Below are 230,686 nucleotides of genomic sequence, written 5' to 3' on the forward strand. Positions count from 1 at the left end.
CTCACGCAATGCCACCCGCGTCAGGCCTCCCGGCACCAGGCGGGTTTCCTTGCCCGAGAGCACAAAGGGCCGCAGGTCGATATGCCGGGGCGCGATGCCGTTTTCGACAAAGGTCGGGCAGGTGGACAGGCTCAGGGTCGGTTGGGCGATATACGCATGGGGGCGGGCCTTGATGCGTTGGCGGAAATCTTCGATCTCGGCCGCCGTGGCCGCTGGGCCGACCAGCATGCCGTAGCCGCCGGAGCCCTGGGTTTCCTTGACCACCAGTTCGGCCAGGTTGGCCAGCACGTGGGACAGTTCATCGGGCTTGCGGCACTGGAAGGTCGGCACGTTTTGCAGGATCGGCTCTTCATCCAGGTAAAACTTGATCATCGCCGGCACATAGGGATAGATCGATTTGTCGTCCGCCACGCCGGTGCCGATGGCATTGGCCAGCACCACATTGCCGGCGCAGTAGGCCGCGACCAGCCCTGGCACGCCGAGCATCGATTCGGGATTGAACGCCTGCGGGTCGAGGAACGCGTCGTCGATACGCCGGTAGATCACGTCCACCGCCTTGGGCCCGTCGGTGGTGCGCATGAACACCTTGAGGTCGTGCACGAACAGGTCGGCGCCTTCCACCAGTTCCACGCCCATTTCCCGGGCCAGGAACGCATGTTCGAAGAACGCGCTGTTGAAGCGCCCGGGCGTCAGCACCACCACGTTGGGGTTGTCCAGGCGGCTGGCGCTTTTCAGGGTCTTGAGCAGCAGGTTGGGGTAGTGGTCCACCGGCGCGATGCGCTGCTTGGCGAACACTTCGGGGAACAGGCGCATCATCATCTTGCGGTCTTCGAGCATATAGCTCACGCCGCTGGGGGTGCGCAGGTTGTCTTCGAGCACATAGTAGGTACCGTCGCCGTCGCGTACCAGGTCCACCCCCGAGATGTGGGAATAAATATCGCGGTGCAGGTCCAGGCCGACCATGGCCTTCTGGTAACCCTCGTTGCCCAGCACCTGGTCGGCCGGAATGATCCCGGCCTTGATGATGCGCTGGTCGTGGTAGATGTCGGCGAGGAACATGTTCAGCGCATTGACCCGCTGGATACAGCCGCGCTCGATCACGCTCCACTCACTGGCGGGGATGCTGCGGGGGATGATGTCGAAGGGGATCAGGCGCTCGGTGTCCTGCTCGTCGCCATAGAGGGTGAAGGTGATTCCCGCGCGATGGAACAGCAAATCGGCTTCGCGGCGACGCTGGGCCAGCAATTCCGGCGGCGTGTTGGCCAGCCAGCGGGAGAAGTCCTGATAGTGCGCACGGCACACGCCGTTTGCGTCATTCATTTCATCGAAGAAAGATCGAGCCATTCCAGTACCTTGTCAGTGCCGAGGGACGCATGGGGTGGCACTGCCGCTTTAAAAAACGCATTTTTTATGAGCCCGTGGCTGATGGTGCCACCGGGCCTGGTCCTTACTTTCTTATGGGGTCGGCTCTGGGTCGGGGGGTAACGAATGTTCCTGTATTCGGGCAGATGAATGGATAAAGCAATGCGTGTGCCGGAATGGGCATCCCGCGCTGATTTCCCTTTGTGGTGAGCCCGCTCACCACAACAAGCTCGCTCGCCACAGAAAAAAGGCCGGCCATGACAAGGCTGCTCACCATAAGGGAGCGGCTTTCGCACCGTGATGGTGCAACAACAAACTTGAACTTCGCCACGGCCCGATTCTTCTAAGGGGTTTGAGCCCAGCAGGGAGCACGGATGTGCCCAGAATCATTTCACCCGACACCCCGGAAGCGAACCTGGCCGACCACAGCGAGCACAACGCCAAGATCTTCGGCTCGCCCAAGGACCGCCTGGACTTCTACCGTCGCGAAATCCAATACGAAACCACCATCCTCGCCAACCGCACCGATGCCTACCTGACGGCGCAGTCGTTCCTGGTGATTGCCTTTGTCTCCGGCATGGGCAACCTCAACCCCGAGTGGGGCAAGTTGTTCACCCTGGTGGTGCCGGTGTTCCTGACGCTGCTCGGCATACTCAGTTCCCTGAATGCCTGGCCGGGGATCCGCGCCGCGTACGAAATCATCGATCACTGGCACTACAAGCAGAGCGAACTGCTGCGCAGCGAGCCGGTGATGGGCATGGCCTACGATGAGTCGCCGCTGTTTTCCGAAATGGAGTCCTCCCATAAGGGCTATCGCAAGTCGCTGCTGTTCTCCATGCGTGCGCCGTGGCTGTTCATGGTGTTCTGGGTGTTGCTGGGGGCGTACGCGTTTTATATCCAGGTGGATAACCCGGGCTCTTAAGCAGTTGGAACTTCAGCGGCCGGCACGGGACCTTACCTTTACGCAGTCTGCGTTTTTCAAACGAGGTGAGCCATGAGCACAGACAAAGACCCCCAGACCAGCAACCGTAACGACCCGGCAATCGACGGCGGCGAACCGGCCCCAGGCACGGCGGCCGATGCACCGAAAGACCCGAAACCCGCCGCCGACCCCAAGGCCAAGGAAAACGACTACAGTCCAGACTTCAAGCCTGAGCGCGAGCCCAAGCCTGAAACCGATGCCGATATCGACACCCAGGGCGGTTAGAGGAGACGATCATGTCCAAAGAACTGGAAGAAGAACTCAACGATCCGGGCAATGAAGACCCGGGTTCCCTGATGGATGATGCAGAAGTACCGCTCAATGATCTGGATGACGCGGCGGATGTGGGCAATACCGAAAAGCCCGATTAATCCCGGCCCTGTAGCTGTCGAGCCCTGGCAAGGCAGCTGCGGGTATGAACAATGTCTCGGCCGTTGAAGCAAACGGTAACGACTGAAGCTGGAACACTCTCGTCAGCCAAGCACACACACCTCAGACAGCATCGCAGGAAGACAGCTGCGCGGCTGGGGAACATTTCCCTCACTCCCTACCGATCTTGGCCGATTATGACTTTTTCCACCACTACCGCCGCCGCCCGCCCCATAAACACTGCGCCGATAAGTGCCAATTCTTGGGAGGATTCCGAGGACACCTTTGTCATTAAAAATGCCAGGGAAAAATTCAACGAGAGCCTGGTGAAGGACTTGAACAGCGGCAAAATGCCGCCTGACGTCAACAACCTCCTCGAGGCCGTGCTGTCGCCAGGCCAGGCAGGCCTGCCCAACGTGCAAGTCAGGACCTTCGCCGTGGATGGTGTTCAAGCCAAGGACATCATATTCATTCAACGGGTACCGCTTGTACCTGATGGGCCTGACATCGTGCTTTATGTTCCGGAGAAAGACGGCAGTTCATACCAGTCTTTCAATACTGTCGAAGACATGAACGCCTGGTTGCAAACACGCGCTGACGACCCCAGGCTACTCAAGGCATTTACCCGGCACTTTGCGCGGGACAGCGCTCCCGAAAAACAAGCCCATGTCGCCGATACACTGATTCGATTCAGAAACCATGACATCAATGCCGTCGTCGGGCCTTATGCCAACGAAGGTGACGATATATTTGTCCGACTGGACAAGGGGCCGTCCGCACCGCCCGCTGCGGTCAACGGTTTGACAAGGCTTGAGGAAGAACAGATATCCCCCGAAGGGCGGGTGCTTTATTCAGGACTGCGACCGGATGGTACAAAAGTACTCTTTGAATATGACGCCTACGGAAACCTTCAAGGTGGAGATAAAAAGGGCAATTTCTATTTTGTTAAAAACGGCTTGAACAGCCCCAGGCCGCTGGTGCCGATGACGGAAAGTGCATTCAAGCAAACGGTTCGGAACGAAGCGCTCGACAATATCGGTGCAAACGATACGCGGGGGCTCTACGAAGAACTGTTGAGGCACCTTGAACATCCCTCCGCCGGCATCGCCGATGCCCTGCAGGCGTTCGGGGTGAATAAGAACGCCGCCGATGCCACAGAGCGGTACCTGGACAATCCCTTCAGCGCGCTGCTGGTTGATTTGAATACCCGCAACCAGATCGGCAAGGTATTCGGCGTTGACAAGCAAACCATGGACTCGGCATTGAAAGGGGTCGGCGATTTGGCGCAACGGTTCGTTCCTGTTTATGGACAGGCGAGGAGCTTGGGATCGTTACTTGCCAAAGCGATCAGGAATGAGCCTCTCAGTGTTCAGGAGACACGGGACCTTGCTGATAACCTGGCGTTGAAACCCGACAGCCCGGCATTAAAGAACCTGCCTGCAGCGCAGACGCCTGGCAAGCCCTCCGTCGCCATGCCGGTGCAAATGAACGCCCATTAATCTGCCCCCCGCTGGATCTCACCGCTCCAATAACAAGCGCTCCAGTGCTGTCGCGGGTAATGGCCGACTGAACAGATAGCCCTGGATCTGATCACAACCGGCCTCTTTCAAAAACGCCAGTTGCGCCTGGGTTTCCACGCCCTCGGCCACCACCCGCAGGCTCAGGCTGTGGGCCAGCTCGATAATGGTGCGGGTGATCGCGGCGTCCTGGGGGTTACTGGTGACCTCGCGGATAAACGCAATATCGATCTTCAGCGTGTCGATGGGAAAGCGTCGCAGGTAGGCCAGGCTGGAATAACCGGTGCCGAAGTCGTCGATGGAGATCTTCACGCCCATGGCGCGCAGGCGTTGCAGGCTGGCGATGGTGTGCTGGGTATTCTCCATCAGCGAGCCTTCGGTCAGTTCCACTTCCAGCCAATGGGGTTCGACGCCGGTCTCAGTGAGAATGCGCGCGATATCGGCAATCAGGTCGCCCTCGATCAACTGATGGCCGGAGACGTTCACCGACACCTCGACGGCGCCAATCGCGCTGCGCTGCCACATCGCAATCTGCTGGCATACGCTGCGGATCACCCAGCTTCCCACCTCCACGATCAAACCCAGGCTTTCCAGGACGGGCACGAACACCGCCGGCGATACCGCGCCGTAGCCTGGGCGCTCCCAACGCAGCAGTGCCTCCAGGGCGCAGATCTGCCCGTCGGCCAACGCGACTTTTGGCTGGTAGTGCAGGGTGAACTCATCGTGCTTCACGGCCTGGCGCAGGGCGTTTTCCAGGTCCTGGCGGGCCAGGTCGTGCACGTTCATGCGCGTGCTGTCACCGGCATGTTGGCGCAGTTGCTGTTCAAGCAACTGGCTATGGCGCTTGAGTTGATCGCCGTGGCTCTTGAGCCGCAGCAGGTTGCGCACCCGCAGCCACAGCTCGACCCGTTCCACCGGCTTGCTGATGAACTCTTCAGCACCGGTTTCCAGGCCACTGACCCGCGCACTCGACTCGCTGAGGGCCGACAGCATGATGATCGGAATGCTCGCCGTGGCTGCGTCGCCCTTGAGCTGGCTGGCCACTTCGTAGCCGTCCATGCCTGGCATCATGATGTCCAGCAGGATCAGGTCTGGTGGTTGCTTGGCCACCAGTTGCAAGGCTTCCTCGCCGCTGCCTGCACTCAGGGTCCGGTAGCCCTCGTGTTGCAACAGGGTTTCCAGCAGCTTGCGAACCTGGGGTTCGTCATCAACGATCAACAGCGTTGCGGGTTGGCTGGCCATGGAGAGGACTCATCTGAGGGGGGCGAGGGTTGTGTGTTGCAACAGCGTGTCGATCACCTGGTACAGCTCTTTGTAGCGCAGCGGCTTGCTGATGTAGGCATCGCAACCGGCCAGCCGGGTCTTTTCACGGTCTTCCTTCATGGCCATGGCGGTGAGGGCAATCACCGGGATATGGGCGGTGTGCGGGTCCTGCTTGAGCAGTGCGGTAGCGGCCAGGCCATCCATGCCAGGCAGCTGGATGTCCATCAGGATCAACGCCGGTTGGGCTTCGCGGGCCAGGGTCAGGCCGCTCTCGGCGTCGGCGGCCCACACCACCGTGTGGCCGGCGTTGACCAGCAGCAGCCGGGCCAGGCGCATATTGGCCTCGTTGTCTTCGACGATCAGGATATGGGCCATTCAGCCTCCGTGCCCCGGTGGAGTGGCAGCCACACCACAAAACGAGCGCCCAGGCCTTCACGGCTGGCCACCGCAACGCTGCCGCCATGCAGGTCGGTGAGTTGCTTGACCATCGCCAAGCCCAGGCCGGTGCCTTCGAATTTGCGCGCCAGGCTGCTGTCGATCTGGCTGAAGGCCTTGAACAGCTTGCCCATGTCGTCCTCGGCAATACCGATGCCGGTGTCGCTGACGCTCAATTCGAGGAACTGCTGGTGGGCGCTGGGTTGCAGGACAAACCCGTGCATCGGCCAATCGCCGGGCACTCGCCCGACCTGTTCGCGGGCCACCTGGCGCACCGCCAGGGTCACGGAACTGCCGTGCTCGCTGAACTTCACCGCATTGGCCAGCAGGTTGTAGATGATCTGCTTGGTCTTGCGCAGGTCCAGGGCCAGTGTGCCGAAGTCGCCCTGGCTTTCGAGCTTCAACTGGATGCGTTGCAGGGCGGCTTTTTCGCGCACGATCAACAGGCTGTTGGCGAGCAACCCCGCCAGTTCCACGGACTCCAGCTCCAGGTCCATCATCCCGGCTTCGACCTTGGACAGGTCGAGAATGTCGTTGATCAGCGACAACAAGTGCTGGCCGCTGGTAAAGATGTCGCCGATGTATTCGCGCTGGGTCTCACTCATGTCGCCCACCAGCCCGTCCTTCAACGCCTCGGAAAAACCGATCACCGCATTCAGCGGTGTGCGCAATTCGTGGGACATGGTGGCGAGGAATTCGGATTTCATATGGCTGGCATGTTCCAGCTCCAGGTTCTTTTCCTCCAGCGCGCGCTCAAAGCCTTTGCGCTCGGCTTCTTCCTGTTTGCGTGCGGTGTTGTCGGTACCGATCAACAGGTAACCGATGATGGTGTCATGACGGTTGCGCAGCGCCGTCACCGAGACCATGGCCGACAGGCGGCTGCCGTCCTTGCGGATATAGGTCAGCTCGTAAATATCCTCGATGCCACGGGAGGCCTTGAACACCAGGGCTTCGAAACCCGGCGTGATCGGCGTGTCCAGCTCCAGGCTGAGGGCGGCGGCGCGGGTGATCAGTTCGGCGGGGTCGGAGATATCGGCGGGGGTGATGCGGTTGAGGACATCCTCGGCGGCATAGCCGAGCATGCGTTCTGCGCCGACATTGAAGATCTGGATCACGCCCTTTTCATCGGTGGCGATGCTGGAGAAGTAGGCGCTGTTGAAGATTGCGTCTTGCAGGGCACCGGTTTTCAGCAGGGTCTTCTGGCGTTTGAATTCGACGATTTTTTCGGCCCGCGATTGGGCTTCAAGCGGTGGTCCAGTGACGGGTTTGTCCATGGCGGTGTTTTCCAGGCAGATCGGCCCGGCCGTGTCGATGACAGGGCCGCAGAGCATGCTCACAGAAAATCGCGTGGACGCGATGAGGAGGAGATGAGATCCCCGGACAATAGCAGATACCGCCCGCACTACGGTATGGATACCCTCAAACGGGTGTACGCCGACACAGGGCGGCGCGGCTTAGAGCACTCAGGTGCTGATGACTTGGTTATCGACATCTATCAATTAGTTAGTTGGGTGTTGCAATACGCAGGTTTAATTCGACGCCTTTTTGGCGAGCGCATGACCGCTAATAATCAGTTACTTTTGCGCGCTCCCGTAATAGAGCGAATTGATATGGCCAACTGTTATTTATGACAGTGTCAAAATTAATCTGCCGGGCGTAGTGTCGAGCCTATCCAGCTTAGTCTGTGTAGAGATTTTTACGCGCTGGCTTTCAAGCTGGCACTACGTTACTAAAGAGGTGATCATGGAAAATAACATGTTTACTTTCCCTTTGGAAAGCCTGGACTTGGATACAGAGTCATCATCCGCGAATTATTCCAGTACTCGATACTTTCGGATGATTATTCTGGAACTTTTTCACGGGGCAAATGTAATTGCTATCTCTGGTTTCGAGGCCAGAAGTGAAACTGGCGCAATCATCGACAAATCAACATGGTGCATACATGAGGTCACCAATCAAAATGCTTCGAATTTGGCGGAAAATGTCCTGGATGAAAACCCAGAAACTTTCTGGTCCACTGATAATTTACCTGAGTTGCGAGGTCACTACATTACTATCGATATGGGGCGCGAGCATACTATCGGCTCTATTTGTTATATTCCGGTGCAAAATACAATTCGAACAACTCACGGTCGAATAAAATCCTATGCATTGGCTTTTTATAATGATCACACAGGCTGGCGAACCGTTAAACATGGAAGTTTTAATCCCGGAAACGCGCCTCAAGATATCGTCTTAATTCAATATACGGATAGGCAGGACCTGTTTTTCATTTCCAGAAAGCATTCTCATGTCGAGGACATGATAGACAGAGGTTTTTCTGCTCCCAGAGCCGAGTTTGAACCAACAGGTCTCTACTGTTCAGCAACCGGCTCCTTCTATGTATATATAGAGAGGGATCTGCCGGGCAATATCGACATCGAGCTATTCATTGGAACAATGGGCCGTCAACCGACGCCGTCCCGGTACAAGTTAACAAAAGGGGCAAATATCATAACGCCGGGACGAGAGGGACTTCTGTATGTCTCAACGATCCATCCAGATCGAAAATTTCTAGTCCCTATCTCTTTCAGAAACGTCAGTCGCTCAGCTTATTATGTGCTCGGAAAAACCACTCGGGACGAATGGCGTCTCGCGCTCGCCACGTCGGCACATATTCCGGTCGCTCAGCTTTCAAGTGGAAAAGCCATCATCGCCATAACGGTAGCTAATGCCAGAAAGTATGAAGATGAAAATATTGATGAGCTCCTGAATAGTTATAATCGGATTATTTCCAGGGTCGACGAGGTGTGCGGGCTTAATCAGAGTGATAGCACAACCCTTCATTGGCCGACCCAGTCCTATTACCAACTTAACGAGAGCGATAGCGATGACGTATATATGTATGCCAGCTACTACCATATAGGATTTCATCGCGAAACGGCACATGCTTTCATCACGGTGGGGGGGTTAACAGGGTACAACGGTTGGGGGCCTTGGCATGAGATTGGGCACTGGTGCCAAATGCCTCTGTGGAACTGGATTGGCACTACGGAATCAACAAATAATGTGATAGCTGCGGCAATGGAGTCTTTGTTTGGAGTACAACCGACCTATATAGATAGGTACGGTGGAAGAGAGCAGGCGGAGAGGTGGCTGGAACGAGATGATAAAAAAATAGAAACGGCGGGCAATATGATTAACTTTGTCATGTTTAATAGGCTCACAGAACTATTTGGCACAGGATTTTATCCAATGCTCTATAGGGAATACAGAAGGGTTTTCAAGAATCCTGACTTCATCAGAGACACGACGACCTCAGACCTTCGGCGAGATATGTTCGCGTCCATTTCGTCAAAGTGCGCCGGTAAAAACCTGATTCGACACTTTGAGTATTGGGGGTTTGATCTGTCAGATCGTACAAAGCAGAGAATCGTCGACCTGAATTACCCCGAGCTTTAACCAAGTGGAAGGGGTTGAGTGCCATTCTCGCGCTCCATGGAGCCGACATGGGGCATGCCGCGATGCTGAGCATGGTGTGGACTGCTGGCGGTGAGTCGAAGGCATTGCCACGGCTGTAGAAACGCTCGAACAGCCGCTCACTCTGGCTTTCGTCGATGCCAGGCCCCTGATCGTCGACGCTCGGAACCCCATCCCCTTGCTGTTTTGCACAACCCCACGGTAATCATCCCATGCTCCGGGGAGAAGTTCGCGGCGTTGGTCACCAGGTTGGTCAGGGCGATGTTGATTGCGCCGGCATCGGTTGTGACGCGGTACTGGGCATCGTCGACATCGAACACCAGATCGAGGCCTTTGCTCAGCGGCCAGGGTGTCAGCTGAATAAGCGTTTCACGCACTGGTGGCGGTGGACCCCGACCTGGCCAAGCAACTCAAGCACTGGCATGAGTGGCCGGGCAGCGCCGGCTATTGGTTGATCGGCCTGCATGCTGCCGCGGGGCTGTTCCACCATTACTGGGTGCGTGACAACACCCTGGTGCGCATGCTGCCAAAACGTTAAAAATGCCGAAATTGCACTTTATGCGCTTGATGAAACGTTTCTTCTGGCGACAAACGGCCTGCGCAAGCGCTTGCGTAAGTAAATGTATCTGATTAGAGTCGGTGGCAATCGGCTCTGATCAAAGGGGGCTGAACGACAAAAATAATAAAACCAGGAGCTCATTGATGAGCCTTGAACCCTTGCTCGAGATGCAGGGCATCAGCAAAACCTTCAACGGTTTGCGCGTGCTCAAGAATGTCGGCCTGAAGGTCTACCCCGGCGAAATCCACGCCTTGATGGGGGAGAACGGCGCCGGCAAATCGACCCTGATGAAAATCCTCTCCGGCGCTTACCAGGCCGATCCCGGCGGTGAAATCCGCATGGCCGGCCAGGCCGTCGCCACCTTTACCCCCGCCACCGCCAAAGCCCTCGGCATCGCCGTGATCTACCAGGAATTGAGCCTGTGCCCGAACCTGAGCGTGGCCGAGAACATCTACCTGGGCCGCGAACTGCGCCGTGGCTGGACCATCGACCGCCAGGGCATGCAAGCCGGTTGCGTCGAAGTGCTGCAACGCCTGGGCGCCGAATTCACCCCGGCCACTAAGGTCAGCAGCCTGTCGATTGCCGAGCGTCAGCTGGTGGAAATTGCCCGGGCCTTGCACGCCCACGCCAGGATCCTGGTGATGGACGAACCGACCACGCCGCTGTCGTCCCGCGAGACCGACCGCCTGTTTGCGCTGATCAAGCAACTGCGCAGCCAGGGCCTGGCGATCATCTACATCAGTCATCGCATGGCCGAGATCTATGAACTGTCGGACCGTGTCTCGGTGCTGCGCGACGGCCAATACATCGGCGAACTGAGCCGCGACGCGCTGTCGGCCGAAGTCCTCGTGAAGATGATGGTGGGCCGCGATCTGTCCGGTTTCTACAAGAAGGAACACGCCGCCTACGACCCCGGCGCGGTGGTGATGCGTGTGCGTGATATGGCCGATGGCAAGCGCGTGCGTAATTGCAGTTTCGACCTGCATGCCGGTGAAGTGCTGGGTATCGCCGGGCTGGTGGGGGCAGGGCGCACCGAGTTGGCGCGGCTGATCTTCGCCGCCGATCCGCGCACCAGCGGCACCCTGGAAGTGGTGGGCAAGACCGTGACCCAACTGCGCAACCCGGCGGATGCGATTCGTGCCGGCGTGGTGTACCTCACCGAAGACCGCAAGGCCCAGGGCCTGTTCCTAGACATGAGCGTGGCCGACAACATCAACGTCTGCGCCTGTGTGCCGGATGCCCGCGCCGGTGGCGTGCTCGACCGTGGCCATGGCTTGAAACGTGCCAATGATGCAATCAAGTCACTGTCGATTCGCGTGGCGTCGGGCAAGGTCAATGTCGGCACGCTGTCCGGCGGCAACCAGCAGAAGGTCCTGCTGGCGCGGCTGCTGGAGGTCAAGCCCCACGTGCTGATCCTCGACGAACCCACACGCGGCGTGGACATCGGCTCCAAGTCCGAGATCTACCGCATCATCAATCAACTGGCGCAGGCCGGCGTGGGCATCGTGGTGATCTCCAGCGAGCTGCCGGAAATCATCGGCACCTGCGACCGGGTGCTGATCATGCGCGAAGGCCAGTTGGTGGCCGAAGTCGGCGGGGCCTCCGGCCACGTCATCTCCCAGGAACGTATTATTGACCTCGCCACCGGTGGCGATCAGGTGGTTGCCCATGGCTGATTCGATGATTGCAACAACAGGCAAGGCCGAACGTGCCCGCGAACTGATGCGCACCGTCGGCATGTTGCCGGTGTTGATTTTGCTGCTGGTGGGCTTCGCCCTGGCCAGCGAGAACTTCCTGACCATGCAGAACCTGTCGATCATCACCCAGCAGGCCTCGGTCAACGTGGTGCTGGCGGCGGGCATGACCTTTGTGATCCTAACCGCGGGGATCGACCTGTCGGTGGGGGCGATCCTGGCGGCGTCGGCCGTGGTGGCGTTGCAGGCGTCGATGTCGCCGCAGTTCGGCATGTTCGGGATTGCCGCCGGTATCGGCTTCGGCCTGCTGCTGGGCCTGGTCAACGGCGGGTTGATTGCCTTTATGCGCCTGCCGCCGTTTATCGTCACCCTTGGCGCACTCACCGCCATGCGCGGCCTGGCGCGTCTGCTGGCCGATGACAAGACCGTGTTCAACCCCGACCTGCCGTTTGCCTTTATCGGCAACGACTCGATCCTTGGCGTGCCGTGGCTGGTGGTGATCGCCGTGGCGGTGGTGGCGCTGTCGTGGTTCATCCTGCGCCGCACGGTGATGGGCGTGCAGATCTATTCGGTAGGCGGCAACCCCGAAGCGGCGCGACTCTCCGGGATCAAGGTGTGGAAGGTGCTGCTGTTCGTCTACGCCATGTCCGGCGCGTTGGCCGGGCTGGGTGCGGTGATGAGCGCCTCGCGCCTGTTCGCTGCCAATGGCCTGCAACTGGGGCAATCCTACGAGCTGGATGCGATTGCCGCCGTGATCCTCGGCGGTACCAGTTTTACCGGTGGCGTCGGCACCATCGGCGGCACGCTGATCGGCGCGCTGATCATCGCGGTACTCACCAACGGCCTGGTGCTGCTGGGGGTGTCGGACATCTGGCAGTACATCATCAAGGGCATCGTGATCATCGGCGCAGTCGCGCTGGATCGCTACCGCCAGTCCGGTGCACGGACCTGATTTCACTCATACAACAATCACAAGAGAGACCCGCATGAACCTTAAACGCATGTTTCCCGTCATTGCCTTGGCTGCCCTGATGTCCCAAGCCGCAGAGGCCCGCGAACTCAAGGCCCTGGGCATCAGCATGGGCTCGCTCGGCAACCCGTATTTCGTGACCCTGGCCGATGGCGCCACGGCCCGGGCCAAGGAGCTGAACCCCAACGTCAAGGTCACTTCGGTGTCGGCCGACTATGACCTGAGCAAGCAATTTTCGCAGATCGACAACTTTATCTCGTCCAAGGTCGACCTGATCCTGATCAACGCCGTCGACCCTTCGGCCATGGCCTCGGCGATCAAGAAAGCCCGCGATGCCGGCATCGTCGTGGTGGCGGTGGATGTGGACGCCAAGGGCGTGAATGCCACCGTGCAGACCGACAACGTCGAAGCCGGCAAGCTGGCCTGCCAATACCTGGTGGACAAGCTTGCCGGCAAGGGCAACGTGATTATCCAGAACGGCCCGCAAGTCACCGCCGTGACCGACCGCGTCAAAGGCTGTAAAGCCGCATTGGCCGGCGCGCCGGAGATCAAGGTGCTGTCCGACGACCAGGACGGCAAAGGCTCCCGCGAAGGCGGCCTGAACGTGATGCAGGGCTACCTCACGCGCTTCCCGAAAATCGACGGCCTGTTTGCGATCAACGACCCCCAGGCCATCGGCAGCGACCTGGCGGCCAAGCAGCTCAAGCGCAGCGGCATCATCATCACCTCGGTGGACGGCGCGCCGGATATCGAGAACGCGCTGAAGACCGATACCCAGATCCAGGCGTCAGCCAGCCAGGACCCATGGGCCATGGCGCAGACGGCGGTGAATGTCGGCAATGACCTGCTCAACGACAAGGCCCCGGCCGAAGCGGTGACCCTGCTCACGCCAAAACTGATCACCCGCGACAACGTCGGTACGTACAGTGGCTGGTCGAGTAAACATTGATAGCGTGAGAGGAACAGCGTCGTGGTGACCATGGATGACGTGGCAAGCAGGGCGGGGGTGTCGACGTCGACCGTGTCACACGTGTTGAACGGCACCCGCAAGGTCAGCCCGGCCACGGTGCTGGCGGTGCAGCGGGCGATCCAGGCGCTGGGGTATATCCCCAACACCCTGGCGCGCTCGCTGGCGCGGTCGAGTACCAACACGATCGGCGTGGCGATCTCGGCGCTGTCCAACCATTACTTCAGCGAGACGGTGCACGCGATTGAAACCGAGTGCGCCAAGCACGGCTACATGATGCTGTTTGTCGACACCCACGACGACCCGGAGCAGGAGCTGCGGGTCGTCATGGCGCTGCATCATCGGCGGGTCGACGGTATCGTGCTGGCGCCGTCGAACGGCTCGATGGCCCTGGAATACCTGCGCGCCAACGAGATTCCGGCGGTGCTGGTGGACCGCATGATGAGCGAGCAGTTTGACCAGGTCGGGGTGGAGAATGCCCAGGCCACCCAGGCCCTGATTGAGCACCTGATCGGTCACGGGCACCGCCGCATCGGCTTTATCGCCGGGCGCACGGGTTTCAGTACTACGGATGAGCGGGTAGCGGGTTACCGCGCGGCGTTGCACGCGGCGGGGCTGGCCTTCGATCCGCAGCTGCTGGTCAACGGTGGCTCCAACACCGAACCGGCGCGCCAGGCCACGGCGCAGTTGCTGGACCTGGCTTCGCCACCCACGGCGATCATGGCCGGCAATAACCTGATGACCCTCGGCGCGATGCACGCTCTGCGTGACGCGCAGCTTGAAGTGCCGAGACAAATGGCCCTGGTGGGCTTTGATGATTTTGACTGGGCGGATTTTTTCGTGCCGCGCCTGAGCCTGATCGCACAGCCGGTCAAGGCCCTTGGCGCCCGCGCGGTCGACCTGTTGCTGCAACGTATGGCGTCGCCTGACGCACCGCCCCAGAGCGTGCGCCTGGCGCCGACCCTGCAGTTACGTAACTCCTGTGGCTGTCCTTGATGGGAATAACACACGCATGAACAGTCCTGTTTCCCTGGGCATTGACCTGGGCACATCGGAACTCAAAGCCATCCTCATGGACGCCACGGGCGCGGTGCTGGCCCATGCCGGCGTGCGCTTGAGCGTGTCGCGCCGGCACAGCGGCTGGTCTGAACAGGCGCCGGAAGACTGGTGGCAAGCCTGCTTGCAGGCGTTGGCGCAACTGCGCGGACACGAGGCGTTTACCCGCGTGGCCTGTATCGGCCTGTCGGGGCAGATGCACGGCGCGGTGTTGCTGGGGGCGGACAACCGCGTGTTGTACCCGGCGATCCTGTGGGACGACTCCCGTGCCGTGGCCGAGGTCGAACAACTGGGTCCCGGCTTCGCCGACGTCACCGGCAGCCTGCCCATGGCCGGGCTGACCGCGCCGAAACTGCTGTGGCTGCAACGGCATGAGCCCGAGGTGTTCCAGGCGATTGACTGCGTGCTGTCACCCAAGGATTACCTGCGCTTGCGTTTGAGTGGCGAGCGCATCAGCGAGATGTCCGACGCGGCGGGTACGTTGTGGCTGGATGTGGCGCGGCGGGCATGGTTTACCCCTATGGTTCGCGCTACAGGCCTTACGCCCGGGCAATTGCCCAGGCTGGTGGAGGGTGGTGCGGCGAGCGCGTTGTTGACGGCCATGGGACTGGGCCTGTCAGTTGACGTGGTGATTGCCGGCGGTGGCGGTGACAACCCTGTGGCGGCAGTCGGCATCGGCGCGGTCAATGCCGGTGATGGCTTCATTACCCTTGGCACCAGCGCGGCCATTGTTGCGATCACCGATCACGCTGCAGGCAACCCGGCCAGTGCAGTGCACAGCTTCTGCCACGCGCTGCCCAACCGCTGGTACACCATGGGCGCCATGCTCGCCGGCGCCAGTTGCCTGCGCTGGGTCACACGGCTGACGGGTATGGCCGATGAGCAAGCGTTGCTGGAGCAGGTGCAGGTGCAATTGCCGATTGAGCAGCACGTGCCTTTGGAGACGCCGTTGTTCCTGCCGTACCTGGCCGGCGAACGCACACCCCACAACGATCCTTTGCTGCGCGGCGGCTTCATGAACCTGGGCCACGACTGCACACCGGCGATGCTCGGTTACGCGGTGATGGAAGGGGTGGGTTTCGGTTTGCTCGATGCGTTGCGCGCGGTGCAATCGACCGGCGCCGACGTTACCGCTTTGGCCCTGGTGGGCGGTGGTGCGCGCAGTGAGTACTGGGCGCAGCTGCTGGCGAATATCCTGCAGCGGGAAATCTTCACCTTGCAGGGCAGTGAATTGAGCGCGTGTATTGGCGCGGCAAAGCTCGGGTTTGTGGCGATGGGGCAGGGGGCTGAGTTACTCGCGGCGGGGATGCCGGTTAAAGCCCGGTACACACCTGACCTGATGCAGCAGCCGGTGTTGGCGGCGCGTTATCGCAAGTTTCAAAGTTTGCTGCCCGCCGCCAAGGCCCTTCACGACTAGGCTCCTGTTGTGCGTGGTGCTGTTGTGGTGAGCAGACCTGTTGTGGTGAGTGAGCTTGTTGTGGTGAACGGGCCTGTTGTGGTGAGCGGGCTTGTTGTGGTGAGCGGGCTTGCCCCGCGCTGGGCTGCGAAGCAGCCCCAATAAAGGCACCGCGTTTATCCAGGCATGGTGAGTGGTCAGGTTTAGGGGCCGCTTCGCGCCCCAGCGCGGGGCAAGCCCGCTCACCACAACAGCCCCGCTCACCACAACAGGCCTGCTTACTACAACAAGCCTGCCTGCCACAGGAAGCCTGCTTGCCCAAACAAGCCCGCTCACCACACCCGGCCCACTCTCCACAAGAATCGGTGTGTTGTTGTTCAGTCGTTGGTCAGCGGCGGCAAACGTCGCTTTACCGGGGTTTTCTTGACGATGGCGGTGTTGGTTTCGGCGTAGGCATTGATCCGATCCAGCAGGCTGTCGAGATGGTCCATGGTGCGCACATGCAGGCGTGCGATGAAGCAGTCTTCGCCGGTGACCTTGTCGCATTCGGTGAATTCGGGTATCGCCTGGATCTGCCGCTCCACCTCCTGCAATTTGCCGGGCAGGGGACGGATGCGCACGATGGCTTGCAGCAGGTAGCCGAAGTGCCTGGGGTCGATGTCGACGGTGTAGTGGGTCAGCACGCCACGTTCTTCCAGGCGGCGCAGGCGTTCGCCGACGCTGGGCGAGGACAGCCCGGTTTTGCCCGCCAGGGCCTTGAGGGACAACCGCGAGTCATCCGTCAAGGCGGCGATCAGTTGCTGGTCGATGGTGTCAATCATGGTGTTCGCCTAATAAGAAAAGGTGATTGCGGGATTCTGCCTTTTTTACCCACTGGAGCCGCTCACCAGCAGATTGCCATAATTGAGCCTCACTTGAGGAGCATCAATCATGGATTCATCCATCCGTCTCGGTTCGTGGGAAATGATCGCCGCCATGCTGATCTCGGGCACCATCGGCTGGTTTGTGCTGGTGTCCGGCGTGTCGGTGATCGAAGTGGTGTTCTGGCGCTGCGTGATCGGCGGCCTGACCCTGTTGCTGGTGTGCGCGCTGCTCGGCTACCTGCGCCTGGACCTGCTCAGTTGGGCCACGTTCGGCCTGGCGATGCTCAGTGGCGTGGCGATTGTCGGCAACTGGTTGCTGCTGTTCGAATCCTATTCCCGCGCGTCGATCGCCATCAGCACGGCGGTGTACAACGTGCAGCCGTTCATGTTGGTGATGCTGGCAGCGCTGTTCCTGGGCGAAAAGATCACCGTGCAGAAACTGGCGTGGTTGAGCGTGGCGTTCCTGGGAATGCTGGCGATCGTCACCGCCCATGGTAATCAGCCAACCGGCGACGATTATCTGGCGGGCATCGCCTTGGCGCTGGGCGCGGCATTGCTGTATGCGATTGCCGCACTGATCATCAAGCGTTTGAAGGACGTACCACCGCATTTGATGGCGTTGATCCAGGTGACCACCGGCGCAGTGTTACTGGCGCCCTTGGTGCCTTGGAACAGCTTGCCTGCCACCACCAACGCCTGGGCGGCATTGGTCACGCTCGGTGTGGTGCACACCGGCTTGATGTACGTGTTGCTCTATGGCGCGATCCAGAAACTGCCCACCGCCATCACCGGCGCACTGTCGTTTATCTACCCGATTGCGGCGATCTTCGTCGATTGGATTGCCTTCGGGCATCGCCTGGGCTGGCTGCAATGGCTGGGGGTGATGGCGATCCTGCTGGCGGCGGCGGGGTTGCAGCGGGGCTGGTGGTGGCCCCGCTCCCACAGGGTCAGTGCGTGCCCTGAAAGATGATATTTTCCGGGTTGAAATGCTCCACCACACTGCCCGGCTGCGGCAACCCAAGGATATGCCCCTTGATCTTGCCCACCACGTGCATCTCGCAGGGTTTGCAGTCGAACTTCAACGTCAGCACTTCATCGCCGTGAATCAACTGCATCGGCGCGACCTTGGTCTTCACCCCTGTCACCCCCTTGGCCTGTTTAGGGCAGAGGTTGAAGGAGAAACGCAGGCAGTGCTTGGTGATCATCACCGGCACTTCGCCTTTCTCTTCATGGGCTTCAAAGGCTGCGTCGATCAGCTTCACCCCGTGACGGTGGTAGAAGTCGCGGGCTTTCTGGTTGTAGACGTTGGCCAGGAACGACAGGTGCGCTTCCGGATACACCGGCGGCGGCGTGGTCTCGGCCTTGCGCCCGCCACGGGGGTGGGCGGCAACACGGGCGGCGGTCAGGGCTTCGATCACTTCGCGGCGCAATGCCTTGAGCTGCGAGTTGGGGATGAAGAATGCCTGCGGTGCATCCAGTTCGATGCGGGTGGCGTGATACTCGGTGGTACCGAGTTGGCCAAGCAGGTCGCGCAGGGTGTCCAGCGCCTGTTCCGGTTTGTTGGCCACGCCGAACGGGCCGGGCAGGGTGACGCTGGCGTGGATGCCTTCTTCGCTGGTGGCGGTGATTTCCAACTGTTCTTCGCGCAGACGTGCGACCCATGACAGGCCGATACGGCGTTCGGCCGAAGTCTTGAGCAACGCCTGCTGCCAGTTGTGGTCGAGGTTGCGGTTCAGCGGGTGGTTCGGGCGCAACTGATGCAGGCCGGCCGGCATTTCATTCGGCTCGACGCGATAGCGGTAGCGCTTCTCACCGTCTTCCTCGAACTCGCCCTTGGGCTCGGCGATGTTGGCGCGGAAGCCCACCACCTCGCGCTTGACCAGCACATTGAGGCCGTCGCCGTTGGACAGCGGCTCATGGGTGATCACTTGCAGGTCACGCTTGCCGGCTTTTTCCACCACACCCACCGGCAAACCGGTGAAGGTCGGGGTGTCGAAGGCGCCGATGTCGATCTTGCGGTCGCTGACAAAGTAGTCGGTGCTGCCACGGTGGAAGGTTTTTTCCGGGTCGGGCAGGAAGAAGTGCGCGGTACGGCCGCTGGACGCGCGGGCCAGGTCCGGACGGTCTTCGAGGATTTCGTCGAGGCGCTGGCGGTAATAGGCGGTAATGTTCTTCACATAACCCATGTCCTTGTAGCGGCCTTCGATCTTGAAGGAGCGCACGCCGGCTTCCACCAGCGCGCGCAGGTTGGCGCTCTGGTTGTTGTCTTTCATCGACAACAGGTGCTTTTCAAAGGCCACGACGCGGCCCTGGTCGTCTTTCAAGGTGTACGGCAGGCGGCAGGCCTGGGAGCAGTCCCCACGGTTGGCGCTGCGGCCATTTTGCGCGTGGGAGATATTGCACTGCCCGGAGAAGGCCACGCACAGGGCGCCGTGGATAAAGAACTCGATGGCGGCATCGGTCTCGTCGGCGATGGCGCGGATTTCCTGCAGGTTCAGCTCGCGGGCCAACACCAACTGCGAGAACCCGGCCTGGTCGAGGAACTTGGCGCGGCCCAGGGTGCGGATGTCGGTCTGGGTGCTGGCGTGCAGCTCGATGGGCGGAATATCCAGCTCCATCACGCCAAGGTCCTGCACGATCAACGCATCGACACCGGCGTCGTAGAGCTGATGGATCAGCTTGCGCGCGGCTTCGAGTTCGTTGTCATGCAAGATGGTGTTGATAGTCGTGAACACGCGGGCGTGGTAACGACGGGCGAATTCCACCAGTTGAGCGATATCGCTCACTTCGTTGCACGCGTTATGGCGCGCGCCGAAGCTGGGGCCGCCGATGTAGATGGCGTCGGCGCCATGCAGGATGGCCTCGCGCGCGATGGCGACATCGCGGGCAGGGCTGAGCAATTCCAGGTGATGCTTGGGCAAGGACATAGTTTTTTTAGTCAGGCTTGTCACGGTTGAGGCGCGCATTGTAGCTGTGAAATGCCTGACCGGCATTACTTCAGGCTTGAGCGGCCATCGCGGTGACTTCCACACGCATGCCGTCTACCGCCAGTGCAGCCACGCCAACCGCCGCGCGCACGGGCCAGGGCTTGGCAAAGAAGCGTTTGTAGACCTCATTGAAGGCGGCGCGGTCGGCCATATCGGTCAGATAAATGGTCAGGTGCATGACCCGGTCCATGGAGCTGCCGGCTTTTTCCAGCGCGACTTTCAGCGCTTGCAGGGTGCATTCGCTTTGCAGGGTGATATCGCCCAGTTCCAGGCTGCCGTCGGCGCGGGTCGGGATCTGGGTGGAGACCAGGATGCCGTTGAAACCGACAACGTCGGAGGAAATCGAGTCGGCATCCGGATCGGGGGTGTAGGACAGGTCGTGGTTGGCCATGGGCGCCTCTTGTTGGCAATAACGGAAAGGCGCCATGGTCCCCGAAAACAATCCCAGGGGCAAACCGCTGGCTTATACCCAGCGGCGGAACAACACGCTGGCATTTACGCCACCAAACCCGAAGCCGTTGGACAGCGCGTATTCAATCGCCATCGGCCGCGCATCACCGCGCACCATGTCCAGCCCCTCGGCCAGGTCATCCGGGTGTTCCAGGTTGAGGGTCACCGGTGCGACCTGATCGCGCAGGGCAAGTACGGTGAAGACCGCCTCGATCCCGCCTGCTGCCCCGAGCAAGTGGCCGGTGGCGGACTTGGTCGAGCTGATCGCCAGCTGGCCACCGACACCGAATACGGTCCTGATAGCTGCCAATTCGCCCTTGTCGCCCACCGGCGTCGAGGTGGCGTGGGCATTCAGGTACTGCACCGCGGACGCCTCGATCCCCGCCTGACGCAACGCCTGCGTCATCGCTCGGCGCGCGCCGTCACCGTCTTCCGGGCCGGCGGTCATATGGTACGCATCGGCACTGGTGCCGTAGCCCACCAATTCGGCAATAGGCCGGGCACCGCGTGCCAGGGCGTGTTGCAGTTCCTCGATGACCAGGATGCCGGCGCCTTCGCCCATCACAAAGCCGTCCCGAGCCTGATCGAACGGGCGCGAGGCGCGCTCGGGGGCGTCGTTGAAGGCGCTGGACAAGGCCCGTGCAGCGGCGAAGCCGCCCAGGCTGACCCGGTGGATCGCCGCTTCGGCGCCCCCGCACACTGCCACATCCACTTCGCCCGCACGGATCATCCGCGCGGCGTCGCCAATGGCCTGCACACCCGCGGCACAGGCCGTGACCGGCGCTCCCAGCGGGCCTTTCAAGCCATAGTTGATCGACACATGCCCGGCGGCCATGTTGCTCAGGAACGATGGGATGGTGAACGGCGACAAACGTCGCGGCCCCTTGCTGTCGGTGGTACGTACCGCCTCGGCGATGGCCGGAAAACCGCCGACGCCCGAGGCAATAATGGTGGCGGTGCGTTCCTGCTGCTGCGCGGTGTTCGGTGCCCAGCCGGCCTGCTTCAGGGCTTCGTCGGCCGCCGCCAGGGCGAACAGGATAAAACGGTCCATCTTGCGCTGCTCTTTTGCCGCCAGCAGGCGATCAGGATCGAACCCGGCTTCAGGGTCCTGCAGCACGCTCTGCACTTGGCCGCCGATGCTGATGGCCAGGTCGCCGATCAGTTCTTCAGGCAGGCGACGAATGCCCGACTGCCCGTTCAACAGGCGTTTCCAGGTTGACTCCACATCGGCGCCCAACGGTGTCAGCGCACCCATGCCTGTCACAACGATACGTTTACTCATGATCAATCGACTCCGGTTGCGTTGAGGGTCCAGACCTTATGGACGTCACTATCATGATGAAAGTAACATGGCGTCACACAACTGTGCACCGGCCCCAAGGAATCCTTATGCAACGCAAGTCCCTGACCCGCGACGAATGCCCCATCGCCCGCAGCCTCGACCGGGTAGGGGAGTGGTGGAGCATCCTGATCATGCGCGACGCGTTGCAGGGGCTGCGCCGCTTCGATGAGTTCTCGCGCAGCCTGGGCATCGCACCGAACATGCTCACGCGTCGCCTGACAGCGTTGGTGGAGGCGGGGATGCTGGAGCGCAGGGCCTACAGTGAGCGGCCGCCGCGTTATGAATATGTGCCGACCGCCAAGGGCGAGGATTTCCGCATGGTGCTGATGTCGCTGGTGGCGTGGGGTAACCGGCATTACGCCGAAGAAGGCACCAGTGTCGAGTTGGTCGAGCGGGACACGGGGCGGCCGGTGCAGCCGATGTTGGCGAGTGCAGAGGGACACATCGTAGCGTTGGAGGACTGTGTGTTGCAGGCCGGCCCGGCGGCCAGTACCGGTATGCGGGAGCGCTTGGCTTCGCTTGCCGCAAAGCCTTGAATCCTGCGGGCTCAAGCAATAATTTGACGCCAGAAAATAATCCTGCTGCGCCCCTTAAAGTCGCGTATTTCCCAGCCGATAGCGAGTCAAGACACAGGTTTTTCCGCACGGCTGAGGGCTCGTCATGTTCAATACAACACTCAAAACCGAACTGGCGGCCAGGACGGCCGAAGTCACCGAGTACAAAGGACTGATCAGCGCCCTGGAACGCTCCATGGCGGTCGTCGAATTCGACCTCAACGGCAAGGTCCTGCGTGCCAACGATAACTTCCTGAAAACCCTGGGCTACAGTCGCGACCAATTGGCGAGCAAATCCCACCGGGACTTTTGCTTGCCGGCGCTGACCAACAGCCCCGCCTACAGCCAGTTCTGGGGTGAGCTCAAGGCCGGTAAGTTCGTATCGGGCACCTTCAAGCGCGTGGATGCCCACGGCAAGACGGTCTGGTTGGAAGCCAGCTACAACCCGGTACTGGATGAGCGTGGCCAAGTGCTGAAAGTGGTCAAGTACGCCCTGGATGTCACCGCCAAAGTCGAACAGGAGGCGGCGACCCGCAGCAAACTGGCCGCAGTGGATCGGGCCATGGCAGTGATCGAGTTCGACTTGAACGGTCAGGTGCTGGACGCCAACGAGAACTTTCTGCACGTCATGGGCTATACGCTGGCCGAAATCAAAGGCAAGCACCACCGCCTGTTTTGCGAACCCAGCCTGATCAACAGCAGCGAGTACACCGACTTCTGGCGACGCTTGAACAACGGTGAATTTTTCACCGGGCAATTCAAACGTCTCGGCAAGCATGGCCGTGTCGCGTGGCTGGAGGCCAGTTACAACCCGGTCTACGACGGCGACGGCACGCTGATCAAGATCGTCAAGTTTGCCAGTGACATCACTGAACGCGTGGAAAAGTTCGAGGAAGACTCACGCGGCGCCTCCCGGGCCTACCATATTTCCTCCGAGACCGAGCGGTTTGCCGAACATGGCACCCAGGTAATCCATGAAACCGCCGCTGAAATGCGCCGGATCGCGGAGAACATCGGCGCGTCGGCGCGTCTGGTCGGGCAATTGGGCGAGCGCTCCGAGCAAATTACCGCCATCGTCAATACCATTCGAGGCATCGCCGACCAAACCAACCTGTTGGCCCTCAACGCGGCCATCGAGGCTGCCCGTGCGGGCGACCAAGGGCGTGGTTTTGCCGTGGTGGCCGATGAGGTCAGGCAGTTGGCGGGGCGTACCAGCCGCTCGACTGCGGAAATCGCCGAAATGATCGGCATGATCCTGTCGGAAACCCGCGACGCGGTGGCCAGCATGAGCTCCACCCAAGAGGGCGCGCAACGCGGCGTGAACCTGGCCGACCAGGCGGGTTCGGTGATTTTGCAGATCCGCACCAGCACCAGTGATGCGGTGCAGGCCGTGAGTATGTTTGCGTCGAAACTGGATGAGTCGGAAGTGATTCCAAAAACTGCCGTCGGCTGGGTAGGCTGATCGCGTCTTAGGCGTGGAGAGGGAGCCATTCCCTCTCCTGACAAGGCTCCCTTTACAGCAAGGTGAACGGGTAGTCGACGATCACCCGTAGCTCATTCAAGTCGCCATCGCGCTGGTCGGCGTTGGACGCCACGATGGCATCACGCACGCGCAACGACAGGTTTTTCGCCGGACCACTCTGGATCACGTATTTGGCCTCCACGTCCGTCTCGTGATGGGCGCCGTCGGCACCGTAATCGCCGGCATAGGCGCTGTTGACCGGGGTGTGGGTGCCGTTGATGTCCGAACCGTTGATATAGCGGCTCATGAAACTCAACCCCGGCACGCCATAACTGGCCATGTTCAAGTCATAACGAATCCCCCACGATTGCTCGCCTGGCCCGTTGAAGTCGCCCCACTGCACCGAGTTGGCCAGGAACACCGAGTCGCCGCCTTCACCTGCGCCGTTGTTGCCGGTGCCGATGTAGTCAAAGGGCGTGTCGCCGTGCACCTTCTGGAACGACAGCGTCAGCGTATGCGCCTGCAGGAACGAATAGGCCGCCGCCACCGAGTAGGTGGTGTTGTTGATCGCGCCGGCCTTGGCGGCGCCGGTGTCGAGGGTGCGGTACAGGTTGCCGTCCAGGGCCAGGGATTGGTCATGGGGCAGGGCGATGACGTAGTTGAGGTTGGTGTAGTACTGGCGCCAGATGTCTTCCAGTTCGCCGGCATACAGTGTCGCGCTCAGTGACGGGGTGAAGGTGTATTTGCCGCCGACAAAGCTCGCGCTGTTGGCCGCCACGTTGGCGTAGGTGGCGTAGATATCGTGGTCATGGTTGCTGGTCATGCCGCTGTTGGTGCTGGTGAAGTGCCCGGCTTCCAGGTCCAGTCCGCTGATTTCGCTGCTGGTGAGATCAAAGCCGGTGGCGGTCTGCGGCAGCAGGCGGGTGCCGCCGGTGGCGAAGACCGGCGCGGTGGGCTGCATGTCACCGAACTTCAACTGGGTCTTGGAAATTTTGAGTTTCACCGCAGCACCGACGGAACCGTAGGCATTCTCGGGATCGCCGTGCCGATCGGTCGGCAGGTCGCCGGTGCCGGCGTCCGCGTGGGTAGCGTCGAGTTTCAGCGCGCCGTAGGCGTAGGCATCCACGCCAAAGCCGAGGGTGCCCTGAGTGAAGCCCGAGGCGTAGTTGAGCATGGCGCCCTGGGCCCAGTCGCGGTTGTCGGCCTTGCCGCTCGCACGGTCGCGGTCGAAGTAATAGTTGCGCAACAAGCCGGTGACGCTGCTGCCGTCGATAAAACCCTTGGAGTCGGCCTGGTCCGTGACGGACTCGGCAAACGCCACGGGGCTGATACTGGCGCACACCGCCAGCGCCAACAGGCTCCACTGTTTAATCATGTTATTAACTTCCCCGGAATAATGAACGCGCACAGAAACGCCGCACTGTCTGGCAGGCGTACACGCTTGTATGGGCAGAGTTTTAAAGTGAGGCGTTACGGTTTCTTATTGTCTTCGACGGGTTTGCCGAAGCTGACTCCAGGCAGATTTTGCGCGGCCTGCAGGTGTGCCGGGGATGAAACTCGATTAATTAAACTTCACTATTTTTAATCGGCGGGAGGTGTAGCGTGGGCACTGTCTTAGCCGCTCTGCTTCGACAATACCCTTTGGTTGCCGCCGTAGTTGCTACGGCGGATTTTTTCCATGGGGAGTTTTTAAGTTGAACTAACAAGGGCGAGGGCGCTGGAGTAATTGGCCCCTTATTCCACGCAGTTATTACTCTTCCACGTCCATGAACTCCTTGGCCCACGCCACGTAACTTTCAGGCAGCGTGTAGGTATGGGTCAGCTCCGTCGCACTGAGGTTCGAGGTGCTGTGGGTCAGCTGGCGCTGGGCGCGGAGGCTGTCGTAAGTAGCCTTGATCGCCGCAAAGTACGCGCCATGGCCGGCAACCACCACGCGCACGCCCAAATCCGCCAAACGCTGGGCGTCGTTGAGCTTGGGGTTGCCGTAGGTCACCAGCATCAGCGGCACGGTGAGGTTTTCCGCGATCTTCTCCAGGTGCTCGAAGTCGCTGACACCCACCATGCAGATGCCGTCGGCACCGGCTTTCTGATAAGCCCGGGTGCGTTCGATCACCGCTTCGGTGGACAACACGCCGGCGTTGGTCCGGGCGATGATCGACAGTTCAGGATCGACACGGGCTTCCAGGGCGGCGCGGACCTTGCCGATGCCTTCCTGGATGGAAATCAGGTCGGTGGATTTGCGCCCGAATTGTGCAGGCAGCAGCGTGTCTTCAATCGTCAATGCCGCGACGCCGGCGCGCTCAAGCTCTTCGACGGTGCGCATCACGTTGAGTGCATTGCCGTAACCGTGGTCGGCATCGGCAATAAAAGGCAACTGGGCGACGCGGCCGATACGGGTAGCCTGCTCGACGAACTCACTCAGCGTGATCAAGGCAAAGTCGGGTGCTGCCAGTACCTGCAACGAGGCCACGGAGCCACCCAGGATACCGACCTCGAAGCCCAGGTCGGCGGCGATACGTGCCGACATAGGGTCGAACACGGACGCGGTTTCAACGCAGGTTGGCGTTGCAAACAGCTCACGAAAATTGCGGCGAAGCGCTGAGTGGGACTTTTTTGGCATGATCTTTCCTGGTTGGGGCCATTGTCGACTGACGATCAATGCCTATTCATAGTCGCAGCAGATTAACACGCCGCAAAAAATAGGATTATGACGTTTGAGCATGAGGTATGCGTGTAACACATACCCCCAGGCCATGGTGCAAGGCTCGGGTGGGCTGTTGACGAAAATCAGCTTTTTGCTGGCTCAGCTGATAAAGATCAACTAACCGCCGCTGTGCACGGCTCACTGGAGGCCAATTCACAGATTGAGATGGCCACGTGCCGAGGTGCCCTATATTGCAGAATCCGCGTTTACTATTGATTGCCCCTCCCACCATGAACTGGCCTAATGATTTTGGACACTTCAATCTGGCTCTATGAGGCGCTGAACGAAGCGCAGCATGAGGCATTCGCCGGTTTGGCGGAGCGCCAGGGGATTGCCGTCGAACAACGGTATTTTATCGAAGGGGGGCCACTGAGGAATATCAGGTCCTGTCCCCATTTTGCCTATAGAGATAGTTTTCAAGCAGGGTGACAACCTCAGTAATAAAGCGCTGATCCCCCAACAATTGTGGCCGATCAGCCGTCACGGTATGGATGATCGCATGCGCAGCGATGCCCATCAGATAGATCGAAAGATCCGGATCGGGAACATTCTTCATGAAAGGTCTCAGGACGTCTGAAAACTGTCGCTGCATATGATCTTTTTCATGCTCTTCCTGGCGAACGGTGCGGGGCAGCTCTTCATGAATCGCCTTATGAAGCGCAGGCGCGATGCGATGCTCCGCGACGATCATTTCCACGATCATTGTGAGCGCCTCTCGAAGAGACGGTTGTCCTGGCAAAACTTCCAACGCGTTAAGCAAATCGGTTCGCGTTGCAGCGGCATGACGTCGCTGTAACTCTGCGATAACCGCCTCTTTGTTCGGAAAAAACTGATAGAGCGAACCAATATTGACGCCCGCGCGCTCTGCAATTGCATTGGTCGTCAGGCCTTCCCAGCCGACCTTGGTCAAAATGTAAGTCGCCGCTTGGATAATCGCTTCGACAGTTGCGCGGGAGCGTGCCTGGGCCGGGATTTTACGGGGGGTTACGGTCGTTCGGCTTTTGTTCATGGGACGCTCCAGAACGCGAGTTTTTAAAATATAAGCTTTAACTTACGATTTGAGTTGAGGAAACACAACGTTCTTAACCAACCGAGAGCAACTCAATCATGAATACACATCACCCGGTACTTCCTTGGGACGGCTTTCAAGCAGCGAACCGTTTCCGCAGGGCCATTCGTAAATTCAACTCGACGACGATTCCCGAAGGTGACGTGTATGCATTGCTTGCTGAAGCTGCTTTTGCACCTTCCAGCGGGAACATGCAGCCGTACGAGCTGCATTGGATTCGAGAGCCGGCCTTGAAAGCTAAAGTCGCTGCGGCCTGCAATGGGCAGAAAGCGGCGGCGACAGCGGCAGACTTTGTTGTCGTAGTGGCCAGCCCCGCGATGGGCCTGCGAACCGCCAGAGCGCAACTCGCTCATGTAGAAAGCTCGACGACACTGGGCCCTGACTCGAAGGCTTACTATCGCAAGCAAGTAGGCATGTTCCAGAAAATCCTGGGCATTGGATCTTCGGCATTCTGGTCACCGCTGGTGTCTCTTGCCGCACTTATCCGTCCCACCTTATCGCTGATCCCTATTGGGCACACCGGCGGTCGTCAATGGGCAGCACGCAATGCGATCTTCGCTGCTCAAACAATCATGCTTGGCGCAGCAGCCAAAGGCATCGACTCCTGCCCGATGGAAGGGTTTTCCGCGTCGCAGGTCGCCAAACTTCTCGATCTCCCACGGGGTGCGGTGATTCCTCTTGTGATTGCCCTTGGGTATCGCGCGGATGATGCACGGATCGAAGAGAGGTGGCGCTACCCGATCTCCGACATTGTGGTTTCGCACTAGGGCTTATTGAGAGGCTGGCGAAGCTTTTCACTGTCGCCGTGAGTCAGCCCAAAAAACGCCGGGGTTGCTTTGACGGTAAAGAATAAGTTGCTGCCGCCCACGATGATCCGACTTGACTCTCGACGCGCCAGCTTAAGGCTTTGCGTCTGCCGTTAAGGTCTTAACGTGCTTTATTTTCGGTTATCTGAGATGACTTCAAAAATCAAACGTGACGCCAGTCGTGCCAAGCGTAACGGGCACGCGTGGGTGCGCTGCAGGCGGCTGGCGATGTATGCATTCGCTGCATCGCTGTTGGCATCTGGTGGTTGTTCGTTGCAGCCGGCCTATACCAAGCCGACCCTGGCCACGCCCTCCGGTTGGTCTGGGGCGTCGGCGCCCGAGGACAATCAGCCTTCACTGGCGGCAAAGCCCTGGTGGCGGAAGCTCGGTGATGATGCTGTCGACGAGTTGATCGATAAGGCGCTTGCTGATAACCCAACGTTGCTTCAAGCGCTTATGCGTATCGACGAAGCCCGTGGGACGCTGGGAGTGACTACCGCAGATACGCTGCCCACCATCGGTGCGAGTGCGAGCTTGACGCGGGAGCAAAGCCAGAACACGTCTCCTTTTTCTTCCAGCACCACTGTGCTTGGCACCTCGGCTTCGGTTGGGCCGAGCTTCAGCTGGGAGATTGATCTTTTCGGACGGGTTCGGGAGTCGGTTGAAGCTTCTCAGAACCGCCTTGATGCTCGCACGGCTGATGCCGCATCAACGCGACTGACCCTGGTAGCCGATATCGCGAACGATGTGCTGACTCTGCGTGCCTGCGAAAACAGTCGGCGTGTGCTGGTTGATGACATCGCTTCCCGGGAAAGAACCCTCGCCCTGACTCGACGACGTCTGCAAAGCGGCTTTGCCGCTGCGGTTGACGAAGCTCGCATACTCACGGGCCTTGCGACGTCCCGTACCAATCTGGCGACTCAGCAAGAACAGTGCGCTCGCCAGGTGAACGCTTTGGTGGCCCTCAGCGGCCAGAGTTCTAGCAGGGTTAAGACATTGGTAGGTGTTGCTCCGTCAACGCCTGATGCGGCGCCCGTGTTCATGCCACGAGCGCCGGCGGCGGTACCTGCAATGCCTGCAACGGTGTTGGTGCAACACCCGGATGTTATCTCGGCTGAGCGTGAAGTCGCCGCTGCCTGGGCAGATATCGCTGTTGCTCGCGCAAACCGCCTGCCGCGTATTGATCTGACGGCAGCATTGACCGGTCAATGGATCCGCGCCGCAGGCTCCAGTCTTGATTTCAACACGTGGTCCATTGGCCCCAGCCTGAGCGGCACGCTGTTCGATGGCGGTACAGGCGCTGCGAATGTGAAAGTCGCTGACGCTCGCTACAGGCGCGCAGTAACCAGTCTGCAAGGCACGTTGCGCACTACCGTTCAGGACGTGGAAAACGCTATTGCTGCTCAGGCATCGGCCGAATTACGGGGTGCATCGACCCGAGAAGGTGTGATCGCTGCTTGCACCACACTGCTGGCTTCCGATGCTCAGTGGAAGGTTGGCGCTGTCAGCCTGTTCGAACTCGAAGACAGTCGCCGCCAGTTCGCCTCGGCACAGGACGCGCAGATTTCTGCGCGTCGCGACCAGGCTCAGGCCTGGATATCCCTAGTCAAAGCCACCGGCGGAGCAATCGCCCTAATTCCGGACAACACAGCCCATGAATAACTTGTTTTTTTCTTCGGGCCGTCTCGGCCGCAGGTCAGTCAGTGTCGTTGCCCTATGCATTGGGGCGATGGTCGGCGGTGTCCTGTTCTTCACCGCTCACTCCAACGCCACGCTGGCACCCATGCAGCCTGCCGTCGCGATGGCTGTGACTACCACCACAGCAACGCTGGTGCAGTGGCCTGCAACGCTTGAGGCCAGCGGGGTTATTGCCCCATGGGAGGAGGCAATCATCGGTTCCCAGGTATCGGGCTTGAGATTGGCTGAAATGCTCGTGAACGTGGGGGACCGCGTTAAGCGCGGGCAATTGCTGGCGACTTTCGATGCCGACCTGTTGGGTGCCGACGAGTCACGGCTAAGGGCGTCCTGGCAACAGGCCGAAGCCAATAGCCAGCGCGCTTTGCAGCTCAAGGGTACTGGCGGCATGAGTGAGCAGGACGTTCTCCAGTATGTGACCCAGGCCGGTGTTGCGAAGGCATTGCTGCGAGGAACGCTTTTGCAAATACGGTACGCCAAAGTGATCGCCCCGGATGATGGCGTTATCAGCGCCCGTAGTGCAACGGTGGGTGCGGTGTATGGGACGGGACAAGAGCTATTTCGAATGATTCGCCAAAGTCGCCTGGAATGGCGTGGTGAACTGACAGCTGTGCAGCTATCCCAAGTCAAACCCGGCCAGCGTATCAGCCTGGTATTGCCTGACGGTACCTCAGCCGTAGCGGTAGCGCGCGAGCTGGCGCCCAGCCTGGATAGCCAGACCAGGCTCGGTATTGTCTATGCGGATATTGAACCCGGCAGCCTGGCAAGAGCTGGCATGTATCCAAGAGGGAGGGTCGTCGTCGCTGAAAGCTCCGCTCTGGTGGTACCGGCTGCAAGCGTAGTGATCCGCGATGGTCGCAGCTATGTGCCCAAACTGCTCGAGGGTGACCGCATCGGTATGCAGCCAGTGATCGTGGGGCGTCGACAAAACGCCGAGGTGGAAATCCTTTTAGGGCTTGGTGTTACAGACAAAGTCGTCGTGCAAGGCGCCGGCTTCTTGAACGACGGCGATCGGGTCCACGTTACCGCAGCGCCGGTTGCGGCCCAGGAGTGAATGATGAACTTTGCCACGTGGTCTATCCGTAATCCCATTCCGTCCATCCTGCTTTTTATCCTGCTTTCCTTGGCCGGGATCCTTGGCTTTCGTGCCTTGCCAATTGCCAACATGCCGGACATTGATCTCCCAACGGTCGTTATCGCTTTGACGCAACCTGGCGCTGCGCCAGCTCAAATGGAAACCGAGGTTGCACGTAAGGTCGAGAATTCCCTGGCGACGTTGTCAGGTATCAAACACATCAGCACCTCCATCGTCGACGGGCTGGTCACGATTAACGTTGAGTTCATCCTGGAAAAGAAACTCTCCGATGCCCTGATTGAAACCAAAGACGCAGTGGATAAAGTGCGTTCCGATCTGCCTGGCGACTTGGAGCAGCCCTCTATAAGTGCGGTGCGGGTGGGTGGTGATGAGGCGACCTTGCTCTACGCCGTGGCGTCTTCGCGAATGGACGAAGAGGCCCTGTCCTGGTTTGTGGATGACACCATTAACAAGACTATCCTGGGCGTGCCCGGTATCGGCAAGTTCGAGCGGGTCGGCGGTGTCCAGCGTCAAGTATTGGTAGAGGTGGATCCGGCAAGCTTGGCTGCCATGGGGGCAACAGCTGCGGATGTATCACGGGCGTTGAAAACGGTTGAGCAAGAGTCGTCTGGCGGAAGAGGGCAGGTGGGGGGCACTGAACAGGCGGTGCGCACCATTGCGACTGTGCGTACAGCTGCCGAACTGAACAGCCTGCCGGTGGTGCTGGAGAGTGGGCGACGCGTCAACCTGGACCAGGTCGCGGTGGTTAAGGATGGCTACGCGGACCGGACTCAGATCGCCACCCTGGACGGCAAACCCGTGGTCGGATTCAGGATATTCCGTGCCAAGGATTTCGATGAGACGCGAGTGGCGGCCGGTGTGGCCGACGCACTCAACAAGCTTCACGGCACCGATCCAAGCCTGAGTTTTACCAAGGTCTGCGGAACCGTCGACTATACGCGTGAGCAGTACGAAGGATCGATGCACATGCTCTACGAGGGCGCGCTACTGGCCGTGCTGGTGGTGTGGTGGTTCCTGCGCGACTGGCGTGCAACCTTGATTTCGGCTTCAGCCTTGCCCTTGTCTATCCTGCCAACGTTCCTGGTCATGAGCTGGCTTGGCTACTCGCTCAATACCCTGACCCTGCTCGCATTGGCAGTAATCGTGGGTATTTTGGTGGACGACGCTATTGTCGAGATTGAGAATATCGAGCGTCACAGTCGTATGGGCAAACCGATCAAACAGGCCGCCGGTGATGCTGTAACCGAAATTGCCTTGGCGGTTATGGCGACCACCATGACCCTTGTCGTGGTGTTTTTACCCACCGCCATGATGAGTGGCATACCGGGACTATTTTTCAAGCAGTTCGGCTGGACCGCGGTGGTGGCGGTCCTCTCCTCATTGCTGGTTGCCAGGGTGCTGACCCCAATGATGGCAGCCTATCTGCTCAAGACCCATAGCGGTCATGTTGAGGCCAAGGACGGCGTGCTGATGACACGCTACCTCAGCGCAGTGAAATGGTGTCTTACCCATAGGCGCCTCACGCTGTTGGGTACGGTCCTTATATTCGCTGCTTCGATCGCGGTTGTGCCACTGCTTGAGACAGGTCTGATGCCGGCCTCCGACAAGGGCTATAGCAATATCAATATTGAGTTGCCCCCTGGCAGCAGCTTGGAGGCGACCCGAGCGACGACGGGAGCGGTGAGTCGTGCAATCCAGCATATTCCCGGCATCGAGCATGTAATGACCAGCGTGGGGGTCGCCCAACCTGCCGGACGCGGGCAGACACAGGCGGCAGAATTACGCAGGGCGACCATGACGATGGTACTTTCTCCTCGCGGCACGCGCCCAGCCCAGGTTGAGATCGAAACTCAGGTACGCGTCGCGCTGCGCGATGTACCCGGAGCCCGCTTTTCAATCGGCTCGGGGGGGCTGGGGGAGAAACTCTCGCTGATTCTCTCCAGTGACGATAAAGCAGCGCTGAAAACTACAGCGCAGGCGCTGGAGCGGCAACTTCGCGATGTCCCGGGTCTTGCCAACATCACCTCCACGGCAAGCCTGGAGCGCCCCGAGATCATCGTACGCCCCGACGCTCAGCAGGCAGCGGAACGTGGTGTTACTACATCAACCATTGGTGAGACGGTTCGCATTGCAACCAATGGGGACTTTGACGCAAAAATGGCCAAGCTAAACCTGGACAATCGTCAGGTAGCGATTCAGGTGCGAATTCCAGATACCTCAAGACAGGACCTTGAAACGATAGCTAATCTTCGGGTTCGTGGTCGCGATGGCTTGATCCCCTTATCCAGTGTTGCCAGCCTGACGGTAGAGAGTGGCCCTACGCAGATTGACCGTTATGACCGCCGCAGGTACGCCACCGTCAGTGCAGACCTGGGGGGCATGCCGTTAGGGCAGGCGCTGACCCTGGCTAAAGCTTTACCCGAGATCCAGGCTATGCCCACCAGCGTCAAGCTGATCGAAACCGGCGATGCGGAAATCATGGCTGAGCTGATGGGTGGGTTCGGCATGGCCATTGTCATCGGGGTGTTCTGCGTGTACTGCGTGCTGGTGCTTCTTTTCCGTGACTTCTTTCAACCACTGACCATTCTCTTCGCCATCCCGCTTTCAGTGGGTGGGGCCTTTGTCGCACTGCTCGTGACCCGAGGCATGCTAAGCCTGCCGTCCATGATAGGTCTTGTGATGTTGATGGGCATTGTGACCAAAAACTCTATCCTCCTAGTAGAGTACGCCGTGATGGGCATTCACCAGCAACGCCTGTCCGTTTTCGATGCCTTGGTTAATGCATGTCACAAACGTGTCCGGCCCATTGTTATGACGACCTTGGCAATGATCGCGGGCATGCTGCCCATTGCACTGGGGCTGGGAGCGGATGCCAGCTTCCGTCAGCCTATGGCCATCGCGGTGATTGGTGGATTGGTAACGTCAACCGCTTTAAGTCTGCTGGTCGTGCCGGTCGCGTTCACGTATGTGGATGATCTGGAGCGCTTGTTACAGCGATGGTTTCTTCCTTGGTCCGATAGCGCCCAGGCCGTGGAGCGCTAAATACTGGTGACGAAGTCGGCGGTCATTCGTAGCCCCGGAGGGGGCTTCGGATGACGTCTGCTTAGCTTTCAACGTCAGGGCACGCCCGATCAAAAAATGCGGGGAAAGCGCACGTTGATGGTATTGGAGCAGGAGGGCGCACAATGCCGGATCGACTCAGCGCGGCTCGGTGTGATCGAGCCCCGCCTGCTCCTGATACCCTTTGCGCAGTTTCTCCGCGATCAGCTTTTGCGCTTCGCGCTCTGCCCGTTCGGGGCTGTCGAGGGACTTGATCAGGGTCTGGCCCTTGGTGCCGATACGGCCAAAGCTCACCACGACCTCTGCGTCTGTGACGCCGATACGCCAGAACTTGTTGGAGTTACCTTCCCCAAAGGTGAACTCGCGCATCGGAATCGCTGCTTCAGTGGCTGGCGGCGGCTCGACTTCAACCGCTGCAGGTTCCACTTCCGGTTCAGGCTCTGGCAGCGCGGGCACCTCATCATTCCTTAACAGCGCTTCAATACGATTCAGCACGTCCATTGGGTCCCGCAGCCAGTCATGACTGAGCACGTCGATGATCTTCCAGCCGAAACTGCGCAGCACGGTCGGGCGGAAGATATAACGCTCTCTCACGTCAGTCGCGTGCGTCGTATCGCCGTCCAGCAGCACGCCAAGGCTGAAGTGCTCACCGCTGGCGTCGCTGATCGCCAGGTCGCAGCGGAACTGCGAACGCCCGACATACTCCTGCACCGTATGCCCGCGTTTGCGCAACGCGACGGCGATGGCTCCGCGCAGGCTGTCCTTGGGCAGGCTGACGGCAAAGGATTGCTTGGCGCCTGGGTTGAGGTTGGCGAGGATACCCTGGGAGCGCAGCGCATCCCCACTGGCGCTGGCCTGGGCGAACTGCAGGAAAGCGCGCAGTGCCGCAGCACCGTCGTTGTGGGTGTTGGTGATGGCCTCTGCCTCAATGCTGGAAACGATCGCCATGCGCTTGCGCGCACGGCTGAAGATCACATTGAGGCGTTTTTCCCCTCCGCGCTGGTTGATCGGGCCAAAGTTCATCAGCATCTTGCCGTTCGGTCCGGGCGCGTAGCAGATACTCAGGATGATCACGTCGCGTTCATCACCCTGAACGTTCTCGAGGTTCTTGACGAACAGGCCATTGAACTGCCCGGCATCTTCACGCACATACTCGCGCTCAAGGCGAGTGGCAAAGGCCGAGTCACTGGCGGCCAAGTCCTCCAGGGCCTGCTCGATGGCGCCCTGTTGGGCTTCCGAAAAAGCCACGATCCCCAGGCTAAGGCCGGTCTCACGTTGCAGCAGCTCACGCACCAGGTTGGCGATATAACGCGCTTCGGCCAGGTTACTGCGGCTGAGGTAAACGCCATCGCTCATCTTCAAAAAGCTGATCGGGCTGTCGAGCAGTGTGTCGGCGCCCTGCATCACTGCCTGGGCGTCCGTGGAGTCCAGCGCCGCATGGGCAGGGGCAGGGCGTTCGATGCGACGGTCGGGGATGGTGATCAACCGCCCTTCGTAGAAGGCGGCGTTGGAGAAGCTGATCAGCGCTTCATGGCGGCTGCGGTAGTGCCAGGCAAGCAAGGTCGCCGGCAAATTACGCGCGGCCTGGCTCAGCAGGCTGTCGGCATCGAGGTTGATCGCAATCTGCTCGCCGTCTTCCATGGCAACCAGTTCGTTATCGTCCTGGTCGCCGGCGCTGGAGAAGAAGTTGGTGGGTGGCAATTGCATCTCGTCGCCCACCACGATCACCTGCTGCGCACGGCTCAAGGCCGGCACGGCTTCTTCGCTGGGGATCTGGCTGGCTTCGTCGAAAATCACCACGTCGAACAGGTCCGGCGTCAGTGGCAGCGTGTCGGACACCGACAGCGGGCTCATCAGCCAAATGGGCTTGAGGTCGTTGATCACCCGGCCACTGTCGCCACTCGCCATTTCGCGGATGGAGCGGTAACGCATGGTCTTGCCCAGCTCATGCTCCAGTTCGCGGCGGCCCTTGGCATAGGTTTTCTTGAACTCACGGGCCTGGGCATCCAGTTGGGTCACCGACATCGCCGACTGCTTCACATTTTCCAGAAAGCGCTGATGCAGCGTGGCACTGAGTACATGGGCGTTGTGCTTGAGCAGGTTGCTTTCAGCTTGGCTGACCTGACGGACTGCCAGGCTCAACGCCGGGCCGTCGAAGCGTGCCAGTTGCGGGTTGGCGCGATACAAACGGGTCAGGTTCTCCTGGGCAATCAATCCATCCAGCGCCGGTTGCGGCAGGGCGTGCTGTTGCATGGCCATCAGGCAGGCGGAATCGGCCTGGTACAGTTCATTGAGCAGAGGGAGGGTGTCGGGCAGTTCGTCGATTTCTTCACGCAGGTCGCGCAGGTATTCAGCCAGCACTCCCAAGCTTGGCGCCGGTTGGAATGCACAATGTTGCGCAACCAACTCGGCCAGGCGTGCCAATGGCTGGTGCAGGCTGGCTTCCTGACGCACGCTGGCCAAGGCGTTCGGATTTGCGCGCTGGCCTTCGACCCACTGGCGCAATAAGGGTGATGTGCTCAATTGCTGGAGCAGGGCTTGCAGGTGTTGCACGAACACATCGATATCCCGGACACCGTAGCGGCTTTGCAACCGCTGCTGCTCGGCCTGCAGCTCGGCGGTGGCGCGGTGTTCGCCGGCCAGGTTGTCGAGCACGCTGCGATAGCTTGGGCGGATCGCGTGCTGGCTGAAGTCATAGCGTCGTTGCAGTTCGCCACGTAGTCGCCACCAGGACGGTTTCAGCCAACGCAACAGCGAACCTTCCAGACGCTGCACCAGCTCCCGGGCGGCGTCAGTGTCCTGGGGGGCGAGTTTGTCGCGCCAAAAATAGTTGGCTTCACTGGCGTTGTGTTGCTGCACGGCCAGGGTCTGCAATGCCGCCTGTTCCGCATGCAGCGCCTGGGAGCCCGGTGAGCCGGGCTCCAGCAGGTCGAGGTGCGAGGCCAGATTGGCGCCGCTCAGTTGTTCGGCAGCCTGGGTCAGTACCCGCGCATCGTCCAGGCGGGTGTCATTGGAAAGCAGGCTCGACGATGCCTCCAGAAACTGCTCGACGCTGTCCATGAGCCCGCAGGCTTCATCCAGGAATGCCTTGAGTTGGCCATAGGCGTGTTCGTGGATAACCAGGCTTGCGCCGAGGCGGCTGAAGGGGTGACGCGCGAAACTGTCGAGGCCAAAGCGTTCGTTGATCGCCTGATACACGCGCCCCATCAGCTCACTATGTGCCTGCCAGTGACGCCATTCGGGCAACCGCTCCATAACTTCGGGTGGCAGTTTTGTTGCAACAGCCGGCAGGTCGATCAAATGACGCACCAACTCACGCACCGAGCAAGCCAGCGTCTCTGGAACGCCGGCCATAACCTGTTCAAAGCGCTCAATCAGGCCCAGTTGTTGGCTCAGGGTGCTCAGCGTGGCGCTGCGTCGTGCTTGGAGCTGGGGCGATTGGGCATCGCCGGCAATCCAGCGCTCATAACACTCGCGCAGGTTGCCAACGAAGGCTTTTTTGTCCGTCTGGGAATCGTGAATCAGGCAGCACAATTCGCCCAGTTCACTCTGTTGCAGACGGTGGAATACCACATCCAGTGCGGCGCGCTTTTCGCACACGAACAGGACCCGCAAGCCGCGCCCCGCATAGTCGGCGATCAAGTTGGTGATGGTCTGTGACTTACCGGTGCCGGGTGGCCCCTGAATGATGAAGTTGCGCCCGGTGCGGGCCAGTGCGACGGCAGCGTTCTGCGTAGCGTCGCCGGCCACTACGTTCCATTGTTCCGGCAGCGGGATCGGTTCCGGGGCCTGAACTTCGACCTCTCTCGGTTCGATGGAGAACATCCGGTCAAACGCTTCGTTTTGGGCCGGGTCGTCGATCAACTGCGCGTAGTCGCGTACCAGCGACATCTTGCGATAGTTGAAGTTGGCCAGTGTCACTTGGGTCAGGTCGATGTCCCATGCGTAGCGGTGCCCCTGGTTTTCGGGCATGGCGAAGGTGCTGTTTTCGGTGCTGCTGGCGACCATCTTCGGATGCTGGGTGCGCAGCGAGGGTTTGGCGCCGACCGCGAGGCGCAGCGGCAACTCGCTGGGCAGCACTTTTTGCTGGAACAGTTGCAGGCCCAGCGGGCGGTAATCTTCGCGATCGTAGCTGAAGTCCGGCTTCACCAACGGCATGGCCGAGCGCTGACGTGCGCGACGGCGCTGGAAGTGGTGCAGGTGCTGTACGGCCTTTTGGTGGATCAGTTCGATTTGCGGCTTGCTTTGCAGGCGCAGCTCAACGCCGGGCTCGGTCAGCTTGATCTGGCGCGCAATATCAGCGTGGATGTCTTCCAGAGAGGTCTTTTGCAGGTCGACGGTTTCCGGCAACTGGATATCGTAGAGCTGACGCAACTGATGGCGCAATACCGGGTTGAATTCAGCCTCGGTTTCATCGCACTGCAACATGAACTGATCGCGCACACCTTTCTTGCGGCTCAGTTCCACCGGCAGCCATAGCAGCGGGGTGACAATGCGTTCTTCCGGCGTGTCCTTGAGGTTGTGCCAGCGCATGAAGGCCACCACAAGGCGTAGGTTGCTGAAGCCGAACTCGGCGCGGTCGCGGCGGGTTTCCTGGATGATGCGTTCCAGGGACGCTTGCAGCCAGGTCTGGTCGTCAAAGCGTAGCCATTGCTGCAGGCCAACGGGCTTGCCGCTCAGTACCTGCTCGGAGAAACCGCCGAAGGTCGGCTGCCAGGTGCACAGTGCTTCGGGGCGGATGCTTTCAATACGCATCACCAGCGGTACGCTGGCGACAGTCAGGTTGACGTTGGCTTGGGTCGGCCGGAAGTACAGCAGACGATTGCGCCGCGACAGGTCGAATAGCCGGTTGCGCAGGTGTTCCAGCACGACGGTGCGCCGTGAAGCCGGCCCTTCGGCCTGGGCCAGCACACGCTCGACATCCAGGCTGGCCGGCTGCTCGCGCCAGGACTCCAGGCGCCGTACCAGCGAGCCGACATCCGTGGCACGCTCATGGCGGTTAAGCTCTGTCATCTCGACGATCAGATTGGCCAGCACCGGGTTGAGCCGGCCATTGAGCTGGAACAGGTTGCGCCGGTGCCGGGCAAACGTCTTGAGGTCGTTGATGTCGGCAAAGTCCAAGCCGCAGGCCAGGCACGCCAGCAACTGGCCGAGTTGGAAAATATCGGTGATTTCGTCGTGATGCCCGAGACGATGCTCCCAAGCGTGCAACTCTGTGAGGAACACCGGGTGGTCGATAGCCTGGTGCGGGTCTTCCTGGACTTGCAGGTCGGTAATGGCCACGCCACTTTCAGAATCCCGGACCAGGCGGACCTTGCCGACAATATTCAGCGCCGATTCCGGATTGGGCTGCACCTGCTTGATCGCGTCCAGCGCCAGGCGCGGCGTCACGCCCTCGGGGTTACGCAGTTGCAGGGAGCGCTCCGGCCCTTGTATTACATCGAGGTAACCGAGTTGGGCGACACGCCCCAGTTCATGCAGTTGCGCTACCTGGCGCAGCAGGGGCAGCGCCAGGAACAGCACATCATCGATGGGCACGGCGGCACCATCGTGGCTCTGCAGCAATTGAGTGAACGTGACGGTTGGGGTTATTGGGTCCATGTGTCGACCTCCGCTTTGAGCGCGCGAACGAGCGGGTCGAGCTCACGTTTTGGAAATTTGATATCGCGCTTGAGTACGCTGATAAAGTCGTCGGCGCTGCCGAGTTTCTTCGCGGTGCGGGCGGCATGCAGCAATGCTTCATCCCGCAGGTCGCGGTCGACCAGGCACAGGTCGAGCATGATGAAGTGCAGGTATTCGTGGATGCTCGCGTCGATACGTTCGGCGTTCAGCGTACCCAGGTCCAGGGGCACTTCATTGTCCTTCCAGTCGGGGAAGAAGCCACGCACTTGATTGAGTACAACCTCCGACTGCAACACGGCTGCGCCGATAAAGCTGGCGATAAAGCCGCGGGTGAGGGCGGTCAGCTCGACCTGGTCGGTCACATCCAGGCGATTGAGCGACAACGGCCCGCGTAGACGGCGGTGCAGCCACGCCTCTGTATCCGGGACCTGCCGCCACCAGCTGTCGACTGCTTGGGAACGTAGAAACGTCTCCGGATGCGACACGCCCTGGGACAACTGCGCATCCTTGTCATCCAGCTCGCGGGCCTGCTGCAGATAGTTGGCCGCGTCAACACTGACAAGCCCGGTGTGCACCTTGACCAGCGAGGTAATTGACGCCTCTGGCCCGCCGGCTACCAACGCAGCGCCCCGGTCGGCGTAGATTTCGGTGTGCAGGCTGTATAAGCGTGCGGTCTGCTCCAGGCTTGGCGGCGTATACGCATCGGCCATTGCGTGATTGAGAATGCGCTCGGCAGTGAGATAGTCACCGTCGTGCTCCGACCATAATCGGTAATGGGCCAGCTCGTGCCCCAGCAACGCCAGTAACTCCTGGGCATCGAGCCGCTCAAGAATCGGTCCGTAAAAAACCACATGCACTTCACCGGCCAGGTAATAAAGGCTCGCATTCATCGCGCCATCACCGGCCTGGTACAAAGTGGCGGGCGCCTGGATCTGCAACTGCTGCAAAGCCGTTTCACACGCCTGATAGGCCTGCGGGTGGGTCTCGGGGCTGAGCCGATAGGTGTCCCGCAGCAATTGCGCGCGCACATCCTGGGCGTGCTCCTGCTGGGCGCCCAGGGACGAAGCCCAACTCCACACGGCGGACTCACTGGTTTTCAGGTAATCGACCACCTGCTGGTGGTAAGGCAGTGGCGTCAGGTTGCTGATGTCCAGCGTGAGGGTACTCATCGTTCAAGCGTCCTTGAGGATACGGCTCCATAAACTGCGACTGAGCAGCAGAGACTTGGGCTGGCATCCCGGTATCAGTGATCGGCAATAAACGCGGAGCATACCTATGGGCTGGGAAAATTACTTGTGAATGTGCATACGTTAAACGCGCGATAGGGGGTTGGGCAGTTGCGATCATCTCGCTCCGCCTACCGGGCCGATTCAAGCGGCAGAAACGCCTCGGCAAAAATGACAGTCCCGGTTGAACGCCGTCCTGGTTAAATCTTGAATTGCCTCAACAGGCCTTCCAGGCGATGACCGATGGCGTACAGCTCATCGACCGTGTGTACGCCGCTTTGGGTCTGGTCTGCGACGTTTTCAATCGCGCGGGCTATCTGGTGGACGCTGCGATTGATGGCTTCGGCAACCGACGTCTGCTCTTGCGCGGCGCTGGCGATGTGCGCGTTCATGGTGTTGATGGTAACGATCAACTCGACCGCCTTGCCCAGCGATTGCCCGGCTTGTTCCGCGTGCAGGCTGGCGCCATGGCCTGCTGCACCGGAGTGGCTCATTGCAGTGACGACCTTGGTGGTGGCCTGGTCAAGGCGCTCGATCATCGCTTGAATTTCCTGGGTGCTGAGTTGCGTCCGGCTTGCCAGCGCGCGTACTTCGTCGGCAACCACGGCAAATCCACGACCTGCATCCCCGGCCCGGGCGGCTTCGATCGCGGCATTGAGTGCGAGAAGGTTGGTTTGCTCGGCGATCGAGCGGATCACATCCAGCACCGTGACAATGCCTGCTACATCGCCTTGCAGGTTTTTCAGCGAGGCGCCTCCCGCGGACAGGTCCTCGGTCAGGCTGCCCAACCGGGTGATGCTTTCATTGACGACCTGCCTGGCGTGCTGGGCCTGCACATCGGTTTCGCCTGCTGCCTCTGAAGCACTCTGGGCACTGTTGGCGACCTCTTGCGCCGCAGATGACATCTGATTGATTGCTGCAGCGACTTGATCGGTTTCCTGGCGTTGCCGTTCCATGACCTGATCGATGCATTTGCTCTGTTCGGCCACCTGGGTCACGGATATATTCAGTTCTCTGGCCATGCCGACGATCTGGCCGACCAGCCCATGAATCTTATCGGCGAAGGCATTGAACGACACGGCCACCTGGCCGAACTCGTCGCGGCTGATGGGTAAGCGCCGCGTCAGATCGCCTTCGCCCGCTGCGATTTCATCGAGGTGCTCGCGAATCCGCGACAGGGGACGCAGGCTGCTTTTAACCATTAACCCTGCGAGCACGCCGGTGATCCCGAGCGCAATCAAGGCAATGACGGTTATCCCGTAGACCAGGCTGCGCACACGCTGATGGATTTCCCCTCGTACTTGGGCAACCTGGCTTTCGATTCGGTCGAGATTGATCGCGGTGACCACGACCATGTCCCAGGCCGGCAGGTAAAAGCTGTAAGCCAGCTTGGGAACGACTTTATCCGTATTGATCAGGGCCCCCGAATAGTTGACGAAGTGGGTGTCGTTCTTCGCGGCGGCAACCATTTCCCGGTTCAGGTAAAGCCCGTTCCTGTCTTTGCGCTCACTCATGTTGGTGCCGACGCCTTCGCTGCTGTCACCACGAAACAGGCGCACGACCTGACTGTCGTAGCCGATAAAATAGCCGTCGTCCCCATACTTCATCCGGGACAGCCGCGCGATCGCCAGCGCACGCGTTGCGGTGTCCCCCGTCTCGGCCTGCGCATACAGCTCCGCTACCGAGGTTCGGGCAAGGTTGGCGTAGTCTTTCAAGCGTTCCCGGCTTTCATCCAGCAGGCGTTCCCGGGTCGCCGTGACTTCCTGCTCGGCGCTCGACAGCAAGGTGGTGCTCGTTGTCAGCGCCAGCACCGTGGACAACAGCACCACTGGGGCCAGCACCAGCATCAGTACTTTGTTTTTAAACAGCATGCGTGGGGTTCCTCACCTGAATCTGCAGGAAAGCGGCCGCAAGGGCCGCGATCGTCGACTTACCAAAGGGCGATGTCATAGGTGAGGTAGAGGCGATTGCTGTCGCGGCCGCGGGAGAACTCAGAACGGTAGACATAGTTGCGCATGCGCACGCCCAGCCCCTTGAACGTGCCGGCTTGCACAACGTAAGCCAGCTCGGTATCACGCTCCCATTCCTTGACTGTGGTGGTGGACTTGCCGTCATTGCCGCTCAGGTAGCGCGTTGAGAAGGTCAGGCCGGGCACGCCGACGGCGGCGAAGTTGTAGCCATAGTTGAGCATCCAGGTCTTCTCGTCCTCCTCAATGAATTTGCCGATGCCGGCATTACTGAACGAGTAGACGGTCGCGCCGCTGATGTAGGGTAATCCGGCATCACCGCGAAGGGCCTGGTAGCCGCCACCGAGGGTATGGCCTGCAATCACGTAGGACAACTGGCCGCTGAACATGTCATTGTCGATTTTGCCTGCATAGGCCGAGCCGCTATCAACGCTGTTGAAGTAGCGCAGGTCGCTGGTCAGCACGCCACCGGCCAGCGGCAGGTCGTGCTGGACACCGGCGAAGTTCTGTCGGTAGAAGTGCTCGAGTTCCCCGTAGAAATAACTCAAGCGCAGGTTTTTGCCCCATTTGTACTCAGCCCCGGCGTAGTTGAAATCTCCGGACTTTTCCCCGCTGTAGCCATCAGGCACGATCGGCACGCTGTTGGTGGAGTCGCGCAGTTTGAAACGGTCCAGATGCCCGCCGGTCACGGTCAGGTTCTCGATGTCGCTGCTGCTGACCTGGGTGCCCTGGTAGGTCTGGGGCAACAAGCGCGCATCGTTGTAAATCAGCACCGGCGTCTTGGGCAGCAAGGTGCCGTACTTGACCGTGGTTTTGGCGAACCTGGCTTTTGCCGTAGCGCCGGCGCTGGCAAACTCGCCGGCCGCCCGCCCGTCATCATGCACCGGCATGAGCCCGGTGCCGCTGCGCCCGCGCCCTGAATCGAGCTTTACCCCATAGAGCCCCAAGGCGTCCACGCCGAAGCCGAGGGTGCCCGCGGTAAATCCGGACTGATAGTCCAGCAGAAATCCCTGGGCCCACTCGGTGCGTTCGCTCTTTGCCGTTCTGGCGGCCCGCGCACTCAAGCCGTGCTCGTCGCGAAAGTTCTCGTTGAAATACACATTGCGCAGTTGCAGCTTGAGCTTGCTGTCATCAATAAAACCTTCGGCGTTGGCCGCTGCGACGGGTACCAGGCCTAACGCGCAAAACAAAGCTCGACGGGTATACATAGGGTTCATGGCAAATGACTCGTTGTTGTTATTTGGGGTACAGGTCGGCACGCGCCTCGTGAGTGAGGCGCGCTGGAAGGCAGCAGGGGTTATGGGTGGATCAGGTGAACAGGCTGATGGCCCCGGTCAACAAGGCCAGGGCGGTGACGACCAGGGAGGTCAGCACGGCCCATTTGACGGTGGCCTTCTGGAAGTCGCCGATATCGCGATCGACCATGCCCACCAGCAGCAGGGTCGAGGCCACCAGCGGACTCATGAGGTGAACGGGCTGGCCCAGGATCGAGGCGCGGGCGATTTCAACCGGATCGATGCCATAAGCGGCGGCGGCATTGGCCAGGATCGGCACCACGCCAAAATAGTAGGCGTCATTGGACAGTACAAAGGTCAGCGGCATGCTGGTGATCGCAACCACCAATGGAAACAGGTGGCCCCAGGATGGCGGGATCCAGTCGACAAGGGTCTGTGCCAGGGCATCCACCATCTTTGTACCGGAAAAGATCCCGGCAAAGATCCCGGCGGCAAATACCAGCAACACCACGGTCATGGCATTGCCCGAGTGCGCCAGGATGCGTTCTTTCTGAATGTCCAATTGCGGGTAGTTGATCATCAGCGCGAGCACGAAGCCGATCAGGAACAGGATCGCGGAATGCATCAGCCCCATCACCAGCGCCGCCATCACCGCGATCACCAGCACCAGATTGACATAGGCCAGCTTCGGACGTTTGTGGGGCGTGTCCTCGAGAATCGCGTCGATGTAGCAATCGCCGCCGCCGCTTTGCAGCTGCACGTTGCCGATACGCTTGCGCTCTGCGCGACCCAGTATAAAGGCCGTGAAGATCACCCACAGGGCACCGCCGATCATGGTCGGCAGCAACGGCACGAAGTACTCGCCGGCATCCAGGCCCAACGCGGCAATAGCCCGTGTCGCAGGGCCGCCCCAGGGCGTCATGCCACTCATGATGCTCAGCGACAGCATGGAGATGGTTGCCAGGATCATCGGGTTCATGCCGATGCGTTTATACAGCGGCAGCATTGCGGCGCAGGTGATCATGTAAGTCGTTGTGCCGTCGCCGTCGAGCGCTACCAGCAACGACAGCAGGGCCGTGCCTACGGCGATCTTCATCGGGTCGCCATTGACCCTCTTCAGGATTTTGCGGATCAGCGGGTCGAACAGGCCTGCGTCGATCATCAGGCCGAAGAACAGGATCGCAAACAGCAGCAACGCGGCAGACGGGGCGACCATTTTCAGGCCGTCGAGCATCATCTTGCCAGTGGTGCCGCCAAAGCCGCCGATCACCGCGAAGACGATGGGAACCACGGTGAGCGCGACGATGGGCGACAAGCGCTTCGTCATGATGAGATAGGTGAATACGACCACCATGGCCAAGCCAAGGAAAGCGAGCATAGGACGATTCTCTTGTTGTTATCGTAAAAATGGCTGACGCCGAGGCGCACGAGCCCTGACCCGCCGGGCGGCACAACGCGCCTGGCGGGGAGGGGGGGCAGTCAAGTCAGGGGGGAAGCGTTATCCGGTTGTCTCTAGACGCGTTTGGCGCCCTTCAGGTCGTCCCAGGCTTTTCCCGGTGCGGCAGAAGATTTTGCGTCGAGCATCCGGTTCAGCGTGTCGCGGTGGCAGGCATTTTCAGACATCGAAATCACCACCGTCGCTACGGCGTTACTGGCCAGGCTGGTCAGGGCGCGAGCTTCAGACATGAAGCGGTCAACGCCGATCAGCAATGCCAGGCCGGCCAATGGGATGTCGTGAATGACCGTCAGGGTCGAGGCCAGTGCCACGAACCCGCTGCCGGTAACCCCGGCGGCGCCTTTGGAGGACAGCAGCATGATCGCCAGCATGGTGATGATCTGCGTCAGGCTCAGATCAATGTTGCAGGCCTGGGCAATGAAAATCGCCGCCAACGACAGGTAGATGGCCGTGCCGTCCAGGTTGAACGAGTAGCCGGTGGGCAGCACCAGGCCGACGACGCCTTTTTTGCAACCCAGTGCCTCGAGTTTCTCCAGCATGCGCGGCATCACCGGTTCCGTGGAGGAGGTGCCGAGTACCACCAGGAACTCTTCCCGAAAGTAGCGCAGCAGCTTCCACAGGCTGAAGCCGTTGGCGCGGCAAATGCTGCCCAGTACCACGAAGACGAAAAAGCCGCAGGCGATGTACAAGGTCATGATCAACTTCGCCAGCGAACCCAGCGAGGTGATGCCGTACTGGCCGACAGTGAACGCCAAGGCCCCGAAAGCGCCGACCGGTGCAAAACGCATCAGGTAGGAAAAGATCTTGAAGACCATTTGCGAGGCGGATTCGAGCACGTCGAGTACCGGTTTGCCACGCTCGCCCAGCGACGACAAGGCAAAGCCGGACAACACCGCGATAAACAGCACCGGCAACACTTCACCTTTACTGAAGGCGCCGATAAACGTCTCGGGAATGATGTGCATGAAAAACTCCACCACCCCAAGCTTTGCGGCCGACTCCGTGTACTGGGCCAATCCTTTGGTGCTCAGCTGGCTGGGATCGATGTTCATGCCGACGCCCGGCTGGAACACGTACACCGCGACCAGGCCAATCACCAGGCTGATCACCGTGAGGACGAAGAACAACAGCATGGTTTTGCCCAGCAGGCGCCCGAGGGAGCGCTTGTCGCTCATCCCGGCGATGCCGGTGACGATGGTGCAGAACACCACGGGCGCAATCATCATCTTGATCAGTTTGATGAACGCGTCACCCAGGGGTTTGAGTGCAATGGCCTGCTGGGCCCAGAAATGCCCGACCACGATGCCGAGCGCCACGGCGCAGAGGATCTGGAAGTAGAGCGATTTAACAACTTTCATGGCATCACCCATTTTTAGAATTGTGCGGATGCAAAAATGCCAACGACTATCGGAATTTATCCGGCAAGGCGCTGCGAGTCAGTGGCGTAGACGTAGCCGGAGAAAAGCCTGCGGGCGGTGCGTACGACTGAGGCCTGAATTGTCTCACCGTTGACGCCGGTGTAGGACAATACGACATCAATTCCGCCGCTCGGGTGTTCGATCCGCACCGCTTCAAGGCGCGGCGTACTGATCCCGCCGAGCATCTGCGCAACGATGCTGCCTTCGATCACGCACGCAGTGGCCAAACCAATCGAGCCGGTAATGGCGAGCGCGCGGTGGCAGTTGTGCGGCATGAAGTAACGAACCTGGATCGTGCCCCCGGCTTTCGCGGGCGAAACCAGTACCGGCTTGGGAATCACTTTGTCGCTGACATCGCCCAGGCCCATGGCCAGGCCGGCCTGAAGCCGCAGTGTCTCGAGGCGCCGCAGGAATTCCTTATCGGCGTCCAGTTCCGCCGGGCTCTCATCGCCACGCTTGCCCAGTTGGCTGGCTTCGACAAGCACCATGGGCATCGCCATGTCGATACAGGTCACCGCAATGCCATCGATCACGTCCTGCGTGTTACCGGTGGGAAAGAGCTTGCCTGTCTTGCTGCCGGCTGCGTCGAGGAACGTCAGTTGCACCGGTGCGGCCGTACCGGGCACGCCATCAATGGCGGTATCGCCCTCGTAACTGACTTTGCCATCCGGCGTGTACACGTCGGAGTGAATAAAGGTGCCGGTGTTTAGATTGCGAATACGCACACGGGTGCGCTCCGGGGTGCCTTTGACCAGACCCTGCTCGACGGCGAACGGGCCCACCGCACACAGCATGTTGCCGCAGTTGGGGGCGCTGTCGACCCTGCGTTGTGAAACCATCACTTGAACGAACAAGTAATCAACGTCCGCATCCGGGTGCAGCGAAGGGCTGACAATCGCAACCTTGCTGGTTTGCGGGCTGCCACCGCCGATGCCGTCGATCTCCAGTTCATGACCGGAGCCCATCAGGTTAAGCAGCAGTTCGTCGCGGGCCTCAACGGCGGCGGGCAAATCCCAGTCAAGAAAAACCGGACCTTTCGAGGTGCCGCCGCGCATCAGCACACAGGGAATTCTTTGCATGATACTGACTCTTGTTGATCAATCGGTGTAATTGATGTTCTTGGAGCAAGAGTCTCAAGCTTTAAAAAATGTTTCAAATGCAAAGATTGAAGAGATTATTGCGTTTTGCGAATGATAAATTTACGCTGAGTTTCCTTTTGACGCCTTGTGCGGGTGAGATAAGACATGGAATATGAGCTGAATGACATTCGATCCTTCGTGAAAATCGCTGAACTTGGCAGTTTTCACGAAGCAGCCGATGCCTTGCACCTGTCTCAGCCGGCACTCAGTCGCCGAATTAAAAAACTGGAAGAGGGGTTGGGCACCTCGTTGCTGGATCGCACCACGCGCAAGGTCAGCCTCACGAGTGTCGGTCGTGACTTTCTTCCCAAGGCACGTCGGTTGCTGGATGACTTCGATGAGTCGATTCTCAATATCCGTGAACTGGCCGAACGCCAGATTGGCCGGGTAACCCTGGCGTGTATCCCTACTGCGGCTTTCTATTTCCTGCCGTCAGTCATTCGCCTGTATAACGAGCGCTACCCAAAAATCCGCATCCGCCTGCTGGACTTGAGTGCCAATGAGGGGCTTGAAGCGGTGCTGCGGGGAGAGGCCGACTTCGGGATCAACATGATGAGTGGGCAGCATCCGGACATTGAGTTCGTGCCCCTGGTCAGCGAGCCCTTTGTATTGGCGTGCCGGCGTGATCACGAGTTGGCTGGACGCAGTTCGGTCACCTGGTCCGAATTGAGCGATTACCGCCTGATCGGGGTAGGGCGCCTGAGCGGCAACCGCATGCTGCTCGATCACGCGTTGTCAGGCTTGAGTTGGCGGCCGCAATGGTTCTACGAGGTACAGCACCTCTCGACTTCGCTGGGCCTGGTGGAGGCCGGCCTGGGGGTTTCGGCGATGCCGAGCCTGGCCATGCCGGCTGAAGATCATCCAACCTTGGTCAGCGTCCCGTTGATCGAGCCGGTTGTGAACCGCTCCTTGGGCCTGGTCTATCGCCGGGGAGCATCGCTTTCGCCGGCGGCGGAGAAATTCGTCTCGATACTGCTTGAGCAATGGCCTCAATGAGCCATACGGCTGGTTTTTTTCTCAAACACGCCGCGGCTCGTCCTCGACAATCTTGCGCATCAGGCTCAGGTAGCGACTCGCTGCGAGCCCCAGGGGACGGTTCTTTACCCAGATGATATCGACCCATAGCCGCATCTGACTCGGCATGTTGTCAAACACCACCTCCGTCAATGCGCCCGAACTGATCAGAGGTTGTACCAACGGCTGTGGAAGATAAGCCCAGCCCAATCCTTGCTGGACCAGATCCAGCGTTGCCAGGTAATTGTCGCTGTGCCAAATCCGCCGTGACAGCACAACACGTGGATCAGAGTCTGTAGGCCCTCCAGTAGCCACGATGATCTGCCGAACGTTGACCAGTTGCTCTTCACTCAAGGGGCTTTTCTTGCCGGCGGCCGCAGGATGATCCGGAGCGGCAACGGCTACCAGCAATTGGCTCCCCGCTTCAAGAAACGTCTCCCGCTCGTCAAGCCCTGGTCGTTCAAATCCAAGGGCCAACTGCACACGCCCTTCATGGAGCATGCGCATCGCCTCCGGATGGGACGCGGAGCGAATCTCGATTTCAAGCGTGGGAAACTCCCGGGCGATAATGGACAGCGGACGATTCCATACGCCTGTCTGCAACTCCGGCGCCATCGCAAGGACCAAGCGCTCCTCCAACCCCTGATGAAGCTGGAGCGCATGGGCGTCGAGCAGGTTTAACTGGCTGGCGACCTGTCGAGCCTGGGGCTCCAGTGCTTTGGCGGCTGCCGTAGGAATGGCTTTGCGGGTTGATCGGTCAAAAAGCAATAAATCCAGTTCGGCTTCAAGCTGCGACACCGCCATGTTGATGGCCGAGGGGACCCGCCCCAATTTGCGTGCGGCGGCGGAAAAGGAGCCGCTGTCGACAACCGCAAGGAAAACTTTCAGTGACTCACTGGTGAACGCCATGGTGGTTGTCAGATTTTCTGATGATGATCGTCTTTTTTTATCAGGTTTATTAGCCTAATTTCCACTTCTATTCCAAATGAAGTCCGTGGGGAACACCATGTTAAATACTGATTTGAGGGGGCATGTGGCACTTGTCAGTGGTGCCGGCAGTGAAGCGGGTATTGGCATGGCGATCGCTCGCAGGCTAGGTACAGCGGGTGCGAGATTGATCATCACCGCCAGTAGCCGCCGCATCGAGGAACGCGTTAAAGAGCTGCTCGCAGAAGGGTTTGAAGTGGAGGGCAGGGCGGTTGACCTCACCGATGAACGTCAGGTGCGGGAATTCGGCCTCTGGGCGGTGTCGGTCTGGGGGCGGGTCGATATTCTGGTGAATAACGCCGGTATGGCCATGCAAGGCAGCCCTGAGGTTTTCTCGGAGTTGGCGAGTATGGAACTGCATGAGTGGAACCTTTCACTGGCCACAAACCTAACCACCGCTTTTCTTCTGACGCAGGCTGTTTTGCCCGCTATGAGGGCGCGAAGTTACGGGCGCATTGTCAATATCAGTTCCACCACGGGCACCCGCGGGAGCAACCCGGGCGAAGCCGCTTATAGCGCTGCCAAAGCCGCGATGGTGGGCATGAACATGGGACTGGCACTTGAAGTCGCCAAGCACGGGATTACTGTCAACAGCGTGGCGCCCGGATGGATCACCACGGGCTCAACCACGCCGGTTGAAGCAGAGGCGGGGCGCTTTACCCCGATCGGGCGGGCAGGCAGTCCCCACGAAGTGGCGGCGGCGGTTGCATTTCTGGCGTCTCCAGAATCCAGTTACATCACCGGTGAAGTTATCGTGGTCGATGGCGGTAATTGCCTGGTCGAGAATAAAGCCCCTCAATCCGGTTAATGACGTTTGAATGAACATCTGCGCGATATATCAAGGCTGTATATCAGCTGGCAATGTAAATAGTTAAAGCCAACACCCACGTTATAAGTTTGCGGAGCGATATTCACCCAATATTCGGGAGCTGTTGCTGCACCTGGAGAATGAGGGCGTGTGGCTTATCTATACGGCAACGAAGTTTAACTAAGGTGATACTTAACAAAGGGTTCTAATCATGTCGAACAGTGGAGTTGGTGAATCAGCGATTGCTGCCTTTGCCGCAGCCGAGCGTGCCCGTTTTATAGAAAACAACCCAATGTCAATGGCGCTGGCCAAGCGTGCCAAGGCGGCGCTGTTCAACGGTGTGCCCATGCACTGGATGAGCGATTGGTCGATGCCTTCGCCGCTTTTTGTCCAGCGTGCCAAAGGTGCCCGCTTCACCGATGTCGACGGTCATGACTACATAGACTTTTGCCTCGGCGACACCGGCACGATGTTTGGCCACTCACCTGATCCTATCGCCCGCGCCATAGCCGAGCAGGCGAACAATGGCTTGACCACGATGCTGCCCGGCGAAGACGCGGTGGTCTGCGCTGAGTTGCTGGCCCAGCGATTTGAGTTGCCTTATTGGCAAGTTACCGCCAACGCTACCGACGCCAATCGTTATGTGCTGCGCTGGGCGCGCGCTATCACCCAGCGCAATGTTCTACTGGTGTTCGACGGCTGTTATCACGGCACCGTGGATGACGTGATGGTCCGTTACCGAGAGGGCAAGACCGTGCACCGTTCGGGCCTGGTGGGACAAGCCTACGACTTGACCCAATACAGTCGATCCATTCCCTTCAATGATGTCGCTGCACTGGAGGCTGCTTTAGCTCAGGGCGACGTGTGCGCGCTGATGTGCGAGCCGGCGATGACCAATATCGGCATGGTCCTGCCCGATCCGGGGTTCATGCAACAGTGCCGCGAGCTGACGCGAAAATACGGCAGCCTGTTGGTCATTGATGAGACCCACACTATTTCTACCGGCATCGGTGGATGCACGCGCCAATGGGATTTGAAGCCCGACTTTTTCGTAGTGGGGAAACCCATCGCCGGTGGCGTGCCTTGCGCAGTCTTTGGCATGACCGAGCACGTTGCGTTGGCCATGCACGATGCGCAGAAAAGCATCAGCGAAGCGAGCGGCGGGCATGGCCACAGTGGCATGGGCACCACCTTGTCCGCCAACGCACTGGCGATGCGCTGCATGCGCGTCAGCCTCGAAGAGGTCATGACCGAGTCTGCGTACCAGCGCATGCTGCCCCTGGCCTCAAGACTGGCCCAGGGATTTCGAGCGTTGTTCAAGCGGCACCAACTGAACTGGTCGGTAACCGAGTTGGGGGCTCGTTGTGAGTTTCAATTCTGTGCCACCTCGCCCAGAACCGGCGCGCAAGCCGAGGCGGCTTTTCATGACAGCCTTCAAATGGCGCTGCATCTCTATCTGATCAATCGCGGGATCCTGATCACGCCTTTTCACAACATGACCCTGTGCTGTCCGCAAACAAGTGAAGGGGATGTCGACAGGCTGATCGGTGAGTTGGATAACGCGCTGACCGCGCTGCTTGCCTTACCTGGAGCGCGGGTTATCTGTTCATAAGTTCCATTGTTCTTGAATACTGTCCAGTCGCTTGAATGAGCGCCAAGAGGTGTGACATGCAATTTGCTGATAAAAAAGAGGCCGAAGTTTATCTGGCCGCCCACCCTGAAGTGCTGAGCATCGAGTTGTTCCTTCTCGACGCGAACGGTGTTCCGCGAGGCAAACTGCTGCATCGCGACGAACTGCTGGCGATCTACGCAAACGGTCGGCCGCTGCCAAGTTCCATTCTCGCCTTGACCGTGCAGGGTGAAGACGTCGAAGACACAGGCCTGGTCTGGGATGTCGCCGATGCCGATTGTTGGACATACCCCTTGGCGGGAAGCCTGACCCTGCAACCCTGGCGCACCAACCCCACCGGCCAGGTGCAGGTGAGCATGCACCCGACCCAAGGTATTCATGCCGCACCGGCAGACCCGCGACACGTACTGGTGCATGTCATTGACCGACTCAAAGCCGATGGTTTCCACCCGGTAATGGCCGTTGAGCTGGAGTTTTACTTGCTGGACCAGCAACGCGATGCCAACGGTCGGCCGCAGCCAGCGCAGCAGACCAACGGCATCCGTCCCCAGGCACCGCAGGTTTATGGCCTATACGAATTGGAGCAGCTGCAACCCTTTCTTGATGACCTCTACGCTGCGTGTGCGCTACAGGGCCTGCCAGTCAGGACGGCCATCTCCGAGTACGCTCCAGGCCAAGTCGAGTTGACCCTGGAACATCGTTTCGACGCACTCCAGGCTATTGATGAAGGCGTACGTTACAAACGCCTGGTAAAAGGTGTCGCCAACAAACATGGGCTACAAGCCTGCTTCATGGCCAAGCCGTTCAGTGACCAGGCCGGGAGTGGCATGCATTTGCACGTCAGCCTGGCCGACGAGGAGGGTAACAACCTGTATGCGAGCGAAGACCCACAGGGTACGCTCCTGTTGCGTCACTCGATTGGCGGGATGATGGCGACCTTGTTTGACTCGCTGGCGATATTTTGCCCCCATGCCAATTCATATCGCCGGTTCCAGGCCGGCAGTTACGCGCCACTGGCCAAAAGTTGGGGCGTCAACAATCGTACGGTGTCGTTCCGCGTGCCCGGCGGGTCAGCAATCAGTCGGCACATCGAACACCGCATTTGCGGGGCGGACGCCAACCCGTACCTTGCCGCTGCCGCATTACTCGCGGGGATTCACTACGGCATCACCCATCAAAGCGATCCCGGCCCGGCGATCGTGGGAAATGGCTATGAGCAGGCGACCGATTTTCTACCCACCGACTGGCTGACCGCGTTGCAGGCCTTGCAGGATTCAACCTGGGCACGCGAGGCGCTGGGCGCCGAATTCCTGAAGGTGTATCTGGCGATCAAATGGCGCGAGTTCCGTCAATTCAACGCTGAAGTCGGGGAGCAGGACTGGCGCTGGTACCTCACTCACGCATGACTGATGGGCGATAACCGATGCTCACCAGCGGTTGTCAGCGTGGATTTGGGACCCGTGAGCCAAAACAAGGGTAGAGTGTTCATCACTTTCTGTTCATAGGGCCTTCGCGCAGTCGCACCGAGCGGTTCCAGCGTCCGGACAGGGCAAAAAAACGGTATCTCAATTGTTAAGTGAAGAATGAATCGTCCGCTGTTTATTTCTCTGGATGGGCCCAAGGGCACCGGCAAAACCACGCTGTTGGAGGCCGTTACGAAAGCACTGAGGGCAGGCAACAAAAAGGTGATCCGGCTTTGCGAGAGAAAAAGCGATCCGTACCGGGAGGGAACAATGGCGCTTGTTAACCAGCTCGTCAGAAGTCCCTCCCGGGACTTGGAGCTGAGGGTGTGTGAACGCTTTGCTGACAGCCGTGCCTGGATTTCCCGGCAGGTGCTGGCTAAACAGCCACCAGGCAGCATCATCCTGATCGATCGCTGGTACCCGTCGGATGCCGCGTTTCGCCGGATAATTCCGTTTGCAGAGATCCTGCAGTTGAACATTGATCGAAACGTGCGAGTGCCAGACCTGCATGTCGGGATTGTCACCGCCCCTGAGATTTCATGGGCGAGGGCAGCGGCACGACGGCGTGGGCTGAGCAGCACGGTGATCCATAAGCTGGAAGAACATAGCGCGTGTACCCAGGCATTCGAGCGAGCGTTGGCAGATCACGGTTGGGTTTTGTGCCGTAATGAAGGCACGATCGAAGACGCAACAATGCAGGTGGTGTCCGCGATCTATAGAGTCCTTGCTTGCGCGTCCCCGGCAGTCATTCTACCGGCCCCGACCTCCATCGATTCCTTGTGCTATCCAGGCTTCTAATGCCTCGGCGCTCATAGGCTTGGCTATCAAATAACCCTGTGCTTCGGAACATCCCCACTGTATTAACAGGTCCAGGATTTCCTGATTTTCTACGCCTTCTGCAACCACCCGGTAGCCGAGCCCCTTAGCCAGTCCGATCAGGGTTTTAACCAGTTGCTTGTCATTTTGATTGCTGCCCAGCCCGCTGATCAGAGATTGGTCAAGCTTGACGGTATTGGCCGGGAGCTCCTTCAAATAAGCCCAGTTGCTGTAGCCGGTGCCAAAGTCATCAACAGCAACCTCTACGCCAAACTTACGGACACGCTCCAGTTGCCGGATGACTTCTTCAGGGTTGGTCATGAGCATGCTTTCGGTAAACTCAAGTTCAAAGCCAGCTGGGTCCAGGCCGTGCTGTTGAATCTCATGGATCATCGAGTCGACGAATTCGGCGCTTTCAAGATCGCTGACGGTAATGTTCATCGCTATCCGCAGGCGCACACCTTGCGCTTTCCAAATAACCGCTTGCTGGATGATTGCGTTGAGCACCCACAATCCAACAGAAGGTATGAGTGCGGTTTTTTCAGCCAAGGGTATGAATTCAGCAGGGCTGATGGGCCCCAGTAAAGGATGTGTCCAACGTAATAGTGCTTCTACTGAATGACACCGTCCTGAGGGCAGTTTGATTTTTGGCTGGTACACCAGGCTGAACTGTTTGTCGGCGCTGACCGCCTCCGGCAACGAACTCAACAACATGAACGCGCGTTGTTGAGCCGCATCAAAATGGGGTTCATAGCGCGACCATCCCAGCCTGCGGTCACGCGCCTCATCCGCAGCGCTGACCACCAGGCGAAGCCAGTCTTGCTGGAGCCCTGAGCTATGAATAGGCAGGACGCCAATCCCGACTTGCATGAGTATGGGGATGGCGTGGCATTCGACAGGCTTTTTGAAGTCCTTGAGGATGTTTTCACAAATGTGCTCGGCCGTTTGATCCTCCTCAAGGAGGAAACCAAACCGCGTCGGGCTAATTTTATAAAGTAGACACTGTGGCGGTAATAGTTTTTGTAGGCGCGCTTTGATTGCCAGGACCAAGTCTGTGGCAAAACTGTAACCCAGCGCCTTCACGATATCGTTGAGGAACTTTGGCGAGATGATGTCAACCGCATACGCTTGGCACGCGCTGTGGGTCTTTAGCGCTTGGCGTATATCCTCCTCAAACCGGAGTCGATTAAATAACCCTGTGGGTTGGTCGACGAAGTTTCGAGAGCGCATGCTGTGGATGTGCATCATCACCAGTTCAGCAAAACCGCTGAGCATCGCGCTATCACGCTCACTCATAGCGGCACGTGAGACTGTATCAATGATGCACAGGCTTCCCAGCGTAAAACCCTCTTCGGTAATCAGTGGGGTGCCTGTGTAATAACGAATATACGGAGGCCCCGTTACCAGGGAATTGTCTTTAAAACGGGGATCAAGCGTCGCGTCCAATACCTCCAGCGGGGCGTTATCCAGCATCGAGTAAGCGCAGAAGGACACTTCTCGTGGTGTCTGCGTCTCTTCAAGCCCTACGCGCGCCTTGAACCATTGCTGATGCTCATCGACGATCGAAATCAGCGCTATGGGGGCGTTGAAGTAAGCAGAAACCATCTCGACGATTTTATCGAAGACAGTATCGTACTCGCTGTCAGCTGGACAAAATTTCGCGACCTCTTTAAGCCGTTCAATTTCATTCGGCGGAATAGGAGCGCCTGCGCCCATGACAATCCTCGGAGTGGCTGTGTTTATGTGCACGGTATCAGACAGTGCCATCATTATGATGTTGTTTTTTCTATTCCTCTGATAGCTCAACGGTATGCAGGCAGACGGCCTCTCCTGCGTTGCCGGGAGAGGCGCGTGTTTGGACTCAGCACTGCGTAGTATTGCAGCAGCAGAGCGGCCGGTGATGCTCGGTTGATAATATGCATATGCTCTTTTAGTCGTTGATTCTTAATCGGCTTCACTTTCAACTGGCTTCTTTTTGACAGGTGAGAGTTGATGTCCGAGCGGTGTGATGTAGTGGTACTGGGATTGGGGGCCATGGGGGCCGCTACGGTGTATCAGTTGGCGAAGGCGGGTGCGAATGTTGTGGGTATCGACCGCCATCACCCACCTCACAACCTGGGCTCCAGCCATGGCGATACGCGTATTACCCGGCTTTCGGTGGGTGAGGGCGCGCAGTACGTTCCCATTGTGCGCAATTCCCACCGCATCTGGCGCGAGCTTGAGCAATTGTCCGGGGAGTCGCTGTTCGAACAGTCGGGTCTATTGGTTCTGACTTCAAGTCCCGAGTTTGACCCCAGCGATAAAACCGACTTCACATTGCGCACCATCGGCCTAGCACAGGCCTATGGCATCGAGCACGACGTTTTATCCGCCGACCGGATTCGCCAGCGCTTTCCACAATTTGCCAACGTACACGACACTGCCATCGGCTATTTCGAGCCAGGTGGAGGTTTTGTACGTCCTGAACGTTGCATTGATGTGCAGCTCAAATTGGCCGAGCAACACGGAGCAATCCTCTACAAAGGCGAAACCGTCACTGGGATTAGCTCGAATGAGCAGGGAGTCCATGTCACTACGAATCTGCGCACGCTCTTTGCAAACAAGCTTGTGATTAGCGCCGGCAACTGGAGCGGCGGTTTGCTGGGCGAGCCGTTTGACAGCCTGCTCAGCGTCTACCGGCAGAAGCTGTTCTGGTTCGGGCTGGAGGAGGGCGCCGAGTGGGTGGATCACTCACCGACGTTTATCCTCACTCACGGCCGTGGCGACGACAAAATCAACTACGGCTTTCCCGCATTACACGGCGAGGGCAGCCTGAAAATCGCCACCGCGCAATACCACACTACTTCGTTGCCGCAAACAATGGATCGTACGGTCTCGCCGGCGGAAGAGCGGGACATGTATGAGCACCAGGTGCGCGGCCGCATCGTCGGTGTGACCTCGAGCGTGGTCAAGTCTGCTGTCTGCGCCTACACCGTGACGCCGGATCGCCATTTCATTATCGATGAGCATCCGTCGTGGCAGCACACCTTGGTGGTGTCCGCCTGTTCCGGTCACGGCTTCAAACATTCCGCCGCGTTGGGCGAGGCGTTTGCACAGTGGTGCATACGCGGTTCGACCGACTTGGATCTCTCGTCTTTCTCCCTTAAACGCCTCGAGCGCTATCATGGACGTGAAGCCGGATTCACGGTGCCGAGTACGTAAGCGTTCCGGGAACACACTCATGAATCTTGATTCGCTGAGAAGTAAGTCAAGCATCAGCGTTCCCTCCGGCGATGAGTAATGCCGTCAGGTACGAATCCAGCACCTATGATAGCGATGGTGCACCGCAGTAGGCGACGAGAGCGGGAAGTGGCTGAGCCTGACACACGATTATACAAGTGGGCGATGTCATTTGTTCATAAGCAGCTCATGAGCCTGAAATTACTGGCTAACCTCTCTAAAAATTAACGCGCCTGTTCATCGATTGATGTTCATAGACCTAGTTTTCCCCGCCGTCCTTACCCTCATCGCCCAACCTCTGACGGTTCCAGTCCAGAGGGTGATTGATACTGATTTTTTAAAAACATGCTTTGGGATCTGGTTGGAAATAGAGTAGTCACTGTCACACAGGCGAGGGCAGGTACGTCCTCGTCGATCTCAGCAACATCGCCGATGCGGACTTAGTTGCACGTCTAGATAATTTCTGGCTTCACGGGGGGATGCATTCGCAATGCAGCTCCAGAGCCATTGAGTATGACGACCCTCTTGGCGCCTCCCCATCTTGGCGGACTGATGGAGGGGCGATGCAACACCTGGCCGCTTGATCTCGACCGTATAGGCTATCTTCAGCACGACTTGTACCCTGGCCGTCTATTCGTTCCAGCGCTCCCTGGCTTTCAACAAGCCGAACTCACTCCTCGCGACGGGCAGTTGGAGATCAAGGTGGACGAGCAAGTCGTAGCGGACCTTTGTTATTGGAACGCGGGTTGGGGAGGCGCGCGTCCGATGAAGTTCGGTGGTAACTGCGGTACGGCACTGACGTCTCGCGGCACGAGCTACCAGGAGGGGCCTGTCTTGCCAGAGGGAAGGTTACGCTCATTCTATCTTTGGCATAGAGTCTTAACCTACGACCAGACGTCATCGTTTGGGGATGGCGAGAGCACTGCGAACGCAGGGGCCGCGTCTAAAGATCACGCAAGCATCCCCTTGACTCTGAAAGGCCTGGAGCAAGCGGGTTCTATGCCCAGCCCGACCTGATAATCTCGTCTACGTTTACCCGCGCTAAAGCCACCGCTGATGCGACCATTACGCGCTTTCCGATGACAGCGATAGAGATTTGGCCAATCCATGAATTCACCTACTTGGCACCTAGCCGCTGTATCAATACCACCGGTGCTGACCGCAAAGCCTGGGTTGACGAGTATTGGGCGAAAGCAGATCCAACGTATGTGCACGGGGAGGGCGCAGAGTCCTTTGTGGACTTCATTCAGCGTGTGCAGGTGTTTCTAGATCGTCTTGCCTACGCGCCTGGTAACCAGGTTGCGGTTTTCTCGCACGGACAGTTCATGAGCGCCCTTGCCTGGCTGTTGGTGCGCCTGCCAACCTGCCTTAACAGCGAGATGATGCAGGATTGGCGTGCGTACGAAATTGAGAACCACATCGAGAACTGCTGGGGCTATTCGATCGCCGAGGCGCCTGATGGCACCGTGTCACTGGGCCATGTGCTCAACCCTCACGGTGTACCCTTTCGCGATGGCGAATTGTTGTCGGTATGCGGCACTATGCTCCTGTACGCCGGCAAGCTTCCCGTTGAGGCCGAAGGCTCTGAGTCGCCGGTGAGCGATCAGAAACCAGACCAACCCACATTTTTGTGATAGCAGGTACGCCAAAGCTCGGGGAACCAAGACTCCTCTCAATGCGCGTCCGAGTGTTCCCGTGACACCTGCAGAATCAATACAAAAACGCCGGAATTCAACATGTCCATAGAACTGGTTGCTTCATGGCTGCGCGCCGCTAAGCATGTCGTCATATTCACGGGTGCTGGAGCATCTGCAGAAAGTGGTATTCCCACTTTTCGCGATACTTTGACAGGCCTGTGGGAGCGATTTGATGCCTCAAAGCTGGCCACCGCTGAGGCATTTCGTGCTGACCCAAACCTCTGCTGGGGCTGGTATGAGTGGCGGCGTATGAAGGTTGTCCAGGCGAGCCCAAACCCGGCTCATTGCGCGATCGCACAACTGGCCGATCTCGTTCCCAAAGTCACGGTCATCACGCAGAACGTTGATGATCTTCACGAGCGAGCTGGGAGCCGTGACGTAATTCACCTGCATGGCAGCCTGCATAGACCCCGGTGCATTGACTGCTATACGCCGTACTCTCAGACGTTGCCATCTGTGGTTCTCCCCGAGGGGGGGGCCAGGATAGATCCACCAGTGTGTGACGTATGCGGTGGTTATGTCCGACCAGGTGTCGTCTGGTTTGGGGAAATGCTGCCAGAGGCCGCATGGGCGACGGCTATGGACGAGGCACAAGCGTGCGACATGTTTTTATCGGTAGGAACATCCGGCATGGTTTACCCGGCTGCTGAGTTGCCAATGCATGCGTTGAGGTACCGGGCAACGGTCGTGCACATCAATCCGCAGAGATTTGAGATAAGCCATGATGAGTATTTCCTACAAGGGCGGGCGTCTGAGGTGATGACAGATCTGCTGGCTAAGGCGTTCGGCGGTTTGCTGCTGCAGCCATGATTCACTTACAGGGCTCACGCCAAGGCTTACGTCGTAACGCACCGACGGGACGATCAGGTATTGCACCCCTATGAGGTGCCGGCAGCGCTACCAACTGAACAGTCGATGCCGTACAAGCCGCCACCGGCCTTACTGGGTCATCGTGTGTTCAATCTCCGCTTCCCTTATACTGGCCAAACGCTACATCTCCCGCCGTCTCGGTGAGCTTTGAAGTATTGATAGGAAGGAACCGATGCAAGACCTAGTGAAGCCAGAGTATGGGATCGAAGTACGTGAGGACGTAACAGTGGTTAAGCGAATTTTCCGCAGATCCCGAGCCGCCGATACGCTTAAGGATGAAGTTGAAGTAGCGCAGATCTTAGATACGGCAGTCGCCTTCCCAGATACACGCTCAAGCCGGGCGAAGCGGTGGAGCCCCTTGGAATCTATTGCAGTCCAGAATTTCAAGGCAGCTAAGAACGCGGTCATCCCGCTGGGGAAGGTAACCATTTTAGTCGGGCCAAACGGGTGCGGTAAATCATCCGTGCTCCAAGGCGTCCACTGGGCAGCACGCGCCGCGAGTTACATTCTGCCCAAAAATACGAAGGAAATGATTTCCTTCGAGCGGTTGGACTACATACCTTCAAGCGATCCGCTCTCGATGCTTCACAACGGTCAATTAAAGCCAGGCGCGATCTCGACACCTGTTGAAGTCGCATTCAACCATGTCAAGGCAGGGGAGGATGTGGTTCAGACTGTGGTGAAACTCCGGGCGGCGAGAAACAAGGCAGGGATCACTGTCCATATCGATGGTGGAAACGCGGTTACGCCATACAAGCAGCGCTATCAGTTTCTCACTACCTACATCCCCGGGCTTGCTGGCCTCTCAGAGAAAGAGACCATCCTGGCACAGCCATCGCTTCGCCGACAGGCCGCCAGCGGCGACGCCGGGGGTGTACTACGCAATATCCTGCTTAACCTCAAGGCACGCAAAGCAGACGAACCAGACGGTTTAGCTGGGGAAGAGCGTTTGAGGCAACTCAACCAGTTGCTCCAAAAAGTACATCCCTCCGTGTCCATCGATGTGTCATACAATGACCGGGAAGATTTCCACATCTCGGCCACGGTACAAATGGATGGGTACAAGAGGCCGCTTGAAACAGCCGCCACAGGCATCCTCCAGACCATCCAGATTTTCGCCTATCTCATATTTTTCGAGCCTAAGCTCATGTTGATTGATGAGCCCGACGCGCATCTTCATCCCAATCGGCAAGAGCGACTTATTGAAGCCTTGGAGCAAGCGGCGGACGAACATAACACTCAGATCATATTGTCCACGCACAGCCCGCATGTGGTTCGTGCCGCTAGCTCCTCAACGAAACTGGTCTGGATGAGTGGTGGTGAGGTCAAGACAGACGATGACGAAGCAATCCGTCGATTGCTCGGATGGGGGGGGTTGGATAAATCTGTTTTGTTTTTCATCGAGGATGAAGACGACAAGCCACTCCGGGCAATTCTCCGCCAGTGGCCGGAGCTTAGCCGACAGCTGTCGTTGTGCCGATGCTTCGGGATTGAAAACCTTCCAAAAGACAAACTACTTTCTGGCCTGCTGGTCGATGGAGAAATCGACGTAAGCGCTGTTATCCATCGAGATGGGGACTTCATGACATCTCAGGAAGCATCCAAATGGGCTGCAGCATTCAGCACCAGAGGGGTATATCCATGGACAACGGAAGGGTCGGACATCGAGGGATATTTTTGTTCAGCGGCATATTTGGCAGCGTTGTATAAAATTCCGGTTGAAGAAGCGGAGCGCTGGCGGGAGGCTGCGTCCAAGGCGGTTAGCGGGGCCAGAGATGCCTTTATCAAAAAACGTCTAGTAATCAACCGACTAATCTGGCCCAACGGTGGTTCACCGGAAGCCAATGATTTATGGACACAGCAAGCTGGGCCAAGTCCTGCCACAGTCAAGGGCAAAAAGCTGTTGGGACAGATCAAGGTTGTTGCGACCAAGAATGGCTATAACGCCAATCTGTTGAACACCTTCACCATTCCAGAGGGGTTTACGGTGGCGCCGGATCTCAAACAGATATTGGAGAAAGCGATAGCAAGGGTGTAACTGCGTCCCTGGCTGCAAAAAATCCTCGTGATGAGCAGTGACCTGCCTAACATTCACTCCTATCGTCAGGCCTGATCGTGAAATCGAGGGGCGAAGGATGAAAGTGGTGATTGAATTGAGAGATGCTGTCCCTCAAGAGGACTGAATGTGCCGTACCAGGAGAGTCCACTGATGCCGATCTATCTGGAGTTGGCCAATGACCGTACCCACTCAAGCTGACATCGTTGCCCAGTACGTAGCTGGCCAGCTGGCTGAGAGCATTTTTACCTCCCAATTTGGTTGCAAATTCTCTGAGTACGACGCCTTGTCACAGGCGCTTGTCGAGGCTCATCGAAGCCGCATGATCGATGTTCACAAAACGCTATGCACCTCGATTCCTCCAGAGTTGGCCGATCACGAGGTGCGGAGAGGCAGGCAGATTTGCGAGGAGGTTTTGCCCCAGCTCGACGCGAGCGCGGCCCGGTTGCTCTCAACGCTCAGCGCGCTGTACGGTACGGATTCATCAATCCCTTACGCGGCTACCGACGTACTGACTCGATGGTGCAAGAACGTACCTAGCAGAGCGTTGGAGTTGCTGGAATACAGCGTCGGCTTTCCAGAGCATGTTCTTTTCCATGCGCTTACCGTTTCCATCCAAACCGGACTGAAAGCGGATTACCACCATTTCGCTGAGGCCGCAATCAACCTTGTGCGCGAGGGGAGTGCACTGCAAAAGATCGCCGCGATTCAGGCACTTACTCATGCCCAGCCATCAACGGAGCCTGGTTGGAAAATCCTTTTTCAGGTGGCTAGAGACGCAGCTGTTAGACCTGCCTTAGACGAGCTTCGCGCTGCGATATTCCGTACCTCAGTCTCATGGGTCGCTTTCGTTTGTGAAGAGCAGAGGGAGGAGCTGACCCAACTGCTGCTTGAGATGAGCCGAGATCCAGAGCCACTCATCGCTCATCAGATTGCCTATGCGCTTGCATTCAGCCACCAGCACCTTTCGATGCACACCAAACGGCAACTGCTCGATGGTATTTCCCATCTGGAATTGAGCTCCAGTACGTTCAATCTGCTCGACATTGCGTTGCAGAATTCCTTGCAGTTGGGCGACGTCAGTCATGTGCAAGAGTTCGTTACCGAGCGGCTGTCGAGATCCGGGTGCGCTTTTGGTCATTTCAATATGGTCTTCCACGAGCTCTCCAAATCCACAAGTGGAGCCCTAGAGTTATGGCTGGTAAGTTGGTTAAGACGCGGAGACGCTGAGCTGCTCAAAGGCTTCGATCAATGGATATTTCCCGGGACGGAAGACCATCACTTCACGATCGATTTCACGCCCTATGGCATTAGGGATGTTGAGTATGGATTCATTGCCAAAAAAGCGATCCTGACGTTTTTTATCAAGCCAATTGCAGCGGTTACGGTGATTGTGTCATTGCTAAGGCACGCCCCATTGTCGGTGGTGCAAGAGCTAGAAGATCTGCTGTTTGATCCCATGCTCATCAACTACCCAAATCTGGCGAAAGAGACTCTCCATTCGATAGCCAATGATCCAGCGGATCCGGTAGCCACGAGGCTCTCTGGCCTACTGCAGAGAATCGAGACCTACACGGAGGGCGCTCGTAGTATTGGTCTTCTACCCGAAATGCGTCCATCTGAACGCGAGCAATTGATAGCGTGGCAACATCAAACCGATGCAATGGAAACCGCTGCAGAGGCGGTGAAAGACGAATCGTCGCTTGAGAGACTGTTCGCCCAGCGTGTGCTGCTATACGGCGCCGGTATGGCCTCTTGGACGTTGAGTCACCCGAACCCGTCAAATCCAGGGGAGGGCGTCCCAAAGCGATATGAGGCGCCGCTGACCGAGTTTTATCACCCTATGGAGCTCCCTCGCGAAGAGATACTGAACCCAGTCGGCATACACCACACTTTGATGCATTTTCATTTTGAGCGCCCTGATCCATGAAGCTCGTATTTCGACAGTATTTGGCGTCCCTGCGAGAGCGAAATGAACTGGATGTTGTGCTTCCTGACCTGCTCAGTGAGCTTGGCTACAACGTGATTTCTCGGCCTGGCCGAGGGACTCGACAGCACGGCGTGGATGTTATGGCGGTCGGCTTCGAGAAGGGGGAAGAAAAGGTCTACCTGTTTTCCGTTAAACAGGGCGATCTCGATCGTGCGGAATGGGATACTGGCGAACAAGGCCTGAGAGCGTCACTGAACGAAATACTGGAGATTTACATCCCGTCCCGTCTGGAGAGCCAGTACCAAACGCATAAGGTGGTCATCTGCCTTTGTTTTGGGGGCGAGATCAAAGAGGCCGTCAGAGACAACGTCAAGGGCTTTACCGACCGCAACTCGACCGAGCGGATATCATTCCAAGTTTGGAACGGGGATTTCCTGGCTGCGCTTCTCAGTGATGGGGTTTTGAAGCAGCAACTGGTCAAGAGAGAGCTGCGTACCAGCTTCCAAAAGGCAGTCGCCATGCTGGACGAGCCCGAAATCGCCAACAGGTATTTCAAGAACCTGGTAGAAGGCCTCAGAGAAGAGAACAGCGGCACAGCTCGCGGACGCTTGTCGTCGCTCAGACAGATGTGTATCTGCCTGTGGGTACTCTATGTATGGGCTCGTGATGCGAACAATCTGGAGGCGCCATACAAGGCTTGTGAGAATACGATTCTTCAAGCATGGCATCTGATCAGCCAGGATTTGACCGGCAACAGCAAGTTGGCAAAGGAAGCGCGAACGACACTCGAAGAACTCTTCAAATTGTATGGAGTAATTTGGGAAGATTTTTACGGGGAAAAGCTGCTTCCACACATCGCACATCGCGACGCAGTGGCGGCCTCTGTGGATGCGAGGTCTTCGGTGGACGTGAACCGAAAGCTCTTCGAGACAATGGGCCGAATAGCCCTTCGAGGCTTATGGATTATGTGGTCAGCGAACCCTAGGGACGATGTACCCAAGGTCAGTCGTTTTAGAGCTCCGAAGGGAGCGCTTGCTATCGCTAATGCTCTGAGGGCGTTGATTTCAAATAACCCGGCGCTGCTCACGCCGATCGCGGACGATCAATCGATTGACGTAGGGATCACGCTCCTCTTTCTCTCGATAGTGCAACCTTGGCAGCCGACAGCGATCGGCTATAGCGAAAATATCTTGAGCGCCTTCATCTTCACTTACCAGGCGCACGACAGGTATCCATCGATCCATGGCAGCTACCGGGAACTGGTGCGGCACCCTGCTGAGCGCACGGATGACTACCGGAAAGATCACACGAAAGGGTCAACCCTGATCCCGTTGGCAGCGCTATGGGCTTCTGCGGGTGGTGCGTCTGAGCGCACAAAGGTTTTTGCAAAGTTCGCAGAGGAAAAGCTGAAGCACTGTACTCATCAGATGTGGGTCGCTGGGAGCGATAGCGAATCCAAGGTCTACCTCGGCGAGAGCCGACATGGGCTAGGCCTGATCGATATCCCGGTGACCCAGGATGGTCATGCCGCTGTTGGGGCGCTGGAGCACGAATGTAGGCACGATGAGCACTTTAGAAATCTTTCTGCCATCAAGCTGCTTCATTGGCCGATCCTCGTACTTGCTTGCAGACACCACAGGTTGCCGCTACCGCCGCACCTGTGGCTACCAGCACTGAAGGAGGTCAGGCATGAGCACCACAACAAAGGGGGGTCATGAGGAAGACAGAGCAGGCAGCGGTGGTGCTGCCTGCAACGATGAGGTCAGGTTAACTGGTTACCTAAGCGAGCCTGCAGCCACCTCGTGGAACAGCGGCTTCCAGATGTGGGTCAGGTTGGCGTCCACCAGGGTGATACGTGCCTGTCCCCTGTGACCTAACCGATTTCCCAAGCGAGTCGCGAGCTCCAAACCGCCAGCGCCGCCTCCCACGATTACGATATGTTGAGTCATGATCTGCACCTAGATTTAACGATGGGCTTAGCATGCAGGACTGGGGCGCGCTGCTGAATCAGTGATCCCGCAAGGGGCACTTCGGTAATTACGAAGTCTGCTCGGGCGTCGGGGTAGGGGCAGTGTGTGAGATGCAATACAATGGTTAAACCGCGCAGCAGGAGCCTCAAGCTCCTTCTGAAACGTGCCCCTTAAAAGCCCTGCTGAATCAGTCTGGAGTGTGACTATGAGGGATAAATCCCATCCTTTCCCGTTCGATGCGCAGGCGGAACTGGTCATGAAGGCGTTCATGCAAGTCACGGGGGAAAAGCTCAGCAGGGCCCAACGAGAGGTGGGTGGGGGTGATGACGTCCAGCGATTCAATCATGGTGGGTCTTGGCAGTCGCATAACAGTTACGACCCCGATCGCGTCGACCAGATGCAGACGATCGCGCACCAGACTAGGCTGCGTTTCGAGGACATCCTCGAAGGTCGGCTCGACGTGATTGAGCGCACGGTCGATGAGATATCCAACAGCATGGCCGACAGCTTTGCCAAAGCGTTTTACCAAATGCTCTCCGACACCTGTGAGGAGCACGGTAATGTCGTCGATGCCTCGGCGGGTAGCTTGGCCGAACAGATGCTCAAGGCAATCGAGCAAGTCGAATACTCGGTCGATCGGGATGGCCAGGTGTCGCTTCCAGAGTTTCGCATGCACCCCAGCGTCGCAAAGCGTCTTCATTCCGATCCCTCGCTGCAAGACCCCGCATTGCTAGCGAGAATCGAAGAAGTCAAAAAGCTCAAGACTGCGAAGGCGTTGGCAGCGGAAGCCGCGCGAAAAGCTAAATTTCGTACTAGGGAGCAGTGATGGCCGCCAAGGTATTGTTGTGCATCGGTTGTGACGACTATCAATCTCCCTCGCTCCAACAGTTATCTGGAGCCGAGCGGGATGCGCTTTCGATTCAGACTGCCCTGTCGACAGGGCGATTGAGTCTGATCCAGCCAGAAGACGCGTACTTGCTGAACTCTCCGATCAGGAGTCAGTTAGAAGCGACACTGCTTGAGATACAGGACAGGTATCAGGAAATCGAGAGCTTCACGCTGTTTTTTGCTGGACACGGCGGAGTGGCAAACGACAGTTATTTTCTATGCCTCACGGACACCCGCCTTGATCGTCTGTCCACAACGGGTTTCGCTCTGAGCCGGCTTTTCGAGTATTTCAACGAGCTCAAAGCAGCGCATTGCAACGTCATTATCGACGCTTGTCAGGCTGGGGGCATGGTGTCGAGCCTCGGTATCCTGCTCAAGCCGGAAGTGGTCGGTAAGGCCAAGACATTCGGCGTCTCATTTTTTGTATCGTCGGCGGCAGATCAATACGCCCGCGAGACCAGCGAGGGCGGGTACGGAACACTCGCGCTGCTCAAAGTATTAAGAGGAGAGATCGACACCGGATCACGCGGCGCCATGCTTGATTTGCTGGACATTGGCCGACCTGCCGCCCACTACGTGTCAGAGCAGAGCAGTAGGGAACAGATGCCTTCAGTGTGGGGCGTCAATCTCTACGGCCACATGCCTCTGTATCGCAATCCTCATGCTTCAGAAAATCCAACGTCCTCATTGTTGGGTATTACCGGCATCTCGCCTGAATCCCCGGCGGGAGAGGCGATCAGCAGCCATTCAGCCGAACTGTATAAGCTGATGTTTGCACCGGAATATGAACTCACCCCTGAAAAGCTTTTCCCTGTGCTGTCCAGCTTCGTTGATCGCCTGGTAGATATACCCAACGCAGTTGGGGCGTTCATAGGCGGCATCTGGCAATCATTGGAGAAAGGAACGGGTCGGCACACAAACAGCTTTTCTCGCGTGGAACTGAGCGCCACATGCGCTGCTCTGCTACTTCAATCGTCCCAAAAAGACAGCGCCTCGCGCGATTGTATAAAGGGTCTCGCCTACGAGATCGTTTCAGAGGTCGAGTGCCTGCTATGGGAAATCGCAACTGGGCTTCGAGAGAACCCGTACTCGTTGTGCCGGCATGGTATTCCCGACCTGTTCTACCTCCCACAGCGGATCTCGCGGATATTGGGTTGGGCGGGGACTGCCATGCACCTAGCTTGTGAACTCGGACTTAATGATGCGAATCTCAAAGAAGCGCTGGAGCAGATCAGTAGCCCTCTGATTGAGCATTACGCCAGTGCTTGCGCAGGTATGAGCGAAGATGAGGCTCCGTACTGGCTGGCATTCCTCACAGCGATCAAGACTGATGAGCTCAACGGCCTTGGCGAACTGGTCGTCAGCACCTTGATCAACGCCCTGGTTGAGCATAAGGGGCGGCTTGCGCAGCGATCGCTGTCGGCAGAGGACGTGTTCGGCTATCTCAAGGCGCGCGCCGACAAAGATCCTGTTGAGTTAAAGCGCTTGAGCAGCTCGCCCTCAGAGACCTTGGCTCTCGTCTTGCTCATCAGTCGCCGTCACTCCCTTGAAGAAGAGCTGGATTACAACCTGGCAAGTCTTGATCACGCCCACCTCAACATATTTCTCCCGCAGAATTACCTGGAATTCAGCCAGCCAGTCGTTCGCAACGGTATCAATCACGTATTCCAGATTGGGCAAAAGGTGTGGACTGTGGCCGATGTGGCTCAGCGCTGGGATGAGGTGTGCAAGCCGCAGATCCTCCAGGATGCCTCTCTTCAAAATCCCGCGACGCGAATCGGTGCGCTCTGCGCATCCCTGATTTTCCCGGATCGAGTACCCTGGTTTCTACTCAGTGACCAATGACTTCGAGACTTTGAGGGCCCTTAGGCCTGGGATCGTTCAGGGGTAGCACTAACCATCCGCTCAAACCCCGAGATCCGGCCGTACGATGCTTCGTATGGCGTAAAGCTTCGCGCAAGCGTGAGCTGAAACTGTCGCTTCTGACTGGTCTGCGCGAGAGCGAGGGTCGGACTGTGTTTAGTCGCTCGTGAAGGCTCAATGATGGTCGGTCGTTGCCTCCAGCGGATGTTCTGGAAACTCCGGCGGGAGTATTAAGCTTGGCGCTTGGGCTTGTTTGGAGGCTAAATGACGATTAAAGCAGTGATTCTGGATGCGTTCGGGCCCATCCTTTCCAGCACGGCAGTGGCACCGCCTTATCGCCAGTTGTTCAAAGAGGGTCATCGCCAAGGGCGGCGTCCTAAATCAAATGATGCCCGGGCTGTGATGACGCTTGATTGCGGTATTGAAGGCGCAGCCGAGCATTTGGGTATTGATCTTTCTCAAGCTCGTCTGACCGAAATCCAGGCGCTCTTGGAGGCTGATCTTGCCAGCATAACTCCCTTTCCAGATGCGATCGCCGGCATTGAATTGCTCTAGAAACATAACGTAGCCATCGCTGTGTGCTCGGACCTCGCTCACCCATACGGCGAAGTGGTAAGCCGCCTGTTTCCGTACCTTGACGTTTACGCATACAGCTATCAGCTCGCCATGCTCAAACCTGAGCCCCAGATGTATCGGTGGGTATGTGATCAACTGGGCGTGGCGCCAGGCTGTGAATTCGGAACCGGGGACTCAGTGCATATGATCGGCGACTCGATTCGATGTGATCGTGATGGCCCACGTGCTGTGGGCATCATGGGGCATCACCTTGATCGCAAAGGAGGCGTGCGGATTACGGATCTGTCGCAATTCGCCAAGCTGATTGCCGATGCCAACCGCCATTGACTACCAGGGGCTCCCGATCTAAGCGGTACCTGGGGGCGCATGATCTGTGACGCGCTGAAGCCAGGTAGTCGATCTTATGAAGCAACCGTGTAGGGTGACCAGCTTGGCAAGGAGCGCGCCGACCAGAAGCTCCACGACATTTTCCCGCTTATCGTTTCGCTTCGGGTCAACGTCCATCTGCCAATCCTGCGGTCAAGAACAGATGTTCCCAGTCAAGCCATGGCCTTCGTCCAGAGAGGAAAGCGCAGCCCGTCCGCTTGATTGTCTGGCACGATAAAGCCAAGGCTATACCTTGCACGCGTGATGGCCACATAAAGCTTATTCTGGGCCGTTTCCGCCTTCTTGGGGAAGGGCTTCGCACCGCTCAATACGAAGTCGATTTGGCTGTCCGTGGGAAGGATCAGTGTACGATCAAAACCTAAGCCCTTGCTGGCTCCGAAGTTATAGCATCGGGCATAAGAAGGAATGAAGCTTCTTCCCGACGTCACGCTCCATCTCAGCACCATAGGGTCGTACCTTGTAACGTAATCGGTGACATCCGACTGCTTGACGATGAAAGCTCCCAGGTGGTGTATGAACGCTGGCGGGACATCAACAACAGCCGACTTGGTTGCCTTGTAGGCTCCCTTGTGCACTTCATCAGCGATATCGCAGATGGATTGCAGGCTTCGCCAATTTAGGACGAGGGCTTCCTCGGTAAAGCCCATGGCTTTGAATGCAGCAATTTTTTCGTCCGATGTCTGAGGTGCTTTATGACCGAACGTGGTCTCGTAGACTGTCTGACGAAAATCTCCGACGCAGGTGATTGGAGATTTCATGGCCTTGTTGAGGCCCTTCAACACGTCGTAATCCCATCCAACCAAATCCTGAACCTCGTCGAAGTAGACCTGGCTGTAGATTTCCCCGAGACGAAGTGCGGCAGCATGCTTGGTAGTTTTCATCAACCTAGCGGATAATTTCGCGAGAAACCCTGTGTGCGCCTTGGTGTGGCACTGCGTTAGGAAGTGGTTTGGATTGAAACTCTTGTCATCCAGCTGTTCTTTCCTGCCAGGCAAGGTAAACTTCGTCTTCGGCTTTAGATGAGGATTGCTGGCATTGAAAAAGAATGCCTCGATCCGTTTTTGATAATAGGCCTGTTGATAGGGCCTTATCATGTCTTCGAGGTAGAAAGTAAACAGTCCCTTCACCACGAATCGACTGCTGTGTTGGCCAAATTCAGTCAGGAACCGATGCCGCAGCTCTTGCTGATTACTGGTCGTGTAGGTGACCACTAGCACCTTCCCGCCGCGTCTGATCTCAGCGATTGCTTCGGTGATGATTTTATGGGTTTTGCCCGACCCCGCACCCGCCATGCACAGTACGTTAGGCAAAGTGAAGCACCTCATCCAAGAAAGTGGGGTATTTGAACGCCTCTATTGTTTCGAACAGCCTTATTGCAGAGTCGACCTTCTTTTTACCCTTGCCATCGCCGTCTGCGCTTTTGAACCACTTAATGATAAATTCCAACTTGGCGGCAAACGTAGGCTCGGCTTTCAGTAGGTTAAACGTCTGGGGAGAAAGTACGATTTTTGCAAATGCCAGTAATTCCTTCTCTGACGTGGAATTGACCGAAATCATGGCAGGCTCCAACGAGAACTCCTCATCAACCTTGGATGAGATCAGTTGGATGTTAGGATGCTTTTCATAGTCCTTACGCGCCGCGACGACGTTCTTCTCATAGTCACCATCGTTGTCACGCAAAACATTTACCCTTGTACCAATTTCCTTCCCGATTTCGATGAACGTTTTGAAGCCCACGCCGCGCACCACGATGATGTCGATGCCATCCTGCTCAGGTAGGCGGTCATGGTTCTTGTGTTTATAGATACGTTTGAGTACCAATTCATCAGATGGGCCTTCTACCAGCACTACCTTCTTGGAGAGGGCTACGCGTAAAGTATCGTAACCGGGGAGGCGTTTGAGCGTCTTGACGACATCCTTATCCAGAAGATGAAGGCGTTTGTACGAATCATGGAGCAGGCAAATCTTGTCGATGCTGAGTTTGTTAAGCACGTAGGAACTGTGGGTGGTCAAAAACAGTTGCTTGCCATCGCGCTGATCCTCAATATCCTGGACGAGTCGGCTCAACTCCACGTGCGACAGGTGATTCTCAGGCTCCTCCATCATCACCAGATCGATGTCTTTCGATTTATTGTGGAGGGCCAGTTTTATCTGCACCTTGCTCTGTTCGCCTTTACCAATCATGTGGAAAGGCACGGTATCCACTTCGAGCTGCAGTCCATTTTGGAGGGCGCCCGACGGCATGGTGTTCGCCGCGATCGTGAGCGTCTTGTCCGTGATCTTGTTGTCGGAGTCCAGATCTTTGTTAACCGTCTTTACTTCATCGGTTTCATTAAATTTTTGGAGGGTTTCACGATAGTTGAGGGTCAGTCGGTATTCTTCGTCCTTCTTAAGGGCGGTGCTCAGGACATTGGAAATGTACTGATTCTTCCCGAAGGTTGGATGGATACGCGTTGGATCAATGTAGAGCGCCCTGAACTGTTTGCTCATTGGCTTGATGACGTTCCAGGCGAAGTCCATCCACTCAAGCTTGTAAAACTCTACCGGGATGCTGGTCATCGGGGCGCCAGCGGCCATGTAGTCACTATAGGCGTCCGTAAAATCCGGGTCGAAGCTTGCAACGACCTGCACGCCCTGTGCATCTTTGTGTAGGCTGTTGTTGGTGCCTCGGTAATCAGGCACACCTTTCATATAAGCCTCGATTACGAGGACGGGTAGGTCGGCTGGCGTCTTCGGTGAGTTCAGAAAGGCCGCGACGACATCACTGTTAAACAGGTCAGGAGAAAATTCGTTGGCGAATGGTCGGCTGCGGTACTGGAAGTTTAAGACAATCTCCATGGCCTCCAAGATTGTGCTCTTTCCAGCGTTGTTGTCTCCGACAAAAATATTGACGTCATCATTGAAGTCAAACGTCTGATCTTTGAATTTTTTGAAATTTACGAGACGAAGCGATTCCACAAGCACTTTTTCAATTCCTTCTGAGTTGACGCCGGCAAAGTGGCGTAAGGCCATTCCTGCAGGAACGCTAACCCGAGGTTCGGAACTTGTCCAGTGCATGGGCGGAGGTAGCAGGGCTTGCGTGGTTCTGTCCGAAAAAAGCTGCTCCCCTGATTAACTGAATGAGCCCAACCTTCATCCAATTGATGCGCTGCCGCTTCACTATTGAATCGCCCTGCGTTTTGTAGATACCTCGCTTCCCTAAACTGAGGCCGAGTACGAGGAGCCCTGAGCAAGCCGTGTCTGGTTGAAAACACAACAGCGATAAAAGGGTGAATACGAGGGAACGTCTTATGAGAGTTCAGAGCAATACAGCAGAAAGGCAAAAGCCCGGTCGTTACCGGGCTTTGCAGATCCCTCAAGGGGAGGTAAAGCTGAAGTGCCTCAAGGGCTACAAGCCAAACTCTACGAGCGGTTGGCGCTCATGTCAACGCTCTGCGTCTGGGACAAACGTGTACCGTAATGTGCAGTCGTCAGAGCTGACGCAGTCCTGTCTAGCAATGTGGGCAGATTACCATGCCGTAATCTGTAGTCGATACGAAGACTACTCAGCCTGATTATCGGGTGTTTCTCAACGGTGCCATTACTGACTCTACGTCCAAACCGTTCATAAGGCAGTTGTGTGCTATTACTGACAGAGCCTCGAAAAGCTTGTCTCGCTGTATTGCCAACGCAGCGTTCTCCGCTTGAAGACTTGCAATACGCTCTTCGAGACTCCTGCGCCGGCGGGCACCATCCGGATCCCTCCCGCTTTCCCTCATTTGAACAACACGAGCGGCCTCAATTCTGTCTCCACGGTCACCTCCTAGCGTAGCTCGGCTTGTCAGGCCCAGCCGGCGCTGCACCTCCGGTCGGGAAATGGGAGCGAGCTCCACTCCAGAGCTAATCATCTGGGCGAGGAGAGCGTCTATTGCTTCGTCAAGAGTGCCACCCCTCAATGTCTGTCGTCGCGCCATAATTGCCCCTAGTCATCTGAAACCGAACTGTGTCGTTTGTCCGAGTCCGCAACCGTCATTGGACGCCCATTTGGAAACACGCGTTGCACACCTGCATTGGTGTCGCGTGCTAGGACCGATTTTAGATTATTGAGTTTGTCCTCTTGGTCCGCCAGCCATACATCGCTGCCTGCCTCTCCGGCGCCGGCATCGCGCATGATAGTAATTGCGGCCGTAAGATTTTCGGCTTGTTTCTCAAGGTTCGTCCGTTCCGATGGAGTGCCCATCAGATGGAGATGCGAGCAGCCATTCCAGCACTGAAGATGCTTAGGGCAGGGCGCTTGGGAGAAGTCGTGAATGCAACCTCCAAAGGGTGTCACGTGCAGCGCCGTTGCGTGTACCGTAAGGAATGCGTCTGCCGTGATCGTGCCTTTATCTGACAGCAGCGCATGGTAACTGTCGGTCAAAGCGCCCTGAATGCGCTTATCTCTTATGCCCGCATGTAGAAAGTCGATACGCTCGTGATGGCTATTGAAAGCCAAAAACTCTTGATGGGTAGCAGCGTCTTCTTCAATGCTTGTGTGTTGGTAATAGACATTCTGGTCGAGCCGTTTCCGCCCCAGGGCAAGCGCTTGTTGAACATTGCTCATGCCAGTCAGATGATAAATAGTATTTCGCCAGTGCCGCGGTTGATGACTAGTCAGCTTAATCGGTGTCCCATCAGCTTCCAATAATGAACGGCGCGAGAATATGGACGAGAATTGCGGATCCGCGCCGAGTGCCCGGTTGATGTCGGTCAGCATGACCCGTCGCGGTATGGCACGGAACACATTGGACTCTCTCCCACCTAAACGAAATTGTCCGTAGACAACGCGCGGATCGACAGCGGGCGGCCACGATCCGAGATGAACAAGTAGCGATACAGCAATTTCATCGGTTTGCCGTCACGCAAAGGGCGCCGGTCGCTCTGGATATAGCGCTCGTAGACCTCATACAGCTGTGCGGAGATACCCACGGTCCGCCCATGTGTTTTGAGCGCAGGCTCTTCAACGCGCGGATCGCGGGGATCATGTTCTCGATCATTGATGCTGACATAGGCGTGCTGAGACCCTTTGTTGATATCCGTGGAGTAGAGCTTCAGAAGCTCTCCGCGACGGATGCCGGTCTCCAAGAGCAATTCGATCATTAGCCAATTACGCAGCTGCAAACGTTCCGGGAACGGATTCTCCACAGCGCCAGGGCGAATCAGTGTGCGAACGATCTGTAGTTGCGTATCTGTCAGGCTGCGGTAACGAGTGCGATCGGGACGTGCATTGATGATATGGCTCTCAAAGCGCCGCTCAATGACGTCGGCAACATCGGCAAATACCACGTTGATGTCAGCCTGTGTGGCTGAATTCTGACGGGCGCGCGGGATGTAACGGGTGACGCACCAAGACAGGTATTTCTTCAGCAGGCGCATGTACTGATCACGTGTTCGTGAACTGATCTGCTGAAAAAGTACAGTGCCAGCTTTGCCGATTCGGGCGACCAGGTTGTCGGCTTGACGGCCGCTTTGGAGCCAGATGGCGTAGCCGTCCAGTAACGCCAGAATCGACTCAAAGTGGCAGGCCAAGATCGCCTCATCGATATCCAGATCTCGGCTTTTGGCATAGGCGTAGAAAGCCTGGATAGCGCGCAGGTGCGCCGCAGCCGTGTTGTAAGCGCGGTGCCTGAGTTTGAGTTGGACGTAGATGAACGGAATGAGTATGGGCAACGGCGTCGCATCACCAGCTTGTACAAGCAGCGGTAGTCGTTGACCTGAAGAGAACCTGCACTGAATCAGTTTCATCGACAGCCACCTCATTCAAGGAATCGTCATGAACACTATGGACATGGCCCGTTGAGAGAGTAGACGTCAAATACGAATTGGTCGATGTGAGCTTTATCAGTTAAGTGGAAAATCATATCCCTATGATCTGGTTGAGGTTTTTGCAGGGACGAAGACGTAGACCGGAAGAATGAATTCTTTTTTCCGCTCAAAGGCTGCAGCGCGTCTTTTTTCCGGTCAATGGCTTCACCACGAGTCTGCAAGGCCCCACAGTGAATGCGCGTCATCGACTGGTTTCGCTCACACCTCCACAACCCTTCCATCGCTGCTGTAAGCGGGGCTTCAGCACGTATCAAACTCGTCTTCTTGGCTGGCAAACACGCATCCCAAGCTTTAGTGGTAGATATGCGTATGCAGATGACCGTCTTTTGGAAGCTCGTCTTCACGGTCTGAATCTGATGAAGAGTTTTTTCGACCTCGAAGGTAAAACTGTCATCCTCTGAGAGCGCCGAAACAAGGCCCTACAGTAGTTAAGAAACTAAGATTCTTGCTTTCTGAGTTTATGAGTCCCTACTAGCTAGTGAGGTGCCAACGGCACGCCAGATAGGAAACCTTAATAAATGGCTCTAGAAGGCTAAATCGCTTCAGTCAATTCAATTCGACCATTGAAATCGTGCAAATATGCTTGGCACGAGCTCAGCTACTGTGCGTCAAGGCACCCGCAGAGTCTATTTCTTTGACGTTGGCAGGTAGAAATGTTTGTAAGCTTATAGCGAGTTCTAGCTCACTCGAAAATCCGAATTAGTTGTTTATTGGTGATTTTCAATTTATGCATAAATAGTCAGGCGTAGTGTAACTTATTGATTTTCAAGTGGTAAGGTTTTGCTGCGAAACTCAGCGGATATTTTCACGGCTTGAAGCAATATATTAGATATTCGAAGTGTCAACTTTCTGACTGGTGGCGGTATTAAAAATTAGTTGATGTGCTCGACATGGTGAGCTAGCGTGTTGCCAATGCGAAGTCACTAGGCCTCCTTTGAGAAAGCAATCAATGATCTCAGTGATTACTTAGAGTCTTGGCAGTTAAAGAGAGCAAGTGAATTAATCTGGCATCAGCTATGAGGCATCTATGAATTAATAAGGGCTACTCACATAACTTGCTGCCAAAATCTTCATGTCTCTAGTATGGTGAATGTTAATGGCGAAGGACTCTGGCACCTCAATTACAATTCACACATCACGACCAGTTAGGGCCAAGGTTCCTCCTTTAAGGATTCCAAGGCCTTGGAAGCCCGCCAATCCAACTGTGATGCGTGAGGCTGTGCCATATCAATCATTGAATGTAAGTGACGCTGAGCTGCGGCTCGCCCGGAAACGGGATGCCATTTTTCAGCAGCTAAAACAAAACATGATTGATCAGCCCAAGGCGATGGAACTTCTCGAACTTAAAAAGAGCCAGTTTTACAAGCTGTACAATAAATTCCTAGCGTCCGAAAGCTATCTTGAGCTGGCAAGGAAGAAGCGAGGAACCAAACCCGGACGCGAAACACTTACGGAAGGGCAGCGCGCCGCCTTGGAAATGGCGTATCAAGAATACTATCGAGGGCCGAGCGCGTCCTCGGCGAAGGTTTGGAAGGAATCGCAAGGTTTATGTCCTGACAATGAACGTACCCCCAGTAAGTATCAAGCTAGAAGGTTTGTGGCGGCTAAGCCGGAGAAAGAGAAGTACTATCGTAAACATGGCAAGGAAAAAGGTGATAACAAGTATCTTATTAAGTCTGGGAAAAAGGTTATGGAGCGGGTGCTTCAGCAAGTGCAAATGGATCACACCTCCGTAGATATTCTGCTTGTGGATGAATTTGATCCGAGCGTAATAGTTGGGCGTCCCTGGCTGACAATTTTAATGTGTTCCTTAACAAGGGTCATACTCGGACTGTATTTAAGCCTGCAGGCGCCTGGGTTGAGAACAGTTGCAAATGCTTTGAGTTTCGCAATTCTTGATAAGACGAAATCTTTGGGGCTATACGCTCCTGGCATTAATTCTTATCCCTTTCACGGCATCCCCTTTCAGATTTACACAGATAATGCTGCGGAGTTCACAAGTCCTCGCTTCATTGCAACATGCAAGCGCTGGGGGATGGACTGGGATCATCGCCCTGTTGACAAGAAATGGTACGGAGGACTGATAGAAAGAGTGATTGGCACCTTCATGACCTCGGTGCATTTTTTACCGGGCACCACTGGAAGTAATGTGATTCAGCGGCAGGGGCTAACTCCTGAGCACGATGCAAAATATAATGTAATTGAGTGCGCAAAGTTTTTACTGGACGAGGCAATACTTTATAACGGAACTGTTCGTCAGGAGCTCGGATGCACGCCACGTCAAGCGTGGGATCACTATGACTCTCTGGGACTGCTGGATCGAGATAGGGTCATCCGCCCTGAGGATCATGATCGTTTTCTGATTGATTTTCTCTCGCCTTCTTATGGTCACGTCATCCATCCCTACGGAATTAACTTTGCGGGAAGAAGATATGGTCGATACGAGCTTGAGCCCTACATTGGATATCGAGACGTTGAGATTAGGTATCAGCCATATGATCTCGGGTCGATATGGGTATTGATTGAAGGGCAGTTTGTGCATGTCGCGTGTAGTTTTACACGCGATAGGCTCTCTAACAACTGGGAGTCCTACAGCAATCACCGAGGGCTGTCTCGCGCTCGCCTTGTTGGCCACAACGCTCCAAGTGGAATGCTCGACGATGAGTATGCACTCGAAGCCCAAGAGCGCCAGCGACTCTTGGCGCAACAGGTAAAAGCTAAACCAAAACAGGCTCTGCCACTGCCTGATGACGCCGGTGCTAAAGACGTCACCGCGCAAGGAGAGCGGCTGCCTAACCCTCCTGCACCTCAGCCTGTAATCGGTACGCCACGTGTCATCACTAACAGCGGAGGTGTCGCAAATACCTTCGAGCCAAAAATCATTGTAGATAGGTTCAAGCTATGAATTCTCATCCTACTTTTGACTATTCCCACGTTCTGGAGGCGCATCGCCACAAGCTTGAGTTACCTGTGGAGGAGCGAATTAAGATTTGCAGACATGATTTTTGGATCGATAACCCGAAGTTTGCGCCAGTGTTTGAGTGTCTAAGTCACATGCTTTACACGGCTCACCAAATTCAGGCGTCTTGCATTTTTATTTATGGGAATGGGGGGGATGGCAAAACAGCCGCTTGGCATCACCTGAAATATCTCAGCTCCAATTCCGATAAAAAAATGGTCTTTATCGAATTAACTGAGAATACAAGTCGCTTTAAGCTGCATGATCGGCTTTGTCAGGCATTCGGAATTGATATTAGTCGCCGAAGTACTGCCGACAAAGAGGAGCTTATTTTAAAATATATCGCTGAGAATGGAATACGCGCAATCGTTATTGATGAGCTGAATGATGCGCTGCTGCAGCCTTACGCTCAAAAGCGGACGCTCCTTTCCTTAATGCGTAATCTTGCCGGTACGTTGAAGCTGTGTGTGATCGCGTTTGGGAATACTGAAGCATGCAGTATTCTCACGCTTGATCGAATCATAGACAGGCGCTTTGTGCAATATTATGTGAAGGACTGGGAAATGGGACAGGATTTCGTAGATTTTCTCGCGACCTATGAAGCGCATTTGCCCTTAAAAATAAAATCTAATATTTCATGTCCGGAGATCAACGCGCTGATCCTTTCTGAGTCGTACGGCATCATGGATAACGTTGTTAAAATCATGAAGTGCTTGGCAATGGAGGCAATCGATTCCGGCGCTGAGCGGATTAGTGTAGGGCAATTCCCCCGCCTTCGTGAAACCGCAATGAGATTTGGCTTCAATCTACACACTCCTAAGACTAAACGTGAAGATGTCCATGCAAAAGCATAAAATGACCCGGTGCCAGCAAGCCGTATATGAAACTATCATGAATAGTTTCGTTTCTGCTGACCCAGTGATTACTATTGTCAATGCATATCCAGGGGCGGGGCTTTCTACTTTGATGGAGAATATCTTGAGGGCCCATAGTAAATGTATTTTAAATTTGGCGGCGCGCCCCGCACTCACCGGCATGAATTTGCTGGAGACCTTCTACTATGAGCTTGGGTTGGGGGCAGAAGGAATATACCATGGTGCTCCCATCCCTTCATATGTCACCGAACTGGTTAGCATTCAGTCTATATCGGTGATTGCAATTGATGATCTCGACGATTTTGCTCTCACTGTTTCGATGAAAAAAACAACTGTTAGTCATTTGAGCAAAATGGCCGTGGCGCTACCTAGCATTAGCTTCTTGATGTCGCAAAGCCCGTTAAGGGGAAAGGCCGAATGTGTTATTCACCAGCGCGAAATTACAGGTAGTCAAAATCGTACTGAGAGCATTTTGCAAAGTTTCGAATGTAAGCAGCAATACATGGACTATTTCGAGGATTTCGTCGAGGATACTGGATTGAGTGCTGTTACGAACTCAGTGCTGTCCGATCTCTATGCGAGGACAGAGGGTAATCTCGCATCTACAATTTTGAATTTATGCCATCCGCTTTTAAGGGCGCAATGGTTCGTCGGGTCTTCTAAAGATGAGTAACCCTAATGAGCCGCTACCAAATGAGCTTTTTTCGTCTTGGTTACATCGGCAGGGCGCCATTCCAAGGATCGGAAAGCTCGCACTGAGGGAGGTAACAGATGTTTATCAGCGCTGTATGCAAGAGGGAGACTTCGATCCCGATTTTGATCCGGGGAGCGAGTTCACACGAACTTGCCTTGAACGCATCGAAATGTCACAGGTCGACTTCCAATGTTTTGATACGACGAGTTCGTGGCTGATACCTCGATACTACCGAGGAGCCTTCTGCTACCAATGTTTTTGTGAACACATCACGAATTTTCGGCTGCCAACAATGCTAACGGAGTGGTGTTACGTTTATCACACGGTTTGCCCTCATCACTCAGCTCCCATACTCGATACTCCTGGGAGATATAACTACAAACTCAACATGGCTTTAAAGCTGTTTGGTCATTATCACTCCAATCCGAATATTGTTTCAAAGGAACCGTTAGGGTTGGAGTCAGGAGTACTGTCAGCGTTGCTGGCAATACAGTCTCTGATGTCGAAATTGGAGCCAAACTTCCAGGCAGGAGGAAATTTCCATCAGTGGCGGCTGATACAATTAATTATCCGAGTGTTGCTCTATCCAAGGCACGGAGTAATAACTTCTCTGTTTCCCAAGCAGCCGGTTAGCACTGACTCTCAACAGTTCAGGTATAATCTCAATCTCGGGCCTTTAATCAGCCAGGTGATTCGTAGGCGGCTTGCTGTGCTCCTCACAGGTCTGCTCTTAGATTATGTCGACCATGCAGATCGATCTGCAGCTGAGCGGTATTTGGGGTCTTATGATCAGCGCCACCACTTCTTTGACAATATGTATGGGCTGGGAAGGGCAGCAAATATCTTTACTCCTGAACGAGGACGGCAGCTCCTAAGCCAGTTATTGGAGCTCGCGAAAGATATTGAGAGCCCTTATCTGAGGGACTTCGTCGCAGGATTTGGTGGCGGGCGTGGATAGCAAACGATCGGAGGGGGAGTTGAAAATGCATTTTGTAATCCAAGTCAAATTCTCCTTGGCAGTGACAATGACTGAGGAAGGCGAGTTTTTTGGCGAGCAAGCAAAGGTCGGAATGCTTGTCTCATTGCCGTCACGGAGGATCATAACGTGGTTCCACGTAGCGAAGTGTCCGGCAGTATTGCCCAGCATGATTTTCCCTGGACTGCTGGCGTCCGGCCTGAAAAAGACGACAGGGTTTAACTCCAAAAAAAAATCTGAAACCCAGAAGCACGAGGATGTGGTAGACGCCTTCCTGGATATTTTTTACGACTTTCCGGTTGCAGCATATGGCAGTCGCTCTACCGTGCGTGAGATCCCGAAACGTAATTTTGATTCGTTAATGCGTAGAGCGGTTGCACGTTACAACCGGCAGGTCGAAAGCTTACTCAGCGAATGACTGCAGTGAACACATCATCTTGCGAAACGGCGACTTCGCTATCCGATTGGGATCTGCGTTGACATTGTAAGTTGTTTTATAGAAATCCTTTTAAATTCAGTTGTATAGATTAATTTTTACTTCCCACTAAACCCTTCAAAAACGTGTCAACGTTGACATTTTCGGTAGTCAGAAGGTCAGATTTTCCCCGACGAACGGTACGTGCTGAGATAGTTTTTTGTAAGCGCAGAAGCTCAGACGCCTCAGCTCAATCATTTTCACGTAGCCTCAGTTGCTCCTGAAGTTGAGCTCCTGGAAGGCGTCCGCATTTCTCTCCGCCTGCTTGCCCCTCAGCTTGTTCATTCCCCATCTAGGCAGGGAGTGACACGCAATTCATGATACTGGCTGCTTGCCAGCCTTTACGTATATGCTCCGATCACTGCATCTCTACCAATCCTGCGTTTTCGGGGATGGAGTCGGCCTCTGCAAGGCTGCAACGGATGCGGCACTGCCGCCTCTATATCTGCTGAGGCGAGCCACTTCTCCTACCGTATAGGAGGGAGCTACGAAATGGAGACTGCATGAGTTTTTTTTCGGACGAAGAAATAGATTCCCTCAAGATCGCCCGCATGATCCTGCACGTGGTGGGTACCAAGAACTTCGAGGCACTGCCGGAGCGCGCCTTGGAGGAGGAAGCATTCTTTATCGGTAAAGTTGTGGATATGGCTGCTGCGCCAGTGTTCATGTTCAAGGCTGTCTCCACGACGCGGAATGAAATTGAGGCGATTGCAACCGGGGCCACGCCGTTTGTCATAGGTGCTCAGAGCCTGGCTGCTAGCTTCAATCGGGCGCATGTCGTCGGTAGTGCTGACGGGGTTTTGTTGATGTTCGAGCTGTCGGTCAAAGACCCCAGTGTGAAGATCTATAGCTTGATCAAGTACGACTATAAGCTGGCCCTGGAGCAAAACGATGGAGCTCCAGGCAATAAGCTGCGCCGAATCGTGAACGCCTTGGTAGACGAAAAGAAAGCTATCCAGAAGACGGCGCTCGTCCGTGTGGTTAATGGTGTTGCAGACAAGAATGTTTCGGCCACTGATCGTACGAAGCATGGCGTAGATCTGGCAGATTACTTCACCGACTTTCTGTCGGTGACTAGGGATGTCTCCGACACGGAGTTGAGCGAGCTTACCCGTAAAGTGCTCAAAGGGGCGCTCCAAGCCTGTATCGAACACCTTCCTGGCAAAAATGTGGCCAAGGCCCTGAAGAAAGCACAAGCGAACCTCGGCACTCGTACTCTGATCGATGAAGATGCGATCGTGGAGGCAGTTATGCTGGCTGCTGGTCACCCAGAAGATGACAAGGTAGCTGGTCGCCTTGAGAAAGAGACTCGCACGCGCATTAAAAAAAGCAAGTTGCATGAGCTCAGCTTCAAGCCCGATCGTAAGATCCTCCGGCAGCCCTACATGCGCAGGATTGTTACGACCGAAGGCGTCACCATCCTGTTCCCCGACAGGGCGGAGAACCCGAACGTAAAGGTGGTGGAGCTGGAAGGGGGAAAGGTGCAAATCATCGTGGATACAGACAGAGTCACGGAGGACAGCGTTGTCACACCAAAAGCTGGCCAACCTACTTAACGACCTATCGCGCGAAGGTCAGGCGCTGATCACTGAGGGAAATGCAACCCTCATCGTGTCTAACCTGTCTGCTGATGCTGCTAGGTCAATCGTTCAAGTAGCCTCTGCCGCTTGGTCGGTCACCACGTATGACAGCGCCGGTGGCGAAACCGAGGTTGAGGAGGGGGATGAGGCTTTCGGGCCGTTTCGCGCTGAGCTCTTGAAACCGCTTCCGGAGGAGCATGATCAGACTGCGGTTTTGTACGTGGCCACAGAGGCGGGATTCAGAGCTTTCCTCGAAAAGGGTCATTCGGCATCACGATGGCACGTCCTTGGCCTGCTGGAATCCTTCAACACCCGTGCTCGAGCGTATGCCGACTGGGGTGTTGAAGTGCTCTACGTGGAGTCTCAAGCAACGAAGTCGCCCCGGCTTTTGGTGAAAGAGTCAGCCGACGTCCGCACCGTGCCCGAGGATGTTCGCCACTGGTTGCTCGCTGATGGCCATGAGCTCGATGAAGCTGATCCGTTGCATATTGTCTGGGCAGCTCAGGCCTTTGACGCCCTAAGCCGGTGTTTCGCGAACGAGATTGATGCGACCGGGAGCAAGCTCAGTTTCAGAGGGCCACCTAAGCTAAACCTCACACTCCCGAAAGCGATCAATGACGCCCCGCAGATCACGCTGAACGACTTCAAGGTCGTACAGGATGCTGCGGTTTGGGTGTACGAAAATGCGCGTGAAGCCGAAGTGAAGCATATCCTGCTGTCTGCTGAGATTGCTCGATCGGGTAGGGCGGATGGAGAGGCGCTTCAGTATTTCAGAGAGAACCTTGCTGCTGCGCTGGATTGCGGCAAGATTGCTTATCAGATGGCGGTCTCTGAGATCACCAAGGACACCCTCAAATCTTTAGGAGACCTCCGCAAGGCCGTCACTGAAGAAACTTCCAAAGCGACAGATGCGACCCGTCAGGCGATCGCAGCGATTTCGACAGCGCTGACTGTGGGCTTGGGCTTGATCGCTGCGCGACTAACTCTCCAGATCAACCCATACCTTATTTCACTCGTGATGGCGGTTGCATTCGGCTACACGACGCTGAACGTGATGTCGGGTCGTAAATTCATAAACATTCAGCGGCAGTTACGCCAGGACTGGCAATCGAAACTGTATCGTTTCCTCTCGGAATCCGAATACAAAAAGATGGTCGGCGATCCTATTGAACAGGCCGAGAGCTTCTTTTACAGGATCAGTTGCCAAGGTCTCCTGATGCTCGGGGCTGCAGCGATAGGTATTGCAGTCTTTGCCTTCCTTTACGCCCCGCCTCCATTGGCATCACCGGTAGCAACTGTGGCGCCCCATATTTCAGCACCCGTACCTGCAAACCCGCCAGCAATAATTAGCGAGCCGATATCCCAGCCTAAGCTAATGCCAGAACATTCAGCTCCGACGAATCCAACTGAAAAATAAGGAGCCACTATTCGAACGTTGGCCGAGAGGTTTTTGCTGTGGCCACAGTGAAAAGCGAGGCGTGAGTGATGGAGTGGCGAGGTTTCTGGTGCGATAGGTTTTGCGAGGTTTTCTGGTTTTCTTGAAATTGACACACCCTTTTTGTTCAGATCGATATCGCGTCCGCACATCGGGATGAACCTTCTCTAGTTTTTATTTTTGCGACAATAGGCCAGCCAGAGTGCATCGCTTTGGATAACGGAGTTTGTTAAGTCCGGGAGCACGTGCGGAAGGATTGGGGTGACCAATGTGAAGTTTGAGCATGATAGAGACGCTACTGGGCCAACAGCTCAGCCACTTCAGTTCTGCTGGCAGTATGCTACCGTTGGCTTCTCTCACGGATGGCGAGGACTTAAGCAATGGTCACAGGCAAGTCAATCAATAGCGTCAACAGAATCATCGCGCACTCGCATGGTGCTCGCGAGATGCTATTTGTGATTGAGCGAGACAAAATCGATCAAGACGTTCAGATGCGACTGGCGATTGCTCACCTCGAAAAAGACGGTGATTCGATCCTTCCTGCGGTGATTGGAAAAATCAGCGAATTCAATGCTCGCGGCAAAGAGATTAAACGGCGAGATCTCCCGCTAATCAAAAAATCAGTGCCGCAATACCGGAGCTGGAAAGACTGGCATGGTCAAGAGCACAGCGGTGTGCAGATTCGAACAATGGATGTATATCCCATCGACTTTGTTCGCCCGCCCATGGAGCACCTTTTTCTAAGCGTCATCGATGGGAAGGAGTACATCGTGACTCGCCGGGTGGAAGTCAATGAGCCGCCCGCAGTGCTTGTTCACCTGGCAAACCTCATGCTCGAATTTTTCCACGAATTTGAGATCTTCGACGTTGAGCGTCAGCGCATAGCGAAGGTGCAGGCACGTCAGTTGCAGTGGGATTTGCTCCCCCCTGGTAAATACCCTTGGAAGAGCGCTGAAGCCATCGTAAGACCCTATCTGGCCGGTCTGCGGGCGTCAGAGCAGGGAGTGATCGAACACAGGATCAGAGAGATCACTCGGTTCGAGCCTGATTTTTTCGCGACGGGCCGAGGGGGATATCAAGGCTACTTCGTCTTTGGTTTTTCCAAGCGTGGGATTTATCTCCTTGAGAGCTCACATTTGGATAACGCCACCTATAAGTTTGGTGAGGATTGGGAGGTTCTATCGACACTGACCAAGGACGAGATCATTAATGGCGATCACGACCATCAACGTTTCATCCACGATAAAACCTGGGGGCGCAAGATCCGCCAGATACTCGCATACGCTTAGCGGCAGACGACCTTTTGTCATGTCCTACAAAGAATAAGCCCCCGAGCCGTCGTAATAGCCTCGGGGCCATTGGCTGCTGTATGTGCTCAATCGCGTCGGTACTGGTCGCGCGATCGCGCCAGAAATGTACCGCTGGATTGATTGAGCTTCTGATTGGGATTGGGGCGTGTTCCCTCCCGTACCGCTGACCTCACATGGAAAGGATTCTACTTTGAAGCTTCAGTTCGTTCGCATCTGTGGTTTTCAGTCGTTTGGTGCGGAACCAGTCACCGTTGATTTGGCCGACCTCACATTTCTGATTGGGCCCAACGGCTCCGGCAAGACAGCGACTCTCCAAGCGCTTTGTCGCCTCTTTTCGTTTGACCCCAATCAGCGGCGATTGCGTAAATCGGATTTCTTCGTCCCGCATGATGAGACGCAGGCGCCAGATCAGCGAGCGCTATGGATCGAGGCCGAGTTCACCTTTCCCGAACTCAGCGACGACGAGAACGAACACCCGACGATTCCAACGCACTTTGGGCACATGCGCCTCGATACCCCGGATGGTGTGCCTCGGGTCAGATACCGCTTGGATGCGACCATTGGCATTGACGATGAAATCGAGCAGAGCCTCGTGTACGTCTTGGACGTGGATGAAGATGACGCTCCCGTCGACACCGCCCCGGTGCCCAGGGACGAGCGAAACTTCATCCAGGTTCACTACCTTCCGGCTCGCCGAGATCCTGCTGATCACATCGCCTATGGCGCGAACGCCTTGCTGGGGCGTCTGCTGCGCGCCGTAAACTGGTCGGAGCAGCGCGAGACGATCCAGCAGCTCACCACGGATATTTCCCAGAGCCTGACTCAGAATGAATCGGTGCTCAGCCTTAGCGCCGGCCTGACCAAGACTTGGAAAGAGCTCCACAAGGGCCAGTTTTTCACGCAGCCGAGCGTGACATTCATGGCCAACGAAATCGAGTCGCTGCTGCGCCATCTTTCGGTGTCCTTCTCCCCAGGCCATGGCGAGCAGTTGGTCGATTTTTCACGGCTCAGCGATGGCCAAAAATCGATGCTCTACCTCTCGCTGGTTTTGTCCTCCCAAGCCGTCGGGCGAGCGGTGCTGCATGGCAATGACGACTCCTTTGACGCTGAAAAGCTGCGTCCTGCGGTGTTCACCATCGTTGCGTTGGAAGAGCCTGAGAACAGCCTGTCGCCTCATTATCTGGGGCGAATCGTGTCATCCCTCAAAGGGTTGGTTGGCGATTCTCAATTTGCCGACGCCCAGGCATTAATTGCGACTCATGCGCCTTCGATGCTCCGGCGCGTAGATCCTTCAGCCATCAGGTATCTGAGGTTGGACGAGTCACGCTGCACGGTGGTGACGAAGATTCGAATGCCACCTAATAAGAAGGGGGAGGCCTACAAGTTTGTGAGGGAGGCCGTTCAGGCCTATCCAGAGGTCTATTTTTCCCGCCTGGTCATCTTGGGGGAGGGCGACAGTGAGGAGATAGTCCTGCCCCGGCTGCTCGCAGCGAAGAATCTGCAAGTCGACGAAGCAGCCATTACCATCGCGCCGCTGGGTGGTCGCCATATCAATCACTTCTGGAGGCTGCTCAGTGGCCTCAAGATCCCTTACGTCACATTGTTAGATCTGGATGTGGCGCGCTTCGGCGGGGGATGGGGCCGTATCAAATACGTCGCGACGGAGCTGAATAAGCATCGCCCAAGTGATCTGTACTTGTCAGATGATGAAGTCAAAGGCCTGCCAAATTGGAACGATCCCGATATCAAGATTCTGGAAATCGAAAAAAAACACGGATACGTATCCTACATCGCCGAGCTAGAGCCTCTGGGGGTGTTTTTCTCAGCGCCGATGGATCTGGATTTTTCGATGCTAAAGGCTTATCCGCACGCCTATGGTTTGCCCCCTGAAGCCCTAGTTGTCCCGAAACTGCCTCAGGTCAAATCAGTGCTCGGAGATAGCCACCATGATCGCCTTCAATACTCCCTCAAGGAGCGTAAGCACTTCATCGCTTACCACAAGCTTTTCAAGCTCGATAGCAAGCCCAAATCGCATATCGAAGCGCTTTCAAGACTGACAGATGACCAACTGCGCGCGGCTATGCCAGCTTCCTTAGATCGACTAGCAGACTTTGTCATCGCCAAGATCGAAGGGCTATCGGAATGATTTCGCCGGAGGATTGGAAGCCCTCCGAAGGCATTGTTTTAGAGCCAAATGCGGAGGCAGCCGTAAGGGAGGTCAGACGGTGCGTGGCGCTGACTGCTGGCCCGGGCGCCGGTAAGTCTGAACTGCTTGCCCAGCGCGCTGACTTCCTGCTGACCACGGGGGCATGCCGTTATCCGAGGAGGATATTGGCCATTGCCTTCAAGGTGGATGCGAGCAATAACCTCAAAGAGCGGGTGTGGCGGCGATGTGGGCCCGACTACGCCAGCCGGTTCGACAGCTACACGTTCCATGGCTTCGCGAAGCGAATTATCGAGCGATTTCGGCCTGTTCTCACCGGCGACGATGCGTTGGATGCCGGCTTTCGAGTGGTACCCAGGGGGAAGGCCCACCCTGACCAGACTGAATTCGGTCTGCTGATTCCGTTGGCTCTGAAGATCCTCGACGTCTATCCCATGGCAGTGAATGCCATCAGGCAAACCTACAGTGATGTGTTTCTCGATGAATTTCAGGACTGCACGGAGGAGCAGTACGCGCTGGTCAACAAGATTTTTGGTGGTTCGGCGCGCCGTATCACTGCGGTAGGGGATGTGAAACAGAAAATCATGGGCTGGGCCGGCGCGCTCGACGGCGTATTCGGAAAGTTTGAAGCGGATTTTGCAGCCAACCATCTCAACATCTACCGCAATTTTCGCTCGCAACCTCAGCTTCTCAGGCTGCAGAATGACCTCATCAAAGTGCTCGATCCTGGTTCTGAAATGCCCGCAGGGCTCTTGGGCGGTGAGGGCGGCGAGATCCTGCTTCATTCTTTCAAAGACTGCACCGACGAGGCCTTCAGTCTTGCCGATCAGGTCAACACTTGGATCAACGTCGAGGGTGTGGCGCCCTCCGAAATTGCGGTCTTGGTCAGGAGTTATCCTGAGGCCTACACCGTCCGGTTGACCTCTGCGCTTGAAGTGCTTGGTATCACCTATCGCAACGAAAATCAGATGCAGGATATCACCACCGAGCCCATTGCCTTGGTCGTCGTGGACTTCCTGCTGTGCCTTTATGGTTCGCGGGAGCCGAAAGCCTGGACGCGGTTGTTGAGGCGGATCATTCCAGCCGATGACGACGACCATGGGGGCTCAGTGCGAAACGATTGGCACAGGTTCATCAAGGAAGCACGCAAGACTGCTGCCGAAGATCTCGCCGCAAAAAACTATGCCCAGAGGTGGACGCTACTAAAAGAGTTTCTGTCCATGGTGGGTGTGAGCCTGCTGACGGGCCTTTCCCATGATTACGAGTCGCGTGATCGTTTGAAGGAGGTCATCCGTGATCTCAAGAAACATATTGATGCTGCACTAGACCAGGAGCCTGACCTGCTCAAGGCCCTTGCCCAGCTGTCTGATGACCAGTCAATCCGCATCTTGACCGTTCACAAGAGCAAGGGCCTTGAGTTTGATTCGGTCATATTGCTAGGTCTGGAGAAAGAGGCCTATTGGGGCAATGACACCCATGAAGTTCGATGCACTTTCTTCGTGGGTATTTCCCGCGCCAAGAGGCGTCTTGTGGTCACAACGGCTAAGACAAGAGACAAGCTTGCCGACATAAGCAGTTGGAAAACCGTGCGTAGGCCACATGAAGAGTTTCTTGGCTACGTTGAGAAATGGCAAGCACCTGCGTGGTGACTGCGAAGTACACACGAGAGATGGAGCCCCCAGTTCCAACGTCTTCAAGTGAAAAATATGACCCGTTGCGAGAGCCCACTCTGGATCAGATACTCATCTCCTACAAGTTGCGGATGATAGCTCGGGTGCCCCGGAAAGTCGGCAGGGTGTCCTGCGACCGCTCGACCTTTGAGATCAGGCATGTCTAGCAAGGTGCCAAGCGTTGTTAGCAGTGTGAAATCCAATACTTCACAAGTGGGCAGCGTAAGCCAGGCATGTAGATTAATATGTGCGAGTGGCTGCTTGTTCCTAGCCAACCGTTTTAGTTCCGCCACCTCCGTGTGAAAGATAGGCCCTTTTCCGTCTTCTTGCACATATCCCAGTGTGTAGAACAAAGGAACACCAAGCAGTTCTTGGAGAGGCTCCTGCAGGCTACATGTGACCTGGAAGCACTTCTGGGAGAAGTCCTCATAGCCACAGCCGTCTAGCTCAGAAATCCAACACTCTTGAATCAGGGGCATCACATCTTCGGTCAGGAGCCGCCCCGGCAGAGCTGTAAAGGCTGGTGGGTTTAGCTTCCATTTCTTTGTGCGAAGTAGGCTGGCATTAAATTCCTGCTCGTAGCCAGTTGCTTGGGTGGTTTTTTGCCAAAATAATCTGGAGAGAAATGTCACGTGTAATCCTTTGCGGTGTATGCAATAGCCGATAGTCATATACTCTGTAACCGATCGGCGTTCTAGTGCTTTATGTGGTACGTACTGCGTTTCCTACTTCCGTGAGTGGCACGGCCTTAGAGCTTCAAGCTGTGAAACACACGCTCCATCGGCGCATTGTTCCAACAGTTGCCACGACGGCTCATGCTTTCGCGTATACGGTAACGCCAGAGACGTTGGCAAAACTGATGGCTGTCATATTGCGACCCTTGATCCGAGTGGAACAGCAGCCCTTTAGCCTGCCACGCTATTCGTAAGCCATGCCCAATGCCTTGATAACCAGATCCCCACTCGACTTTTTCGACAGCGCCAAGCCTTCCACTCGGCGCGCCACGATACTGCGGCTATGGAATCTGTCTTTGTCGGTGTCAGCTGCACGGATCGAGCTTCGGCTCTATATAGATCTACTGGTGCAGACCGTACCAATTCAACCACGGACAAGCCCCAGCTCAGGCCGAGGAAAAATTTAGAGTCGTGTCCGATCCGAGAATAGTTGACCACTACAATGAGAAGCAGGTCTCTGAAAATAGTTGAAGTAGTGGCTATTTGCCCTTAGTATTGCTAGATTCAGGATGGTCTTTGCTGGTGACTTTTAGTCAAAGAGCTCAAAGCGTTGCTGGAACGGAATAATCTGAATCGTCGAGCAGTTAAGAATTAATATGGCTAGTGATATCTGGAGTCTGATACTCAATGTTGTGGCATCATTCATTTATGCAGGAATTATGTCTCTCTGGGGGGGGAGAAGGAGGCGGTCTATCCAGAAACCTATCTCAAGCCAGAATGCAACGACAGCTGAGACAATTGAACCAATCGCACCTGCTGGAATTATGGAGACAGACCGACGATTGAATAATCGTCAAAAGGCTGATGAAGCAGCGTACAAATTCGTTTTCTATCTAGTGACATTTGGAATGCTCTACCTGTCAATTTCTACTCCGCCAGTATTTAAGGCGCTATTTTCGAGTAAAGATATTTACCTAAGCAGCGCCCGCTTTATTGGAGAGTATCTACCTGAGATTCCTGTTGCTAAAACTAATCTCCAGCTTGCTTTTTTTCTGATTTCAGCACTGCTCTATGTTCCTTTGCTTCTTGTTTCTGAGTTTTTAGCTGAATTGATCGCGCCGCTGGTCGATTCCTTCAAAGAGGTGACGGATCGCATTTTTGTAGCCATAACAATGCTAGTGTCAGTTTTGCTCTGTATTCCAGTGGCAGCGTTTTCTGTCTGGTTGTTTTTTGACAAAACCTATGCGGACTCTCTTTTGAGTGTTTTGTTTTTTGCGGCGCTCCCATTCATTTTTCAACAGGCGCAATCAGGGCGTCGCTAAACGTACCTATTTTGGGACGTTAGTCATTAGACTTAATGGATGTATTCTCAATTCACTGCAAGCTAAATTCGACATTGCCAGCAGACCATAACGAAGTACAGCCACCGATCTCAATTCACATTTGATGTTATAGGCTGGGCTACCGACATTTCGGCGCTGCTAAGAGCCCTTGCGGATGCTCCTGCTTGTCCGGAGCGTCTGCAGGATAGACTGAAACGTCACGCGGGTTGGCTCATCGATACGCTTTCATGGATTCCAGAAGACAAGAATTCTGTGACCTTTGTTGAGAACTTCGCGCTAACCGAATGCCTGTTCGAGGCAGCGTTGGAAAGCCTAAGGCGTGGCGATGATGACCTCCATACCAAGTCCAGCAGACTCTTGTTAGGGTGGGGGAAAAAGGTGGTAGGCCCGAAACCGGGTGGGAGATTCTGGAGTCTGTTGTGAAAGGGCTGACAGCTTTGGCACTCGTCGATGAAGCCGAGGGCAGTTTGATCAAACTAAAGGTCGAGTTCTGCGCGATGCTCGCCAGCGAGGGAGCTCCTTCTCAAGAAATACGTCAACGAGTGGCTGGTCGCTTAACCGAACGCGCTCATAGTCTCCGAGGCGATTACGGATTTCGTTCCATCGATCGTGTTCTGGGTCAGAAAGCGCCGAATCGCGTGCATGAGTTGCTGCTTGAGGTAGCGCAAGTTTTAGCCGGTGAGCCGCTGCCGACGGGGCCATAAAAGGTAGCATCCTGCGTAGTTGCTAGTGCTGCCCAGATGATCACGCGTACCTACTCCAAGCGTGTGGACGCTTAATGGTCTTCTTTCCACAATCTGCTAACCCTCGACTTGTCGAGCCCCAACAGTTCCGCCGTCTCTTTCTGACTTTTTCCTTCAGCCTTGTACTTGAGCACTGCCTGTCGATTGGCCTCCCCAGATCGGATACGGGGATGCACGGAGTGAAGCTTGCCGTCCTCGAACTCATGATGGAGCTTATCGAGCACGCCCAGCTTTTCGAGCTTCGCGATCTCGACTGCCACTCCTTTCAGGAATTCCTTGGGTGTTTGGTGACGCGCATAGGACGAAGCAACCGCCAGTAGAGCGACAAGATCAATGTCGAGTACTGAGGAAAATTCTTCCATCGTTGACAGGGTGGGATTGCTCTTGGCGTGCTCAATGTTACTCATTTGCCGAGCCTCGACTCGACCATGGAAATCTTCTTGGGACAGGTTCCGAGCTGCGCGTGACAGCCTCAAGACTGCGGCTAACGGTTCTCTCAGCGACATTTGGAGCACCCAAAGCCGAGGATAAAGCCATATTGCGCAGTTGTTCTCCATGCAATATAGTGCGCACAAGGCAACTGGAGTCGCCTAACCATTCATGCTGGGCAAGATGGGGCGCCCTCGCTCATTACGTTGGAGTGCGCTAGTGCTTGCCGCGCTTATAGATCCGGCCTCAGTCAATTTACCGCTAAATCCTCAAGGCCAGCGTTTGCGAATCAGAATTTATTCAGACCTCCACGCCGAGTTCCACCGTTTCGCCCCCCCATCCCTCGATGCGGGGGTTGACCTGGTGATCCTCGCCGGCGACATCAACAAGAAGGCCAGGGGCGTCCAGTGGGCCAACGATACCTTCGCCTGCCACGTCGCGTATATCGCAGGGAACCATGAGTACTACGACGGTCACATCGATCGCACCCTGCAAAAAATGAAGGGCGCTGCGGCCGGCCATGTCCACGTGCTAGAGAATGAAGCACTCATACTGGGTGACGTCAGGATCTTGGGTACTACTGCGTGGACTGACTACAGCGTCACAGGGGATTTGTTAGCGGCCAGCAACGCTGCCAGGCAAGGCATGAACGACTTCAAGTACATCAGGGCAGACTCGAACTACAGGCGATTGAGACTGGACGACTTGGTTACCCGGAATCACATCGCCCGGGACTGGCTCACCCAAGAGCTTGCTCGACCGTTTGACGGCAAAACGGTAGTAGTGACCCATCACTCACCATCCCCTGTGGTGATTGGTGAGCAGCATGATGGGCATCTTACTGCAGCGTACACCAACGACTGGCCGCGTTTGATCGAGAAGGCCCATGTGTGGGTGTTCGGTCACACGCATGAGGCTACAGATGTTGAGCTAGCCGGCTGCAGGGTGGTCTCGAACCCAGGTGGCTACCCTGGAGAGAGCACTGGTTTTGACCCTTACTTCGAGATCCAAATCTAATGGCCACTTCGGCGATGAAGCACTTTTTTGACCACGCCGTCGAGCCGATAGAGCTCGATCGGGATCTTCCCTCGGAGGTCATTCAGGCGCGGGGCATTTCCTGGGGTATGGTGGTCGACGCTTACCTTGTCAACGCAGCAAGGGTAGGGCAGAGCTATGCGGCGCTCGTTTACAACGATCAGTCAAACGTGAGCTCGAATGGAATGACGGTTGCTACCCCTCCACTTCAGCTGGTTGAGACAAGGGCGGGGTTCAAGCTAATGCGCAGCCTAAGTGGCAAAGACTACTACGTTATCGCTAGCGAGCTCAGCGAGCCGCAGTGAGCATCCAATTGGGTTGACTCACTCAGCCTAAAGGCCGCTTTCAAGCTGTAGTACTTGGCAAGGCGCGGCGAGTACCTTGGGTTTAGAGCTTTATATATCCCGCTGACCAATCCGCTGGACGACTTCGTGTGCGCTCGTATTCACGTAGCACTTCAAAGTGCACTAAGGAAAATGCATGTCTGATCTGAAAAAAATTGAGCTCACTGTCAAGAACTACAATGTTAAAAACTCTGCTGACATTGATACGCTCTATAGCCAAGTTCGGTGCGAAGACAGTGAAGGAAAAACTTTCTATTTCAAAGAAGTTTGCATGTTGGACTACTTGAAAAGGCACGGGGCGATTGTTACTGACAAGCCTCGTACGTGGTACTACAAGCATTTGAACAAGAAAACCATCGTTCTAGTGGCGTTCCAAAAGGCAGATGGAAAGGTTGAGTATGACCTTGATCACCTGAGACAGGTTGCTAAATCCAGCATTCTTAAAGGGATTGTTTTCGCGGTAGCGGCAATTCCTGCGGGTTTGATCATCGCAACAGCGACTTTTGGTATCGGGCTGCTGTTTACGCCTGTGTGCCTCTTCTATGCATACAGAAGTCTCTTTAAAATCCCCCGGATGCTGCGCCGGGATACGCTGGTAAACGAGCTCGCCGCGCTTGGAGTGATTGTACAGTAGCTGTCAAGCTGGACTGCTGCGATGCAGAGCCAAGGCCGCGTGTCGATGAGGAGCAATAAATGACAGCAGTAATTTTTGATCTCTTCGTTACGCTTTTAGAGATTCGAAACCGGCAGAACCCCTTTCGACGGCTCCTCCGCCTAGGCTCACAGCAGGGACGCGCCGCTTCCCCTGGAGATTTGCGCTGGATTATCACCAACGCCTGTGGGTTGCAGGAGGCTGCTGATTTTTTTGGAATCAAACTTTCCTCCACTCAACTCACTGAGCTCCAGAGCTGCCTAGAGCTCGAACTTGAATCGATCACACTCTTTGAGGATGCGCTGCCGGCGCTCGCTCTGCTGCGACACCACCAAATAAAAATTGGCGTTTGCTCGAACTTGGGTGGCCCGTATTGCCCGTTAGCCCGGAATTTGCTGCCGGGGCTCGATGGCTATGCGCTCAGTGCCGAGGTTGGGCTGATGAAGCCTGATGTGGCCATGTACCAACACATCTGCACCCAGCTCAATGTTGCACCCAGCCAACTCCCAGGATCGCCTCACGTCTTGATGATCGGAGACTCCCGGCGATGTGATGCTGATGGCCCCCGAGTAGCCGGCATCGAAGGTTACCATCTGGATCGTAGTGGGGCGGGTCGCTTTTGTGACCTGCTTGAGTTTGTTACAGGTATCAACACCAGCAGAGGTTGATGCCCACAGCCAGCGGTTCTGCACCTAGCCCTTTCTGATAGGTCTCCGCATCCCCAAAATGGCCATTTTGGTCTCGTGCCTGGCTCATCTTGATGCCCATAGATGTACGTCCTGGTAACGCCTCACTTTGTTCAAGGCCGGCCACGCGAGTTGGTTGAGTGGTCGCAAGCCATTACGTCATCGGGTGGTGTATTCCACCAATCAGTTCGGCGTTTCGCCCCTCGGGCGGCTTCGCTGCTTTGACCTCCAAAGGATTCGAAGGCTGAAGTGGCGCGTGGCTTGTTCCTGTGTGCTCAGCCAGTGACTGCGCGCCCAAGCTCGTAGAGTTATTCTTCACCCTTGTGCTCAGGCCGTTCGAGAGGGTGCTATGCGTAAAGGTGAGATACCGACCGAGCTCTCATTGCTCGCGTTTGACTTCTTCTACTGGTTTTCACGATTTGAGTTCTGTCTCAAAGAAAACGGTTACCTAAAATCCGAAATCCCTGGGCAGAAAGCTGAACCAGGTTGGGACAAATTTGTAGAGCGCCATGCCGAAACCTACGTGCTGACCGCTGAAGCGGCAGAGCTGCTTGCCGCTCCACCTGATCGGCAAGTGGTTGGGGCCGGGTTGGTTTTGGAGTGGGCACCAGTTGGATTTCAAGACTGTAGATCTGACCTAGCAAAGGTTGTCCGAACGGTGAAAACAGTTCGCAACAATCTATTCCATGGTGGCAAGCATGGCGCCGCTGGCTGGGATAGCCCTCAGCGTACGCAGTCTCTCCTCACATCGAGTGCAGCTGTGCTAGAGGGTTTGGTGGAGCTCGGTGATTTCCGAGGCGACTACGAAAGGTTTTATTGACCTGTGATCATCAGCAGTGGCGAGTGAGCCAGCTCCACCCTTAGCGCAGTAGGCGAAATGTGGTTAAGCTCGAGCATGATGGATCAACCCTCGCGTGAATGGAGTCGCCATGCCCTTAACCGTTTTTTCCGCATCCCGCCGGATGGAATTGGACGTTCAGCAGCTATTAACACAGCTAGGGGCTGAGACTGGTTATGTCATGCCGTCGAAGAGTACGCCCATTCCGGAAAGCTGGAAGGTGCATTGTTCGACGGATCTCGAGTGCCCCTCGTGCTTCTGCATAGGTGCGGAGGTTGTAAGGGCGAGCAAGTCCAAGGTCGATGGTCACGATGTGCGGCAGGCCTACTTCCGGTTCCCTCAAAGCGATAGTTCAGCAGGACACCATCCATTCTGTGACTTTTCGGGCAATGTCTCAGCTGCGTTCATCCCGGAAAACCTTGTCCAGTTTTCGTCTGCGAAGGATGGCGTCTCCAGGGTTGTACGGGAGCTCGTATGCAAAGGCATTCAGCTAGAGATATTCACGCAGTGGGATATTCGGCGGATGCGCGAGTGGTTCTTCCAGACCAAGCTACAGTCGCAGTTCACCATTACCCTGGATCCCAAAGTGCCTGGATGGCTGGATGGACTGCATCGTCATGCCTCATGGTCACAAGATTTGGATGCTGTGCCTATTGAGCTGACGACAGAGGTGCTGGGCATTCCCGGTTTTAATTTCGAGGCAGCAGCAACGCGAGAGGTTTCTCAGCGCCATCGCGCTACGCTAGACATCATCCGGGAGAAACGCCTGTACCCAGGTGCAATGGTTGAGCGCCTCGAAAAGCTGGCCACTGACTACCATGGAAAATCGGTCTATGACCCCACCGCTCTGCAAAACCACTTCCAGCTTACTAACCGGCTTGCAGCATTCATGTGCTCAAACCATAGCTCGTTGAGACGATTGTCGAAAGCTCACTACCCCTTGAATGGGCTGAAAAATGTCAAACCGCTGTTGGCGTTTTCGGCACTGCTATTGTTCATTTCCGACTGGCAGCTGGACGCTGCGGTCAGCCGATTTGCGCAAATTGCCTCGAGTAAGCTACAGGCGGATGAAACGTTAGGCAATGTGATGGGGCTTAACCCTTTCCATGACTTCGCGGCATGGGCCATGTTGAAAAGCATCCAGGATTTGCCTCCAATCCAGATCCCCCCTCTGAGCGTCAAAGAGGAAATCGCTTTCAAGGTTGCCGAATTGAAGAGGCAAGCGGGGACGTCGAACTAAACCATACCCGGATAACATCCTCGAGGCTTTCGCTACCAACATCTAAGCGACATGGCTGCTGCCAGGGATCCTGCTCGAGGTGGCACCATGATATCGTCGCACTCCATCATCATGTGCAAACGACTGGAGACGGCCAAATGTGGTTCCACGGAATTAAGGATGTTCCACGTTACGAACTTTACAAATTGAAACAAGTCCGAACGAAGGCTTCATGGGATAAACCCGTTATTCCAACTGGGCCACCGCTAGCTATTGATCCAACGCTTTTTATTTATGCGTCAACCCGCGCATCAATACTCGGGCAAAAAATTGGACTAAGAGGTCAGCTGGCTGGACGAGCGCTGGGCGCAGCTGCTTTATGCTATCTGACACCTAATCTCTACAGTCCGGGCGCAAAGGTTACTAATAAGATTTTTCTTCATCACAATTTTAATTATACCAAAGACTTCATTGGTTCCAGTATAAAAGGAACAATCGGAGCAGCCTTGGCTTACTTGGAGATGCAAGATCTAGGATACGCATGGTGCGGTCATTGGGAGGACTGTACAACTCCCGCAGTTTTGATCACAAGCTCCGCAGCATCGACGTCGAAGGCTTCCGGCTCAGCCAAAGCTAAAACCAAAGCACCCGCGCCTGACTTTGTGTTTGCTTCCTCGAGCAACGTATGTTTAGTCGATGCTAAGGGGTCTGTTCGAACGATGAAGGAAGTGCGACAGATCGCCAAGAATGAGTGGAAGCGTCAAATCTACTCAAACAGACTAGTAAAGTTAGCTGGCGGTGGCACGGCTACCGAGGGGCGCATTATCGCGGCCTCGTTGGCAAATCCGAATGGTGTCGGCCTAGTAACCGCGCACGGACGATTTCTAGGCTCTTCTCTTCCTCCGGGCACTGGGCATTCGAGCCGAGTGAGCACTACCAGCAAAGCGATAAAAACTGTTCAGAAAATCAATTTCACCAACGCTTTCTATCTCTTAGGTTTAAACGCTATGGCCAACCATTTCATTGGTGGCCCTCTGGGGCTAGCGAGAGCCGAAATGGATGCTGCTCGGCGAAGTGCAGTAGATATCGATGATCTAGGTTCCGTGTACACAGGCAAACGACGAATTGTCGATTTGGGCGATCAAGGTGCTTGGACAATGCAGCCGTTCTGTAGGCTCGACGTGCTGGAGGAGGCCTTAGAAAACCTGGTTTCTGATAACGCTCCGGCAGTTGCTGAGACCCCGGCGATGCTGGCCCCGCCCCCTGACAATGCGAAAAGCTCCGGAGACGGAAAGGTAGTTTCAGCTAGCCAGGTGATATTCCAAAGTCGTGATGGGGTCGGAGCAATATTCGAGCGTGTGGCGGGTACCTGATCCGCGACACGGCGGACTTAATGTTCGCAACGACGTTGCTTGGGACTCATCATCTCATTCATCCTCCCAATTCGGCCGAAAAGGAAGCTTAGCCGGCAAACTCAGTAAACTTTACGGGTTAGGTCGTGCGCCCCTATAGGGACTACACACATGGTATAGGCAGACAAAGAATGAAGATTTTTTCCTCCCATGACATTTTATCCGTCATGAACTGGGGGAGTGCCATTGAAGCCCTACGTGAAGCCCACGCGGGCCAGCGGCCAAGTGGTGATAGCTATTTCATAGGCGACGCTTCCTACGAGTTGTTCAGTCGAGATGTTTTATTTCAGGGGTACCGCGTGCTTCGCTGATCGTGATTGCGGCCACCCTGACTCACTTCGGACTGCCCGAGGAAGGCATTCTCTTAGTCATGGCCATTGATACGTTCCTGGACATGGGCAGGTCTGCGACCAATGCCGTGGGCAATTCGATCGCATGCGCTGTCGTAGCCAAATGGGAAGGAGAGCTTGGAACGAATGAGGTTGGAAAGAGGCAGATGCACGCGTAGCTCCAGAAATTCTAGTGCCAGACCAACAGGTGCCTCAGCGCTCAACAGCAGTGTAAGCAATTGATCCAGTGCAGCCGCCCGGATATCCAGGCGGCTTATTGGCGGAAAACCTACTGCGCCGCTATTATCGTGAAAGCCTTACCCGAAGCCTTCTCGCGCGTTCCTTGAACGCGGTCTCTCCACCCTCCAAGATCTCGCAGACTCGGTCGCGTATAGCTCGATCCTCTAGGCCTCCCGATGTGTAAGTAATGGGTGGAAGCTCACCGAGCGCATGAGGCCCACACTCTGCAATAATTATTTGATCGGCGTCGGTATTGACCACCAAGTTAGCATTGTGTGTCACTATGATTACTTGACGAGTGGCTTTCGCCTCCATGAACAATGGAACCAAATCATTATAAATAGACTTTGGATCAAGATTTTCCTCTGGCTGATCGATGATCAGTGGGCGACTGTCATTTTCGTCCAAGGAAAGATAAAGAAGGAGTAGCACTATCCCTCGAGTGCCTGGGGATAGTTTCTGGATCTCGATCCCATCATAGTGAATGGCATACCTGATCGATATGTGATCTGTTCCATATAGCCATTTCGCCAGTTTTTTTGTCCATTTACGATATTCAGTCAGGTCTGTTGATGCTACGGGCGCATGCTCGAGCAATTGCGCTTGAAAGCTGGACATGAAGGCCTTGAGCGCACCCAGGACATCTTCATCACTGCCGGTCTTCCATGGGGTGTACAGGGTTTCCTGCACCTTTTCACGGAGCGAACCCTTGCCGCGGAATGGCCCTTTCTTAGTAAGATTCAGAAGCCCTTCGCCTTCATCCGCCCACGCGTCGATGTCTACAGTGCGAGTAACCATGAAGGACAGCTTGCTGAGCGTGCCCTCTGAGTTGTCCAGCCGCTCTTTAATGGGAGAGTAGAGCTCGTTGAGCACCGTTTCTTCGGACACAAGGGCAGAAAAGACGTCTTTGTACGTCGTATAGCGCTCAGCTACCAACTGCTCCAAGCGGGATGCTGCGCCTTGGTGATCCACGAGCTTTTCTGTACTCGCCCTGAGCAGCTCCGTTTCCGTCTTTATTTTCTGGGATATCTCCCTGAATCTCGTGGCAGTGTCTTTGTCCACGCTGACGAGCTGCTGGAGTCTACCCATTTCTGCCTCAAGCAGCGCTAGCGTTTGCTTTTCAAGCTCTGCCGAATCCTCGAGGTAAGGGGTATTCAAGTCCTCGATAACTGGAGGAGGGGTGCCGACCCAGGCATCTCTATTCTTGCGGGCGCTAATCAGCCTGGCGCTTAGGATTTCAACCACGTTCCCGTTAAAGTCCCTGTAGAACGCGCTCCAGTCATCACCCTCAATCCCGCTTGACGCATGCTTGGATTGCATCGCTCGCAGGTCGTTAGGCGCAACAACACCTTTGATGTTTCTGATTTCATCCTGCATGAGCAGGAACTGTTGCTCTTGAGTTTTGTAGTATCTGATGTAGCCGCTCACCTTTTCTGAGGCTTTGGTGAGAGCCTCCAAACGCTCGACTCTCGCCTCCGCTCCTTTAGCCACCAATCTGCTTCGGTCGGCAGTCAGCCGCTTCACAAGCGCCTCTTTCTCTTGGGCTTGGGTTTGCAGCTGTGGCACTAGACTACGCTTTTCGAGCTCCGTATTGATGCGTTCGGAAAGGATTTCCAATGATTCCTCAGCACGTCGACGACCCTCTCTATGGCGCTCCGAGCGGAGGTCTCTCAAATCAGTGAAACTGACGGCGCCTTCTCGTTCCAAGGTAGAGTGAGACTCATAGATGACCCGCTCAACCTCCATAAGCAAGCCGTCAGTCATACCGTCTGCGGAGCACAGTTCCTCAACAAATTGTTGAGAGAGGTACCTCGCGCGGGGATAAACGTAGTCATCGACCTCGATCTGCCCGAGCGACGTTGAGTGCGTGTCGCCGTTGCACCAGAAGACTTCAACCGAAGCATCTCGTAAGTGTTCCTCGGCTCTTCGTAGAAATGAGTGACCGGTGATGGTACTACCATGAGCATCACAGCCCGCAGCGAGCACGTCGGCTAAGGCCGTCTTTCCTGAGCCTCGCGCACCGATTACTGCGATTAGGCCTGGGTTCAGTTCCAGGCTAGGGGTGATGAGCCACGGAGCGTTCTTGATCTCGATCTTTGAAAGAACTTCTGAAGAGTTTCCGTGGGGTGGAGGTTCCTCGCCTACGAAGGCTCGGCCTTCTGGATCGATGCACGCCTGGCGGAGGGTATCAAACGAAGCCGTGCCCTTCAGCCAACTGTAACGCTTCCCGTCTGGCGCAGCTGCTTTAGATGTCTGGTGCGCATCGCTACCGTGCAAGCAAGGCTTTAAACCATCGTACCTGCGGATGATCTCCTCACCCGAAACACCTTTTCGACCGAGCCAGTAGTCCCGCTGGTTTGGATTCGACGCGAAGATTACATGCGCAAAGCGTTCGATCTCCTGGCGAAGTACTTCATCGGCACCGTCCTGAAGCGCAGCGGTACCATCATTCTGCTTCCCAGCCACCCCGAAAATCAGATTCTGCTGCGCCCATTGGCTTTGCTTGTACTTTTCCCTCAATTGCTGGAAGGAAACCTTGAATCGTTCCGCCCCGTGACGCGTTGCCGCGTGGTCGTCAGTCAACTCAGGCTTGGACTTCCGGCCTAGCCGTTTCATCTCGCTCGGGGTACATGGGAACTCATCATCGAATGCCTTGAACGTCAGTGAGGCCAGAAACCGCTCAAGTTCTTCAAGGTGGTTTGGATCATCAGGACACACCAGCAGGTGGGCATTTACCCAAGACTTTGCGGTGCCGGCGTCGAGGCGCAGTTCGACGTTGGGGAAGATAAGGTCGCAGTTAGGCAGTCTGCCTGCACGTTTGTGGTCTTTCACCTGCCGGTAGGTATCAAGCAGGTAATAGTCAGTCACCGCGATTGCGCTCAGGGTGGGCGTCGCCTCTTCTAGAGCCTTGAGGTAACCACCCCAATCGCCTTTGAACTGATCGTTGAATAACGTTCCTGGGGCGTGTAGATGGGGATCCCATCTCAACCAACGGGAGCCAGAGGATAGAGGCATCGGTGTGTTCTGCATACGGACGTCCTGGTACCAATATGTGGAAGGGTGGATACTCAATTGAACAACGCCATCGAAATGCCACTATTTTGAATCTGCTGGCATGTGTCAAGACGAAACAAATGGGGCGGTACAATTCCTGTTGAGCTGGCCAAAAAGCTTAGAATTTTTTGGAGCAAACACAAAAAAGGCATGCCCTGGGGCATGCCTTCTCGATTCAGTGGCTCTGGTAGGCATAATCAACCATCGCATCTGCCAGGACTTCATGTCTTTGACCCAGATGTCTGGTTGGTGAGGAGTGCCGCCGAACGGGCGATTCCGACGATCGATGAATGCGCTGCGCATGCCAGCAGCCTTGGCGCCTCAGCAGTCGAATGCATGGTTGGCAACGAACAGCACTTCGTCCATTGGACACCCACTTTTGCACGTGATATCCATCCTGAGAGGGGGTGAGTGCGCCAATGATGCCACTGCGTCACGCCCAGTAAAAGCACCGACGGCTGTCAGGAATGATCTTGGTCAGCCTGATTCCCCCTGCAAGAAGTGATGATCTTGCAAGGGATGTAGCTCATCGGGCTCATTCCGTGACGGAAAGATGTCTCGATACCTAGTTGCAGGCCCCCTCGGCACGAGCGGATTGAAGCACGCGGTCGCTCGTTGCCTTGATTCTCGAGGCCGTGGAGCGCTCAAATGGATCCTGTGGGTTAGGGTTAGCTACAACCGGCGAGCCCAAGGAGAACACACGTACCGCTAAGTTTTGGCTGGGGTCTTTAGGCCAAGTGTTCATTTTATAGACCGTAGGCTTCGAACACACCAAATTCATCTGCGCCGGGGCGGATGCTGTGCCTGGGGCGCTCATGGGCGAAGGGCGTTCATCCTCGTAGATTACCGCGGCAAACCACCCGCTTTCACTGCGGCGGGTTTGGGGCTGAGAGTTGAGATTAAATCGCACCGGTACATCTATGTCCTTGGGCAGGCTTACCAGCACTGCAGAAGTCTGCTCCCCAATAGAAGACTCGGATGCTAGTGTCACCCATACTCGAGGCGAGTCACGTTGCCCAGAGTTCCTCAGAACCACAGTGGCGGTAAACTCCGGCGGTTGCTCTTGACGGCTGTCCAATGTGACGGCAGAGATGGTCGTCTCCCCCGACAAAACTGAAATAGAGGGATGACCCATCGCGATCTGGTCGTTGTAGACCTTTTGGGCGAAAGCCTGCGACGCTGAAGACACACTATTGGCGGTAAGCGCCGCTTCCCATGTGAAGAATGCTGCCACCGTAGACCCTGCTGTCGCGACCAGCGTGAGGATGCTGAGAGCCCACTGGCTAGCCAGTTGCTGACCGACCCATTGGAACGCGTCCGCGATCCTGCCCCCAAAATCGTTAAGGTGATCCTCAGGGGTAAGCTTACTGGCCATATAATTTCTCTCCACGTGATGATTCTATGGGTTTATCGTCACGGGGGTAAGATTCTTTAAGTTATTGATAAAAAAGGTTTATTTCAGGTGATAACCGTGAAATTCGAGATTCAGCGTTAGGCAATCTGAATGCGTCGACGAAATACCCCGCCTTGAGAGATCAACCCGCGCAGGCTTAAGGTTTCGCCTAAACGGGTTGCAACAGCTCTTCTGCTGATCGTGGTAAGGGCAGACGTTTCGCAGATTCAGCCACAAGCGACGGGTGCGATTTGATCATCGCTGACCATCTCGCAGGCAGCATACGAACACTTGCTCATGCATCGGGGTGGATGTATCGGATGGTGATACGTACATTCGCCCAATCCTTCCTCATCTCATTCAGCACTTCGTGGCGCGCGTTGTTGAGATGCCACCGGACATCACCCCTGGGTTGGTGGGCGATTATCTTTTTGAGATTCAACTCGCCAGCCTCAATTGCTTTTGCAAAGACTGGGATCTCAAGATCGTTGGCCAGTATCTGAGTTTGAAGCTCTCTCAGAGCTGTGGCACCAAGGCGCCGAATGCTTTCGTTGGTGGTCGCATACTCTGGATCATATTTCAGTAGTTCAGCTTCTCGAGCATACGAAACGAGAAACCACATCCTTTGATCGTAAGCTTTCAACAATTCACGAAGCTTTTTACGGTTTTCAGGCGCGAGCCTCACCATGCAACCTCCTCAGGCAACCATTAGATCGACACAAAAGTGTTTATTGGCGTGAGGGCGATCACGACCACGTGGTTGCTCTCTCGTGATCAGCCTTCAAGCTTTCTAATAAGCACGCCAAACTGCTGCGCAGGCTCGACATAACGCAGCGCGGACTTCATGTCACTCCAGCCGACGTACTCCATTAGCGTTTTGATGTCCCAGCCTGAGCTTGCAGCCCAGGTGGCAAATCCTCGGCGGATCGAATGAGCACTGTAGATCTCCGACGGCAAGCCACACCGTTCTAGGGTGTCGCGTAGGAGGGGTATCAAGCTGTGCGCCGCGAGAGGCCGATCGCTGATGTTTCCCCAGCGATCAATTCCCCGGAACACCCCGCCGCGAGTTAGGCCTGCAGTTTCGATCCAGTTCAGATACGCCTCCACCGGGCAGAGCTTGCTCAGCGATGGCGTCTTGTACTCACGGCCGATGTTTTGACGGTCTCCTTTACTCGAGCCCAGATAAAACTTAATCCCGACGTACCGCTCTGCATACGTGTTCTCGATCGTGAGCCTGGCTAGTTCATCTCCGCGGAATCCCCTCCAAAAGCCAATGGTGAGCAAGGCAATGTCGCGGGTCGCTTTGAGAACGGCGACCATGTCGCCGGCGGCCCTTGCCTGAGCAACCTCATCCTTTAGGTGGGCCACTGCTTTTTCGAGGTGCAGTAGCGCCAGAGGAGCTGCTTGCTTCTGCTGCACGGGATGTACCGCCCGGATGCCTTTCAACAACTGCCTGACCTTGGGGGCTTTAGTGGGGTCGGGGAAGCCGTTGCTTTGATGCCAGTTTGCGAGCGCAGCCAAGCGTTGCTTCAGCGTGCTCAGCGCCAACTGGTCGGCGTATTCAGCGATGTAACGCACCACGGACTCAGTGGTGGTGGGCAGGAACCCGCCCCAGGTGACTTCGAAATGGGAGAGGGCGGCAGCATAGCTCTTCGACGTGTTCTGACGAACGCTCGCCTCCAAGTATCTGTCTGCCTTGTTGACCACTTCAACCACCCTATTTACCCATCCCAGCCTTCGGCGGCTCGCCATGACCATTTGTACCGACTTTCAGGCCATTTTACCCCGGCTGCTAGAGCTAACGAGCTATAAACCTCGATTATAGCTTGCCAGTTGTCGACAACTTTCCGGCAAGGTTTGGCATTTTCGTATTATGTAATTGCATGACATGTGACATGACACGAAATAGTCTGGAGGGCGTATGGCACGAGGCGGCGTTAACCTAGCGGTGGTGCAAAAGGCCCGGAACAGCCTGCTAATGCGTGGCGTATATCCCAGCATTGATGCAGTCCGGGTAGAGATCGGAAATACGGGTTCAAAGACCACGATCGCTCGGTATCTAAAGCAGCTGGAATCACCAGGATCAGAAGCGAACCCTCGTGAACGCATGAGCGCCGCGCTGCGCGGGGTCGTCGAAAGCTTGTTGGATCAAGTCCAGGAGGAGGGCGGCCAGGCTTTTCTTGAGGCACGAGCAGAGTTCGAGCATGAGCGTAGGCTATTGGTCTCCCGAGCCAAGGCACTTGAGAGCGAGCTCGATGAACTCAAGCTCCGTTTCAGGGCGCAAGGAGATGTCTTGGCTGCTCAAACTGAAGAGCTCAAAACCACTCAGTCCACACTGCAGGCTGAGATCACGCGCAACGCCAGGCTCAGCCAGAGCTGCACTGATCTAGAGGTGCGGGTTCTAGAGAAGGATGGACAGATCCAGTCCTTGGATCAAAGGCATGCACACGCCCGGGAGGCCCTCGAACACTATCGTGCTTCAGTTAAGGAACAGCGAGACCAGGATCTGAGCCGCCATGAATCCCAGGTCTATCAAATGCAGCAAGAGGTGACCGTCCTCCAGCAGACGCTCATGGTTAAGCAAGAGGAGATCTCGCGTCTGATAAGGGATAACGAGCGCTTCATTGCTGAAAATCGCCAGCATGCCAGGGAAGCCTTGCAACATCGTGAGGCTGTCGAAACCCTGCGGGGCGACCTGAGCATTGCCAATGCTGCTACTGCACGTGCGGAAGGTGCCAAGGAACTGCTCACTCATCAGCTTGAAGCCAAATCAAAAGAGGCCATTGAAGTCCATTCGGTAGGAATAGCAACACAGCAGAGGGTTGAGGAATTACGGGAGCAGCTTGAACAGTGCGAAGCAGAGTTAGAAGTGTTACGTACTTTGAACGCAGCTGGTGAATCGCCTAAAGACCATGAAGGCGGGCGCTAAGCAATTGATGGAGTAAAAATATACTCTTTCTCCGCAGAGGCGTACCCCACTCGTCCGGGCTAAGTGAGGTCATGATGTTGGCGGATTTATCTCGGTTTTTCCGGCGCCCCAAATGCGTTAATATCCTGCCTGCAGTGATGGCAATGTGCGATCTTTTTGGCAAGCTTGGCGTCTTCTGGGCTTCGCGTGCATGCGTACGGTGGCCATGCCTGGCTCGACCTGGGCAAAACGTGCGCAATTTAATAGAAGAGCAGGGATGAATGAATGTGACTGGCTCGGAATCAAACCCAATACCAACCCAGGCTCCTCAACTTAAGTCCAGCCGGCCGGGGTCTTTCTTGGGGTTCTCCCTGCAGTCCACCCGGATGTGTCTGCACCTGTGCGACGCCCTACAGGGCTCTTACGTCGCACTGGAGGTCTTCGATGATACGGATGTCCACCATGCCGACGGCTCTGGCTTACTTGAGCAGGCAAAAAGCGGCTTGGTTACCAACCCCATCAGCAATTTTTCTGTCGACTTATGGAAGACTTTCGCCAATTGGATCGATGTCATTGAGGCAGGCCTAATCGACTTGAGCAAAACCCGCTTTCGTCTGTACGTCCTGCAGAAGAAAGACGGCGAGTTTGCCAACCATCTCCACTTCGCCCACACAAGGACGCTGGTTGATCGAGTCGTGCAGGAGATCCGTGATGCCTATGAGGCGGAAAAGCCCGAGCAGTGCAAACCCTACATTGAAAAATTTCTCGACTACGACGAGGCGAAGCGGGCCGACCTTGTCATGGCCTTCGAGCTCGAAACAGGAAATGACGATCTGATCGGCAGGATTTCGAATTTCTTCGCGCTTACCGTTCCAGATGACAGGCTCGAAGACGCCTGCAACGTTGCCATTGGTTGGGTCAAAAACAACTCCGATGCGCTGATCGCCGCAAGGCGATACCCTGCGCTGTCGCGCAACGCTTTCAAAGACTACATGTCGACGTTCGTTAGTCGAAGCGCCCTGAACCTCCTGAAGACCTATACCGTACCTGCGCCCTCCGAAGACGAAATCGAGGAGTGCCGCCCCTTGGTTTTGACATTGCTTCGTCAGCTAGACCTCATTGACAAGGCAGGGGATGGGTTTGAAGCGGTGTCAGATTTCTTGCAGTCCAAAACGAACAAGGTTCGATGGGGCGAGAAAGGCCTGGTGTGCGACCAGGATTTTGAGGTGTTCCGCAAGACTCTATTCAACAAATGGGAGCTTCTGAATAAGAAGACAAACATGACCTATCCCAGCGCTTCAGAACAGGATAAAGGACAGCTGTTGAAAATGGAGTGCATGGATATATCCGAGCCTCTGGACGGTACTGAGCCCCCAAGGTTCTTCGTGCGCGGAACCTATCAGGAGTTCGCCAACGTGAAGAAAATTGGCTGGCATCCTCGCTACCTGAACCTGCTCGAAGATTGATGGAAGCTTCTGAATCCCGTCAATAAATACTATAACCGCTGGCTGCCCGGCTCCATCTGGAGGCATGCGGCTTGGCTTTGAAACAGGTTGGCCAGGATGGAAACCCCTGAATTCAAAATGTCTCCTCGGCTCAACGACGAGATTTACTTGGTGCAAAATCCTGCCCTTGGGGCGATTCTTATGTGGGAGTTCGTCAAAGGGTATAAGCGGCAATGCACAGGCGCTGGCCCATCGCTGCCGTTCCTATTTCTCGTATTGCCGATAATCTTCAGTGAGCCCCTACGGACGATTATAGGCAAGACCAATTCAACCTCAGGGTTACGGCTCTTCGCCGCCAAATTTTCCAAAGAACAGGAGTTATTGTTATCCATCCAGCGCCGGATGCTAGCGCTGAGACAAACATCGCTTAGCAGCGTGAGCATCGCACTGGACAGTGGCCTGTTAACCCTCGACTGTACCACTGCAGTCGTCAATTACAGCACCAAGCGATACCCGCCCAACATCCCTGACACGGTAAGAGAGTTAGGCAAACACGCAGACAAGCTTGGTGGTTGGTGTGGAGCGCTTTCCATCCAGGAAGTCCAGACCGCCCTACGGATAGGTTTTTGATGAAACTGCAAATTGAAAAACTGATTTTGTGGCCAAAAAATGGTCGCCATTACCGTGAAGTGAAGTTTACACCTGGTGCCGTGAACGTCATCAGCGGCTCCTCTAAGGCGGGCAAGTCCGCGGTCATTCCTATTATCGACTACTGCCTGGCCTCAGAGAAATGTGCGATTCCTGTAGGCACGATCAGGAATACTTGTGCATGGTTTGGACTGCTGGTGGACACGGATGAGGGCATGAAGCTGTTCGCGAGATCTGAGCCGGGCCGCCAGCGCTCCACCGATGATATGTTCGTGCTAGAGGGGCAGAGCATTTCTATCCCAGCCAGGATCGAACGAAAAAACTCCAATCGCAACATCGTTAAAGAGATCCTGAATCGGCTGTCAGGCCTGCCCAACATCGGTTTCGGCGAAGACGTCAAATTCGGATTCAAGAACCGGCCCAGCTTCCGAGACCTGATGGCGTTCACCTTTCAGCCGCAGAACATTGTCGCCAATCCGGATGTCCTCTTCTATAAGGCAGACACGACTGGCCACCGGGAAAAACTGAAAGACATCTTTCCCTTCATCCTAGGTGCTGTCACGCCCCAGACATTGCTGGCGTCTTGGGAAATGAAGGATCTGGAGCGCAGACAAAAACAGCTTCGGTCAGAAATCAAGACACTGGCGGACGCGTCAGCTCGGCTGCGGGGAGAAGCCAATAGCTGGTACTTCCGAGCGCGTGAGTATGGTCTGGTTGGTATCGACTCGGTGCTCTCCGAGGAGTGGCCTGTTGCGGTCGAACAGCTTGCCGCGATTCTGATGAAAACCTCAAGGGATGCTCAACCGAAACTAGAGACAATCCAGGCCTCGATCACCACCATTGGTGAGCTCAAGATCAGGGAAGAAATTATTGCCGCGAATCTATTCGCAGGTCGCCAGAAGCTAAATCAGCTGAGCGGACTGCAGAGAGATGCAGATGCCTACGTTTCTGCCCTAGAAACTATGAAGGATCGCCTGTCTCTCTCGACATGGCTCAAAGGCTTGGTGAAAAAAGAAAATGTGACACCTATCGGTGCACTCGTGTCCCCAACCCTGTCAGCATCGGGTGAACTGGACGCGCTATGCGAGGCCCTCAGCAGCATCGAAGACAGCGCGCGCGTCGCGCCGGTAGTTCCCATATCGATTGAGAGCGAAACGCTACGGCTCCGAAACGCGATGAACGAGGACTCAGATGAACTTGATGCCATCCGCAAAGAGATTAGAGCGATTGAGTTGGTCGACGCGCAAGCCAAAGGACAAGCGTTACGCGAAGCAGACATTGACCGATACCTGGGAAGACTTGAAGAGGCAGTCAAAAATTACAAAGAGGCTCAATTCGATAGCACCCTAGCCAGCGAGTTGGAGAAGGTGGACAAGCGGATGACGGAGCTTGCACCACTAGTGTCCGTGGATTTGATCAGAGCGAACACCCGTAAGATCCTGGATTCCTTGAGTGCTTATTGCGCGAAAATCACCCCGACTCTTGATGCTGAGTGGAAGGACGCGAGGATTGGGCTGTCGATCACGGACTTGGCCATCAAGGTGCGCCATGATGGCCGTGATGACTTCCTTTGGGAAATTGGTAGTGGTGCGAACTGGCTCGCCTACCATGTGGCCATGCTCCTCGCGCTGCAGAAGCTATTTATGGCCAAGAAAGCGGTCGAGCACCCAGTGCCACATTTCCTAGTATTCGATCAGCCCAGCCAAGTCTACTTCCCGGTAAAACGTGCCGCGCAGGTCGAAGAAGAGCATGAGCTCAATGATGAAGACCGAGTTGCGGTGCGTAAGGTCTTCAAGGCATTCGCCGACGCGGTCAATTCGTCTGAAGGACGGCTGCAGATCATCGTGCTCGATCATGCTGACGATGGCGTTTGGGGAAAAATTCCAGGAGTTGTACTGACCGAAGAGTGGCGAGACACCAAGCTGGTGCCTGACTGGTTCAGCCTTCCGCCAGAATAAAACCTCAGGCACTATCCGCGGAGTCTTGCAGATGGGCTAAAGGCTTAACTCGCTAGCGCGGCTTCCTCCAGTGCCGCTGCAAGCACCTCCAAGGCGTCAGCCAAGCGGGAATCCTCACGCGCGTCCCCACTGCTGGGAGTAAACTCCCGGCAGTGGCGCAACAGCGCGTCGCGATCATTGTGGTTCAGATCCAGTTGAATGTGCATGGTCGAAAATTCCGAGGTGGTTGAGCTGCACCTGGCGACTTAGCTGGCGCTCAAGCACGCTTTAATCGCATATTGCGCGTTGTTGACAAGCCGGGAGTGCAGGGTATTGATGCTTGAACAGGAGGCCCAGGTTTTGCTCGGTCTGACCACGTGGTTCAGCTTTACCTTCATATGAGCTGTGAGCACGCAAGCCGCTCTAAATCCCCCTCATGAGGATTCGCTGTGTCGCAAGACTTCTACCGTTATCCTGAAGCCACACCACTCACCCTAGAAGCACTGCATGCCATTGATTTCGCCACCGTGCTGAACGGTGTGGCACCTCGCTACTACGACATTTGGCGTGCACTGGCTGACGCCGCAAGAACAACCCTGGCCAGCGAGGAGTTCGCCCAAGCCCGGGTACTTTGGCTCCTGTCCGATCTTTGCTCCATGATGCTCAACCCCTCTAATCCAAACGAGCTCTTCAGGCCCTTCGCCATCCTGGAGGACAAGCGGTCACTGGCCATCACCGATGTAACTGGAGACGAGTTCGATTTCCTCGAATCCGCGATGGATGAGCTCAGTACTGGTCTCGTGAAGGCCCGCGTTGCAGAAGCCCTATGGATCACCCAAGGACGACGTCATATCAAGCAGGCCCAGGCGGCTTTGGCGGGGTATCAGACAGTCCCCTTGAATGAAGACACCTGGTGGCGAGGCGGGGAAGATTGCTGGGGCCGTGCACTAATGCTGGCGCCAAGGCTAGGGAAGGCCGGCAAGGACATCGCGGAACAACTATCGAATCGTTTGTTCGATGCACTCGACAAAGAATTTGAAGCTCCGTCCCCCATGCTGGCGCCAATAGCGGCCTTGGTACTCGAGAATCGCGTGGTGCACAGCCAAGCAGCTGATCTGCCGTCCAGGTTGGAGGAGGTCGGCCGGAACTCAGAGCGCAACGGTAATATTTTACGGGCTCGACGTTGCTATGAGTTGAGCATGGACGCGTACCGTGCTGCTAAAGACCCTGTTTCATCGGCACGCATGACAGCAGCCCTCGCCAATACGTGGGTGGCAGAAGCGGAGGTGCTTGGTGATGGAGAAGGGGCGCAGCCGCTGATCGCCCTGAACAACCTCGAGAAGGCGTTGCAGATCTACAGAAAGGTACCGCAGAGATTCAGGGATCAGCTTGGCGTGACCGAGCTACTGATTCGCTTGCCTCAACGCATCGCAGATGCGGGCAATCGTTCGGTGGGGATGATGCGCATGATCTCATCGCCGCCTACGGATATATCAGACCTAGTCAATGATGCCTTGGAAAAGGTTTCTGGCAAGTCCCCGGTTGAAGCACTCCATGCGTTAGCCACGCTGTATCCATTTGCCAAGAAAGAGGGCGCTCGGCAGGCAGCTTTGAACACGCTGCGTGTAGGCTTGATCGGTGCGCTTAGTGGCGCGACATACCTCGACAAGGGTGGGCGTGTGATCGCCAAGACCAAACCTATTTCATTAGGCGCTGAGCCCTCGCAAGATAACGAGGAGCGCATTTGGGCAGAGATGGTCAAAAACCACACCTTTACACGCAATCTCACCGTGCAAGGCGGATTGATTCCAGCATTGGGCGTTATGCAGAGGGAACACTGCTACAAAGAGCAGGATCTGGTTGAACTTGCCAAGGCGTCGGCTCTGGTTCCGCCCGAGCGGGCGCTCATGGTCGGCAAAGGTCTGTATTGGGGGATGGTGGGCGATTTTGGCATGGCAGTGCACTTCCTCATCCCACAACTGGAGAACATCGTTCGGTTCCACATGAAAGGCGCGGAACTGAAAACCTCCAACACTGACGCAGAGGGTATCGAGAATGAGAATGGCCTAAGCACGCTTCTGGACGTCGAGGGGGTCGATGCTGTCTTCGGCGCCGACATCGTGTTCGAGATGAAAGCCCTGTTCTGCAGCGCATTCGGGCCGAACCTGCGCAACGCGTTTGCTCATGGCCTGATGGACGACGATGATTTCTATTCGGCGGATGCGGTTTACGCCTGGTGGTTCATGTTGAAGTGGGTAGCCATGGTCTATTGGGCCCAGTCAGCACAACGCAACAACGCCTCAGCCGATGCTCAATCAACCAGTCCGAGTGACCAAGGCGCACCTGTTGACGAACCAGAACCAGACGTTACCTAATCTTGCTACCTGCTTGACCTCAAGTTTCTCAACGCTGGAATCCAGGCGTGAGGGGTAAGCGGAAGACGGTAGTGCCGGCATGCCATAACGAGGATAGGATCGTACCCATGCTTGACAACAGACAAAGTAGAGTACGCGTCGCCATCTAGGCATACGGCTTCCACCAGTTTAATAGCGAGATCACCGTCAGCGGTAATGGGGATTTCAGTGAAAACCGCGCCATGCGATTGATGATTTGTATAAAGGTGTTCTTCAGAGTCTAATCTGACAAACCATAGCTGGTGGTTACAGTGCCTTAAAGACTCATTCGCGAAGGCTACGAAGTTGTCGGTGTAGTCGCTAGCTCCATCAATGGTTGCCCAAAGGATGAGCAGGGGGATCAACGAACTGCCTGACGTGTGCCACTGTCGATAATCTTCCGTTTTCTCCTGGGGATGAGAGATCAGATCACGGTAACGAGAAACATGCGTTGGGTAACGATCATGACAGCGAAAAGCAAACTGGTACTGGTCTAGGGTTTCCTGGCTGTAGCTAATAATGAGCTCTCGATAACCTTCGATTTGGGAAAGAAAAAGCAACGCCGTGGCAATGTCAGTCGACTGGGAGTCCGTACATGGGCTGAATAGCGCGTCGTTATTGTTGATCAGATGGAAGACATTTTCTGCCATCGCTTTAGCGTTGGCTTGATGTGAGATTTTCGACTCTGAGTCTGTCGCATGCTGTGCTTTCCAAAGCATCCACAACCCCCGTTGAGAGAGTCTTCCAAGCGTGTCAAACAGTTTAAGGTTGGTATCCACTGGGCTGTCGGGTCTCACGGCCGCAGATACGGCGTCCCTTAAACCTATAATCGGAATTACTTTCTCGCCATAGTACTCATCCCAAATCCGGAAGTGCAAATTTATGAGTTCGTCGAAAGTGCTACGCAGACTTCTTGATTCTTCACCTGTTAATTTCGTTTTTATAAATTCCCAAGCATGCAGAATTGTCAATTCGCTGGCTTTGTACGGGGCTTCGAGGTTTTTGGCCTCTCGCGCCCAAACGTAAAGAACCGATAGGCAAATATATGTGCGCCTCAGGGAACTCAGATCACTTTTGCGACCCTTTGGCTCATTGTGCAATAGGCCCTTAAGCAGCGGAACGAAATTTGCGTAAGAAACCTCCGGTTCATCGAGCATCGCGATCGACTTTTGAAAATAACCACGTAAATCTTTGCTAACAAGTTGCTCGCGCAGCGTTCCTGCAGCTAACAGGTCAGCAAGTTTGTCTCCGTTCCACTCTTCAAAGCTTACCCCATACCGTTCAGTAAATTCGGCCATGAGCCCTGTCATGCGACCACGCATGGGTTCATCGACGTCACCCCCAAAGCAGATGCAAATTACTTTTTCCAAGTCCTGGAATTCGGGCGGCACCCTGGATCGAAAGTAGACAAAGACGATGTCGCTCACAGAACTCACCAACGACTGATTAGTTCTATCCCAGCCGTCACGCGTCAAGTCTCCTTTTTTCAAGGTAAAAGCGTACAGTTTCTTTTTGCCATTTTCATCGGCAGGGCCAACTGCAAGGACGTCTACTCCTCCTTGGTCTGTGCCTCTACCAGGGCGAGAGATTACGTTGTACCCTAACTCACTTAGTAGGTCAGGCAGTACGACATCGAGCTCATCACGCTCGCGCAGCGAAGCGACATATTGCTTAAACACGAGCTTCACTAGTGACTCTCCATTTTGTATAGGAATAGTTGCTTACGCAGCGAAATGGGCGCAAAGAAATACTGACGAGCGATTTCTAGATTGTGGTGGAACGGGGTGGCCTTAGTCTCAAAAGTATTATAATTACCGTCAACCGGCCTCAGACTGACGAGTCCATTGCCATAAAGGAGAGTCCGCTCGACGAATATATCCGCTAGGAACGACCCTTTCTTGCCTTCATCGATAGCCTGCTGAACTTGATCGCTGTAACGCTCAAATTCCATTTGCCGGTGATGTGCTGGAGGCAAGAGTTCTTTCAAACCCCTAGCTTTATCGATACCATTCATATAGCTATTTAGGCGGGTGATCGCAGCGCTGATCATTTCTGCTGTCGAACCATCACCATTGGCCATAGGAGCTAGACAACCTTGGGCAAGGCTTGGATAGTTAATCAGCACAGGATCGTATAGCAGGTCACCAATCTCTGCCCGCTGCGTCGAAGGCGCTGATGTGCCCAACAACACAAGGATTGTCGCCAGAGGTATCGGGTAGGCGAAAAAGTGACCCACCGCTTTACGCGCGATGAAGCCGTACTCTTCTGGCTTTAGGTCAAACGAAGAACCTTCACAGACGAACTGGTGGGGTGCTTCCTGGCCCAGCAGAAATCCTTTATGGAGCTCTGTGCAGAGTCGCTGATCTCCCGTTCTAAGCCATCTTACGACCCATGAATTGAGCACACCAGGTTTGCCCTTGAGCAGCCCCTCAACCGTCATGACGAACTGGCTAAGTGTGTGCTCTGATTGGTCATCTCTGAGAAACAAACTCTGCAGAAAGTCTTGGGCATGATTAGCGCCGCCTGCATCAATTAACCGCCCAAGGAACAAGTCTAAATTTGAGCAATCGTAGGGCTGAAGCGTGGCCCCTCCCACCGCTATAAGCAGAGATTGCCAAAGCGGGGGCGTGAGGCAGCTGGAGCGGTGGGCAAGCGTATAGGCTATTTCTTTAGTTACCGCTGGGGTCACAGGGAGCAAGATCTCGAGAGCGAGATCGTGAAGAGCGACAAGAGCAGGCTTCGGAGCCTTTTCAAGCCAGCAGAAGATAGTTTTCAGCAGAGCTGCACGGAGCGAGTCTGACCTGTCTACTTCGGCAGTAGCCCTCAGAGCATTGATCGCGCTTAGCCATTTCTCGTCGTCATCGTATCTTGCGTATCGAAGCCCTGCTAAGGCTTGATCCCTTAAAGTCTGATTGGGGTTGGACAGATAAGCGAAGACTCTTGGCCCATGCCTCCGCGTATCCGACCGCACGCCCTGTGAGATGGCTGCTGTCAGGGCTTGGAAGCGCTCACAGCGCGAGTCCATCGCATCCACGGACTTGAAGATTTGTTCAACGCGGTCTGACCGATCATGACACCAGGTTTCAAGTACCTGAGAAACGTCGCCACTGTCAGCCACTGGCTCGTACAGACGTTCAATGACGGCTAGTAAAGTGGGCAGACCGATGTTCAGCTTACCTAAAAGACTCGCATAGACCATCTTGCCTATGGCTCTTCGTATGTCGGTGTACCGGCTCAAGAACTCTTCGGACACCCCTTCAACCAAATCGATGGCGCCGTCATTGTGGACTTGCGCGAGTGTATCGGTGTACGGCCCATACTCGCTGTAATCGCTTTTCCAGTACCTGTTGAAGATAGCGTCGATCAACGTGCCTTCCTGAACCTTCTCCATGATTTCGGCGTATGAGGGCACTGCCATGCTGAGTCTCCGTCTGTCCGTAGCGACTAATGATATATTCAAAATTGGCGAGCACGCCCGGGTTTGTGTCCGAGACAGGAGCTCACTCGTTGCTGCTTGTCAAAATTCAATCCATCACGAAGGCTGAGCCGACGATTGCTAGGCTGCAGTCAACTGTACCGCGCCCCCCCTCAAGCACTTTCTCGGGACTTCACCTGGCCAAATCCTTGGCCTATACCCAAAATTCACAGTTAGGCATAGCGCGACAAAGGTCGTAGCTAACAGCTCTAGCTCGGGCCTTGGCGCTCGACCCCGGGCGAGTTAGTCTCGAGCTTTTGCGTTGAGGCTGGAGATGCGAACGAAGCGAAGGATTACCCGGGCGTACTGTGTGGAGTTGGGCGAGGAGTTAACCATAGGCGGTGCACGCCAAGCCTATTTCAACCAAAACCAGCCACGCAGCCGCTTTCTGTTCCAATGCTCATCACCGGAATGCAGGGCGCTCAAGGTGGTGCCAAAAATCACAGCCGTCAATTACTACATCCACCCGACCGAAAAAGCGCGCGTCAAATCTCCCCATTACAAAGACAACGAGCACTATGACCATCATGCGGAGTGCGAGTGGATGCTGCCAGATGAGGACGAAGGTAGCGATGCGCCGTTGCCCGGAGAGACGGAGTTACAGACCCGCACACGCTTGGCAAAACGCCAACTCACTTCGGTAATCGATATCTTTGTTCCCCCGACACAGCCAGAACAACCCGTGGTACGTCCACCTCGAGCCGCACCAGGCGACGAGGACGAGGCAGGAGCTATTCGTCGACGGGGCGGTGGCGGCGCAGAAGGCACCCGATCCGATCGGAAGCACCGAAGCGGTGACCTGCGTGAGCTAGTGGATTACTACCACGACACACGCGAAGCCTTGAAAGACCTCTTTCCCGAGGTAACGATCAACGTGACAGGGCGTGGTGAGATACCGTTGCGTTCGTACTTCAAGAAGGTGGCTTGGGCCAGGCCTGACACTGCAGGTTACGTCTACAACGGCGGTGGGCGGATTGAGCCGCGGGAAGGGGCCGGCTTCGTATTCAACTTCTATGACAAGGTTGCGGACAAAGATGCCTCTCTCCAGGTCTCTGATGAGGTCATGACTCAGCACCGATCGAGGCGCTATGTGAATGAACTTCTCGATCAGGCACGGCTGGTAAGGTACTTCACGTTCTATTTCCTGGGCACCTTCACCTATCACGAGGCCAGCGACACCATGGTTGCACAGGTTACTGACCTTCGCTGCCTGGCGATTGACTTGGGGCCGTTGAGGAGCTGAGCTTCAGTAGAGATGGCAGCTCCAAACCATTGGCAAGGGCGGCACCCGATGGGTAAATGCTTAAATCAGCGAAAGGCCTTCGCCTAGACATAGATAGGTGCCGTGTAATGCAGCCAAGGAGCAAGTGATGCGTCAAGTGGTGTGTACCGATTGCCTTACCGAAACCTTCCTGCAGGATCACGCTTCGGACAACGACATCAGCGAGTGTGACTACTGCGAGCGAGAGCTCCCTGCCATGGACATGGAAGAGCTGGTAGAGCTCTGCGAAACAGCAATCCATGCCTCTTTCCGAGCTATCCAACAACCTAGCTCAGTGATCCATCACGGCTATCCTCCCGTCGGCATCAGTTTGTATGACATTTTGGAGCTCATGCTAGGTGCCGATCAGGCCCTAATTTCTGATATCCATGAACACCTGCTCGACTCCTGGAGCTACACGGGGGGCGATGACGACCCCTATTTTGTCGAAGAGACGGAGGCATCGTCGGAGCTGACGGTAGGCTGGCGAAAAATGGAGCACAGCCTGCAGTTTGAATCCCGACTAGCAAACCCCATGGTCGGGTCAATTCTGACTATGGTCTTCGACGACATAGAGGATTTGCGCTCGAAGGACGACAGGTCAGCCATTGTGATCGCAGGCCAAGGTTTTCCAATCTCGTCATTCCAACGGGGTAGGGTGTTCCAGGATGAACAGAGTATGGAGGAAGCGCTGACTCACCCTGAAAAGCATCTCGGCCCGGTACCAGGAGGCAAAGGATCTCCTGGCCGAATGAACGCCAAGGGGATTTCGGTTTTTTACGGCGCAACAGATGACCACACGGCGATTGCGGAGGTGCGCCCTCCCGTTGGCAGCATGGTGGTTACCGCGCGGTTCGACGTAATCCGGCCTCTGAGGCTTCTCAACTTAAACGACCTGGCTTCAATGCGTCCGCACCGGGGGTTGAGCTACTTCAATCCAATTCGCAGGAGCCTCAGCGAACGCTGCGCGTTTCTGAAAGACTTACAGCGCCAGCTGACGATGCCAGTCATGCCGGACTCGGCGGAAAGCGGGTATCTGATCACGCAAGCTATTGCCGACTTCCTAGCAACCCATGAAAAGCTGAATCTCGACGGTATTTTATTTCCCTCTGCGCAGGTGCAACAGGATACGTCACCGGGGCAGAACGTCATTCTTTTCCACAAGGCCAGTGGGGTAGAAAGGCTCGAGGACACACAAAAGGCTGAGTATGTGAGTCTCTGGGAGCCGGATGAAGATAGGTGGGTGTATTACCCAGAGTTCTCGGAAGCGGAACCTAAAGACTCAGATCAATCCTCCCGGTACGTCCCTCTGGTACCTCCACCGGAGCCAAGCCTGCGTCTAGCTCGAGACGGCATTGTGATTCACAAAATCCAGGGAGTCCGCTTCAGCACCGAGATCGACCCAGTCCACTATGTTCCTTGGTCGAAGGACAGGAAAATACCATGGGTTTCGATAGCGTGGCTGGTTACTAACGAGAGCTCGGATCTGGTAAGGGATCTCGAAACCCATCGGAGTTTGGCGGGCCATTACCAGCCGTACCGTTCATCGGTAAAACCTATATATTGGGTTAGGTATATCTTGAAAACACTACATATTGGTCTAAATTTTGCTTGAGAGCCTACATCTGGTATTTTGCCATGAACGAAGCCCATATCGAGAAAGCAGCGACCGATCTGCTCATGCAGATTTACCGTGATCGCCGTTATCTGTGGCCAGATCAAGATATTCCGCCGATGATGATGCGCAGCCCCCGGATCGCTGCCATGGTCTGCGGCTACGACTACCATGAGCATCCCACCCTGGGAGACACCCAGTTCAATCGGCACAACACCGGTACTCGTATCGCGGGCCTGATTGACCGTCAATCGAACAAGATCGCCGTCGCGACTGAGTTTGGTGACAAAGTCCAGCTCTTCACCGGCGCGCATGAGATCGGCCATCTTGTGCTCCACGAAGACACTGTCATGCACCGCGACCGCGCTTTTGACGGCAGTATTCTGCAGGCACCACGTGCACCTGCAGAGCGACAAGCCGATCGCTTCGCCGCCTGCTTCCTCATGCCTCAAAAACTGGTGAGGGAACGGTTCGAGTTCATGTTCTGCTGCAAGGGCCAATTGCGCTTCAGCGACGTGATTGCCTATCACCTCGACCCCAACAATCCGGATCGGCTTCTCTACTCCCCGAAAGAGTCGGGAGAACGTGAGCTGGCGCTGGCGCGATGCACCCGATTTAACAACCAGCACCTAGTGTCACTGGCCCAGCAATTCGGTGTCTCGGACTCGGCGATGGCCATCCGGCTCAAGGAGCTGGAGTTGGTACGGTGGCCTTAGAGCGAGCAGGGCACCTGGAGCGTGCAGTAGGCGGGAGTTGTAGGGGCGCCCAGAGAGGCATCACTGTTCAAGGTAAATAAAAAAGGGGCCTTTACGAGGCCCCTTATCTTTGCTCATGAGGATTTACTACGCTAACCAGCTCTCGACTTCGTCGGCACCATGCTGGCTTTTCCACTCTTTCAAGGTCTTGTGGTTACCACCCTTGGTCTCAACGCGCTCGCCCGTATGTGGGTTCTTGTAGACCTTAAGCTGACGGGGCTTGCGGCTGGACTTTTCAGCCACAGCGGCTGGTGCACGTCGACTGGCAGATTGTGGGTCAAGAATGGACACGATATTGCGCAGGCTGTAGCCGTACTCCGAGAGCAGGCTACGGAGTTTTTGTTCAAATTCGATTTCGCGCTTAAGGCCATCATCGTTTTTGAGGGTCTCAAGTTCGGCCAGCTGAGCAGCCAGTTGTTGCTCCAGGGCACGGAATTCGGCGAGTCTGGACATTTGATACTCCTGTATATGGTGCGTCGAGTATAGGTGTGGGGCTACAGGCCATCAATGTGCGGATCGTGCAGAGGTAAGCTAGGGCTTAGCTCTTGCCTGGTGAACAAAGGGTTCGCAGGCGAAGATGGCGGTGAGCTATCATCCCAAACCTCGTATCAGGCTCACCGGAAGTTCACCTTCCCGCTCAGACCCAAGATCGATCATTCAGTCTTTGGCAGATGAATGCCTGGTAGCCGCCAGCCTGCTTGGAGACAGGGATGTTCATTCGCTTGCGCGCCATCTATCACCGGGCATTACATGCCTATATCGTCTGGAACAACGAGACTCGCCGCAAGCTGGCCGCCCTGAAGCGATACCCTTGCGCGGTCGTCGCTGCTTATAAGGCCGCATATGCGTTCTTGGCCATACCTACTCATGAAAATCTGTTCCAGCCGCTAACCCCTGTGCTCATTGAGCCTGCGAAGATACAGCGGTATGAACGTGAGTTATTGAACGGTCTGAGGAACGATCAAGTCAGGAACATCGCTATTACGGGGGAGTACGGGGCAGGGAAGAGCAGCGTGCTTCGCACCTTCGTCCACCGCCACCCAGAGTTTGTCTACGCGTTTGTTTCGTTGGCTACCTTCGGCAAGGATAACGAAATCTCCGGGGCGTCTGAGCTTGTTAGCGATACCGACGTGGCCTCGGATTCTTCGCGGCCCTCCGAATCCTCCACCAAGGCAGGGCAGGAATCTAAATCCGAGGCAAACAAGGCTGAATCCGATCTCGTTGCTCGGATCGAGGAGACGATCGTCCAGCAGCTCCTGTACGCCGTCCCAGCAAAGACGCTTCCCAAGACCCGCCTTAAGAGAATCGATCAGGCTTCCGGCCTGAAGATTTGGTGGAAAACGCTCTGCTATGGCGCCCTCATTTTGGCAGCGCTGAGACTCTACGTTCCTGTGGCAGAAAAGCTGCCGAAGATCGAACCGACTTGGCTCATGGAATGGCTGCTGTGGATCCCGAGCCCGCTGGCCGTCGGGGTCGCAGTGTTAGGGTGCGTACTCCTGATACACACGTGCCTGAGGCTGGGTTCGCTGTTTAGTATCGATGGGTTGACGCTCAAAGGCGGCAAACTGGAGACCACCCACCATGGCTCCGTCCTGCATAAAAATATCGATGAGATCATTTACTGCTTTGAGCGCAGCAGCATTGACGTGGTGATCATTGAGGATCTCGACCGGTTCGGCATCCATGACGTGTTCACCCGATTGCGAGAAATCAATTTCATCATCAAGCAATCACCTCAGGTGAAACGCCCCGTCTATTTCGTCTACGCGCTGCGCGATGAAATGTTCGTCGTCGGCGAGAAAACTAAGTTTTTTGACCTCATCGTCCCAGTGATCCCCGTCATCAACTCGGAAAACTCCCAAGAAAAGATGATGGAGCTGCTGAACCATCGAACTTTCAAATCTAAACCCTTGGGCGAACATCTCGACCGTCGACTGGTGGAGACGGTCTGCTACTACATCGATGACCTCCGGCTGGTGAAAAATATCGTCAATGAATTCGATATGTTTTCAAATATCCTTGCCAGCGGCCTACGTCTAGAGCCAGACAAGCTGTTTGCGATTGTCGCCATTCGAAATCTGCATCCCGGCGCGTACGCCGACCTGGTCAAACGCCGAGGGGCGATTTATGGCGTCATCAAGGGACTGGCTGCCTGGAAAACCCAGGAGAACAGCGCCAATGCCAAGCGACTTGATGACTTGCGGCGTGAGCGAGATGACCGGGTCTTCGAACTGGCCAACAATGTCACTGAGTTGAGGGCCTACGTGTGGTTCACGCTTCTTCGACTGACCGAAATGGACACGGCAACCCATGTCCTAATTACTGGTACCCAGTACACGCCAAAGCAGTTCGTGACCGACGAGGTGTTCGACGTATTCATGAATCACGCCGGGCCCCTCTCAATGGTTGTCTTGGATCAATTCGGGCGGGCCAGAAACCCATCTAGAAATGTCTCGAAGGCTGAGCTGCTCACCGCTACATCCTATGAACGGCGCCATGCTTTGCTTGGGCGGCGACTCAGCACAATCGCGGACGAAATCGCAGCGGTGCAGAAGCAATCGGATCAGGTCATCCGGATGTCCTTCAGTACTGCCGTCAAAAAAGGCTATGGGGAGGTCGTAAGAAACAAACTTCCAGGCTTGAACGTCGTGAGCTATCTGATGCTGCACGGTTTCCTCGACGCCGACTACACGGACTACCTTGGTTATTTCTATCAAGGTTCGCTGACACCTGGTGACAAAGATCTGATCCTTTCGCTGAGACGTGGTGTGCTGCCTGAGGTATCCACGCCTGTCGATAGCCCGAGTACCGTGCTGGAGAAGCTTAAGAGCGACGAGCTCGACGAGGGCAGGGGGATCATCGTCGATTTGATCGCCTGTCTCAGCGCCCGACCAACCTCGTTCGCCACTAACTCAGCAGATGCCCAGCTAAGCCACATACTTAAGAGCGGCCTCAACGAACACCCCGAACGGATGGCTGTCGCTGTACGGGAACTTTTGAACCGAGCAGAAGCGGCTGAATTTATCCGCGCCGTGTACCGGCTCGAACCCAGACTGTTTCAGAGCCTTTTCGACGCTAGGGGCACGGGGGACGCTGGCGGCGTGTTTGAAGGAAGCGAGGCCCGTCAGTCCCTCGTCAAAGTAATCGCCGACAACCTGTTAGGATCCGACTTTAAGACCCTTGCCGATGACGCTTCAACGGATCTGGTTCCTACAATCGATTGGCTGGAAGATGCATCACGACTGATGCCAGGATTAGAGAGCAATGTGGGAGCTTGGGCGTGGCTAAGGGCTTACCCAGTCCAGTTTGCCTCACTGGGCCATATGATGAGTCTCGCAGACCTCGAAAGGCTGATCGAATGGCGCTGCATCAAGATCAACCTGCCAATGCTATCGCTGATATGCGCGAAGTCGGAAGCTGGGCAGCATTCTAAAGACGCCAAATCCGAACCTGCAGATGTGGGCATCGTGTCTCTGCGTAGACTGCAGGCTTTGGGCATCAATGGGCTCGGTGATTATCTGCTATCTCACGCGGATGAGCTCGGTAGCGCATTGCTAGGTCAGTCTGCTGTCCTGGATGAATCAAGCGATTCCTTGGCCAGTTTACTAGCAGAACTGGACACAGATGACGACCTGACAAATCGACTCTTCGATCACACGACCTGTGACTTGCACACTCTCAATGACACCCCAAGACATCTTTGGGCAAAGGCACTTGAAAGTGATCGCCTGGTGGCCAAAGCTGACGCTGTGTGGGTCTTTTTTGAGAAACTCATTGCGCCAGACGGCAATGTTTCGGGCGAAGAAATCGGATCGGAACCCACAACGGTGTTCACCGCCTTCATCACTCGGAATGCATCGGCTCTCAAGGGAACGCTGTGGCAGTCAACGAGCGCAGACTGGGCGCTGCAACAGTATCTTCTGAGCTCACCCAGCATCAGTAATGACGTGCTCAAGGTATTGCTCGATGGAGTCGTGCTCCAAGATCTATCAATGATCAATGCGGTCTTACCTGCGGGGCGCTGGGTCATGCTGGTGACCTCATCATTCCTTCCATACAGCTCGGAGGTCAGGAACATCGTATTGAGTACTTGCCCACACCTCGAAGGCCAGTACCTGGTTGAACGGTGGGATCTAGCAAAAGCCGAGGTCGATATAGGCTCGCTCCGACTCGACTCGATGCTCACGCTGAGCAGAAGCAAAGCGTTGCCACTCACACTGAAAATTCAGATGTGGTCAGGGCTTAGCCTGGAGACGATTGAAAGCAAACCCGAAGCGGTTCCTGAGCTCGGCCGTGTATCTGCACTAGCCAACCAAGCTGGCGAAAGGTTTGCTGATTCGCTGACGCCTGTGCTGCGACATCTAGTTCGCAACGCAAGCCTCATCCCGGAGCATCGCTCTGAAATGCTGACACAATGTCTTCCAGGGATGAAGTGGCCAGACGTTTCAGCAGCTCTGGCGTTGCTCGACGATGAGGACTTCAAAACCGTGAGCTCGAAGGTCAAGAAGATCAAGGTAAGAAACACTGAGTCAAATCAGAGGTTGGTGGGCGCGATGAAATCTGAGGGGTACCTGGCAACGGTGACACCAGAGGACGACGTCATCATCGCAACTACCAGGCCTTCATCCATGACGACTGAGGGCGGGTGGGTATAGGCGTTTTTTGCCAGCAGTGTGGAAATGCCCTGGTCACTAGTGGAGGTTGTCAGGGCCGAGGAGACCGGGATAGTGACGGAGTACAGATGTACCCCTAAGGACTGATGAGAACTCACCACCCCCGTCTTGCTCATTGAGTCAGCGTGGCTTCAAGCACTTTATCGATTGACGATTAACGCCATGTAGCGATCCGTGTATCTCTCCGGTGCAGCTTGTGAGTCGTCTGTGATGTCTTTGAAGTATCAGCTCACGAGATCTGCTTGATGCGCCATACGACACCAGACGGTCGCTACTTCGTAGTCAAAGGTCAGTTATGGCGCTGCAGCAATCCCGCGCTATCTGATGACCAGCGCCAGCAGTTGGTGCAGATGCTGATGGAGGCGCGGAGAGCCGTCAAAGTAGCGAAGGCAACAAATCATGCAGATCAGATGCGCACCGCTCGAGCAGAAGTAGATCAGGCGAAAAGGGCACTAGGGGAGAGGGGCCCGGTATGGTGGAGCGATGGCAGCCCGGACTACAACCGCCACAAGGCTGTTAACACGCCCTATGCTGAGTGGTACCGCTCACTGCCCGAGCCGTAGGGATCATGCGCGCAGAGGCACAGATTTTGAGCCCACCTATTGCTTGACGCTCGCCGCTACTAGTTCCGCGATGCCTTGCCGTACGGCATCGATGTTGTCGTCGAGAGTCGTCAGAGCACCATTCACATTTCCCACCACACTGCTTGCTCCTCGATCACCAACCCATTATCACTGAGCTAAGATTCTTCAATCTTATGACCAAGTGCATCGAGGGGCTATGGCAGTTGTGTTCTTTCTACCGTGGGTATCTGCTACCAAAGAGGTGCGAATAGCAGATCTTCGTTTGATCCCTTACGAGCGAGGTCGACTTCCGGGTGAGTTTCTGGGCATACCGCAGGAAGCTTTCGACGGCGTACTAGGCAACTACGGCGATCGAGGGTTCGGCTCCCAGCCTTCACAGCCAATCCAGCAAGCCGCGGTCATCATTTGGGACGAAGACACACCGGGCCTTGAAGCCTCGGATGCCCAGATCCAGCAGCGACTGGTTCAGTGTTCGTATCTCGCATTCTCTGCCTTGGTAGGTCGGTCGCTGTGCTCCACTTTCGACTACTGCAACGCCGACACACTCCAGGTCGTTGCGCAGCGGTTTGATGTCGCGTCACCAGCTCATTCCTGTGTGACCACGCGCCGGCGTGACGGTGGAACACAAAACATGCTGGCGGGCAGGGGAGGGCTCAAGTTCATTCGCCCCTACCACGTCGACAACAGCTCGCGAATTACGCTCGACATCCCACTGCTTGAAGCACTACTCAAGCTACCTGTTGGGGAGCTTAAGGAACGTATCGACGAAGCGGTCGTTTCCTTCCTCAGAGCCAATACCGATGCGTCATCCATAGATGAACGATCCGAACTGATCCTGATGCGGGTCGCCATAGACACGCTGCTTGACGTTCCGCATGACAAAGCTGCCTTCCGCAGAGCTATCAACGAACACTTCGACGAGCTACCGAACCCGCCCATCTGGCATAAAGGGAGCCTGGACGAACAGTGGTGGTGCAAGCACTGGGACAAGCACGTAAATCGCCCGCTCGACGCCTGGGTTCACGATTTCTGTGCCGCTCGTAACGCGGCAGCTCATGGCCCCGCAAATGGTGAGAAGGGAAGCATCTGGCCTCGCCATAACCACCTCATTTTCTCTGTCTGGTTGCTGCCGCTGATCGTCAAAAAGCTACTTGCCCAAGCGGGGCTTTACGAGTTCACCGCCGAAGATAAGATCGCGAGGGCGGGCTTTGAGGTCTTTCTGGCGCACGATCTGCTGGCCTTCACCGACAAGGATGAGAACAAGGTTTGGTGGCAAGTAGCCGAATCTGAGCTTTATCTGCCTCTGTTTGCTGAGCAATTCCAGCGAGCATGCAAATGACGAAACCATGGTGTTGTGGACTTGAGTCAACGCGTGCTGGTACGCAGTGGGATACGGGGAGGGAATCCGTGAGAGAAGTGAAGATCTAGCTTGAAACCGCCCTCGACCCGGTGTGTAAACCAATTTTTTGATGTGTAAACCACCCCGCTTTACACGTCAAAAAACTGGTTTACACATTTCCTGAGACGCCAGCCTCAGGCCAACGTAACCGCCTGCCGGGATCGTAGTAATAGGCACGCCTGAAACTGGCACCAGGCTCGCCTATAAGGGGGAGACAGTGAGCGGATGGCGATGATGTAGTCTAGGATCAGACCGCAGAAGGAGCGTACTCATGAGCACTTTGCCCCCCGATCAACAGGCCCGTTATTTGGAGGTGCTCGACGCCGCGAAGCGCTTGTATGGCGGCGATATCGACGCAGCCATGCACTGGATGTCACGTCCGGTAAAAGCATTTGGCGGCAAAGCTCCTGCCGCTATGATCGCAACCAGGCTGGAAGCGGATACGGCCATCGAGTTTATCAGGCGATTGGAGCATGGGTTCGTTGCCTGAGTAACGTAGAGCGCGCCCTCTAGCCTTCGATCCCGCTATGGGTTCAGGTCTGCTCCCTATCCATGGCACGAGTCGGCGTTCAGTGCTCACCCGGCCACTCCCCGGAATCAGCTTCCCATGTCGGTAATGAAACGAAATTAATCACTGAATCCCCGCCTGATCTAAGGTCTGCGCCGGCTTGGCGCGCTGACCAGTAGGCCGAGTGAGCGCGGACGGTGGCGATACTAGACAGACGGCTATCTCCAACAGGGGGGGCAGCAGAATTCTCTCTGATCACTAGTGGTAACCAGAGCGGTGGCGGAAGCGGAAGCCGACCGTGGCGGCATGCCATTACGAAGATCGGCCAATGGCCTAGGCGTATAGCAGAGAGGCCGGTGTAGTGCCCATCCTCTGAACACTCCTTCAAAAGAATATTCCTGGTTGCATCGCCGTCAGCCGTGATGGGTATGTCACATAGCGCTAAGCCGTGCGAGGGGTCGCCGCGATATAGGACAGCCTCAGTATCAGGCCCAGGCATCCAGAGCTGCTGATTGCAATGTGTCATTTCGCTTCGTATGAATTGAGCGAAGTGTTCACTGGCCTCCGTTTTTCCATTCAAAGTAGCCCAGAGCAGCATGATCGGAACCAGAGCGCTGCCCTTCGTATGCTGCGCCCGATACTCTTTAGTCTTAGCCGCGGGATGACGTATCAGTTCCTGATAGCTGCTGTGGATAGTGGGGTATTGATAATGCCTTGTGAAATTGAATTCGTAGTGGGTCAAAAGCTCACCGCAGTAATCCTGCGCATGATTACGCCAGTCACTCATCATCGACAGGAACATCAAAGCGCAACTGACCTCGATGACCTGCTCATCGGCGATAGGTGAGAATAGCGTCCGATTGTTATTGATGAGTTCGACAATATGCCGGCCGAGTCTGGATGCTTCCTCTGGCACCTCGGAGGCGTCAAGTACGCGTATCCCATCAGAGTCCAAATGAGGCCACAGAACCCATAGCCCCCTGACCGCGATACGTCCCAGTATCTCAAACAGCTTAAGGCTGATGTCCACAGGGCTGTGAGAGTTCACGGAACTGGCTAGCGCATCACGCTTGGCCGCCAGGGGCAAGATCTTAACCTCCATTAGCTCCGCCCAGATCTTGGTGTGCAGATCAAGCAGCTCACTGAAGGTCAGCCCAATCCGAGTATGTCCGATCGATGCAGCCTCAATGTCAGCTTTGACCAGCTCCCAAGCGCGTAGAATGACCAGCTCACTGGCTCGGTAGGGTGCCTCGAGATTCTCCTGCGTGCGCGCCCAAACGAATAGCACCGAGAGACAGATATACATTTGCCGCAGCGTGGCGAGCCGCTGAGAGGCGTCCAGGTTATCCGCCTCCGCGAGTCCTTCAATCAACGCAGTGAAATGGCGAACAGAGACATCAGGCTCATCGAGCATCGCGATTGACTTCTGAAACCGAGACTGAAGAGTCTTGCTCACGTGCTGGTGCTGGAGCAATCCGTCAGCGAGCAAGCCCGCCATGTAATCGCCATTCCACTCCTGAAAGGAAATTCGCTCATCGGTAAGCCTGCTGATCAAACCTGTCAGGTTGTCCCTCACAGCCTCTTTCACACTACCGCCGAAGCACAGGCAAATGACGATCTTCAGTGACTCGTACTGCGCAGAGATCCGCTTGGGGATATAGACGTCAATGATGTCGTTGATCGAGGTTCGGACTCCCTGGGGTACCGCATCCCACTCGGCCCGGGTCAAATCTCCCTGCTTGATTGTAAAGAGGTAAAGCTTCTGCTCGCCGTCCACCTCCGGGCTGATAGCGGCAACGTCTACCCCAAATTGGCGTGGCCCCGTCGATGGACGCGAGATCACGTTGAAGCCGAGCTCGCTTAAGAGATCAGGCAAAACTACGTCCAGCTCATTGCGTTCGCGGAGCGAGGCGAGGTACTCACGGAAGACGAGTTTCATTGCGATCGCGTCTCGTACAGAAAGTTGAGGATCTGGAGCTCCAGCGTGGAGGGTTCTAGAACCGAATGCCGCGCTAACTGGAAGGAGTGTTGAATAGTGGCGAGCGACTGCTCCATGCGGCGCATAGGCCCCGGTTCACCTTCGGCCACACCCTGCGGCGGTGGGAATTCCGGTATCCAGCTGGCCATGCCAGTGCCATAGAGCAGTATTTTCTCACTGCCCAGGCTCGCTATGAATGAAGATTTGCGGGCCTCTACCATTTGACTTTGCATTTCTTCATTACGTCGATGATGCTCCAGTTGACGCTCACGCTCCGACGGCTGCAGCTCGCGGATGTGTGCGTTGCCGAGGCCGTCCAGGTACATCTGTAGCTCCAGCAATGCGTGCTCGACTGCCCGCGAAGCGGGATCGGTGGCATCGGCCGCTATCTTGTCTAGATAATCTGATCGCAAACCTGAATAGTTGATCAGAACAGGATCGAACAGAAGGGACTGCAACGCCGCCATGGTTGCATCCTCGGCATTACGCATCAGGCTGACTATCAGGGATGCCATGTAAACGGGCTTTGAGAAAAAGACTCCAAGTGCTTTGCGTGCGATGTACAAGTAATCGCTATCCGGCACATCCAACGTTAGGCGGAAATCGAACGTGAATATTCGCCCCTCACAGGCTGCAAATAGGCCTCGCCTGAGCGCCGTGGAGAGGCGCACTGACCCTGACTGAAGCCAAGACACCACCCACTCATCCAAGACTGTATTGTCGCCGCTCTCGAGTTGACGTAGCACAGAGCTGAAACGTGTGAATGGGACGCCGGGCTCATCAAGGATGAATTTTTCGATCACCTGGCGAACCACCAACACCTCACCGTTCCTGATGAGACCAGCCAAGACGACATCCAACAGCTGTACGATTTCATCCTCTGGTTGACCTGACGCTACAAGCGCAAGTAGATCGCGACGGACTTGGACGGTGTATGGACTTGAGTTGCCCAGCAGCTCACGGGCGATCGTCTGTTTCGCCGTCAGAGTGACAGGGCTGGCAGCTTGCGTGATCAGTTCGTACGTTGAGTGATGAAGTTCCGACGGGGCATCCTTGTGCCATGCAAGTGCCAAGGTGAGCAGGGCGTCCCGCACTGTTGATTCGGTCTCACGCTCGACCACAGCGAGGAGGGTATCAACCAAACCAGCATCCGAGCTTCGTACCTCAGCAGATAAATTGCAGAGAGCTCTGGCAGCTTGGGCACGCTGAGGGGCATCTCCATTGTGGAGAAGCTCTAGCGCCTGGCCCAAGTAGAACTCAGCATCGGATTTCAGTCCGGCACTGATGCATGCCTGGACGCAATGAAATCGCTGAGTAAGCGGGGCGCCCGATTTGATAAGGTGCAGCAACTCAACGAGGCGCTCTTGCGAAGCCTGGCACCAGTTCACTATCACCGCGTAGGAGGAATGGCTGAGCATGGGGTCATCGTAAGGGATTGCTCCAGCTATTAGCTCAAGCAAATCCGCACAGCTCGTAGCGAGGGAGCTCAATGCCGGCAGAAGAATTTCAGTCCCGAGATACCATTCATTGCCCGTAGACCTAGACGGTTCTAGCTGGGGCAGCAAAGCGCGAAGATCGATCTCCTTTGCGTTATGAGCATCGATCAAGGACTGAGAAAAAGGCGCGGTGTCATACCGCCAGCTGTCCTTGAAAATCAGATCAATCAGGCCGCCGTTTGCCGCGGCCCCAATGATGTCCTCTCGCGATGGGGTGGTCATCTCAACTCCTTCCAAGCAATCCATTGCTCAGGCATAGCCGAGCTCGGTCGTGATCCAGATGATACGGTCTTGGCAAGAAAGAGGCGAGTGGCCGGGATATGGGTCAATTTGAATTACTATAGATAACCCGCTTTGACAGCAGGCGCTGCGCGAGACTTCATGCGCACGCTACACATGTGAAGCTTAGGATGGGCCGCCAAGCCACATTTACAGCGGTTCGCTGTTCGAGCCCGTGCATAGTCCAGTCAACCTGGATACTGCTTGTCGCCAAAGCCACGCAAAGACTCTGTCGGGCTAGGTCGACTTACAATTATATTGTAATTTGATCTGTCCTTGTTTGCCGACAAGAGCAGGGCAGCACGGCTCGATTATTTACTGAATAACGATGCTGCTAACGACTTTTCCGCTTCACATTAATTCGAACATCGCAGCGCCGTGCTCCGTCGTTCAAAGCTTAAGAGATCGTGATTGCCGCTTTAGTTTATGTATTTGTGAAAGTTTGAGAATGGGTTGTTGCGCATGTGCCCCGCTCGCACAAGAGTGACAAAGCAAGAATTGCACCATCCTATTATCCGCCCCACGCGTGCTACTTGAGTAGCTTTGTCGGGGACTCCTCGATAAAACGGACGCCAGGTCTGATTGATCCTGAATTTCGGACCCCCATATAAGCCGTTATCCCTAAGCGCGCGTCCTTGCACCACCCATTCAGATGGAGGGTTTAGACAGAATACGTAAAACTGCTCCACCTCATGTTCCGAGAGATCAGCCGCATTTTTTTTCAGAATCAACAGAGCCCAAAGCGTCAGCTTCTCGAAAGCCATGAGCTTTAATCGGCTGGAGTCTAGCCCCGCCAATACATCAAAAAAAGATACGGCATCCCTACAGACGTCAACATCCAAAGCCTTATTGAGTTCAACCAGTATATTGACCCTAATTAAAGTACTCAGAGGCGTAAAGCTCCGAGAGGACATGCTGAAAAGAGGGGCTGGTGTCACCGGGAAGCTGGGGGGATTTTCCTTGGCGACTAAAAATATTTCTTGAAATGCTCGATGAGTCTGCTGCTTGTCACTAACTCGCTTCCTGAAGCGCGCGGATGCTTCTATTTTAACTATTTGCTCAGCTTTAGTTTTTCTCTTGCAGACCACGCACATCGAGAATAACGATTTGAGTATCTGAGTCGGTGGATAGCTATCAGGGCTTAGATCCGGTAGTTCACAAGTGAAATTCACTAGAGCCCTACGCGTGAACATTGCATGCGGCTCTGTGGACTGTGGATACTTAGAAAGCCCTAGATACTGCCTCCAACGAAAGAAGAATTTCATATAACTGATAGGTAATTCCCGCTCTAACATTCCGGTGCTTGTGGCAAGTTTAAACGAGCCACCTCCAGCAGCAGTCAGTAAAAAACACCGCATACAAAATTCATCGCAATATTTTGCCAACTCACCGTGACTAATGCGCAGATAAAACGAAGTTGCAAATAAAAACAGACCCCGTTCACTAGCAGCCCTACCTGGCCGATATTGCTCAAGTCTCTTAATGTACTCCAAAGCGATTTTTCCTGCATTTTGACAGCAGCACTGTCTGACTGTGTTTTTTTTTGCTGGAGGAGGGCACATGACAAGACCGACGACTCCGGAGCCAAACCTCAGAAATTTATTCAAAGTAAAACGCGCACGCTCATAATCCACTACTGAAGTGGAACATGGACGCCACATTTGATTTGACCTCGACACACCTCGTTCGGCTACAAAGCGCTTGGCTCCCCTTGTACCTAGCCAATCTCCAGGTGGTGCTATTAAAAAATCAATGAATTCTGCAACATCTACAACGGTAAGGATGCGAAGAGAGATCTGCTTTACAGAAAAACACCACAGAAGCAGTCGTTCAATTACGTATAGTTCTGCCCTCGTATCAACGCGCTTTGACTTGGTTTCCTGATAATAATCCAACAGGAGCTTATAGCCTTCTTGAGCATGCAGCGTTGAGGGAAGCGATCTTAGATAGTCCTGTATCAACCAGCTCTCGGTTGCGGAACTCTCAGAGCCAACTGCCGATGGTAGCCCCAGGTTCGTCAGCAAAGGGTGAAATGAAACGTCCATCTGAGCCCACCAGTGGAAATGATCATTCACTGGAATGTACGTAATGTCGCGAGGTGCGGCAATCATAACGTCGAGTTCTTGATCGAGGCCAAACTTTCTTCCGATTAAGTCTCGGCAAGACGCGAAGGTGCGCATGTATCGCAGCTACAAACTCGTCGGATTTTAAGATGAAAATCAACTAGCTGTGCAAGTTGAACGAGGCTGACTTTTCGTTCTTCCGATTAATTATCAAAGCATGCTGAGGTGACGAGGCAGGTTTGCATTTTTCTTTAGCACATCATCGGTTTGTTTCGAAGATCAGGAAAATCAGTGGGTTAGGTAAAACTGGGTTCCGTTTATTCGTTGCACGCTGGAGATGAGAATCCTCAGAAATATGCTTAGGTAAGCAGCTCAACTGCGCGACCTGAAAGGCTTTCCGCGAAACCAGCGGTGGTTTCCGATTAACTGGTAACACCCACAGGTCGAATCAATGACTTACGTGGCTTATGAACATATCTGACATAGCACCTGGTTTAACATAATATACATTATGCGTAATATGATGTTACGTAATGAGGGGCAGTGCCCGTCAGATTCCAACAGGCAAAACCCCTCTCTGGCTCAAACCTGAGCGAACCCTCCATCCACGAACATTTCGCTGCCGGTCATGAAGCTGCTGTCGTCCGACGCCAGGAACAATGCCGCCGCCGCAACTTCTTCCGGTTGGCCGATACGGCCCAGTGGCAACTGTGCCGTCATGTCGTCAATGATTGCATCCTTCTGGCCGGTACTTGAAAGCGCCAGGTCCAGGCCCGGTGTCGAGATCGGTCCCGGTGAAAGTACGTTGACGCGAATACCGCTGCCTTTCAAATCCAGCGCCCAGCTCCTGGCGAAATTACGCAATGCGGCTTTCGTGGCGCTGTACACGCTGAACGCCGGTGTGCCCATGGTGCCGGTAGTCGAACCGGTGAGGATGACCGAACCGCCGGCGTGCATCAGTGGCAGCGCTGTTTGCACGGTGAACAGTGTGCCTTTGACGTTGATGCCGAACGTGCGATCGAACGACTCTTCGGTGATCGACCCGAGCGGCTGGAAATCCCCCAGGCCCGCATTGGCGAACAGCACGTCTACGCGACCTTTGACGCTTTTGATGTGGGTGAAAATGCGCTCCAGGTCGTCCAGCCTCGAGATATCCCCTTGAATGGCGAGCGCTCCAGGCCCGATCAGCCCGAGCGCCTTGTCCAGTTCTTCCTGCCTGCGTCCCACAATCACAACCTGTGCACCTTCCGCTGCAAAGCGCATGGCGGTTGCCAGGCCAATACCACTGTTGCCACCGGTGATCACTGCAATTTTTCCGTCGAGCCTGCTCATGGTTAACTCCGAAGAATGTTGAGGCCCAACTCTAGATCCAGACTATTCTTTTGAATAGTATGCACCTTTTAGTAAGTACCCCTTTGGAGCACCATCACATGGCGAACAACACCTTCAATTGCGGGCTCGAGGCTGCCCTGGCGGTGATTGGCGGCAAATGGAAACCGCTGGTCCTGTATAACCTGGCGCGACATGTTCATCGGTATGGCGAGTTAAGGCGTGCGATTGGCGGCGTGACCGACAAGGTACTGATCCAGCAACTCAAGGAATTGGAGCGCGACGAAATCATCGCGCGGATCGACTTCCAGGAGATCCCGCCCAAGGTCGAGTATTCCCTGACACCCTTCGGGCAGTCCCTGGCCACTGCGCTGGGCGCGTTGTGCGTGTGGGGCACCGAACATATGGACACGGTCGAGCGCATCAGCGAACGGCGTATCAGCGCCCTCGCCCAGGCCTGAGCCCTGCCCCGATAGCCAACTCAACTAAATGACTATTTAGTTGAGTTATAGGCTTGGCGACGAATTCGCAGGGTTACGCTCAGCGAGCACTCTTCATTTCCAGAGCCTGATCGAGAGTGAGCTTGAGCTCTTCATCATTCCAGGGCTTGCTGATGTAACGGAACACATACCCATCGTTGATCGCCTGGGTGATCATGCTCATATCGGCGTAGCCGGTCAGCAGGATATTCACGCAGTGCGGATCGCGCCTATGCACCTCGCGCAGCAAGGTCGGCCCGTCCATGAACGGCATGCGCGCGTCGCAGACGATCAGGTCGACAGCGTGTTGTTCGAAAAGGCTCAGCGCCTGGGCCCCGCTCGTGGCCAGCAGCAAGTCGTAAGGCTTTGCGCGCAGCAGGCGCCGAAGGCTGTTGAGGATACTTTCCTCATCATCCACCAGCATGACGGTGTGTCGTTTTTCGCAGGAAGACAGCGTATCCATGATCAGCGTCCTTCAACGGCGCAGGTAGAGACAGCCTCGATTACCGGCTGGCGTAAGGGTAACCAGACGCGGAAGCGACTTCCCCTGCCCGGCTCACTGTCGACGGTGAGCCGTCCATGGTGCTTGACCATGATGCTGTACGACAACGACAGGCCAAGGCCCGACCCCATGCCCACCGGCTTGGTTGTGAAGAACGGTTCGAATATCCGGTTCTGGATTTCAAGGGGAATGCCGTGGCCGTTGTCGGCAATTTCGACGAAGACGCCCCCGTCCTCCCTGCCGCTGCTGAGGGTGATTTCGCCGTCGGCCCCCACGGCATGGCTGGCATTGATGAGCAGGTTCAGGAAGACCTGGTTGATCTGTGAGCCCATGCATTCGATGGGCTCGACATCGCCGTAGCGCTTGATCACCTGAGCCTTGAACTTGATCTCGTTCCAGATAACGTTGAGGGTGCTGTCGAGCCCCTTGTGCAGATCGGCCAACTGCCATTCGTAACTGTCGACGTGGGAGAACTCGCGCAGGTCCTTGACGATGCGAGTGACCCGGTCAAGGCCGTCGACCGACTCGGCCAGCAGGTCGTCGATGTCCTGGCGCATGAAGGTGTAATCCATCTTGTCCCGCATCACCGCAAGCTCGGGATGAGCGCTGGCATGCCTCTCGTCGGTCGCCTGTTCATGGGCTTCGAGCAGCGCGAAGATGTCCACCAGGTAACGACGCAGGCTGTTGACGTTGGAGCCGACAAACCCGATCGGGTTATTGATCTCGTGGGCCACGCCTGCAGCAAGTTGCCCTATCGCCGCCATTTTCTCGGACTGCAGCAACTGCGCCTGTGCGTCTTCGAGCCGCGCGATCAGCAGCGCCTGGGCACCCTTCTCTTCTTCCAGCAACTTGTTAAGTTGCGTCAACTCGAGTTGGCGGGCAGCCGTGTCAGTCGTATCACTGATGGCCAGGCCCACGCCAAGATTGCTGCCATCGGCATCTTGCACGGGGAAGAAGGTGCAGTTCTGATACATGAGCCGGACCATGCCACTGATGGGCCGGGTACTCTCGAAATTGAACAGGTGCGGCCGCTGCTGCCATGACGTGAACGCAAAGTTTTGCAGGGTGATGACGCTGTTGATCTTCTGCCGGGTCCAGGCCTCCGGCAGCTCCGGAAAGGCTTCGAACAACGTACGGCCGACCAGTTCTTCCGCGCTGCGGCCACTGTTGATGGACATGAAATGGTTAGAGAACAGCACCTTGCAGTCCTGGTCGACCAGCAGCACGCCCATATTGATGGCCTTGAGCATCGACTCAAGGGTTTCCCGGGAAATTACCTTGCTGTCTGTCATGAAGAGGCCCCTTCAAAGCTCGTCCAGCAAACGATCTATGGCCCGAACGACAACGCCTGCCGTACGTTCAGTGATGCAGATCAACAAGTCGCAGGAGAACTGATGAGCCTGAACCTCGAAACGGATTTCCAGCACCATCGCCAGGTGTTCATTCAGGTTCAATTCATCCAGTGCATTCGCCGCATGTTCGGTGTGGACGAGAATGGACGGTGCGTCATAGCTCACCTGAGTCGCCACCTGCCTTGCCAGGCCACTGATGCAGGCGCCGGTCAGGATGTTGGTGACATCAAGCATCAATTCGTGCTGCTGCTCCAGGCCGCTGCCCTTGTAGCCCAGCAGTTCGGCCAGTTCATCGGCCCCCTTGGAGCCAAAGCACACGAACACTTCGCCACGTAACTCACCCAGAAAAGACTGGCGGGTGACGATCATGAAGCTCCGGCGCAGATGCTCCGGAATCAACAGGTGATTCTGTTCCCGGATCAGCGGGTGAATAAAGGGAACCGAAAGCGTCACCATGGTATCGGTCAGCAGCGCCAGTCGCTCGGCCGCCTGTCCCATGGCGATGTTCATCAGTTCCTGCAGGGCATCACGTTGGTCTTCGGTGAGTGCGGCCAAGGTTTCCATCAAAGCACTCCTATGACGTGCAAGGCACTGACTACAGCTTCAGCCGTAACCGGCTTGGCTACGAATGCAGCAGCGCCCAGGTCGAATACCCGTTGCCGGGCCAGGGGTTGGATGTCTGCGCTGATCACCACGACGACCACATTGGCGTCTTCGCGCTTGAGTGCCTCCAGGGTCTGGAAGCCGTCCATGACGGGCATGGTGAGGTCGAGAAAAAGCAGGTCGACCAACCCGGCGTGGTAAGCCTCCATCACCTCGGCACCGTTGCAGGCCTGGCGAACATCTTCGGTCAGTGATTCCGGCAGGGAACGCAAGACCATCTTGCGGGACATGGATGAATCATCGGCGATTAGAACTTTCATGGTGCACTCCACAGGTATGAAGTGTCCTGCGGCCTCGGCCGAGGCCGGAGAAATCAAGACTTCATTGAATCTTCCAATCACTCTAGCGTGACATATAGCAAAGAGCCATGAAGAAATCCGGATAGTGCTCTAATGATTTGCGCGGCCTGTAGGGATTTCCCTACAGGCTGCCAAGCGCCGGCCCGAAACTCAGTAACCACTGGCCGCCGTCATCGCCCCGCCGACAATCGCAATCCCCGAACTGCTGCCCAAGCGTGTCGCCCCAGCTTCAATCATTTTCAGTGCCGTCGGATAATCGCGCACGCCCCCGGACGCCTTGACCCCAACCGCGGCGCCCACGGTTTTACGCATCAGGGCCACGTCTTCGGCGGTGGCACCGCTTCGGCTGAACCCCGTGGAGGTCTTGACGAACGCCACACCCAGGTCCCGGCAGATTTCGCAGGCCTGGACTTTCTCTTCGTCGTCCAGCAGGCAGGTTTCCAGGATGACCTTCAACGGCACGGCGCCGCAGGCCTTCTGGACCAAGGCAATGTCTTCGCGCACTGCCTCCAGCAAACCGTCCTTCAACCAGCCGATATTGAGCACCATGTCGATCTCCCCTGCCCCGGCGGCAATCGCCCGTTCGGCTTCGAAGGCCTTGGTGTCACTCAGGCCGGCGCCCAGGGGAAAGCCCACCACGGCACAAATCACCACGCTGTCGTCGGTCAGGCAGGAAGCGGCGTAAGGCACCTGCCCCGAGTTCAGGCACACCGAATAAAAACCGTGCTCCCGGGCTTCCTCGCACAAGGTGCGAATCTGCTCGCGGGAGGCGTCGGGCGCCAGCAAGGTGTGATCGATGTACTTGGCCAATGCTGCGGGTTGAAGAGTGTTCATTTAACGTGCCCTTGCCTGTATGTTGCGAATGGTCGTGTGCCGCTTGTCACAGCACTCACACTAATACGTTACAATAATAACATTAAATGTTACTTGTCTAACACAAACAATCAAGCCCTGGAATACTCGTGGACAGTAGAAAAGCCGAGCGACTCAAGCTTATCCAACAAGCCTTGCAGGACCAGAACGCCATTCACCTAAGGGAAATGGCGGCGCTGCTGGAGGTTTCGGAGATGACCCTGCGCCGCGATCTCAACCACTTCAGTGATCACCTGCGCCTGCTGGGTGGCTACATCACCCGGGTCGGCAGCGAGGTCAGCGATTACCGGGTTGCCGAGCAGGACACCCGCCACGTCGAGGAAAAGCGCCGCATCGGCAAACTCGCCGCGCGCCTGATCCAGCCCGGTGACACGGTGTTTTTCGACTGCGGTACCACCTCGCCGTTCGTGATCGACTTCATCCCCGACGACTTGGAGTTCACGGCGGTGTGCAGCTCCTTGAACGTGCTGCTCAAGCTGCATAACAAGCCCAACTGCCACATCGTGTTGTGCGGCGGCACCTTCCACCGCAAGAACCAGGTGTTTGAAAACAGTGCCGAAAGCAGCATCCTCGACAGCGTGCGCCTGACCTGGGCCTTCGTGACGGCCGCCGGCGTCAGCCAGGCATTCGGCGTGACGTGCTTCAACTTCAACGAAGTCGAGGTCAAGCGAAAGGTCATGCGCCAGGCCCAGCAACGTGTGTTGCTCGCCGATTTCAGCAAGTTCGACACGGTGCGCACCGCTCACTTCGCCACCCTGGAGGACTTTCAGTACGTGGTCAGCGACAAGAAAATCCCCCGCAGCTACAAGGACGCCATCCAGGCCCACGGCGCGCAATTGCTGGTTTAACCCAGCAACCGCTGGCGTTCCTGCTCGCTCAGGTAGCCAGTGGTTACCCTGAACGAAGCGCTGGCGCCCGCCGCCAGCAGACGCACGTGGCCTTTGGCTTTCTCGGCGTTATAGCCCTCGGGTTCGCACGTCGATGGCAGCACGAACGCCGCCACTTGCTGATCCGGCGTGTGCAGGATCCAGCGTGCGGCGTGGGCGAATTGTTCGGGGCGATAGCGGGTGTAGAACGCCGCTCCATCGGGATGATCCAGCAGGAAGTGCGCCTGGCCGGTGGCGTCCGTGCCGACGCCGTCGAAGAAAAACACGATTTCAGGGTCGTACAACCCCGGCTGATCGAGGCAGGCCAATTGCCCGGGTTGTTCGGCCAGTTGCGCCATGTAGGCACTCCAGTCCGGCGTCGGCTTGACGTGGCCCGGAATGCTGGTGCGCAGGCGCAGGCGCTGCATGCCCCATGGCTCGACAAACCGCGCGCCGGCCACAAAGGCGTAGTTCATGTGGGCCATGTACATCAGTTCCATAGGCTTGCCGGCCAGGTTGGTCACGTCCATGTCGATATCGAACACCGCCGAATCGGCGCGCAGGGTCACGCTGGGGCACGCACGGTAGCGATCGCCGAAGCCCTTGGCATATTGATAACAACCGCCCAGGCGCACAAAGCCCTCGCCGATGTCCAGCCAGGCCGAGTCCATCGGGGCGCAAGGCATTTCGCCGTGCAAGGCGTGGGTGTCATCCGGCGCCGGGCAACCGTTGCGCAGCAGGCCACTGTGAAACATGAAGCAGCCGTAGGTATCGACGACCGTCGGGCTGGGCCGGGGTTGCTCGAACAGGTTGCTCATGGTCAGGTCACAGCCATCGAACATCGCCGACCAGATCATCTGCCCTTGATAAGGCAGCAGCACCAGGCGTCCACGGCTATTCTCCAGGCTCACGGCCAGCACCCCGGATGGATAGATCCAGGCACTGACCTTGAAATCCTCGGACTGCAACAGGATTCTCTCCTGCTCGGCAAACACCGCTGGATACAGCGGGATCCGCGTATTCATGAGGCCACCGCCGCGGCGGCGCTCGACGGCAACGTGCCGGGTTGGCGCATGCACTTGACCGCGTACATCACGATCACGATAAAGCACAGCAACGGTACGCTGTAGGCCAGTTGCATATTGCCGCCGCTGGCATCGGACAACAGGCCCTGGAAGATCGGAATCACCCCGCCGCCGACGATGCTCATCACCAGCAATGAACCGCCGACGCCGGTGTCTTCACCCAGCCCATCGATGGTCAGGCCGTAAATGGTCGGCCAGCACGGGCCGAGGAAAATACTCACGCCGACCGCTGCGTACACCGCCGAAATATTCGGCACCAGAATGGTGTAGGCCAGCAGCACAATGCACAGCACACCGTAGATCGCCAGGACCTTGGCCGGATGCAGGCGGCGCATCAACAGGTTGGCGATCATCTTGCCGACAAAGTAGGCGGCAAAGGTGGTCAGCAAAAACCATGAGGCGCTGCGCTCATTCATTCCGCCCATTTGCATCGCCAGGCGAATGGTGAAACTCCACACGCCGACCTGGGCGCCCACGTAGAGAAACTGCGCCAATACGCCAAAGGTAAAGCGCGGGTTACGCCACAGTCGGCCCAGGCTGTGGCGCAGGCTGCCAGGCTTGCTGTCAGCCGGCTTATTGCCCTTGCAGGCCGGGAACCGAGTGATCGCAACCAGGATAAACATCAGCACCAGCACGGCGATCATCCACTTGTAGGGCAACAGCGTGGACTGGATCATCTGCAACTGCTGCACGGCGGCCTCGGAGGCGCTCATCCGGGTCAGTTGTTCCGTGGTCGCGTCGGTGTCCTTGAACATCACGAAACTGCCGACGTACACCCCTGCCATCGCACCGAAGGGGTGGAACGTCTGCGAGATGTTCAAGCGCCGCGTCCCGGTTTCCCTGGGCCCCATCAGGGTCGAGTAGGTGTTGCAGGCGGTTTCCAGGAACGACAGGCCGGCCGCAATCACAAACAACGCCAGCAGGAACATGCCGTACTTGGCCGTCGACGCCGCCGGGAAAAACAGCAGGCAGCCGAACATGTACAGCAGCAACCCGATCAGGATCGTGCTCTTGTAGCTGAAGCGGCGCACCACCATTGCCGCCGGAATCGCCACGAAAAAGTAGCCCAGGTAAAACGCCGACTGCACAAAGGCGGTCTGGAAATCACTGAGCAAAAACGCTTTCTTGAAGTGTGCGATCAGCACGTCATTCATGCTTGCCGCCGCCGCCCACAGCGCAAAGATGCTGCACAGCAGGATAAAGGCGAACCAGGGCGTGCGGTTCAGGTAGAAACCATCGGGTGTCTGTTGCAGCGCAGGTTTGTTCATTATTGTTCTCCGGGCTGGTTTGGGGGTTACGGCTGTTGCTGGAAACGGGCGAACGCCTCGCTGTCGGGATATGACGTCTGGGTGCCCAGGGCCATGACCGAGCAGGCGGAATACGCCACGGCCTGTTCCATGGCCTGCCGGATACCGCCGTCGCGGCTCCAGTGCTGGATGAAGCAACCGATAAAGGCGTCGCCGGCGCCCGTGGTGTCCCGTGCCACGACCTTTCGGCCCGGCACCCGGAATTCGCCCTCCTCTCCCACGTACAACGCACCGTGTTCACCGAGGGTGACGATCACGTGGCGAATGCCGCTGGCCACCAGCGTGCGCGCTGCGCGCTGGGCGGCGTCCGGCGAGTCCACGACCTGGCCGGTGATCAACGCCAGTTCCGATTCATTGGGGATCAGGAAATCCAGCTGCGCCAGGTGCTCCCCGCTCAGGCCGGCCAGGGCCGGTGCCGGGTTGAGCAGCACCGCGATGCCGTGCCGGTGCGCAAATTCGATGGCGTAGTAGACCGTCTCCAGATTGATCTCCAACTGCAGCACGATCAGGGTGCACTCGCGCAGGTCGGCGGCCGCTGCGTCGATGTCCGCCGGCAACAAATGCGCATTGGCGCCTTTGACGATCAGAATGCTGTTGTGGGAGTCGGCTCGCACAAAAATCGGCGCGACACCGCTGGAAACCCCAGGCACCCGCTGCACATGACGGGTGTCGATACCAAAACGCTGGAAGTTGGCCAGGGTGTTGTCGGCAAACATGTCGTCGCCGACCTTGCTCAATATCAGCACCTGCGCCCCAAGCTTGGCTGCCGCCACCGCCTGGTTCGCCCCCTTGCCGCCACACCCGAGGGCAAAACCAGGCGCTTCCAGGGTTTCGCCCTGGGCCGGCATGCGGTCGATGTAGGTGATCAAATCCACCATATTGCTGCCGATGACTGCGATCTTGCTCATTGCTATTCCACCTTGTTGCACCCCGACCAGGCAGGTCGTGGCGCTCTTGTTTTGTTATTTAAATAACATTAGGTGTGAATATTCAATCTTTTTTTGCAAGGCCCGGTCAATGAGCGCTGCGGGTGGGCCGGTGGACCGGGCAAAAAAAACCGACCCACAGGGGGCCGGTCCATAAAGCGTGTATCAGGTCTGTGCGGTGTTACAGGCTGAAGCGATCCACGGACTGCGACAACTTGCCGGCCAGCCCGGCCAGCTCATCGGTGGTCGAGGCGGTTTCGCCAATGATGCGGCTGTTGTTTTCCGACATCCCCGCAATCATCTCCACCTGGTGGGAGATCTCGTTGCTGGCCAGGCTCTGTTCACCGATGGTGCGCGAGATGTCGTTCACCAACTCGGTGGTATTCAGGGTGGCCTGCAGAATATCGCGGATCGCTCGCTCCACCTCGGCAGTTACCGCCATGCCTTTGTCCACTTGGGTGACGCCCTCCTCCATGCTGGTCACCGCTTCCCGGGTGTTCTGCTGGATACGCCCGACCATGCTGGCAATTTCCTGGGTCGAGGCGCTGGTGCGGCCCGCCAGGCTGCGCACTTCATCGGCGACCACTGCAAAGCCGCGTCCCTGTTCGCCGGCGCGGGCGGCTTCAATCGCGGCGTTCAGGGCCAACAGGTTGGTTTGGTCAGCGATGCCCTTGATCACTTGGATAATGCTGAAGATTGCCTCGGACTCCTTGTCCAGCGTACGAATGACCTGGGCCGATTGCTGCGCTGAGCGGGCAATGCCATCCATGTCCTTCACCACCTGATGGATCACCCGGCCGCCGTCCTTGGCCAGGGCTTCGGCCTGGTTGGCCATATCCAGGGCACGCCCGGCATGCCGGGTGATTTCCTCGATACTGGCGGTCATTTCACTGGCCGCGGCCGCCATGGTGCTGGCGGCCGCGCTTTGCTGCTGGCTGCTGCCGGCGACGTCATGGCAGCCCTGGCTCAAGCGTTCGCTCATGCCATTGACGCCGTGGGCATTGCTGCGCACCACCTCGATCATGCCGCGTAGATCTCGCTGCATGGTGGCAAGGCTGCGGATCAACGAGCTGGCTTCGTCCTTGCGCTTAGGTTCGACAATCGGCTCGCTCAGGTTACCCCGGGCGATACTGGCAGCAATGCGACTGGCGGCCTGCAGCGGCGCCATGATGCTCGACAACACCCAGCGCCCCTGGGCCAGCAGCAGCAACAGGCTGGCGAGCAATACGGCGCCCAAGGTCAAATTGGCGTGGCTGATGGTCTGCCGCGTGCTGGCGCTGGTCTCCTGGGTATTGCTTTCGATCAGCTCGCTCATCGCCGCCATTTGATCTTCCAGCTGGGAAAACGCCTTGTTGAAGGTGTCCAGTTCCCCGCGAGCGGCCTCAGGATTCTCCAGTGCCAGCGCGACGATGCGCTCGCCGGCACTGATATAGGTGTCCAGGCTGGGTCTGATTTTTTCCAGGCCGCTTTTGATCGTGGGATCCAGCGGCAACTTGAGGTTGTCCCCCAGTACCTGACGGAAATGCTCGGCGTGTTCCTTCAACGAGGTGTTGACCTCATCCTTGCTGCTGGTGCTTTTGCCCAACCCCACGAGCATGGCAGACAGCACGTCGGCACGCAGTGCGTCGTGCATCATGTCGGCTTCCATATGGTTGCGCAGGACCGTCATGCTCACCTCGCTATCCTGTACGGCCTCGCTCATCCGAACATTCCCCAGGTAGCCGGCCAGGCTCATGACCAGAGCCGTGAGCAACCCAGTGGCAATCAACAGCATCAAGCGTAATTTGATCGTCATGCTGACATCCCCATACCCAACCGTCGAAGCAACGTTCTTACCGTTATCGGCATCAATCCCTGTTAGTGAAGCCTAAGTTTGCGGATCTGCGCGGATCCCTTAAGCTGATCGACTTTTGCGCTGCCGGAAACCGCCCATGTCCCGAAGTATTGCCCACCTTGCGTTACTGCTGGGGTTGATTACCGCCGTCGGCCCGTTCGCCATCGACATCTACCTGCCTGCCCTGCCCACCCTGGGCGCCAGCCTGCACGCCTCGCCGGCGGCGGTACAGATGAGCCTCACGGTGTTCTTCATGGTCATTGGGGTGTGCCAGCTGTTCTACGGACCGATCAGTGATGTGTTCGGACGCAAGCCGCCGATTTACGCCGGGCTGCTGATCTTTGCGGTGGGCAGCGTCGGCTGCGCGCTGGCGCCCACCATTGAAGTGCTGATCGGCTTTCGTGCCGTGCAGGCGTTCGGTGCCTGTGCCGGGATGGTCATTCCCCGGGCGATCGTGCGTGACCTGTACACCGGCCATGAAGCTGCGCGGCTGATGGCCTTGCTGATGCTGGTGATGAGTGTGTCGCCGATTCTCGCGCCGCTGGCCGGCAGCCTGGTGATTTCATTGTGGAGCTGGCGCGAAGTATTCGCCGTGCTCGCGGTGGTGGCCGTGCTGTGCCTGGTGATGACAATTGTGCAGCTGCCCGAAACCCATCCCGCCGAGCGCCGGCTGGGCAAGACCTTGGGCACGGCGTTCAGCAGCTACGGCGCACTGCTGCGTGACCCGGTCTTCATCGGTCTGTCGGTGGTGTGCGGGTTCGGGCTGGCGACGTTCTTCGTGTTTATCGGCAGTGCGCCCTTCGTGTATATCGAATACTTCGGCCTTACGCCTACCCAGTTCAGCCTGTGTTTCGCCCTGAACGCCGCGTCGTTTTTTGCCATGAGCCAACTCACTGCACGCTTGAGCGCGCGCTTCGGCCTGGCGCCACTGATTCGCTGGTCGGTGGTCGCCGTAGCCGCCGTGATGGTGCTGCTGGCCGCGACCACGCTGTGGGTCGACAACCTGGCCTTGATGATGGCGTTGCTGTTTATCGGCTTCGGTTTCCTCGGCCTGTTGTTGCCGGCGGCGGGCGTGTTATCCCTGGAAGATCATGGTGCTGTGGCGGGATCTGCCTCCGCCCTGTTGGGCGCGATCCAGATGATCACCGCTGCCGTGTCCATGACCCTGGTCGGAGTGTTCGCCGACCACACACCGGCGCCGATGCTCATGGGTATCGCGCTGTGTGCGCTCGCGGCGATGTTCACCACGCTGTGGACCTTGGGCCGTCTGCCGGCACACCTGGCGAGCGCCCCGCCCCACGGCTGAGCGATACCGCTCGTCGGGCCTGGCCGGCATCCATTACAACTATCGCCGGCCATGAAACTACTAATCCCATAGCACCGTTCGAAACCTATGGAGATTGGAAATGACTGACTACCCACGCCCGCCCTTCGCCCCTCAGGCGCAAAACGTACCCGGTACCCAAAGCACCATGGACCCGTACCCGGACTGTGGGGAGCAGAGTTACAAGGGTTCTGGCCGATTGGCCAACAAGATCGCCCTGATCACCGGTGCCGACAGCGGCATTGGCCGCGCAGTGGCCATCGCCTTCGCCCGTGAAGGCGCCGATGTGGCCCTCGCCTACCTGGACGAACACGAAGACGCCAGGGAAACCGCGCGCTGGGTCGAGGAAGCCGGCCGCCAATGCCTGTTGCTGCCCGGTGACATCGCGCAAAAAGCCACCTGCCAGGCGCTGGTCGACAAGACCGTGGAACAGTTCGGGCGCATTGACGTGCTGGTCAATAACGCTGCGTTCCAGATGACCCACGAAACGCTCGAAGAGATCGAGGATGAGGAATGGGTCAAGACCTTCGATATCAACATCACCGCGATGTTTCGCCTCTGCAAGGCCGCGCTGCCGCATATGAAGGCCGGCAGTTCGATCATCAACACCAGCTCGGTCAATTCCGACATGCCCAAGCCGACCCTGCTGGCCTATGCCGCCACCAAGGGCGCAATCGCCAACTTCACCGGCGGCTTGGCGCAACTACTCGGCAGCAAGGGCATCCGCGTCAACAGCGTCGCGCCCGGCCCGATCTGGACGCCGTTGATTGTGGCGACCATGACCGATGACGACGTGCAGAGTTTCGGCAGCGAAACCCCACTGGGCCGCCCCGGCCAACCGGTGGAAGTGGCGCCGATTTATGTGCTGCTGGCATCGGACGAGGCCAGCTATATCTCGGGGTCGCGTTATGCGGTCACCGGCGGCAAACCGATTCTGTAGGTCCGCAGCTGTTCGTCTACAGATCAAACCGATCCACCGCCCGCCGCCGCTCGTTGTCGTCACGCACGTCATAGCTGGCGGTGGTCTGGATATTGGTGTGATGCGCCAGCTTCTGTGCAATCGACAGGTCATGCTCCTCGATCACCCGCGTGATAAACGAGCGGCGAAAATCGTGGGGCATGATCTTCACCCCCACCTGCTCACCCCGCTGGCGGGCGATGTAGTAAATCGCATGCTTGGTGATACGTTCCCGGGTGATATGGCTGCCCCGGCGTATGCGGTTGAACAGGAAGCTATCGTCCTGCTCGCCTTCCTTGAGCTGTTCGCGCCTGAACGCCAACCACGCCTGCAGCTTGGCGAAAGCCCAGTCCGGCGCATACTTGACCAATTCCTTATTGCCCTTGCCGATTACCCGCAAGCTGCGTTCATCGAAGTTGATCTGCGCCAGGTCGAGGTTGACCGACTCGGACTTGCGCATGCCCGAGCCATACAGGATGCCGATGACCGCTGCATCACGCAGGCCCTGGGGGCGAGGGTCGGCGGCGCAGACCTCCATCATTTCCCGGATCAACGTGCGCCGCAGATTGCGGCCCTGGCCCAGGCGCGTGCCGGGCGTGGCCTTGACCGTGCGCATTTTCAGGAGATGTTCCTGGCTGATCAGGCTCATCCGCCAGGCTTCGTTCATCACCCCGCGCACGGCATTCACATACAAGGATGAGGTGTTCGGTGCGTAGCCGTCTTCACGCAATGCTGCGACCAGGGCGATGATATGTTCGGGTTGCAGCAGGTGCCAGTCGATGTCTTCGAGGTTGATGTCTTCGAAGCCCAGGCGGTCGGCGGCGTCCTGCAGCACGTAGCGCATGGTCAGTTGGCTGGAGGGGGCCAGGCGGGTGAGGTAGAGGGTCAACGGGTTGCGGATAGACTCGGTCAAGGTAGATCAGCCTTTGGATTAAATACCTCGAACAACTCATTGTTTAATCGAGGTATTTAGTGAATTGGCGAAGACCGAGTCTAACCCAGGAAAAGCCCTGGCACAAAATCACGGTGCCGTGTCTTCATCCTCGGTGGGCGCCTGGGGCTGGGTCTGGGCCTGGCTCCATTCGGCATCCTGCTTCTGCATCAGGGCGAACCAGTGCTGACGCATAAAGGCCAGGTAAGCGTCCGGCGCCTTGGCAAAGTCCTTCTCATCGCCATAGCAACCCGGCAACGGCAACTCCGTGCCCTGCTCCTTGTACTGGCTGACCAGCGCCTGCTGCCCGGCCACGCTGCAATCCTTGGGCAGCGGCATGCCACGCAGGGCCCCGGCCTCCTCATCCCACCAGGCTGCGCCGACCCGGTCGACCCCGCGCAGGCGGTACTTCTGCGACTTGCCGACATGCATGATCAGCTTGAATTCGTTGGGGCTGACATCGCTGGTGCAGGAGCGCGAATAGCCCACGGTGGCCTGGGTGATGCCATCGCCAGTGAGGTCGGTGACCTTGGTCGCGGCCATGTCGAAGCGCAGCGCCGCATCGAACTGGCAATGCTGCACGTCGTCGTAGAGCATCCACATGCGCTTGGGACGGTCACCGTCGATCAGGTATTGGGCCGCATAGACAAACGCCGACTGGGTACCGTCATCCTCGCGTTCGCTGACCTGCTCGGAGAGCACCAGCAGGTTCTTGCCCTGGCGGTCGTCCCAGGTGTAGGCGGCGACCTGCCTGCCGCGCACCTCAACACCCTCAGGCACTTGGGTGAGCGCGGTGAGCGCCACGCCATCATCTGCCCGTACGGCGCTGGCGCAGGCCGCCGTCATCAACAATCCGATCAAAACGGGCCGCCATTGGCCGCTTATACGCTGCACGCTATTCATCCGAGTACCCTGGCAAGAGATGGCTTACTTTACCGGCACTTGAAGCGCATTGCAGAGAAGATTCTTCAATTAGGACCAAGGGCTGGCGGATTAAAGCGCCTCACCTGCAGACAACGCCTATTCAGCCTGCGGACCTTCCCCTGCCATACCTTAGTTACCTAGCTGAACCCTAGCTGTCTACCTGTCAAATAAACGAGTTTTTCATCTGCCTTTCATATCTGTTGCACATTTTTGCGCTTAATCTTGAACGTGAAACTTCAGAGCGAATTCCACAACACCAGCTAAGCTGTTGATTACGCTTCATCTTTAGTGCCGCTTTTTAAGTGCGGGCCAGGTGTTCGTCCAATGATTACTACTGCTTTCACGCGCCAAGTTGCTCCAGTCCCGAGGTCATGAATCTTTGAAACCCTACCCTATTCATTGCGTGTCGATCGTTATCCCGGTCTACAACGAACAAGAAAGCCTGCCTGAACTGCTGCGTCGTACCACTGCCGCCTGCAAGCAACTGGCCTACGAATACGAAATCATCCTGGTGGATGACGGTAGCCGCGACAACTCCGCCCAATTGCTCGAAGACGCCGCCGCGCAAGACGGCAGCAACGTGGTGGCGGTGATCCTCAATCGCAACTACGGGCAGCACGCGGCGATCATGGCCGGTTTCGAGCAGTGCCGGGGCGACGTGGTGATTACCCTCGACGCCGATCTGCAGAACCCCCCCGAAGAAATCCCGCGCCTGGTTGAACAGGCCGCCCTGGGCTACGACGTTGTCGCCACGGTACGCAACAATCGCCAGGACTCGGCTTTTCGCCGCTGGCCTTCGCGCCTGATCAACCTCGCCGTGCAACGCTCCACCGGCGTGGCCATGAGCGACTACGGCTGCATGCTGCGCGCTTACCGGCGCACCATCGTCGACGCCATGCTCGCCTGCCGCGAGCGCAGCACCTTCATCCCGATCCTGGCCAACGGCTTTGCTCGTCACACCACCGAGATCCTGGTGCACCACGCCGAGCGTGAACACGGCGAATCCAAATACAGCGCCATGCGCCTGATCAGCCTGATGTTCGACCTGCTGACCTGCATGACCACCACGCCGCTGCGCTTGCTGTCCATCGTCGGCTTCAGTCTGGCGGCGCTGGGCGTGTTCTTCGCCTTTGCGTTGATCGTGATGCGCCTGGCCTTCGGCGCCGACTGGGCCGGTGACGGTCTGTTCGTACTGTTCGCGGTGCTGTTCGTGTTCACCGGCGGCCAGTTCATCGGCATGGGCCTGCTGGGCGAATACCTGGGGCGCATGTACAGCGACGTGCGCGCCCGCCCCCGCTTCTTTATTGAAAAAGTGCTGCGCAACCAACCGGCGGCACCGGCACCCGTGGTCGTCGTCGACGGCCTGGTGTCCTCCCATTCCACCACTACTTTTCCTTCCGATCAGGTTTCGTCATGAATTCAAAAGCCGTTGTCTTCGCTTACCACGATATTGGCTGTGCGGGCATTGAAGCCCTGCTGACTGCCGGCTACGACATTGCCGCCGTGTTCACCCATGCCGACGACCCCAAGGAAAACAATTTCTACGGCTCCGTCGCCCAACTCTGCGCGCGCAACGGCATCCCGGTACACGCGCCGGAAGACGCCAACCACCCGCTGTGGATCGAGCGCATCGCCAAGTTGAACCCGGACTACATTTTTTCTTTCTACTACCGCAACCTGCTGAGCGAACCGCTGTTGGCCACCGCCAGCAAAGGCGCGTTCAACCTGCACGGCTCGTTGCTGCCTAAATACCGTGGCCGTGCCCCGGCCAACTGGGTGCTGGTCAACGGCGAAACCGAAACCGGCGTGACCCTGCACCGCATGGTCAAGCGCGCCGATGCCGGGGCGATCCTGGCCCAGCAAAAAGTCGGGATCGAGCGCACCGACACCGGCCTGACCCTGCACGCCAAGCTGCGTGATGCGGCCACCAGCCTGCTGCGCGACGCCCTGCCGCAACTGGCTGCGGGCAAGCTGAGCGAGACGGCTCAGGACGAAAGCCAGGCCACCTACTTTGGTCGCCGTACGGCTGCCGACGGCAAGCTGGAGTGGAAAAAACCCGCTGAAGAACTGTTCAACCTGGTGCGCGCGGTGACTCAACCGTACCCAGGCGCGTTCTGCGCCGTCGGCGAGCACAAGCTCATCGTCTGGCAAGCCGAAGTGGTCAAGGGCAATGAAGGCCTGGCGCCGGGCCGTGTGATCAGCGTCAACCCGCTGCGCATCGCCTGCGGCGAAGACTCCCTGGTGGTCAAGTTTGGCCAGCGCAATGACAACGGCCTGTACCTGGCGGGTCCGTCGCTGGCCAACGAACTGGGCCTGGTCGACGGCTCCGTGCTGCGCGGTGCCGAGTCCGGCCGCAAGCCGCGGCGGACCCGCGTGCTGATCCTCGGTGTGAACGGCTTTATCGGTAACCACCTGTCCGAGCGCCTGCTGCGTGACGACCGTTATGAAGTCTACGGCCTGGACATTGGCTCCGACGCCATCGAGCGCCTGCGCAGCCACCCGAACTTCCATTACGTCGAAGGCGACATCAGCATCCACACCGAGTGGATCGAGTACCACATCAAGAAGTGCGACGTGGTCCTGCCACTGGTGGCCATCGCCACACCGATCGAATACACCCGCAACCCGCTGCGCGTGTTCGAGCTGGACTTCGAAGAAAACCTCAAGCTGGTGCGCTACTGCGTCAAGTACAACAAGCGCGTGATTTTCCCGTCGACCTCCGAAGTCTATGGCATGTGCCAGGACCAGTATTTCGACGAAGACACCTCCAACCTGGTGGTCGGCCCGGTCAACAAGCAGCGCTGGATCTACTCGGTCTCCAAGCAACTGCTGGACCGCGTGATCTGGGCCTACGGCGCCAAGGGCCTGAACTTCACCCTGTTCCGTCCGTTCAACTGGATGGGCCCGCGCCTGGACCGCCTGGATTCGGCGCGTATCGGCAGCTCCCGGGCGATCACCCAGCTGATCCTGAACCTGGTGGAAGGTACGCCGATCCGCCTGTTCGACGGCGGCGAGCAGAAGCGTTGCTTCACTGACATCGCCGACGGTATCGAAGCCCTGGCGCGCATCATCGATAACGACAACGATGCCTGCAACGGCCAGATCATCAACATCGGCAACCCGGAAAACGAAGCCAGCATCCGCCAGTTGGGCGAAGAGCTGCTGCGTCAGTTCGAGGCGCACCCGCTGCGCGGCAACTTCCCACCGTTCGCCGGTTTCCGCGACGTCGAAAGCAAGGCGTTCTACGGCACCGGTTACCAGGACGTGGCGCACCGCAAGCCAAGCATCGAAAACGCCAAGCGCCTGCTGAACTGGGAGCCGACCGTGGAGATGAGCGAAACCATCGGCAATACGCTGGACTTCTTCCTGCGTGAAGCCATGCTCGAAATCGCGGACAAAAAGTAATGAAGGCAGGCTTGCGCATCGACGTCGATACCTACCGCGGCACCCGTGAAGGCGTGCCACGGTTGCTCGAATCCCTGGATGAGGCCGGGGTCAAGGCGACGTTCTTCTTCAGTGTCGGGCCGGACAACATGGGGCGCCACTTGTGGCGCCTGATTCGCCCGCAGTTCCTGTGGAAGATGCTGCGTTCCAACGCGGCCGGCCTGTACGGCTGGGACATCCTGCTGGCCGGCACCGCCTGGCCAGGCAAGCCGATCGGTCGTGACCTGGGGCACTTGATGCGCCAGGCCAAGGCGGCGGGGCATGAAGTCGGCCTGCACGCCTGGGATCACCACGGCTGGCAGGCCAACACCGGGCGTTGGAGCGATGCACAGCTGGTGGAGCAGATTCGACGCGGCGTGGAGACCTTGAGCGACATCCTCGGCGAGCGCATCGACTGTTCGGCGGCTGCTGGTTGGCGTGCCGATGAGCGGGTGGTGCAGGCCAAGCAAGGTTTCAACTTCCGCTACAACAGCGATTGCCGGGGTACCAGCCTGTTTCGGCCGACATTGGCCGATGGCAGCGCGGGTACGCCACAAATTCCGGTGGACCTGCCGACCTTCGACGAAGTCGTCGGGCCGGTGGTGGCCGCCAAAGACTTCAACGGCTTCATTCTTGACCGGTTTGCCGAGTCGAAGCTCAACGTCTACACGATCCACGCAGAAGTAGAAGGGATTCTGATGGCCAATGATTTTCGCCAGTTGCTCGCCCAGGCAGGGCAGCGCGGCATCGACTTCAACCCCCTGGGCGACTTGCTGCCTGCGGACCTGACCACCCTGCCCCGGCAACACCTGGTGCGCGGCGCCTTGAGCGGCCGTGAGGGGTGGCTCGGAGTGCAGCAGGCATGATCCGGCGTTGGGCCTTGCCCCTGCTCCTGTTGGCGTTCGGTGTGTTTTACCTGTTGCCGCTGGCCACCCACGGCCTGTGGATTCCGGATGAAACCCGCTATGCACAGATCAGCCAGGAAATGCTGCTGACCGGCAAGTGGGCCTCGCCGCACTTCATGGGGATCCGCTACTTCGAAAAACCGGCTGCCGGTTACTGGATGATCGCGCTGGGCCAGGCGATCTTCGGGCAGAACCTGTTTGGCGTGCGCTTCGCCTCGGCGCTGAGCACCGGCTTGAGCATCCTGCTGGTGTACCTGGTGTCGCGCCGCTTGTGGAATGACCCGCAAAAAAGCCTGGTCAGCAGTGTGCTGTACATGAGTTTTGTCAGCGTGGCGGCACTGGGCGGCTATGCCAACCTCGATCCGCAGTTCACGTTCTGGGTCAACCTGACCGGCGTCGCCCTGTGGTTCTGCTTCGACAGCACCACCCGCAACGGCCGCCTGGGGGCCTGGGCGCTGCTCGGTTTTGCCTGTGGCATGGGCTTTATGACCAAGGGCTTCCTCGCGTGGCTGTTGCCGGTGTTGATCGCCCTGCCCTACGCGATCTGGCAGAAACGCTTTCGCGAATTGCTCGGCTACGGCCTGGTCGCCGTGGTCGTGGCCATTGCGGTGAGCCTGCCGTGGGCCCTGGCCGTGCACCTGCAGGAGCCGGACTACTGGAACTTCTTCTTTTGGCACGAGCACATCCAGCGCTTTGCCGGCGACGATGCCCAGCATGCCGAACCGTTCTGGTATTACCTGCCGCTGCTGATTGCCTTCTGCCTGCCGTGGGTGGCGCTGTTGCCGTCCACCCTGAAACAGGCGTGGCAGGAAAAACGCGCGGCGAAAACCGCCTTCCTGTTGTTGTGGCTGCTGATGCCCCTGGCGTTTTTCAGCCTGGCCAAGGGCAAGTTGCCCTCCTACATCATGCCGTGCCTGCTGCCGCTGGCGTTGCTGATGGGCCACACCCTGGCCGACAAACTGGCCCAGGCCCGTGGGCGCGTGTTGCGCATCAACGGCTGGCTGAACCTGGTGATTGGCGTTGTGGCGTTACTGGCCCTGACCTGGTTCCAACTGAAAAAACCGGTGTACGAGCACGGCAGTGAAACCCTCAGCCTGGTGCTGGTGTTTGTCTTCCTGTTCGGCTGGATCGTTGCCAACCTGTTGCAGGCCTCGCGCCCGCTGCGCTTGTGGGCAGCGCCGGTGGTCGGCAGCTGGTTGCTGGTGGCGCTGGTCCCGGCCGCATTGCCCCATTCGGTGGTTTATAACAAGACCCCGGACCAGTTCATCATCGATCACCTCCAGGAGTTGAGCCAGACCAGCGCGTTGCTGAGCAACGACCTCGGCGCGGCCTCCGCCCTGGCGTGGCGCGTCAAGCGCCCGGACGTGACCCTCTATAACACCGTCGGCGAAGTGAAATATGGCTTGGCCTTCGACGATGCGGCCCATCACAAGGTCGACACCACGCAGGTCCAGCAATGGATGAGCGACGCGCGCAAACACGGCGCGGTCGGTGTGGTCATGCGCGTCAAGGGCGACGACGAACTCGCCGAAGTGGACTTGCTGCCCAAGGACGGCAAGCGCTACGAGCAAGGCAATATCGTGATCCTGGTGTTCCCGCAGGTTGCGCCATGATCACACTGCTCCTGTTATTGGCGGCCTGCCTGCTCACATGCATGGGCCAGGTCTCGCAGAAATTCGCCGTGGAAGGCTGGCGCGACCAGCCCGACGGTTGGGCGCTGAAACTGCGCTCGCCATGGTTGTGGTCGGCCCTGCTGTGCCTGGGTTTTGGTTTGCTGGTGTGGTTGCTGGTGTTGCAGCGCCTGGAAGTCGGCATCGCCTACCCGATGCTCAGCCTCAATTTTGTCCTGGTCACCCTGGTGGCGCGCTGTGTGTTCAAGGAGCCCATCGACACACGGCATTGGCTGGGTGTGGTGCTGGTGATTGCCGGTGTGGTGCTGCTGGGGCGCCAGGTATGAGCCGCGTGCGTGGGTTTGCCCTGGCCCTGGGCAGCGTTGGCCTGGTCAGCGCCGCCCAGTTGGGCATGCGCTGGAGCATGACGCGCCTGCCCTTGCCTACCGAATGGCTGACGGCGTTCCACAGCAATGCCATCGACTTCGCGGCGCTCGGCGTGGTGAGCCTGGCGATCCTGGCCTACGCGCTGTCGATGCTCTGCTGGCTCGGCGCCCTCAAGCACCTGCCCCTGGGCCGCGCCTATTCGCTGCTGAGCATCAGCTATGCGCTGGTGTACCTGCTGGCCGCCAGCCTGCCGGTGTTCAACGAACATTTTTCCCTCTCGAAAACCCTGGGGGTGGCGCTTGTCATCCTTGGTGTGCTGGTTATTAACTCTCGCCGTGCTAGCGCTGCAAGCGCCAGGAATGCCCCATGAAAATCAGTGTATTTGGTAGTGGTTACGTCGGTCTGGTACAGGCCACCGTATTAGCCGAAGTCGGTCACGATGTCATCTGCATGGACGTCGATCAGAACAAGGTCAAGCTCCTGCAGCAAGGCCATGTGAGCATCTTCGAGCCGGGGCTGGCGGCCATGGTCAAGGAAAACCTGGAGAGCGGGCGACTGCACTTCACCTTTGACGAAAAGCTTGCCGTCGAACACGGCGAAGTGCTGTTTATCGCGGTGGGTACGCCGTCGGATGAAGACGGCTCGGCCGACCTCAAGTACGTGCTGTCGGTGGGTGACGCAGTAGCCCGCCACCGTATCGAACCGGTGATCCTGGTGGAGAAATCCACCGTCCCGGTTGGCACCGGCGACACCCTGCGCGCCCATATCGAAAAAGCCCTGCACCTGGCCGGCCGGCACCTGGAGTTCGATATCGTCTCCAACCCGGAATTCCTCAAGGAGGGCTCGGCCGTTTCCGACTGCCGCCGCCCGGACCGCATCATCATCGGCTGCGAGCGCGAAGAAGTGCGCGACGTGATGCGCGACCTGTACGCGCCGTTCAACCGCAACCACGACCGCATCATCTTCATGGACCTGCGCAGCGCCGAACTGACCAAATACGCCGCCAACTGCATGCTGGCGACCAAGATCAGCTTTATCAACCAGATCGCCGAGCTGGCCGAACACCTGGGTGCCGACATCGAAGCCGTGCGCCTGGGCATCGGCGCCGACTCGCGCATCGGCTATCACTTTATCTACCCCGGCTGCGGCTACGGCGGCTCGTGCTTCCCCAAGGACATGCGTGCCTTGATCCACAGCGCCAAGCAGGCCAACTGCTCCAGCGACCTGCTGGAAGCCGTGGAAGCCATCAATCAGCGCCAGAAGAGCAAGCTGTTCGAGCGTATCAATGCGTTCTTCCAGGGCAACCTGCGCGGCAAGACCTTTGCCCTGTGGGGCCTGGCGTTCAAGCCCAACACCGACGACATGCGCGACGCACCCAGCCGCGTGCTGATGGAAGCGTTGTGGGCCGCCGGCGCCACTGTACGGGCGTTCGACCCGGAAGCCATGCAGGAAACCCAGCGTATCTACGCTGACGAGGAGCGACTGATGCTGATGGGCACGCCGGAATCCACCTTGCTCGGCGCCGATGCGCTGATCGTCTGCACCGAATGGCAGCAGTTCAAGGCGCCCGACTTCGAGCTGATCCACCAGCGCCTGAAAACCCCGGTGATCTTCGACGGCCGCAACCTGTATGACGGTGAGCGCCTGGCGCGCAAGGGCTTCCAGTATTACCCGATCGGTCGTGGCGATTCCTGCCAGTTGCCGATCCCCCAGCAACAGTGGGTGCCGCAGGTCGTGGAAGCCTGATTCGTGAACAAAGCTCAACCGCCCCTGCTCAGCCCGACGATCCGCCGCCAATCCCTCGTCTTGGGATTGCTGGCGCTGCTGTTGTTCATCGCCGGCAGCTGGCACCAGGCGATTATCGGTTTCGACTCACGCTTCGTGGTGTTTGCCCAGGAGATGCTGCGCCATGGGCCGGGTTTTTTCCCCACCACCTACGGGCAGCCGTATGCCGATTACCTGGCCACCTCGACGCTGATGACCTGGCTGTTGTCCCTGCCCCTGGGCGAGGTCACCAGCCTCACGGCCTGGCTGCCCACGTCGATTGCCTCGGCAGTGATCGTCATCCTGGTGTATCGCCTGACGGCGCCCTACTCCCAGCGTTGGGGGCTGCTGAGCATCGCGCTGTTGTTGCTGAGCAGTACCTTCATCAGTGAAACCCGTGCGGTGTCCCTTGACCAGATGCTCGCCGCCATCGCCCTGGCGGTGTTCTACCTCGGTTATGCCCATGACCATTTCGGTGCGGGCAGACGCCTGTACTGGCTGTACCTGCTGCTGATCCTCGGCTTTGCGATTCGCGGGCCGATCGGGCTGGTCATTCCCACGGGCGTGCTGTGCAGCTACTACCTGATCAACCGGCAATGGCGCCAACTGTTCAGCTTTGGCCTGCTGGCCCTGGCGCTGCTGGCGGCCTGTGTCGGCCTGCTGTTGCTGATGGCCAAGCTCAGTGGCGGCGAAAGCTTCATGCAGGATGTGATCCGCATGCAGTTCCTGGGGCGAATGGACGGCAGTGAAGGCTCCAGCGGCGCGTTGTATTACTTCACCAGCTCGCTGGGCAACTACGCCCTCGCCTATCCCGTGGCGCTGCTGGTGCTGCTGGCGGTTGCGGTCGGTGGGCGCCGCGTGCCGACACCGGCGTTGCAACTGGTGCTGTACTGCGCCGCGGCAGGCTTGCTGGTGATGCTGGGCCTGTCGATTCCCCAGGCAAAGAAGGCCCGCTATGTGCTGCCGATGTTGCCGATGGCGGCGATCATTGCGGCGTACCCGTTCCAGGCCGCTGAGGGGCGGTTGTTTGCAGGGTTGCGTGGGCTGATGTTGGGTCTATGGACGCTGCTGCCAGGCCTGCTGATCGTCGGGCTGGTATTCGCGCGGCCACGCTATCCGCAAGAGTTGAGCCAGCTGGGACCGGTGTTCGCCGTTCTCGGCGTGCTGCAAGCCTTGGCATTGCTGGCGTTGTTCAGGGCTCGCCTGCGGCCGCTGGGTCCGGCGCTTGCCGCCGTGCTTGCGGTGTGGGCAACCTATATTGCCGTGGTCGAACCGCTCGAACGCAGCGTCTACGACACCCGCACCTTTACCCTGCAAGTGCATGAGCAGGTCAAGCAACAGCGCGCCCCCGTGGTATTGCACGGCCTGGGCAAAGACGCCAAGGCGATCAAATACATGGTCAACCTCGACTGCGACCAGGTGCCGTTGTTTACCCAACAAGCCTCTGACCTGGCACCGCTGCAAGGGCCGGCGTGGCTGGTGATGAGCCAGGCGGATTTCGAAGGGCTCGAAGACCCGCGCTTTGCCTCTATCACGCCTACGTTGAGCGGTGAGTTCGACCGAAACCCCTATGTGCTGCTGCACCTGGCTAAACCTGCCCAACCTTGAGTTGCGTCTGAACCCCAACTGTAAACTCGATGGCCACATGCGGTAGCTATCTAGCGCTCCGCCACGCCTTGATAACCTCATTATTTTTGTATTTAACCCTCATTAATATGCATTGGCGCTGCCCTGCCGGGCGCGGCACACTGCGCGGGTTCCTCCCCCAAATGCAGGAACTTTCAAAGGGCTTTTCCGGGCAACCAGACAAGCCTTTTTTTTGCCCGCCGTTTATGGATTTCCTTTCAATGCGCTCTCGCTGGTTTCCCGCTGCTATCAACACCCGCCCCACCGAATGGAGCCGTGCCGCGATTGGCATGGCCTTGGGTACATTCTTCAGTGTGTGGCTCTGTGCCCAGGTTTTTGGCATGGAGGTGGCCCTGCACCTGCTCGGCCCACTGGGGGCATCGGCGGTGTTGTTGTTTGCGGTCTCGTCGGGTGCGCTGGCACAACCCTGGTCGATCATCGGCAGCTACCTGTGCGCCGGTGTCGTGGCATTGCTGGTGGCCCGCGTCCTTGGGCGCACCCTAGGCGGTGCCTGCCTGGCGGCCGGCATGGCCGTGGTGCTGATGTGCTGGCTGCGGTGCCTGCACCCGCCCGCCGGTGGCCTGGCCATGAGCCTGGTCCTGGCCGACCCTGCCTCCGCCGCCCTGGGCTGGCACGAATTGGGGGCCGTATTACTCGGCGCCGGTGCCTTGCTGGCCTGCGCATTGGCCTACAATAATGCGACGCGAACGCGCTACCCCAAGGGTGCTGTCGAGACGTCGACGACTGTCCTGCCTGACCCCAGGGCCGCCCGAGACCCCGCTATCACGGCCGCCGACTTGAAGCTGGCGCTGGCAGACATGGAGCAATTCTACGACGTGGCCCCGACGGAGCTGGAGCAATTGATCCATGCTGCAGAAACCCACGCTCGGCGCCGCAGCATCGGTGAAGTACTGGCAACCCGCGTGACCTGAACCCACGCCCGCCACCCTGCATAAATGCAAAAACGACCTGCATGATTCCGGGTTGTACTGTGCAAATTTGCACTGATACTCTCACAAGAGTGTTTACTCACGAACATCTTGATAAAGAACAATAAAAGCAGGGAGTTACAGATGACTGCTCAGGTTTCAAGCGAAGCAAGCAGCGCCGAGAGGCGTCAGGACGACGTACTGGCCGAAGTACGCAACCATATCGGTCACCTCACCCTCAATCGCCCCGCCGGCTTGAATGCCATCACCCTGGACATGGTCCGCCGCCTCGCGCAACAGCTGCAGGCCTGGTCAGACGACCCGCAGGTGCATGCCGTAGTCCTGCGCGGTGCGGGCGACAAGGCATTTTGTGCCGGCGGCGATATCCGCTCCCTGTACGATAGTTTCAAACGCGGCGACACCCTGCACGAAGACTTCTTCGTCGAGGAATACGCGCTGGACCTGGCCATCCACCATTACCGCAAGCCCGTACTGGCCCTGATGGACGGGTTTGTCCTGGGCGGCGGCATGGGCCTGGTGCAGGGGGCGGATTTGCGCGTCGTCACCGAACGCAGCCGCCTGGCGATGCCGGAGGTGGCGATCGGTTACTTCCCGGACGTCGGTGGCAGCTACTTCCTGCCGCGTATTCCCGGTGAGCTGGGCATTTACCTCGGCGTGACGGGCGTGCAGGTTCGCGCGGCAGACGCCCTGTATTGCGGGTTGGCCAACTGGTACCTGGACAGCGCCAAGCTGGCCAGCCTCGACCAGAAACTCGACAGCCTGCAATGGCACGAGTCGCCCCTCAAAGACCTGCAAGGCGTGCTGGCCAAGCTGGCGGTGCAGCGCCTGCCCGACCCGCCGCTGGCCGCATTGCGCCCGGCTATCGACCACTTCTTCGGCCTGCCGGACATTCCGAGCATTGTCGAGCAGCTCCAGGAAGTCACTGTCGCCGACAGCCATGAGTGGGCACTGAACACCGTCCACCTGATGCAGACCCGCTCGCCCCTGGCCATGGCCGTGACCCTGGAAATGCTGCGACGCGGCCGGCGCCTGCCGTTGGAACAGTGCTTTGCCCTGGAGCTGCACCTTGACCGCCAATGGTTCGAACGCGGCGACCTGATCGAAGGGGTCCGCGCGCTGATCATCGACAAGGACAAGAACCCTCGCTGGAACCCGCCGACGCTCCATGGACTGGACAAAAGCCACGTCGACAGCTTCTTTCATCACTTCGAGCAGGTTGCGAAATAAGCCATGCAAGACATTGAATATACTGAAGAACAGGTAATGATCCGTGACATGGCGCGCGACTTCGCCCGTGGTGAAATCGCCCCCCATGCCCAAGCCTGGGAAAAAGCCGGCTGGATCGACGACGCCCTGGTGGCGAAGATGGGCGAACTGGGCCTGTTGGGCATGGTAGTGCCGGAAGAATGGGGCGGTACCTATGTCGACTACGTGGCGTATGCCCTGGCCGTGGAAGAGATCTCGGCCGGCGATGGCGCCACCGGCGCACTGATGAGTATCCATAATTCAGTGGGTTGCGGGCCAATCCTCAACTACGGCACCGATGCCCAGAAACACACCTGGCTGGCCGACCTCGCCAGTGGCCAGGCGATTGGCTGCTTCTGCCTGACCGAACCCCAGGCCGGCTCCGAGGCCCACAACCTGCGCACCCGCGCCGAACTGCGCGACGGCCAGTGGGTGATCAATGGCGCCAAGCAGTTCGTCAGCAACGGCAAGCGCGCCAAGCTGGCGATTGTATTTGCCGTGACCGACCCGGACCTGGGCAAGAAAGGCATTTCCGCGTTCCTGGTCCCCACCGACACCCCGGGGTTTGTGGTCGACCGCACCGAGCACAAGATGGGTATTCGCGCCTCGGACACCTGCGCCGTCACCCTCAACCACTGCAGCGTGCCCGAGGCCAACCTGCTCGGCGAGCGTGGCAAAGGCCTGGCCATCGCCCTGTCCAACCTCGAAGGCGGTCGCATCGGCATTGCCGCCCAAGCCCTGGGCATCGCCCGTGCGGCCTTTGAGGCGGCGCTGGCCTATGCCCGCGACCGGGTGCAATTCGACAAGGCGATCATCGAACACCAAAGCGTGGCCAACCTGCTGGCGGACATGCAAACCCGCCTGAACGCTGCCCGTTTACTGATCCTGCATGCGGCGCGCCTACGCAGCGCCGGCAAGCCCTGCCTCTCGGAAGCGTCCCAGGCCAAGCTGTTTGCCTCGGAAATGGCCGAGCAGGTCTGCTCCAGCGCGATGCAGATTCATGGCGGCTATGGATATCTGGAGGATTACCCGGTGGAGCGTTACTACCGGGACGCGCGGATCACGCAGATTTACGAAGGGACCAGCGAGATACAGCGGATGGTGATTGCCCGGGAACTCAAAAACTACCAGCTGTAAGAACTGCAAGTCTTAAGCTGCAAGCTTCAAGTAAAAGCGCATTGGCGATTACTTGAAGCTTGCAGCTATACAGCTTGCAACGGCTACTTATCCTTGAACTCCGGCGCGCGCTTGGCCACAAACGCCGCCATGCCTTCCTTCTGGTCCTGCGTGGCGAACGCGGCATGGAACACCCGGCGCTCAAAGCGCACGCCTTCCGACAGGCTCACTTCAAACGCACGGTTCACGCTTTCCTTGACCATCATGCTGATCGGCACCGATTTGCCGGCAATCAGCGTGGCGACTTTCAGCGCTTCGTCGAGCAGTTCATCGGCGGGAACGATGCGCGCAACGATCCCGCAGCGCTCGGCTTCCACCGCATCGATAAACCGTCCGGTCAGGCACATTTCCATGGCCTTGGCCTTGCCCACCGCGCGGGTCAGGCGCTGGGTGCCGCCCATGCCCGGCAGCACGCCGAGGTTGATTTCCGGCTGGCCGAACTTGGCGCCGTCACCGGCCAGGATAAAATCGCACATCAGCGCCAGTTCGCAGCCGCCGCCGAGGGCGAAGCCGTTGACCGCGGCGATGATCGGCTTGCGCCGGTTGGCGACGCGATCGCTGTCGCTGAACAGGTCGTCGAGGTAGATCTGCGGGTAGGTCAGCTCGGCCATTTCCTTGATGTCGGCGCCGGCGGCGAAGGCTTTTTTCGAGCCGGTCAGCACGATGCAGCCGATTTCCGGGTTGGCTTCCAGGCCATCCAGGGCCTGGTTCAACTCACTGACCAACTGCGCATTCAGAGCATTCAGGGCTTGCGGGCGGTTGAGGGTAATCAGCCCGACGCGGCCTTGGACTTCGAGCAAAATCGTTTCGTAACTCATGTATCGGCTCCTTAGAGATTGCGTGAGATGACCATGCGTTGAATATCGCTGGTGCCTTCGTAAATCTGGCAGACCCGCACATCGCGGTAGATCCGCTCCACGGGGAAGTCGCTCAGGTAACCGTAACCGCCGAGGGTTTGCAAGGCGGCGGAGCAGACTTTCTCAGCCATTTCCGAGGCGAACAGCTTGGCCATGGAAGCTTCGACCAACGCCGGCTTGCCGCTGTCCCGCAGGGCGGCGGCGTAGTGCACCATCTGCCGCGCCACGGCGATTTGCGTGGCCATGTCCGCCAGGCGAAAGGCCACGGCCTGATGCTCAATGATCGGTTTGCCGAAGCTTTCGCGCTCGCGGGCGTAGTCGCGTGCAGCCTCAAACGCGGCGCGGGCCATGCCTACCGATTGCGAGGCGATGCCGACGCGACCGCCTTCAAGGTTGGCCAGGGCGATCCTGTAGCCCTCGCCCTCCTCCCCAAGGCGGTTGGCCACCGGCACCTTTACATCCTCGAACAGGATCTGGCAGGTATCGGAGGCATGCTGGCCGAGCTTGTCCTCGACCCGCGCCACGCTGTAGCCCGGCGAATCGGTGGGCACGATAAACGCGCTGATCCCACGCTTACCCGCTGCGGGGTCAGTCACCGCGAACACAATCACCACCCCGGCATTCTGGCCGGAGGTGATGAACTGTTTGCAGCCATTGAGCACGTAATGATCGCCTTCACGGCGTGCACGGGTTTTCAGGCCACTGGCATCCGAACCGGCTTGCGGCTCAGTCAGGGCGAAAGCACCGAGCATGGCGCCGCTGGCCAGGGGCTTGAGGAATTGTTCTTTCTGCTGATCGTTGCCGAAGCTCAGGATCGGCACGCAGCCCACCGAGTTGTGCACGCTCATGATGGTGGAGCAGGCGCCGTCACCGGCGGCGATTTCCTCCAGGGCCATGGCGTAGGCCAGGTAACCGGTGGCGCACCCGCCCCACTGTTCGGGTACCAGCATGCCGAAAAAGCCCAGTTCGGCCATCTCGCCGATGGCTTCCTTGGGAAAGCGGTGCTCACGGTCCCACTCGGCGGCAAACGGTTTGAGCCGCTCCTGGGCAAATTGCCGGGCGGCGTCGCTGATTTGCAGTTGTTCGTCATTGGGCAGCATTGGGCTCAGTCCTTAATACAGGCATTCGACGGCCATGGCCGTGGCTTCACCGCCGCCGATACAAATGGCGGCGACGCCCCGCTTGAGGCCTTTCTGGCGCAGGGCCGAGAGCAGAGTGACCAGGATCCGCGCGCCGGACGCGCCAATCGGGTGGCCCAGGGCGCAGGCACCGCCGTGGACATTGACCTTGGCGTGGGGGATTTCCAGCTTGCTCATGGTCACCAGGCTGACCACGGCAAAGGCTTCGTTGATTTCGAACAGATCGACGTTGTCGAGGCTCCAGCCGGTCTTGCTCATCAGCTTGCGAATCGCGCCCACCGGCGCCACCGGAAACAGCCCCGGTTCATCGGCAAACGCCGCATGCCCGTGGATCACCGCCAGCGGCTTGAGCCCACGCTTTTGCGCCTCGGACTCACGCATCAGCAGCAACGCTGCCGCGCCGTCGGAAATCGAGCTGGAATTGGCCGCCGTCACGGTGCCGCCTTCGCGGAACGCCGGTTTGAGGCCGGGGATTTTTTCCGGCCTGGCCTTGGGCGGTTGTTCGTCATGCAGGATGGTTTTCTGCTCTTTGCCGACGGTGACCTGTACCGGGACAATTTCGGCGGCGAAGCTGCCATGGGTGATTGCCTCCTGCGCACGGGTCAGCGACGCGATGGCAAACGCATCCTGCGCCTCACGGCTGAAGCCGTTGAGCTGCGCGCACTCCTCGGCAAAGGTGCCCATCAGGCGGCCCTTTTCATACGCATCTTCCAGGCCGTCAAGGAACATGTGATCGATGACGCGGCCATGGCCCATGCGATAGCCGCTGCGTGCGCGGTCCAGCAGGTAGGGCGCGTTGGACATGCTTTCCATGCCGCCGGCGATCACCACGTCGACGCTGCCGGCCAGCAGGGAATCATGGGCGAGGATCGCCGCTTCCATGCCCGAGCCGCACATCTTGTTGAGGGTGGTGCAACGCGTGGACTTATCCAACCCGGCGCCCAAGGCGGCTTGACGCGCAGGCGCCTGGCCCAGGCCGGCCGGCAGCACGCACCCAAACAACACTTCATCCACGGCATCGGCGGCGATGCCGGCACGCTCGACCGCCGCTCGGATGGCGGCAGAGCCCAGTTGCGGTGCGGTGAGGCCCTTGAGGTCGCCCTGGAACCCGCCCATGGGCGTGCGCACGGCGCTGACAATCACGATGGGATCATTCATGGCTCATCCTCCTTACTTGGCCGCCATGCGCAAGGCGCCGTCGAGACGGATCACCTCGCCGTTGAGCATGCTGTTTTCAATGATGTGCCGCACCAGCGCGGCGTATTCGGCAGGCTTGCCCAGGCGTGGCGGGAACGGCACGCCGGCGGCCAGGGAGTCGCGTACTTCCGGGGTCATGCCGGCCATCATCGGGGTTTCGAAAATGCCCGGGGCGATGGTCATCACGCGAATGCCGAAGCGCGCCAGCTCCCGTGCGGCGGGCAGGGTCAGGCTGGCTATCGCGCCTTTGGACGCCGCATAAGCGGCCTGCCCGATCTGCCCGTCGAACGCAGCCACCGAAGCGGTGTTGATGATCACCCCGCGCTCGCCGTCGGTGTTCGCTTCCGTTTCGGCGATCGCCGCCGCCGCCAGGCGCAGCAGGTTAAAGCTGCCGATCAGGTTGACGTTGATCACCTGGGCAAAGCTGGCCAGCCCATGGGGGCCAGTCTTGCCGAGGATCTTTTCACCGCGCACCACCCCCGCGCAGTTGACCAAGCCATGCAATCCGCCAAACGCCGCGACCGTTGCCTGCACGGCGGCTTCGGCTGCGGCCTCCTGGCTGATATCCGCCACTGCGCTGCGGGCGTTGTCGCCGAGCTGCCTGGCCTTGGCCGCCACGGCGTCGGCATTCAAATCCACCAGCATGACCTTGGCGCCGGCCGCGACCAGCATATCTGCGGTGGCCGCACCGAGGCCGGAAGCGCCGCCGCTGACCAGAAAAACCTTGTTCTCAATCTGCATTATTGTTTCCTTGAACGGTCGAGATCGTCGAAATAGTCGCTCTGCAACGCCACGGCAGCAATGGTCAAAGCCTTCAACATGGCTGACTGGTTTGGCCAATCATCGACCGCGCTGATCGTCCGGTCAGCCCAAGCGATTGGACGTGCGCAGTGCAAGCTCCTAACCTGAGGGCCTGCGCCACCGAAGAAGTCCTCCCCGCGATGATCGTACGTCCCAAACCGAACCTGCTGGGCATCCTGTTTTCCCTCAAGGGCTCGATTGCCAAGCGCATCGCCCTGCGCAGCCTGCTGGTCACGCTGCTGGCGTCGGTGATCGTGTTGGTGGAAACCCTGCACCCGGCCTATTTCTCCAAGGTCAACGCCACGCCCTTTACGTTGCTCGGGCTGTCGCTGTCGATCTTCATGAGTTTTCGCAATAACGCCTGCTATGACCGCTGGTGGGAAGGCCGCAAGCAACTGGGGCAGATGATCATCGAGGTGCGCTCGCTGATTCGCGAGACCCAGGTGCTCACTGACCCGACGGAGCGTGGGCGCCTGCTACGGGGCCTGGGCGGCTTCGCCCACGGGCTGGTCGCGCGCTTGCGCCACGAAGACGAAGCCCGGGCGATCCAGCCCTGGGCCAGTGTGGAAGCGAGTCATCCCAACCTGCCTGACCGGGTGCTGCAACAGATTGGCGCGGGATTTTCCGCCCTGGCCGAGCAAGGCGCCCTCAGCGAATGGCGTTACACCCAGTTGGAAACCCGCCTGGTCAGCCTCAGCCAGGTACAGGCCGCGTGCGAGCGCATCAAAAGCACACCGCTGCCCTTCCCCTACACCTTGCTGCTGCACCGCACCATTTACCTGTTCTGCATCCTCTTGCCGTTCGCCATGGCCGAACCCCTGGGCTGGCTGACGCCGGTGTTTACCGCCATTGTCAGCTACACCTTCTTCGGCCTCGATGAGATCGGCGACGACCTGGAAGACCCTTTCGGCTTTGACGAAAACGACCTGCCCTGCAATGCGATCCTGCGCACCCTGGAGCGTGAGCTGCTGGCCGCCCTCGGCGAAACCGACCTGCCGCCGGCCCTGGAACCGGTGGAATACGTGCTGACCTGATGCGGGTTTGACACCTGCCGTGGTCTGGCCGAAGCTTGCGGCTTTGCTTCTTCAGCTTTTCGGACGCCTGCATGTCAAAGTCACGCCGTTACTCCATCGTCGGCCTGTGCGCCCTGTTGTTGATTGTGCTGATCACCTGGTATTTCTCCCGCTCCGCCCAGGTGGCCGTGCCTCCTGCCATTGCCCACGGTTACTCAAAAGCCTTGAAACAGGCGCATAACGGCGAGCCGGGCGCCGCGCGCGTGCTGTATCAGCAATTGGGCCGGCCGGACCTGTCACCCGAGCGCCGCGCCGCGCTGCATGCCGAACTGCCCAACTACCCCAGCCCCCAGGCCTTGAAGCTCGCCGACAAAGACCTCACCAGCGACGCCCCGCAGGTGCGCGAAGCGGCCATCCACAGCATTGTCGGCCTGGTGCCCAGCGGCCAGCGCACCCTGCTGCTCGGCCCGGTGCTCGATGATCCCGAACAAAGCGTGCGCTTTGCCGCCGCCAATGCCCTGCTCGGCCTGTCGCCCGACACCTTGGGCCTGTATTTCGGGCCATTGCAGCAGGTATTGGACGAGTTCGTGAAAAAGCTCAAGGCCCAGCCGGAAACAGCTGAAGGCTGGATTCAACTGGCGCGCCTGTACATTCACAGCGCCCTGCTGCCTGAAGCGCAAAACGCCTTGGAACAGGCCATGCGCTTGCAGCCGGATAACCTGCAAGCGGTGGTGGCGCAGATCGAGTTGCTGGATAAACAGGGCAAGACCGATGAGTCCCGCCAACTGCTGGCCCGGCAACTGGCGGCGCACCCTGAGTCGGCTTACCTGCAACATGCCCTGGGTATGTGGCTGTTGCACCATGGCGAGCGCCCCTATGCGCTGCTCGGCCTGTCCAAGGCCGTGGAGCTGGAACCGGACAATCAGGATTACCGCTACGACCTCGCCACGACCCTGCATGCCCAGCAGGAGTTGGAAGCGGCCCAGCGCCAGTTGGAGGAAATCGTCCAGCGTCACCCGGCCAATCGCAAGGCGCGGGTGCTGTTGGTCAACTATTGGAAAGAAAGCGGCCAATTGCAGAATGTGCAGGTGCTGCTCGCCCAGCTCGAACAGCAAAACCCTGACGATCCGGCACTGCAGCAAGGCCTGTAGGCACAATAATCGCGCATCAGTTTGAACCGCCACAAAGCGCTACGGTCAAGAGAACATGGCGCGTCCACCTGGATGCGCATCCTCTACTCGTATGTGACCTGAGGGCACTTCTTGTCTACATCCAAAGCGTTGTTAACCGAAAAAGCAGCCATCGGCATCGAAGGTCTCGACGACATTCTTGCCGGAGGTCTATCGCGCAGCCACCTGTTCCTGCTGGAAGGCGAACCGGGTACCGGTAAAACTACGGTCGCCCTGCACTTCCTGCAGGCCGGGGCGAAAGCGGGTGAGCGAACGCTCTACATCACACTGTCCGAAACCGAGCGTGAGTTGCGCCAGGGCGCCGAGTCCCACGGTTGGGACCTGGACGACAATATTCATATCTTCGAACTGACCCCGCCGGAAAGCCTGCTGGATGCCGAGCATCAGCAGAGCCTGCTGTACTCTTCGGACCTGGAGCTGGGCGAAGCAACCCGGCAGATCTTCGAAGTGGTGGAACGGGTCAAGCCGACCCGAGTGGTCATCGACAGCCTCTCGGAAATCCGCCTGCTCGCGCAAAGCTCGCTGCGCTATCGCCGCCAGATCCTGGCGATCAAGCATTACTTCGTGCGCTACGACGCCACCGTGCTGCTGCTCGACGACCTGACCACCGAATCCCTCGACAAAACCGTGCACAGCGTGGCCCACGGGGTGATTCGCCTGGAAGAACTGACCCCCAACTACGGCGCCGAACGCCGTCGCGTGCGGGTGGTGAAATATCGCGGGCAGAAATATCGGGGTGGGTTTCACGACTTCACCATCATGCACGATGGCATTCACGTATTCCCGCGCCTGGTCGCCGCCGAGCATCGTGGCGGTTACATACGCCAGACCTTGAGCAGCGGCATTCGCGAGCTGGATGCCCTGATGGGCGGCGGCGTCGAGACCGGCTCCAGCAGCCTGATTCTCGGCCCGGCCGGTACCGGCAAGTCGCTGATCTCGATGATCTTCGCCGCAGCGGCGGTAGGCCGTGGCGAAAAGGCCGCGCTGTTTATCTTCGATGAAGAATTGGGTTTGCTGTTCGAGCGCATGAACAATATGGGCATCGACCTCGCCGCCCTGCAGGCCACCGGCAACCTGCTGATCGAACAGGTGGACGCGGCCGAGCTGTCCCCCGGCGAGTTTTCCCACCGCGTGCGCCGTTGTGTGGACGAGCGCGGGATCAAGACGGTGGTCATCGACAGTATCAATGGCTACCAGGCGGCAATGCCGGAAGAAAACGCGCTGATCCTGCATATGCATGAACTGCTGCTGTACCTCAACCGCCGTGGCGCGGCGACGTTCATGACCGTTGCGCAACATGGACTGGTCGGCGACATGCAGGCCCCTGTCGACATCACTTACCTGGCCGACACCGTGATTCTGCTGCGTTATTTCGAGGCGTTGGGCAAGGTGCGCCGCGCCATCTCGATTATCAAGAAACGCACCGGCGCCCATGAGTCGACTATCCGTGAATACCGTATCAGCAGCCGTGGCATGACCGTCGGAGAACCGCTGGACAATTTCCAAGGGGTTTTGCGCGGCATCCCGACCTACATGGGCGCCGGTTCGCCTTTGCTCAAGGATGAGGGCGTGTGACCACCATTTCACCTGTATCCGAACGCGCAATCGTCCTGGCGCCCATGGGCCGTGATGGTTCGTTGGCGCTGATGATGCTCAAGGAAGCCGGCTACACCGGCATGGTTGCCAGCAGCCTGCCCGCATTGTGCGAGGCCGTGGAGCAAGGCGCCGGCATGCTGATCATCGCAGCCGAAGCCCTGCGCGGCGCGGACCTGGAGCCCCTGCTGGAATACCTGCACCAGCAGCCCGCCTGGTCCGACCTGCCCATCGTGCTGATGACCCATCACGGCGGCAGCGAGCAGAACGGTTCATCCCACCTCAGCGGCCTGCTGGGCAACGTGACGTTCCTGGAGCGCCCCTTCCACCCCGTGACGCTGATCAGCCTGGTGAGCGCCGCCCTGCGCGGACGGCGTCGGCAATATGAGGCACGGGACAGGTTGATCGACCTGAGCGAGAGCGAACTGCGCCTGCAGCGCACCCTTGAGACGCTGGAACAGCAAGTCGAAGAACGCACGGCGCAGTTGCGCAGCAACGAAGAAGCCTTGCGCCAATCCCAGAAGATGGAAGCCGTCGGCCAGTTGACCGGCGGTATCGCCCATGACTTCAACAACATGCTCACCGGTATTATTGGCAGCCTGGAGCTGCTGCGAAGGCGCGTGTCCCGCGGCAAGCTGGATGATCTGGACAGCCTGATCGACCTCGGCGTGACCTCCGCCAACCGCGCCGCCGGCCTCACCCACCGCCTGCTGGCGTTCTCGCGGCGCCAGTCGCTGGACTCCAAGCCGGTACAGATCAACCAACTGGTGACCTCCATGGGCGAGCTGCTGCAACGCAGCCTCAACGAAAGCATCGCCTTGGACATGCGCCTGGACACTCAGTTGTGGACCGCCGAGGCCGACCCCAATCAACTGGAAAGTGCCCTGCTCAACCTGGCGCTCAACGCCCGGGATGCCATGCCGAGTGGGGGCCGCCTGGTTGTCGAAACCTGCAACCGTCACCTCGACAGCGTCTTCACCGCCGCCTACGGCACGCTCAAGCCCGGCGACTACGTGGAACTGAGTGTCAGCGACACCGGCTGCGGCATTCCGGAAAGCCTGTTGGGCCGGGTATTCGACCCCTTCTTTACCACCAAGCCCATTGGCCAGGGCACCGGCCTGGGCTTGTCGATGATCTACGGTTTCGCGCGCCAATCGCGGGGCCATGTAACCCTCCATAGCGAGGTAGGCAAAGGCACCACGGTGAGCCTGTTCCTGCCACGTTTTGTCGGCGAAATCACCCCCGATGTGACCGTGGACCCTGCCCTGTTGCCGATCGCCAACAGGGGGGAAACCGTGCTGATCGTCGAGGACGACCCGGCGGTGCGCGTGCTGGTCAGCCAGGTATTGAGTGAGCTGGGCTACGCCTTTGTCGAAGCGGGCGATGCCGATGGCGCACTGCCGATTATCGAATCCAGCCAGCGCATTGACCTGATGATCAGTGACGTCGGCTTGCCCGGCATGAATGGACGCCAACTGGCAGAGATAGGCAGGCAGGTTCGTCCGGACCTGAAGGTGCTGTTTATTACCGGATATGCCGAGCATGCGGCGGTGCGTGGTGGGTTCCTGGATCCGGGGATGCAGTTGATCACCAAGCCGTTTACCTTTGATTTGTTGACGGCGAAGGTGCGGGAGATGATTCGGGCGTAAATGGCCATTAGCCAAGCAGTGTCATTCAGGCTCAGGAAGAGCCTGATTCACCACTTGGCCCTTCAGGCCAACAAACGCTGTATATGCTCCTGCAAGGTATCCAGGTCAAACGGCTTGGCCAGGATCGGCGCATTGCGCGTGATCGGGCTGTTGCAGTCGAGAATTTCCTGGGGGTAGCCGCTGATAAAGATCACTTTCAATTCCGGGCGCAACTTGATGGCCGGCTCAGCGATCTGCACGCCGGAAATCCCACCGGGCAAACGGTAGTCGGTGACCATCAGGTCCAAGTGTGGCTTGGTGGCGAGGATTTCAAAGGCCTGCTCCCCGTTGATCGCCTTCAATACCCGATACCCCAGGCCGGCCAGGTACTCACCCAGCACAAACATAATGGATTCGTCGTCCTCGACGATCAGTACGACATCTTGTGCATCTTCACTCATGGGAAGCCTTTGTCCGGTCAATTGCTGCAATTACGACCATGGGGTCACGTAGAGGTTGCGTCGGGGTGACGATTGATTTCATGCCGACGGTTCAAGGGGCAGGCACACCCGGAACAAGGCGCCCTGGCCTATCTGGCTCTCGACCTCGATGGTGCCGCCATGGGCGGCCACGATCTGTTCGGAAATAAACAACCCAAGGCCCAGTCCCGCGGCAACCTGGCTGGCTGACACCCGTTCGAACTGCTGGAAAATACGCTTCTGGTTCTCTTCGCTGATGCCGATCCCGTGGTCACGCACTTCTACCCTGGCTTCGCCATGCTCGGTATACACGCGCACCTCCACCGGGCTCTTGGCCCCGTAGCGCAGGGCGTTGGTCAGCAGGTTGGTGACCACCTGTTCGATACGAAACTCATCCCAATTGCCCACCACCGGCCCCTCGGCCGCCAGGTGCATCGACGATTCGGCGGCGGCTACCTGCGGTGCGAAATTCTCCACCAGGTTGCTCACCAATTGCGCCAGGTCGAAGCGCCCCGGGCGTATCGACAGTTTGCCGGTGCGGATACGCGAGACGTCGAGCATGTCTTCGATCAGGCGGATCAGGCTCTGGATCTGGCGCTCATCGCGGTCGACCATGGCGTGCATCTTGTCCAGAGTGAACGCGGCGGCGTTATCCCGGGCCAGGTGCATCTTGCGCAGCTGGGTTTCGAGGATCAGGCCGTTAAGGGGCGTACGCACCTCGTGGGCGACGATCGACATGAAGTCGTCGCGCATGCGCACTGCCTGCTCCAGCTCGGCCTGGGTGGCCTGCAGGCGCGTGAGCAACAGCTCCTGCTCGCGGCGGCTGCGTTCCAGGGCTTCGACTTGCTGCTTCATCGCCTTGCTCTGGCGGTACAGGTCGACAAACACATTGACCTTGCTCTTGACCGCGTGGATATCCAGCGGCTTGTGCAGGAAGTCCACGGCGCCACTTTCATAGCCCTTGAACGCATAGTTGAGTTCACGGCCGGCGGCGCTGACGAACACAATCGGGATGTTCTTGGTTTTCTCGGTGCCGCGCATCAGTTCGGCCAGCTCGAACCCGTTCATGCCGGGCATCTGCACATCGAGAATCGCCATGGCGAACTCGTGTTCCAGCAACAGGGACAAGGCTTCATCGGCGCTCAAAGCCTTGAAGACCTGACGGTCCTCGCGCTTGATCAACGCTTCGAGGGCCAGCAGGTTTTCCGGCAGATCATCGACGATCAGCAGTTTGGCCTGGACAGTACTTAACATGGGGAGGATTCCAGGGAAGCCAGCAATGCGGCAATGTGGCTCAGGGTCAGAATATGGTCAGGGGTGTGCAGGGCCAGGGCCGCCCGCGGCATCACGGCAATCCGTGCTTCGCTGGGGTCCTGGACCACCGTGGTACCGCCCGAGTGCTTGACATGGGCCAGCCCGTGGGCGCCGTCCTGATTGGCCCCCGTCAACAAAATCGCCAGCAGGCCCTTGCCATAGGCATCGGCGGCGGAGGCAAACAGGTAGTCGATCGCCGGCCGGGAATGGTGTACCCGCTCTTCCTGGCTGAGGGACAGGCTGCGGTCATGCTCGACCGAAAGGTGATAACCGGGCCCGGCGAAATACAACGTGCCCGCCTGGATCGCTTCCTTGTCCTGCCCTTCCCTTACCGGAATCGGCAGGCGTCGCGCAAAGACTTCCGCCAGTTGGCTGCGGCGCTCATCCGGCAGGTGCAATACGGCAATGATCGGCAGGCCGAAGGTGTCGGGCAGTTCGCTGAAAATACTCAGCAACGCCTCGACGCCGCCGGCGGAGGCGCCGACGACGATGGCTTCAATCCCGCGAATCGGGTTGGCGGCAACGTCGTTCATGATTTGCGGTAGATCCGTTCCTGCTTGACCAAGGGTTCGAATTGCTTGCTGTAGGCGGAAAAGTCCAGGGTTTCCTTACTGCCCAGGACCAGGAAGCCGCGATGGCACAGCGACTCGTGAAACAATCCAAACGCTCGATCCTGCAATTTTTTATTGAAGTAGATCAGAACGTTACGACATGAAATTAATTGAGTTTCTGAGAATACACTGTCGGTCGCCAGGCTGTGGTCGGCGAAGGTCACATTCTCACGCAACGATTTGTCGAAGATCGCGTAATCGTAAGCCGCCGTGTAGTAGTCGGCAAATGATCGCTGCCCCCCGGCCTGCTGATAATTGGCGGTGTAGGCCCGCACGTTCTCCAGGGAGAAGATGCCTTGCTTGGCTTTATCCAGGGACGCGGGGTTGATGTCGGTGGCATAGATGATCGTGCGTTCCAGCAGCCCTTCCTCACGCAGCAGGATGGCCATGGAGTACACCTCCTCCCCTGTGCTGCAGCCGGCAATCCAGATCTTGATCGACGGGTAAGTCTTGAGCAGCGGCACCACTTCCTGGCGAATGGCCAGGAAGTGCGACGGGTCGCGAAACATCTCGCTCACCGGGATCGTCAGGAACTGCAGCAACTGCATGAACGCTGCCGGGTCATGCAACACCCGCTCCTGCAGCGCAGAAATCGTAGCGCAGTCGAACTGGCGCAAGGCATGGGCCACGCGGCGTTTGACCGACGCGCCGGAGTAGTCGCGAAAGTCGTAGCTGTACTTGAGGTAAATCGCCTCGATCAACAGGCGCAGCTCAATATCGCTGCTCTTCTCCAAAAAACGTTGCTCCACTTAAATGCGTTCCATCTTCGGTAGCCACACGCGAATCAGCGAGAACAGGCGATCCAGGTCGATCGGCTTGGCCAGGTAATCGTTGGAACCCGCCGCGAGGCAGCGCTCCTGGTCGTCTTTCATGGCCTTGGCCGTCACCGCGATGATCGGCAGTTTCTTCCAGCGCGGGTCCTGGCGGATCAAGGCGGTGGCCTCGTAGCCGTCCATCTCCGGCATCATCACGTCCATCAGCACCAGGTCGATATCGTCGACTTCATTGAGTCTCTCGATGGCTTCGCGGCCGTTACGCCCGATCACCACCACGGCACCTTTATGCTCCAGGGCGCTGGTCAGGGCGAAGATGTTACGCACATCGTCGTCCACCAACAGAATCTTGCGCCCCTCGAATACCTTGTCGCGGCTGCGGGCGGTCTTGAGCATCTTCTGGCGGTCATGGGACAGCTGGGATTCGACTTTGTGCAGAAAGAGTGTGACTTCATCGAGCAGGCGCTCTGGCGAACGGGCGCCCTTGATGATGATCGAGCGCGAATACTTGCGCAGTTCGGCCTCTTCATCGCGGGTCAGGTTGCGCCCGGTGTAGACGATCACCGGCGGGAACGAGCAGATATCTTCGGTGGCCATGCGCTTGAGCAACTCGTTGCCCAGCATGTCCGGCAGCTTGAGGTCGATGATCATGCAGTCATAGACGTTGGTGCGCAGCAGCTCCAGGGCGGCCTGGGCGTAGCCGACATCGGTGATTTCGATGTCATCGTCGCCGATCAGGCGGGCAATGCTGTCGCGCTGCAGGTCATCGTCCTCCACCAGCAGTACGCGCTTGACCTTCTGGGTCAGCTTGGCCTCAAGGCGCGCAAACACGTCCTTGAGCTCTTCGCGCGTCGTCGGTTTTACCGCATAGCCGATGGCGCCCATGTGCATGGCGGCTTCGACACGGTCTTCCACGGAAATCACGTGCACCGGGATATGGCGCGTGTTGGCGTGCTCCTTGAGGCGTTGCAGCACGGTGAGCCCGGAATGGTCCGGCAGGCGCATGTCCAGCAGGATTGCATCGGGAATGTACTCCTCGGCCAGGCTGTAGCCCTCGTCCGCGCCGTGGGCCACCAGGCACTGGTAACCCAGCTCATGGGCCAGGTCGAACAGGATGCGGGCGAAGTTCGGTTCGTCCTCCACCACCAGGATGCAGCGGGTGGTGAACGGCGCCTTGTCGCGGTCATCGGCGAAGCGCGGGATCTGCCTGGTGTCGGCCACCGGCAGCGGCGAAATTGCGATGGGCGTGGGTGCGGGCGCTGTCACCACCTGGCGCGGTTGCTCGATCGGCGCGGCATCTTCCTCGCGTTCGACATACTGCTCCGGCAGCACCAGGGTAAAGGTACTGCCTTTGCCGGGTTCGCTGGTCACGCTGATATAGCCGCCAAGCAACGCGGCCAGGTCGCGGGAAATCGACAGGCCCAGGCCCGTGCCGCCGTAACGGCGGTTGGTGGTGCCATCGGCCTGGCGGAACGCCTCGAAGATGCTTTCCTGCTGGTCCGGGGCAATCCCGATGCCCGAATCGCGCACGGTAAAGGCGATGCCTTCCCCAGGCGCGCGGGACACCGACAGGCTGACCTCGCCTTGCTCGGTGAACTTGATCGCGTTGGAGAGCAGGTTCTTGAGGATCTGCTCCAGGCGCTGGCGGTCGGTGAACAGCATGATCGGTGCATCGGCCTGCACCTGCACCTGGAAGCCCAGCTTACGGTCGGCGGCCAACGGTTCGAACATCCCGCGCAGGCCATCGACCAGGCGCGTGACGCTTGAGTTTTCCGGGCGCACTTCCAGCTTGCCGGCTTCCACCTTGGAAATATCCAGGATGTCGTTGATCAGGTTGAGCAGGTCATTGCCCGCCGAATAGATCGACTCGGCAAACTTGACCTGTTCGGCGCTGAGGTTTTCCTGGGGGTTTTCCGCCAGCAACTTGGCCAGGATCAACGAACTGTTCAGCGGCGTGCGCAGTTCGTGGGACATATTGGCGAGGAATTCGGACTTGTACTTGCTGGAGCGCTGCAATTCATCGGCGCGATCTTCCAGCTCCAGCTGGGCCTGGTTGAGTTCGACGTTCTTGCGGTCCATGGCGTCGCGCTGTTCGGCCAGGGTCTGGGTCTGTTCGGCCAGTTGCTCGTTGGTCTGCTCCAGCTCGGCCTGCTGGGTTTCCAGGTGAGCCTGGGACTCCTTGAGAATGCGCGACTGCTCTTCGAGTTCTTCGTTGGCGGTCTTGAGTTCTTCCTGCTGTACCTGCAGTTCTTCGTTGAGCTGCTGGGTTTCGGCCAGCACTTCCTGCAGGCGTTGGCGATAACGGGCGGCCTCGATGGAGGTGCCGATATTGCCGGCGATCAGCTCCAGCAGTTCGACGTCGCGCTCCTCCAGCGGGCGCAAAAAGCCCAGTTCGATCACACCGTTGACGCGGTCGTCATCGCTGGTCGGAACCACCAGCACGCTGCGGGTCGAGCCTTCGCCCAGGCCGGAGCTGACCTTGAAGTAGTCCACCGGCACGTCGTCCAGGCGAATCAGGCGATCGAGCTGGGCGGCCTGCCCAACGATTCCCTCATCGCTGTAGATCGACTGCTCCAGCTGTTCCTGCTCGCGGGAGAAGCCATAGGTGGCCACACGCTTGAGGCCGCCGTGCTCTTCGCGCACATACAGCGCCGCCACCGCCGAGCCCATATATTGGGCAAAGAACTGCAGGATATTGCGCCCGAGCATGTTCAAGGTCAGTTGGCCGAGCACCTGTTCGGCCAGTTCGGTCTGGCCGTTACGCAGCCACGCCTGCCGCTCCAGGCGTTGTGCGATCTTCTGTTGTGACGCGAGGTTTGCGCTGTAACTATCTGACAGGGCGATTAAATTTTTTCTACCGATATACGCCAGGATCCCGCTCAGGCCGAGAACGAACAACAGATAGAGGGTGACGCTGATCACCGTGGTGCGCGTGACCTGTTCATTGCGAGTGATCCGGAACTGTTGCTCCATCGCCACCGCGTCTTCGTATTCCTTGCGGATTTCGTCGGTCAGGCGCTTGCCCCGGCCGGACTTCACGGCGTTGCGATAGTCACCGCTTTGGCGCTGCAGGTCGATCATCGACTGGGCGTATTTGTTCCATTCGGCTTGCAGGGCTTCCAGGCGTTTCAGACGGTCCACCTGTTGCGGGTTATCCGCCACCAGCTCCTGCAGGTTACGCAGGTCGGCAATGATGCGCGGCTTGGCCACTTCGTACGGGTCGAGGAAGTGCTCGTCCCCGGTGATCAGGAAACCACGCATGCCGGTTTCAAGATCGACGGTCAGCTTGGACGACTCATTGAGGTTGTTGATGACCCGGTCCGTGTGTTCCACCCACTGGATCACCGAGAGCAAATAGGTGATCAGACAGACGAAAAACACCGCGCTGAGCACGCCCACACCCAGGGGCAATGCCACGTTTCGGCTGAGCAGTGTACGAAAGCTCTTTTCATCGACGGACGACGCGGGAGTCATGGGCATGCCTTGGCCAAATAGGGAAAAACCGGGAGTTTGCCCCAAAGTGTCGGTAGAGGGCTACGTTTCTGACGCGGATTAAGGTTTAAACCCATGAACACGCCCAACTTGCCACCGCCGACGCCCGACATTTATGGAACCAATGCCGGAGGAACACCTTGGTGCGCTCCCGACACTCAACGGAGGTCTGAAGCAGGTCCAGGGAGGACCAACAACCACAGGTAATGAAGATGGCATCCTCATTGAGCTTCCAACCACGCCCCTCGGTTATAGATCACTCCATTGCATCGACGCCTGCTCAGTCGCAGGCCACCCCTGGTAACACCCTGTCCACCCACAGCGACCCCGTCGCCACATCTGCACGACGCTCCGCGGATGAATCGCAGCCTCTTTCACCCCAAGCACGCGCACAGGCAAACGCACAGAACTGGAAAAACCTCGCGCACCAGCTCACCGAGGCGACGAAGAGCCTGGGAGAGGACGCGGCTCCAGCCGCCGTGTTGTCACATTTGAAAACCACTCAAACAGTCATTGATCCACACTCGGCCTTTCACGCGTCCGGCGCTCCGGGCAGCGACTCCACTGTCAACCTGGAAAGCTTTATCAAGCACCATGATTTACCTATCCCTGAAACCCGAGCCGACCTGCTTCACCTGGCAGATGCCGCGAACGCCCGCGCCTTGGAACCGCCGCTGGGTGATCTCGGCGGAGGCTTATCCTGGCCCCTTCCCCTGACCCAGGAACAACGCCGCAAGATACGGGTCATCGTCGAGTCCGGCATCCTGCGCCGCAATATCCAGGCAGAGCCCTCCTTAGCTCGGGCAGAGCTGGCCAAAGGGGCGCTGGGTGCGCTTATCAAGGCCAGCGCGCTTTCGGATGTCGAACTGCAAGACCCCGCGAGGGCGCTGGACACCCTGCTCAAGTCCCCCATGGCCCAGACCATAGGGCAGACAATCCAGGGCGGGCTGAATGGAATCGCCACGCCCACCAGTATCAGCGACTACCTGTTGGCCGCCCTTCACATCGGTCTCGATCGTGAGTCCGTCGTGTTGCCTGTGAGAAATTCAATCGCTGGCTTTGACTTGGGCCATCAAAACTATTGGGGCCTGCCACCGTCAGCCATCGTCCAGGGGCTCAGTGATCATCTGGTGGCTAAAGGCCGGGCTACGCCAGCCACGGCCAAGCTGGCCACTCACCTGTTGCTGTCACGTACAGCGCCCCAGTTCCTGGTCAGGGATATTCCCGGCTCGCTGGTCAACGGCAGCCAGGCCTGGGTGAGTTTCTGCCTGGCGGTGGCCAAGGTCGAGGCGAGTGCCCCGGGGACGGCATCCCGGATGAGCTACGGCCAGGTCATGAGTGCCGCACAAGCCCTGAATGATCCAGCGGAGCACATCATCACGCCCTTGTTGCTGGATTGGGGCGTGTCCAACGGACTGGTCGCAAAGAAGGACGATGCCTCCTACACCCCTCAGGAAGTGGACAGCATCCGGACCGCGTTCAATGAGCAGTTAAGCGCCAGAGTCAAGGCCTCCCAATCATTGATGGCCGAGACTCCAAGCAGAAAAGCCATCGCCCTGGAAAAGCTCAAGGAGCACTTTGGCGAGGGCATCGACTTTGAGTCAAAAAGTCTCTCAACCGTTTCCGATGACGAGGCCAGGCAACTGCCTGGCAAGCACTCGATGCTGGACATGGCGATGATGGGCATTAACGTCAACTGGAGAACCGACGACCCTGGCCTTCCTATCCACGCGATCAACCAGCAACCCAGGCTCAACGTCAATGGGACATTCCTGGGGCAATACGAATCGGCAATCGAATCACTCAAAGATGGCATTCAGACCCAGGTAAAACACATGATTTCCGAGCTGCCAGTGGAAGATCGGAAAAACCTGGAGTTCGGTAAAATCGAATTATTTCAATACAACCAATACAAGATTGGCAGGGGTTTCATAAACCCGGCCGCTTTCCAATCCAAGCTCAACGAATTGCTGGTAAGAACCGAAAGGCAGGTTGACGGAAAAACCGAGGTCAATGTTTATGAGATCGATGTCCGGAACAAACGCATCGTCAAGCGACAGAGTGAGGCAGCCATTACGCGGGGTGAATGGCGCGACGCGAATATATTGACCAAAGTCGAAAAGTTCACCCCTGGGCATCAGGACCGGCTCGGGCAAGAACAGCCGCCGGAGGACCCTTCTCGTCCCCCATCGAGTTTCACCTCTGCCCGAACACACGACCTGGCAGGCGCTTTTTTTGAGCACCTTGATATCGAAAGCCAATGGCAGCAAGCCAATGGAAGCACCACACTCGATCAGCAGAAAGAAAATGATGAGCGACTGAGGCAGTTTTCTCTCAACTTGATTCCCTTGAGATCGGCCATTGTCAACTTCCGCGACGGTGACTATGAAGCCGGGCTCATGGACCTTGGCCTGGATGCGCTGGGGCTGCTGACCGCGGGCTACGGTGCGGGCGCAAAGGTCGCCAAGGTGGCTTCATCCTCGGCGTCCGCTGCCATGAAGGCACTGCAGGCGGGTCGCGTCATCGGCAGTAGCCTTATCAGCTCGCTCAACCCGTTGAGCGGAGTGAGGAGCGCGGCGACGGGAGCCGCCAAGCTGGCCACGCGCGGCGCACGATTTCTCGGCGATTCCGGGCAGTTACTGATCAACAAGGTGCGTGGCGCGTCCGGAAGCTATGACCTGTTGAAGGCCGCAAACAAGGAACATGGCCCGACGCTGATAGGGTCTTATAAGGTCGGAGAGCAAAGTGTCGAAGGCTTTGCCGTGTTGAAAAACGATCAGTGGTTCAGTTATGACCCTGTCCGGAACCTGCCCTATGGCCCGCCAATCGAGGATTTCTCCCCCCTGCGCGGCAATCTGTTCGGTAGAGTCGCAGATAAATGCCTGGCGAGTGTCGGAACGAATATCGCCGGCGCGAGAACCTCCAACACACTTCCAAAATTCAACCTGGGTTATCGAAACGGCGCATTGGATGATCTGCCGGATTACGCTGGACAGCGCAGTTTCGAGGCGTTGATGGCATTGGCGGCAAAACCTGGTAGGACCCCTGAAGAAATGGGGATTCTGGCCAGGGAGTTGAAGGCCAAAAGAATTGAAGAGGGCGAGTATTTCACTGCGTTGCTTACCCGCGACGTCGAGAATCTTCCCGGCGTCTCCATCAATCGCTTTGCCCAGACGGACTACCTCGGCCGTGTTGATTTGACCTCCAACGGAGATTGCGCAGGGCTATCGAATGCTATGGCGCTCGCCTTGCACCGAGGAGACGAAACAACATTCCTCGACAACCTTCGCAAGGCCTCCACGACTAAATCTCCCTCTTCGCTGCATGACAAATTCAATCAGGATTTAAAAACACTGCATTACGCCGTAAACACAAAAGACACCTTCCATATAAACGCCACCCCTTCACTGTTCAATCCTCAGTCCATCATTGACGATCTGAGCAAGTCCACGACGTCAAAATACCTGAGGATCAGCACGGAAGATCACGCCATGCTGGCAGGCATCAGAGTCAAGGATGGCCAAAAAGAGTGGTTTTTCTTCGAACCCAATAGCGGGATGGTCAGGTTTGACAACGTAGAGTCCATGCGCGAAGGCGTCGAAAAAATCCTCAACAGCGGCAGTATCAGCAGCACCTTGAAACCTAAGGTTTCGCCGGCGGGCAAAAAGGAATTCCACGTGAGCGCGTTCCAGCCCAATGACATCGTCACAGACAAGATCGACAGTTTTGCGGTTTCAATGATGGTGTCCACGCCCTTGCCGTCTTGATGCATGGGATTGCCCCGGCCCCCGGCAGGGCTGGGGCTCCTGAAAAAGCAAGGCGTTGAACGGCGCGCAGGAGGGTGCCACTGACAGCTCGCGGCCCCTCGTGGTTAACGCGACATTTTCCTCCATTCCCGTCACAATGCCCGCGCCAACGGAACTTGCCGAGATTGACGCGACTCATTAGAGAATGATCTTTCAACCGCTAAAGACCTGCACCTCCATTTTTTCGGGAACCCTCATTATGTCCGCAGCCCCCTCCACCCTCCTTGTCGTCGAAGACGATGCCATCGTGCGCATGTTGATCGTTGATGTGCTCGAAGAGTTGGAGTTCCTGGTGCTTGAAGCTGCAGACGCTGAAGAAGCCTTGAAAATTGTCGAAAATGCCGCGCAGCACATCGACCTGATGATGACCGACGTCGGCCTGCCGGACATGGACGGCAAGCAATTGGCAGCCAAGGTGCGAGCGTTGCGCCCCAGCCTGCCGATCCTGTTTGCCAGCGGCTATGCCGAGAACATCGATGTGCCCGCCGGCATGCAGGTGATCGCCAAGCCGTTCTCCATCGATCAATTGCGCGACAAAGTCAAATCGATGCTGCCTGCCGCCTGACCCCCCCCCTCTTTTACACAATGCCGCCCATCGAGGCGGCTATTTGTGCGTCTTTACCCACAGGTTCAAGCCGCCGTACGGATCGGCATTGATGAGTTCGCATAATTCGCAGGGATTAACGTGACGTTCGGGAAATAAAACAGGAAACTCATCGCCTTTATTCCCCGTCAGTCAAACGCACTTTGGAAGGACGCGACAACATGATTGGAAAACCGACGCGCCTGCTGTTGGCGAGCCTCTCGATACTCATGAGTACCGGCGCCTGGGCCGACTTTACCGCCACCCCCAGCGAAGCCCGGGCCATCGCCAAGGAAGCCTACCTGTATGGCTACCCGGTGGTGGAGATGTACAAGACGCTCTACACCCAGGCCGTCGACAAGGGCGGTGCCAACTTCAAGGCACCGTTCAACCACATCGGCAACACTGCCCAGATCGTCACTCCCAAGGACACCGCCTTCGCCACCCCGAACCTGGACACGCCCTACTCCTTCGTCTGGCTGGACCTGCGCAGCGAGCCCCAGGTCCTGACACTGCCCAGGATCGAAGACAACCGTTATTACTCGGTGCAGTTGATCGATCTCTACACGCAGAACATCGCCTACCTGGGCACCCGCAGCACCGGCAACAACGGCGGCCACTACATGATCGCCGGCCCTGACTGGAAAGGTCAGCAGCCGGTCAACGTGGACCGGGTGGTGTACAGCGAAAGCAACATCGCCTACGCCCTCTACCGTACGCAGTTGTTCGACGAGAAGGACCTGAACAAGGTCAAGCAGATCCAGAACGGCTACAAAGTGCAGTCACTGAGCAGCTACGTGAAGCAAGCCGCGCCGGCCAAGGCTCCGAAAGTGGAGTGGCCCAAGCCCATGGCGACCATGACCGAAGGCCCGCAACTGTTTCGCTACCTGAACTTCATGCTGGCCTTCGCCGCGCCCCAGGACAGCGAGAAAGACCTGCTGGCGCGCTTCGCCAAGATCGGTATCGCCCCAGGCGCGCCCTTCAAGGTCAAGGCGTTGACCGCTGAACAGCGCAAGGCCCTGGAAGACGGTATCTCCGATGCCCGCGCCGAGTTTGCCGCGTTCAAAAAGGACAAGGTCGACACGCATCAGGTCTCCAGTGCCGATTTGTACGGCAGCCGCGACCACCTGAACAACAATTACCTGTACCGCTACGCCGGTGCGGACATGGGGGTTTTCGGTAACTCCGGCGATGAGGTCGCGTACCTGAGCTACGTCATCGACAGCGAGGGCAAGCCTGCCAACGGCGCACGCCACAGCTACACCGTGCATTTCGCCAAGGACCAGTTGCCACCGGCCGATGCGTTCTGGTCGCTGACCATGTACGACGCCAAGACCAAGCAACTGGTGCCCAACCACAAGAAACGCTACCTGATCAACTCGCACATGCTGTCCGGCCTCAAGCGCGACGCCGATGGCGGCCTGACCCTGGCCCTGCAGCACCACGAGCCGCCTAAAGCCGAGCAGAGCAACTGGTTGCCGGCCCCACCCGGTCCGTTCTACGCAATCCTGCGGATTTACCTGCCCACGCCTGAGGTGGGTAACGGCCAGTGGAAGCTGCCGCCGTTGACGCCGCTTAAGTAACACCACGTGCCCGGTCGCCGCAGGGCTGGACCGGGCCAGTCCTACCGCGAGCCCTACCCCCTACTACCGCTGGTTTATCAACCCGTAAAACAGGTAATGTGCGCGCGATTGCCTACGGAGTTGCACTGCACATGACTTGCTGGAATGTCCTCGGCCTGGCCCCGGATGCCGATAGCCGCGCGATCAAGCGCCAATACGCCGCCCTGCTGAAGAAAACCCGGCCGGATGATGACCCCGAGGGTTTCCAGCGCCTGCGCGAAGCCTATGAGGCCGCACTGGCGTGGAGCCAGAGCCTGCAGGAAGTCGACGAAGTGATCATCGACATCCGGGGCGACAGCCTTGCCGACCACTACCAGGCGGCCATGGCCCATGGCAATGCGCTGCACTTTGAAATCCAGCTGTTGTTGCGCGACATCGAGGGGCATCTCAACCCCGAAGACACCCGCTGGGCCTTTGAAACCTTCAACTGGCTGACGGCCTGGCAGCGCCTGGAGTTGCCCGGCGAGCTGATCGAAAGACTCGAGCGCAAGCACCGCAGCGCCTTGCAGCAACCCTTGCGCCAGGCCCTTGAGCAAAAGGACGAGGCTGCGTTCCTGGCTGCCTATGCCGCGCGCTCCGAGCATCCCTGGGTGAACAATCACCCGCATGCCGAGTGGTTCAACCAATGGCTGGCCCGCCTGCTTGCGCAGAGTCACTACTGGTCGAGCGCGGTGTTCGACGCGGTGTGCGCCGGCCAGCACTGGCATGGCGGCGCCGGTCATGACTGCCCGGCGGGGGATTGGGCGCGGCTGTTGCAACGCCAGCAAGGCCCGGTCTTCATGGCACGTCAACGGGCACTGGCCACTGAAGCGCCCAACAGCCCGCAACAACGTGCCGCCCGGCTGCTATTGGCACCGATGAGCCTGGGGCAGCGCCGTGCCTTCGCCCAACGCTTCGATGAACATGACTGGAAAGCTTGCCAGGCACTCAGCGCAGATATCTACGCCGACCATGTGGCCGAAGCCGAAGCGATGCCCGGCGGTACCGTGTATTTCTGGCAAGGCTGGGACACGACCATGGACACCTGGCCCTGGATTGTCGCACTGGTGTTGAGCTGCCTGGTGGGCGTGCTGGTGAATGCCGAGCCCCTGGCCGGCAATGTGCTGCCGACCTTGGGCTACGGCCTGCTGTGGGCGTTGAGCGCCGTGATAGGCGCGGGATTGGCTTGGCAGGTCTGGCGCCCGCTGGCTCATCAGTACCGCGTGCTCGATGAACGATTCAGTGAGCGCCTGCCGCGCTGGTTCAGCCCTACTCACCTGCCGTTGCTGCCGATACGGGACCTGCTGCCAGGGCTGATCCTTGCCGCAGCGCTGGGTTACGCGTTCGGCCCGTTTGCCAGCCTGGCGCTGGTCGCGACCCTGGCGGTTATCGGCGTCATCAAGCGGCCCTTCATGAACAGCCACACCCCCTGGACCGCCCGCCACCCACGCTGGACGGCCCTGGGCATGGTGCTGTTGGTCACCAGTGGGATTGTGCTGTACGCCGGCTTGACGGTGCTCGACAACCAGCAACACGTGACCCGTAACCAGGGCCTGCAACAGTGGCCCGAACGCCTGTGCAGCCGCATGCCTCGCACCGCCCCCGACTGTCAGGCGCCCGCCACCCAGGCACAGTGGTATGGCCAGGAGGCCGCGCAATGAATCCGAAATGGTTGTTACCCATCAGCCTGGTATTGGGCCTGGGATTGCTCGGTGTGGCCGGCGCCACCAAACCGCTGCAACGCGTGCAATTATGGCTCGACCAACGGGACAGCCCTGCCACCGCGACGGCCAGCGCACTGGCGCCGATCATTGACTGCGTGAACCGCATTGATCGCGATACGCGCCTGGCGTACTACCGTATGCGTTCGACACAGCCCGAAGCGCCCACCCAGGATAAGTTTGGCGACCGTGACGAGCCCGAGCCACGCCTTATCCAGGCGGCGGTCTGTTCGCAGCTGTACACACTCAAACTAGAGCGCCAGCAGCCCGGAAGCCACCTCGGTACTCTCGCCACGGTGTATGCCGACAAGCTGAATAAATTCACCTCGCTGGCGGACATGGTTGACCCGATACAAACCGAAGGTATGCCGTCGAACATGCGCCAGTTTGTGGCGCAGGCCATGAACAAGAGTCTGGAAGGGAAACTGGCTCAGCGGGGCGAAGAATACCTGAGGGCATCCGCCGAGTTACGCACCCAGTTGGAAAACGAAGACATCCATCTGCGTCCGGTACAACTGGCGCGAATCGAATCGCGCTTCGGCCGGGACCTGCATTGGCACCTGCTCAACCATATGATCGCGGCTCGCCAGGCGATGAACCAGATTGACCAGGGTGTACGCGACGCCAGCCTGACGCCCCAGCAACTGCTCAGTTTGACCGAGACGCTGCAACAGGCCAGCGATGCCAGCAAGGCCTTCCTGGTTAAAATGCCACGCAGCAAACGGGAGGATGAGGCTACTCACCTCTGGTATGCCACCCGCTCGTCAGCCGACGCGTACCTCCAGGCGTTGCGTACCCTGCATCGGGACTGGCGGGAACACGCCTCGCCGCAGCAACTGAGTGATGACTACTACCTCATCACCCGTCGCTACGACGCCCTGCTCAGCTACTACAACAAACCCGCCAGGAATGCGTTCTAGTCCCTAGTGTTTTTTCAGCTTCACATACGACTGATGCAGGTCCGACGCCCAGCCATCGATCACGCCTTTCACGTCATCGGCCTTCATCACCTGCGAGTCGTTGGACAGCGGCTTGCCCGTGCCCTTGCGCACCACTTGGGCGAGCACCTTGCCGTTGGCGCCGTCGAGGAACTGCGCCTCGGTGCCCAGGGTGGTTTCCTGGTCGCGGATGCCGGTGCCGGTACTCACCGCTGCCGCCACCAGGGCCACCGGCACGAATTCATAGGGTTTGAGGCCTTCGGTCTTGCTGCTGACGGCGGTGATCGCCGCACGTACCACCATCACACCGGGACCGGGCCCGTTGGCCAGGGGCAGTGATTTGCCCAGCTCACGCTTGAGCGCCTGGTTGAAGTAGGTGTTGATACCATTGAGGGTGCTTTCGGGGATTTTCGTGGTGGCCTGGGGCTTGGGGTAGAACTGCGTCGGTTCGATATACACCGCGGTATAGCGGCTCAGGTCGAGTTGGGGGTCTACCCAGCGCATCACCTCGACCCCCGAAGGCGACTTGGCTTCCTTGAGTTGGCTGTAGTCGGACAGAAAGCCTGAATACTCGTCCGGTTGGGTGACCTTGCTGGCGCAGCCGGCCATTGCGATGGAGGCCACGCACAGCGTACTGATCATTAGCCTTAGTTTCATCATTGAACTCCCTGGCGATCATCATCGAAACATGGAGCTGTAGGTATAGCCAATCCTGGGCAAAAAATGCGTATTTCCACCCAGTGTTTGACACACCGGCGTCCCCCATCGACGTTGCGCGAAGCGGGAGCCCCTCAGCCGCGTTCGCGCGGAATCAGGCTCTGCAACTGCGAGGCCAGGAAATTGGCGTCGAAGCCAAAGGTGTCCGGGTCTTTGAGGCCATTGGTTTTCTTCCACAGCCAGTCGTTTTTGTCGGCCGGCAGCACCAGCGACACGCTGCCGTGGCGGGCAGCGGTCAAGCCCATCACCGAGAGCGAGATCACGCCGCCCACGCCCATGACTTCAGGCACGAACTCCACGGTCTTGCCGGTGATCTGCACCAGCAGCTTTTCGGTCTTGAAGGTCGAGGTCTCCACCGGCACGCCCGGCCCGCTGGCGACATAGGCTTCACGGTGCACCTCCAGCAGGCCGACAGTCTTGACCGGCTCCAGCCATTGCTCGATCTGCCCGAACAGCTCGTCGAGCTTGTGCGTCCAGCGCGCCGACTGCACATCGAACTGTTGCTTCTTGTGCGCTTCGCTATCGGCGTAATGACGAAGCATCTCGCCCAGTTGCTGTACATCGTCCATTGCGGATTTCCTTGGGTGTGCCAGGTTGCGATGCCGGATCATGGCAGATGCGGCCACTCACCGTACGATTAACGCTGATAGGCCTGTGGGCGTGCCTGTCGACTGATCCGCTGTAATGAGCTTTTTCTGAGCCTGTTTTGTTTTTCCCGCGTTTCCTACAGTGCCCGCCACTTGGAACCGTGGGAGGACTGAGCATGAGCACAGCAACAACCGGGCAGGCCTATAACTATAAAGTCGTCCGCCAATTCGTGATCGCCACCCTTGTGTGGGGCGTGGTGGGCATGGCCATGGGCGTGTGGATCGCCTCGCAACTGGTCTGGCCGCAGATGAACCTGGACCTGCCCTGGACCACGTTCGGCCGGTTGCGGCCTTTGCACACCAGCCTGGTGATCTTTGGCTTCGCCGGCAGTGCGCAATTTGCCGCCAGTTACTATGCGGTGCAAAGGACCTGCCAGGTGCGCCTGTTTTCCGACCGCCTGGCTGCGTTTACCTTCTGGGGCTGGCAGTCGGTGATCGTGATCATGCTGGTCAGCCTGCCCCTGGGCTACACCACCACCAAGGAATACGCCGAGATCGAGTTTTCCGGCGCGGTGTGGATGACCGTGGTGTGGGTGGCCTACGCCATTGTGTTCTTCACCACGGTGGTAAGGCGCAAGACCCAACATATCTACGTGGGCAACTGGTTTTTCGGCGCGTTTATCCTGGTGATCGCCATGTTGCACGTGGTCAATCACCTGGCGATCCCGGTGGATTGGTTCAAGTCCTACCCGGTGTATTCCGGCGCGACCGATGCCATGGTGCAGTGGTGGTACGGGCATAACGCCGTGGGCTTTTTCCTGACCACCGGTTTCCTGGGGATGATGTATTACTTCGTGCCCAAGCAGGTGGGCCGGCCGGTGTACTCCTATCGCCTGTCCATCGTGCACTTCTGGGCGCTGATCACCCTGTACATCTGGGCCGGCCCGCACCATTTGCACTACACCGCCTTGCCCGATTGGGCGCAGTCACTGGGCATGGCGATGTCGCTGATCCTGCTGGCCCCGAGCTGGGGCGGCATGATCAACGGCATGATGACCTTGTCGGGGGCCTGGCATAAGCTGCGCACCGACCCGATCCTGCGTTTCCTGGTGCTGTCCCTGGCGTTCTATGGCATGTCGACCTTCGAAGGCCCGATGATGGCGATCAAGACCGTCAACGCCCTCTCCCACTACACCGACTGGACCATCGGCCACGTACACGCCGGCGCCCTGGGCTGGGTGGCGATGATCACCTTCGGCTCGCTGTACCACATGATCCCCAAGGTCTTCGGCCGCGAGCAGATGCACAGCGTGGCGCTGATCAACCTGCACTTCTGGCTGGCGACCATCGGCACGGTGCTGTACATCGCGTCGATGTGGGTCAACGGCATTACCCAAGGCCTGATGTGGCGAGCGGTGAACGACGACGGCACCCTCACCTACTCGTTTGTCGAAGCCTTGCAGGCCAGCCATCCGGGGTTTGTGGTGCGGTTTGTCGGCGGCGTGTTTTTCCTCACGGGCATGTTGCTGATGGCCTACAACACGTGGCGCACAGTGCGGGTCGCAGACTTGAACGTGGCCCGGCTCGATGCGCGGATCGCCTGATATGTGGAGCGTGCTGATCGTGGTGTGCCTGTACGCTGCGGTGGAGTATTGCCTGCGCGGGCAGACCGAGACGAGCCTGGACGAAGCCAGCATGTTGCCGTTCGCCGACGACCCGGAGGTGGCGCGGCGCGTGGAGCAGGCCACGGGTAAACCCATCCGCGCCATTGCCGCGGAGCAACCCCGGCCGGGATGGGTCAACCTGGACATGTGAAACTGCTCCGGTCATTTGGCGGGCAACTGCGTATGACTATTCAGCGGCCGATGGGTAAGGTGAAGCGACTTTCCCTGTCAGGAGCATCGCATGCGCACCATCGGCCTTATCGGCGGCATGAGCTGGGAGTCCAGCGCCGAGTACTACCGCATCATCAACCAGCGCGTGCGCGACCAGCTCGGCCCGCTGCGCTCGGCCCAGGTGTTGATGTACAGCGTGGACTTCGGCCCGGTGGAACAGGCCCAGCACGCCGGGCGCTGGGATGACACCGCGCTGATCCTGGAAGACGCCGCGCGCCGTTTGCAGGCCGGCGGCGCCGAGTGTGTGGTGCTGTGTACCAACACCATGCATTTGGTGGCGCCGCGTATCGAGGCGGCGGTGTCGATTCCGTTCCTGCATATCGCCGATGCGGCCGCTGCGGCGGCGGTGGCAGCCGGCACCCTGACCGTCGGCTTGCTCGGCACCGCGTTCACCATGGAGCAGGATTTTCTCACGTCGCGCCTGGCCGCCCAGGGCCTCACCGTGCTGGTGCCGGACGCGGAGGAGCGCCGCGCCGTGCACCGGATCATCTATGAGGAGTTGTGCGTCGGCGTGATCAGCGATGCATCACGCCAGGTTTACCTGCGGGTCATCGAGTCCCTGGCCGCACGGGGTGCCCAGGCGGTCATCCTCGGCTGCACGGAAATCAGCCTGCTGGTCAAGCCCGAACACAGCGACCTGCCGCTGCTGGACACCACCGAGCTGCATGCGCAGGCTGCGGTGGCGTTTGCGCTGGAGGGTCAAGCCGACTGGCGCAGGCGCGCCATGCTCAGGGTGTCGACAAACACCCCATCGCGCAGGGCGTAGTCACGCAAGCGCCCTTCGATCTCGAAGCCGAACTTGCGGTACAGGTGGTGCGCGGCGTCGTTGTCGGCGTACACCGTGAGTTCCACCCGGTGCAGGTTCATCCAGTTGTCGGCCACGTCCAGCGCGGCCGTCAACAGCCGCGAGCCTACGCCCTTGCCCTGCCAGGCCGTCGCCACGCCCATGCCGAACGAACCGACATGGGCCTGGCGTACGCGCAGGTACTGTTCCAGGCCCAGTTGGCCGATCACCTCGCCGCCGTGCACCGCCACCAGTTGCAGGCGCCGCTCGTTGTCGGTGACCAGGCGTTTGCGCCAGACATCCACCGACTGGAACGGCATCTGCAGCACCTGCCGGCACACGGCCGGTTCGTTATAGAGCGCCGCCACACCTTCAAGGTGGGCCTCGGTAAAGCGCTGGATCACGATATGGGGCTCAGGTGCGTGCATGGGGTTTCATCCTTTGAAAGACACGTGGCCGGCCAGTGTAGAGGCCATGCCTGCTCCCTGGCTAGGGCGCCGGCACGGTCGTCCATAACGACGGCCAGTCGCCGTAACCGACACCGGTGCAGCGCGGCATGCTATGAAACTCACTGAGCTGGAACGCCTTGCCGTCAAACACCCAGACACCACCGCCGCCACAGTCACCGATGCCGCGCTGCTTGTAGAAATAACTCAAGGTGCCGGTGGCTTCGTCATAGCCCACCGAGCCTTGCAGCGCAGCACCGTCCAACGGCAAGGGCTCAATCTCCAGGGGCGTTTGCGCATAGGGCGCCTGACGCTGGCGGCTGACCACGTCGAACTCACAGTTGTAGGCCGCGCAGTCGTAACGCACCACCGTCATTGCCTGTTGCGCCGTCAGCGCCCCGGCCTTTGCCTCGGGCTCACCCTCCTCCGAGGTCACGGCCTGCACTGCAGCGGCCACCAGCCCGGCCTGTTCCTGCGCGGTCAACGTCGGCGGCGCAGGGAACTTGCGCAACACCGGCGTCGGCAAACGTGGCGGCACCTCACGGGCCGGCGCTTTTCCGGGGCGTGCCAGGGCCGTCACGTTATCCACCCGCCCCTGCACCGCATCCATCAACAGCAGCGAAGCGCTCAGGCCGCTCAGCGACACATGGGCCTGTTCGTCGCCCGGCAATTGCAGGCGCTGGCCATTGCGCAAACGCTGCAACCAGCGACGCGCCGCAGCGTCCTCGATCACACCGTAAGACTGCACCTCGGGATCGCCGCCCTGATCGTCCAGTTCCACATGCAGATCCCGGGTCAGCTCCAGGCCCAGCGGCTGACCGTCCAACAGCAAGGTCGACAGGTCCAGCGCTTCGCCACGGTGGTCGAAGCGCAGGCGCAGATACCCTTCGGAACCGGCCTGATGCCAGATATGCAAGGTCAGGGAGCTGTAGTCTTCTTCATCGACGCCACTGGGCGCGCTGAGGGCATGGCAATTGCGCAGGTTGTCGCACCCGGTGACCCAGTTCTTGATTTCCCGCAGCAGCGGTACGGTTTCAGCGGGCGGTTGAGCGAAGGCCTGGGTGGCGCTGCCGGTCAGCAGCAGGGCCAGGAGTACGGGGCGCAGCATGGGGACTCTCCGTGTCGAAAAATGACGCGGATTGTCCCATGTTCACTATTTAAGACGGTAGTACTCAGGGCCTGGCTTGGCCGCGAACACGGGCTGCGTACTTTTCGAGACGTTGTGCGTGACGTTCGGCCTGTTGCTTGAGTGCCTGGCAGTATTCGGGGAGGCAATGCTGGGCATCGGGTGAGTCGACTTCGTCTGCCAGGCGCCGGGCAGCAGCGGCAGTGATCGGAGTGCCGCGTGGTCGCAATCGGCCTCTGATAACGGCGGCCCTATCGTTTACCAGCGTTGGATGGTTGAGTTTAAGGACCTCGACGGTGGCAACAGCGTCAGGCGTCAGACCTTCTACGTAGCCATCACTGGAATATCGAAACTGGCGCTCGACATTGGCTGACAACGGAGAAACGAAGGGCTTTCGGGCCACGTCGTAGTCGGCTTTTTCCACGGCACCATAACCACAAGCCATCTTGGTTTGGCTGGAGGGGTAACACGCCACCAAATTGTCGTAGGCGATGCTGTCAGCCTCGTGATGCGTTTGTGCAAGGACATGCTCAATGTGGCAGCTGAATTGTGTGCCCTGTCCCTTTGCCTGGCATTCGGTCGCAGTGGGCAACCGCCGCAAGGTGTAGGCGCATAAATGGAACTGCTCCTTCAAGAGCGCCTGGCGAACGGACTCGCTCGGAAAGCTGCTTCCCTTGCCGTAGTAAAGGTTATGCGGCGTATTGCGGTTTTCTCTTTTCCATTCAATCAGCGCCCGTGGCTCGGCGCCTTTTTTGATAGACCTCACGCGCCGCCCTCTTCTAGCGACCTCAGAGAGTCAATACTGGCTTGGGCTTCAAGGACATCAGGGATTTTGCCGACCTGCTCGCGCAATTTCGCGAGTTTAGCCTGGGCGGATTCAAGATTGTCGTCGTCGAGGTCACGGTAGATTGTTCTGAGTTGCTGGCTGACGTTTTGGTTTTGGGCCAATTCCCCCATCAGTTCCTCTATGACCTCACCACTTCGGAGGCCCAGTGAGCGCTCCGGATGACCGATATACTTGCCTTCCTTGAGCAGCATCACCGCCTCAGCAGGAAGTTCACCCAATATTTGCGGAGAGTGAGTGGTGATAATGAATTGGCAGTTGGGAAAGGTTTTTTCCAGGTTGGCGACGACGGTGCGTTGCCAACCCGGGTGAAGGTGAAGGTCCAGTTCGTCGATAAGGACAACACCCTTTCCCTCTAAAGGGTCAAGTACTTCACAATTAAGCAATGTAAGTCGGCGGGCAAGGTCTCCGACCAATGCCAAGAGACATTTCTCTCCATCCGAAAGCTGCAACACGTTGAATTCAAGGTTGCCTTTTAGGACGGTCATTCTCAATGCTGGCTTGCGGCGAATCCGGACATCCTTGAATCCAGTAAAGGTTTCAATTGCCCGGCGAACAACGGAAAGCGCAGGGTCTCGATAGCCCGGGGTATCCCGGCTGTTTTCATTCTCCAAGTCTTCTTGATTGCGGAACCAGATAAAGAACCGTTTGAAGTCGGCGCCGCCATGCCCTAGCGCGTCGTCATAACCTTCAGCAATAGCATTCTCCAGACGTTCGCGGACGCGTAAGGGTACGTCTAGCACCGCTCGATGAACGTCATAGTAAACGGCCAAAGGCAATTCTATTGGTCCGCCACCCTCAAACTCGCGCTGATTGATGCCATATTCAACGCCATCAGCAGCGTCATTCAACCGAAACAAATCACTGCTGCGCTCACGTGGATGTTTGCCGGCTTTTCGATTCAGGGCAATTGCCCAATCTACATCGTAGTTTTCAAACAGCTTTGTCTCGACGTGCAAGCGTGTGTATTCGGCCCCAACTTTGATGTCGTCTTTCGAGATCGTTCTTGATTTAGAAGGTTGACCAACCATACGTGCCGTCAAATTCGAAAGCGTAATCGCCAACGCATCCAGAATCGAAGACTTGCCCACCCCATTGACGCCCACCAAAGCGACAGTCTTCTTACCCTCGAAGTCGAGTTCCATGTGCTCGATGCCGCGAAAATTGACGAGAGTAAAACGCTTGATCTGCATGATCGGCTTCCAACGTGCCCGGCCAGGTCAGCCAGTCTTCAAAGTAAGCACGGATCATAGTAATTATCGACAGATCTGTCACGACGCCAAGGGCTGCCTCTATCAGCCCTGCGCAGCCACACGCCACACCCGCGCAATATCAGCCGCGCGCTCGCGCAGCAAACGCGGTGCCTCACTGCAGGCCTGCTCCAGGCTCATCGGGCCGCTTGGCAAGGCAAACGCCGCCTCCACGCCATGGGCATACATCTGCTCGTAGCCGTCGCCCAGGGTGCCGGCGATGACGATCACCGGAACGCCATGTTGCCGGGCGATGCGGGCCACGCCGAAGGGGGTTTTGCCGCGCAGGGTCTGGGCATCGAAGCGGCCTTCGCCGGTGATGACCAGGTCGGCGCCGCGTACGGCGTCGTCAAGGCCCACCAGTTCGGCAACGACTTCCACTCCCGCGCGGAACTGCGCGCCGAGGAACGCCTTGGCGGCAAAACCCAGGCCGCCGGCGGCGCCGCTGCCGGGCTCGTCGCGCACGTCCTTGGGCAGGACGTTGGCGCAGTAATCGGCGAAATGGCCGAGGGCGGCGTCCAGTTGTTGCACCTGCTCGGGGTTGGCGCCTTTTTGCGGGCCGAATATCGCCGAGGCGCCGTGGGGGCCGCACAGCGGGTTGTTCACATCGGCGGCGATTTCAAAGCGTACCTGGGCCAGGCGCGGGTCGAGTTTTTCCAGGTTGATACGTGCCAGCCGTGACAAGGCCAGGCCTCCGGGTGGCAAGGCCTGTTCCGCAGCGTCGAACAGTTGCACACCCAGGGCTTGCATCGCCCCCGCGCCGGCGTCGTTGGTGGCGCTGCCGCCAATTGCCAGAATGATGCGCCGGGCACCCAGGTCCAGGGCCGCGCGAATCAGCTCGCCGGTGCCGTAGGTGCTGCTGGTGCACGCATCGCGCTGGCCTGGCGCTACCAATTGCAGGCCGCTGGCTTCGGCCATTTCGATGATCGCGGTGTGGCTGTCGGCCAACCAGCCCCAACGTGCTTCAACCGTACCGCCCAGCGGGCCACGTACCGCCTGGCGGCGCAATTGGCCGTTACAGGCGGCGAGCACCGCGTCCACCGTGCCTTCACCACCGTCCGCCATCGGGCACTGGATCACGTGTGCGTCCGGCCAGACTTGCGCCAACCCTGCGGCAATGGCCTGGGCGACGCCCTCGGCACTCAGGCTGTCCTTGAACGAGTCGGGGGCGATGATGATTTTCATGGGCTTTCTCCGGTTTTTATCACGCCCATGCTGCCAGTTGGCACCGCCGCTGACGCCGGTCCGATGCACAAGTACGGGTAAGGTTTGTTGTTCATTCCGACAAAGCCTGGGGCAGCAGCTGCACGCCGAGGTATAGCGCCAGCATGCCATCCAGGGTCAACGGGTCGACGCCGCTGAGTTCGGCGATGCGCTCCATACGATAACGCAGACTGTTGCGGTGAATGCCGAGGGCGTCGGCACAGGCCTGGCTTTGCCCGTCGTGTTCGCACCAACTGCGCAGCGTGGCCAGGAGTTGGCCGTTGCTGTCCTTGGCCAGCACCTTGCGCAAGGGGTTGAGCAGTTCGTCCAGGGCATCGTCGTTGCGATGACGCCAGAGCATCACGGGCAGGCGGTAGCGGTTGAGGGTCAACAGCCGCGAGTGCGGCAGTACATCGCGACCGTAGGCCAGCAAATCGCCGACGCGACGATAGCAACGGCGCAATCCGGCCAGGCCATCCGCCTGGCCGCCGACGGCCACCCGCAGGATGTTCCAGCCCAGGCCCTGGAGCTTTTCCAGCAACCGTGGATTGTCCACCTGCTGCGCCGCCGGTCGGCACCACAGCAGCGAGAATTGCGCCGAGCTCACGCACCAACTGTCCGGGTAGCGCGAGGTCAGCCAGGTGTTCAAGGCCTCCGCCGATTGGCCCGCCCCCAGTTCGAACAGGTACGGCGTGCGTGCCAGCTGCGGCTTGAGGCCCAATTGCTGGGCTTCGTCGACCAGGCGTGGTGAGTCGCCGCTGTCGGCGAGGAGCAACGCCAACAGATCATCGCAACGCTGGCGTCGCCATTGCTGCTCGGCTTGCTGATGACGATGGCTGACGAGCATTTCGGCGGTCATGCGCACCAATTCGGCATAGGTGCGCAACAGCTCGGGCTCGCCGGTGATGCCCAGTACGCCAATCAGGCGCTGATCGTGCATCAGCGGCAGGTTGATGCCCGGCTGCACGCCCTTGAGGTGCTTGGCGGTCTGCCCGTCGATCTCGACCACGCGACCGTTGGCCAGCACCAATTGTGCGCCTTCGTGGCGGGTGTTGATGCGCTCGGGTTCGCCGCTGCCGAGGATCAGGCCCTGGCTGTCCATGACGTTGACGTTATAGGGCAGGATCGCCATGGTGCGATTGACGATATCCTGCGCCAGGTCATGATCCAGCTCGAACATGCGGCCATCTCCTTGAAAGAAAGTCCTTGAAAGCGTGGTTGTTCATCGGCACAGCGCAAAGCATGCATCACTGTGCGCAAGCACAAAGACAGCACCCCGCCACGTGGCCGAGACTCATTGGGCGATCAACGTTACCCTCGCATCGCAAAAAATCATAATAAAGAGAGACTCCCATGTCACAGAGCGCCGCTGTCACACTGGCCACCGATGACGATAAAAACGCCATCTACAAGCGCATTACCCTGCGCCTGATCCCCCTTCATTTTCATCTGCTATCTGTTCAACTACCTCGACCGGTTCAACGTTGGCTTTGCCAAGTTGCAGATGCTCGATGCGCTGGAATTCAGCGAAACCGTATACGGCCTCGGTGCCGGGATCTTCTTTATCGGCTACGTGCTGTGCGGCGTGCCGAGCAACCTGGCGCTGACCAGGTTCGGTCCACGGCGCTGGATTGCCTTGATGATGATCGTCTGGGGCACACTGTCCACCTGCCTGCTGTTCGTCACCACGCCGACGCATTTCTACACCTTGCGCCTGTTTACCGGTGCGGCTGAAGCCGGCTTCTTCCCCGGTGTGGTGCTGTACCTCTCGCAGTGGTTCCCGACGTTCCGCCGTGGGCGGATCATGGCGCTGTTCATGTCGGCGATCCCGGTGTCCGGTTTGCTCGGCAGCCCGTTTTCCGGCTGGATCCTCAACCACTTCGCCGCCGGCCAGGGCGGCCTGGCGGGCTGGCAGTGGATGTTCCTGCTGCAAGGCATCCCGACCGTGATCCTCGGCGCCCTCGCCTACTTCCTGCTCAGCGACAGCTTTGCCCATGCCAAGTGGCTCAAGCCCCACGAACGCGCCGTGCTGGAAGCCGACCAGGCCACCGACCTGGCCAACAAGCCGAAAACCACCACCGATTCACTCGCCGAAGTGTTCAAGAACCCGGCGATCTGGGCGTTCGGCCTGATCTACTTCTGCATTCAGAGTGGCGTATACGCCATCAACTTCTGGCTGCCGTCGATCATCAAGAACCTGGGTTTCAGCGATAACCTGGTAATAGGTTGGCTCAGTGCGATTCCGTATCTGCTGGCAGCGGTTTTCATGTTGCTGGTGGGCCGCTCGGCGGACTTGCGCAAGGAGCGTCGCTGGCACTTGGTGGTGCCGATGCTGATGGGCGCCATCGGCCTGGTGATCGCGGTGAACTTCGCCACCACGCCGGCCATCGCCATCCTCGGCCTGACCATCGCCACCATGGGCGCCCTCACCGGCCTGCCGATGTTCTGGCCGGTGCCGACCGCCATGCTCAGTGCAGGCGCAGCGGCCGGCGGCCTGGCGCTGATCAACTCCATGGGCCAGATGGCCGGTTTCCTCAGTCCGTATATCGTCGGTTTTGTGAAGGACGCCACCGGGTCCACGGATATGGCGCTGTACCTGCTGGCGGCGGTGATTGTGGCGGGCAGTGTGCTGGCGTTGCGGATGACGCGGACCTTGAAGGTATAACGCGGTCCATGTGGGAGGGGCGGTGCGACGATTCGACTTGCCCCCTCCCACATTTAGCCTGCGTTTACAGCAGGCCACCGCCGTCGATATCAATGACAGCACCGGTCATGTAGCCATTTTCCATGGCCAGCACATACCCCGCCGCCACTTCCTCGGCCTGCCCCACACGTCCCACCGGCAACGCGCCACCTGCCTTGGCAAACATCGCCAGGCGCTGGTCCTCGGCCAACCCCGCATACGCCGGGGTATCAATCACACCGGGACTCACCACGTTGACGCGACGCGGCGCCAACTCCTTGGCCAACTGCTTGCCCAAGGCTTCAGTGGCGGCGTTGATACCGACTTTGATGAACTGCCCCGGTGCCAATTTGCGCCCCAGTTGCCCGGAGGTCAGGCTGATGCTGCCGTGCTCATCGAGGAAAGGCAGCGCGTACTGGATCGCCCGCAAGGCACCCCAGAGTTTCACGTTGAAGTTGTCCTGGGCCTCGCCCAGGTCGGTTTCGGCCAGGGCCTTGGCGCGTACCGAGGGGCCGGAGGTGTACACCAGATGGTCAAAGCGCCCGACGGTTTCGAACAACCGTTGCAGGGACGCGGCGTCGGTGACGTCCACCGGTTCGCTGCGCAGGCCGTTATCGCGGCCAGACGATAGGCGCCGCCCCGCCAGCACCACCTGGGCACCGCGTGCGGCTGCGGCCTTGGCCACGGCTGCACCGATGCCGCTGCTGCCGCCGATGACGATCACCGTTTTGCCGTTGAGTGAGGAATTCATGGGGAAGTGTCCTGGGTTAGAAAGTGAGCGTTCATCATCCCAGCTTGGCAATCAACGAAAAATCCCGGTAAAACGACAGGATCTTTAAAGGATTTTTACAAATGAGCTCAATCCTCGACCTCGAAGTGTTCGCACGCACCGCCGACACCGGCAGCCTGTCTGCCGCCGCACGCGGGCTCGGCCTGACCCCCGCAGCGGCCAGCATTGCCCTCAAGCGCCTGGAAACCCGCCTGGGTACCCGCCTGCTGGCACGCTCCACCCGCAGCATGCGCCTGACCGAAGAAGGCCGGCGTTACCTCGACAGCGTGCGCGAGGCCCTGGCCGCCTTGGCCGAAGGCGAGCAAGCGCTCAAGCAGCAGAGCCAGGGCCTGACCGGCTTGTTGCAGTTGGCCGCACCCTCGGATTTCGGCCGCAATGTGGTACTGGGCTGGCTGGATGAGTTCAAGCTGGAACACCCGCACATCCGCCTGCAACTACTGCTCAACGACAGCAATGCCGACCTGTTCCGCGACACCGTCGACATCGCCCTGCGCTTCGGCGTCCCACGGGACTCCAGCCTGGTGGCGCTGCCGGTGGTGCCCGATCACCAACGCCTGCCCTGCGCCAGCCCCGACTACCTGGCGCGTCACGGCACGCCGCGCATCCCGGCGGAGTTGGCGCAGCACAATACGCTGCGGTACATGCGCCAGGGCCGGGCCAACAGCACCTGGTACTTTCGCCAGGGCACCACGTTGCAGGAAGTCGAAGTGACGGGCGACTACCTGAGCGATGACGGCGAGATTGTGCGGCGCTGGGCACTGGCCGGCCACGGCATTGCCTATAAGGCCAACCTCGACATCGCCCGGGACCTCAAGGCCGGACGGCTGGTGCACCTGTTGCCGGACTGGCAGGGCGAACCCACCCCGTTCAACCTGATGTGCCCGCACCGCCTGCAAGTGTCGGAGCGGGTGAAAGCGCTGCACCGATTTCTGCAAGGGCGTTGCCAGGCCTTGCTGAGTGCATGAAGAAACGCCCCCAGGGCTTGTTCCAGAGCCTGCGAGTCTGGTATTGCATAGGGCACGTCTCACTGCCGCAAGGAGCTTTGCATGATTTACCGCACATTGGGCCAGTCCGGTTTGAAGGTCAGCGCCTTGACCCTGGGCACCATGATGTTTGGCGAACAGACCCACACCGAGGACTCGCTGCGCATCATCGACAAGGCCTGGGACCAGGGCATCAATTTTATCGACACGGCGGATGTCTACACCGGCGGGCGCTCCGAGGAAATCGTCGGCGAGGCCATCGCTCGCCATCGTCAGGATTGGGTGGTGGCGTCGAAAGTCGCCATTGGCCCCACCGAGGGCCTGCCCAACCGCAGTGGCCTGAGCCGCAAGCGCATCTTCAACGCGCTGGAAGCCAGCCTCACCCGCCTCGATACCGACTACCTCGACATCTACTACCTGCACCGCGAAGATCACGACACCCCGCTGGAGGTGACGGTATCAGCCATCGGCGACCTGATTCGCCAGGGCAAGATCCGCTACTGGGGCCTGTCCAACTATCGCGGCTGGCGAATTGCCGAGGTGATCCGCGTCGCCGAACGCCTGGGCGTGGACAAACCGGTGATCAGCCAGCCGTTGTACAACATCGTCAACCGCCAGGCTGAAGTCGAACAGATCACCGCCGCTGCCGCGTACGGCCTGGGCGTCGTGCCTTACAGCCCACTGGCCCGCGGCGTGCTCAGCGGCAAGTACGCACCGGACGTGACACCCGAAGCCGGCAGCCGTGCGGCACGCCAGGACAAGCGCATCCTGGAAACCGAATGGCGCGTGGAGTCGTTGCGCATCGCCCAGCAGATCCAGCAATACACCCAGGGCCGTGGCGTGGGCATTGTCGAGTTTGCCATCGCCTGGGTGCTGAACAACGCGGCGGTGAGCTCGGCGATCGTAGGGCCGCGCACCGAGGCGCAGTGGGATGCCTACACCGGCGCGCTGGACGTGAAGATCACGGCTGAGGATGAAGCGTTCATTGATTCGTTGGTAACGCCGGGGCATTCCTCTACGCCGGGGTTCAATGATGTGGGCCATTTTGTCTCGGGCCGAGTGGCGCGCGCGTAGGCTGATTGACCAATTAAGGGTTGCGCAGCGGCCTTACTGCGGCGAGCGGGCTTGCTGTGGTGAGCGGGCTTGCCCCGCGCTGGGCTGCGCAGCAGCCCTTTAAAGCCGTCGCGTTTTTCCAGGAAAACCTCGTCGCCAGTTATTGGGGCTGCTTCGCAGCCCAGCGCGGGGCAAGCCCGCTCACCACAACAACCACAACAACCACAACAACCACAACAACCACAACAACCACAACAACCACAACAACCACAACAACAACCACAACAACAACACCCCGACTGCCCCTGCCAGGCAGACCCAAGCGGCGGCAGCGAGACATTTTCCTGAAAAACGCCCCAAAACAGCGCAACCCTCTCGCTTCAAAAGCACCATAATCCCCTGTTGAAATTCCCCCTACTTGTTTGAAATCGGTTTTCGCGAGGACAGCGTGTCTAAAGGTGTTGTGTTATCGGTGTCGGCCTCGGTGTTGTTTGCCGTGATGTATTACTTCACGTCATTGCTGACGCCATTGAGCGGGCTGGAAATTTTCGGCTGGCGCATGTTGCTGACCGTGCCGTGCATGACGGTGTTCATGATCGTCAGCGGCGAATGGCGGCGGGTCTGGGAATTGCTGCGAGTGCTGGCGGCCAAGCCTCGGCTGATCGGCGGTGTGGTGCTGTCGTCGGCGTTGCTGGGCGTGCAGTTGTGGTTGTTCATGTGGGCGCCGCTGAATGGGCGCAGCCTGGATGTATCGGTGGGTTACTTCCTGCTGCCGCTGACCATGGTGCTGACCGGGCGCCTGGTATGGGGCGAACAGTTGTCCTACCTGCAAAAGATCGCGGTGTTTTTTGCCGGCCTCGGGGTACTCAACGAGTTGTTCCAGGCCGGCGGGTTCTCCTGGGCGACGCTGGTGGTGATCATCGGTTACCCGCTGTATTTCATTGCGCGCAGATACCTCAAGACCGACCACCTGGGCGGACTCTGGCTGGACATGGCGCTGATGCTGCCGGTGGCCTGGTGGTTTGTGCAAAGCGGCGAACAGGGCTTTGCGGTGATGGATGCCCACCCCAAGCTGTACGGGTTGATCCCGATACTGGGCCTGATCAGCGCCTCGGCGCTGGTGAGCTATATCATCGCCAGCCGCCTGCTGGCGTTCAGCCTGTTCGGACTGCTCAGTTATGTCGAGCCGGTGCTGTTGCTGGTGGTGGCGCTGCTGCTGGGTGAAGGCATCAAGGCCGGCGAATGGTTGACCTACATCCCGATCTGGATAGCGGTCATGGTCCTTGTGTTCGAAGGGGTCAAGCACCTGGTGCGTCAGCGCAGGGCTTGAGCGACGAACAGGCGACAGGCCGCAACAGCGCCTGATGGTGTTGAGTGGCACCCTCATCGTCCAGGGTGGTGAATTCTACCGGCGTGCCGGTCAGGCCCTCGTGAGGCAGCCCGGGCATCGCAATCCGTGCAGTCCCATAGGGCGCGACCATCGGCGGATCTTCACTGCGATGCTCCACTGCGCGGAGTGTCAGTACCACCCCGGACAAGGTCACGTGATAGGGCGTGGGGTTAAGCACCTCCAACCCCGCCTCGCCTCCACCGCTTACGGACCATTGCAGCGCGTGAGCCGCGTCCTGCACCTGCCCCGGCAGTTCGGCGGGCCGGAGGAAAAGCTTGATCCGCGTACGAAAGGCAAATTGCAGGACGTTGGTTTCAGCCGAGGCCTCAACACTCGGCCTGATTGCCAGCACGTTCAGCCAGTACACCGACTCCCGGTCAGCCATCGGCTTCGGCGTTTGATAATGCATGATCCGCAAGGCGCGTCCGGTGCTTGCATTCATGCGAACGATGGGTGGCGTAATCGTGAACGGCACATCACTGTTTTCGGGCGCCGCCGCCGCATCGCCGTCATCGATCCACGCCTGCACCAGGCGCGGACTGTCAGCCTCGTTGTGCAGGTTGATCACCACCGCGCGCGCGGCGCCCGGATAGATGACACGTGTGCGGTCAATCACGATTTCACCCTGCGCGACGATCGCCTGCAGGCTCATCAGCACGCCAAGGCCCCTGCTCCACAGCGCGATGCTCATCGGTAGCTCATTGTGAAGGACGCCAACCCGTTCGCGCTGCCGGGCCGGATCGATGAGCCCGTCTGGATATAACGTGCAGTCAAAGGAATCTGCACGGTTGCATTGCCGGTTGTGCCGACCAGCCACTGGTTCGGGTTGCCAATGGTCGTGGAGTCGGCGCCGTAACGCACCAGTGTGCTCCCCCGCAGTAGTTGCAGTGCGACGCCGCTGGCCACGGAGGTCGGGGTCAGCGACAACACATCGCTGCGATTGGCCGGCGTGGTCTGGTCTGTCACCGTGATAAATACGTCACGCGTAGCACCGCTGGTGCCGCCCGTACATGACAGTGTGATGTTACGGGTCACGCTGCCGGCGAAGCTGCCCACCCCGCGAAAGTCACGTGCAGCCACGGCCGGCATGGGCATTGCAACCGAAGGCGTGGTGATGCTGCAGGTGGGTTTGCGGGGCGCATTGATCGTGATATTGGAAAAGTTCACCGCGTAATAGCCGGCCCCGCTGATGGGCGTGCCGGTGATCGTATACCTTGCAAGGTTCCTGGCGGCGATCGTGCCGCCGGTGATGGGGCCCGTGGCTACAAAGTAGATACGGGTATCAAGCCCGAGGACGATGGGCCTTGCCCTGATATCTCCAACAATCAGTGTGACACCCGCCGTGTTGATAGGCATGAACGGCCGATTCGGGTCCCTCGCCATCATGGCAAACCCGACCCCAGGCACATTGGTGGCGTGCACCGGCATTGAAAGCCCGTTGGCGGAAAATGTCTGGCCCGTCGGCGGGCTATTGACCAGCGCCAGCCTGGCCTGTGCCCCAAAAGCAATGCCAGTGGTACACCGAAGCGCAGATCCTGGAGGGCTGTCAAAGCGATAGCCGCTGGCGGACCCTATCACTTGTCCTACCTGTTGCCCGGCCGCAACGGTGATCGGGGGAATAGTAATATTCACCGACGGGCCGGGGGCGCAGGTGATCGCTTGAGCCTCCAGCGCCACCATCCATCCTCCCAGCAACACGCCGGCAAGCGAATACCTAGTCATGAAAACAGCACCTCTGTCATATCGGATAAGTCTTGCATCGCATCAATCATGAATCGGCGCTCGCTCATGGCTGGCCCGCCACCTGGCGAGCCTGGCTCGCCACACATACCCCTTGCATGAAGTCGGTAGTGACCTGTCGCTGGCCGGCGGTGGCCGGCGGCATGTGGTAGTGGATATCGCACTGCTCGGCGATTTTGCTGCCCCACTTGACGGTCAGGCGGCCTTCCTGCGGGATGTCCCGGACGAAGGCTTTGCTGGCCTGCCCCACCACACCGACCTCACGCCCTTGCCCATCGAATACCTGTGCAGCAAATGGCAGCGGGCTGCCATTCTCGCGAACGCCCTTGACCACCACTGCCCGGCCATTGACCGTGTCGAACTTGACCAGCGATACCGCACCCGAGGTCGGTACGACGTTGCGGGTCGATTCCTGAAGCTCCACATCCAGCGACATGCCTTCCGGATCGATCTCCACCGTATTGTTCTGGAACGCCGTCAGATTGGGCACGACGGCGTATCCCTTGCTGTTGACCCGTGTACCGCCGCCACCGCCAAGCCGGGCGCCTTCGGCTCCCGGCACATGGACCAGCGCCGAGGCTTCGCCCAGGCTTTGCGAGAACGCCACACCGTCGGCGTGCACGACTACTCCGCCGTCGGCGCCGAACGAAAGCTGCGAGCTATCGCGGCTCTGGCCATATCCGGCGCGCAGGTGGGTGGCATCGGTGCGATAACCCGCATAGGTGTTGAACTGGCTGGAGCGCGTGCTATCACTGGTCGCACGGTGGGCGGAAACACCGTAGTTGACCTCGGCGTTCTCGCCCAGGAAGCCGTTGATGCCCACCTGCTGCTGGCTGCCCCGTGTATCGCCGGTATCCCGGGACAGCGAAGTATTGATCGTCGGCGACCTCGACTCACTCCCCAGGGGCATCGATAGCGTGAGCATGTAGCGGTTATCAATGCGCCCGGGTTGACCGATACGCCCGAAGAACACATCGTCACTGAGTTCGCTTTGGGTCAGTTGTCGCGTGTCCTGGACCCTCGAACGTTGCGCCGAAAGGTTCCAGTTGAGCTTGTTCCAGGTCGAGCCGTAGCTGGCGGTGAATGAAACCTGGCGGCCCTCGTTCTCGCCCCAATAGTCGACAGAGCTGCCGTACAGGCTCAGGGTGCCGATGCCCAGTTGCTGGCTGATGGTCAGGTCGAGCCGGCTTTTTTGCCGGGCATAGCCGTTGACATCACCGGAGCCGCTCGCGATCTCACGCACATTCAGGGCATCCGGAAGGTTCAGGTATCCCTCCGTGGAGAATCGATACGCGCCCAGCGCAAAATGCGTCCCCGAGGCCGGCAGGCTTTTGTTGTAGCCAAGCCCGAGGCTTTGCCCGGTCAGGCGTCCATGCTCTGGCACCGCGGTACGTGAGGTGGCGGTGTCCAGCGAAAAGGCGCCGACGGGCGTATTCAACGCAACACCGACCTTTCCCTGCTCATAGCCTTTGGAAAGACTGCCGCCGCCATACACCGTCAGGTCATCGGTCAAGCCGTGTTGCAGAGTGCCTTGAAAGACGCTCGCCCCCTTGGCGTCGATGCCCTTTTGCTGCACCTCACCCAGGGTGGCACTGTATTTTGTCGTGTCGGCCCGCAGCAGCTGCGGGGCCACTGAGTACGGCACGACGAAGGTGTTCCGACGCCCGTCGACTTCGGTCACATTGACGATCAAGTCACCGCCGTATCCGGTGGCATGCAGGTCACTGATGACAAAGGGGCCAGGCGCCACCGTGGTCTCATAAATGGTGTAGCCGTTCTGGCTGACCGTGACCGTTGCATTACTGTCGGCGACACCCCGTACCTGCGGTGCATAGCCTTGCTGCGTCTGCGGGCGCATGCGGTCATCGGTGGCCAGGGTCACGCCCCGCAGGCGGACCCCGTCGACAATCTGTCCGTTGCTGAAGGTGTCTCCCAGGGTCAGTTGTGACTGCCAGGGGATGATACTGCGCTGCACATACGTGGACGTGTTCTGATAAGTCTCGAAGCCTGTGCGATTGCTCCAGGCCTGGGCGCCCTGGTGCCGCAAGCGCCAGGCGCCCAGATTGATCCCCGCATTGAGGCCCAGGTAAGTACGACCGTCACCTTCACCGGCGGTGACTGCGCTGGTGCTGAAGTTGTAATTGAGTAACCCTGCGGCAATCCCCTCATCCAGCGACTCGGGGTCAATGTAGCCACGCATGGAACGCTTCATATAGGCCTGCGGCACGCTGGCGGCCAACTCGAGCGCACCCGGGTCGAAGGTGCTGGATGCCATCGGAATCCACTGCCCCAGGTCGCCGCAGTACTGGCCGGCTGCGGCAGGGTTGCCGACCTCGCGCCCATGGGCCTCGGTATCGACTTTATCCATCGCGATACCGATTTTTTCCAACACTTCGCGACTCAAGCATGGCTGCGCGCCGGCCTTTGCCTGGGCTGCGACGAACTCCACCTCCCTGCGCCCCAATGCCTGGCCGTTGACCACGATATCTACGCGGTACAGGCCGGGGCTCATCGGGTTGCCGGTGTTGAACCGTGACGTGTCGACCGACGACGCCAGGCCACTGGAGAATGCGTTCAGATCAAAGCTCAACTCAGACGCAAGCGCGGCATCGCTTGCCATCACGGCCGCACTCATCAAACCACCCAACATCATCGTGCGAGGCTGGAATGGCAAAATCGGGGCGCAACGATGCACCCTTACCTGGATGTGACTAGGCATAGTTATGACTTCAGTGGACGCTGGGAAATGTACGTTTGCTTGCCATCATCAACGTTCCGGGGACGCGTTCAGCGGTGCAACACAGCAGGCTGCACCGATGAAAAGCCGCCGAAATCGTTGATGTAGGTGAAACTCACCCGTGCATCGGCAGGTATTGCCTTCGCGGCTTTCGGCACCGGTACCTTCAACGTGCCTCCTGGTTCCACCATCCCTTCCGGCAGGATCAGTTTTTTCGCGTTTGGATCGGCGCCCATGAGCAGGGCAATGTCGTTGAAGGTGACGTGATACGCCGATGGGTTATGCACCTGTATCTCGTTGCCCTGGGCGACCCGCGCCAGGGACCAGCGCAACAGCCCGGGCGCCTCCTCGGGTGTTCCGGATAACTGCGCCGGACGAAAAAACACTTTGGTGCGGATACGGAACGCGAACTTGAAGTGGTTCCGCTGATCGTCTTCAAGCGTGGGATCAAACTCACTGGTCGCACCAGGGACCTCAAGTACATTCAACCAGAACAGCGACTCTCTATCCGCAGGCAGCGGTGCCTTGGTGTAGGACAGGCGCATGGACTGGCTTTTGCCTGAGTCCAGGCGAAATACCGGCGGAGACAGCACGAAAGGCACATCGCTCAGCGACGGCGCTGCCTCTGGGTCACCGGCGTCCAGCCATGCCTGGACCAGGCGGGGTGCATGTTTGTCATCATTGGTCACTCGTAGGGTGACCTCGCGTCGCTGCTCGGGGTAAATCTGTCGCGTACCGTCGATAACCACGCCCGCGTGCGCCATGTGCGAGGCCATCCCCAAGGACAGGCTCAGCGCCACGCACATCGCTCGACGACTTAAGATCATCAGTAAATCCTGCATCGGGTAATCCTTGATAACAGTTGTCCTGCGCCCGACCGCCGGGTCGAGCGAGGATCTCAGGCGATGGTCATCTGCGTGGCTGCATCAAGGAAAGGTGACCGAGTACTGCACACTGCTGGTGACATTACCCGCGCCCGCCGCGCCACCGTTGGCGATATAGCGTGCGTAGAACGGCAAGGTCGCCAGGCCATTGGTAACGGTGGCAACGGTCGAGTTGTTGCCGGTGCGCAAGTCCATCGGCGTGGAGGTCGCACCATCGAGGATTTGTACCTCAACCCGCGAGGCCGGCGTTGCCGTGGCCGTGTTACGCAGGTTGCCGGTTGCCGGGTTGATGCCAGGGCTGGTCGGCTCATAACGTACGGCGACCTTGGTACCGTTCGGGCATCCGCCCGAGCCGCCGACATAGACAAAGTAGCGCTTGGCGCCGGCCGTATCGCCTGCGGCCTTGAGGGCCGAGGTTTGCACTCGGTCAAGCACTACCGGGAAGTTGGCGCCCGAACCTGGCGAGGCCCCGGTACCGCCACTGATGGTGCAGGTGGTGCCACTGACCGAGCCCGTGATCGTGATGGTACCGTCTGCCGCATAAGCGGAGCTGGCGGCAAAGCCGCAAAAGGCCAGCACTGCAGCCGCCAGAGTTTGTTTTGTCATAGTCAGTCTTTCCTTAAAGTTGGGTTCGCGGAATGCACGGTTGCGACACAGGAGAACATCAGCTCTTGCGCCCCCCATGTGTGGATATCGCGATCAATCGGGTTCCCAGGCCTGGAAAAGTCGTTTGTTTCAAGCTCGTTCTGAATTGGCAGGCAAAAAAAATGCTCCGTACCTTGGGATACGGAGCATGTTCGTCAAGCACCTGGGCAGCCTGCCAGGCCCCACATGGATCAGTCGGCGGTCAACACACCACGACGTACCTGGTCCCGCTCGATGGACTCGAACAGCGCCTTGAAGTTGCCCTCGCCAAACCCATCATCGCCCTTGCGCTGGATGAACTCGAAGAACACCGGGCCCATCAGGGTTTCCGAGAAGATCTGCAGCAACAGGCGCTTGTCGCCTTCGATGGACGAGCCGTCCAGCAGGATGCCCCGCGCCTGCAGCTGATCCACCGGTTCGCCGTGGTTCGGCAGGCGACCTTCGAGCATTTCGTAGTAGGTGTCCGGCGGTGCGGTCATGAAGCGCATGCCGATCTTCTTGAGTGCGTCCCAGGTCTTGACCAGGTCGTCGGTGAGGAACGCGACGTGCTGGATGCCCTCGCCATTGAACTGCATCAGGAACTCTTCGATCTGCCCGGCGCCCTTGGACGACTCTTCGTTCAGCGGGATGCGGATCATGCCGTCCGGGGCGCTCATGGCCTTGGACGTCAGGCCGGTGTATTCGCCCTTGATATCGAAGTAGCGCGCTTCACGGAAGTTGAACAGTTTCTCGTAGAAGCCGGCCCAGTAGGCCATGCGCCCGCGATAGACGTTGTGGGTCAGGTGATCGATGACCTTGAGGCCGGCGCCTTGCGGGTTGCGCTCGACGCCGTCGAGGTAGACGAAGTCGATGTCATAGATCGAGCTGCCCTCACCGAAACGGTCGATCAGGTACAGCGGCGCGCCGCCGATGCCCTTGATGGCCGGCAGGTTCAGCTCCATCGGGCCGGTTTCGATATGGATGGGCTGGGCCCCCAGTTCCAGGGCGCGGTTGTAGGCTTTTTGCGAGTCCTTGACGCGGAACGCCATGCCGCACACCGACGGGCCATGCTCGGCGGCGAAGTAGGAGGCGATGCTGTTGGGCTCGTTGTTGAGGATCAGGTTGATCTCGCCCTGGCGGAACAGTTGGACGTTCTTGGAGCGGTGATTCGCGACTTTGGTGAAGCCCATGATCTCGAAGATCGGCTCCAGGGTGCCCGGGGTCGGCGATGCGAATTCGATAAATTCAAAGCCCATCAGGCCCATTGGGTTTTCATAGTGGTCGGTCATGGCCGGCGCCTCATCATTCTTGTGGGTAGCAATTGGTTATGTGCGAGCAAGGATGAGGTCGGAGGGCGGCGCGCAGGAAAGGCCTCGCACACTGCGGGCGAGGAAGTCACCAAAGATGAGGGGGGAGCCGAGTAGCTTCATGGTTACATCAGTCTCTGACGGCCGAGGCTTGCGTGAGCGCAAGTCCATATTCTTGTATGCGTAAATCGATTCTACACAGCGTAACTGCATTTGTCCGTACTCTTATCAAATCCCCATTGCCCTGGGCTGTGCAAGGGGTTTGTTGCACAGGTAGATCCCCAGCAGGATGACGGCCCCGCCCGCCAGGATGGGCGCCGTCAGTTGCTCCCCCAGCAGCAAGACACCGCAGATCACCGCCGTCAGCGGGTTGAGTGCGATAAACACGCCGGAGCGCGTCGCGCCGATACGCCGGATGCCGTCGTAGTAACCGATATACGCCAGCGCCGAGCCCAACACGCCGAGATAGGCCAGGCAGAGCCACTGGGTGAGTTGCAAGCGGCCGAGCGCTTCTACGCTGACGCTTGCGGTGACAAACGCGGTGCAGGTCAACATCAACGTGCCCAGCAGCACCGACCACGTGACCGTCTGCAATGGCCCCAGGCTTTGGTTGAGCCCCCGCGCGCACAACGAATAAACGCCCCACCCTGCCACACAACCCAGGATCAGCAGGTCACCGATCCAGGCATCGGCGGTGGCCTGCAACAACTGCGGGTTACGACTGACAATGACCGTCCCGGCACCGACCAGGCACAACAGGATCCCCAGCAGCTTGATCCGACTCAGCCGCTCCTTGAATAACAGCCAGCTCGCCAGGCCGATCACCGCCGGGTTCAACGCCACGATCAACGAAGCCCGCGACGCATTGATGTACTGCAACCCATAGAAGAAGCACAGGTTGTAGAAAAAAATCCCGCAGAAGCCCAGCACCGCCAGTTGCGCAAACTGCCGAAGGTTCGGGCGTAACAGTCGAATACGCGCGCAGGCCATGAACAGCAACAACGCCAGGCTGGCGAGGATAAAACGCAGGCTGGCGGCCAGCAGCGGATTGAGGTGGTCGGCCAGGAAGCGCCCGGCGACAAAGGTGCCGCCCCAGATCATGATGACGACGGCGAGTTTGCAATAAGTCAGGTAATCGGAGGCGGGATGCATGGGGATGGCTCTAGGTACGGAGAGAATTGACGTATTCTTCAGCTAATATCTGATCATCGTAAAATGAGCTTTCACTCATGACCCTGACCCAATTGGAAATCTTCTCGCTGGTCGCCGAGCTGCAGGGCTTCACCAGTGCCGCCCACCGCCTGGGCATCAGCCAGTCGGCGGTGTCCCATGCCATCAAGGCCCTGGAGCAGGAGCTCGGTGTGGAGCTGTTTCGCCGCCACCAGTCGCAGGTAGAACTCAGCGACATCGGCCGGCAATTACTCGGACGTGCCCGTGCCATGCTCGGCCTGGCCAACACCCTGCAACAAGAAGCGGCCGATGCCCGGGGCATGCGGCGCGGTACCTTGCGCATCGGCTCGTTCGGGCCGACCGCGTCGATTCGCCTGCTGCCCGCCATCCTCAGCCAGTTTCGCAGCGCCCATCCGGGGATTGAGGTGCATGTGGACGAAGGCCCCGACCGCCAGGTGCTGCAGTGGCTGGATGAGCGACGGATCGATGTGGGCTTTGTGGTGCTGGAACAGGAGCGCTACGACACCTTTGCCGTGTTCGAGGACCAGATGGTGGCGCTGCTGCCGGCAGATCATCCATTGGCTGCGCGGGACACCCTGGCCCTGCAGGACTTGTGCGACGATGCCTTTATCCTGACCGAAGCCGGCTCCTCGGAACTGGTCACCCGCCTGTTCGACGCCGGACAACTGCGACCAAGGATTCGTTATCGCTGCGCACAACTGCTGAGCACCCTGGAAGCGGTCAGCCGTGGCGATGGCCTGAGCATCGTCGCCGAAGCGTCGCTGCCCCAGGCACTTGATATGCGCTATGTGAAGCGACCGCTCTCGCCCCGTGTGCCGCGCCAGATCGGCCTGGCGGTGCTGGATCGTCGGCAGTCGTCACCGGCCACCCTGGCCTTTATCGAGATTGCGCAAGGCCTTGTCAGGGCGAGCAAATTCCAAGCGGGCCATCTATCATCGGAACATTCCCCGCCGGCCTGCCGGTAAAGCCCTCTCCCTGCGCAACAGGCCTGAACCCATGCCCCTCACTGTCAAAGGCCCGCGAAGACTTCTTACCCGCTATGCGATCAGCCTGTTGGCGGGTGTGCTGCCGATCCTGCTGGGTGCGGCCATCCTGTATTGGCAAGCCGAACGCACCCTCGAACAAAGCACGGCGCAAACCGCCCAGGAAGCCGTACGTCAATTCGACCTGATGCTCGACAATACCGCCCTCGCCGCCCAGGCCTTGCTGCCCCTGGCCGGACAACCGTGTGACAGTGGCGCGCAACTGGCGTTGCGTGAACAGGTCACGCGCCGGCCGTTTGTGCGGGCGACGACCTTGTCCTGGCAGAAAAACATCTATTGCAGCTCCCTGTTCGGCAGCAACTACGAGTCACCGGTAAACCCGGATGACTACGTCGATGGCCGCCTGTGGCTGATGAACGGCAACCCGGTTACGCCGGATACCGCGCTGCTGGTCTACCGCCTGGTCGACGGGGACAAAGCGGCGTTTGCCTCGATCGACGGCTATCACCTGACCAACGCCCTGCGCCTGATCAGCCGCTATGCCCAGCTTGTGCTGCAAGTCGGGCCTCACTGGCTCGGCGCCGATGGCAACGTGCACGACACCGCCGTCCCGGTATTTGCCGTGGCCCATCATCATCTGGCGTCCGAGCGCTATCGCTACAGCGTCGACGCCGGCATGCCGGCCGGTGAGGTGTGGCGCTATATGCAGGCACGTTACCCGGCGCTGTTCAGCCTGGTGGTGTTCTTTGGCGTGCTCGCGGGCCTGCTTGCGCACTGGCTGCAAAAGCGCTCCTCGGCGCCCACCCATGAGCTGCAGCGGGCGCTGGGGGCCAATGAGTTCATCCCGTACTTCCAGCCGGTGGTGCGCGGTGACACCCGCGAATGGGCCGGCTGCGAAGTGCTGATGCGCTGGCAGCACCCCAAGGAAGGCCTGGTCCGGCCCGATCTGTTTATCCCGCTGGCCGAACATTCCGGCCTGATCGTACCGATGACCCGCGCCCTGCTGCGCCAGACCGCCGTCCAACTGGCGCCCCATGCGACGCAGTTCACCCCGGGCTTCCATATCGGCGTGAATATCACCGCGCGCCATTGCCACGACCTTGCACTGGTGGAGGATTGCCGTGAATTTCTCGCCGCCTTTGCGCCGGGCCAGGTGACCTTGGTGCTGGAGCTGACCGAGCGCGAGTTGATCGAGCCCACGGATATTACCCGTCGACTGTTCGACGCCCTGCATCAACTGGGCGTGATGATTGCCATCGATGACTTTGGTACCGGTCACTCCAGCCTGGGTTATTTACGTAACTTCAATGTGGACTACTTGAAGATCGACCAGAGTTTTGTCGCCATGATCGGTGCCGATGCACTATCGCGGCATATTCTGGACAGCATCATCGAATTGTCCGGCAAGCTGGACCTGGGCATCGTTGCCGAGGGTGTAGAGACTGCCGAGCAGTGCGAATACCTGGCCGCTCACGGCGTGGATTTCCTCCAGGGCTACCTGTTTGGAAAGCCATTACCCAGCGATGAATTCATTAAAAATCTGGCCAGCCATTCAATAGCCATGCACTAGCGGCGTTGAAATAATGTTAATACGACAAAAGACGTGATTTACTCGTGGCGGATTAACTACTACAATTTTTCTTGCCTGTGCAGAACTCGCAGGACGACTTCTTCTGTGAGTCGCCTTAACGCTATTGGCTTATAGCTTTGTCTGTAGTTGACATCAGCCAAATACACTATTGGAGTATAGATTTTGTCCAGACTCGCCGAATTTCGCGCAGCAGAAAAAGCCCTTCAAGAGCAGCTCGCCCAGCTGGAGTCCCTGAAGAACGACGCCGGCCTGAAGAAAGAAATCGAATTCGAAGAAAAGCTTCAAGGACTGATGAAAACCTACGGCAAAGGCCTGCGCGACATTATCCTGATCCTTGATCCAAACCCGGGCAAGACCAGCGCTGCCGCCGCCAGCGCACCCAAACAGCGCCGTGCGCGCGTGGTCAAGGTTTACCACAACCCGCACACTGGTGAACTGATCGAAACCAAGGGCGGTAACCACCGTGGCCTCAAGGCCTGGAAAGAACAGTATGGCGCGGCCACTGTAGACTCCTGGCTTCGCGGCTGATCGCAGCGCACTAACAAAGAGCCCCGCACATGCGGGGCTTTTTTATTCAAGGGCTCGAAACCGAACTTAAATAACATTTCACCTTGTTGAGAATCGACGGGCGAAACGCACTTAAAGTTTGAGGCTGGCGCGCACCGAACTGACTTCATCCTTGCTGGCTTCGTAAGCGTCGGCTTGACCCGCGTATGAAAAAACATACGCTTTATCGGTATCAACAGCCCCCACCAATGTTTGCGAAAGGACGTGCCGTCCATTCTCGGTAATCACACAGGTAGTTTCCACGGCCTCAAGGCGACTCAGTGTTGTCGAGTGCATCTTGCTGCACACACTTTGATAACCGCCCTGGGCAAAATCCTTCTGGATGGACTTGCGCATCTCCAGCAATACGCCCTGAAGATTAACGTTATGCCCGGCCTCGATCGGCGTCCCCGTCAACTCCATCACCATCAATGTGTTGCCATTTTCGTCGTTCTTGATCGCACGCTGCCGCGAGACCGGCTGCGGGGTGGCCGGCGCGGCGCCGTCGGGCACCACTTCCTCGACCTGCCAGCCGCTGGGCCAGTGAATTTCCGGGTCGCCCGCCCACACCCAGGGGCTGGCCAACAGCAAACACAGAGCGCTCAACAGCGGTATACGACATTCGATCATTGCAAAAGACACCCAAGGTTCAAGCGACAAAGTGTGAGCCCCGCCACCGGCCGGTCGCAAGACCTGCGCGCGCTTTTTCATTTGGCGCAGCAAGCGGGCCTTGCGTATCATGGCCCGGCTGCACGGACGCCAGCCGCAAGCCAAGGGAACGCTCCTCGCACCTGGAGCCGCGTTTGCCCCATTTTTTTCTGGAGGGCCCATGAGCCTGCACGAACTGAACACCTTCCCGGGCGTCACCGCCCAACCCGATACCGCCACCTCGAACTTCGTGTTCAACCACACCATGCTGCGGGTCAAGGACATCACCAAGTCCCTGGACTTCTACACCCGCGTCCTGGGTTTTTCCCTGGTTGAAAAGCGCGACTTCCCGGAAGCCGAATTCAGCCTGTACTTCCTGGCCCTGGTGGACAAATCCCAGATCCCGGCCGACGCCGCCGCGCGCACCCAATGGATGAAGTCGATCCCGGGCATCCTGGAACTGACCCACAACCACGGCACCGAAAACGATGCCGACTTCGCCTACCACAACGGCAACACCGATCCACGGGGCTTCGGCCATATCTGCATCTCGGTGCCCGATATTGTCGCCGCATGCGAACGCTTCGAAGCATTGGGCTGCGATTTCCAGAAACGCCTGAGCGATGGCCGCATGAAAAGCCTGGCGTTCATCAAGGACCCGGATGGGTACTGGGTTGAGATTATTCAGCCAGCACCGCTGTAAGTTTCTAACGCACAACGAAAAACCCCATGATCACTCATGGGGTTTTTCGTTTCAGGACCTGGGCTTAGGCCGGAGCGGAGGTACGGATCAAGTGATCGAAAGCACTCAGGGAAGCCTTCGCGCCCTCGCCTACTGCAATCACGATCTGCTTGTACGGCACGGTCGTCACGTCACCGGCGGCGAATACCCCTGGCAGTGAAGTTTCGCCACGGGCATCGACAATGATCTCGCCACGGGGGGTCAGTTCCACAGTGCCTTTAAGCCAGTCGGTGTTGGGCAGCAAGCCGATCTGTACAAAGATGCCTTCCAGGTCGAGGGTCTTGAACTCACCGGTATCGCGGTCCTTGTAGGCCAGGCCTGTCACTTTCTGGCCATCACCTTTGACTTCACTGGTCAGCGCGCTGGTGATCACGTCAACGTTAGGCAGGCTGTACAGCTTGCGCTGCAATACCGCATCGGCGCGCAGCTTGCTGTCAAACTCCAGCAAGGTCACATGGCTGACGATACCGGCCAGGTCGATGGCTGCTTCAACACCGGAATTACCGCCGCCGATCACCGCCACACGCTTGCCCTTGAACAACGGACCATCGCAGTGCGGGCAGAAGCACACGCCCTTGGCCTTGTATTCCTGCTCGCCCGGCACCCCCATTTCGCGCCAGCGGGCGCCGGTGGCCAGGATCACGGTCTTGGACTTGAGGGTCGCACCGCTTTCAAAGCGAATTTCGTGCAGGTCACCGGGATTCTTCGCCGGCACCAGGCTGCTGGCGCGCTGCAGGTTCATGATGTCCACGTCGTACTGACGCACGTGGGCTTCCAGGGCGCTGGCCAGTTTCGGCCCTTCGGTTTCCTGCACCGAGATAAAGTTCTCGATGGACATGGTGTCCAGCACCTGGCCGCCAAAGCGTTCGGCGGCAACACCGGTGCGGATGCCTTTACGTGCGGCGTAGATGGCGGCTGCGGAACCGGCTGGGCCACCGCCGACGACCAGCACATCAAAAGCCTCCTTGGCGCTGATTTTCTCGGCGGCTTTTTCAATGCCGCTGGTGTCGAGCTTGGCGAGGATTTCTTCCAGGCCCATGCGGCCCTGGCCGAAGTTCACACCATTCAAGTAGACGCTCGGCACCGCCATGATCTGACGCTCGTCGACTTCAGCCTGGAACAGCGCGCCGTCGATGGCGACGTGGCGGATATTCGGGTTGAGCACGGCCATCAGGTTCAGCGCCTGGACCACGTCCGGGCAGTTCTGGCAGGACAGCGAGAAGTAAGTCTCGAAGCTGAACTCGCCTTTAAGGGCGCGGATCTGTTCAATCACTTCGACACTGGCCTTCGACGGGTGGCCACCGACTTGCAGCAGGGCCAGCACCAACGAAGTGAATTCATGGCCCATGGGGATGCCGGCGAAACGCAGGCTGATATCGGCACCCGGGCGGTTGATGGAGAACGATGGCTTACGCGCATCATCGCCATCGGTCTTCAGGGTAATCAGCGTGGTGAGGCTGGTTACGTCCTGCAGAAGGGCGAGCATTTCCTGGGATTTCGCGCCGTCGTCGAGGGAGGCGACGATCTCGATCGGCTGGGTGACCCGTTCCAGGTATGACTTCAACTGAGCTTTAAGATTGGCGTCCAACATACGGGCGATTTCCTATTAATTCGGTTTATTGCAGACAAAAAAACGCCCGAGCGACTATCGCCCGGGCGTTTTGAGGGCGGATGCAGCTTACTTAAGTGCGGAGTTCCGCCCTTGATACGTCTTCACAGACTTAGATCTTGCCGACCAGGTCCAGGGACGGCGCCAGAGTGGCCTCGCCTTCTTTCCACTTGGCTGGGCAGACTTCGCCTGGGTGGGCAGCCACGTATTGAGCGGCCTTGATCTTGCGCAGCAGCTCGGAAGCGTCACGGCCAACACCGCCGTCGTTCAACTCAACGATCTTGATCTGACCTTCCGGGTTGATCACGAAGGTACCGCGGTCAGCCAGGCCAGCTTCTTCGATCAGCACGTCGAAGTTGCGGGAGATGGTCAGGGTCGGGTCGCCGATCATGGTGTACTGGATTTTGCCGATGGCTGGCGAAGTGTTGTGCCAGGCAGCGTGGGCAAAGTGGGTGTCGGTGGACACGCTGTAGATTTCCACGCCCAGTTTCTGGAATTCGGCGTAGTTGTCAGCCAGGTCTTCCAGCTCGGTTGGGCAAACGAAGGTGAAGTCGGCTGGGTAGAAGAACACGACCGACCATTTGCCTTTCAGGTCAGCGTCGGTCACATCTACGAAGTTGCCGTTTTTGTATGCAGTTGCTTTGAACGGTTTTACTTGGCTGTTGATGATAGGCATCGTTGACTCTCCGTCAGGGGTTAAGAAGTTGATGAGGTGAATCCTACCCACTCTCCCGGCGGATGGCTCATTGGCAAACCTGATGCTGACGATTGGTTTTCCCTATCAGGTGACGGTATTAATAGAAGAAATCTCAAAGCAGCGGTTGAGTAGCCAATGTCATGCCGAGAAAGGGCGTCGCTTCAACATAGCGCATGGCGGATTTCATGTCGCTCCAGCCGACGTAACTCATCAACGACTTCAAGTCCCACCCGCTGGAATGGGCCCAGGTGGCAAAGCCCCGGCGCAGCGAGTGACTGGTGTACTGCTCGGCGGCGATGCCCGCACGCTCAAGCGCCTGGCGCAGCAGCGGTATCACGCTGTTGGGGTGCAAGCCCCCCTCCCCCAGGTTTCCCCAGCGATCGATACCGCGGAATACCGGACCGCGCACCAGGGCCGAGGCGCTGAGCCATTCGCTGTAGGCCTGCACCGGGCAGAGGCGCAGCAGCGCCGGCGTGTGATAGGTCTTGCCGAGGTTGTCGCGGTCACTTTTGCTGCGCGGCAGGTACAGGCGGATGCCTGCACCGGGTGTGGCCTGTACATGTTCGATGCTCAAGCGACACAACTCATCGCTGCGAAAACCACGCCAGAAGCCCAGCAGAATGAGTGCAGTGTCACGCCGGGCCCGCAGCAATCGCGGCTGGTCATGTGCCTCAACGGCCTCTCGCGCTTCAGCCTCGAGGGAGGCCACGACCTGCTCCAGATGCCTGAGCTGCAACGGCTCGGCCTGCTTCTCCTGCGCCGGGTGCACGGCACGAATGCCCTTGAGCACCTTGCGCACCACCGGCGCTTTCGTCGGATCGGGAAAGCCCTGGCTGGTATGCCATTGCGCCAATGCCGAGAGCCGCAACTTCAAGGTGTTGACTGCCAGCACGCCGGCATGCGCCACCAGGTAACGAGCCACGCTATCGCTGGTGGCCGGCAGAAATCCGCCCCAACTGACTTCGAAGTGTTCGATCGCCGCACGATAGCTGCGGCGCGTGTTATCGCGGGTGGCGGCGTTGAGGTAAAGGTCCAGATCGCTCATGGGAGGCCTATTTGTACTGCTGGCAGAGATGTAAGCGCTCCAGTCGCTTATGACACGGGATAATACGCCAATATCCCATCTGTTAAATCATGAATTTGAACAGGTTTTTATTCGTGATACAGTATGTATCTACATAATACATACCACAGTACTAAATCGACGGAGACCCCATGGCTCGCGGCGGCATTAATAAAGCAGTAGTTCAAACGGCACGCCTGGCGATCCTCGCCCGTGGCGAGAACCCCAGCATCGACGCGGTACGCATCGAGATGGGCAATACCGGCTCGAAAACCACTATTCACCGCTATTTGAAGGAGCTGGACGACAGCGAAGCCCGCCTGACCATCACCGAAGCGCCGATTGACGACGAATTGGGCGAACTGGTTGCACGCCTGGCGCAGCGCTTGAAGGACAAGGCTCAAGAGCCGATTGACCTGGCCCTGGCGCAGTTCGAACAGCAAAAAACCGCCCTGCTCGCCCAGATCGAGGCGCTTGAAGAAGCTCACGGCGAACTCAAGCAACAATTCGATATTCAGGCGGCTGCACTGGCAGAAGAAAGCGCTGCCCTGCAAACCACCAGTACCAGCCTGCAAACTGAACAAACGCGCAACGCCGGCCTCAGCCAGGCCTGCAGTGATTACGAACTGCGGATCAATGACAAGGATGAGCAGATTCGCTCGCTGGAAGAAAAGCACCTGCATGCCCGCGAGGCACTGGAGCACTATCGCAATGCGATCAAGGAGCAGCGCGAGCAGGAGCAACGGCGCCACGAAGGCCAGCTGCAGCAAGTACAGGCAGAGCTGCGCCAAGCCCAGCAAAGTGCAATGGTTCGCCAGGACGAAATTACCCAGTTGCACCGCGACAACGAGCGCCTGCTGATCGAGCACCGAGTGACGGCAAAGGAATTGGCTGCGCTGCAGGAGGAAACCCGCAAAGGTCAGGCCCAGCAACTGAAACTGAGCGAACACGTGAGCCAGATCGACAGCGAGCGCACTCTCCTTCAGGAGCGCCTGCGGGTGGCCTTGCTTGAAAGTGAGTCACGCCAACAAGCGCTGGCTGAGCACGGGCACACCAACAAGCGCCTGGAACTGGAGCTTATGAAGGCCCACGCCACTATCGAAGCGTTGCGCCTGGCCGCCGCCGTTGCGACGGCGCCAGAGGCAACACCGCCAGCCTGATCAGTCAGCCACAGGCGTGCGCATGGTGACGAACTCTTCCGCCGCCGTGGGATGCACGCCGATGGTTTCATCGAAGTGCTGCTTGGTCGCGCCGGCCTTGAGCGCGATCGCCAGGCCCTGGACGATCTCGCCTGCGTCCGGACCGACCATGTGGCAGCCCAACACCTTGTCGGTGTCGGCGTCGACCACCAGTTTCATCAAGGTTTTTTCCTGGCACTCGGTCAAGGTCAGCTTCATCGGGCGGAACCGGCTTTCGAAGATCTGCACCCTGTGTCCGTTCTTCTTCGCCTCCTCCTCCGTCATGCCGACCGTACCGATATTCGGCAGACTGAATACCGCTGTCGGAATCATCGCGTAATCCACCGGGCGGTAGTGCTCGGGCTTGAACAAGCGACGCGCTACGGCCATGCCCTCGGCGAGGGCCACCGGCGTCAGTTGCACACGGCCGATCACATCACCGATCGCCAGGATCGACGCTTCGGTGGTCTCGTACTGGTCGTTCACCTGGACGAAACCGCGCTCATCCAGTTTCACGCCGGTATTTTCCAAGCCCAGGTTATCCAGCATCGGACGCCGGCCGGTGGCATAGAACACGCAATCGGCCTCCAGCACGCGACCGTCTTTCAAGGTCGCCTTGAGGCTGCCATCGGCTTGCTTTTCAATGCGTTCGATGTCCGCATTGAATTGCAGGTCGAGGCCGCGCTTGGTCAACTCTTCCTTAAGGTGTGTGCGCACTGAACCATCAAAGCCACGCAGGAACAGGTCGCCGCGATACAGCAATGACGTCTGCGCGCCCAGGCCATGGAAAATCCCGGCGAACTCAACCGCGATATAGCCGCCACCTACCACCAGCACACGCCTGGGCAACTCTTTGAGAAAGAACGCCTCATTGGAGCCTATGGCGTGCTCACGTCCCGGAATATCAGGAATCTGCGGCCAGCCCCCGGTAGCGATCAGGATGTGCCTGGCCGTAAAGCGCTCGCCATTGATTTCCACCTGGTGCGGATCAACCAGGCGCGCATGCCCCTCATGCAGGGTCACGCCGCTGTTGACCAGCAGGTTGCGGTAGATGCCATTGAGGCGATTGATCTCGCGATCCTTGTTGGCGATCAGGGTCGCCCAATCAAAACTCGCTTCACCCAGGGACCAGCCAAAGCCACTGGCTTGCTCGAAGTCTTCGGCAAAATGTGCGCCGTACACCAACAGTTTCTTCGGCACGCAGCCAACGTTTACGCAGGTACCACCCAGGTAGCGACTTTCCGCCACGGCCACCTTGGCCCCAAAGCCCGCAGCAAAGCGCGCCGCGCGAACACCGCCGGAACCGGCGCCAATTACATACAGGTCAAAATCGTAGGCCATTTCATTCTCCTCGGCAGGACATCAGCATACCGACTTACATGGGACTGAAAAACGAAAAAGCCACCCGAAGGTGGCTTTTTCAAAGGCAGGCCTGCGTGAATCAGTAAGCCTTGCCGGTCTTGTAGAAGTGCTCGTAGCAGAAGTTGGTGGCTTCGATGTAGCCTTCGGCGCCACCGCAGTCAAAACGACGACCCTTGAACTTGTAGGCGATCACGCAGCCGTCTTTGGCCTGCTTCAACAGGGCGTCGGTGATCTGGATCTCGCCACCCTTGCCTGGCTCGGTTTCTTCGATCAGCTTGAAGATGTCCGGGGTCAGAATGTAACGACCGATGATCGCCAGGTTCGACGGTGCATCTTCAGGCGCCGGCTTCTCGACCATGTCGCGTACGCGGATCAGGCCATCACCAATGTCGTCACCGGCAATCACGCCGTACTTGTTGGTCTCTTGAGGATCGACCTCTTGAACCGCAACGATGGTGCAACGGTATTTCTGGTACAGCTTGACCATCTGGGTCAGTACGCCGTCGCCTTCCAGGTTCACACACAGGTCGTCCGCGAGTACTACGGCGAACGGCTCGTCACCGATCAATGGGCGGCCGGTCAGGATGGCGTGGCCGAGGCCTTTCATCTGGGTCTGGCGGGTGTAGGAGAACGAGCACTCGTCCAGCAGCTTGCGGATGCCGACCAGGTATTTTTCCTTGTCGGTGCCCTTGATTTGGTTTTCCAGCTCGTAGCTGATGTCGAAATGGTCTTCCAGTGCGCGCTTACCGCGACCGGTGACGATAGAGATTTCGTTCAGACCGGCATCCAATGCCTCTTCGACGCCGTACTGAATCAGTGGCTTGTTTACCACCGGCAGCATCTCTTTGGGCATGGCCTTGGTCGCTGGCAAGAAGCGAGTGCCGTAACCGGCTGCTGGGAACAAGCATTTCTTGATCATATAAGTCCTTACAAAGGGCTGTGCGTACGGAATTCGGCGCAGTCTAATCAGGCCGCAGTCACCTTACAATGGGTCCTGCTGGCGTTGCGATGTCATCATAGAGAAAAAATGTCGGCGTAAGTTCCGCAGATCTCACAAAGAGCAGCCCCGCCTGCACGCTAAAAAAGTCCGTCCCCTCATGTTTAAAGGGGTTGCAACCCTTTTAACACGCTTTTCAGCCCAGAACACTGACTTGGAATAACTTGCGCGGTCCTGGAACATTTGGCGCTATCATTGCATCCTTGAATCAGACCACGAGATTGTTAATAGATGTCAGAACCAAAAGGCGTGAACGGCTACCTGATCACCAAGCGAGCAGACGGCTGGCACCTGATCAATTTCCATGGAGACAGCGTCGCGGGCGTTTTCGAGACCGAAAGCATGGCGATCGCGGTCGCCGAAGTGTTTGTTGACGAAGCGGGCCACGCGTCGAGCAAAAGGCCGAAGGGCAAGTAAGCCTGCAGCCCTGCGCCAAAAGCCCCGACTCACGGGGCTTTTTTGGTTTTGCCTGTACCTAGATGGCAGTTCGCTATAATCTTCAAGAAACGCCCCACGACAGTGTCAGCGCCCCTCCCACACCCTCGACGACGAACACACATGAACAAATTTCTGGCACTGACTGCGGTACTGGCACTCGCCGGCTGCACCACCACTTCCGATGTCTACCTCAAGAACGGCGAGCAAGGCCTGACCATCGACTGTTCAGGCGAAGCCAACTCCTGGGCCAGTTGCTACGAAAAAGCCGATGCCTCCTGCGCAGGCACCGGCTATCGCATTGTCGGCACCGAGGGCACGCCATCACTGAAGGAAAGCGACAAGACCCTGGGCCAGGATGTGGGCAACTACAAAAGTCGCAGTGTGGTGGTGGTCTGCAAATAACCCCAGGGGTTACAGGTGGATCTCGGCGAATTTGATCCCCAGTTCCCGAAGGATTTCGCTCAGCTCGTCAAGACTGGCAAAGGATTCGACTTCATCCTGATCATCCACCAGAAAAAAGCTGCGACCGCCGCTTTTCTTGAAGAAGACGATCCATTCGCCCAGGTCGGCGGGGTTCTGGATGACATGGGTGGCCGAGATTTCACCCTCGGCATGGCGGGCCTTGACGTGTTCACGCTTCATATCGGCTTTCCCCAGCGGCCTCAACCGGAAATGCACTCTTCCCCGGCTTTTTTCACATCACCCGGGCGGATCGGCACGTTGGACATGCTCTCGTAGAGCTTGATGCTGCTACCGCTGGAGCGCTCTTCAATTTCGAAAATAGCCGAAGGATCGGCGGAAAATTTCTGCGGCACGATAACCTGCACACCATCTTTATGCGGTTCAATCTGCGGCGGCCGACGAGTAGCCGACAGTTTCCTTACCACACACGCGGCATACTCCTGGGGTTTTTTCCCGGAAATGACGGCCAACGTCGGCGGGGTCTGCTTGATATCTGCAACCGAAGCACACCCACCTATCGCCAAGGCCAGAACCAACACACTCCACTTCATACAAAACCTCCAATAAAGACCCTACGACAGCGGAGATGGTAATTTTCTCCCGCCCACGTAGGATTTATCCCTGATAACTCGGTAAATAACTGTTTTAAATTGTCGACGCCATTGAAGACGGGCCGATAATAAACGCGCTGGGGCTGATAAACTCTATCTTAACCTACGTATCATTCTGATTTTGCAGAAAAAGCCCTTCTGGAGACACCCTCATGAAATTTATCCACCAGCGCGAGCACCTCAACGAGGGAGACATTGTCGTCATCGAATGCTCGCAGACTTGCAATATTCGCCTGATGAGCGACGCGAACTTTCGCAGCTTCAAGAATGGCGGTCGCCACACATACCACGGCGGCGCCTTCGACACGTTCCCCGCCAAGATCACCGCACCCAGCACCGGGTTCTGGAACATCACCCTGGACGTGGTGACGCGTCGCGCGATCAGCGTCACCCGCAAGCCGGCGCTGTCCCACAAGATTCGCATCGTACGTCGCACCAGCACCAAGCTGAGCTGACTCGAAGACGCCAGAGGAAATCACCGTGACTGCTACCACCAAATACGTAATCAAGTACAAGCTCAACGGCGAACGCCGCTTCGAGTTCGCCCAACTGACGAACAATAGCGTGGAAGAGGCCTTGCAGGCCTTGGCGAAAATCCACGATGCCAGCGATGTCATCACCGACATCAACGTGAGCAAGGCGCTGTAAGGCAATGCCCGGCCCCACTGATGACCTGTTCGCCGATGACGCCCTGCAACAACCCGCAGCACGTGAGCAGATCGGCGAACAGTCCTACGTGCTAAGGGGCTATGCCCTGCCCTGGATTGAGCGCCTTCTGCCAGAACTGCGTCGTGTGCTGGCGCAATCGCCATTTCGGCAAATGGTTACGCCCGGTGGCTTTACCATGTCGGCGGCCTTGAGCAGTTGCGGCGCGCTGGGCTGGACCAGCGACACCAGCGGCTACCGCTACACGCCCCTGGACCCTCGCACCCGGCAACCCTGGCCAGCGCTGCCGGACACCTTGCGCCAACTGGCCATAGAAGCCGCGGCAGACGCCGGGTTTGTCGACTTTGCCCCCGACGCCTGCCTGATCAACCGTTATGTTCCGGGCGCGAAAATGTCCTTGCACCAGGACAGGAATGAACGTCGCTACAGCGAGCCCGTCGTGTCGATATCCCTTGGGTTGCCGGCAGTTTTCCTGTTCGGTGGCCACGCCCGCAGCGACAAGACCCGCAAGGTCTCGCTGTTCCATGGTGACGTGGTGGTCTGGGGCGGGGTCGATCGGCTGCGTTTTCATGGGGTGATGCCGATCAAGGAAGGCGTGCACCCGATCATGGGCCCGCAACGTATCAACCTCACTTTTCGCACCGCCGGCTGATTTGACCGCAAGCTTCGGAGTGCCAGGCCACTGCAGCACGGCTAATCTGGCCAGGATCCGTCAAGAGTGCCAACCATGACTACCGAACAAGATCCGCGCTGGGCTGCGATTCTTGCCCGCGATCCGAAAGCCGATGGGCTGTTCGTCTACGGCGTGAAAACCACCGGTGTGTATTGCCGCCCGAGCAGCGCCTCGCGATTGCCTCGCCCGGAAAATATCGAGTTTTTCGACACCCCGGCACAGGCCGAGGCCGCCGGTTATCGCGCCAGCAAACGCGCAGCCGGTGACCAGACACAACTGGCTGCGCAGCATGCGCAATTGGTGGCTGACGCATGCCGGCAGATCGAACACGCCGACACCGCGCCCAGCCTCGGCACGCTGGCGAGCCGGGCCGGCCTGAGCCCGTTCCATTTCCACCGGGTGTTCAAAGGCGTGACCGGCCTGACGCCCAAGGGTTACGCCAGCGCCCATCGCTCACGCAAGGTTCGCGAGGGGCTCAAGGGTGCGCATTCGGTAACCGATGCGTTGTATGAAGCCGGCTTCAATTCCAACAGCCGCTTCTATGAGTCGGCCAACCAACGGCTCGGCATGACGCCCAGCGACTACAAGGCCGGCGGCACCAACAACGATATTCTGTTCGCCGTCGGGCAATGCTCGCTGGGTGCAATCCTGGTGGCGCAGAGCGCCCGTGGCGTGTGTGCGATTCTGCTCGGGGATGACCCGGACAAACTGGTGCGCGACCTGCAGGATCAATTCCCCAGGGCCAACCTGGTGGGCGCCGACCGCCGTTTCGAACAATTGATCGCGCACGTGGTGGGCTTTATCGAGGCGCCGGCCCTGGGCCTGGACTTGCCACTGGACTTGCGTGGCACCGCGTTCCAGGAGCGGGTGTGGCAGGCCCTGCGCGAGATTCCGGTGGGCAGCACGGCCAGCTATGGGCAGATCGCCCAACGCATCGGCGCGCCCAAGGCCTTTCGCGCGGTGGCCCAGGCCTGCGGGGCGAACAGCCTGGCGGTGGCGATTCCGTGTCATCGGGTGGTGCGCAGCAATGGCGATCTATCCGGCTATCGCTGGGGGGTTGAACGCAAGCGGCAGCTGCTGGAGCGGGAAAGAGACCACTGACGCGCACGAAAAACGTCCCTCGTCCAGTGAATAAAACAGACTGGCCGGGTGCCAAGGGCCCTGTTAAAACAGCGACAAGCCTCACTGATACTGGAGACACGTCCCATGAGCACCTGGCCAGACACCCGTATTCTCGACCTGCTGGGCATCGACGTGCCCATCATCCAGGCACCGATGGCCGGTGCGACCAGCGCCGCCATGGTGATTGCCGCCAACCAGGCCGGCGCGCTGGGTTCGATTCCTGCGGCGATGCTGAGCATCGAGCAACTGCACGAAACCCTGGCCACCGTGCGCCATGCCAGCAGCGGGCCTATCAACGTCAATTTCTTCTGCCACCAGCCGCCGGAGCCGGACGAGGAGCGCAATCGCCACTGGAAAGCCTTGCTGGAACCCTACTACCGCGAACTGGGCGCCGATTTTGATGCGCCGACACCGGTCTCCAATCGCGCCCCGTTCAACGCGGCCAGTTGCGAAGTGGTGGAGCAACACCGCCCCGAGGTCGTGAGCTTTCATTTCGGCCTGCCGGAAAAAAACCTGCTGGAACGTGTCAAGGCGACCGGAGCCAAGGTGCTGTCCTCGGCCACCACGGTCGAGGAAGCGATCTGGTTGGAGCGGCACGGCTGCGACGCGATTATCGCCATGGGGTATGAGGCCGGCGGGCATCGGGGAATGTTCCTGGCTTCGGACCTGAGCAGCCAGATCGGCACGCTGGCCCTGGTCCCGCAAGTGGTGGACGCAGTGCGCGTCCCGGTAATCGCCGCCGGTGGAATCGGCGATGCGCGCGGTATTGTCGCGGCCTTCGCCCTCGGGGCCTCGGCGGTGCAGATCGGCACCGCGTACCTGTTCACCCCGGAGGCGACGCTCAGCCGGGCCCACCATCTGGCCTTGCTGACGGCCCAGGCCAGTGGCACAGCGCTGACCAATCTGTTCACCGGGCGCCCTGCCCGTGGCCTCTTGAATCGCCTGATGCGTGAGCTGGGCCCGGTGAACCCGGCGGCGCCGGCCTTTCCTCTGGCAGGCGGCGCGCTGATGCCATTGAAGGCCAGGGAGGAAGCCGGTTTTGGCAGTCAGTGGGCCGGGCAGGCCGTCGGGCTCAAGCACGCACTGTCGACGCGCGAACTGACCACGCTGCTCGCCGCGCAAGCCCTCAAGACGCTTACCCGCACGCCGGACTAGAGCGGTACAGGTTCCGCAGGTCGCAGCCCGCTCAGGCGGTTTTCGTGGGCCTGGGTCAGTACCATGAAGCGCTTTTGCCGCAGGGCGTGGATACCGTAGATGATCCGGGCGAAGTGCTCGTTACTGTTCTCGTAGGGCTGGCAGGTCATGATCAGGGCGAAGAAGCAATCGGACTGCCGATGGGTGGCCATGGCGTTGATCAACTTCAACCCGATAGCAAACAGCGCCTGGCCGGTGCTCATGGAGAGTCGTTCGTAGCTGGCCCCCAGTACGTGGTGTATCTGCACTTCGCGATGGGCGGCCAGCGTCTGGTGCAGGTAATCGAGTTGCGCCCTTGTACACAGTTCCGCACTGGCGCGATCCCCCGTGACATAGCGTTCGATTTCGCTGCGCAGCAAACTGCGCCAGTCGTCGTCTTCCTGGCCGGCCCGCAGTGCGATCCAGTCGACGCAATCGACCAGGGCGTTCTCCGCCGTGGCAATCGGGCTGGCGAGGCCCGATTGCAACTGATCCAGGTGAGCCAATGCCCCGCGCACCAACTCCGCCTCTTCTGCGATAACGCTGTCCATCAGCTCCACATACTCTTCCAGCGACTCGTGGCGCCAGCTCCGGAAAGCCCCCAGCAGATGCGCCCTGAGGTTGCCAACGACCGGCACTCCAACGGTACGGCGCAACATATCCTCGGACTCATCGATCAAGCCCCGCAGGTTACTGACCTGCAACAACAGGCCAGCGTGATCGAACGGCTGCGGCGTGCTTTGCAGCGCCGTTGTCAGTTGCGACGCGCCCCGTGGCAGCTCCCGGGAAAGTACATCCCATAGCCTCGGCAGTTGCCGTTGGATAGCGGTGATAAATCGCGGCGGACACGCGAGGACCGAATAGCTGCCGGTATTGAAGAAACGCCCCCAACTCACTCCCAGCCGGAACACCGTGTTGAGCTCAAGACTGGCCTCGATGACATTGGCGTAGAGCTTGTAGACCACCAATTTGCCGCTCGACGCCGGTGCTTGCTGCACGCGCTGCTCCCAGCCGGCGATGGAATCAAAATAGGCCAGTTGCTGCGCCGAAGGGTCCAGGCGCCCCAACCCCGTGTCCAGCACCGCCGCATCACTTTCATTGCGAACCGACAGGGCAAAATGGCATTGGGGACGCGGGTCGTTCGGTTCGGCGAACAGCAAGACGCCGATAGCCTGGACGTCCCAGGACTGGCTTGACAGGTAGTCCGCACAGCGCTTGGACTCAACGAAGCCGCCTGTAGTAGAAGCCTCGGAGTCGCCCGCCAATTCGGCCAATTTATTGGCGTCGCGATACAGCTTTTCCAGACGACCGCGCATGCCCAGCAGGTCCGCTGATGTGGGCAGGAACAACGTGGAGGCGCTTGCCTGTTCCAGGGAAACAGGGGGGGCCGGGCGCTCACGGGATCTCAAGGCCGGCAACAGCAACTTCCCGGTCTGGGCCGACCGTTTCAACAGCGTGCGCAGTTGCCCCCGGGCCAGGGTAACGTCGGCAACCAGCTCCACCACGCCCAGCAAGACGCCCAACTTGCACTCATACACATAGGCGGCGTAATCCTCGGGTCGGTCCATGCTGCGGGCCAGTTGGTAGGAGAAGCTTGCGTCCGCGACATTGGCGATCAGGCCAACACCGCCGGACAACAGCAACGCCCCGACGCCCGATGCGGGACCGACCGCCGCTATCACCAGGCTGGACACCGCGCGGGTAGCGACCTTGAACATGCCCCATTTCGCCAGGCGCCGCTCTTCATCGGAGGAAAATACCGCGTAATTCATCATGTGCTTGAGTTCGCTGATACCGATCTCATACAGCGCATCGTTGATGTTCGTCACCTCCCGGAAAGACACCGGCTGCGGCGGTACGCGGCGGTAGTGGTAGCCGTAGCGCTTTTTCTGCGGATAGAAATCCGAGCGCTCCACGCTGAGTTTTTCCGGAAATGGCAGGTGGTGCGTGATAAACCGCATCAAGTCGTCACTGGGTTGCCCCGACACGCCGCTGGGCTGCCACACCGCCCAAGTGAGCTCTGCCATGTTCAGTGAGATGAGCAGCGCCTTCTGTGAACTGAGCTTGAGCACCAACGCATTGGGCACCACTTTTTCCCGGAACAGCAGCAGGCGCGGCTTGACTTCACCTTTGAGAAAACGATGGGCGAGTTCACGCAGGGACACATCCTGCTCAGCATCATCGACCAGGAATTGTGCCGCGCGGACCTTGGCCAAGGCCTCGCAGGTTTCGCCAAACAGTTGTTTGTAGTCGGTGTTGCGCGCCAGTTCGTC

Annotated in this window: 186 protein-coding genes and 13 pseudogenes (2 of these 199 cut by a window edge); 111 read left to right on the forward strand and 88 right to left on the reverse strand. The window is 58.0% G+C overall.

Going from position 1 to position 230,686, the window contains the following annotated elements; genetic code table 11:
- A protein-coding gene (locus FX984_RS01625) for a circularly permuted type 2 ATP-grasp protein (protein ID WP_027605794.1) crosses the window boundary here: on the reverse strand, window positions 1–1,344 show its 5' portion. It extends 66 nt beyond the left edge of the window; only the first 1,344 of its 1,410 coding nucleotides appear in the window; it begins with the start codon at window positions 1,342–1,344; its stop codon lies off the left edge, out of view.
- A gap of 394 nt (window positions 1,345–1,738) precedes the next feature.
- Between FX984_RS01625 and FX984_RS01630 the strand changes: the two genes are divergently transcribed.
- The 4 genes from FX984_RS01630 to FX984_RS01640 all read left to right on the forward strand — a co-directional run bounded on the left by FX984_RS01630 (window position 1,739) and on the right by FX984_RS01640 (window position 4,212).
- Complete coding sequence (locus FX984_RS01630; RefSeq protein WP_027605795.1) at window positions 1,739–2,284, forward strand: hypothetical protein; 546 nt, start codon at window positions 1,739–1,741, stop codon at window positions 2,282–2,284.
- Between the two features lie 72 nt (window positions 2,285–2,356).
- The gene (locus FX984_RS01635) at window positions 2,357–2,569 is read left to right on the forward strand and encodes a hypothetical protein (RefSeq protein WP_092358066.1); all 213 of its coding nucleotides are present in this window, start codon (window positions 2,357–2,359) and stop codon (window positions 2,567–2,569) included.
- Between the two features lie 11 nt (window positions 2,570–2,580).
- A complete protein-coding gene (locus FX984_RS32910) occupies window positions 2,581–2,715 on the forward strand; it encodes a hypothetical protein (protein WP_256221203.1) in 135 nt (44 codons plus the stop codon).
- Between the two features lie 195 nt (window positions 2,716–2,910).
- Complete coding sequence (locus tag FX984_RS01640; RefSeq protein WP_146476404.1) at window positions 2,911–4,212, forward strand: dermonecrotic toxin domain-containing protein; 1,302 nt, start codon at window positions 2,911–2,913, stop codon at window positions 4,210–4,212.
- Between the two features lie 18 nt (window positions 4,213–4,230).
- Here FX984_RS01640 and FX984_RS01645 read toward each other — a convergent pair whose 3' ends face one another.
- Genes FX984_RS01645 through FX984_RS01655 form a run of 3 tightly spaced genes read right to left on the reverse strand, consistent with a single transcriptional unit; the run spans window position 4,231 to window position 7,202 of the window.
- The gene (locus tag FX984_RS01645) at window positions 4,231–5,472 is read right to left on the reverse strand and encodes an EAL domain-containing response regulator (RefSeq protein ID WP_146476403.1); all 1,242 of its coding nucleotides are present in this window, start codon (window positions 5,470–5,472) and stop codon (window positions 4,231–4,233) included.
- 9 nt (window positions 5,473–5,481) lie between these two features.
- Window positions 5,482–5,868 carry a response regulator gene (locus FX984_RS01650; RefSeq protein ID WP_092358061.1) on the reverse strand — a complete coding sequence of 129 codons (387 nt, stop codon included), beginning with the start codon at window positions 5,866–5,868 and terminating at the stop codon, window positions 5,482–5,484.
- Complete coding sequence (locus FX984_RS01655; RefSeq protein ID WP_146476498.1) at window positions 5,853–7,202, reverse strand: sensor histidine kinase; 1,350 nt, start codon at window positions 7,200–7,202, stop codon at window positions 5,853–5,855. The genes FX984_RS01650 and FX984_RS01655 overlap by 16 nt, the downstream gene beginning before the upstream one ends.
- A 135-nt stretch (window positions 7,203–7,337) precedes the next feature.
- Between FX984_RS01655 and FX984_RS01660 the strand changes: the two genes are divergently transcribed.
- Together FX984_RS01660 and FX984_RS01665 are read left to right on the forward strand one after the other, a co-directional pair.
- On the forward strand, window positions 7,338–7,559 hold the full coding sequence (locus tag FX984_RS01660) for a hypothetical protein (protein WP_146476402.1): 222 nt from the start codon (window positions 7,338–7,340) through the stop codon (window positions 7,557–7,559).
- A gap of 112 nt (window positions 7,560–7,671) precedes the next feature.
- The gene (locus FX984_RS01665; protein WP_146476401.1) at window positions 7,672–9,369 is read left to right on the forward strand and encodes a M60 family metallopeptidase; all 1,698 of its coding nucleotides are present in this window, start codon (window positions 7,672–7,674) and stop codon (window positions 9,367–9,369) included.
- Window positions 9,370–9,469: 100 nt separating this feature from the next.
- Here FX984_RS01665 and FX984_RS01670 read toward each other — a convergent pair.
- Window positions 9,470–9,764 (reverse strand): annotated as a pseudogene (locus FX984_RS01670) (sensor histidine kinase); the annotation flags it as partial.
- Between FX984_RS01670 and FX984_RS01675 the strand changes: the two are divergent.
- The 6 genes and pseudogenes from FX984_RS01675 to xylB form a co-directional block, all read left to right on the forward strand.
- Window positions 9,761–9,925: pseudogene (locus tag FX984_RS01675) on the forward strand (cytochrome b/b6 domain-containing protein); the annotation flags it as partial. The pseudogenes FX984_RS01670 and FX984_RS01675 overlap by 4 nt on opposite strands.
- Before the next feature lie 164 nt (window positions 9,926–10,089).
- Window positions 10,090–11,622 carry a sugar ABC transporter ATP-binding protein gene (locus FX984_RS01680; RefSeq protein ID WP_108573149.1) on the forward strand — a complete coding sequence of 511 codons (1,533 nt, stop codon included), beginning with the start codon at window positions 10,090–10,092 and terminating at the stop codon, window positions 11,620–11,622.
- Complete coding sequence (locus tag FX984_RS01685; protein WP_027605811.1) at window positions 11,615–12,592, forward strand: ABC transporter permease subunit; 978 nt, start codon at window positions 11,615–11,617, stop codon at window positions 12,590–12,592. The genes FX984_RS01680 and FX984_RS01685 overlap by 8 nt, the downstream gene beginning before the upstream one ends.
- Before the next feature lie 34 nt (window positions 12,593–12,626).
- Window positions 12,627–13,559, forward strand: coding sequence for an ABC transporter substrate-binding protein (locus FX984_RS01690; RefSeq protein ID WP_092358053.1), 933 nt, complete (start codon window positions 12,627–12,629; stop codon window positions 13,557–13,559).
- A 21-nt stretch (window positions 13,560–13,580) separates the two neighbouring features.
- Window positions 13,581–14,573 (forward strand): LacI family DNA-binding transcriptional regulator, encoded by a 993-nt coding sequence (locus tag FX984_RS01695; protein WP_146476400.1) that lies wholly within the window; start codon window positions 13,581–13,583, stop codon window positions 14,571–14,573.
- A gap of 16 nt (window positions 14,574–14,589) precedes the next feature.
- Window positions 14,590–16,050: a xylulokinase gene (xylB, locus tag FX984_RS01700; protein ID WP_146476399.1), complete on the forward strand. Its 1,461-nt coding sequence runs from the start codon at window positions 14,590–14,592 to the stop codon at window positions 16,048–16,050.
- A gap of 356 nt (window positions 16,051–16,406) precedes the next feature.
- Here xylB and FX984_RS01710 read toward each other — a convergent pair whose 3' ends face one another.
- Window positions 16,407–16,850 carry an Lrp/AsnC family transcriptional regulator gene (locus tag FX984_RS01710; protein ID WP_108573142.1) on the reverse strand — a complete coding sequence of 148 codons (444 nt, stop codon included), beginning with the start codon at window positions 16,848–16,850 and terminating at the stop codon, window positions 16,407–16,409.
- Between the two features lie 109 nt (window positions 16,851–16,959).
- Between FX984_RS01710 and FX984_RS01715 the strand changes: the two genes are divergently transcribed.
- Window positions 16,960–17,862: a DMT family transporter gene (locus FX984_RS01715; RefSeq protein ID WP_027605816.1), complete on the forward strand. Its 903-nt coding sequence runs from the start codon at window positions 16,960–16,962 to the stop codon at window positions 17,860–17,862.
- Here the strand turns inward: FX984_RS01715 and FX984_RS01720 are convergent.
- The 3 genes from FX984_RS01720 to fabF all read right to left on the reverse strand — a co-directional run bounded on the left by FX984_RS01720 (window position 17,840) and on the right by fabF (window position 21,611).
- Window positions 17,840–19,819, reverse strand: a complete 1,980-nt coding sequence (locus FX984_RS01720; protein ID WP_027605817.1) for a peptidase U32 family protein — start codon at window positions 19,817–19,819, stop codon at window positions 17,840–17,842. The genes FX984_RS01715 and FX984_RS01720 overlap by 23 nt on opposite strands.
- A gap of 70 nt (window positions 19,820–19,889) precedes the next feature.
- Window positions 19,890–20,270, reverse strand: coding sequence for a RidA family protein (locus tag FX984_RS01725; RefSeq protein ID WP_027605818.1), 381 nt, complete (start codon window positions 20,268–20,270; stop codon window positions 19,890–19,892).
- 72 nt (window positions 20,271–20,342) lie between these two features.
- On the reverse strand, window positions 20,343–21,611 hold the full coding sequence (gene fabF, locus FX984_RS01730) for a beta-ketoacyl-ACP synthase II (protein WP_146476397.1): 1,269 nt from the start codon (window positions 21,609–21,611) through the stop codon (window positions 20,343–20,345).
- A gap of 107 nt (window positions 21,612–21,718) precedes the next feature.
- Here fabF and FX984_RS01735 point away from each other — a divergent pair, with 107 nt between their 5' ends.
- The 3 genes and pseudogenes from FX984_RS01735 to FX984_RS33035 all read left to right on the forward strand — a co-directional run.
- The gene (locus FX984_RS01735) at window positions 21,719–22,207 is read left to right on the forward strand and encodes a winged helix-turn-helix transcriptional regulator (RefSeq protein WP_141157735.1); all 489 of its coding nucleotides are present in this window, start codon (window positions 21,719–21,721) and stop codon (window positions 22,205–22,207) included.
- Between the two features lie 124 nt (window positions 22,208–22,331).
- Window positions 22,332–23,099: pseudogene (locus FX984_RS33030) on the forward strand (PAS domain-containing protein); the annotation flags it as partial.
- 111 nt (window positions 23,100–23,210) lie between these two features.
- A pseudogene (locus FX984_RS33035) lies at window positions 23,211–23,687 on the forward strand (methyl-accepting chemotaxis protein); the annotation flags it as partial.
- Between the two features lie 52 nt (window positions 23,688–23,739).
- Here FX984_RS33035 and FX984_RS01745 read toward each other — a convergent pair.
- From FX984_RS01745 to FX984_RS01760, 3 genes are all read right to left on the reverse strand, one after another.
- Window positions 23,740–25,062 (reverse strand): OprD family porin, encoded by a 1,323-nt coding sequence (locus FX984_RS01745; RefSeq protein ID WP_027605822.1) that lies wholly within the window; start codon window positions 25,060–25,062, stop codon window positions 23,740–23,742.
- 375 nt (window positions 25,063–25,437) lie between these two features.
- Window positions 25,438–26,307 (reverse strand): isocitrate lyase/PEP mutase family protein, encoded by an 870-nt coding sequence (locus tag FX984_RS01750; RefSeq protein ID WP_027605823.1) that lies wholly within the window; start codon window positions 26,305–26,307, stop codon window positions 25,438–25,440.
- A gap of 463 nt (window positions 26,308–26,770) precedes the next feature.
- Window positions 26,771–27,400, reverse strand: a complete 630-nt coding sequence (locus FX984_RS01760) for a TetR/AcrR family transcriptional regulator (protein ID WP_146476396.1) — start codon at window positions 27,398–27,400, stop codon at window positions 26,771–26,773.
- Window positions 27,401–27,498: 98 nt separating this feature from the next.
- Here FX984_RS01760 and FX984_RS01765 point away from each other — a divergent pair, with 98 nt between their 5' ends.
- The 4 genes from FX984_RS01765 to FX984_RS01780 all read left to right on the forward strand — a co-directional run bounded on the left by FX984_RS01765 (window position 27,499) and on the right by FX984_RS01780 (window position 34,099).
- Window positions 27,499–28,227, forward strand: a complete 729-nt coding sequence (locus FX984_RS01765) for a nitroreductase family protein (RefSeq protein ID WP_027605825.1) — start codon at window positions 27,499–27,501, stop codon at window positions 28,225–28,227.
- 189 nt (window positions 28,228–28,416) lie between these two features.
- A complete protein-coding gene (locus FX984_RS01770; RefSeq protein WP_223841582.1) occupies window positions 28,417–29,928 on the forward strand; it encodes an efflux transporter outer membrane subunit in 1,512 nt (503 codons plus the stop codon).
- Window positions 29,921–31,015 (forward strand): efflux RND transporter periplasmic adaptor subunit, encoded by a 1,095-nt coding sequence (locus FX984_RS01775; protein ID WP_027605827.1) that lies wholly within the window; start codon window positions 29,921–29,923, stop codon window positions 31,013–31,015. The genes FX984_RS01770 and FX984_RS01775 overlap by 8 nt, the downstream gene beginning before the upstream one ends.
- A 3-nt stretch (window positions 31,016–31,018) precedes the next feature.
- Window positions 31,019–34,099, forward strand: a complete 3,081-nt coding sequence (locus tag FX984_RS01780; RefSeq protein ID WP_146476395.1) for an efflux RND transporter permease subunit — start codon at window positions 31,019–31,021, stop codon at window positions 34,097–34,099.
- Window positions 34,100–34,255: 156 nt separating this feature from the next.
- Here FX984_RS01780 and FX984_RS01785 read toward each other — a convergent pair whose 3' ends face one another.
- The 8 genes and pseudogenes from FX984_RS01785 to FX984_RS01815 all read right to left on the reverse strand — a co-directional run bounded on the left by FX984_RS01785 (window position 34,256) and on the right by FX984_RS01815 (window position 48,120).
- Entirely contained in the window at window positions 34,256–39,718 is a 5,463-nt protein-coding gene (locus tag FX984_RS01785) for a WGR domain-containing protein (protein WP_146476394.1), read from the reverse strand.
- The gene (locus tag FX984_RS01790; protein ID WP_092358039.1) at window positions 39,706–40,908 is read right to left on the reverse strand and encodes a M48 family metalloprotease; all 1,203 of its coding nucleotides are present in this window, start codon (window positions 40,906–40,908) and stop codon (window positions 39,706–39,708) included. The genes FX984_RS01785 and FX984_RS01790 overlap by 13 nt, the downstream gene beginning before the upstream one ends.
- 257 nt (window positions 40,909–41,165) lie before the next feature.
- On the reverse strand, window positions 41,166–41,987 hold the full coding sequence (locus FX984_RS33040) for a methyl-accepting chemotaxis protein (protein WP_430713926.1): 822 nt from the start codon (window positions 41,985–41,987) through the stop codon (window positions 41,166–41,168).
- 36 nt (window positions 41,988–42,023) lie between these two features.
- A pseudogene (locus tag FX984_RS33045) lies at window positions 42,024–42,836 on the reverse strand (cache domain-containing protein); the annotation flags it as partial.
- A gap of 59 nt (window positions 42,837–42,895) precedes the next feature.
- On the reverse strand, window positions 42,896–44,140 hold the full coding sequence (locus FX984_RS01800) for an OprD family porin (protein WP_371263378.1): 1,245 nt from the start codon (window positions 44,138–44,140) through the stop codon (window positions 42,896–42,898).
- Window positions 44,141–44,240: 100 nt separating this feature from the next.
- Window positions 44,241–45,545: a CitMHS family transporter gene (locus FX984_RS01805; protein WP_027605832.1), complete on the reverse strand. Its 1,305-nt coding sequence runs from the start codon at window positions 45,543–45,545 to the stop codon at window positions 44,241–44,243.
- 134 nt (window positions 45,546–45,679) lie between these two features.
- Window positions 45,680–46,993, reverse strand: coding sequence for a dicarboxylate/amino acid:cation symporter (locus FX984_RS01810; protein WP_146476392.1), 1,314 nt, complete (start codon window positions 46,991–46,993; stop codon window positions 45,680–45,682).
- Window positions 46,994–47,037: 44 nt separating this feature from the next.
- The gene (locus FX984_RS01815) at window positions 47,038–48,120 is read right to left on the reverse strand and encodes a 4-oxalomesaconate tautomerase (protein WP_027605834.1); all 1,083 of its coding nucleotides are present in this window, start codon (window positions 48,118–48,120) and stop codon (window positions 47,038–47,040) included.
- 165 nt (window positions 48,121–48,285) lie between these two features.
- Between FX984_RS01815 and FX984_RS01820 the strand changes: the two genes are divergently transcribed.
- Entirely contained in the window at window positions 48,286–49,176 is an 891-nt protein-coding gene (locus FX984_RS01820; RefSeq protein WP_027605835.1) for a LysR family transcriptional regulator, read from the forward strand.
- A gap of 21 nt (window positions 49,177–49,197) precedes the next feature.
- Here FX984_RS01820 and FX984_RS01825 read toward each other — a convergent pair whose 3' ends face one another.
- Window positions 49,198–50,103, reverse strand: coding sequence for a LysR family transcriptional regulator (locus FX984_RS01825; RefSeq protein ID WP_092484232.1), 906 nt, complete (start codon window positions 50,101–50,103; stop codon window positions 49,198–49,200).
- Between the two features lie 97 nt (window positions 50,104–50,200).
- On the opposite strand from FX984_RS01825, the gene FX984_RS01830 reads away from it, so the two are divergent.
- The 4 genes from FX984_RS01830 to FX984_RS01845 all read left to right on the forward strand — a co-directional run bounded on the left by FX984_RS01830 (window position 50,201) and on the right by FX984_RS01845 (window position 54,880).
- Complete coding sequence (locus tag FX984_RS01830) at window positions 50,201–50,989, forward strand: SDR family NAD(P)-dependent oxidoreductase (RefSeq protein WP_146476391.1); 789 nt, start codon at window positions 50,201–50,203, stop codon at window positions 50,987–50,989.
- A 211-nt stretch (window positions 50,990–51,200) separates the two neighbouring features.
- On the forward strand, window positions 51,201–52,601 hold the full coding sequence (locus tag FX984_RS01835) for an aspartate aminotransferase family protein (protein WP_108573125.1): 1,401 nt from the start codon (window positions 51,201–51,203) through the stop codon (window positions 52,599–52,601).
- Between the two features lie 56 nt (window positions 52,602–52,657).
- On the forward strand, window positions 52,658–54,025 hold the full coding sequence (locus FX984_RS01840) for a glutamine synthetase family protein (RefSeq protein WP_108573123.1): 1,368 nt from the start codon (window positions 52,658–52,660) through the stop codon (window positions 54,023–54,025).
- Between the two features lie 177 nt (window positions 54,026–54,202).
- On the forward strand, window positions 54,203–54,880 hold the full coding sequence (locus FX984_RS01845) for a dTMP kinase (RefSeq protein ID WP_223841583.1): 678 nt from the start codon (window positions 54,203–54,205) through the stop codon (window positions 54,878–54,880).
- Here the strand turns inward: FX984_RS01845 and FX984_RS01850 are convergent.
- Entirely contained in the window at window positions 54,833–56,614 is a 1,782-nt protein-coding gene (locus FX984_RS01850; protein ID WP_146476390.1) for a sensor domain-containing phosphodiesterase, read from the reverse strand. The genes FX984_RS01845 and FX984_RS01850 overlap by 48 nt on opposite strands.
- A 276-nt stretch (window positions 56,615–56,890) precedes the next feature.
- Here FX984_RS01850 and solA point away from each other — a divergent pair, with 276 nt between their 5' ends.
- The 6 genes and pseudogenes from solA to FX984_RS01880 all read left to right on the forward strand — a co-directional run bounded on the left by solA (window position 56,891) and on the right by FX984_RS01880 (window position 66,388).
- Window positions 56,891–58,099, forward strand: a complete 1,209-nt coding sequence (gene solA / locus FX984_RS01855; RefSeq protein WP_098479519.1) for an N-methyl-L-tryptophan oxidase — start codon at window positions 56,891–56,893, stop codon at window positions 58,097–58,099.
- Window positions 58,100–59,077: 978 nt separating this feature from the next.
- Window positions 59,078–59,577, forward strand: a pseudogene (locus FX984_RS01860) (histidine phosphatase family protein); the annotation flags it as partial.
- 276 nt (window positions 59,578–59,853) lie between these two features.
- Window positions 59,854–60,624 (forward strand): SIR2 family NAD-dependent protein deacylase, encoded by a 771-nt coding sequence (locus FX984_RS01865; protein WP_146476389.1) that lies wholly within the window; start codon window positions 59,854–59,856, stop codon window positions 60,622–60,624.
- Between the two features lie 232 nt (window positions 60,625–60,856).
- The gene (locus FX984_RS01870) at window positions 60,857–62,722 is read left to right on the forward strand and encodes an ATP-dependent nuclease (protein WP_223841584.1); all 1,866 of its coding nucleotides are present in this window, start codon (window positions 60,857–60,859) and stop codon (window positions 62,720–62,722) included.
- Window positions 62,723–62,918: 196 nt separating this feature from the next.
- The gene (locus FX984_RS01875; RefSeq protein ID WP_146476388.1) at window positions 62,919–64,670 is read left to right on the forward strand and encodes a hypothetical protein; all 1,752 of its coding nucleotides are present in this window, start codon (window positions 62,919–62,921) and stop codon (window positions 64,668–64,670) included.
- Complete coding sequence (locus tag FX984_RS01880; RefSeq protein WP_146476387.1) at window positions 64,667–66,388, forward strand: chemotaxis protein; 1,722 nt, start codon at window positions 64,667–64,669, stop codon at window positions 66,386–66,388. The genes FX984_RS01875 and FX984_RS01880 overlap by 4 nt, the downstream gene beginning before the upstream one ends.
- A gap of 63 nt (window positions 66,389–66,451) precedes the next feature.
- Here the strand turns inward: FX984_RS01880 and FX984_RS01885 are convergent.
- Window positions 66,452–66,619 (reverse strand): annotated as a pseudogene (locus FX984_RS01885) (FAD-dependent oxidoreductase); the annotation flags it as partial.
- A 226-nt stretch (window positions 66,620–66,845) separates the two neighbouring features.
- Here FX984_RS01885 and FX984_RS01890 point away from each other — a divergent pair.
- From FX984_RS01890 to FX984_RS32620, 4 genes are all read left to right on the forward strand, one after another.
- Window positions 66,846–67,466 carry a hypothetical protein gene (locus FX984_RS01890; RefSeq protein WP_146476386.1) on the forward strand — a complete coding sequence of 207 codons (621 nt, stop codon included), beginning with the start codon at window positions 66,846–66,848 and terminating at the stop codon, window positions 67,464–67,466.
- Window positions 67,466–69,373: a caspase family protein gene (locus tag FX984_RS01895; protein ID WP_146476385.1), complete on the forward strand. Its 1,908-nt coding sequence runs from the start codon at window positions 67,466–67,468 to the stop codon at window positions 69,371–69,373. Before FX984_RS01890 ends, FX984_RS01895 begins: the two co-directional genes overlap by 1 nt.
- Before the next feature lie 282 nt (window positions 69,374–69,655).
- Window positions 69,656–69,946: an HAD family hydrolase gene (locus FX984_RS01900; RefSeq protein WP_146476384.1), complete on the forward strand. Its 291-nt coding sequence runs from the start codon at window positions 69,656–69,658 to the stop codon at window positions 69,944–69,946.
- Between the two features lie 204 nt (window positions 69,947–70,150).
- Window positions 70,151–70,294 carry a hypothetical protein gene (locus FX984_RS32620; RefSeq protein ID WP_186511846.1) on the forward strand — a complete coding sequence of 48 codons (144 nt, stop codon included), beginning with the start codon at window positions 70,151–70,153 and terminating at the stop codon, window positions 70,292–70,294.
- Between the two features lie 212 nt (window positions 70,295–70,506).
- Here the strand turns inward: FX984_RS32620 and FX984_RS01905 are convergent, their stop codons facing one another.
- The 4 genes and pseudogenes from FX984_RS01905 to FX984_RS01925 form a co-directional block, all read right to left on the reverse strand.
- On the reverse strand, window positions 70,507–71,664 hold the full coding sequence (locus tag FX984_RS01905) for a UvrD-helicase domain-containing protein (protein ID WP_146476383.1): 1,158 nt from the start codon (window positions 71,662–71,664) through the stop codon (window positions 70,507–70,509).
- Window positions 71,657–73,318, reverse strand: a complete 1,662-nt coding sequence (locus tag FX984_RS01910) for an ATP-dependent nuclease (RefSeq protein WP_146476496.1) — start codon at window positions 73,316–73,318, stop codon at window positions 71,657–71,659. Before FX984_RS01910 ends, FX984_RS01905 begins: the two co-directional genes overlap by 8 nt.
- Before the next feature lie 997 nt (window positions 73,319–74,315).
- Window positions 74,316–75,089, reverse strand: coding sequence for a hypothetical protein (locus FX984_RS01920; RefSeq protein WP_223841585.1), 774 nt, complete (start codon window positions 75,087–75,089; stop codon window positions 74,316–74,318).
- A gap of 62 nt (window positions 75,090–75,151) precedes the next feature.
- A pseudogene (locus FX984_RS01925) lies at window positions 75,152–76,117 on the reverse strand (tyrosine-type recombinase/integrase); the annotation flags it as partial.
- Between the two features lie 1,177 nt (window positions 76,118–77,294).
- On the opposite strand from FX984_RS01925, the gene FX984_RS01930 reads away from it, so the two are divergent.
- The 10 genes from FX984_RS01930 (at window position 77,295) to FX984_RS01975 (ending at window position 90,315) form a co-directional block, all read left to right on the forward strand.
- Window positions 77,295–79,103, forward strand: a complete 1,809-nt coding sequence (locus FX984_RS01930; RefSeq protein WP_186511844.1) for a Mu transposase C-terminal domain-containing protein — start codon at window positions 77,295–77,297, stop codon at window positions 79,101–79,103.
- A complete protein-coding gene (locus FX984_RS01935) occupies window positions 79,100–80,011 on the forward strand; it encodes a TniB family NTP-binding protein (protein WP_146476380.1) in 912 nt (303 codons plus the stop codon). Before FX984_RS01930 ends, FX984_RS01935 begins: the two co-directional genes overlap by 4 nt.
- A gap of 37 nt (window positions 80,012–80,048) precedes the next feature.
- Entirely contained in the window at window positions 80,049–80,705 is a 657-nt protein-coding gene (locus tag FX984_RS01940; RefSeq protein WP_146476379.1) for a hypothetical protein, read from the forward strand.
- A gap of 409 nt (window positions 80,706–81,114) precedes the next feature.
- A complete protein-coding gene (locus FX984_RS01945; RefSeq protein WP_154905225.1) occupies window positions 81,115–81,684 on the forward strand; it encodes a hypothetical protein in 570 nt (189 codons plus the stop codon).
- A gap of 25 nt (window positions 81,685–81,709) precedes the next feature.
- Window positions 81,710–82,120, forward strand: coding sequence for a hypothetical protein (locus tag FX984_RS01950; protein WP_146476377.1), 411 nt, complete (start codon window positions 81,710–81,712; stop codon window positions 82,118–82,120).
- A 560-nt stretch (window positions 82,121–82,680) separates the two neighbouring features.
- Window positions 82,681–83,733: a hypothetical protein gene (locus tag FX984_RS01955; protein ID WP_146476376.1), complete on the forward strand. Its 1,053-nt coding sequence runs from the start codon at window positions 82,681–82,683 to the stop codon at window positions 83,731–83,733.
- Entirely contained in the window at window positions 83,702–85,174 is a 1,473-nt protein-coding gene (locus tag FX984_RS01960; RefSeq protein ID WP_146476375.1) for a hypothetical protein, read from the forward strand. The genes FX984_RS01955 and FX984_RS01960 overlap by 32 nt, the downstream gene beginning before the upstream one ends.
- Window positions 85,175–85,572: 398 nt before the next feature.
- A complete protein-coding gene (locus FX984_RS01965; protein WP_146476374.1) occupies window positions 85,573–86,481 on the forward strand; it encodes a hypothetical protein in 909 nt (302 codons plus the stop codon).
- Between the two features lie 211 nt (window positions 86,482–86,692).
- Window positions 86,693–88,648: an ATP-dependent nuclease gene (locus tag FX984_RS01970; protein ID WP_146476373.1), complete on the forward strand. Its 1,956-nt coding sequence runs from the start codon at window positions 86,693–86,695 to the stop codon at window positions 88,646–88,648.
- Window positions 88,645–90,315, forward strand: coding sequence for an ATP-dependent helicase (locus FX984_RS01975; RefSeq protein WP_146476372.1), 1,671 nt, complete (start codon window positions 88,645–88,647; stop codon window positions 90,313–90,315). Before FX984_RS01970 ends, FX984_RS01975 begins: the two co-directional genes overlap by 4 nt.
- Before the next feature lie 44 nt (window positions 90,316–90,359).
- Here the strand turns inward: FX984_RS01975 and FX984_RS01980 are convergent, their stop codons facing one another.
- The gene (locus FX984_RS01980) at window positions 90,360–90,968 is read right to left on the reverse strand and encodes a hypothetical protein (RefSeq protein ID WP_146476371.1); all 609 of its coding nucleotides are present in this window, start codon (window positions 90,966–90,968) and stop codon (window positions 90,360–90,362) included.
- Between the two features lie 122 nt (window positions 90,969–91,090).
- Window positions 91,091–91,344 (reverse strand): annotated as a pseudogene (locus FX984_RS01985) (DDE-type integrase/transposase/recombinase); the annotation flags it as partial.
- Between the two features lie 322 nt (window positions 91,345–91,666).
- On the opposite strand from FX984_RS01985, the gene FX984_RS01990 reads away from it, so the two are divergent.
- Together FX984_RS01990 and FX984_RS01995 are read left to right on the forward strand one after the other, a co-directional pair.
- A complete protein-coding gene (locus FX984_RS01990) occupies window positions 91,667–92,332 on the forward strand; it encodes a hypothetical protein (protein WP_146476370.1) in 666 nt (221 codons plus the stop codon).
- Window positions 92,333–92,772: 440 nt separating this feature from the next.
- Window positions 92,773–93,057, forward strand: a complete 285-nt coding sequence (locus tag FX984_RS01995; protein ID WP_146476369.1) for a hypothetical protein — start codon at window positions 92,773–92,775, stop codon at window positions 93,055–93,057.
- 71 nt (window positions 93,058–93,128) lie between these two features.
- On the opposite strand, the gene FX984_RS02000 is transcribed toward FX984_RS01995, so the two are convergent.
- Entirely contained in the window at window positions 93,129–93,503 is a 375-nt protein-coding gene (locus FX984_RS02000; protein ID WP_223841587.1) for a helix-turn-helix domain-containing protein, read from the reverse strand.
- Between the two features lie 304 nt (window positions 93,504–93,807).
- Here FX984_RS02000 and FX984_RS02005 point away from each other — a divergent pair, with 304 nt between their 5' ends.
- The 8 genes and pseudogenes from FX984_RS02005 to FX984_RS02040 form a co-directional block, all read left to right on the forward strand.
- Window positions 93,808–94,542 carry a metallophosphoesterase family protein gene (locus tag FX984_RS02005; RefSeq protein ID WP_146476495.1) on the forward strand — a complete coding sequence of 245 codons (735 nt, stop codon included), beginning with the start codon at window positions 93,808–93,810 and terminating at the stop codon, window positions 94,540–94,542.
- Window positions 94,542–94,865 carry a hypothetical protein gene (locus FX984_RS02010; RefSeq protein WP_146476367.1) on the forward strand — a complete coding sequence of 108 codons (324 nt, stop codon included), beginning with the start codon at window positions 94,542–94,544 and terminating at the stop codon, window positions 94,863–94,865. Before FX984_RS02005 ends, FX984_RS02010 begins: the two co-directional genes overlap by 1 nt.
- A 175-nt stretch (window positions 94,866–95,040) precedes the next feature.
- Window positions 95,041–95,538: a hypothetical protein gene (locus tag FX984_RS02015; RefSeq protein ID WP_146476366.1), complete on the forward strand. Its 498-nt coding sequence runs from the start codon at window positions 95,041–95,043 to the stop codon at window positions 95,536–95,538.
- Between the two features lie 59 nt (window positions 95,539–95,597).
- A complete protein-coding gene (locus FX984_RS02020; RefSeq protein ID WP_146476365.1) occupies window positions 95,598–96,224 on the forward strand; it encodes an HAD family hydrolase in 627 nt (208 codons plus the stop codon).
- 367 nt (window positions 96,225–96,591) lie between these two features.
- Window positions 96,592–97,062 carry a hypothetical protein gene (locus FX984_RS02025; protein ID WP_104443845.1) on the forward strand — a complete coding sequence of 157 codons (471 nt, stop codon included), beginning with the start codon at window positions 96,592–96,594 and terminating at the stop codon, window positions 97,060–97,062.
- Between the two features lie 109 nt (window positions 97,063–97,171).
- Complete coding sequence (locus FX984_RS02030; RefSeq protein ID WP_146476364.1) at window positions 97,172–98,320, forward strand: hypothetical protein; 1,149 nt, start codon at window positions 97,172–97,174, stop codon at window positions 98,318–98,320.
- Window positions 98,321–98,457: 137 nt separating this feature from the next.
- A complete protein-coding gene (locus FX984_RS02035; protein WP_146476363.1) occupies window positions 98,458–99,672 on the forward strand; it encodes a hypothetical protein in 1,215 nt (404 codons plus the stop codon).
- Window positions 99,673–99,994: 322 nt separating this feature from the next.
- Window positions 99,995–100,219, forward strand: a pseudogene (locus tag FX984_RS02040) (cation:dicarboxylate symporter family transporter); the annotation flags it as partial.
- Window positions 100,220–100,343: 124 nt separating this feature from the next.
- Here FX984_RS02040 and FX984_RS02045 read toward each other — a convergent pair.
- From FX984_RS02045 to FX984_RS02065, 4 genes are all read right to left on the reverse strand, one after another.
- Window positions 100,344–103,310: a TrlF family AAA-like ATPase gene (locus FX984_RS02045; protein ID WP_204950462.1), complete on the reverse strand. Its 2,967-nt coding sequence runs from the start codon at window positions 103,308–103,310 to the stop codon at window positions 100,344–100,346.
- Between the two features lie 589 nt (window positions 103,311–103,899).
- Entirely contained in the window at window positions 103,900–104,709 is an 810-nt protein-coding gene (locus FX984_RS02055) for a hypothetical protein (protein WP_146476362.1), read from the reverse strand.
- Window positions 104,710–105,022: 313 nt separating this feature from the next.
- Complete coding sequence (locus FX984_RS02060; RefSeq protein WP_146476361.1) at window positions 105,023–105,415, reverse strand: hypothetical protein; 393 nt, start codon at window positions 105,413–105,415, stop codon at window positions 105,023–105,025.
- Window positions 105,416–105,501: 86 nt separating this feature from the next.
- Window positions 105,502–106,443: a tyrosine-type recombinase/integrase gene (locus tag FX984_RS02065; RefSeq protein WP_186511842.1), complete on the reverse strand. Its 942-nt coding sequence runs from the start codon at window positions 106,441–106,443 to the stop codon at window positions 105,502–105,504.
- A 205-nt stretch (window positions 106,444–106,648) separates the two neighbouring features.
- Here FX984_RS02065 and FX984_RS02070 point away from each other — a divergent pair, with 205 nt between their 5' ends.
- The 4 genes from FX984_RS02070 to FX984_RS02085 all read left to right on the forward strand — a co-directional run bounded on the left by FX984_RS02070 (window position 106,649) and on the right by FX984_RS02085 (window position 111,686).
- Window positions 106,649–107,656 (forward strand): DNA-binding protein, encoded by a 1,008-nt coding sequence (locus FX984_RS02070; protein WP_146476359.1) that lies wholly within the window; start codon window positions 106,649–106,651, stop codon window positions 107,654–107,656.
- 260 nt (window positions 107,657–107,916) lie between these two features.
- Entirely contained in the window at window positions 107,917–109,101 is a 1,185-nt protein-coding gene (locus tag FX984_RS02075) for an ABC-three component system protein (protein ID WP_186511840.1), read from the forward strand.
- Window positions 109,102–109,197: 96 nt separating this feature from the next.
- Complete coding sequence (locus tag FX984_RS02080) at window positions 109,198–109,710, forward strand: three component ABC system middle component (RefSeq protein WP_146476357.1); 513 nt, start codon at window positions 109,198–109,200, stop codon at window positions 109,708–109,710.
- A complete protein-coding gene (locus FX984_RS02085; RefSeq protein ID WP_146476356.1) occupies window positions 109,710–111,686 on the forward strand; it encodes a DUF3732 domain-containing protein in 1,977 nt (658 codons plus the stop codon). Before FX984_RS02080 ends, FX984_RS02085 begins: the two co-directional genes overlap by 1 nt.
- 44 nt (window positions 111,687–111,730) lie before the next feature.
- Here the strand turns inward: FX984_RS02085 and FX984_RS32360 are convergent, their stop codons facing one another.
- Window positions 111,731–111,892, reverse strand: coding sequence for a hypothetical protein (locus FX984_RS32360; protein ID WP_186511838.1), 162 nt, complete (start codon window positions 111,890–111,892; stop codon window positions 111,731–111,733).
- 222 nt (window positions 111,893–112,114) lie between these two features.
- On the opposite strand from FX984_RS32360, the gene FX984_RS02090 reads away from it, so the two are divergent.
- Window positions 112,115–114,040 carry a DUF7380 domain-containing protein gene (locus tag FX984_RS02090; protein WP_146476355.1) on the forward strand — a complete coding sequence of 642 codons (1,926 nt, stop codon included), beginning with the start codon at window positions 112,115–112,117 and terminating at the stop codon, window positions 114,038–114,040.
- A 5-nt stretch (window positions 114,041–114,045) separates the two neighbouring features.
- Here FX984_RS02090 and FX984_RS02095 read toward each other — a convergent pair whose 3' ends face one another.
- Window positions 114,046–115,746: a chemotaxis protein gene (locus tag FX984_RS02095; protein ID WP_146476354.1), complete on the reverse strand. Its 1,701-nt coding sequence runs from the start codon at window positions 115,744–115,746 to the stop codon at window positions 114,046–114,048.
- Window positions 115,746–117,476, reverse strand: a complete 1,731-nt coding sequence (locus FX984_RS02100) for a hypothetical protein (protein WP_146476353.1) — start codon at window positions 117,474–117,476, stop codon at window positions 115,746–115,748. Before FX984_RS02100 ends, FX984_RS02095 begins: the two co-directional genes overlap by 1 nt.
- A gap of 367 nt (window positions 117,477–117,843) precedes the next feature.
- On the opposite strand from FX984_RS02100, the gene FX984_RS02105 reads away from it, so the two are divergent.
- The 3 genes from FX984_RS02105 (at window position 117,844) to FX984_RS02115 (ending at window position 121,125) form a co-directional block, all read left to right on the forward strand.
- Window positions 117,844–118,776, forward strand: coding sequence for a hypothetical protein (locus FX984_RS02105; protein WP_146476352.1), 933 nt, complete (start codon window positions 117,844–117,846; stop codon window positions 118,774–118,776).
- 127 nt (window positions 118,777–118,903) lie between these two features.
- Window positions 118,904–120,409 carry an RES family NAD+ phosphorylase gene (locus FX984_RS02110; RefSeq protein WP_223841588.1) on the forward strand — a complete coding sequence of 502 codons (1,506 nt, stop codon included), beginning with the start codon at window positions 118,904–118,906 and terminating at the stop codon, window positions 120,407–120,409.
- Between the two features lie 23 nt (window positions 120,410–120,432).
- The gene (locus tag FX984_RS02115; protein ID WP_123728180.1) at window positions 120,433–121,125 is read left to right on the forward strand and encodes an ImmA/IrrE family metallo-endopeptidase; all 693 of its coding nucleotides are present in this window, start codon (window positions 120,433–120,435) and stop codon (window positions 121,123–121,125) included.
- A gap of 126 nt (window positions 121,126–121,251) precedes the next feature.
- On the opposite strand, the gene FX984_RS02120 is transcribed toward FX984_RS02115, so the two are convergent.
- Window positions 121,252–121,617, reverse strand: a complete 366-nt coding sequence (locus FX984_RS02120) for a histone-like nucleoid-structuring protein, MvaT/MvaU family (protein ID WP_146476351.1) — start codon at window positions 121,615–121,617, stop codon at window positions 121,252–121,254.
- Between the two features lie 257 nt (window positions 121,618–121,874).
- Between FX984_RS02120 and FX984_RS02125 the strand changes: the two genes are divergently transcribed.
- The 4 genes from FX984_RS02125 (at window position 121,875) to FX984_RS02140 (ending at window position 128,310) form a co-directional block, all read left to right on the forward strand.
- Window positions 121,875–125,819, forward strand: a complete 3,945-nt coding sequence (locus FX984_RS02125; RefSeq protein WP_146476350.1) for a YobI family P-loop NTPase — start codon at window positions 121,875–121,877, stop codon at window positions 125,817–125,819.
- A 263-nt stretch (window positions 125,820–126,082) separates the two neighbouring features.
- The gene (locus FX984_RS32625; RefSeq protein WP_146476349.1) at window positions 126,083–126,400 is read left to right on the forward strand and encodes a hypothetical protein; all 318 of its coding nucleotides are present in this window, start codon (window positions 126,083–126,085) and stop codon (window positions 126,398–126,400) included.
- A gap of 217 nt (window positions 126,401–126,617) precedes the next feature.
- Window positions 126,618–127,760, forward strand: a complete 1,143-nt coding sequence (locus FX984_RS02135; protein ID WP_146476348.1) for a hypothetical protein — start codon at window positions 126,618–126,620, stop codon at window positions 127,758–127,760.
- A 331-nt stretch (window positions 127,761–128,091) separates the two neighbouring features.
- Complete coding sequence (locus tag FX984_RS02140; protein ID WP_146476347.1) at window positions 128,092–128,310, forward strand: antitoxin Xre/MbcA/ParS toxin-binding domain-containing protein; 219 nt, start codon at window positions 128,092–128,094, stop codon at window positions 128,308–128,310.
- A 79-nt stretch (window positions 128,311–128,389) separates the two neighbouring features.
- Here FX984_RS02140 and FX984_RS02145 read toward each other — a convergent pair whose 3' ends face one another.
- The 4 genes from FX984_RS02145 to FX984_RS02160 all read right to left on the reverse strand — a co-directional run bounded on the left by FX984_RS02145 (window position 128,390) and on the right by FX984_RS02160 (window position 135,476).
- Window positions 128,390–130,267, reverse strand: a complete 1,878-nt coding sequence (locus tag FX984_RS02145; protein WP_146476346.1) for a chemotaxis protein — start codon at window positions 130,265–130,267, stop codon at window positions 128,390–128,392.
- Window positions 130,264–132,024 carry a hypothetical protein gene (locus FX984_RS02150; RefSeq protein ID WP_146476345.1) on the reverse strand — a complete coding sequence of 587 codons (1,761 nt, stop codon included), beginning with the start codon at window positions 132,022–132,024 and terminating at the stop codon, window positions 130,264–130,266. The genes FX984_RS02145 and FX984_RS02150 overlap by 4 nt, the downstream gene beginning before the upstream one ends.
- A gap of 476 nt (window positions 132,025–132,500) precedes the next feature.
- Entirely contained in the window at window positions 132,501–134,192 is a 1,692-nt protein-coding gene (locus tag FX984_RS02155; protein ID WP_146476344.1) for a hypothetical protein, read from the reverse strand.
- A 534-nt stretch (window positions 134,193–134,726) separates the two neighbouring features.
- Window positions 134,727–135,476: an SDR family NAD(P)-dependent oxidoreductase gene (locus FX984_RS02160; RefSeq protein ID WP_027605842.1), complete on the reverse strand. Its 750-nt coding sequence runs from the start codon at window positions 135,474–135,476 to the stop codon at window positions 134,727–134,729.
- 98 nt (window positions 135,477–135,574) lie between these two features.
- Here FX984_RS02160 and FX984_RS02165 point away from each other — a divergent pair, with 98 nt between their 5' ends.
- On the forward strand, window positions 135,575–135,934 hold the full coding sequence (locus FX984_RS02165; RefSeq protein WP_027605843.1) for a winged helix-turn-helix transcriptional regulator: 360 nt from the start codon (window positions 135,575–135,577) through the stop codon (window positions 135,932–135,934).
- Between the two features lie 97 nt (window positions 135,935–136,031).
- On the opposite strand, the pseudogene FX984_RS02170 reads toward FX984_RS02165, so the two are convergent.
- The 5 genes and pseudogenes from FX984_RS02170 to deoC all read right to left on the reverse strand — a co-directional run.
- Window positions 136,032–136,415 (reverse strand): annotated as a pseudogene (locus FX984_RS02170) (response regulator); the annotation flags it as partial.
- 2 nt (window positions 136,416–136,417) lie between these two features.
- Window positions 136,418–137,746 carry an ATP-binding protein gene (locus tag FX984_RS02175; protein WP_027605844.1) on the reverse strand — a complete coding sequence of 443 codons (1,329 nt, stop codon included), beginning with the start codon at window positions 137,744–137,746 and terminating at the stop codon, window positions 136,418–136,420.
- Window positions 137,747–137,758: 12 nt separating this feature from the next.
- The gene (locus FX984_RS02180; RefSeq protein ID WP_027605845.1) at window positions 137,759–138,370 is read right to left on the reverse strand and encodes a chemotaxis protein CheC; all 612 of its coding nucleotides are present in this window, start codon (window positions 138,368–138,370) and stop codon (window positions 137,759–137,761) included.
- Window positions 138,370–138,729, reverse strand: coding sequence for a response regulator (locus FX984_RS02185; protein ID WP_027605846.1), 360 nt, complete (start codon window positions 138,727–138,729; stop codon window positions 138,370–138,372). The genes FX984_RS02180 and FX984_RS02185 overlap by 1 nt, the downstream gene beginning before the upstream one ends.
- 189 nt (window positions 138,730–138,918) lie before the next feature.
- Window positions 138,919–139,602, reverse strand: coding sequence for a deoxyribose-phosphate aldolase (gene deoC, locus FX984_RS02190; protein ID WP_146476343.1), 684 nt, complete (start codon window positions 139,600–139,602; stop codon window positions 138,919–138,921).
- Between the two features lie 128 nt (window positions 139,603–139,730).
- Here deoC and deoR point away from each other — a divergent pair, with 128 nt between their 5' ends.
- A complete protein-coding gene (deoR, locus tag FX984_RS02195; RefSeq protein WP_043293538.1) occupies window positions 139,731–140,489 on the forward strand; it encodes a DNA-binding transcriptional repressor DeoR in 759 nt (252 codons plus the stop codon).
- Here deoR and FX984_RS02200 read toward each other — a convergent pair.
- From FX984_RS02200 to FX984_RS33055, 5 genes and pseudogenes are all read right to left on the reverse strand, one after another.
- Entirely contained in the window at window positions 140,486–141,532 is a 1,047-nt protein-coding gene (locus FX984_RS02200) for an aldose 1-epimerase family protein (protein ID WP_146476342.1), read from the reverse strand. The two genes, deoR and FX984_RS02200, sit on opposite strands and share 4 nt — an antisense overlap.
- Window positions 141,529–142,860 (reverse strand): L-fucose:H+ symporter permease, encoded by a 1,332-nt coding sequence (gene fucP, locus FX984_RS02205; protein WP_027605850.1) that lies wholly within the window; start codon window positions 142,858–142,860, stop codon window positions 141,529–141,531. The genes FX984_RS02200 and fucP overlap by 4 nt, the downstream gene beginning before the upstream one ends.
- Before the next feature lie 26 nt (window positions 142,861–142,886).
- Window positions 142,887–143,807, reverse strand: coding sequence for a ribokinase (gene rbsK, locus FX984_RS02210; RefSeq protein ID WP_146476341.1), 921 nt, complete (start codon window positions 143,805–143,807; stop codon window positions 142,887–142,889).
- A 199-nt stretch (window positions 143,808–144,006) separates the two neighbouring features.
- The gene (locus FX984_RS33050; RefSeq protein WP_371263379.1) at window positions 144,007–144,870 is read right to left on the reverse strand and encodes a methyl-accepting chemotaxis protein; all 864 of its coding nucleotides are present in this window, start codon (window positions 144,868–144,870) and stop codon (window positions 144,007–144,009) included.
- Window positions 144,865–145,620: pseudogene (locus FX984_RS33055) on the reverse strand (MCP four helix bundle domain-containing protein); the annotation flags it as partial. The pseudogene FX984_RS33055 and the gene FX984_RS33050, both read right to left, overlap by 6 nt.
- Window positions 145,621–145,756: 136 nt before the next feature.
- Here FX984_RS33055 and FX984_RS02220 point away from each other — a divergent pair.
- Entirely contained in the window at window positions 145,757–146,965 is a 1,209-nt protein-coding gene (locus FX984_RS02220) for a multidrug effflux MFS transporter (protein WP_146476340.1), read from the forward strand.
- 100 nt (window positions 146,966–147,065) lie between these two features.
- The gene (locus FX984_RS02225) at window positions 147,066–147,923 is read left to right on the forward strand and encodes an SDR family oxidoreductase (protein ID WP_146476339.1); all 858 of its coding nucleotides are present in this window, start codon (window positions 147,066–147,068) and stop codon (window positions 147,921–147,923) included.
- A gap of 16 nt (window positions 147,924–147,939) precedes the next feature.
- Here FX984_RS02225 and FX984_RS02230 read toward each other — a convergent pair whose 3' ends face one another.
- Together FX984_RS02230 and FX984_RS02235 are read right to left on the reverse strand one after the other, a co-directional pair.
- Window positions 147,940–148,854, reverse strand: a complete 915-nt coding sequence (locus tag FX984_RS02230; protein WP_146476338.1) for a site-specific integrase — start codon at window positions 148,852–148,854, stop codon at window positions 147,940–147,942.
- 108 nt (window positions 148,855–148,962) lie between these two features.
- Complete coding sequence (locus FX984_RS02235; protein WP_146476337.1) at window positions 148,963–149,775, reverse strand: M949_RS01915 family surface polysaccharide biosynthesis protein; 813 nt, start codon at window positions 149,773–149,775, stop codon at window positions 148,963–148,965.
- Between the two features lie 400 nt (window positions 149,776–150,175).
- Here FX984_RS02235 and arnC point away from each other — a divergent pair, with 400 nt between their 5' ends.
- The 11 genes from arnC (at window position 150,176) to FX984_RS02290 (ending at window position 162,843) form a co-directional block, all read left to right on the forward strand.
- On the forward strand, window positions 150,176–151,213 hold the full coding sequence (gene arnC / locus FX984_RS02240; RefSeq protein WP_027605857.1) for an undecaprenyl-phosphate 4-deoxy-4-formamido-L-arabinose transferase: 1,038 nt from the start codon (window positions 150,176–150,178) through the stop codon (window positions 151,211–151,213).
- Window positions 151,210–153,201, forward strand: a complete 1,992-nt coding sequence (gene arnA, locus FX984_RS02245) for a bifunctional UDP-4-amino-4-deoxy-L-arabinose formyltransferase/UDP-glucuronic acid oxidase ArnA (protein WP_092358011.1) — start codon at window positions 151,210–151,212, stop codon at window positions 153,199–153,201. The genes arnC and arnA overlap by 4 nt, the downstream gene beginning before the upstream one ends.
- The gene (arnD, locus tag FX984_RS02250) at window positions 153,201–154,085 is read left to right on the forward strand and encodes a 4-deoxy-4-formamido-L-arabinose-phosphoundecaprenol deformylase (RefSeq protein WP_027605859.1); all 885 of its coding nucleotides are present in this window, start codon (window positions 153,201–153,203) and stop codon (window positions 154,083–154,085) included. Before arnA ends, arnD begins: the two co-directional genes overlap by 1 nt.
- Window positions 154,082–155,737 carry a lipid IV(A) 4-amino-4-deoxy-L-arabinosyltransferase gene (gene arnT / locus FX984_RS02255; RefSeq protein WP_146476336.1) on the forward strand — a complete coding sequence of 552 codons (1,656 nt, stop codon included), beginning with the start codon at window positions 154,082–154,084 and terminating at the stop codon, window positions 155,735–155,737. Before arnD ends, arnT begins: the two co-directional genes overlap by 4 nt.
- Window positions 155,734–156,081, forward strand: a complete 348-nt coding sequence (gene arnE, locus FX984_RS02260; RefSeq protein WP_065941524.1) for a 4-amino-4-deoxy-L-arabinose-phosphoundecaprenol flippase subunit ArnE — start codon at window positions 155,734–155,736, stop codon at window positions 156,079–156,081. Before arnT ends, arnE begins: the two co-directional genes overlap by 4 nt.
- Window positions 156,078–156,491 (forward strand): 4-amino-4-deoxy-L-arabinose-phosphoundecaprenol flippase subunit ArnF, encoded by a 414-nt coding sequence (gene arnF / locus FX984_RS02265; RefSeq protein WP_092358009.1) that lies wholly within the window; start codon window positions 156,078–156,080, stop codon window positions 156,489–156,491. Before arnE ends, arnF begins: the two co-directional genes overlap by 4 nt.
- Window positions 156,488–157,867, forward strand: a complete 1,380-nt coding sequence (locus FX984_RS02270; protein WP_027605863.1) for a UDP-glucose dehydrogenase family protein — start codon at window positions 156,488–156,490, stop codon at window positions 157,865–157,867. The genes arnF and FX984_RS02270 overlap by 4 nt, the downstream gene beginning before the upstream one ends.
- A gap of 3 nt (window positions 157,868–157,870) precedes the next feature.
- Window positions 157,871–159,493, forward strand: a complete 1,623-nt coding sequence (locus tag FX984_RS02275) for an ArnT family glycosyltransferase (protein ID WP_027605864.1) — start codon at window positions 157,871–157,873, stop codon at window positions 159,491–159,493.
- A gap of 239 nt (window positions 159,494–159,732) precedes the next feature.
- Window positions 159,733–160,443: an HPP family protein gene (locus FX984_RS02280; protein WP_065927526.1), complete on the forward strand. Its 711-nt coding sequence runs from the start codon at window positions 159,733–159,735 to the stop codon at window positions 160,441–160,443.
- Window positions 160,444–160,584: 141 nt separating this feature from the next.
- The gene (locus tag FX984_RS02285) at window positions 160,585–161,688 is read left to right on the forward strand and encodes an enoyl-CoA hydratase/isomerase family protein (protein WP_146476335.1); all 1,104 of its coding nucleotides are present in this window, start codon (window positions 160,585–160,587) and stop codon (window positions 161,686–161,688) included.
- A 3-nt stretch (window positions 161,689–161,691) separates the two neighbouring features.
- Complete coding sequence (locus FX984_RS02290) at window positions 161,692–162,843, forward strand: acyl-CoA dehydrogenase family protein (RefSeq protein WP_027605867.1); 1,152 nt, start codon at window positions 161,692–161,694, stop codon at window positions 162,841–162,843.
- An 83-nt stretch (window positions 162,844–162,926) separates the two neighbouring features.
- On the opposite strand, the gene FX984_RS02295 is transcribed toward FX984_RS02290, so the two are convergent.
- From FX984_RS02295 to FX984_RS02310, 4 genes are read right to left on the reverse strand one after another with little or no spacing between them, the layout of a single operon-like run.
- Complete coding sequence (locus FX984_RS02295) at window positions 162,927–163,700, reverse strand: enoyl-CoA hydratase (RefSeq protein WP_027605868.1); 774 nt, start codon at window positions 163,698–163,700, stop codon at window positions 162,927–162,929.
- Window positions 163,701–163,711: 11 nt separating this feature from the next.
- Window positions 163,712–164,839, reverse strand: a complete 1,128-nt coding sequence (locus FX984_RS02300) for an acyl-CoA dehydrogenase (protein ID WP_027605869.1) — start codon at window positions 164,837–164,839, stop codon at window positions 163,712–163,714.
- A gap of 12 nt (window positions 164,840–164,851) precedes the next feature.
- Entirely contained in the window at window positions 164,852–166,036 is a 1,185-nt protein-coding gene (locus FX984_RS02305) for an acetyl-CoA C-acyltransferase (protein ID WP_027605870.1), read from the reverse strand.
- A gap of 12 nt (window positions 166,037–166,048) precedes the next feature.
- On the reverse strand, window positions 166,049–166,816 hold the full coding sequence (locus tag FX984_RS02310) for an SDR family NAD(P)-dependent oxidoreductase (RefSeq protein ID WP_027605871.1): 768 nt from the start codon (window positions 166,814–166,816) through the stop codon (window positions 166,049–166,051).
- 200 nt (window positions 166,817–167,016) lie between these two features.
- Here FX984_RS02310 and FX984_RS02315 point away from each other — a divergent pair, with 200 nt between their 5' ends.
- From FX984_RS02315 to FX984_RS02330, 4 genes are all read left to right on the forward strand, one after another.
- Window positions 167,017–167,910 carry a bestrophin family protein gene (locus FX984_RS02315; RefSeq protein WP_027605872.1) on the forward strand — a complete coding sequence of 298 codons (894 nt, stop codon included), beginning with the start codon at window positions 167,017–167,019 and terminating at the stop codon, window positions 167,908–167,910.
- Window positions 167,911–167,981: 71 nt separating this feature from the next.
- On the forward strand, window positions 167,982–169,040 hold the full coding sequence (locus tag FX984_RS02320) for a tetratricopeptide repeat protein (protein ID WP_154905226.1): 1,059 nt from the start codon (window positions 167,982–167,984) through the stop codon (window positions 169,038–169,040).
- Window positions 169,041–169,151: 111 nt separating this feature from the next.
- Window positions 169,152–170,654, forward strand: coding sequence for an ATPase domain-containing protein (locus FX984_RS02325; RefSeq protein WP_027605874.1), 1,503 nt, complete (start codon window positions 169,152–169,154; stop codon window positions 170,652–170,654).
- Window positions 170,651–172,321: a response regulator gene (locus FX984_RS02330; RefSeq protein WP_092357997.1), complete on the forward strand. Its 1,671-nt coding sequence runs from the start codon at window positions 170,651–170,653 to the stop codon at window positions 172,319–172,321. The genes FX984_RS02325 and FX984_RS02330 overlap by 4 nt, the downstream gene beginning before the upstream one ends.
- Window positions 172,322–172,383: 62 nt before the next feature.
- Here the strand turns inward: FX984_RS02330 and FX984_RS02335 are convergent, their stop codons facing one another.
- The 5 genes from FX984_RS02335 to FX984_RS02355 form a co-directional block, all read right to left on the reverse strand.
- Entirely contained in the window at window positions 172,384–172,761 is a 378-nt protein-coding gene (locus tag FX984_RS02335; protein ID WP_027605876.1) for a response regulator, read from the reverse strand.
- 78 nt (window positions 172,762–172,839) lie between these two features.
- Window positions 172,840–174,033: a hybrid sensor histidine kinase/response regulator gene (locus tag FX984_RS02340; RefSeq protein ID WP_027605877.1), complete on the reverse strand. Its 1,194-nt coding sequence runs from the start codon at window positions 174,031–174,033 to the stop codon at window positions 172,840–172,842.
- Complete coding sequence (locus FX984_RS02345; protein WP_027605878.1) at window positions 174,027–174,626, reverse strand: chemotaxis protein CheB; 600 nt, start codon at window positions 174,624–174,626, stop codon at window positions 174,027–174,029. The genes FX984_RS02340 and FX984_RS02345 overlap by 7 nt, the downstream gene beginning before the upstream one ends.
- Window positions 174,623–175,453, reverse strand: coding sequence for a CheR family methyltransferase (locus FX984_RS02350; RefSeq protein ID WP_174562736.1), 831 nt, complete (start codon window positions 175,451–175,453; stop codon window positions 174,623–174,625). Before FX984_RS02350 ends, FX984_RS02345 begins: the two co-directional genes overlap by 4 nt.
- Window positions 175,454–178,951: a response regulator gene (locus tag FX984_RS02355; RefSeq protein ID WP_098479503.1), complete on the reverse strand. Its 3,498-nt coding sequence runs from the start codon at window positions 178,949–178,951 to the stop codon at window positions 175,454–175,456.
- 230 nt (window positions 178,952–179,181) lie between these two features.
- On the opposite strand from FX984_RS02355, the gene FX984_RS02360 reads away from it, so the two are divergent.
- From FX984_RS02360 to FX984_RS02380, 5 genes are all read left to right on the forward strand, one after another.
- On the forward strand, window positions 179,182–182,736 hold the full coding sequence (locus FX984_RS02360; protein WP_141543027.1) for a hypothetical protein: 3,555 nt from the start codon (window positions 179,182–179,184) through the stop codon (window positions 182,734–182,736).
- A gap of 238 nt (window positions 182,737–182,974) precedes the next feature.
- On the forward strand, window positions 182,975–183,340 hold the full coding sequence (locus FX984_RS02365; RefSeq protein WP_092357991.1) for a response regulator: 366 nt from the start codon (window positions 182,975–182,977) through the stop codon (window positions 183,338–183,340).
- 200 nt (window positions 183,341–183,540) lie between these two features.
- Window positions 183,541–184,941 carry a DUF1254 domain-containing protein gene (locus FX984_RS02370; RefSeq protein ID WP_027606558.1) on the forward strand — a complete coding sequence of 467 codons (1,401 nt, stop codon included), beginning with the start codon at window positions 183,541–183,543 and terminating at the stop codon, window positions 184,939–184,941.
- Between the two features lie 131 nt (window positions 184,942–185,072).
- The gene (locus tag FX984_RS02375; protein WP_146476333.1) at window positions 185,073–186,620 is read left to right on the forward strand and encodes a J domain-containing protein; all 1,548 of its coding nucleotides are present in this window, start codon (window positions 185,073–185,075) and stop codon (window positions 186,618–186,620) included.
- Window positions 186,617–187,600: a DUF3829 domain-containing protein gene (locus tag FX984_RS02380; protein WP_027606560.1), complete on the forward strand. Its 984-nt coding sequence runs from the start codon at window positions 186,617–186,619 to the stop codon at window positions 187,598–187,600. Before FX984_RS02375 ends, FX984_RS02380 begins: the two co-directional genes overlap by 4 nt.
- Window positions 187,601–187,603: 3 nt before the next feature.
- On the opposite strand, the gene FX984_RS02385 is transcribed toward FX984_RS02380, so the two are convergent.
- Both FX984_RS02385 and FX984_RS02390 read right to left on the reverse strand, forming a co-directional pair.
- Complete coding sequence (locus FX984_RS02385) at window positions 187,604–188,275, reverse strand: DUF3313 domain-containing protein (protein WP_027606561.1); 672 nt, start codon at window positions 188,273–188,275, stop codon at window positions 187,604–187,606.
- A gap of 134 nt (window positions 188,276–188,409) precedes the next feature.
- Complete coding sequence (locus tag FX984_RS02390; RefSeq protein ID WP_027606562.1) at window positions 188,410–188,904, reverse strand: hypothetical protein; 495 nt, start codon at window positions 188,902–188,904, stop codon at window positions 188,410–188,412.
- A gap of 194 nt (window positions 188,905–189,098) precedes the next feature.
- Here FX984_RS02390 and ccoN point away from each other — a divergent pair, with 194 nt between their 5' ends.
- The 3 genes from ccoN to FX984_RS02405 all read left to right on the forward strand — a co-directional run bounded on the left by ccoN (window position 189,099) and on the right by FX984_RS02405 (window position 191,583).
- Window positions 189,099–190,526 (forward strand): cytochrome-c oxidase, cbb3-type subunit I, encoded by a 1,428-nt coding sequence (gene ccoN / locus FX984_RS02395; RefSeq protein WP_146476332.1) that lies wholly within the window; start codon window positions 189,099–189,101, stop codon window positions 190,524–190,526.
- 1 nt (window position 190,527) lies between these two features.
- Entirely contained in the window at window positions 190,528–190,737 is a 210-nt protein-coding gene (locus FX984_RS02400; RefSeq protein WP_098479482.1) for a CcoQ/FixQ family Cbb3-type cytochrome c oxidase assembly chaperone, read from the forward strand.
- A 90-nt stretch (window positions 190,738–190,827) separates the two neighbouring features.
- Entirely contained in the window at window positions 190,828–191,583 is a 756-nt protein-coding gene (locus tag FX984_RS02405) for an aspartate/glutamate racemase family protein (protein WP_223841589.1), read from the forward strand.
- Here the strand turns inward: FX984_RS02405 and FX984_RS02410 are convergent.
- The 6 genes from FX984_RS02410 to FX984_RS02435 form a co-directional block, all read right to left on the reverse strand.
- A complete protein-coding gene (locus tag FX984_RS02410) occupies window positions 191,517–192,029 on the reverse strand; it encodes a GNAT family N-acetyltransferase (protein ID WP_146476331.1) in 513 nt (170 codons plus the stop codon). The genes FX984_RS02405 and FX984_RS02410 overlap by 67 nt on opposite strands.
- Before the next feature lie 61 nt (window positions 192,030–192,090).
- A complete protein-coding gene (locus FX984_RS02415; protein ID WP_027606566.1) occupies window positions 192,091–193,155 on the reverse strand; it encodes a DUF1176 domain-containing protein in 1,065 nt (354 codons plus the stop codon).
- A gap of 64 nt (window positions 193,156–193,219) precedes the next feature.
- Window positions 193,220–193,939 carry an HNH endonuclease family protein gene (locus tag FX984_RS02420; protein ID WP_092357982.1) on the reverse strand — a complete coding sequence of 240 codons (720 nt, stop codon included), beginning with the start codon at window positions 193,937–193,939 and terminating at the stop codon, window positions 193,220–193,222.
- A complete protein-coding gene (locus FX984_RS02425; protein ID WP_092357980.1) occupies window positions 193,936–195,210 on the reverse strand; it encodes an AAA family ATPase in 1,275 nt (424 codons plus the stop codon). The genes FX984_RS02420 and FX984_RS02425 overlap by 4 nt, the downstream gene beginning before the upstream one ends.
- A gap of 102 nt (window positions 195,211–195,312) precedes the next feature.
- On the reverse strand, window positions 195,313–196,452 hold the full coding sequence (locus FX984_RS02430; RefSeq protein WP_146476330.1) for a glycerate kinase: 1,140 nt from the start codon (window positions 196,450–196,452) through the stop codon (window positions 195,313–195,315).
- A gap of 91 nt (window positions 196,453–196,543) precedes the next feature.
- Window positions 196,544–197,650, reverse strand: coding sequence for a sugar diacid recognition domain-containing protein (locus FX984_RS02435; RefSeq protein ID WP_092357976.1), 1,107 nt, complete (start codon window positions 197,648–197,650; stop codon window positions 196,544–196,546).
- Window positions 197,651–197,823: 173 nt separating this feature from the next.
- Between FX984_RS02435 and FX984_RS02440 the strand changes: the two are divergent.
- Window positions 197,824–199,135 (forward strand): annotated as a pseudogene (locus FX984_RS02440) (MFS transporter).
- 64 nt (window positions 199,136–199,199) lie between these two features.
- On the opposite strand, the gene FX984_RS02445 reads toward FX984_RS02440, so the two are convergent.
- The gene (locus tag FX984_RS02445; RefSeq protein WP_146476329.1) at window positions 199,200–199,904 is read right to left on the reverse strand and encodes an SDR family oxidoreductase; all 705 of its coding nucleotides are present in this window, start codon (window positions 199,902–199,904) and stop codon (window positions 199,200–199,202) included.
- A 101-nt stretch (window positions 199,905–200,005) separates the two neighbouring features.
- Between FX984_RS02445 and FX984_RS02450 the strand changes: the two genes are divergently transcribed.
- The 4 genes from FX984_RS02450 (at window position 200,006) to rarD (ending at window position 203,309) form a co-directional block, all read left to right on the forward strand.
- Entirely contained in the window at window positions 200,006–200,908 is a 903-nt protein-coding gene (locus FX984_RS02450; RefSeq protein WP_146476328.1) for a LysR family transcriptional regulator, read from the forward strand.
- 81 nt (window positions 200,909–200,989) lie between these two features.
- Complete coding sequence (locus FX984_RS02455; protein WP_065927494.1) at window positions 200,990–202,000, forward strand: aldo/keto reductase; 1,011 nt, start codon at window positions 200,990–200,992, stop codon at window positions 201,998–202,000.
- 59 nt (window positions 202,001–202,059) lie between these two features.
- On the forward strand, window positions 202,060–202,374 hold the full coding sequence (locus FX984_RS33060) for a hypothetical protein (protein ID WP_430712818.1): 315 nt from the start codon (window positions 202,060–202,062) through the stop codon (window positions 202,372–202,374).
- A 53-nt stretch (window positions 202,375–202,427) separates the two neighbouring features.
- Window positions 202,428–203,309, forward strand: a complete 882-nt coding sequence (gene rarD, locus FX984_RS02465) for an EamA family transporter RarD (protein WP_027606575.1) — start codon at window positions 202,428–202,430, stop codon at window positions 203,307–203,309.
- On the opposite strand, the gene FX984_RS02470 is transcribed toward rarD, so the two are convergent.
- The 7 genes from FX984_RS02470 to FX984_RS02500 all read right to left on the reverse strand — a co-directional run bounded on the left by FX984_RS02470 (window position 203,278) and on the right by FX984_RS02500 (window position 211,813).
- Window positions 203,278–204,060 (reverse strand): fimbrial biogenesis chaperone, encoded by a 783-nt coding sequence (locus tag FX984_RS02470; protein ID WP_051429372.1) that lies wholly within the window; start codon window positions 204,058–204,060, stop codon window positions 203,278–203,280. The two genes, rarD and FX984_RS02470, sit on opposite strands and share 32 nt — an antisense overlap.
- Window positions 204,057–205,091 carry a fimbrial protein gene (locus FX984_RS02475; protein WP_154905227.1) on the reverse strand — a complete coding sequence of 345 codons (1,035 nt, stop codon included), beginning with the start codon at window positions 205,089–205,091 and terminating at the stop codon, window positions 204,057–204,059. The genes FX984_RS02470 and FX984_RS02475 overlap by 4 nt, the downstream gene beginning before the upstream one ends.
- A 64-nt stretch (window positions 205,092–205,155) precedes the next feature.
- Entirely contained in the window at window positions 205,156–207,729 is a 2,574-nt protein-coding gene (locus tag FX984_RS02480; RefSeq protein ID WP_223841640.1) for a fimbria/pilus outer membrane usher protein, read from the reverse strand.
- 167 nt (window positions 207,730–207,896) lie between these two features.
- Window positions 207,897–208,688 (reverse strand): fimbrial biogenesis chaperone, encoded by a 792-nt coding sequence (locus FX984_RS02485; protein ID WP_223841590.1) that lies wholly within the window; start codon window positions 208,686–208,688, stop codon window positions 207,897–207,899.
- Between the two features lie 84 nt (window positions 208,689–208,772).
- Window positions 208,773–209,336 (reverse strand): fimbrial protein, encoded by a 564-nt coding sequence (locus FX984_RS02490; protein WP_027606578.1) that lies wholly within the window; start codon window positions 209,334–209,336, stop codon window positions 208,773–208,775.
- A 230-nt stretch (window positions 209,337–209,566) separates the two neighbouring features.
- Complete coding sequence (gene hppD, locus FX984_RS02495; RefSeq protein ID WP_027606579.1) at window positions 209,567–210,643, reverse strand: 4-hydroxyphenylpyruvate dioxygenase; 1,077 nt, start codon at window positions 210,641–210,643, stop codon at window positions 209,567–209,569.
- 246 nt (window positions 210,644–210,889) lie between these two features.
- On the reverse strand, window positions 210,890–211,813 hold the full coding sequence (locus FX984_RS02500; RefSeq protein WP_146476325.1) for a DMT family transporter: 924 nt from the start codon (window positions 211,811–211,813) through the stop codon (window positions 210,890–210,892).
- A 77-nt stretch (window positions 211,814–211,890) separates the two neighbouring features.
- On the opposite strand from FX984_RS02500, the gene FX984_RS02505 reads away from it, so the two are divergent.
- The 3 genes from FX984_RS02505 (at window position 211,891) to FX984_RS02515 (ending at window position 214,954) form a co-directional block, all read left to right on the forward strand.
- Window positions 211,891–212,817: a LysR family transcriptional regulator gene (locus FX984_RS02505; protein ID WP_146476324.1), complete on the forward strand. Its 927-nt coding sequence runs from the start codon at window positions 211,891–211,893 to the stop codon at window positions 212,815–212,817.
- Window positions 212,818–212,848: 31 nt separating this feature from the next.
- Window positions 212,849–214,405: an EAL domain-containing protein gene (locus tag FX984_RS02510; RefSeq protein WP_092357962.1), complete on the forward strand. Its 1,557-nt coding sequence runs from the start codon at window positions 212,849–212,851 to the stop codon at window positions 214,403–214,405.
- Between the two features lie 183 nt (window positions 214,406–214,588).
- The gene (locus tag FX984_RS02515; RefSeq protein WP_027606583.1) at window positions 214,589–214,954 is read left to right on the forward strand and encodes a histone-like nucleoid-structuring protein, MvaT/MvaU family; all 366 of its coding nucleotides are present in this window, start codon (window positions 214,589–214,591) and stop codon (window positions 214,952–214,954) included.
- 111 nt (window positions 214,955–215,065) lie between these two features.
- Here the strand turns inward: FX984_RS02515 and FX984_RS02520 are convergent, their stop codons facing one another.
- Entirely contained in the window at window positions 215,066–215,602 is a 537-nt protein-coding gene (locus tag FX984_RS02520) for a DUF4946 domain-containing protein (RefSeq protein WP_092357960.1), read from the reverse strand.
- Between the two features lie 199 nt (window positions 215,603–215,801).
- Between FX984_RS02520 and gloA the strand changes: the two genes are divergently transcribed.
- Window positions 215,802–216,323 (forward strand): lactoylglutathione lyase, encoded by a 522-nt coding sequence (gene gloA / locus FX984_RS02525; RefSeq protein WP_027606585.1) that lies wholly within the window; start codon window positions 215,802–215,804, stop codon window positions 216,321–216,323.
- 64 nt (window positions 216,324–216,387) lie between these two features.
- Here the strand turns inward: gloA and ahpF are convergent, their stop codons facing one another.
- The 3 genes from ahpF to FX984_RS02540 all read right to left on the reverse strand — a co-directional run bounded on the left by ahpF (window position 216,388) and on the right by FX984_RS02540 (window position 219,713).
- Complete coding sequence (gene ahpF / locus FX984_RS02530; protein WP_027606586.1) at window positions 216,388–217,953, reverse strand: alkyl hydroperoxide reductase subunit F; 1,566 nt, start codon at window positions 217,951–217,953, stop codon at window positions 216,388–216,390.
- 130 nt (window positions 217,954–218,083) lie between these two features.
- Entirely contained in the window at window positions 218,084–218,647 is a 564-nt protein-coding gene (gene ahpC, locus FX984_RS02535; RefSeq protein WP_003173835.1) for an alkyl hydroperoxide reductase subunit C, read from the reverse strand.
- A 133-nt stretch (window positions 218,648–218,780) separates the two neighbouring features.
- Entirely contained in the window at window positions 218,781–219,713 is a 933-nt protein-coding gene (locus FX984_RS02540) for a site-specific integrase (RefSeq protein ID WP_027606587.1), read from the reverse strand.
- A gap of 170 nt (window positions 219,714–219,883) precedes the next feature.
- On the opposite strand from FX984_RS02540, the gene FX984_RS02545 reads away from it, so the two are divergent.
- The gene (locus FX984_RS02545; RefSeq protein WP_027606588.1) at window positions 219,884–220,891 is read left to right on the forward strand and encodes a DNA-binding protein; all 1,008 of its coding nucleotides are present in this window, start codon (window positions 219,884–219,886) and stop codon (window positions 220,889–220,891) included.
- On the opposite strand, the gene gorA is transcribed toward FX984_RS02545, so the two are convergent.
- Together gorA and galU are read right to left on the reverse strand one after the other, a co-directional pair.
- The gene (gene gorA, locus FX984_RS02550; RefSeq protein ID WP_146476323.1) at window positions 220,892–222,250 is read right to left on the reverse strand and encodes a glutathione-disulfide reductase; all 1,359 of its coding nucleotides are present in this window, start codon (window positions 222,248–222,250) and stop codon (window positions 220,892–220,894) included.
- A gap of 100 nt (window positions 222,251–222,350) precedes the next feature.
- Complete coding sequence (galU, locus tag FX984_RS02555) at window positions 222,351–223,190, reverse strand: UTP--glucose-1-phosphate uridylyltransferase GalU (protein WP_003212579.1); 840 nt, start codon at window positions 223,188–223,190, stop codon at window positions 222,351–222,353.
- A 309-nt stretch (window positions 223,191–223,499) separates the two neighbouring features.
- Here galU and FX984_RS02560 point away from each other — a divergent pair, with 309 nt between their 5' ends.
- Window positions 223,500–223,685, forward strand: a complete 186-nt coding sequence (locus tag FX984_RS02560; RefSeq protein ID WP_017528082.1) for a hypothetical protein — start codon at window positions 223,500–223,502, stop codon at window positions 223,683–223,685.
- Between the two features lie 141 nt (window positions 223,686–223,826).
- Window positions 223,827–224,108 carry a hypothetical protein gene (locus FX984_RS02565; RefSeq protein ID WP_027606590.1) on the forward strand — a complete coding sequence of 94 codons (282 nt, stop codon included), beginning with the start codon at window positions 223,827–223,829 and terminating at the stop codon, window positions 224,106–224,108.
- Between the two features lie 9 nt (window positions 224,109–224,117).
- Here the strand turns inward: FX984_RS02565 and FX984_RS02570 are convergent, their stop codons facing one another.
- Entirely contained in the window at window positions 224,118–224,348 is a 231-nt protein-coding gene (locus tag FX984_RS02570) for a hypothetical protein (protein WP_027606591.1), read from the reverse strand.
- Between the two features lie 20 nt (window positions 224,349–224,368).
- Window positions 224,369–224,719 carry a hypothetical protein gene (locus FX984_RS02575; RefSeq protein ID WP_027606592.1) on the reverse strand — a complete coding sequence of 117 codons (351 nt, stop codon included), beginning with the start codon at window positions 224,717–224,719 and terminating at the stop codon, window positions 224,369–224,371.
- 212 nt (window positions 224,720–224,931) lie between these two features.
- Here FX984_RS02575 and FX984_RS02580 point away from each other — a divergent pair, with 212 nt between their 5' ends.
- The 5 genes from FX984_RS02580 (at window position 224,932) to FX984_RS02595 (ending at window position 228,395) form a co-directional block, all read left to right on the forward strand.
- Window positions 224,932–225,234, forward strand: coding sequence for a DUF1883 domain-containing protein (locus FX984_RS02580; RefSeq protein WP_027606593.1), 303 nt, complete (start codon window positions 224,932–224,934; stop codon window positions 225,232–225,234).
- A gap of 25 nt (window positions 225,235–225,259) precedes the next feature.
- Complete coding sequence (locus tag FX984_RS32365; protein WP_092357951.1) at window positions 225,260–225,427, forward strand: hypothetical protein; 168 nt, start codon at window positions 225,260–225,262, stop codon at window positions 225,425–225,427.
- Window positions 225,428–225,431: 4 nt separating this feature from the next.
- Window positions 225,432–226,097, forward strand: a complete 666-nt coding sequence (alkB, locus tag FX984_RS02585; protein ID WP_027606594.1) for a DNA oxidative demethylase AlkB — start codon at window positions 225,432–225,434, stop codon at window positions 226,095–226,097.
- Window positions 226,098–226,172: 75 nt separating this feature from the next.
- On the forward strand, window positions 226,173–227,219 hold the full coding sequence (gene ada / locus FX984_RS02590; RefSeq protein WP_098479466.1) for a bifunctional DNA-binding transcriptional regulator/O6-methylguanine-DNA methyltransferase Ada: 1,047 nt from the start codon (window positions 226,173–226,175) through the stop codon (window positions 227,217–227,219).
- A gap of 105 nt (window positions 227,220–227,324) precedes the next feature.
- On the forward strand, window positions 227,325–228,395 hold the full coding sequence (locus tag FX984_RS02595; protein WP_146476322.1) for an NAD(P)H-dependent flavin oxidoreductase: 1,071 nt from the start codon (window positions 227,325–227,327) through the stop codon (window positions 228,393–228,395).
- Here FX984_RS02595 and FX984_RS02600 read toward each other — a convergent pair.
- On the reverse strand, window positions 228,392–230,686 hold the 3' portion of the coding sequence (locus tag FX984_RS02600) for a hypothetical protein (RefSeq protein ID WP_146476321.1). 1,455 nt of this gene lie beyond the right edge of the window; the window shows 2,295 of its 3,750 coding nt (coding positions 1,456–3,750); its start codon lies off the right edge, out of view; the stop codon is at window positions 228,392–228,394. The two genes, FX984_RS02595 and FX984_RS02600, sit on opposite strands and share 4 nt — an antisense overlap.

It is taken from the genome of Pseudomonas marginalis, assembly GCF_008692035.1.
In the GTDB taxonomy this organism is placed as follows: Bacteria; Pseudomonadota; Gammaproteobacteria; order Pseudomonadales; family Pseudomonadaceae; genus Aquipseudomonas; species Aquipseudomonas marginalis.

Excerpts from the sequence above, each read along its gene's own strand:
- FX984_RS02485 (WP_223841590.1), bottom strand. The coding sequence starts at position 208,688 with ATGCAGGATTTACTGATGATCTTAAGTCGTCGAGCGATGTGCGTGGCG.
- FX984_RS01665 (WP_146476401.1), top strand. The coding sequence starts at position 7,672 with ATGGAAAATAACATGTTTACTTTCCCTTTGGAAAGCCTGGACTTGGAT.
- FX984_RS01930 (WP_186511844.1), top strand. The coding sequence starts at position 77,295 with ATGGCGAAGGACTCTGGCACCTCAATTACAATTCACACATCACGACCA.
- FX984_RS01945 (WP_154905225.1), top strand. The coding sequence starts at position 81,115 with ATGGCTTTAAAGCTGTTTGGTCATTATCACTCCAATCCGAATATTGTT.
- arnT (WP_146476336.1), top strand. The coding sequence starts at position 154,082 with ATGATCCGGCGTTGGGCCTTGCCCCTGCTCCTGTTGGCGTTCGGTGTG.
- FX984_RS02115 (WP_123728180.1), top strand. The coding sequence starts at position 120,433 with ATGAACGAAGCCCATATCGAGAAAGCAGCGACCGATCTGCTCATGCAG.
- FX984_RS02025 (WP_104443845.1), top strand. The coding sequence starts at position 96,592 with ATGCGTAAAGGTGAGATACCGACCGAGCTCTCATTGCTCGCGTTTGAC.
- FX984_RS02405 (WP_223841589.1), top strand. The coding sequence starts at position 190,828 with ATGCGCACCATCGGCCTTATCGGCGGCATGAGCTGGGAGTCCAGCGCC.
- FX984_RS02000 (WP_223841587.1), bottom strand. The coding sequence starts at position 93,503 with ATGAGTAACATTGAGCACGCCAAGAGCAATCCCACCCTGTCAACGATG.
- arnE (WP_065941524.1), top strand. The coding sequence starts at position 155,734 with ATGATCACACTGCTCCTGTTATTGGCGGCCTGCCTGCTCACATGCATG.
- FX984_RS01935 (WP_146476380.1), top strand. The coding sequence starts at position 79,100 with ATGAATTCTCATCCTACTTTTGACTATTCCCACGTTCTGGAGGCGCAT.
- FX984_RS02010 (WP_146476367.1), top strand. The coding sequence starts at position 94,542 with ATGGCCACTTCGGCGATGAAGCACTTTTTTGACCACGCCGTCGAGCCG.
- FX984_RS02045 (WP_204950462.1), bottom strand. The coding sequence starts at position 103,310 with ATGCAGAACACACCGATGCCTCTATCCTCTGGCTCCCGTTGGTTGAGA.
- FX984_RS01790 (WP_092358039.1), bottom strand. The coding sequence starts at position 40,908 with ATGAGTACCCTCACGCTGGACATCAGCAACCTGACGCCACTGCCTTAC.
- FX984_RS01840 (WP_108573123.1), top strand. The coding sequence starts at position 52,658 with ATGCAATTTGCTGATAAAAAAGAGGCCGAAGTTTATCTGGCCGCCCAC.
- FX984_RS02030 (WP_146476364.1), top strand. The coding sequence starts at position 97,172 with ATGCCCTTAACCGTTTTTTCCGCATCCCGCCGGATGGAATTGGACGTT.
- FX984_RS01805 (WP_027605832.1), bottom strand. The coding sequence starts at position 45,545 with ATGCTCGCTTTCCTTGGCTTGGCCATGGTGGTCGTATTCACCTATCTC.
- FX984_RS02280 (WP_065927526.1), top strand. The coding sequence starts at position 159,733 with ATGCGCTCTCGCTGGTTTCCCGCTGCTATCAACACCCGCCCCACCGAA.
- FX984_RS01965 (WP_146476374.1), top strand. The coding sequence starts at position 85,573 with ATGGTCACAGGCAAGTCAATCAATAGCGTCAACAGAATCATCGCGCAC.
- FX984_RS01720 (WP_027605817.1), bottom strand. The coding sequence starts at position 19,819 with ATGTCCTTGCCCAAGCATCACCTGGAATTGCTCAGCCCTGCCCGCGAT.
- FX984_RS01940 (WP_146476379.1), top strand. The coding sequence starts at position 80,049 with ATGAATAGTTTCGTTTCTGCTGACCCAGTGATTACTATTGTCAATGCA.
- FX984_RS02070 (WP_146476359.1), top strand. The coding sequence starts at position 106,649 with ATGGCACGAGGCGGCGTTAACCTAGCGGTGGTGCAAAAGGCCCGGAAC.
- FX984_RS02340 (WP_027605877.1), bottom strand. The coding sequence starts at position 174,033 with ATGTTAAGTACTGTCCAGGCCAAACTGCTGATCGTCGATGATCTGCCG.
- FX984_RS01990 (WP_146476370.1), top strand. The coding sequence starts at position 91,667 with ATGGCTAGTGATATCTGGAGTCTGATACTCAATGTTGTGGCATCATTC.
- FX984_RS01825 (WP_092484232.1), bottom strand. The coding sequence starts at position 50,103 with ATGGCGTTCACCAGTGAGTCACTGAAAGTTTTCCTTGCGGTTGTCGAC.
- FX984_RS02320 (WP_154905226.1), top strand. The coding sequence starts at position 167,982 with ATGTCAAAGTCACGCCGTTACTCCATCGTCGGCCTGTGCGCCCTGTTG.
- galU (WP_003212579.1), bottom strand. The coding sequence starts at position 223,190 with ATGATCAAGAAATGCTTGTTCCCAGCAGCCGGTTACGGCACTCGCTTC.
- FX984_RS02270 (WP_027605863.1), top strand. The coding sequence starts at position 156,488 with ATGAAAATCAGTGTATTTGGTAGTGGTTACGTCGGTCTGGTACAGGCC.
- FX984_RS02505 (WP_146476324.1), top strand. The coding sequence starts at position 211,891 with ATGACCCTGACCCAATTGGAAATCTTCTCGCTGGTCGCCGAGCTGCAG.
- FX984_RS01880 (WP_146476387.1), top strand. The coding sequence starts at position 64,667 with ATGAAGCTCGTATTTCGACAGTATTTGGCGTCCCTGCGAGAGCGAAAT.
- FX984_RS02305 (WP_027605870.1), bottom strand. The coding sequence starts at position 166,036 with ATGAATGATCCCATCGTGATTGTCAGCGCCGTGCGCACGCCCATGGGC.
- ahpF (WP_027606586.1), bottom strand. The coding sequence starts at position 217,953 with ATGTTGGACGCCAATCTTAAAGCTCAGTTGAAGTCATACCTGGAACGG.
- FX984_RS02410 (WP_146476331.1), bottom strand. The coding sequence starts at position 192,029 with ATGCACGCACCTGAGCCCCATATCGTGATCCAGCGCTTTACCGAGGCC.
- FX984_RS02225 (WP_146476339.1), top strand. The coding sequence starts at position 147,066 with ATGACTGACTACCCACGCCCGCCCTTCGCCCCTCAGGCGCAAAACGTA.
- FX984_RS02335 (WP_027605876.1), bottom strand. The coding sequence starts at position 172,761 with ATGAGTGAAGATGCACAAGATGTCGTACTGATCGTCGAGGACGACGAA.
- FX984_RS02020 (WP_146476365.1), top strand. The coding sequence starts at position 95,598 with ATGACAGCAGTAATTTTTGATCTCTTCGTTACGCTTTTAGAGATTCGA.
- FX984_RS02415 (WP_027606566.1), bottom strand. The coding sequence starts at position 193,155 with ATGCTGCGCCCCGTACTCCTGGCCCTGCTGCTGACCGGCAGCGCCACC.
- FX984_RS02110 (WP_223841588.1), top strand. The coding sequence starts at position 118,904 with ATGCGTCAAGTGGTGTGTACCGATTGCCTTACCGAAACCTTCCTGCAG.
- FX984_RS01775 (WP_027605827.1), top strand. The coding sequence starts at position 29,921 with ATGAATAACTTGTTTTTTTCTTCGGGCCGTCTCGGCCGCAGGTCAGTC.
- FX984_RS01770 (WP_223841582.1), top strand. The coding sequence starts at position 28,417 with ATGACTTCAAAAATCAAACGTGACGCCAGTCGTGCCAAGCGTAACGGG.
- FX984_RS01870 (WP_223841584.1), top strand. The coding sequence starts at position 60,857 with ATGCAAGACCTAGTGAAGCCAGAGTATGGGATCGAAGTACGTGAGGAC.
- FX984_RS01750 (WP_027605823.1), bottom strand. The coding sequence starts at position 26,307 with ATGCCAAAAAAGTCCCACTCAGCGCTTCGCCGCAATTTTCGTGAGCTG.
- FX984_RS02565 (WP_027606590.1), top strand. The coding sequence starts at position 223,827 with ATGAACAAATTTCTGGCACTGACTGCGGTACTGGCACTCGCCGGCTGC.
- FX984_RS01975 (WP_146476372.1), top strand. The coding sequence starts at position 88,645 with ATGATTTCGCCGGAGGATTGGAAGCCCTCCGAAGGCATTGTTTTAGAG.
- FX984_RS02450 (WP_146476328.1), top strand. The coding sequence starts at position 200,006 with ATGAGCTCAATCCTCGACCTCGAAGTGTTCGCACGCACCGCCGACACC.
- FX984_RS02580 (WP_027606593.1), top strand. The coding sequence starts at position 224,932 with ATGAAATTTATCCACCAGCGCGAGCACCTCAACGAGGGAGACATTGTC.
- arnD (WP_027605859.1), top strand. The coding sequence starts at position 153,201 with ATGAAGGCAGGCTTGCGCATCGACGTCGATACCTACCGCGGCACCCGT.
- FX984_RS02435 (WP_092357976.1), bottom strand. The coding sequence starts at position 197,650 with ATGTTCGAGCTGGATCATGACCTGGCGCAGGATATCGTCAATCGCACC.
- FX984_RS02595 (WP_146476322.1), top strand. The coding sequence starts at position 227,325 with ATGAGCACCTGGCCAGACACCCGTATTCTCGACCTGCTGGGCATCGAC.
- FX984_RS02060 (WP_146476361.1), bottom strand. The coding sequence starts at position 105,415 with ATGGTGAGGCTCGCGCCTGAAAACCGTAAAAAGCTTCGTGAATTGTTG.
- FX984_RS32910 (WP_256221203.1), top strand. The coding sequence starts at position 2,581 with ATGTCCAAAGAACTGGAAGAAGAACTCAACGATCCGGGCAATGAAGAC.
- solA (WP_098479519.1), top strand. The coding sequence starts at position 56,891 with ATGTCCGAGCGGTGTGATGTAGTGGTACTGGGATTGGGGGCCATGGGG.
- FX984_RS33050 (WP_371263379.1), bottom strand. The coding sequence starts at position 144,870 with ATGCAGCGAGATCTACGCGGCATGATCGAGGTGGTGCGCAGCAATGCC.
- FX984_RS01815 (WP_027605834.1), bottom strand. The coding sequence starts at position 48,120 with ATGCAAAGAATTCCCTGTGTGCTGATGCGCGGCGGCACCTCGAAAGGT.
- FX984_RS02300 (WP_027605869.1), bottom strand. The coding sequence starts at position 164,839 with ATGCTGCCCAATGACGAACAACTGCAAATCAGCGACGCCGCCCGGCAA.
- FX984_RS02560 (WP_017528082.1), top strand. The coding sequence starts at position 223,500 with ATGTCAGAACCAAAAGGCGTGAACGGCTACCTGATCACCAAGCGAGCA.
- FX984_RS01645 (WP_146476403.1), bottom strand. The coding sequence starts at position 5,472 with ATGGCCAGCCAACCCGCAACGCTGTTGATCGTTGATGACGAACCCCAG.
- FX984_RS01735 (WP_141157735.1), top strand. The coding sequence starts at position 21,719 with ATGCAACGCAAGTCCCTGACCCGCGACGAATGCCCCATCGCCCGCAGC.
- FX984_RS01710 (WP_108573142.1), bottom strand. The coding sequence starts at position 16,850 with ATGATTGACACCATCGACCAGCAACTGATCGCCGCCTTGACGGATGAC.
- FX984_RS01785 (WP_146476394.1), bottom strand. The coding sequence starts at position 39,718 with ATGGACCCAATAACCCCAACCGTCACGTTCACTCAATTGCTGCAGAGC.
- FX984_RS02235 (WP_146476337.1), bottom strand. The coding sequence starts at position 149,775 with ATGAATAGCGTGCAGCGTATAAGCGGCCAATGGCGGCCCGTTTTGATC.
- FX984_RS02295 (WP_027605868.1), bottom strand. The coding sequence starts at position 163,700 with ATGAGTTACGAAACGATTTTGCTCGAAGTCCAAGGCCGCGTCGGGCTG.
- FX984_RS01690 (WP_092358053.1), top strand. The coding sequence starts at position 12,627 with ATGAACCTTAAACGCATGTTTCCCGTCATTGCCTTGGCTGCCCTGATG.
- FX984_RS02140 (WP_146476347.1), top strand. The coding sequence starts at position 128,092 with ATGAGCACTTTGCCCCCCGATCAACAGGCCCGTTATTTGGAGGTGCTC.
- FX984_RS02425 (WP_092357980.1), bottom strand. The coding sequence starts at position 195,210 with ATGCAGATCAAGCGTTTTACTCTCGTCAATTTTCGCGGCATCGAGCAC.
- deoC (WP_146476343.1), bottom strand. The coding sequence starts at position 139,602 with ATGAACACTCTTCAACCCGCAGCATTGGCCAAGTACATCGATCACACC.
- FX984_RS02540 (WP_027606587.1), bottom strand. The coding sequence starts at position 219,713 with ATGAGCGATCTGGACCTTTACCTCAACGCCGCCACCCGCGATAACACG.
- FX984_RS02470 (WP_051429372.1), bottom strand. The coding sequence starts at position 204,060 with ATGAGCATCGCGCTGTGGAGCAGGGGCCTTGGCGTGCTGATGAGCCTG.
- FX984_RS01650 (WP_092358061.1), bottom strand. The coding sequence starts at position 5,868 with ATGGCCCATATCCTGATCGTCGAAGACAACGAGGCCAATATGCGCCTG.
- ada (WP_098479466.1), top strand. The coding sequence starts at position 226,173 with ATGACTACCGAACAAGATCCGCGCTGGGCTGCGATTCTTGCCCGCGAT.
- FX984_RS32620 (WP_186511846.1), top strand. The coding sequence starts at position 70,151 with ATGATCGGCGACTCGATTCGATGTGATCGTGATGGCCCACGTGCTGTG.
- ahpC (WP_003173835.1), bottom strand. The coding sequence starts at position 218,647 with ATGCCTATCATCAACAGCCAAGTAAAACCGTTCAAAGCAACTGCATAC.
- FX984_RS02200 (WP_146476342.1), bottom strand. The coding sequence starts at position 141,532 with ATGAATACGCGGATCCCGCTGTATCCAGCGGTGTTTGCCGAGCAGGAG.
- FX984_RS01865 (WP_146476389.1), top strand. The coding sequence starts at position 59,854 with ATGTCCATAGAACTGGTTGCTTCATGGCTGCGCGCCGCTAAGCATGTC.
- FX984_RS02175 (WP_027605844.1), bottom strand. The coding sequence starts at position 137,746 with ATGACAGACAGCAAGGTAATTTCCCGGGAAACCCTTGAGTCGATGCTC.
- FX984_RS02185 (WP_027605846.1), bottom strand. The coding sequence starts at position 138,729 with ATGAAAGTTCTAATCGCCGATGATTCATCCATGTCCCGCAAGATGGTC.
- FX984_RS01800 (WP_371263378.1), bottom strand. The coding sequence starts at position 44,140 with ATGTATACCCGTCGAGCTTTGTTTTGCGCGTTAGGCCTGGTACCCGTC.
- FX984_RS01680 (WP_108573149.1), top strand. The coding sequence starts at position 10,090 with ATGAGCCTTGAACCCTTGCTCGAGATGCAGGGCATCAGCAAAACCTTC.
- FX984_RS02220 (WP_146476340.1), top strand. The coding sequence starts at position 145,757 with ATGTCCCGAAGTATTGCCCACCTTGCGTTACTGCTGGGGTTGATTACC.
- FX984_RS01830 (WP_146476391.1), top strand. The coding sequence starts at position 50,201 with ATGTTAAATACTGATTTGAGGGGGCATGTGGCACTTGTCAGTGGTGCC.
- FX984_RS01810 (WP_146476392.1), bottom strand. The coding sequence starts at position 46,993 with ATGGGTGATGCCATGAAAGTTGTTAAATCGCTCTACTTCCAGATCCTC.
- FX984_RS32360 (WP_186511838.1), bottom strand. The coding sequence starts at position 111,892 with ATGCACATTCAACTGGATCTGAACCACAATGATCGCGACGCGCTGTTG.
- xylB (WP_146476399.1), top strand. The coding sequence starts at position 14,590 with ATGAACAGTCCTGTTTCCCTGGGCATTGACCTGGGCACATCGGAACTC.
- FX984_RS01655 (WP_146476498.1), bottom strand. The coding sequence starts at position 7,202 with ATGGACAAACCCGTCACTGGACCACCGCTTGAAGCCCAATCGCGGGCC.
- FX984_RS02480 (WP_223841640.1), bottom strand. The coding sequence starts at position 207,729 with ATGGCAAGCGATGCCGCGCTTGCGTCTGAGTTGAGCTTTGATCTGAAC.
- FX984_RS02445 (WP_146476329.1), bottom strand. The coding sequence starts at position 199,904 with ATGAATTCCTCACTCAACGGCAAAACGGTGATCGTCATCGGCGGCAGC.
- FX984_RS02390 (WP_027606562.1), bottom strand. The coding sequence starts at position 188,904 with ATGGACGATGTACAGCAACTGGGCGAGATGCTTCGTCATTACGCCGAT.
- FX984_RS02080 (WP_146476357.1), top strand. The coding sequence starts at position 109,198 with ATGGAAACCCCTGAATTCAAAATGTCTCCTCGGCTCAACGACGAGATT.
- FX984_RS02385 (WP_027606561.1), bottom strand. The coding sequence starts at position 188,275 with ATGAAACTAAGGCTAATGATCAGTACGCTGTGCGTGGCCTCCATCGCA.
- FX984_RS01765 (WP_027605825.1), top strand. The coding sequence starts at position 27,499 with ATGAATACACATCACCCGGTACTTCCTTGGGACGGCTTTCAAGCAGCG.
- gorA (WP_146476323.1), bottom strand. The coding sequence starts at position 222,250 with ATGGCCTACGATTTTGACCTGTATGTAATTGGCGCCGGTTCCGGCGGT.
- FX984_RS02360 (WP_141543027.1), top strand. The coding sequence starts at position 179,182 with ATGGCATCCTCATTGAGCTTCCAACCACGCCCCTCGGTTATAGATCAC.
- FX984_RS02315 (WP_027605872.1), top strand. The coding sequence starts at position 167,017 with ATGATCGTACGTCCCAAACCGAACCTGCTGGGCATCCTGTTTTCCCTC.
- FX984_RS01640 (WP_146476404.1), top strand. The coding sequence starts at position 2,911 with ATGACTTTTTCCACCACTACCGCCGCCGCCCGCCCCATAAACACTGCG.
- FX984_RS33040 (WP_430713926.1), bottom strand. The coding sequence starts at position 41,987 with ATGGCCAGAGAACTGAATATATCCGTGACCCAGGTGGCCGAACAGAGC.
- FX984_RS01890 (WP_146476386.1), top strand. The coding sequence starts at position 66,846 with ATGAGGGATAAATCCCATCCTTTCCCGTTCGATGCGCAGGCGGAACTG.
- FX984_RS02455 (WP_065927494.1), top strand. The coding sequence starts at position 200,990 with ATGATTTACCGCACATTGGGCCAGTCCGGTTTGAAGGTCAGCGCCTTG.
- hppD (WP_027606579.1), bottom strand. The coding sequence starts at position 210,643 with ATGACCGACCACTATGAAAACCCAATGGGCCTGATGGGCTTTGAATTT.
- FX984_RS02100 (WP_146476353.1), bottom strand. The coding sequence starts at position 117,476 with ATGGCAGTGCCCTCATACGCCGAAATCATGGAGAAGGTTCAGGAAGGC.
- FX984_RS01875 (WP_146476388.1), top strand. The coding sequence starts at position 62,919 with ATGACCGTACCCACTCAAGCTGACATCGTTGCCCAGTACGTAGCTGGC.
- FX984_RS02160 (WP_027605842.1), bottom strand. The coding sequence starts at position 135,476 with ATGAGCAGGCTCGACGGAAAAATTGCAGTGATCACCGGTGGCAACAGT.
- FX984_RS02475 (WP_154905227.1), bottom strand. The coding sequence starts at position 205,091 with ATGACTAGGTATTCGCTTGCCGGCGTGTTGCTGGGAGGATGGATGGTG.
- fucP (WP_027605850.1), bottom strand. The coding sequence starts at position 142,860 with ATGAACAAACCTGCGCTGCAACAGACACCCGATGGTTTCTACCTGAAC.
- FX984_RS02510 (WP_092357962.1), top strand. The coding sequence starts at position 212,849 with ATGCCCCTCACTGTCAAAGGCCCGCGAAGACTTCTTACCCGCTATGCG.
- arnF (WP_092358009.1), top strand. The coding sequence starts at position 156,078 with ATGAGCCGCGTGCGTGGGTTTGCCCTGGCCCTGGGCAGCGTTGGCCTG.
- FX984_RS01920 (WP_223841585.1), bottom strand. The coding sequence starts at position 75,089 with ATGCTGACCGACATCAACCGGGCACTCGGCGCGGATCCGCAATTCTCG.
- FX984_RS02370 (WP_027606558.1), top strand. The coding sequence starts at position 183,541 with ATGATTGGAAAACCGACGCGCCTGCTGTTGGCGAGCCTCTCGATACTC.
- FX984_RS02155 (WP_146476344.1), bottom strand. The coding sequence starts at position 134,192 with ATGATTGCCGCACCTCGCGACATTACGTACATTCCAGTGAATGATCAT.
- FX984_RS02285 (WP_146476335.1), top strand. The coding sequence starts at position 160,585 with ATGACTGCTCAGGTTTCAAGCGAAGCAAGCAGCGCCGAGAGGCGTCAG.
- FX984_RS02375 (WP_146476333.1), top strand. The coding sequence starts at position 185,073 with ATGACTTGCTGGAATGTCCTCGGCCTGGCCCCGGATGCCGATAGCCGC.
- FX984_RS01850 (WP_146476390.1), bottom strand. The coding sequence starts at position 56,614 with ATGGGCGCAGGCGCTCCTATTCCGCCGAATGAAATTGAACGGCTTAAA.
- FX984_RS02310 (WP_027605871.1), bottom strand. The coding sequence starts at position 166,816 with ATGCAGATTGAGAACAAGGTTTTTCTGGTCAGCGGCGGCGCTTCCGGC.
- FX984_RS01900 (WP_146476384.1), top strand. The coding sequence starts at position 69,656 with ATGACGATTAAAGCAGTGATTCTGGATGCGTTCGGGCCCATCCTTTCC.
- FX984_RS02570 (WP_027606591.1), bottom strand. The coding sequence starts at position 224,348 with ATGAAGCGTGAACACGTCAAGGCCCGCCATGCCGAGGGTGAAATCTCG.
- FX984_RS02165 (WP_027605843.1), top strand. The coding sequence starts at position 135,575 with ATGGCGAACAACACCTTCAATTGCGGGCTCGAGGCTGCCCTGGCGGTG.
- FX984_RS02085 (WP_146476356.1), top strand. The coding sequence starts at position 109,710 with ATGAAACTGCAAATTGAAAAACTGATTTTGTGGCCAAAAAATGGTCGC.
- FX984_RS01685 (WP_027605811.1), top strand. The coding sequence starts at position 11,615 with ATGGCTGATTCGATGATTGCAACAACAGGCAAGGCCGAACGTGCCCGC.
- FX984_RS02490 (WP_027606578.1), bottom strand. The coding sequence starts at position 209,336 with ATGACAAAACAAACTCTGGCGGCTGCAGTGCTGGCCTTTTGCGGCTTT.
- FX984_RS02345 (WP_027605878.1), bottom strand. The coding sequence starts at position 174,626 with ATGAACGACGTTGCCGCCAACCCGATTCGCGGGATTGAAGCCATCGTC.
- FX984_RS01760 (WP_146476396.1), bottom strand. The coding sequence starts at position 27,400 with ATGAACAAAAGCCGAACGACCGTAACCCCCCGTAAAATCCCGGCCCAG.
- FX984_RS02015 (WP_146476366.1), top strand. The coding sequence starts at position 95,041 with ATGTCTGATCTGAAAAAAATTGAGCTCACTGTCAAGAACTACAATGTT.
- FX984_RS01635 (WP_092358066.1), top strand. The coding sequence starts at position 2,357 with ATGAGCACAGACAAAGACCCCCAGACCAGCAACCGTAACGACCCGGCA.
- FX984_RS01835 (WP_108573125.1), top strand. The coding sequence starts at position 51,201 with ATGTCGAACAGTGGAGTTGGTGAATCAGCGATTGCTGCCTTTGCCGCA.
- FX984_RS02145 (WP_146476346.1), bottom strand. The coding sequence starts at position 130,267 with ATGAAACTCGTCTTCCGTGAGTACCTCGCCTCGCTCCGCGAACGCAAT.
- FX984_RS02545 (WP_027606588.1), top strand. The coding sequence starts at position 219,884 with ATGGCTCGCGGCGGCATTAATAAAGCAGTAGTTCAAACGGCACGCCTG.
- FX984_RS02500 (WP_146476325.1), bottom strand. The coding sequence starts at position 211,813 with ATGCATCCCGCCTCCGATTACCTGACTTATTGCAAACTCGCCGTCGTC.
- FX984_RS02180 (WP_027605845.1), bottom strand. The coding sequence starts at position 138,370 with ATGGAAACCTTGGCCGCACTCACCGAAGACCAACGTGATGCCCTGCAG.
- FX984_RS02520 (WP_092357960.1), bottom strand. The coding sequence starts at position 215,602 with ATGATCGAATGTCGTATACCGCTGTTGAGCGCTCTGTGTTTGCTGTTG.
- FX984_RS02135 (WP_146476348.1), top strand. The coding sequence starts at position 126,618 with ATGGCAGTTGTGTTCTTTCTACCGTGGGTATCTGCTACCAAAGAGGTG.
- rbsK (WP_146476341.1), bottom strand. The coding sequence starts at position 143,807 with ATGAGCAAGATCGCAGTCATCGGCAGCAATATGGTGGATTTGATCACC.
- FX984_RS01820 (WP_027605835.1), top strand. The coding sequence starts at position 48,286 with ATGGAATATGAGCTGAATGACATTCGATCCTTCGTGAAAATCGCTGAA.
- FX984_RS02400 (WP_098479482.1), top strand. The coding sequence starts at position 190,528 with ATGTGGAGCGTGCTGATCGTGGTGTGCCTGTACGCTGCGGTGGAGTAT.
- FX984_RS01725 (WP_027605818.1), bottom strand. The coding sequence starts at position 20,270 with ATGGCCAACCACGACCTGTCCTACACCCCCGATCCGGATGCCGACTCG.
- FX984_RS02355 (WP_098479503.1), bottom strand. The coding sequence starts at position 178,951 with ATGACTCCCGCGTCGTCCGTCGATGAAAAGAGCTTTCGTACACTGCTC.
- FX984_RS02430 (WP_146476330.1), bottom strand. The coding sequence starts at position 196,452 with ATGAAAATCATCATCGCCCCCGACTCGTTCAAGGACAGCCTGAGTGCC.
- FX984_RS02125 (WP_146476350.1), top strand. The coding sequence starts at position 121,875 with ATGTTCATTCGCTTGCGCGCCATCTATCACCGGGCATTACATGCCTAT.
- ccoN (WP_146476332.1), top strand. The coding sequence starts at position 189,099 with ATGAGCACAGCAACAACCGGGCAGGCCTATAACTATAAAGTCGTCCGC.
- FX984_RS01745 (WP_027605822.1), bottom strand. The coding sequence starts at position 25,062 with ATGATTAAACAGTGGAGCCTGTTGGCGCTGGCGGTGTGCGCCAGTATC.
- FX984_RS01660 (WP_146476402.1), top strand. The coding sequence starts at position 7,338 with ATGGATACCCTCAAACGGGTGTACGCCGACACAGGGCGGCGCGGCTTA.
- FX984_RS02120 (WP_146476351.1), bottom strand. The coding sequence starts at position 121,617 with ATGTCCAGACTCGCCGAATTCCGTGCCCTGGAGCAACAACTGGCTGCT.
- gloA (WP_027606585.1), top strand. The coding sequence starts at position 215,802 with ATGAGCCTGCACGAACTGAACACCTTCCCGGGCGTCACCGCCCAACCC.
- FX984_RS02575 (WP_027606592.1), bottom strand. The coding sequence starts at position 224,719 with ATGAAGTGGAGTGTGTTGGTTCTGGCCTTGGCGATAGGTGGGTGTGCT.
- FX984_RS01715 (WP_027605816.1), top strand. The coding sequence starts at position 16,960 with ATGGATTCATCCATCCGTCTCGGTTCGTGGGAAATGATCGCCGCCATG.
- FX984_RS02075 (WP_186511840.1), top strand. The coding sequence starts at position 107,917 with ATGAATGTGACTGGCTCGGAATCAAACCCAATACCAACCCAGGCTCCT.
- FX984_RS01955 (WP_146476376.1), top strand. The coding sequence starts at position 82,681 with ATGAGTTTTTTTTCGGACGAAGAAATAGATTCCCTCAAGATCGCCCGC.
- FX984_RS01780 (WP_146476395.1), top strand. The coding sequence starts at position 31,019 with ATGAACTTTGCCACGTGGTCTATCCGTAATCCCATTCCGTCCATCCTG.
- FX984_RS01895 (WP_146476385.1), top strand. The coding sequence starts at position 67,466 with ATGGCCGCCAAGGTATTGTTGTGCATCGGTTGTGACGACTATCAATCT.
- FX984_RS02290 (WP_027605867.1), top strand. The coding sequence starts at position 161,692 with ATGCAAGACATTGAATATACTGAAGAACAGGTAATGATCCGTGACATG.
- alkB (WP_027606594.1), top strand. The coding sequence starts at position 225,432 with ATGCCCGGCCCCACTGATGACCTGTTCGCCGATGACGCCCTGCAACAA.
- FX984_RS32625 (WP_146476349.1), top strand. The coding sequence starts at position 126,083 with ATGCGCCATACGACACCAGACGGTCGCTACTTCGTAGTCAAAGGTCAG.
- FX984_RS01845 (WP_223841583.1), top strand. The coding sequence starts at position 54,203 with ATGAATCGTCCGCTGTTTATTTCTCTGGATGGGCCCAAGGGCACCGGC.
- FX984_RS02055 (WP_146476362.1), bottom strand. The coding sequence starts at position 104,709 with ATGGCCAGTAAGCTTACCCCTGAGGATCACCTTAACGATTTTGGGGGC.
- FX984_RS02380 (WP_027606560.1), top strand. The coding sequence starts at position 186,617 with ATGAATCCGAAATGGTTGTTACCCATCAGCCTGGTATTGGGCCTGGGA.
- FX984_RS02035 (WP_146476363.1), top strand. The coding sequence starts at position 98,458 with ATGTGGTTCCACGGAATTAAGGATGTTCCACGTTACGAACTTTACAAA.
- FX984_RS02150 (WP_146476345.1), bottom strand. The coding sequence starts at position 132,024 with ATGACCACCCCATCGCGAGAGGACATCATTGGGGCCGCGGCAAACGGC.
- arnA (WP_092358011.1), top strand. The coding sequence starts at position 151,210 with ATGAATTCAAAAGCCGTTGTCTTCGCTTACCACGATATTGGCTGTGCG.
- fabF (WP_146476397.1), bottom strand. The coding sequence starts at position 21,611 with ATGAGTAAACGTATCGTTGTGACAGGCATGGGTGCGCTGACACCGTTG.
- FX984_RS01950 (WP_146476377.1), top strand. The coding sequence starts at position 81,710 with ATGCATTTTGTAATCCAAGTCAAATTCTCCTTGGCAGTGACAATGACT.
- FX984_RS02365 (WP_092357991.1), top strand. The coding sequence starts at position 182,975 with ATGTCCGCAGCCCCCTCCACCCTCCTTGTCGTCGAAGACGATGCCATC.